The sequence below is a fragment of the Embleya sp. NPDC001921 genome, from assembly GCF_053594475.1.
Genome location: NZ_JBSFEO010000028.1, coordinates 1 through 165,369 on the forward strand (window position 1 = coordinate 1; position 165,369 = coordinate 165,369).

The window sequence follows — 165,369 nt, forward strand, 5'->3', positions numbered from 1 at the left end:
CCGCGACGTCCCCACCCCGCTGCCCGCGGAGCCGGCCGGCTCGCACGGGGCGCGGCCGCCCGGCGTAACCGCCACCCGACGCGGGGCGGCCGGTCGGTCCCGGCGCGCCGGGACCGACCGGGGTGCCGCCCGGGCGGTGTGCGGCGTGCCGTCGGTGTCAGCAGCTCTGGGCGAAGGCCGGGTTGATGAAGCCCAGCACGTCGGCGCCGTTGCCGCAGAGGCCGCCCGCCGTCTCGATCGTGTCCGCCTGGACCCGGTGCGTCTCGGCGCCGGCCGGTACGGCGACCGACGCGGTCGCGCCGACGATGGGGGTCGCGATGACGGCCGTGCTGACCAGAAGGCCGCGGACGATGCGCTGCATGGAACGGTTCCTTTTGTCGAAGTGACGGCGCCTCGAAGGGGCGGTGCCTCGAAGTGGCGGTCCCGAACGCCGAGGAGGGCCCGACTCGCCAACGCGACGCCGCACCCGAAGGACACGGCGGTTGCGCCGAATGGAAGATCCGTTCGTTTCGCTCCGACGTGCGCGGATCGCCGTCCCACCTTCGGGGGATCGGGCTCGGGCAAAATGCGCTCTCCCGCGCGTGACGGCCCCAGCGTGTCGGGCACGCAGCTCCGCATCGGTACCCGGTCCTCCCCCATGGCCCTCGCCCAGGCTCGGCTCGTCGCCTCCCTGCTGCCGAGCCACCCGCACGAACCCGCCATCGTCCCGCTGTCCACGAGCGGCGACCGCTGGGGCGGCAGCCTCGCCGAACTCGGCGGCAAGGGCGCGTTCGTCAAGGAGCTCGACCGCGCTCAGCTCGACGGGGAGGTGGACCTGGTGGTGCACTGCCTCAAGGACATACCGGCGACGTGCCGCTGCCCGAGGGACTCACCGTGGCCGCCTACCTGCCCCGCGACGACGTGCACGACTGCGTGGTCGGCGCGCGGTTGGCCGACCTGCCGCCCGGCGCCCGGGTGGGCACCAGTGCGGTGCGCCGCGCGGCGCAACTGCGGCGCGACCACCCGCGGCTGACCCCGGTACCGGTCCGCGGGTCGGCGAACTCCCGGCCGGCCAAACTGGACGCGGGCGAGTTCGACGCGCTGATCCTGGCCGTCGCGGGCCTGGAACGCATCGGCGAAGGGCTGCGCGTCGCCCAGATCCTGACCACCAGTCAGATGTTGCCGGCGGTCGGCGCGGGCGTCCTGGCGTTGCAGTGTCGGATCGACGACGTGCCCACCCTGGCCGCCGCGCGGGCCCTGGACGACCCGCCCACCCGGGCCTGCGTCACCGCCGAGCGCGCGCTGCTGCGCGAGCTGCGCGGCCACTGCCACAGCCCGATCGCCGCCCACTGCACGGGCACCGAGACCGGTCTGACCCTGCACGCGGCGGTCTACGCGACGGATGGCGGCCGAACGCTGGAGGCCACCGACCACGGCTGTGAGCCGGACAAGCTCGGCGTCGCGGTGGCCGGTGAACTGCTCGACCGAGGCGCCCGGGCGCTGATCGACGCGATCCCGCACTGAGCGACGCGGCGGCGCGGCGACTCCGCGACGCGGCGACATGGCGACTCCGCGACCAGACGACGAAACGCGAGCCGTCCCGCCGCCGGCCACGTGGCGTCGGCGGCGGGACGGCTCGTTCATGCCGGGCGGCCACGCCCCCGCGCGGCCCGGCGAATGTTGTGCGTCCTCAGCTGTTGAGGCACTTCTGCACGGTGGACTGCAACTCGCCGGGCAGCTTGTTGGTCCGGGCGTATTCCTGGTCGAACGCGTTCATCTGGGCCTGGCTGTACTTGCTCTTGAGCTCGGTCAACGCGCACTGGCAGTACTTCGTGTTGTTGCCCGAGGTGCTCAGGCAGCCGTTGAGGAAGTTCGTCGAGTACAACGAGCTCCAGTCGCTGCCACCGCTGCTCGCACCCGTGGAGGCCGGCGGATTGGGCGCCGTGGTGCGCGGGCGGGTCGTGGTCGGGCGCTCGCTGACGGGCGGCGCCGGCGTGTCGTCGTCGGTGGCCCGGCCAGTGGGGGCCTTCCCCGTCGGCGTGCTCTCCCCGGTCGCGCTCTTGGTGTCCTTCGGCTCCCCGAGACCGAAGCTGCCGCCGTCCCCGTCGCTCCCACAGGCCCCGACCGCGCAGGTCAGAATCACCGCGATCAGCCCGACTTTGAAGGTGCGCATGCATTCCCCCTATAACGATGTTGGTCGAGACTCTCCTCCCCTGGCTTTGCCGGTCACAAGGGAATCTTTTCGGCCATTGCGTAACGGTTTCGTCGCCGGGACCGTTACGAATGCCGTGGCGCCTCGCCACCGTGATACCACGCGAGACCGACCCGGGTCGTCGGCGGACGCATCCGCCCGGCGTCCCCGGCGGCGAGCGTCGGGCGGGTTTACCGCTCGACAAACAGCAACAAACCGGGCGCCAACGTGCTGATCGTCACATTCCATGGCGTTTATCGATCGAATCTGTTCACTATGGACGGGTTGCCTCCCGTCGGACGGCAGAAAGGACGGCACACCATGAGCTTGACGCCAGAGCACGTGGCCGCGCTGCGCGGCCTTGCCGCCGATGTCTCGGCCCTCGGCGCCGAAGGCGCCCAACGGCATCCCGCCTTCGCCGGTTCCGCCGGTTCGATCGCCGACCGCGCGGACGCGCTCGCGAGCGATGCGCCGCCGTTCCACAAGGTCGCGCTGCGCCGGATCGGCGACGCGATGCGCGCCTGCGCCGAGTCGCGTGAGGCCGGCGACCCGACCCGGGTCGCCACCACCCAGCGCACCGCCGCACATCTGGCCGACCGGCTCGTGCACGCGCTCGACCGCTACGCCTCGGTCTCGCCGACCGCGACGCCGGCCATCTGCACGCGCTGCGACGAGCCGTACATCGCCCAGTTGATCCCCACCCAGCGGCGTTACCTCTCCCGGATCGACGCCCCCGTGTCGGGGCACGTGTTCAACGCGTCCGGCAGCACCTACATCGTCGAGCGGCACGTGTTGTGCCCGCTCCAGGACGTGGCCGGCCTGTCCGACCTGCCCGAGTTCGAGAACCTCGAGAACCTGGACGACCTCGACAACGCCTGATCCACCCCGTCCGGCACGACGGGCGCACACCACCGAGGCCGGGTCCCCCCAGGGACCCGGCCTCAGTCGTGGCCCCGGTCCTTGCGATCCTTCCGCAACCGTCGCAGGTATTCGCGGGTCCACCCGGTCACCTTGACCACCTCGGTCTGCTTGACCCCCGCGGCCATCGCCCGCACCGCCGCCCGTTTGAGTTCTTGACGCGCCTCTTCGTGCGCCTTCTCGGTCCTTCGATACGCCTTCGCGGCCCGGACCAGGCCTTCTCCGGCGGAATCGGGGTGCTCCCGGTCGACATCCTCGTGATCCACACTGTCAGGATGCCATATGGAGGGCCACCTCCGTAGGCCAACACAGTTGACATTTCCGCGTCCAAGAAGGAAACTGGGGACCGAACCAAAGGTGAACGGAAGGTAAACGTCACCAGTCACGGAGGAACCGACATGCTCAAGACCCTCACCGCCCCGGCCATGTGCACCCGCTGTGGCGAGCCGTACGTCGCGGCGCTCAGCCCGCGCTCGCTGGTCACGCTGCAGACCCCGGTGTTCCGCAGCCCGGAGATCGTCGGCGGTCGGCTGATGACCATCGACGACACCGTCTGCCTGGTCGAGCGGCACGCCCCCTGCACGGGTCTGGGCAACTACCGCTGATCCTCGGCGGCGTCCGTCAACACCGCCGCCAGCATCCCCAGCGTCGACCAGTCGACGCACCCGTCACGCAGCAGTTCGCCGTACGTCGTGATCTCGACGTGAGTGCGCTCCCCGTCCCCGGCCACACCATGTGGGCCGGGGACGCTGCGCAGCAGGGCCAATTCCGCGTCGGTGAGTTCGGCCGAGTACACGTGTGCGTGATGTGCCGCCAGGGTCCCGGCGAGCTGGCGCGAGCCGTGTGCCCGCAGCCGCTCCGGCGCGAGCGCCAGACCGGTCTCCTCGGCGACCTCGGCGCACCCGTCCACCGCCGTGCGCCCGCTCCCGCCCGGGAACTCGCGCACGAAGCCGTCCCCGGTCCGCGCCGCCGACCGGAACTCGCGCACGAGCACCACGGTGCTCGCCTGTGCCGGCTCCGCCCGCCGGTAGAGCACCACCGCGGTCACGTCCGGCCGGCCGAGCACCACCTCGTCGTCCTTGACCCGGCCGCCCTCCGCGGCGATCGCGACCCGTACGTGTGCCGCCCACAGCCAGGTCGCCGCGCGCCGCCGCCACACCCACGCGATCCGGCCGCCGAGCAACGTGTTGCCCGCCTCCCGCTGCGCCGCGTACCAGTCCGCGAAGGCCCGGGTCAGCCACACGTTCAACGGGATGTCCCGCTCGCCGTCCGCGCGCGGCTCGCCCGCGCCGAGCGCCTCCAGCACGGTGTCGATCGTCTCGGCCAGGGTGTCCCGTACCGGCACGTCGTGGCCGAGCGCGTAAGCCCGCTGATAGCGCACGTGCGGCGCGTCCGGCGGCGTGCCCAGCACCGCGCGGCCGGAGTCCTTGAGCCATCCCCACTCGTCGTTGGTGGTCAGCCCCGGCAGGTCGCGCAGGTCGCGCGGGATCCAGAAGAGCACCCGGTCGCTGCGGTCGAGGTTGCGCAACTCCCAGTCCCGCTGCACCTGATGGGTCGGCCACGAGTGCCCGTCCGCGGGCTCGGGCACGAACACCACCAGTCGGCCCGGGCCGCGCCACCGCTCGCTGAGCAGCTTCAGCGCGGCGGGCCGCCAGGAGGCGACGTGCGCGGCGCGTGGTGTGGGGCCGGCCAGGAAGACGCTCGCGTCCCACTCCCGCGGCGGCTCGTCGGGCGAGTTCACAACGACGATCTCGGTCATGGCCCCGACCGTAGCGGTCGTCCCCGAGGGTTGATCGAGGGTCGGGCCGATGCTCGTGGGTCGGACCCGATCCCAGTCCGGGTGGTGATGTCGCATACCGTTCCCCGCACGCACGCTGCTACGAAAGAATCACATCCACAAGGCGCGTACGGGGAGGCGTTTGCGGTGGCTCAGTTGTGGCTTGGCAGCCGATATCGGCTGGACAAGAGGCTGGGCTCGGGAGGCAACGCGACCGTGTGGCGGGCCTGGGACCAGAAGATGCAACGGTTCGTCGCGGTCAAGGTGCTCAAGGAGTCGTTCGGCGCGTCCAACAACAGCGTGGACCGCTTCGGCCGCGAGGCGATCATCGTCGGCGGATTGTCCTCGCCGAACATCATCGTCGTGCACGACCAGGGCCGGAAGGCGGTCGTGGAGCACCGGACCGGACCGGAGGCGGCCGGCCCCGAGGCGAGCGGACCGGACCGGCCCCGTCACAGCGGCCGGACCGACCCCGAGACCCGGGTCCTCACCCACGAGGCCGAGACGGTGCACGACGCGCAGGTCACCTCCGCGCTCGGTCCGGGAGCGGGTGACCTGCGCCGCACCGACGGCAAGGTGATGTACCTGGCGATGGAGCTGATCACGGGCCGGTCGCTGGCCCAACTCGTCGCGGACGGCGCGTGGCTGCCGCTCGGACACGTGGTCGGCTGGGCGATCCAACTGTGCGACGGGCTCGACGTCGCGCACGCGGGCGGCGTGCTGCATCGCGACATCAAGCCCGCGAACGTCATGGTGACCTCGCGCGGCGTGGTCAAGGTGCTCGACTTCGGAATAGCGCGGTACATGGAGAAGGTGTCCTCGCGCGCGGGCATCACGCTGCCCGGGAGCATGATCGGCACCCCCGCGTACATGTCGCCCGAACAGATCCTCGGCGGACGCATCGACGGCCGCGCCGACCTGTACAGCGTGGGCTGTGTGCTGCACGAACTACTGACCGGCGCACCGCCGTTCGGCCTGGACCATCCGCATTCGATGATGCAGGCCCACCTGGGGCGCACGCCCGAGTCGGTGCGCAACACCCGGCTGGAGGTGCCCGACGACCTCGCCGCCCTCGTGCTCGCGCTGCTCGCCAAGCGGCCGGAGAACCGGCCCGCGAGCGCGGCGGAGGTCCGCGACCTGCTGTTGGAGTTGTCCGTCACACCGCCGCGCAACCTCGCGCCGCAACCGTGGGGCATCCCGGCGGCGGATCCGGTCGAGCACGACGACGCGCGGCAGACCCAGGACCAGCCGGTGCGGCTGCTCCCCGAGGCGCCCGAGCCGCAACCGACCCGAGAGGCGCCCGAGCCGCAACCGACCCGCGCCGAGGCGCCGGAGCCGCGCCCGGCCCGGGCGAGCGATTCGCTCCAGGTGATGCGGGCCGAAGTGGGGCGGCGGATCCGGGAGTTCGGCAAGGACCACCCGGACACGCTGCTGCTGCGCGAGCAGTTGGCCGCCCGGCTCGGCAAGGATGGGGACGCGCTCGCGGCGATCACCCTGCTGCGCGGGGTGATCTCCGACGGCGGCCGCTTGCGCGGCGCGCTGACCCCGGACACGCTGCGCGCCCGGCACGCGCTCGCGCACTGGACCGGGGTCGCGGGCCGGCCGGCCGAGGCCGCGCGGCTGCTCAAGAACCTGCTGCCGGACCAGGTCCAGGTACTGGGCACCGACGACCTGGACACGCTGCGGATCCGCCGCGAACGGGCCCGCCGGGAGGGCGAGGCGGGCAACTTCGTCGGCGCGGTGCACCACCTGCGCACACTGGTCCCGGACGTGATCCGGGTGCTGGGCCCCAATCACGAGCTGGTCATCGAGGTCTGGGACGAACTCACCTACTGGGAGCACCGCCTCGACGGCTACGGCGTCCGGGACCAGGCGTGAGCGTCGCGCCCGCGCTCACAACGCCAGCATGTCGCGCAGTTCGCGTTTGAGCACCTTGCCCACCGCGTTGCGCGGCAGCGCCCGCTCGGTGAAGCGCACCAGCGTGGGCACCTTGAACGCGGCGAGCCGGCGCGCCACGTGTCCGCGCAGCTCGGCCGCGGTCGCGGCGCCGGCCACGTGCAGCAGCACCACGGCGGCGACCTCCTCGCCCAGATCGTGGTGCGGCACCCCGACCACCGCGACGTCGGCGATCGCCGGATGCTCGAACAGCACCGCCTCGACCTCGGCCGAGTAGACGTTCTCGCCGCCGCGAATGATCACGTCCTTGAGCCGGTCGACCACGTACAACAGCCCCTCGGCGTCGATGTGGCCGAGGTCGCCGGTGCGAAACCACCCGTCCGGGAACGCCTCCCGGCTCTCCGCGGGCCGATTCCAATAGCCCCGGACCACCTGCGGGCCCCGGACCCGGATCTCTCCCGTGTGCCCGGTCGGCAACTCCTCGCCGGTCAGCGGATCGGCCACCCGCAGATCGGCGGTCGGCACCGGCCGGCCGACGCTGTCCGGGTGCGCGTAGTAGTCGTCGCCGGCGTTCGCCACCACCACACAGGTCGTCTCGGTCATCCCGTAGGCGTTCAGCGGCACGATGCCGTTGCCGGACATGGTGCCCACCTGCGCGACCAGATCCGGCGGCACCGGCGAGCCGCCCGCGCCCAGGCTGGTCAGGCTGGACAGGTCGCGACCGGCGCGCAGCGGCGATTCGACCAGCCGGCGCAGCAGCGTGGGCACCATGTTGGCGGTGGTGATCCGCTCGGTCTCGATCAGCTCCAGTGCCGTGGCGGTGTCCCAGCGGTGCATCAGGCACAACTTCGCGCCCTGGGCCGCGCCGATGTAGAGCCCGGCCAGTCCGGCGATGTGGAAGAACGGGTAGACCTGCAGACTGCTCGGCGTCGGCAGGCCCGCGGCCGGTTCCTCGAACACGGCCGGGCCCTTGGCCAGCTCCGCGGTGGGCAGGCCCATTCGGGCCAGGCCGATGGCTCGCGTCAACTGCATCGTGTGCAGGTTGGTGGTGTGGTTGTGGTGCGTGGCGACCGCGCCCTTGGGCCGTCCGGTGGTGCCGGAGGTGTACAGGATGGTCGCGTCGTCGAACGGCCGCGGACCGCTCGCCGGCAGCGCGCACTCGCCGGTGAACCCGCGCAGCAGCGCGGACAGGTCGATCTCGCCGGCGACCGACGGCCCCTCCGGGCGGACCACCAGGACCGCGGGCGCCGTGGCCTCGTCCAGGTGTCCCCGGATCCGCTCGGCCCGCTCGCCGTCGCAGATCAGCACGGCGGCGCCGGAGTCGTCGAGGGCGTAGCGCAGCTCGTCGGCGGTCCACCACGCGTTGAGCGGCACCGCGACCGCGCCCAGGACCTGGGTGGCCCAGAACGCGAGTGGCCACTCCAGGTGGTTGCGCATCGCGATGGCCACCCGGTCGCCGCGCCGCACCCCGCACTCGCCGGCCAGGTATCGGGCCAGGTGGGCAACCAGGCGACGCTGCTCGGCGTAGTCGATCCGCTCGTCCCCGGCGACCAGGGCGTCCCGGCTCCCGTACCGCGCCAGGTCCTCGAAGACCGCGCGCAGCGTCGGCGGGGCCTTGCTCAGGACCCGCCAGGGGATGCCGTCGTGGACGACCTCCTCGATCGCGTAGGCCGATTCGGGTCCCGTGAGTTCGGCCAGGGCCTGTGTGCGATCCAGCATCCGGTGGGTCCACCTCCTGCACGCTGCGAGCGACTGGGGTACCGGGGGGTAGGAGCCCATCAAAGCTAGTGCGGAGATCGCATCCCGGGAACCCTGGCAATCGAGGTGATCACGCGGCAGGGTGGCCGGACGGGTATCGCCGGCACGCGTTCGAACCCGCGGGGGGCTTGCGTGGACTACCAGGAGATCTCGACGTCGATCGAGGCCGGCGTGCTGACCGTGACGCTGGACCGGCCGGACCGGCTCAACGCGTACACCTACCGGATGGGCCGGGAGATCTCGCACGCGTTGGACGTCGCGGACGAGGACGACGACATCCGCGCGGTGGTGTTCACCGGACGCGGGCGGGCCTTTTGCGCCGGGGCCGATCTGGAGCTGGGCGCCGACGCGTTCGACCCGGGCGCGCACGCGGAGCGGTTCGACGGCGCGGTGGACGACGCGGAGGCGTTTCGCGACGACGGCGGTCGGCTCGTGCTGCGGCTGTACCGCTCGAAGAAGCCGCTGATCGCGGCGATCAACGGTGCGGCGGTGGGCGTGGGCGCGACCATGACGCTGCCGATGGACTTCCGGATCGCGTCGTCCGCGGCCCGGTTCGGCTTCGTCTTCGCCCGGCGCGGGATCACCCCCGACGGTTGTTCGACGTGGTTCCTGCCCCGCGTGGTGGGCCTGGACCGGGCGCTGGAGTGGTGCTTCACCGGCCGGGTCTTCGACGCGGCGGAGGCGGCGGAGGCCGGCCTGATCCGCGCGGCGGTGCCGCCGGAGGAACTGCTGCCGCGCGCCCGGGAACTGGCCCGCACGATCGCCGAGAACACCCCGGCGGTGGCCATCGCGCTGACCCGACGGTTGTTGTGGGGCATGCAGAGCGTGCCCGACCCGGAGACCGCCCACCTGCACGAGTCCCGCGCGCTGCACTGGACCGGCGGCTCCGCCGACGTGCGCGAGGGCGTGGTCGCCTTCCTGGAGAAGCGCCGCCCGGACTTCCGCCTGCGGGTGAGCACGGACCTGCCGGATCTGCCGCCGATCCCCTGAGGCGTGTCCCCGCGCGGACGCCCGCGCGCGGCGGATCCGGCCGGGCCGGGGCATCGTGGAGGTGCCGGTCCAAGGGCGCGCGCCGCGCGGCGTCGGACGCCATTCCGGTGCCCATTACAGCTTGTTGTGTTTTGCAACCGTTTCGGGCACTCTTGGCGCACATTCAGGGCGCAAGGTGTTGAGGAGCAAGGCGATGTCGGACAGCGTTGAGCGGCGAGTGGTCCGCGAGGTCGGTGCGGCCACCCGGTTGATTCGGCTGTTGATGGCTCCCCCGCTGCAAGCGGCGGGAATCACCCAGGCGGAATACCACCTGCTCGCCCACCTGGAGGAACGCGGCACCTCCACCGGCAAGGAACTCGCCTGCCGACTGAGCCTGGACAAGACCACCATCAGCCGGCAGTTGACCGCGCTCGAGGAGGCCCGGCTGATCGCCCGCACCACCGATCCGACCAACCGCCGATCGCACCTGATCACCCTCACCGACGCCGGCCGACTGCGCCTGGCCGACGCCCGGCAACGCAGCCTCGCGGTGATGGCGGAACGGTTCACCTCATGGCCCAAGGAGGAGCTGGGCGCGCTCGCCGACCACCTGGCCCGGTTCAACGACGTACTGCGCGGCGACTCCACCGAAGCCGCCGAGCAGCAACAACAGCAACAACAAGCACAGCAGTAGCGGAGGCACCCGACGACCGGCCGGGCCTAGTTGTCGGCCACCCGCGGATGCACACGCGGGCGGGCCCGGTAGACGTCGTAGACGCCCTGCACCCGGCGCAGCGCCCGCAGCAGCTTCGGCAGCGTCGCGAGGTCGGCCAGCCGGATCGTGTACGTCTGCCGCACCCGCATCTGTTGCGGCGGCGCGATCGAGGCCGAGGTGATGTCGGCGCCCTCCGCGTCGATCGCGGCGGTCACGTCGGCGAGCAGTCGGGGGCGGTCCAGCGCCTCGATCTGCACGGTGACCCGATATCCCTGATCGGCCTGGTGCGGCAGCCACGACGCGGCCACCACGTCGCGGCCCGCGCGGCGCATCTGCTGGACGTTCGTGCAGTCGGAGCGGTGTACCGCGACCGTGCCGCCGCGGATCACGAAGCCGGCCAGTTCGTCCGGCGGCACCGGCGTGCAGCAGCGGGCCAGTCGCACCGGGGCTCCGGGCGAGCCCGGCACGCTGACCACGGCCTCGCCGGGGTCGGCCGGTGCGCGCCGGGTCCGGGCCGGGGCCTGCGCGGCGTCCGCGGGGGGCCCGGTCGGCTCCGGGACGGTCGTCGTCGGCGTGCCCTGTGCCGCCTCGCCGGCGGCGGCCAGATTGCCCAGGGGCGGGGCGAGCAGCGGGTCCATCCGGCCCTCGACGCCGTGCGGGTACTTCGCCAGCCAGGCCTCGATCGCGACCCGGGCCAGGGGGCTGCGGACGAACGAGAGCCATTCCTTCGACGGTGCCGCGGCGCCGGGCGGAGCGGTGATGATGGACACCGTCTCGCCGTCCGCGAGCACCGAACTCAAGGCCACCAGACGGCCGTTGATCTGCGCGCCGATACATCGGTGCCCGGTCTGCTCGCCCATCGCGTAGGCCGCGTCCACACACGTGGACCCGGCGGGCAGGGTCAGCGGGCGACCGCCGGGGGTGAAGACCAGGAGCTCGCGGTCCGCCGACAGGTCGGCGGTCAGCGAGCTCCAGAAGACGTGCGCGTCCGGGATGCCGCCCTGCCACGCGAGCAGCCGGTGCAGCCACGCGAGCTGCTCGGGGGCGTCCGGCCCGGTGTCCGGTTTGCCGGTGTGCGCGACCACACCGAACTCGGCCAGTCGATGCATGCGCCGGGTGCGGATGAGCACCTCGACCTTGTCGCCCTCGGGCAGCGTGATGGCGGTGTGCAGGGACTGGTACAGGTTGAACTTGGGGGTGGCGATGTAGTCCTTGAACTCGCCCGCGATCGGCGACCAACAGGTGTGCAGTACGCCGAGCGCGCCGTAACAGTCGGTGTCCGCGTCGACGACGATCATCAGCCGGGACAGGTCGAACGGTCCCAGTTCCTCGCGCCCTCGACGCTTTTGTACTCGGCGCACCGATACGTGGTGCCGCGCGCGCGGCGATACCTCCGCCTCGATCCCGGCGTCCCGCAGCGCGCGTTTGACCGTCGCGCACAGCTTGGACACGGCCTCGTCGGTGGCCGCCTGGCTCGCACCGACGGTGCGCGCGGTGGCGGCGTGCTCCTCGGGGCGCAGCGTCGCGAAGACGATGTCCTCCAGCTCCGACTTGAGCACGTGGATGCCCAACCGCTCGGCGAGCGGGATGAACACCTCCTGCGTGGCCTCGGCGGTGCGGATCTGGCTGGCCCGGCGGCGATATCGGATCGTGCGCATGTTGTGCAGCCGGTCGGCCAGCTTGATCACGGTCACCCGCAGGTCCCGACCGGTGGCCACGATGATCTTGCGCATCGTCTCGGCCTCGGCCCGGTCGCCCAGGTCCACCCGCTCCAGCTTGGTCACGCCGTCGACCAGGTGCGTGACGTCGTCGCCGAACGCCGCGCGCACCTCGTCCAGGGTCAGGTCGGTGTCCTCGACCGTGTCGTGCAGCAGCGCGGCGACCAGCGTCGTGGTGTCGGCACCGAGCTCGGCCAGGATCGTGGCCACCGCGAGCGGGTGCGTGATGTACGGCTCGCCGCTCTTGCGCATTTGCCCGCGATGGGACAACTCCGCGACCGCGTACGCCTCCTGAATGGCCGTCACATCGGCCTTCGGGTGGTGCACGCGATGCACCTGGAGCAGTGGTTCGACCGCGTCCGGCGTGCGTCGGCGGCTTCCGGTGAGGAAGGTGACCGCGGCCAGACCCAGGCGTTGGATGGGTTGTTGGACAGGCCGGCGGGAGAGTCGTCCGACGCGGTCGGACATGCTCCGGCTCGGAACGTCACCCTCGGCTCGCGGCGCACCCTTGGGCACACCCGCACCGGCCGGCGGGTCGAGTCCCCCGATCGTCATGCGGCACCTCCGGCAGCTACCCCCGGAGTCGCCCCCGGTGATTCATGCTACCGACAACAACACGGACCGTGTCCGCGTGATGTCGCCCGTCACACACGATCACCCGCACGGGTCATGGCGCCCGCTACGGATGATGGTGAAGAGCCCAGCCTAACCCCTCGGGATCTTGTCCGGGCGCGCACCCACCGGGCCCGGGGGGCGCACCCGTCGCGCGGTGGGCGTGCGAGTCGCGGTGACTGGGCGTCAGTTCCCGTCCGCGCGCTCCCCATACGTGCCCGCGATCATGGCCTCGATCAGCCCCCGGTGCAGCACCGTCTCGTCCAGGTCGGCCGGCTGCTCGCGCTCGCCGAAGTGCCACTGGCGGTGCGCGATGCGGGCCATCACCACGCCGTGCCGCACGGCCGCGTACATCTCGAAGTACCGCATGTCGCGCGGTGTGTGGCCGGTGAGCTTCTCGTACTGCGCGCACACGTCCTCGGTGCGCATGAAGTCGGGCAGGCCCGGCATGCCGTAGCGGGTGGCGATGTCCTGGAAGAACGCGTGGATGAAGATCATCCAGGCGATGTCCAGCTCGCGCGGGCCGACGGCGGCCATCTCCCAGTCCAGCACCGCGGTCGGTTCGAAGTCCACGTAGAGGATGTTGCCGATCCGCGCGTCGCCCCAGCTGATCACGTCCGGGCCGACCTCGGCCGGGAAGTTGTCCTCCAGCCACGCGAAGGCGCGGTCCAGGAGCGGTACGCGCTGCCCCTCGATGCCCCACTCGTAGAACGCGCGCAGGTCGTCCAGGTGCCGGCGCAGCGCGTTCTCGCCGGTGCCCTCGTACTGCAGGAAGGCGATCTCCTCGGGCGTCGTGTCGATGCCGTGGATCGCGGCGACGACGGCGACCGACTCCTCCTGGAGCCGACGGCGCTGCTCGGGCGTGGCCGCGAGCATCCAGCCGTCGATCGTGTACGGCATCACGTCCGGCGGCGCGGCGCCCTCGGCCCGGCGCATCACGAAGAACGGGGCACCCAACGCGGCCTCGTCCGGCTCGTTCCACAACAACGCGGGCACCGGGATCGAACAGCGCTCGCCGACCAGGGTCATCACCGCGTACTGCTTGTCCAGGTCGTAGGTCGGGAAGACCGGCTTGGCGTCCATCGACGGGCGCATCCGCACCACGCAGCGCTCGGTGCGGCGCTCGCCGTCCACCGTCCAGGTCGCGTCGAACAGCAGGGTCTCGCTGGACATCCCGTTGCCGGAGGGCGCCTTGAGCTCGGATATCTCCGGGTCGGCGCCCTCGGGCAGCCGGCCGGCCAGCCACGCGAGCAGTTGGTCGTGCACCGTCGCCAGGTCCCGTGTGCTCGTCTGCGGACGGGTGACCTCGTCGGGGTCGGCCACGACAACCTCCGGTATCCACGTCGCGATGTGCGACCGGCGCTGCCGGACGTCCCTGCCGACGCCCGGTCCCCGCCCTGCCGGCGGCGGTTGCCCGCCGGAAAAGTGAAACACGTTCTATCATGTGTGACACGTGTCATCAATGGCCGCGCGGCCCGCCGCGGCCCGAACGCCCGGGGGATCACCGGCCGGAACGCCCGGACGCGCCGCCGGATTCGGCTCCCCGGTGTTGCAGACTGGACGGATGTCCCCAACCTCCGCCACGGTCCGCCGGCGCCCGCGCTGGTGGACCGAGTTGCTACTGATCGCGGTGTTGTACGAGGCGTACTCGCTCAGCCGACTCGTGGTCCGCGGCGACGTGGACGCCGCGCTGCGCAACGCCGAGCGAATACTGCACGTGGAGTCGCTGACCCACCTGGATCCCGAACGCATGCTCAACCGGGTCGTCACCGACCACGTGTTCATCGGCGTGGTCTGCGACTACGCGTACGCGACGCTGCACTACGTGGTGACCCCGCTGGTGCTGTTCTGGTTGTGGCGCGGACGCCCCGAGCGCTACCGGGGCGCCCGCACCACGTTGGCGATCGCCACGGTGGTCTCGCTGGCGGGCTTCATGCTCTTCCCGACCGCGCCGCCGCGGATGATCGACGGCTTCACCGACACCATGGCGCACTTCGCGTCCTGGGGCTGGTGGGGCGCCGGCGCCAGTGCGCCGCGCGGCATGGAGCACATGACCAACGAGTACGCGGCGATGCCGTCCCTGCACGTGGGCTGGGCCGCGTGGTGCGGATGGCAGCTATGGCGGCACGGACGCGGCCCGGTGCCGCGCGGGCTGGGCGTGGCGTACCCGCTCTTCGTGGTCCTGGTGGTGCTCGGCACCGCCAACCACTACCTCGCGGACGTGCTCGCGGGACTCGCCGTGATGGGAGTGGGCGCGCTCGCGTCGCCCTGGGTGCTGCGCGGAGCGGACCGAGTACGCGATGGGGTGGCGATGCGCCGGACGGGATCGGAACCGCCGGGACAACCGATCGTCATCGACCACAGAAATGCCGCTTAGTACCGCCGATTCGCGGCTGATGAAACGATTTCGATCAAGGTCGACCGGATACGACCTTCGAACGACGCTTGCCTGGCAGGCAAGCGGTACCTTCTGGGAGGTCCCGTGCCCGGCAACGGCAAGGATTCCGTCATCGGGTACACGCCGATCGGACAAGCCACCACATCGGTGGACGAACCCGATCGGGCTCGGCCTGTCCGGCCCAGACCCCGCCCGACGGACCCAGGGGCACGGCGAATCGGAGACGGGGCCGGCAGGCGACGAGAGCGGGGAGCTGTAATGCGGATCAGCGCCGTGGTGTTCGACGTGGGCGAGACCCTCGTCGACGAATCGCGCGAGTACGGCACCTGGGCCGACTGGCTCGGGGTGCCCCGACACACGTTCGCGGCCACGTTCGGGGCGGTGATCGCCCAGGGCCTCGACTATCGCGAGGTGTTCCAGCGCTTTCGGCCGGGCTTCGACCTCACCGTCGAGCGCGCCGCGCGCACCGCCGCGGGCTTTCCCGAGTGGTTCGGCGAGGAAGACCTCTACAACGACACCCGCCCTTGCCTGAAGGCGCTGCGCGACCAGCACGTGTGGCTCGGCGTGGTCGGCAACCAGACCGTGAACGCGGGCGTCATCCTGCGCGGCCTGGACCTGGGCGTGGACCTGCTCGCCACCTCCGACGACTGGGGCATCAGCAAGCCCGAGCCCGCCTTCTTCGAGCGCCTCGTGGCCGAGTGCCCGTGCCCGGCGGAGGAGATCCTGTACGTCGGCGACCGCCTCGACAACGACGTCCGCCCCGCCCACCTCGCCGGCCTGCGCACCGCCCACGTCCGCCGCGGCCCCTGGGGCTACCTGGTAGCCGACGACCCCGAACTGATCGAGGTCACCGACCTACGCCTGGAATCCCTCGGCGAACTCCCCGCCGCCGTCTCCCGCATCAACGGCATCACGGAACCGTAAATCCCCACCCCACCCCAAACCGCCGGCCGAGCCCCCACCAGCCCGGCCGGCACCGCAACCAAAACACCAACCGAGCACCATCAACCCAACCGGCACCACACCCCAAATCACCGCCCGAACAACCACCAGCCCGGCCGGCACCGCAGCCCAAAAATCACGGACCGAGCAACCACCAGCCCAACCGGCACTGCGGCCCAAATCACGGACCGAGCAACCATCAGCCCGGCCGGCGTTTGAGGCCACCTCGGCCGAAGGCCGGCCACCCCAGCCCGGCCGGCACCGCAACCAAAACACCGACCGAGCAACCACCAGCCCGGCCGGCGCTTGAGGCCAAACAGCCGGGCCGGCGCTTGAGGCCACCTCGGCCGAAGGCCGGACAACCCAGCCCGACCGGCGCATGAGGTCAAACAGCCCGGCCGGCGCTTGAGGCCAAACAGCCGGGCCGGCGCTTGAGGCAACCTCGGCCGAAGGCCAGGTAATCCAGCCCGGCCGGCGCATGAGGCCACCTCGGCCGAAGGCCGGACAACCCAGCCCAGCCGAAGGCCGAGTGCATCAGCCCGCCCCCTCCCCAACCGCCGCCCCGCCGCCGGACCGCGGCCCACCCCCCGAGCGCAACCGATCGTCGACGTCCCGCACGAACGACTCCCGCGCCCAGGGCGCCAGCGAAGCCCGCACCGTCCGCACCCGATCCACCGCCGTCGCATACCCCTGCACACCGACCAGATCGAGCGCCTCCTCCAACAGCCGACAGGCGTCTTGCGGTTCACGCGCACCGACCGCGGTCGCGGCCAGCTCCGCGAGCGTCATCGCCCGCTGCTTGTGGCTGTGCGCCGGCAGCCCCGCGAGCGTGCGCTCCAGACTCGCCCGGGCCTCGGCCGAGCGCCCGGCCGCCACCTCCGCGGCGCCCCGGAAGCCCTCCAGACGCGCCGCCGAGAACCAGTCCAGCCACGCCGGCGGCCCGGTGGCCGTCCACGAACCGGGTGTCTCCGGCGGCGCGTACGTGTCGGCGGCGCGATCCAACAGCGGGAAGGCCGCGTCCGGCGTACCGAGCCGGACCTCCGCCTCGGCCGAGATCGCGTCCAGCCACGCCCGCAGCGTGGGCCCGGCGTCGCCACTCGTGGTCCGCTCCCGCGCGGCGGCCAGGGTGTCCCGAGCCTCCCCTCCTCGTCCGGTCCAAGCGGGCGCGAACGCCATGTGCCCGAGCACGGCGGCGGCCAACGAGCCGTCCCGGCCCCGGTCCGCCGCGTCGAGCGCGAGTTCCTGCCAACGCCGCACATGCGGCCCGCGCAGGCTCAGGTCGAAGAAGGCGATCCGGGACGCGAGCAGCGCCGTCTCCGCGATCGCGGACTGGTGCGCCCCATCCGGTCCCTCGGCCAACAGCCGGGCACCGTTGCGGGCGTGTTCGGCCACCACCGGTAGCAGTCGTCCCGGTTCCTCGATCCAATAGCGGGACCGCAGCCGGGCGGTGGTGGCGATGTAGGCGGCGGGGTCGGGCAGATGGGCCGCCGACCCCGAGGAGGCGTATGCGGCGGAATTCTTCGCCGTGAGGCCGGCGACGGCGGCGCCGGCCAGAAAGGTACGTCGTTGCACCGCGTCCTCCATACGCGTGGTGGTGACGGACATGCCTGCGTGGACCCGATCACGCGAACCACCGGGCCCGTACGCTCCGTACTGGATCTCGATCGTGACCCCGTCCCACCTGCGGCGTCATGCCTCTAGCCCGTTAGGGCGGCAAGAGTCCTCAGCGCGTCCTACAGGAGTCCCACCGCGGGCCTCGTCACACGGTGTGCCGGCCTGGTTGCATCTAAGGCAGAAGCGGACGTCCCCGAAGTCGGACGCTTCGGGCTCGTGCAGGACGAAGAGGACGCTTCGAGGACCTCCCGGCCCCCGAGGACGATTCCGTTTCCACGACGAAACGAGAGGACCGCCTCACCGATGGACGCCGACGTGAACCGAACGACGCTGGCAGCGCTGCCGCAGGACGCGCTTCGGAACCCGTACGCCCCTCGCCTGGTAGCGGCCGGCGAGACGTTCGACGTGATCGAGGTGGAGGACCGGCTCGGCCGTGAGGCCCTGGCCACGCTGCACGCACACCGCGTGCCGGTCGGTCCGGTCATCTTCGATCGCCGTTATCGCCGGATCGGATTCCTCGTACCGCCGACCACCGTGATGCCGATGCGGCCGCGCGAGCGTCGGCTCGGCCCGCGCCACCACGGCCGGGGTGCCTGGATCACCTTCCCGCCCCCGCCGGAGCAGAACGACGGGCCGCTCGTGTGGCTCGTGCCGCCGACGCCCGACAACCGCCTGACGACGCTGCGGCACGTGCGCGCGGCGATCGCCGAGGCCGCCCGCGCGCTCGCCGAGCGCCACCAGCAGGCGATCTGAGATCACCCAGGACGTACCGGTCGGGGACCTGACATCACGAGCGGCTCCCCCAATACCTGCTCGACCCGGCCGGTACCGGTAGGACGCGATGCGCCCCCACGCCATAGCGCGTGGGGGCGCATCCGCTTGTCCGGACCCGCGATCCCGACCTGCTCCGCGAGGTTTACCGGCCGTCGAAACCTGCCCGCGCCCCCGGTCCGCGCCGCCGAATCGGGGTTTATCGAAGCGGGGTCCGAGGTCTCGCGCCTCTTTCGGGCAAGGGTCTTTCGGATGGCGTCCGGTTGGCGACAATGGCAAGGGCACGGGATCTTGCGGACCCTTTGGGGTCGACCGATCCCGTCGCTCCCCCCGTCCGTATTCGTCGTCAGCACGTCTGCACTGTCGGAAGGATCCGCGCATGCCGTCCGAGTCGCGCAAGCCCCGTATGCGGCCCGCGCCGCTGTTGTTCGAGCCCTCGGTTCCCGAGCCGCCCGACGAACGCTTCTTCGACCTGGACGATCTGACCGATCCCCAGGAGGTGCTGACCCGCTCCACGGATCTGGCCGAGGCGTTTCGCGCGGCGGCCGACCGGGCGGTGGACTACCAGGCGATGGCCGCGGCCCGGATGGCGGATCCGAATCGCTTCGACCACCTGACGACGGCTCAGATCGCGGCGCGGGCGGGGTGGGGCGAGGAGTACACGGCGAAGATGATCGAGCACGGCCGGAAGCTGCTGCTGGAGCGCGGCGAGTAGCGCCCGACCACGAACGCCGGTCGGGCACGGCCCGGCCGGCGTTCGCACGCCCGCCCCCGCCCGCACGGACTCGCCCCACGCGGACGCACCCCGACCGACCACGCGGTCCCACCCGGACCGCGCCGTCCCATCCGACGCCCCGACCTCACCTCGACAGCGCGACCCGGTGCCCGGCGAGTTCGGCCAGCACCGCCTGGTTCGCCTCCCAGCCGTCCGGGAAGTTGACCGGGACGCCGAGGTGGACCGGGTCGGCGGTGGGGTGCGCGTCGAGCAGTTCGGGGATGCCGGCCCTGGCCACCACCAGGCACGCGTGCCGATGCCGCGAGGCCAGCACGCACAACCGGCCGGTCTCCAGGTGGAACTCGGTCGCGTCGCGCCGACCGGAGAGCGGATGCAGCACCACGGTCACGTCGAACTCGCGACCCTGGAGCCGGTTCGCGGTGTCCACCACGATCTCCGCCGCGCCGAGCGCGCGCAGCGCCGACTCGACTCGGGCCCGCTGCTCGCGGTGGCTGACCCCGATCGCGATCCGCGACGCGTCCAGCGCGACCCCGTCCGGCGTGCGCTCGCCGATCGCGGTGCCGCCCCGCGCGAGCAGCCGCGCGGCGAGCGTCGCGACCGCGTGCACCGCCTCCTCGTCGGCCGCCGCGGTGAACCGCGCGGGCAACTCCAACAGGCCCCAGCCGGAGGTCGCCGCGACGTCCACGACCGCGTCGTACGCGTCGTCCTCACGCGCCGCCTCGAAGCGCAGGAGCCGCTCGCCCGGACCGGTTCCCGAGCGGAACGGGGTGAACGGATAGAACGCCTCGGACACCAGCGGCGCCGCGCTCGCGGGCAGCCGCCAGGACACCGGAAGCCGATGCACCGGCAGGTCCGGGTTGTGCCGGCGGAGCACCACCACCGCGCTCTGCGAGGGGTCGTAGGTCAGGCTGTGCCAGCGCGAGGTGTCCACGGTGGCGAACGGGTCGAGCTGGCCGGGGTCGCCCACGAACAGCGCGCGGTCGAACAGCCGGGCCACCAGCAGCAGGGCGTCCGAACGCATCTGGTACGCCTCGTCGACGATCGCCCACGGCCAGCGCCGGTCCTGGACCAGCGCCCACTTGGCGGCGGTGGCCACCACCACGGCGCACGCGTCCAGCGCCTCGGCCTTCTCCGCGTTCACCACCGACGTGCCCACCAGCGCGGGCGGCAGCCGGTATCCGGTGGCGGACAGCCGGCCCACCGTCAGCCTCGGGTGCTCCGCCAGCAGCCGCACCAGCAGGTCGTCGACCTGGTTGTTGGTCTGCGCGACGATCATCAGCCGCTCGCCGCCCTCGGCCAGCTCCCCCGCCGCGCGCACCACCAGCGTCGACTTGCCCGCGCCGGGCGGCGAGTCGACCACGACGCCGCGATGCGTCCCGGAGCCGAGGTCGGCGAGCACGGCGTCGGTCGCGGCGGCGGCGAGCGCGGCCGGGTCGCCCTCGGGATGCCGGGCCCGCACGACCGTCACGACCAGTCCTCCAACGCGTCGTCGTCCGCCTCCGGGGCGGCCTCGGGTTCGGGTTCCGGCGGCGGGCCGCCGTGCGTCCAGGGGGTGTCCTCGACGGCGGGCCAGTCGGGGCCGCGCCGGAACTCGGCGATCAGCGAGGTCCAGCACAGGACTTCGCCCGGCTCGGGCACACTGCCCGGCTTGGGCGCCTTGCCGCCGCCCATCCCGCCGCGCAGTTCCAACACGACCCGACCGGGCTCGGTCTCCAGGACCCGCGCCTTCGCGTCCGGGCGCTCGACACACGCCAGGTCGGTGCCCGGTGCGAACAGCGGCTCGTCGTCGGTGGAAAAGGTCAACAGCGGACGCGGGCGGGCGGTCTTCTTCCCCGGCTCGGCGACCATGCGCTCGGCGTCCACCGCGATCAGCTCGCCGCGGAACGCCTCGCCCGCGAGCCGGACGGCGGCCATCAACAGCGGGTCGTCGCGCACCTGTTCGGCGTCCAGCCGAGCCTGCGCCCGTTCCCTGGTGGCCAGTTGCGCGGCGGCGGAGATCGCCCCGGGCACCCGCGGCTGCGGACGCGACTCGGGGTCGGCCAGGTCCGCGGCGAAGAAGCTGTACGAGGCCCGGTCGGCCTCCCACCGTCCGGCCACCGAGGCTCCCTCGGGCAGCGCGCCGAGCAACTCCACGCCGCGCCACATGCGATCCCAGGTCGGCATCAACTCGGCGGCCAGCGCGTCCCGAATCGCGTTCTCCGCGTCCCGACCGCGTGGCCCGAGATCGGTGCGGACACCGGTGTCGGCCGCCTCCTCGTCCCGTTCCGCGGCCACCGCCTCGTCGAACGCGGCGATCAGCGGCACCAGTCGCTCGTCGAACGCCGGATCGGTCGCGGGCCCCGCGGTCGGGCCGCCCTCGACCTCCCGGGCCGCCCGGTCTCCGCGCTGCCCAGCCGGCGGGTCGATCCAGGCGAGCAGTGCGGCCAGTTCGCCGTCCTCCAGCGCGCTCTGCCCGGTCGCCCACATCTGGGTGAGCAGGTCGGTCATCGCCAGCAGCACGCTCGATCCGGGCACCCCGGCCCGATCGGCGAGCCACGTGCTCCACCGGCCGAGCAGCGGCACCTCCTCGGCCACCGCGAACTCGCCCTCGGTGCGCCGGAATCGGGTGGAGCGGCCGAGCAGCCGCAGATACTCGACACCACCCGACGTGGGCACCAGCACCTGGGGCGCGTCCACGCTGCGCTCGTACGGGTCGTCGCCGCGTCGCTCGATCGTCTCGGTCTCGGCGGCGAAGGCGCCCAGGTACGGCAGCAGCAGACGACCCAGCTCGGCCGCGTGTGCGAACCGCCGGTCCCGGTCCCGCGGTTGCGGTACGGCGAGCAGGTGCGGCCGGTCGCGCTCGGTCCCCACCAGCACGGCCAACGGCGCGAACGCCTCGCCCGCGAGCACGTAGGGCACCAGCACCACCGGTCGGGCGGACAGGTGCCGGTGTCGGACGGTCGCGGCCGGCTGGGCCACCCCGGTCGCGGCGGCACGCAGCCGGCCGAGCGCGGCGATCGCGCTCACCCGACGCCGCCGAGCACCTCGGAGCGCAGCGCCTTCGCCCGGCGGAGCAGTCTGGCCACGTCCTCCTCGCCGGGCTCGGCGGCACGCGTGCCGTCGGCGAGCGCGAGCGCGTCGGCGATGTCCTCGATCCCGCCCAGCGCACCGCGCACCGCCGTGCCGAGGGTGCCCACGCTGCCGCCGCCGGGTGCGCAGCCGCGGGCCTCGTGCCGGCAGAACAGCGCGAGTTCGCACGCGGACAGGCAGTCCGGGACGTACGCGGCGGGCACCTGTGCGACGGCCGCTTCGGCCCGGTCGCCGTCGACGTCGAAGGTCAGCGTGTCCGGCAGTTCGCCGAGCAGTTCCTCCACCCCGGACAGGCGCTCCAACCGGCGCCGGGTGGTGGCCAGTTCGCGCCGTACGTCGAGCACGACGGCGACCGGGCGATTGGAGAAGTCCTGCGCGCACACCAGCACGATGTCGGTGGCCACGATCGCCGGGTCCAGGCCCAGGTCGGCGGCCAGTCGGCGCAGCGCGTGCACGTACACCGCGGACTGCCGGGTGGCCGAGGCGAGCTTGCCGGGGTCGGCGGACCCGTCGATGATCGCGAAGGACTTGATCTCCACCACGTACAGCCGGCCGGCCACTCGGCAGGCCATCGCGTCCGGTTCCAGGTAGGCGCGGCGGCCGGCCACGTCCAACGGCAGCAGCGGATGGTCCAGGATCGCGCACGCGTCGGGTTCGCCGCGGGCGGCTTGGAGCAGCGCGTCGCGGGTGCGGGCCACCCGTTCCTCGCGGCCGGGCCGGCCGGTGCCCTCGTGGTCGACGTCGACCAGCGCGCCGCCGTCCGGGTCGGCGCCGAGCGCCTCGGCGAGCAGTCGGCGCAACTCCGCTCCGCCGTCCGCCTTGACCCGGGCCTCGAACACGTTGCCCCGCCCGATCGCGAACGGCGATCGGCCGTAGCGGGGCGGGAAGCCGAGTCGGTCGGCGAGCACGGTCTTCTCGATGCCCGCCGCGTCGAGCACGCCCCGGCGGGCGCATCCCGGGTTGGCCGCGAGGGCGGCGACCGTGCGGGCGTTGTGATTGCGGGTGGGCAGTGTGCCGCGCAACTGCTCCAGCCTGCCGGCGATAGCGCCGGTGGTACCCGTCGTGCGCATGTCTCGTGTACGGCTTTCGTCGTCGAACCGTCCGGTCCCGGGTCAGTGTGGACCATGTCACCGACACGGGGAACTCAGGTCTGCTCGTCCGCTCCGGGCAGGGCCACGAATCCGGTCTCGTCGGTGGGCGCGAGTTCGCTGAACGACTCCAGCGCCTCGTCGAGTTGGCGCACGGCGACCGAGTTCTTGTAGGGCTCCAACTGTTTGCGGGTGATCCGTACGCGGTCCATCGCCATCGAATACCAGTGCACGCGCAGCATGTCGACGGCCTGGAACAGTCGGCCGCACGCCTCGTCCACCTGGCCGGCCTGGAAGGCCGCCTCGGCCAGGTCGGCGTACATCACCGCGCGCTGCTTGTCGCCGTTGGGCGGCAGGTTCTGCAGCGCGTCGTTGAGCGAGCCCTGGGCCTGGTCCATCCGGCGCGCGGTGAGTTCGGTCTTGCCGCGAAAGCCCCACAGCCGGGAGGCGTCGAAGAAGTCCAGCCACGGCGGCGTGGGCGTGTTGTCCGGATGGCACAGCAGGTCCTCGGCCCGATCGAGCAGGTGCAGCCCGCGCTCGGGGGTGCCGCGCAGCGACTCGAACTCGGATTGCACCGCGTCGAACCACGCGAGCATCACCATCGGCGCACCGCGCGTAGCCGTCTTGCGCGCGAAGTCGAGGATGTCCTCGGCGGCGGAGGGCGCCGCGTCGAAGGCGGGGATGAACGCGGTGTGCGCGAGCACGGCGGCGGCCAGCAGGGTGTCGCCGGCCTCGTTGGCGGCACGGTAGGCGACCAGGTAGTGGTCCTGCGCGTCGTGCGGGCGGTCCAGGTCGAAGAAGGCCATCCGGCCGGCCAGCATCGCGGTCTCCGCCAGCGACGCGCCCAGGATCCGGCGGGCCCGGGCCGGGCCGGGGGCGTTGAGCAGTTGGGTGCCCAGGCGCACGTGCGCGATCACCGACGGGTAGGCGATGGCGGCGGGGGCGACCCAGTACATCTGCCGGTAGGTCCGGGTGAGCATCGCGTACTGGTCGGCGCCGACCACGGTGAGCTGGCCCGCCCGCGAGTGCATCGGCACCGCGAGGGGGCCCGGGTCGGGGGTGTCCCGGAGCAGTTGGCGCAGCACCGCGGGGGTGGCGATCTCCAGCGTCCGGGCCGGGGGCTCGGCGACCGGGGGGCCGATCGCACGCAGTGGCGGGCGGACCGGCAGGCCCGGTGGGGCCGGTGGGCCGTCCCCTTCCAGCCGACGACCACCGACCACGGTGGGCCCGGTCTCGAAGGAGGACCGGGGCGGCACGATCGCGGGTCCGGGCGGCGGCACCGGGCCGGGTGTGGGAGGGGGACCCGGGGGCGGCACGGGGCCCGGCGGCGGCACCGGGCCGGAGCGCGGTGGCGGCACCTGTCGCTTGACCCCGGGGGCCGCGTGGGTCGGCACGGCCATCGCCCCGCCGATCGGACCGCCGCCGGCGGGCGGCTGCCGGCGCACCCGGGCCTCGCCGTACCCCGGATACTCCGGGCGATCGGGCGCCCGCCCGGTTTCCCGGGCGGGCGCGGGGAACACGGGTGGAGCGGGCGGTTGCTCCAGGGCGGGCGGCGCGTCGGTGTAGCCCTCGCCATACTCGGCCAACTCGGCCTGCCACGGAGGCGTGAACCCCAGGTCGGTCAACGGCCGCTCGAACAAAGCCTGCAGGACCTGCTGATAATCGGGGGTCGGCCAGGGCGGATCGGCACTTTCCCAACGCCGTACCTGCCGCACGCTGACGCCGAGTCGAAGTCCGCATTCGAGCGCCTTCTTCTCGAAGGCGTCGGCCAATTGTTGCTGGGAAACCCAGCCATGCGAGTGCCGTAGGGCCTTCAGCCGGACATTCCCGGACGAAGGACCGGCCCCCTGCCGCATGGCCATCGGCCCTCCCGGTTACGACGTGCGGTGTGCTGTGCAGGCTGTGATGCCGACGGTACCCGCCGTGAGACGGGCCGGGGGACCTCTTTGCGGATGTCCGGAAAGGGGCGTCCTCCCGGTGTCCTCAAAGAAGTCCTACGAGGGACCTTGCGCGCCCTCGATACGCTCCCCGCGCGCCCCCCGCCCGCGATCCGAGCGTGTCGATGGCTGTCGATGGGTGTCGATTTTCGATCACCGCCGACCCCTGCTAATGTTTCCCACGCAACGCAAGCGCCGCTAGCTCAGTTGGTTAGAGCAGCTGACTCTTAATCAGCGGGTCCGGGGTTCGAGTCCCTGGCGGCGCACCTTGCGAAACGGCGATGGGGCCCTCGGTTCACCGAGGGCCCCATCGCCGTTTCCGCGTTCTCGCTTTTCACGTCCACGCGTCCTCGCCTCGAATTCCACGAACATGTGTTCGGCCTGAATGAATACGTCGGCGTACGGACGGGGTGGACCCCGGGGTGTGCCGATCCATAGCCTGGTCGGGTTGGTTGATGATCTTCGATTGCGTTGTTGGACAAGGGGATTCGATGACCGCCCTGGACGTGCCAGACATACTTTCGCCCGAGTTCGCGGCCGATCCGTATCCGCTCTACCGCAGGATGCGTGACGAACACCCGTTGCTGTGGCACGAGGGGATGCAGAGTTGGATCATCTCGCGTTACCAGGACCTCGAACGGGCTTTCAAGGAACCGGTGTTCACCACCGACAACTACGACTGGCAGTTGGCGCCCGTGCACGGGCGGACGATCCTGCAGATGAGCGGGCGCGAACACTCGGTGCGCCGCGCGCTGGTGGCGCCCGCGTTTCGCGGCAGCACCCTCCAGGAGACCTTCCTGCCGGTGATCGAGCACAACGCGCGGCGGCTCGTGGACACCTTCCGCGACCGCGGATCGGTGGACCTGGTACCGGAGTTCGCCCAGCGTTTCCCGGTGAACGTGATCGCGGACATGCTCGGCCTGGATCAGGCGGACCACGCGCGGTTCCAGGGCTGGTACACGTCGGTCATCGCGTTCCTGGGCAACCTGAGCCAGGACCCCGACGTCGCCGCGGCCGGGCTGCGCACCCGCGAGGAGTTCGCCGCGTACCTGCTGCCGCTGATCGCCGAGCGACGCGCGAACCCCGGCACGGACCTGCTGTCCACGCTGTGCCTGGCCGAGATCGACGGCACCCGGATGAGCGACGAGGACATCAAGGCCTTCTGCAGCCTGCTCCTCGCCGCCGGCGGTGAGACGACGGACAAGGCGATCGCGAGCCTGTTCAAGAACCTGCTGGAGCACCCCGACCAGCTCGCCGCGGTGCGCGCGGACCGGTCATTGATCCCGCGGGCCTTCGCGGAGACGCTGCGCTTCTCGCCGCCGGTGCACATGATCATGCGCCAGCCCGCCGAGGACGTCGAGGTCGGCGGTGGCGTGGTGCCCGCCGGCAGCACACTCACCTGCCTGATCGGCGCGGCGAACCGGGACGACCGGCGCTACGCCCACCCGGATCGCTTCGACATCTTCCGCGAGGACCTGACCGCCAAGACCGCGTTCTCCGCGGCGGCCGACCACCTGTCCTTCGCGCTCGGCCGGCACTTCTGCGTCGGCGCGCTGCTCGCGGTGGCCGAGGTCGAGGTCGGCACCAACCAACTGCTCGACGCGATGCCCGATCTGGCCTTCGCGCCGGGATTCGCGCCCGCCGAGAAGGGCGTGTTCACCCGCGGCCCGGTGGCGCTGCCGGTGACCTTCACGCCTGCGGTCTGAGCCCTCGACGGGGGCGGGATCGTGCCCGCCCCCGTACCGGCCCGGATCAGCCCACGTACGCGGGGGTGAACTCGACCGGGAGGTTCTCCAGGCCGCGCATCCACACCGAGTCGCGCCAGACCAGTTCCCGGGTGGGCACCGACAGGTTGACGTCCGGCAGCCGGTCGAGCAGCACCTCGATCGCGGCGCGCGCGATCACCTCGGCCAACTCGGGCGCCGGGTAGGGGCAACGGTGCTCGCCGTGGCTGAACGACATGTGCGCGTTGTTGCCCGCGGCACCGAGGTGCGAGTCCGGCCGCACCTGCGGATCGGTGTTGGCCGCCGACAGACCCAGCACCAGCAGGTCGCCGGCCTTGATCTTGCGACCGCCGAGCACGGTGGCGCGCACCGCCCACCGGCCGATGAAGTTCTGCGTCGGGGTGTCCTCCCACAACACCTCGTTCAGCGCCTGGCCGACGCTGCGCCGGCCGCCGGACAGGGTCAGCGCGAAGCGGTCGTCGGTCAGCATCAGCCGCAGCGTGTTGCCGATCCAGTTCGCGGTGGGCTGCTGGGCGGCGGCCATCACCACGAGCATGTCCTGGATCAGTTCCTCCTCGGCCAACCCGGCCGGGTGCGCGAGCAGCCGCGAGGGCACGTCGGCGCCCGGGCGTTCGCGCTTGCGCTCCAGCAGCCGGGCCATCGTGGCCCCCACCCGCAGGTGCGCGTCGACCGCGCCGTCGCCACCGTCCAGCGCCCCGGCCAGGTCCTGTACCAGCGCCGGGGTCTCCTCCTCGGGCAGCCCGAACAGCCGGGCCACCACGAGCGAGGGCAGCCGGTGCGCGTAGTCGGCCATCAGCTCGGCCTCGCCCACCCCCGCGAACTCGTCGACCAACCGGTCCGCGATCCGCTCCGCCTGGGCGCGCAGCTCGAACTGGTCCACCGCCGCGAGCGCGTCGCTGATCGCCCCGGAGCGCCGCCGGTGTTCGGGCCCCTCGGTGAACATCACCGAGGGCTGGTAGCCGACGAACGGCATCAGCGGCCAGTCCGGCGCGATCCGGTCCCACGCGTGCCAGCGCCGCGAGTCGCGCGCGAAGAGCTGGTCGTTCGCGGTCACGTGGTGCACCTCGCGGTAGCCCAGCACGAACCACGCGGGGATGTCCCCGTCGAGCAGGATCGGCGCCACCGAACCGTGCTCCTGACGCAGCGTGCGGTACATCCGGTGCGGGTCCTGCCACAGGCCCGGGCCGGCCAACCGCGCGGCGCCCACGTGCGAGGGGTCGAGCGGCGGGCCCTGCGCGTGCGCCGGACAACCCGGCGGCGGCGCGGCGGTGTTGGGGTCGTCGATGTCCGATGGCGTGGTCACAGGGCGCGCTCCCGGGCGGCAGACAACGTGTAGAGGTGGTTCACCAGCGCGATCAGCACGGCCTTGCTGGACTCGCGGCTGCGCGCGTCGCAGTCGACCATCGGGATGTCGGCGGGCAGCGACAGCGCGTCGCGCACCTCGTCCAGGGTGTGCTCGGGCGGGCCGAAGTTGTTGCGGGCGAGCACGAACGGCATCCCGTGGTGCTCGAGCCGGTCGATCGCGTACCACGAGTCCTCGAGCCGGCGCGGGTCCACCAGCACCACCGCACCGAGCGTGCCCGAGAACAGCCGGTCCCACAGGAACCAGAACCGCTCCTGACCGGGGGCGCCGAACAGGTAGAGCACCATCTCGTCGTTGAGCGAGATCCGACCGAAGTCGAACGCGACCGTGGTCGTGGTCTTGCCGTCCGCCGCACGCGCGTCGTCGATGCCCACGCCCGCCCGGGTCATCGTCTCCTCGGTGTTGAGCGGACGGATCTCGCTCACCGAGCGCACCATCGTCGTCTTGCCGACGCCGAACCCGCCCACGATGGCGATCTTGAGCCCGTCGCGCGCGGTGCTCGCCAGGGGGGTACGGACGGCCGGCTCGGACGTGGCGAGCTCAGAGGTTGTGGAGTCCAACGAGCACCTGCTTCAGGATCTCGGTATCGGGTAGTTGCGCCCGGCGCGGGGACAGGCGCGGGTGCCGCGCGGTGATTCGCCCGGTGTCGAGCAGGTCGCACAGCAGGATCTTCACCACGCCCACGGGCAGGCCCAGTTCGGCGGCGATCTCCACGACGGCGGTGGGGCGATCGCACATCCGCAGGATCCGGACGTGCTCGGACTGCATTCCCGGGGTCGGTTCGCACTCGCTGACGATCAGCGTGACCAGGTCGAACGCGTCCTCGTTCGCGTGCGTTCGACCGTTGGTGACCGTGTACAGCCGGTCCGGGTCCCCGCTGTCGACTGGCCGCCGAATCATGCCGATCGGCCGCCTTCGCCGAACTCGCGCGCCGGTGCGCTCAGATACTCGCCGATCTGCTCGACCAGTTCGTTCATGTTGTGGCCGACCACCCCGGCGTCCGCGTCGTCGTCCGCGATCACCGCGAGGTGGGCGCCCTCACCGGCCTCGACGATGAACAGGATGCCGCCGTGGAACTCGGTCATCGACTGTCGGACGCCGCCGCTGCCGTCGCCGAACTCGATGGAGGCGCCGTGCGACAGGCTCTGGATGCCGGACGCGATGGCCGCGAGTTGGTCCGCCTGGTCCACCGTCAGGCCGGAGGTACGGCACAACTTGAGGCCGTCCTTGGACAACACCAGCGAGTGCCGGGTGCCCGGGGTGCCCTTGATCAGGTTCTCCAGCAGCCAGTCGAGTTCCCGCTCGGGCTGCCGCTGCGTGCCCATCGGCTGTGCGTCGGTGCCGTGTGCTGTTGCGCTCATAGGGCTTCCGAGGCGGACATCCGGTCCGGATGGCCGACCCCTGCCTCCGTTCTCTCGTTGCGTACGACCCGGCGAAGGGGCGATCAGGAATTGTCGTCGGGGGACGCCGTCACGTCCCGACCCGGCTTCTCGCCCTGGACCGCCTGGCGGAAGGCACCGAAGCGGGCTCCGGGCGCGGGGCGCGGCTTGGCCGTTCGGGAAGCGGGGTCCGGGCGCCCCTCGGCCCGCTCCGCCGCCTTGGCCGCGGCGGCCAGGGTCTGTCCGGGGCGGCGCTTGGCCAGCCCGGAGAGCTTGGGCGCGGGCGCCGCCTCGGGCGCCTGCTCCGGCTCGGCCGGCGGTTGCCCGGCCGGCGGTTCGAACACCGGCGGGGCCGCGGCCGGCCGGCGGGACACCGCCGCCGGTGCCGGCGCTCGCGTGCCGGGCGCGGCCCGCTTGCGCGGCTCGGGCCGGGCCTCGCCGACCAGTTGCCGGGGAATCATCACCACGACGCCGGTGCCGCCGCGCGAGGAGGGGCGGAACGACACGGTCAACCCGTGCTTGCGGGCCAGGCAGCCGACCACGGCCAGGCCCAACCGGGTGCCGGACAGCGTGGTCAGGTCCAACGCCTGGGCCGCGACCGCCTGTTCGGCCCGGCGCAGGGCGAACTCGCCCATCACCAGGCCGCCGTCCTCGACGGTCACCACGACGCCGGCGGGCACGTCCTCGACGTAGACGTGCACCTGCTCGGAGGGCGGCGAGAACTTGGTCGCGTTGTCCATCAGTTCGGCGAGCGCGTGCATGACGCCCTCCGCCGCGTAGCCGGCCACCGCCGCCTCGCTGGTGGAGTGCACCCGCACCCGCTGGTAGGCGCTGATCCGGCCGACCGCGCCGCGCAGGATGCTCTCCATCACGATCGGCTTGGTCCACCGGCGGCCGGAACGGGCGCCGGTGAGCACCGCGATGCTGTCCGCGAGCCGACCCGCCTGGGCGGTGCTGTGATCCAGCCGCAGGAGATCGCCGAAGACCTCCTCGCCGTGCCGCCCCTCCATCTCGCGCAGATCGGCGAGCATGCTGGTGGACAGCGCCTGGACCCGCCCCGCGGCGTTCGCGCACGCGGACATCGCCGCGGCGCGCATGCGCTCGCCCTGGCCGACCTCGCGGGCGACGGTCGTCAACATCCGCCCCAGCGCCTCGTGGTGCGGGGTGGGTACGCCGGCGAGCGCGGTGTCCACCGAGGCGCCGTCGCGCAGCAGCGCCACCAGCGCGGGCAGCGTCTCGTCGGCGAGCCGGGTCGCCTCGGCCTCGAGCGCGGACATCCGGTCCCGGTTGTCGTCGTTCCACCGAGCCGCGTCGCCCTCCATCTCGGCGATCCGGGAGCGCAGCCGATCCGCGGTGCCGACCGCGTACACGGTGGCCGCGACCGCGATGGCCAGCGCGAGCGCGACCGCCACGCCGCCCACCGCGACCGTCGTGCGGTGCTTCGAGCCGACGGCGGACACCGCCCACGCGACCGCGCCTGCGGTGATGATCGACACGGCCGCGAAGGCGAGCAGCGCCCGTCCCGTCGGCGGTCGTTCCGACCGGGCGCGAGGGGGCATGTGTGCAACTGACATCAAGCGGATCCTCGTTGCGGGGGGCGGGTCGGGCGTGAGCCTACCGGCGCGATCCGGACGTTCCCAACACCGACCTTCCGGACGCAGCCGTAGCCTGACGTGTCGTCAACCGACCTGATATGTCCGGGACTTACCCTTCTCGGCAGCACGCCGTTCAACGCGCCGCAGCCCCCTCGGCGACCGGTCCCCGGGCACGCCGCGGGGCCCCGCCGGGAGTCGCGCGCGGAGCTTCGGTCCCCGGACCGACGGGTCGGGCCGGCCACGCCGGGCGGGCTCGATCGCCGCCCGGCCCTTGCCCCCACCAGCACACCGGCCGGCGGCGCGGTCGATCCGGGCGGGCGGCTCGGAAACCGCCGCCCACCTGTACGGGGACGCCGCGACCCGCCCGGCCGGCGGCCGGGACGGGTCCACCCGGCCGTACGTCGCCCGCCGCGGCGTGTGCCGGTCGCGCGGGCATCGATCCGGGCGGATCGCACCGCCGGAAGCCCGAACGGTGATCAGTCTCACGTCGACGGCGACAACAGGTCGCCGTCGTGTCCGGCCGGCCGAATTCCGTCCATTCCCACCGACTTTCGGTCGATACGAAGGAATCCGGGCATTCCACCTCGACTGCGGTGCGGCGCTTATATCTTCGCGAGCGCCGCCCACGCAAGCCGCTATGCGCGGGCCCGTTCGGGCCCGTTCGGGCCCGCCGGCCGCCCCGTCCGACGCGGACGCGGCCCGCGAGCGGGCGCAGACCCGGGAATTCCCTGCATCATCGGGGCCCGACCGCCGTCGCGGGCCCCCGACCACCGCCTCCGGACACGGCCCGATCCGGGCTTGCCACGTTCGATACGAGACGTACATCACATCGCCGAGAGAGCAACCTGAGGGGCCCTCCGACAGTCAATGATGCGGAGACTCGCGTCGCGCGACCTCCATCTTTCGACCCGTTTGAAGGGAATCCCGAATCGTGGCAGGTAAAGCGATGCGACGGCGCACCGTTCCGGCCGTCCTGGTCGCCGGCGCGATCCTGTTCACGGGGGCCTGCGGGCTGCTGGGCGGCGACGACGAGGGCGACAAGACGAGCAACGCGGGCAGCGAGTCCAAGGTGACCCCCGGTGCGGCCGGTGCCACCGCCGGCGCCGAGTCCGGCAAGCCCCAGGATCCGCCCAAGGGTGCCGTCCCGCAGGTGACCATGACGCCCGAGGACGGCGCGACCGGCGTCGACCTGGGCGATCCGCTCACCTTCGCGATCGAGGGCGGCAGGATCGCCTCGGTCAAGGTGCTCAACGCCAGGGGCGAGGCGGTCGACGGCACCCTCTCCGCGGACGGCAAGTCCTGGAAGCCGAAGGTCCCGTTCACGCCCGGCGGCCAGTACACGGTGAGCACCACCGCGAACAACCCGGAGAACCAGCCGACCACGATCTCCACCAAGTTCACCACCCAGACGCTGGGCAAGGAGGTGACCGCGTCGATCTTCCCGGACGGTGGGACGGTCGGCGTCGGCCAGCCCGTCTCGGTGCGCTTCGACCGGCCGATCACCAACAAGGCCGAGGCGGAGAAGGCGATGAAGGTCACCGCGACGCCCGCGGTGTCCGGCGCGTGGCACTGGTTCGGCAACACGCGCGTGGAGTGGCGGCCGAAGGACTATTGGAAGGTCAACACCAAGGTCAAGGTCGACCTCAACCTGCGCGGCGTCGACCTCGGCGGCGGCACGGGCTCCAAGCAGTACAAGAGCTTCAACTTCGCGATCTCCAACGTGGCCCGGATCTCCACCGTCGACGTGGCCGCCAAGACGATGACCACGACCGAGAACGGCAAGGTCGTCAAGACCACCAAGGTCACCACCGGCGAGTCCCCCAAGTACGACACCTGGGGCGGCGTGATGGTGGTGATGGAGAAGTACACCCAGACCCGGATGAACTCCGCGACCGTGGGCCTGGGCAAGGAGTACGACATCGCGGACGTGCCGTCGGCGGTCCGGATCACCACGTCGGGCACCTTCGTGCACGGCAACTACTGGTACGACAAGGCGAACCCGCCGTTCGGCCGGGCCAACACCAGCCACGGCTGCGTGAGCATGACGCCCGAGGACGCCAAGTGGTTCTACGACCACGCGGATCGCGGCGACGTGGTCAAGGTGGTCAACTCCAAGGAGCGCGCCGTCTCGGCCGACAACGGCTACGGCGCGTGGAACCTGACCTGGGCCCAGTGGTTGTCGACCAGCGCGACCAAGCAGTGAGTCGGGCGTGACGATCGCGCGACGCGACGAGCCCGCGTCGCCCACCCGTCCTCCCGAGTGAGACGGCGATCACAGGGTCCCCCGCGCAACGCCGGCGGTGCCGGCAGCGTCCCTCTGGTGAGTTCACCAGACGGCCGAGCACGGGGGACCTGTCCATGTCTCGAATCATCCGACGCACCGGAGTCGCCGCACTCGTCGCGGCGTCGCTGTTGTTGACCGGCGCCTGCACCAAGGACGACGCGAAGAAGACGACGCCGGACCCGGCCAAGGCCGCCGGCGAGAACCGGGCGGGCCCGGCGGAGCCCGCCGTCGTCACCTTGACCCCCGCGGACAAGGCCACCGGTGTCGATCCGGGGGCGCCGGTCACGATCGCGGTCGGCGGTGGCAAGGTCGCCGAGGTCAAGGTGATCAACGCGAGCGGCGAGAGCGTGGACGGCGCGCTGGCGGGCAACGCGTGGAAGCCCAAGGTGCCGTTCATGTACGGCGGCAAGTACACGGTGACCGCGACCGCGACCAACGCGGACAACAAGCCGACCACCGCGACCTCGGCGTTCACCGTGCTCAACCCCACTCGGCCGGCCACCGCGACGTTCATGCCGGACGCGGACTCCACGGTGGGCGTGGGCCAGCCGGTCTCGATCACGTTCGACGAGCCGGTGAAGAACCACAAGGCCGTCCAGGAGGCGATCAAGGTCACGCCCACCCCGGCGGTGGACGGCGCGTGGCACTGGTTCGGCAACTCGCGGGTGGAGTGGCGGCCGAAGGACTACTGGCAGGTCGGCACCCAGGTGAAGGTGGACCTGAACCTGCGCGGCGTGGACCTGGGCGGCGGCGTGATGTCGAAGCAGTTCAAGAGCTTCTCGTTCAAGATCTCGGACACCAAGCGGATCGCCGTGGTGGACGCCAACGCGCACACGATGACCGTCTCCGAGAACGACCAGGTGGTCAAGACGATCCCGATCACGGCCGGTGAGGACCCCAAGTACACGACGTGGAACGGGATCATGGTGATGCAGGAGCGCTACCCCACGCTCGACATGAACTCGCAGACGGTGGGCCTGGGCAACGAGTACGACCAGAAGGCCGTGCCGTTCGCGATGCGGATCACCGAGTCGGGGACCTTCCTGCACGCGAACACGTGGGCGACGACGAACCCGTTCGGCAACGCCAACACCAGCCACGGCTGCGTCAGCATGACCCTGGAGAACGCCAAGTGGTTCTACGAGCGTTCGATCCGCGGTGACATCGTGCAGGTCAAGGGCAACGAGGAGAAGCCGGTCGCGGCCGACAACGGCTACGGCGCGTGGAACCTGACCTGGGAGCAGTGGACCGCGGGCAACTGACCCGCTCCGACCCGCTTCCGGCCGGCCCCGACCAACGGGGCCGGCCGGCGGTACGTGCGCCCTACACGCGAACGTGACCGAAACCACGGCTGCCACTGCGCCCGAATGAGCGTATGAACTGTTGAATACATCAACTACGGGTACGCCTGCCACGGAACAACCGACTCGACCACCCCGCTGAACAGCGTCCCGACAACCCTCCCGACCACCACCTTCCCTGGCGAGACGAGGCAGCCGTGTGTTGGAGCGCCGAAGCCGATCTCGTGATGGGCAGTGCCATCACGGCCGTGGGCATAGCGAGCGTCGCGTCGGTGCGACGGATCAACGATCTGCCGATGGCGATGCTGCCGGTGATCCTGGGCGCCCACCAGTTGATCGAGGCGGTGGTGTGGAAGGGCGAGCGCGGCGCGGTGTCCCCGGGCACCGCCGAGATCGCGCGCGAGGCCTGGGCCGTGATCGCCTTCCCGCTGCTGCCCGCGTTCGTCCCGCTCGCCGTGTTGGCCGCGCAGTGGCCGCTCGAGCGCGGCCGGGAGCGGGTCCGGGCGAGCGTCCTGATCGTGCTGGGCCTGGTGGTCGCCGGCGCGCTGGGACACGCGGTCGCGACCCGCCCGGTGAACGCCGAGATCTGTGGGCACACCGTGCGCTACTCGGTGGGCATCCCGGCCGCCCCGTGGGTGATCGCCGGCTACCTGGTCGCGACCCTGGGGTCGCTGTTGCTCGCACGGGACCGATTGCTCCGCATCCTGGGTTTGGTCTGCGCCGTCGGCGCGGCCGTCACGATGCGCCTGTGGTTCCACTCCTTCGCCTCGACGTGGTGTGCCGTGGCGGCCGTGGCGAGCGTGATCGTGCTGTGGTGGGTGCGCTCCCGGCGCGATCTGCCGCCGGGAGGCGCGGGACACCGGCACGGTCCGATATCCGAACTCGTGCGGTGAACTCGGGCGGTACCGCGTGCGCGCACCGCGGGTCGGGTCGGACGTCGCGGTCGGACGTCGTCCGGGTCAGGGAAGCAGCAGCGTGCTGTCGCCGAACTCGTGCCACAGATAGCCCTCCGCGAGGGCCTCGTCGTACACCCGGCGCAACACCGTCGGGCCCACCACCGCCTCCAGCAGCAGCAGGTGGGTGGCCTCCGGCGCGTGCAGACCGCTGATCAGGCCGTCGACCACGCGGGCCGGTCGATCCGGACCGAGCAGCAGGTCGGTCCAGCCGCTCGCGGGCGCGATCTCGCCGTCGTCGCCCACCGCCGATTCCAACGCCCGGGTCACCGTGGTGCCCACCGCGATCACCCGGCGGGCCTGCCGGACCATGGCGGCCGTGTGCTCCGGCACGCTGAACCACTCGCGCAGCGGCGGCTCCCCCATCTCCTGCGAGGACACCCCGGTGTGCAGCACGATCGGCGCGATGGCGACGCCGCGCGTGATCAGGTCGACCACGAGTTCGTGGGTGAAGGGCCGTCCGGCGCTGGGCATCTCGGCGCTGCCCTCGTCCCGGGCGAAGACGGTCTGATAGGCAGTCAGCGGCCAGCGCTCGCGCAGGTACGAGTAGGCGATCGGGCGCCCGCGCTCGGCCAGGAAGGTCTCCACCCGTGTCTGCGGAACGGTGATCCGCGCCTTCCACAGCCGCTGCCGGGCGTGTTCCTCCGGGTACGCCTCCAGCAGCAGCGCCATCCCGCATCCGGTGCCGGGAAAGCGCACCGCCTCGAACCGTCGCACGCCGTCCACCGGTCCGGGCGTACCGTCGGCGTGCCGCAGTTCGAGCACCCAGGTCTCGTCGTCGAGCCGGGTGGCGAAGTGCACGGTCACCGGCGAGCCGTCGGCCCGGTAGCCGTCCACCGCGGCGGGCAGCGTCGCGGAGGTGTTCACCACCAGCAGGTCGCCGGGCCCCAGGTGGCGACCGAGGTCGCGGAACACGGTGTGCTCGACCCGCCCCTCGGAGTGCACGAGGAGCCGGATCCCGTCCCGTGCGAGCCCGCGCGCCTCGGCGGGTTCGGTGGCGTCGTGGATGACCGGAGTGCTCACGAGGTCACCGCCGCGGCGAACTCGGCGACGGTGTACCGGCCGCTCGCCGGCCGCTCGTCGAGCAGCCGCAACAGCGCCGGCACCACCGTCGCGGCGGCCGGCCGATCGGAGATGTCCTCGCCCGGGAACGCCTGTTGGTGCAGATCGGTGTTCATGTCGCCGGGATCGAACGCGTACACGTCCAGGTCCGGATGCTCGGCGGCCAGCGTCGCGGTGACGTGGTCGAGCGCGGCCTTGGCGGAGCCGTAGCCGCCCCAGCCGGGATAGGCGTTGACGGCGGCGTCCGAGCTGATGTTCACGACGGCGCCGCGATCGGCGCCGAGCAACAGGGGCAGGTTCGCTTGGGTGAGCGCGAGCGGCGCGAACACGTTCACGTCGTAGGTACGGGCCAGGTCGGCGAGGGGGTGGTCGGCGAGCGGCGGCATCGGGCTCGGGCCGAGCACGCTCGCGTTGTTGACGAGCAGGTCGAGCCGCCCCGACTCGCGGACCACGTCCCGCAGTTCGCCGCGGTGCGCGGGGTCGGCCACGTCGCCGGCGACGGCGATCACGTCCCCGGCCCCGAGGTCGCGCAGTTCGTCGGCCGCGCGGGTCAGGTCGGCGGCTCGGCGGGCGTCCAGGACCAGGGTCCAGGATCGAGCGGCGAGCGCGCGGGCCAGGGCCAGGCCCAGTCCCCGCGAGGCGCCGGTGATGAGTGCGACAGGCATGGTGATCTCCAGGGGAATCCACACCCCACCCGGTGATGGGCTGCCCCTCTACACTGCAAGCTCAAGTGCACTTCAGGTCAAGCGGGCGAAACCGGAATCGACCGGACCGCCGGGCCGGGATCTCAGGAGGCGGCGTGCTCACCGGGACGGATTTGTTGACGGTCGGCCAGATGACCGCGCGCAGCGGGTTCGCGGCATCCGCGCTGCGCTACTACGAGGCCGAGGGGCTGATCAGCGCGAGTCGCACCTCCGGCGGCCAACGCCGGTACGAGCGGCACATCCTGCGGCGCCTGGCGTTCATTCGCGCGGCGCAGAACATCGGCCTGTCGCTGGAGGAGATCAAGGACGCGCTCGGCAAGCTCCCGGAGGGCCGAACGCCCACGCCGGCCGACTGGGCGAAGATCAGTCGGGCCTGGCGCGGGCGTCTGGAGGAGGAGATCGAGGCTCTGGTGCGGTTGCGGGACGGCTTGGAGCAGTGCATCGGCTGCGGCTGCCTGTCGATGAAGCGCTGCCGCATCTCCAACCCCGACGACGTCGCCAGCCGCTACGGCTCCGGCGCCGTAACCCTCCCCGAACTCCTCCGCGAGGACCGCCGCCACGCCCACGGCTGACGCCGACCGGGATCCCCCCACCCCCGGGATGGCCTCAACCGCCGACCGGGCCGGACCCAGCCCGGCCGGCGCTTGAGACCGCCCGGGCCACAGACCGGATCCCCTACCCCGCAGGCGCTTGCGACCGCCCCAGCCACAGACCGGAGCCCCCAGCCCGGCCGGCGTTCGAGACCGCCCCAGCCACAGACCGGAGCCCCCAGCCCGGCCGGCGCTTGAGGCCGCCCGGGCCACAGACCGGACGCACCCCGCCCGGCCGGCGTTCGAGACCACCCCAGCCGCAGACCGGAATCCAACCAGCCCGGCCGGCGTTTGAGGCCGCCCGGGCCACAGACCCGATCAGTACCGGTCCCGCACCGCAGCAGCCTGCCCCCCACCGGAAGCCACCGCCGGACCCGCGGGAGCGGCGGGCGCGGCGGGCGCGGGCGCGAGCGCCGACCAGTCCGGCTTCGCCCCGACGTCATACGTCCGCAGCTTCGAGAGCACCGCGGGATCCTGGGCGTCGAGCCAGTCCACCAGGTCGTGGAAGCTCACGCACTTCGTCTCCGGCCGAGCGCACGCGGTCCGCATGGTGCGCTCCACCGCCTTCATGTAGATGCCGCCGTTCCAGCCCTCGAAGTGGTTGCCGATCATCAGCGGCGCCCGGTTCCCGGTGTACGCGCGCTCGAAGCCCGCCATGTAGCTCGCGTACGCCTGCTCCTCCCACTCCTGGAACTTGGCCGGGTCGCCCTTGACCGTGCGCGACTGGTTGAACATCACGTTGTAGTCCATCGACAGGACCTCGAACTTGCGCCCGGGCAGCGGGATTTGCTGCAACGGCAGATCCCAGATCCCGTTCACCTTGGTCGGCCACACCTGACGCCCACCGGGCGAACTCGCGTCGTAGCGGAAGCCCAGCGACGGCGCGGCGTCGAGCAGCGCCTTCTGGCCTTCCAGGCACGGCGCCCGGCCGCCGATCAGTTCCTTGTCGTAGTCGAACGGGAGCGCCGGCATGTCGACCCAACCGGTGTTGGTCTTCCAGTTCTTGACGAACGCCTTGGCCTGGTCGACCTCGCTGCGCCAGTCGTCCGCCGACCACGAACCGCCGCCGGTGGGCCCGCAGAAGTGGCCGTTGAAGTGCGTGCCGATCTCGTGGCCCTCGTTCCACGCGGCGCCGAGTTGTTCCAGCGTCATCCGCAGGTGGACGTCGTCGAGGTAGCCGATGTCCGAGGCACCGATCGGCTTGTGCGGCGGCAGGTACCTGGCCCGCTTGGCCTCCGGCAGCACGTACACCCCGGACAGGAACAGCGTCATCTTCGCGTTGCTCTCCTTGGCCACCTGGCGGAAGCGGGAGAACAGCTTCTTGTCGTCCTCGCCGGCGCCGTCCCAGGAGAACACCAGGAACTGCGGCGGCGCCTGGCCCGGCTCGAGCTTCTCCGGCTTGAGCCGGCCCGGCTGCTCGCCCGTGCTCGACGTCGAGCCGTCGCCGATCAGGGTGACCGGCGCCTGCCCGGGCGGCACCTTCGGGGCACCCTGGGCGGGCGCTGCGGCCTTCTGCTTCGGGTCCTCCTCGTGCCCACCGGCGAACACGACGAAGCCGATGGCGGCGACCACCGCCACCACCAGGACGATTGCGGCCACGCCGCGGGATGATCGCACGAATGCCCCAAATGATCGGAATTGTAGGGAAATCCATTTCAGGCTAATTCGCCCACCGTCACGGTTGGGGACATGCCTGGCCGCGTGCACGACCAGGATCACCACATGGGATGAAGGGGTACGGCCACTCGGCGGCAGTGTGACCGCGCTCATCGGCCGGCCGAGGTGTCCGTACCTACCGAACGGGCTATGGATAGCCGGGCCGGTGCCCGGTGCCGGGCACAGTGCGACCGATCCGGAGGGGCATCGATGCGCGAAACGCTTCGAGAGGCCAAGCACACCCTCATGCCGCCGCGCGACGACCCGAACGGCCCGCTCCCGCCGCTGCTGATCGTGCTCACCGTGGTGACCGGCCTGGTCGACGCGCTGAGCTACCTCGAACTGGGCCGGGTCTTCGTCGCGAACATGACCGGCAACGTGGTCTTCACCGGCTTCGCCCTGGCCGGCGCCCCCGGCCTGTCCGTGTCCGCCTCGCTCGCCGCCCTGGCCGCGTTCCTGGCCGGCGCCGCCGGGGGTGGCCGCCTGGGCGCGGGGTTCGGCGATCGGCGACTGCGCCTGCTCTGGGTCGGCTGCACCCTCCAGGCCGTCCTGCTCGTGGCGGCCCTGACCGTGGCCGCGGCGGTGAGCGGACTCGGCACCGGCGAGCAATACACGCTGATCCTGCTCCTCGGCTTGGCCATGGGGCTACAGAACGCGGTGGCCCGGCGGTTGGCCGTACCGGACCTGACCACCACGGTGTTGTCCCAGACGCTCACCGGACTGGCCGCCGACCTGCGCCGATTCGGCGGACCCGGCTCGCGCGCGGGCCGTCGACTGCTCTCCGCGTTCGCGATGGCGCTCGGCGCGTTCACCGGCGCGACGCTGGTACTGCACATACACGTCCTCGTCGCCTTCGCCGCACCGCTCGTCCTGCTCTCGGGCGCGGCGGTGACCGGGTACGTCCTGGACCGCCGCGCCGGTCCGGCCGCCTCCCCGGATCCGGCCCCGGACGACGCCGCCCCGGACACCGGCCCCGAGCCGCTCGCCGCGCCGGACGGGAAAAACATTTGAGGTCCCCGGCGTCCGAGGGTTAGCCTGGGCCGGTCACATTGTCGTCCGTCTGGATGGTCCGTTGCGCATCTGAGGTCTGGACATCGCGCCGCTCGAGCCCCTGTGTGCTCGCGGTCGCGTCTCGACCTCGGTGTGGCCGTCCCGGACGATTTCTCATGTCCGGCCCCCTCCCGATCCCGCCGCGCGGTGTCCCACGCGATCCGTTCACCACGCGTCCAGGGAGCCGCTCCATGTCATTTCCGACCGCACCGGCGATCGTATGTTCCGACCTGTCCTTCGCCTGGCCCGACGGCACCCCCGTCGTCGCCGGCCTCGATCTCGCCATCGGCGGCGGCCGAACCGGCCTGGTCGGGGTCAACGGCGCGGGCAAGTCGACCCTGCTCGAACTGATCGCCGGCGTCCTGTCGCCCACCTCCGGCTCGATCACCGCCGGCGGCGACCTCGGCTACCTCCCCCAGCATCTGCCGCTCGACGCGCACCGTCGGGTCGACGACGTGCTGGGCATCGCCGGCACGCGTGCCGCGCTGCTGGCGATCGAGGGCGGCGACGCCGACGTGCGGCACTTCGACGCGGTCGGCGACGACTGGGACGTCGAGGAGCGGGCCCGCGCCGAACTCGACCGGCTCGGGCTGCCGCACGTCGACCTCGATCGCACGGTCGGCACGCTGTCCGGCGGCGAGTCGGTGCTGCTCGGGCTGGCCGCGCTGCTGCTGCGCCGGCCCGACGTGCTGCTCCTGGACGAGCCGACCAACAACCTCGACGGCTCCGCGCGCGAGCGGTTGTACGACGCCGTGCGGGGTTATCCGGGTGTGCTCGTCGTGGTCAGCCACGACCGCGTGCTTTTGGATCTGGTGGACCGGATCGTCGAACTGCTCCCGGACCGGGCCCGCACCTACGGCGGCAACCTGAGCGCGTATCTGGAGGTCCTGGCACAGGAGCGGGCGACCGCCGAGCGCCTGGTCCGCACCGCGCAGACCGATCTGCGCAGACAGAAGCGGGAACTGGCCGAGGCCCAGGTGCGATTGGCCCGCCGGGTCCGGACCGGCCGCAAGGCCCAACTGGAAGGGGGCGTGCCCAGGATCGTCGCGGGCAACCTCAAGCGGGCCGCCGAGGTCTCCGCCGGCAAGCTCAGGGGCACTCAGGAGGGCCGGCTCGACGACGCCCGAACGCGGCTGTCCGAGGCCAGGGACGCGGTGCGCGAGGACAAGGAGATCCGCATCGAGCTGCCCGGGACCGAGGTGCCCGCCGGGCGCACGGTGCTCGTCGCCGAGGGTCTGAACACCGCGGATCTGCTGTACGGGCCGGACGGCCTGGACCTGAACGTGCGCGGCCCCGAACGGATCGCGCTGACCGGCGACAACGGATCGGGCAAGACCACGTTGCTGCGGCTGCTGACCGGGGCGGAGCAACCGGCCCGGGGCAGCGTGCGGATCGGCGTCGACGGGGTGCGGCATCTGCCGCAGCGGCTGGACGTACTCGACGAGGACGCGAGCGTCCTGGCCAACCTCCGCCGCTTCGCGCCCACGGCATCGGACTCCGAACTGCGCGGCCGGCTCGCCCGCTTCCTCTTCAAGGGCAATCGCCCCGAACAGCGTGTCGGCACCCTGTCCGGCGGCGAACGTTTCCGCGCGGTCCTGGCCGCGCTCCTGTCCGCCGACCCGCCCCCGCAACTGCTGATCCTCGACGAGCCCACCAACAACCTGGACCTCGCCTCGGTCCACCAACTCGAACAGTCCCTCAACGCCTACCGAGGAGCCCTACTGGTAGCCAGCCACGACCGCCCCTTCCTCACCAACATCGCCATCACCCGAGAACTCCCCCTCCACCGAGGCCAGGGCCTGAATCCCCCCACCGACACCCCACAGGACGCCTGAGTCCACCCTCCGGCCCGGCCGACCCAGTCCGGCCGGGCTCGAGGCCACCCTCCGGCCCGGCCGGCGCTCGAGGCCACCCCAAGCTCAACCCGCCTCCCGCACGGACCCATCGTCGTTCCCCCGCCGAATCGTCCGAACCCGCGCGCCGGGCCGCCAAACCCGTAGGACGATCGACTCGCCCTCCACCCCCACCCCGCTCACCTCGTCGAGCTCGACCCGAAACAGATGAAACGGCACCGGCGCCCCCGTCTCGGCCGCGTACGGCCCCTTCACCCCGTCGTCCACGACCTCGACCGCCCGCCCACTCACCCGCACGTCACCATGCGCCAGTTCGGCCCCCTCCCCCGGGTTCGCGAAGATCGAGAACCGCGGATCACGCAGCAGATCCCGCGCCTTCAACGAACCCGGCATCATCCCGAGCCACATCTGCTCGGACCGGAGATCCACCTCCAACCCGCTCAGCCGAGGCGAGCCGTCCCGCCGCACCGTGCCGAGCACATGATGCTTGTACATCCCGAAGCGCTCGCGCACCGCCGTCGCGAACTCCGGCTCGGCCTTCTCGAACTCCGCCCAACTCGTCATGCGCACATCGTGCACCGCCATCCCTGACAACCCTTGGCAAGGATTCCGGGTTAGTTTCGAGTCATGCGATCCGGCCGACTGGTGGCACTCCTGCTCCACCTGCAGAACCGACCCGGCGGGGCCACCGCCGCCGAGCTGGCCGACGAGTTGGAGGTGTCGGTCCGCACCGTGTACCGCGACGTCGCCGCGCTCCAGGCGTCCGGCGTACCGCTGTGGACCGAGACCGGACCGCGCGGCGGGATCCGGCTCGTGGAGGGCTGGCGGACCAGGCTGGACGGACTCACCGGCGACGAGGCGGCCGCGCTGTTCCTGTCCGGCGCGCCACACGCCGCCGACGCGCTGGGCCTGGACACCGTGCTCGTCGCGGCGCAGACCAAGGTGATGGCCACCCTGCCCGCCGATCTGCGTACCCGCGCGGGCCGGGTCCGGCAGCGCTTCCACCTGGACGCGCCGGGCTGGTTCCACCACGACGAGGACGTCCCGCACCTCACCGAGATCGCGAGCGCGGTGTGGACCGGCCGCCGGCTGGATCTGCGGTACGCCCGCCGCGACCGCGAGGTGTCCCGCCGGCTGGACCCGTTCGGCCTCGTCCTCAAGGCCGGCGTCTGGTACCTGGTCGCCCGCCATCGCACCGACATTCGCAGCTACCGCGTGTCACGGGTGGTGGCCGCGAGCACTCGGCCGGAACGCTTCGAGCGTCCGGACGGCTTCGACCTCGGCGCGTGGTGGGCGCACAGCAGCGAGGACTTCGCCCGTTCGCTGATGGGATTCACCTGCGTGATCCGGGTGTCGCCGGCCGCGCTGGGCCGACTACCGCGGGCCTTCGGCCCCGTGGTCGCGGCGGACGCGCTCGCCTCGGCGGGGCCGCCCGACCCGGACGGGTGGCGCGAACTGCGACTGCGCACCGAGTCCGAGGAGGTTGCACTGGGCCAACTGATCGCTCTGGGCGGGCACATGGAGGCCGTGTCGCCGCCGAGCCTGCGCCGCGCGGTGGCCGGGGTCGGCGCCGCGATCGTGGCCCACCACCAGACGCCGGAGGGTCCCTCGCAAGATTGACGACGCCCACCTCGGGGGGCACGGAGAACCCGGGTGCGACATTTGGGGAACCCCGGGGCGGATACGGATCGTTGGTACGGGCGAGGTCTACGCAGCGTGACGGACCGTCGACTCTTTCCCGGGATCCACCCCACTCGTACGGGGCTCCCGCAGGGACAAGGGTCGTTCGGCGTACCCGGGGTCCTCCCTGCGTAGGACGGCCGGATCTGTCCTTGGAGAGGATTCGCCGGAGCCCCCTCCCCCCTACGGTGATCCTGTGCACTGCAAACCGCGGAGCGCGCCACCCTTCACCTCATCTGGGGGACAGACTCGTGACCACGGCCACGGCTGCCATGACCGACGCGGACTCCAGGGGCACCATCGCCGCCCGCGCGCAGCAGCTCACCAAGGCGTACGGCGAAGGCGAGACCCGAGTCGTCGCTCTCGACAGCGTGGACGTCCAGATCGGTCGCGGTCAGTTCACCGCGATCATGGGCCCCTCCGGCTCCGGCAAGTCGACCCTGATGCACTGCCTCGCCGGTCTCGACTCGGTGAGCAGCGGCAAGAGCTGGATCGGCGACACGGAGATCACGAGCCTCAAGGACAAGGCGCTCACCAAGCTCCGCCGCGACAACATCGGCTTCATCTTCCAGGCGTTCAACCTGCTCCCGACGCTGACCGCGCTGGAGAACATCACGCTGCCGATGGACATCGCCGGCCGCAAGCCGGACAAGGCCTGGCTGGACACCGTGATCGAGACCGTCGGCCTGCGCGACCGGCTCAAGCACCGCCCGAGCGAGCTCTCCGGTGGTCAGCAGCAGCGTGTCGCGTGCGCCCGAGCGCTGGCCAGCCGGCCCGAGATCATCTTCGGTGACGAGCCGACCGGAAACCTCGACTCGCGCTCCGGCGCCGAGGTGCTGGGCTTCCTGCGGCGCAGTGTCAACGAGCTCGGTCAGACCATCGTGATGGTCACCCACGACCCGAACGCGGCGTCCTACGCGGACCGGGTCCTGTTCCTGGCAGACGGTCGAATCGTCGACGAGATGCTGCGTCCCACGTCCGACGCCGTACTGGAGCGCATGAAGCGCTTCGACGGCGCCCGGACCAGCTGAAACAGGCGGAGAGTCCCCCACCATGTTGAAAGCCACGTTCCGCAGCTTCCTCGCCCACAAGGGGCGAATGGTGCTGTCCGCCCTGGCGGTGCTGCTGTCGGTCGCGTTCGTCTCCGGCACCCTGGTATTCACCGACACGATCACCAAGACGTTCGACGAGCTGTTCAAATCCACGGCCTCGGACGTCTCGGTCAACCCGAAGTCCGAGTTCGACAAGGACGACCTCGCGCTCACCGGGCAGACGCCCACGCTGCAGCGCTCGGTCATCGACAAGGTCGCCAAGGTCGACGGCGTCAAGGAAGCGCACGGCGACGTCAACCTCGAGTCGATCACGGTCGTCGACAAGAACAACAAGTCCGTGGGCCCGTCCTCGGGCGCCCCGACCCTCGCCACCAACTGGTACGAGACCGACCGCACGCCGGTCAAGGTCACCAGCGGCAACCTGCCCAAGGGCCCGGCCGAGGTGATGATCGACGCCGACACGGCCGACAAGAAGAAGGTGAAGATCGGTGACGAGCTGCGGGTGATCTCACCGATCGGGCAGTTCCCGGTCAAGGTCACCGGCATCATGACCTTCACCACCACCAACCCCGGTGCGGCCCTGCTCGCCTTCGACTCGGCGACCGCCTCCCAGCGGCTGCTCGGCGACCCGAACCTGATCACCTCGGTGTCGGTCTCGGCCGCCGACGGCGTCTCCGACAAGGTCCTCAAGCAGCGCGTCGAGCAGGCGCTCGGCGACACCACGAACTTCGAGGTCAAGACGGCCGCGGAGTCCGCCAAGGACGCCAGCGACTCGCTGAGCGGCTTCCTGAACGTGATGAAGTACGCGATGCTCGGCTTCGCCGGTGTCGCCGTACTGGTCGGGATCTTCCTGATCTTCAACACCTTCTCGATGCTGGTCGCCCAGCGCACCCGTGAGCTGGGCCTGATGCGGGCGATCGGCGCGAGCCGGGCGGACGTGAACCGCTCGGTGCTGGTGGAGGCGGTCCTGCTCGGCGTGGTCGGCTCCACGCTCGGCCTGTTGGCCGGTCTCGGCCTGGCCGTCGGGCTCAAGGCGCTGATCAGCGCGGTCGGGATCAACCTCAAGGGCACGTCCCTGGTGATCAAGACCTCGACCCCGATCGTGGCCTACCTGGTCGGCGTGATCGTCACCGTGATCGCCGCGTACGTGCCGGCCCGCCGCGCGGGCAAGGTCGCCCCGATGGCGGCCCTGCGCGAGGCCGGCGCCCCGCCGCAGAAGTCGATCAAGACCCGCTCGATCATCGGCCTGGTGCTGTTCGGCCTGGGTGCGCTCGCACTCGTCGCCGGCGCCACCGCGGAGAGCGGCGGTCAGGGCGGCGGATTCCTCGGCCTGGGCGTGATGTTCACCCTGCTCGGCTTCATCGTGCTGGCGCCGCTGCTGGCCCGCACGGTGGTCCCGGCGCTGGCGTCCTGGTACCCGAAGGTGTTCGGCTCGATGGGCCGGCTCAGCCGGGAGAACGCGCTGCGCAACCCGCGCCGCACCGGCGCCACCGCGTCGGCGATCATGATCGGTGTCGCGCTGGTCAGCGGCATGGCGGTCGCGGCCTCGTCGATGTCGGCCTCGTTCGACAAGCAGATCGAGAAGTCCCTGGGCGCCGACTACACGGTCCAGTCGCTGGTCGGCACCTTCCCGGAGGACGTCGTCCAGGCCGCGAAGAAGACCCCCGGCGTGGGCGAGGTGGTCAGCCAGACGCTCAGCAACGCGACGCTCACCGCCGACGGCAAGAGCAAGAAGGACTTCGTCGTCGGTTCGGACCCGGGCATGGACGACACCCTCAAGACCACCTACCTCCAGGGCAGCGGCAACGCGGCCATCTCGGCGGGCAAGGCGGCCATCGGCGAGAACTTCGCCAAGGATCACAACCTCGGCATCGGCGGCAAGATCGAGATCACCTTCCCGAACGGGCAGAAGACCACGGTCGAGGTCGGCGCGATCCGCAAGAAGGCCGAGGGCGCCGACATCGGTGCGGGCGACACGACGATCATCCCGAACACCGTGATGAAGAAGTTCGTCCCGAACGTGCAGTACCAGATCATGATGGTCAACGCGGCCTCCGGTCAGGACGCGTCCAAGGTCGGTGCCGCGCTCAAGTCGGCGCTCGATCCCTTCCCGCAGGTCAAGGCCCGTGACCAGAGCGACTACAAGGAACTGATCGGCAAGCAGATCGACACGTTCCTGTACCTGATCTACGGTCTGCTCGGCCTGGCGATCATCATCTCGATCCTGGGCGTGATCAACACGCTGGCGCTGTCGGTGGTCGAGCGCACCCGGGAGATCGGCCTGATGCGGGCGATCGGCGCCTCGCGCCGGCAGATCCGCCGGATGATCCGCCTGGAGTCCATGGTCATCGCGACCTTCGGCGCCCTGGTCGGGCTCGCGCTCGGCATGGCGTGGGGCATCGGGGCCCAGCGCCTGCTGGCCAAGCAGGGCCTGGACGTCCTGGAGATCCCGTGGGGCACGGTGATCGGGATCGTGATCGCCGCGGCGGTGGTCGGCCTGCTGGCCGCCGTGATGCCGGCCTTCCGGGCGGCGCGGATGAACGTCCTGCGGGCGATCGCGACGGACTGACCCGAATCGGGTGTTCCACCCATGAGGCAGCCGGCTCCCCATCCTCCCCCCTTGGGGAGCCGGTGACCGAAGAGCCCCCCGAACCACCTTGCGCAGGTGGTTCGGGGGGCTCTTCCATGCCGTCGCGGCGACGGTGACAGTGGCGGCGGCGTCCCGGCGAAGCGCCGTCGGGCGGGCGCGGGCGCGGGGCGGCGGCCTACGGCCGGGCGGTCTTCAGCGCCCGGCGGCAGGCCTGGTCGGCCTGGCGGGTGGTCTCCGGGAGGCGATAGCGCGGGGTCAGGGCCAGGACGTGTGCGCAGGCCGTGTCCAGGTCGACGCCGTGGCCGATCGAGACGAACACCGGCTTGACCCCGTCGCGGGTGCGCAACACCCGCCCCACCACGTCCCCTTCGTACACGAGGTCGGCGGCGTCGCCGCGCCGGTCCCCCGGCGTCTCGTACGTGCCGACGAACGGCGTCTTGCCGACCCCGACGGTCGGCAGCCCGGTCAGCACCCCGAGGTGGCAGGCCAGCCCGAACCGACGCGGATGGGCCAGCCCCTGACCGTCGCACACGAGCAGGTCCGGTGCGGTGTCCAGCCGTTCGAGCGCGGCCGACAGGGCCGGGATCTCCCGGAACGCGAACAGCCCGGGCAGGTACGGAAACGTCGCCACGCCGTGCACCACCGACCGCTCCACCACGGCGTGCGTCGAGGCGTCCAACACCACCACGGCGGCGGCGAGTTCGTCCGAGTCCTCGGCGTAGGCCACATCCAGCCCGGCCACCAGGCGCACCTGCGTGGGCCCCGGCCCGGGCCCGTCCGTGTCCACCAGCGGCCGCAACCGGTCCTGCACGGCCAACCCCTCGGCAGCCGTGCGTGGCCAGGGTTCGCTCGCGTCGATCGCGGAAGAGGCGCTCATCCGCGAAACGCTACCGCCCGCGCCGAGCCGGAACGCGGCCGATGTCGTCGACCGGCACAGCCGGAGGCCGGGCTCGACGCTCACCGCCCCGGCAGCGGGACCCGGGCGTGCACGCCGGTGCGGCTCGTCCCGAACTCGGCGGCGGCACCCAGGTAGACCCGGGCCTGATCGCGCGTCAGGCCGTGGCCGCAGCACAGCAGTTCCTCGCCCTGGGCGGCGCACCGGCGCAGCGCGAGGGCCGGGTCGGCGCCGATGCCCAGCGGGATCAGCGCGTCCGCCGTGCTCACGAACGGGCCGCGCGGGTTGCCGAATCGAGCGCGGGCCCGCTCGTACGGGATCACCTCGACGCGCAGGGTCACCTTGAGTGCTCCCTCCAGCGCCGCGCCGTGGCCGTGTGCCAGCCGGGGGCCACCGAGGTAGAGCAGCGCGCCGGCGGTTTGCACCGGCAGGTGGAGCGTGCTGCCCGCGCCCAGGATCGGCAGGTCGAGATTGCCGCCGTGCGAGCCCACCCGGGTGGACAACCGGCGCAGGCCGTCGGAGGTGGCCACGCCCAGTACCGCCAGACTCGGCCGCAGTCGCAGGGTCAGGTCGCCGGTCGCGGTCGGGATCCGGGCCCGGCCGTCCCGGATCGCACACACCGTGACCGGTGGCGCGCCGCGCCCGCGACCGTGCCGCTCGGTGAGTACGCCGTAGGAGGTCCGCGGGCGCAGGTCGAGCAGGTGCACCGCGAGTACGTCGCCCGGGCGGGCGCCGGCCACCGAGATCGGGCCGGTGATCACGTGCGGGCCGTCCACGGCGCGGTCGTGCGCGAGGTCGGAGGCGGCCAGCGCGCGATGGTCCTCCGGAACACGCTCGGCCCGGATGTGGTGCCGGCCGAAGAAGGCCACCGGGTCGCGGCCCTGGTCGCCGAGCAGGCCCTCGTGCGAGATGGTGTCGGCGGTGAGCGTCTCGCCGGATTCGACGAACGCCACCGGCCGGTCCCGGGCTCCGGGCAGCCAACCCCACAGGACGGTGCCGGGCCGGGACGGCAGGTGTTGCCGGTGCCGCGGGGGACCCGGTACGGCGACGGGCGGCGCCTCGGTGATGGTCATGGGGACGTTGTACGGGTGCGCCGTTGCCGGTCGGCGTCGCGCACGTTACGTGCCCGTTTCGCCCCCGAAGGGGTGGTCCTTAACGGCACCGAAACGCCGCCGCAACAGCGCCCGGTCACAGTGGGTCGGGCGGCGCGGCGACGCGGTATGGGGGCGTTCCTTCGACCCCGCGTCGGATCGGGTCGCGGATTCGAGTCCCAGGGGGTAGCGATGAGCGACACGATCACCCTGTTCGGCGCCACGCTGCCGGACGGGCGTACGCGCGACGTGGTGCTGCGCAACGGTCGGGTCGGCGTGCTGCGCGAGCCGGGTCGGCCGTACTCGCGGGCCGGCGCCGGGCCGGATCTGACCGGCTACCTGCTGCTGCCGGCTCCCGCCGAGCCGCACGTGCACCTCGATCGCGCGCTGACCTGGGAGCCGGTGGGCTCGGATCCGGACGGGCGCGACGGCACGTGGCGGTCCTGGCAGGTCCGACCCTCCCGCTATCGCCCCGGCGATCTGCGCCGGCGCTCGCGCGAGGTGTTGCGCACGCTGGCCGTCCGCGGCGTGACCGCCGTGCGCACCCACCTGGACATCGGCGAGGGTCGCACGCCGCTGCGCTCGGTCGAGGTGATGGCCGAACTGCGCGCCGAGTTCCATCGTGTCCTCGACCTCCAGATCGTCGCGGTCCCGGTTCCTGGGACCGGCGATCGCACGATCGTGGACGCGGTGGGCGCGGGCGCGCGGGTGATCGGCGGCCGGCCCAGGTTCGCGCCGGACTGCCGGCAGGAGATCCGCCGGCTGCTGCGGCTCGCGGATCGTCTCGAGGTCGGGCTCGACCTGCACCTGGACGACGGTTTCGATCCGCGCCTGCTCGTGGTCGGCGACCTGGCCAAGCTGTTGCGCGCGTCGGGCTTCGACCGGCCCGTGACGGCCAGTCACCTGGCCGGCCTGAACCGGCTCTCGCCGTCCGCGCTGGGTCGGGTCGGCGAGACGATCGCCGCGTCCGGGATGCGCGTCGTGGCGCTGCCCTCGGAGCGTGGTTGCGGGCTGCCGATCCGCGAACTGGTCGCGGCGGGCGTCACGGTCGCGGCGGGCGGCGACCACCTGCGCGACGCCGGGCACCCGATGGGCCTGGCCGACCCGCTGGCCACCGCCGCCGCCACGGGGTTGGCGCCCGCCCGGGCCTGGGCCGCGGTGGCCGGGCACGCGCGCGGCGTACTGGGCCTGGATGCCGGCGGCCTGGAACCGGGGGCCCGCGCCGACCTGCTCGCGGTCCGGGCGGGCTCCCTGCCCGAGGCGCTGCGAACCCGCCCCCGGGACCGCGTCGTCATCCGTGCCGGCCGGGTGGTCGCCGGCAGCGCCCGCCTCGCCGGCGCCGCGCGCCCCGGCGGAACCGGCCGGACCCGCGTCCCGGAGGCCGCGTAGCTCCGACCCCGGACCGGCGCCGAACACGGGCCCGCACGCCGCCGGGCGAGCCGGTGTCGCCGTTTCGGGGACGCCGTCGCACGACCGGCGCGGCACGGCCCCGACGGACGTCGAACACGATCGCGACCTCGCCGCCGTGGTCGGGTCAGGAACGCGCTCGGATTGCCGCCCGCAACGCCAAGAGCGCGTCAACAGGTGGGCCGGGCGGGTGGTTTCGGGGGGAGGCTGGGGGCGGTCGAAAGGAGGCCGCCATGTTCGCCGCCATTCGTCGGGTCGACGGGATCCGCCGCACCGCCTCGATCCGTCGGGCCGGTGCCCGCGCTCCCGAGGGCGGTCCTCGGGTCGTCGTGGTGCCCATCGTGCGGATGGACGCCGCCGCCGTCGCGGCGCTGACCGCCGCGCGTGCGACGGCCGGGCGGGCGATCGCCGTGCATGTCACGCACGCCGGTGAGCGGGCCGCGCGGGACGCGCTGGTGGCCGCGTGGGACGCGTCCGGCGTGGACGCGCCGTTGAGCGTGGTCTTCGACGAGCGCGATCGACTCGTCGAGGCGCTGGCCGGCTTCGTCCGAGGGTTGCCCGAGCGGCGGGTGGCGGTGCTGTTCCCGGCACCCGCCGACCCGGTCCGCACGCGCGGCCGGCGGCACGACGTCCTGGTCGAGTCGCTGCGCGCCGAGGGTTGTGCGATCCGGGTGGACCGCGCCAAGGCAGGTGCCGCCCCCTCCCGGGATCGCGTGGTCACCGCCGCCTGACGTCGGCCGGGATCGCGGCCGACACCCGCGCACCCGCCGCCGGCCGCGGGTGGTCACGCACCATCGCCGACGCCACGGCAGCCGCGCGCGGGCCGGCGCCACCGCGGACGCGACCGCGTGCCCGTGCGCGAGGCGTCCGGGCGTGGGCCGCGACCCGGTGGCCCGGCCGCGATCGTGCTCGGCACGGCCGGGCCGACCGCGCCGCTCACCTGCCGGGTGGTGTTCGGCACGCCCGCCGCGAGCCCGGCCCGCTCGCGCGGCACACCCGCCGCGGCCGACCGGGCGATCGACGTGAAGCAGGGCCCGATCCCGGGCCCGACGCGACACCCGTTCGGCGGAGGAGGTCGAGATCGCCGCGGCGCGGATCGAGGCCGCGATCCGCGAGCGACGGCCCGGGATCGAGCAACTGTTTCCGGACATCGCCGACGCGGGCGACCGCGATCGGGACCGGGCCGCGGTGCGACGCCGTGAGCAGGCGGAACAGGTACGCGTCGCCGATCCCCGAGGGTGACCGTTTAGGCTGCCGGGGCGTTGTGCCCATCCACCGGAGGCCGAAGTGACCGAAAGCAGAGCAGGCGGATCACCCGCGCGACGTGGCCCCGGCGAGTTGGAGTCCGAGATCCTGTCACTGCTGTGGACGTCGCCCACGGCGATGGGCGCGGGCGCGGTGCAGGAGCAGTTGTCCGGCGAGTTGGCGTACACGACGGTGGTGACCATCCTGTCCCGCCTGCACGACAAGGGCGTGCTCCAGCGCACCCGGTCGGGCCGCTCGTACGTGTACGCGCCGGTGTACGACGAGGCCGGGCTGGCGGCGCGACGCATGCGGCAGGTGCTGGACAAGGAGGGCGACCGGCAGGCGGTACTCGCGCGGTTCGTCTCGGACCTGTCCACCGACGACGAGGCGCTGTTGCGCCGACTGCTGGACGAGAGCGGGTCGTAGGCGCGTGCGTTGGATCGTCTACCTGCCGCTGCTGCTGCCGATAACCTCCGTGCCCGTGGCCCGGCTCGCGGCCGACCACCTCGCGCCGCGCCGGGTGGTGGTCCTGCTCACCGCGCTGACCTCGGTCCTGGCCCTGTGCGCGACCATCAGTCTGGGCCTGCTCACCGTGGTGGGCACGGCCCAGCTCCCGGGCGTACCGCTGCCCGATCACTGGTCCGATCCGCAGGTGCGGGCCTCGATTCCCAACGTCCAGGTGATCGGCTCGCCGGCGAGCGCGGCGCTGACCTCGGCAGTGGTGTGCGCGGCGGTGGTCCTTCGCCGCCGCCGACGGGCGCTGACGCTGCTGCGCGCGGGAGTACCGGCGGCCGGCGACACCGAGTTGACCGTGTTGCCCACCGGACCGCCGACCGCGTTCGCGCTGCCGGGCAGACGGCCTCGGATCGTGGTCTCGGCGTCACTGCTCGCGCGCTTGGACGCGGACGAGCGGCGAGCGCTGCTGGCCCACGAGCGGGCGCATCTGAGCGGCCGGCACGATCGGGTGCTGCTGGTCGCGACGCTGGCGATGTGCGCGCATCCGCTGCTGCGGCCGATGCGCACCGCGATCGGCTACGCGCTGGAGCGCTGCGCGGACGAGGCCGCCGCGCGCGTGGTGGGCGATCGTCGGGTGGTGGCCCGCGCGGTGGGCAAGGCGGCGCTGGCCGGACCGGCCGCACCGCGTGGCGCGATGGCCGCGACCGGCGGCCCGGTCCCGCGCCGGGTGGCCGCGCTGCTGGGCCCGTCTCCGACCGACCGCTGGCCCACCCCTTGGAGCCGCCCCGGCGCGGCCACCCTGATCGCCCTCGGCGGCGCCGCCCTCTCCACCTGGGCCACCTGGGACGCCGCCGTCGACCTGCACGCCATCCTGCGCACGGCCGACCACGTGTTGTGAGGCCGGCCGCACGGTCAGTACATGGGGAAGTCCGCCGTCGCGATCGGGAAGCCGAACCGCGGGAGCGGTACGTCCTGGCCGAACGCATAGGCGGCGCGCGCGGTGTAGCGACCGCCCTTCGGCTCGGAGTACACCGCGATCGTGCCCTGACGAGGGTCGATGATCAGGTAGACCGGGATGCCCATGCGCGGGTAGTCGCGCAACTTGGCCTCCCAGTCGTTCTCCGGGTTCGACCGTGAGACGACCTCGACGGCAAGCCGCACGTCAGCGGCCGGCACATGATTCTCGACGGTGAGGAGATCATCCTCCGGAAAGACGCAGACGTCGGGATTGCGCCTTATCAGGTTGGCGTCGTCCAGGACGTCCATCCCCCCGTGAACCGCCATCCCGGCCCACTCCTCGCGTCCGGCGATACCGCGCTCGATGCGCATCCGCAGCCGGCGCACGATGAACTCGTGGATGCCGGACGGGCCGGTCGTCATCACGAGCGTGCCGTCGCTGATCTCGATCTTGTAGTTGGACGGCGTGCGGACAGAATTGGCGATGGCCGTCAGCCGGTCGAACTCCTCGCGGTCCATGTCCCCCATGGTAGGTCGCCGGGCTTCGCGACCATGGTCCGTCCGTGCGCCACCGAGCACCCGGCTCGTCACCCCGGTTTCCGCGCCGCGAGGCGTTTGCTCGCGACGTCGAGGAGGCGGCGCAGGTCCGCTTCGCGCGGGAGTTGCGCCGGGAGCCGTTCGCCGTACGGCAGGCGGGTGCGGGCCTTGCGCCACAGGCGGTCCGGGAGGGTCCTCGGGTCCTGGTGGTAGCGGACCTTGGTGAGCAGTTGGCGGGCCTCGGCGTCGGCCGGGTTGAGCGCGAGGGTGACCGCCAGGTGTTCGGCCGCGGTGTTCCAGCGGCCGCGCCGGGCCGACCGGACCGCGTCGTTGAAGTGCCGGTCGGCCAGCTCGACGAGGCCCGCGAGCGCGCCCAGGTCGCCGCCGCACGCCGGGCAGCGTTCGGTCAGGTCGGCGATCCGGCGGCGGCACAGGGGGCAGGTGATCGCGAACGCCATGTCATTTCTCCAGGGAGCTCTTCGGGAGCCGCAACCCGATGTGCGGGGAGCCCTCCCGGATCTGTTCCATCCAGCGGTCCGCCCGGGCCCGCAGCGGCATGATCCGACCTCGATAGATCTCCACCAACCGGCGGTTGCCCGCCGCCTCGTCCCGCACGTCCACCTCGGCGGCGTCCTCGGCGATGGTGTCCAACTCGCGCAGATAGCCGTCCGCGTCGGCCCGGTGCCGGCCGGCGGACGCCTGGTCCATCTCCTGGATCGAGCGGCGCAGGTACTCGACCTCCTGGAGCACCGCGACCTGGAACTCGGCGGCGGTGAACTGCTGCGGCGAGCGCCCCCCGTGCAACATCCGCTCGGCCGCGTTGATCCGGTCCCGCACCGCCTCGTTGGCCAGGTGCCAGTCCATCTTGTTGCCCGCCGCGTACGCGGCCCGCCCGGTCGCGCGCAGCCCCGGGATCGCGCCCCGGAAGCGCTCCGCCTCGACCGGGTCGTGGTCGACCAGTCGGTCGGCCAGTCGGGCCAGGAAGGCGAGGTTGTCCTCGAACTCGCCGATCGCCGGGTTCAGCGCGCTGCCCGCCGTGGTGGCCACCCGCAGGCCCTGGACCAGCGTCTCCGCCTCCAGGATCTTGTGGTGCGTCTTGCCCGCGTCGATCCGGTCCCGGACCAGTTCGGCGATCTCGGCCAGCAGTCGATCCAGCGCCGGGCCGACCCGGATCGCGTCCGCCGGCGGAATCGCGTCCCGCTTCTCCACCCAGCCGGTGAGCACCTGCCGGTGTCGCTCGGCCAGTTCCGGCCAGCCCGGGATCTCCCGACGCGGGATGTCGATCACCGCGCTACCCTCGGCGCCCACCTGCGGCAGCCGCGCCTCGGCCCGGATCGTCCAGCCCGCCTCGAACTCGAGCGTCACCTCGACGGTCGAGCCGACCGACACGTCCGTGGGCAGGTCCCGGATCGAGACCTCGCCGATCGGCACCAGGCCCTCGACCAGGCCGACCCGCAGGCTGGACCCCTGCGAGGCGGTCTCCAGGCGGAAGTCGGTGCGGTAGGGCACCATCGTCCCGGCCCGGACCACCACGTGCAGCCCGTCCACCAGTTCGACCGAGAAGTCGTGCGCGAGCACGTCGCCGGTCGCGTCCGAACGGGGCTTGCCGTCGGACTCGATCGTCAACTGCCGGGACTCGATCTCCCGTCCGTGCGCCAACACCTGCACGGTGAAGCCGTTCTCGCCGTCGCGCAACGGCACGTCGGCGAACAGGAAGCGGCCCTCCGCGTCGGCCGTCTCGGTCAGGTACACCCGCCCGTCGTCCGAGCTGAGCAGCACCTGCGCGCCCGCCGGCGAGGCCAGCGCTGGTCCGGCCAGCACCCGGCCGCCGATGTCGGTCTCCGGCGGCAGCGCCTCGGGCCGGTCCAACTCCAGGTGCCCGCTGCGGCTGGGCACGTTCGCGGCCTTGAGCGCGGCGCCCAGCGCGACGCACAGGTCGGGGTTGAGCAGCCGGGGCCCGCGCCCGAAGTGCTCGGTGAGCATCGTGGCCACCAGCGGGATCCGGGACGAGCCGCCGACCATGACGATCTCGTCCAGGTCGGCCGCGGTCATCCCGGCCCGCACCAGCGCCCGGTCGCAGTCGTCCAGCGTGCCGCGGATCCGGTCCGCGATCATCTCCTCGAACTCCTCGCGGCGGATCGGCAGTCCGATGTTCATCGGGGTGCCGCGCCGGTCCTCGCAGTACTGGCTGACGATCTCCGTCTCGGGATAGCGGGACAGGTCGTGCTTGGCCCCCTCGGCGACCGACAGGAGTTGTGCCTCGACCTTCCCGTCGGCCGGGTCCTCGCTGTCGATCGCCAGGTCGTACTCGGGCAGTTGGGCCGCGATCCAGGACACGATCCGCCGGTCGAAGTCGAACCCGCCCAGGTAGCGGTCGCCGCTGAACGAGCGGTTCTCGAAGCCCACCTCGGGATCCCAGGTGACCACCGAGGTGTCGAACGTGCCGCCGCCGAGGTCGTAGACCAGGAAGGTCTGCGGCTCGGTCAACTCGCGGGCCCGCTCGTGGGTGTACGCGAGGGCCGCGGCCACCGGCTCGATCAGCGTCTCGACCACCTCCAGGCCGGCCGCCTGTCCCGCGCGCGTGGTCTCGTTCTTGGCCCGGGTCTCGAAGAACGCCGGGACGGTCACCACGGCCCGCTCCACCGGCACGCCCAGGACCTCCTCGGCCACCTGCTTGAGGTGGCGCAGGATGTGCGTCGACGCCTCCAGCGGGGTCAGTCGCGCGTGTCCGGCGGTGACCACCCGGTCGGTGCCCATGTTCCGCTTGAAGAACATCGCGGGCGGCGCGCCCGGCAGGCGGGCCTTGTTCTTGGCCAACTGGCCGACGATCGCCTTGCCGCTCGGATCGATCCACACCGCCGAGGGTGTGGTCGGCGAACGGTCCGGATTGGCCACGATCAGCGAGTCGCCGACCGGCCGCAGCCGGCGGGCCGCGATCAACTCGGCCTTCCCGGGGATCTCGGCGTCGGCCGGTATGGCGATGCACGAGTTGGTGGTGCCCAGGTCGATGCCGACCACGATGCTCATCCGGTGGTACCGCCTTCGTGGTTCGCGTCGTTCGAGGTGTCGGGATGCGGCCGGGTCGGATCCGACCCGGCCGGGGGTTCTTCGGCGGTCGACCGGGCGCTGCCGGCTCCCGGCTCGGGCTCGGCAGACGCGTCGGGCTCGGCAGGCGCGTCGGGCTCGGTCGGGGTCCCGGAATCGACCGGGGTCTCGTGCTCCGTCGACGCGGGGGACTCGGTCGGCGCCTCGGGCTTCACCGGCACCTCGGGCTCCACCGATGCGCCGGGCTCGGCCGAAGCACCGGGTTCGACGGGTCCCCGGTCCGCGGCGTCCTCACGTGCGGCGTCCCCGCGTGCGGCGTCCCCGCGTGCGGCGTCCCCGCGTTGGGCCGGGGTGGGCACGAAGCCGAGCACGACCTGCGCGCGCCGGATCACCTCGCCGTCGTCGAGCAGCACGCCCGGCCGCAGCGTCCTGGCCACGATCATCGCGCTCTCGTCGCCGCTGTCGGGCGCGTGCGCGACGTCCACCCGACGGCCCACCGCCGCGTACGCCTCGCCCACCGGGTCGTCGAACCGAACACCCGCGCGGTCCAGCGCGGTGGCGAACCGCCGGGCGATCGAGGCCAGTACGGCCGGCACCGGCTCACCCTCCAGGCTGCCGCGCAGTTCGTGCAGCGCGACCGCGGCGTCCGCGGCCAGGCCGGTGTACCGCTCGTGCGTCGACTCCAGCCGCTTGCGCATCTCCTCGCGGCCCGCCTCGCGTTCGCGCGCCGCGCCGCGCACCACGTCGTACACGAGCGCGAACGGCGGGTCGAGCGGGCGCTCGGGCACCGGCCGTTCGCTCTCGGTGATCGCCATCGGGTCCGCCTCGGGATCCGCCGGCGGGTCGGCCACGAGGGGGGCCCGCTCGGGTGTCGCTGCCATCAGTGCGCCCCTTCTTCCGTCCACAACGGTACGAACTCGCGCGGCGCGGGCGCCGGCACCAGGCCCGCGAGCACGCGTCGGTCGATCCCGATCCGCACCGGGCCGGCCGCCTCCGGCGGATCGAACTCGGCGAACTCCTCGGCCAGTTCCGCCGGATCCGCGCCGGGCCGCTCGGGCCGGTGGGTGAGCAGTTCGGCCGACAACCGCCCGGCCGGATCCGCCAGCGTCTCCTCCGCCGCGTTGACGTCGGCCGGGGCGAGCACCCGACCGTGCACCGGGAAGCGGTCCGCGCCGCGCGCGATCCGCTGTCTGCGCTTGCGCACCCGCGCCTTGATCGCCGCCCGGCCGGCCAGGTCCGGAGCCAGGTCCAGAATCTGGAAGGCCGTGCCCCGATAGGGATTTCGGCCGGCCTGCCAGGCCCAGGGGTTCTCCCGGGCGGGCTCGTTCACGGCGCTGCTCATGGGGGCGCTCAACTCCATTCGGGCCCGCGCGCCGAGGCCAGGGACAGCACGACCCCTCGGAGCGCGTTGGCGATGTCGGGATGGTTCGCGTCCGGATCGGCGGCCACCTCGTCCGCGAGCCGGCGGGCGGTGGCCAGGTCGTCGGGCGAGACGGTGTCCAGGTTGATCAACACCCGTGCCATGAACAGCCGTCCCCACGGCCCCGGCGCGGACATCGCCAGCGCCCGGCGCAGCGCGTCGCGAACGTGACCGTCCGGCAAACCCTGGCGCTGCCGGGCGGTGGCGGCCAGCGCCCACTCCTCGGCGGCGAGCTGTTCCACGTCGCGGTACATGCTCTTGACCGCGAGATCGCGGTCCAGTTCGAGCGCGCGCAGCAGGTGCCGACCCGAGCGCAGCGCGGCCTGTTCGAGGGTGGCGGGTTCGGTGGCCGGGCCGGATTCGAGCTCGCGCACCACGATCCCGCGCCAGTACTCGTGCCGGGCCAGCTCGACCGCGAACGAGCCCTCGGGCGTGCCCACCTCGTCCCAGGCCGGGAGCACCAGTCGGGCCACCCGCTCGACCAGCGCCTCGATCTTGCGCGCCCAGCCGGGCGCGGCGACCACGATCTCGATGTGCCGCCGGGTCGCGTACAGCAGGGCCCGGGCCAGTCCGAGGTTGCCGGGGTCCACCGCGAGCCAGGAGGCGAGCTGTTCGACCACGTCGTCGAAACGGCCCTCCTCGACGTCCCGGGACACCTCGGCCAACACCTCGCGCACCAGGTCGCCCCGGGCGCCGAGGATCGCCGAGCGCGGGAAGCCGGACTCGCGGACCAGGTCCAGGTGTGCCCGCGCGCGCAGCGGATCGCCGACCCGGTGCTCGGCGGCCAGCGTCAGATGCGGCGCGAGCAGATCCCGGGGCAGCCGCTCGCGCACCTCCTGCACGGTCCCGGCCGGGACCGGCGTCCCGCCGACCGTCTCCAGGTGCTCGTGCATCCGGTCCCAGAACGCGCTGTCGTGGTAGAGCTCGGCCCAGTGCGCCAACGCCCGTTTCCAGTACGGGAAAGCCGCCTCGTGGTCGGCGGCCAGTTCGAGGTCGTAGGCGCGCGCGTGCAGCGCGACCGCGAGGTGGTGGGTGCGCCACGAGCCGCCGCCGGCGGTCCACAACTCCTCGGCCCGCGCGCTCCACGGCTGCGCGTCGGCCCCGCCGCCCAGGCTCTCGTACGCCTCGCCGTCCACCGCGTCGGCGTCGGCGCCGTATTCGCGCAGCCGGGCGGCGAACGCGCGCAGCGTCGCCCGGTCAGTCATCGTCGCTCCCCACCGCGAGCGTGTCCGCCACGACGCGGACCCGGACCGAGGTGACCGGCCTGCCGGCCGCGTCGCCCTCGTCGAGCAGTCGCAGGATGCCCGGCACGACCGCGTTGACGCAGCGGTTGACGCCGCGTGCGGCCTCCTCCGGTCGGCCGCGCCAGGCCACGGTGGCGATGTGGTCGGCGGCCTCGTCGGTCCAGGCCAGTTCGACGCCCAGTTGCTCGCGCAGCCGCGCGGCCAGCCGGGCCAGGCCGTTCTCGGCGATGCCGCGCAGTTCGGTGGGGCCGAACGGCGAGTACAGGATCACCTCGTCCACCCGGTTGAGGAACTCGGGCCGGAAGAAGCCCTCCATGGTGCGCCGCAGCCGGGCGCTCGCGGCGCTGCCGCCGGTCGAGCCCTCGGCCAGGATCGAGCCGATCAGGTTCTCCACACTGTCCACGTCGTCCTCGACCGCCTCGGCCGCCGAGTGGGTCGCGCCCAGGTTGGTGGTCAGGATCACCACCGCGTCGTGCGCCTCGCGGACCGGGCCCGCCGGATCGCTGATCCGACCCTCGTCGAGCAGTCGCAGCAGCGCGTCGAGCACCCGCGCGTCGGCCTTCTCCACCTCGTCGAACAGGAAGACCCGGCGCGGGTTGTCGCGCAGTCCGTTGGTCAACTTGCCCTCGCCGAACCCGACATAGCCGGGCGGCGCGCCGATGAAGTTGTTGATCGACTCGCGCGCGCTGAACTGGCCCATCTCGAAGACCAGTACGTCCTCCTCCGAGCCGTAGACGACCTGCGCGAGCAGGCGCGCGGTCATCGTCTTGCCCGAACCGCTGGGCCCGCACAGCAGCAGCGCGGCGCGCGGCCGGTCGTCCGGCCGAAAGCCCCGGGTCAGCGAGCGCTTGATCAGCTCGATGTGGAAGGCCAGCCGCTCGACCACGCTCTCCTGGCCGATCAGCCGGGATCGCACCCAGCGCACCGCCTCCTCCGGGGAGAGCGGTTCGGCGGTCCGGCTCGGCTCGGGCTCGGCCGGCTCGCGGTAGTAGGTGTCGGCGAATCGGCGCAGCCGGTCCAGGTCCAGACCGATGTCGCGGAAGAAGCCGGCCGCCAGGCCGCTGGGGGTATCCAGGAGCGCGGCGAGCAGGTCGCGTTCGGTGATCGGGGTGCCCGCGTCGGGATCGGCGCCCGGTTCGCCGCCCGGGCCGGCTCCGGTCGCGGCGAAGGTCGCCGCCCGGCGCAGGGTCGACCGCAGCGACTCGTCCGGCTCGGCCGGGCCGGCGCCCGCCGCGCCGTGACCTCGGGTGCCGGCGAGGGTGATGGTCTGTTCGCGCAGCGCCCGTACGTCGCGACGCAGGAACAGGAAGGCCTGTTCGAGCAGGCCGCCCGGGGTGGTGGCCAGCGCGTGCAGGAGCATCGCGATGCCGTACCGCTCGTGGCCGAGGCCGGCCGCCTCGGTCGCCATCATCGCGAGCACGCGGCGGGCGCCGGGACCGAACGCGGCGGGATCGATCGACCCGTCGGGCCGGAACACCTCGACCACCCGGCGCGGTGTGGCCACCTCGGCCCGCCACGCGGCCAGGTCGACCCGGCCGTAGCCGACGAGCAGGTCCACCGCGCCCACCTCCAGGCGGGGCAACAGCTCGGCGAGCAGGGCCCGTTCGTCGATGAGCCCGGCGTCGGCGGCGGCCGTGAAGGCGGCGCGCAGGTCGGCGGTGACCGGCAGGCCGCCGAGCGCGCCGGCCGGGGCCAGGCCGTCGCGGCCCGGATCGAAACCGGCTCGGTCGGCGACGAGGGCTCCGGCGGACCCGCCGCCGGACCCGCCGCTTGCTCCACCACCGAGCCCGCCGGAGCCGAGCAGGCCGGCCGCGAGCACGTCGGGCGGGATGCCCTGGCGGTCGAACAGCCCCGCGGCTCGCCCGCCGTCGATCCGGGCCAGCGCGATCAGCGCGTGCGCGACCTCGACGGTGTCCGCGCCCAGTTCGCGCGTCACCGCCGCGGCGGTGCCGAACCGACGCGTGGCCGCGAGCAGGCCGCTGTCGAACACCCGCTCCGGCACCCCCAGGATGTCCGTGTCCACGTCGTCTTCTCCCCCGCCTCGCCGGCCGTCCACGTCGCGTCGGTTCACGCCTCGTCGCCGCCGGTCAGCAGTCGCTCGGCCAACTCCGCCCGAGCCCGGGCCGACTCCGGTCGGCCCGCGCCCAGGGCCCGCACGCCCAGGGCCAGTATTCGGTACGCGGCGGCCGTCGAGACGGCCCGGCCCAGCCGTCCGGCGCGCAGTTCCGGCGGCAGCGACTCGACGAGCGCGGCGGCCAGTTCGGGGTCGACGCGGGTGACCCGGTGCAGCACCAGGCCCGGGCCCAGTGGCGTACGCCGCGACCAGGCCGCGCCGTACCGCTCGAACAGGTCGCGCGCGGCGCCGGCCACCATCGCGTCGTGGTCCTCCAGCGCGCCGAGCAACAGCCGGACGGGCCAGGTGTCCGGGTGCGGCCGGCCGGCGGCGCCGCCGGCCTTCGCGCCTCCGGCCGCGGCCCGGGCGTCGGCGTCGGCCTCGGCGTCGGGCAGACCGCGCCGCAGCAGCCGTACCGCACCCATGTCGTCGCCGCGCTCCAGCAGTTCGACCGCCTCGGTGAACAGCGCCGCCGCCGAGCCGGGCCGGGCGCCGGCGGCCGGCCCGCCGTCCCGGGCCGCGACGGCGGCGCGGTGCAACTCGCGGTACTCCGCGTGGTCGGGGTCCAGCATCGCCGCCTCGTACAGGAACCGGACCGCGCGCGCCGGGTCGCCGGCGGACAGCTCGCGGTGTCCCTCGACGGCGAGCCGGTGGGCCAGCCGCGGCGCCGCGGCGGCGTAGCCCTGCTCGAAGGCGAGCCGGTAGCAGGTGCGCGCCTCGGCGTCGTCGCCGCGCGCCGCGGCCCGATCGCCCAGCACGCACGCCCAGTCGCCGCGCCCGGTCGGCGCACCGGGCGGCGCGACCACCGGCAGCAGCCGCCACAGGTCGTGGTCGGGGTGTCGCGAGGGCTGCTCGAAGCGCTCCTCCAGGCGTTCCAGCACGCGCGTGGTCGCCGCGACCCGCCAGTGCCGGACCGGCGCGCGCGGGTCCAGGCCGCCGAGTACGTCCAGGAGTGCCCGCTCCAGCGGGCGCGGGCCGTTCGCCAACGCCCGCTCCAGCGTGTTCCAGGTCTCGGTGAAGCCGTCGCCCGGCTGGACCACCCACCAGCGCAGCACCGCGTCCACCGCGCGCGGATAGCGACCCTGCGGGTCGCGCCCGAGCACCTCCGCGAGCATGCGCGCGGCGGTCTCCGGCTGCTGTGCGGCCACCGCCTCGACCTGACTCTCGATCAGGCCCCGGTTGCGGGCCACCTCGGCATCGGAGGCGTTGGCCAGAAAGTCGCGCATCGCGACGAGTCGAGGCTCCACCCCGCCCTCCCGATGCGTGGCCGTCCGGAACGCCCGTACCGCCCCGGCATCCGACATGGCGTCTCCCCCGCGAGCACGACCAGCCCGACGGCACCGGTCGCGACGACGTACAAGCAGCACGGTACTCGGCCACACCAACACCAGGGAGCGCACCCGGCGAACCCGTCCCCGTAACGTGATCGTCACCGGCGGTGAGACCCCTCGCACCGGGAAACCCGGGTGAGAACGGTCCCGAACATCGGGTAGTATTTCTCTCGCAGCAAGCGCCGCTAGCTCAGTTGGTTAGAGCAGCTGACTCTTAATCAGCGGGTCCGGGGTTCGAGTCCCTGGCGGCGCACAGCGGCAACACCGGGAAGGGCCCGTCGATTTCGGCGGGCCCTTCCCGCCGTCCACCCCCTCGGGAGCCCCCGACCCGCGGCCGGCTCCGCCCGACGCGCAGCCGATCCGCCCCTTCCGGATCGGCTCCCGGGCACGCGAGCGGGCGGCCGGGACAGGACCCGTGTTCGAATCGGCCCGGCCTCGGCCTACTCGAGGTAGTCCTCCAGCAGGGCCGGGGTGAGGCCGGCCGCGCGGGTCTGGTCGATGAAGGACTGGATGTCCTCCTTGAATTCCTCGCGGAAGTGGATGAGGACGATGTCGCCCGGGCGGAGCTTGTCGCCGACGGCGAATTGCATCCGACCCTTTTGGATCTCGGCGCTCCTGTGCACGACGTGCGCGACGCCGCAATCGCCGGCCGCGCGCATGGTGTTCTCGTCGTGGTTTCCGTACGGCGGGCGCAGCAGCGTCGGGCGCTTGCCGAATTCGCGATCATAGGCGTCGGACGTACCGCAGATCCGGCTCTTTCGCGTGTCGTACGGCTTGCCCTGGAGATTGGGGTGGTCGAGCGTGGTTCTCGATCGCGGTGCCGGTCTCGTCGCGCATCCGCCGGAAGAACCCCGGGTCCTGCTTCGCGTATTGATCGGTCAGGAACAACGTCGGTGTGATCCCGGCCTCGCGCAGCACCCGGATCATCTCCGGGTCCTTGTACGCGCCGTCGTCGATGGTCAGGAACGCGACCTCGTCCCCCGTCGATATTCGGTACACCGGCTTCTCCGGCAGCGGTCGCGGGATCGGCTTCGCGGCGGTCCGCGCGGTCGGCGGCGGGGTCTTGGCCGCGTCGTGGTTGCGGTCGCCGTCGGTCATCCGTAGATCGTGTAACAGGGGTCGACGGGTAGGATCGGGCGGATGTCGGTGAAACGTGGCGTTCCACTGGTTGTGTTGCTGTTTGCCCTGATCACCGGGTGCGCGGTGGACTCCGGCGTGCGGGTCGCGGGCAAGCCCGACCCGGTCGGGACACCGCTCGCGCCGGCTCCGTCCGGGACCGGTCCGAGTATCGATCCGGTGCGGGTCCTGCGCGAGGACTCGGGGGTGGGCGTCAAGATCAAGGCGGCCCTGACGCCGTCCTGCGGCACCTCCTCCCCGGTGGCCGCGCAGTACCTGAACGCGCCCGGGACGAGTGGCGCGCCGGTACCGATCGCGGTGGTGTCGGTGTTCCCGTGCGGCGCCGAGACCTGCACGGTGCGTCGAGATGTCGCCGCCTACGTGTACCGGCTCTTCGAGGACGGGCACACCGAGCGGGTGTTCGATTCGGAACAGCCCGGCAGCCGGATCGAGATCGGCAAGCAGATGTTGGTGCTCCAGTTGCCGGCGTATCAGGCGAACGAGCCCGCGCTCTGCCCGTTCGGCGAGCGCGGGGTCGGATTGCGCTGGGACGGCTCGGAGTTCGTCGAAGACGTCGATGGAAAGGCTGTGTCGTGAGCAAACCGCACGTGCTCCTGGTGGAGGACGACGAGGTCATCCGCGAGGCGACCCGGCTCAATCCGGAACGCGACGGCTCCGGGTGGGCACGGCCGCCGACGGCGAGGCCGGTCTCGCCGCGTTCCGGGCCGAGCGGCCCGACCTCGCGCTGCTGGACGTGATGTCGCCGCGGATGAACGGGATCAGCCTGTGCCGACGGATCCGGGCGGAGAGCCTGATCCCGGTGATCATGGTGTCCGCGCGGGACGACCCGATCGACATCGTGGTCGACCTGGAGGCGGGCGCCGACGACTGCGTCACCAAACCGTTCGACACCGTGGTCCCGCCGGCCCGGATCCGGGCGCTGCTGCGCCGCGCCCAGCGCACCGCCGGCCCGGGCGAGGACCCGGGACCGCTGCGGTTCGGAGATCTGGAGATCGACCCGGACGGCGTCCAGGTGCGCCGGGCCGGCCGGGTGCCGGCGCTGACCCCGACCGAGATGAAGCTGCTGCTGCGGTTCGCCGAGTCGCCGGGCACGGTGCTCGGTCGGGACACCCTGCTCGAAGGCGTATGGGAGTACGCGTGGGGCGGGGACACCCGCGTGGTGGACGTACACGTGCAGCGGCTGCGCGACAAGATCGGCGCGCACCGGATCGTCGCCCGGCTGGACACCGCGACCCGGCGCGCGGATCTGACCGAGGTGCCGCTGGGCACGTTCGCGGTGCGCCGCGTGGCGGCGATCGCGCCCACGGCCGGAATCGGGCGGGGCGCTCGCGGAACTGACGCTGCGTTCGGGGATTCGTAGGGTGTGCCCGCCCGCTCCGCCCGTGGCCGATGGTGCGGAGGTTGCGCGTCTCCCGCGCACCGGGGCCGCGCGCTCCGGTCTCGCGACCATGCGTCGGGGCCGTTCGGTGGTGTCGGGTGCGGACGAAAGGCAGGAGTATTCCGTGGGTGCTGTGGTCGGGTTGTTGTTGGCGGCCGGTGGTGGGCGGCGGCTCGGGGGGCGGGCCAAGGCGCGGTTGACGCATCGGGGCCGGCCGCTGGTCGAGTTCGGGATCGGCGAGCTGGTGCGCGGCGGGTGTGAGCGGGTCGTCGTGGTGCTCGGCGCCGAGGCCGACGCCGTCCTGGCCGAGGCGGATCTGACCGGCTGTGTCGTGGTGCGCAACGACGACTGGGCGAGCGGTATGGGCTCCTCGCTCGCCGCCGGGGTGGCCGCTGTGCCCACCGACGTCGACGCGGTCGTGGTCACCCTCGTGGACATGCCCGGTGTCGGTGCCCCGGCCGTCGCGCGCCTGATCGCCGCGGCCCGCGGCCCCGAGGACCTGATCGCGGCAAGCTACGCCGGCACCCGCGGCCACCCGGTCCTGTTCGGCCGCGCCTGGTGGCCCGAGCTGGCCCGTACCGCCGAGGGCGACGCCGGCGCCCGGGCCCTGCTGGCCGCGCAGCGCGCCCGGGTACGCCTGATCGAGTGCGCCGACATCGCCGACCCGTACGACATCGACACCCCCGCCGACCTGGACCGGCTCGACCCCTGACGCGCACGGACCCGGGCCGGTGGGGCCCGGGTCCGTGCGCGGCGCCGTGTGCGGCGCGGGTCACGCCTGGTTGAAGAACCCGTCGTGGTTCTGCTGGGACGGATCGCCCGTCAACAGCCGTGCGTCGGCCGGCATCAGCAGGAAGACCCGCTTGGCCAACCGCTCGATCGCGCCGCGCCGACCGAAGGTCAGCCCGGAGGCGAAGTCGACGACCCGCTTGGCGTCCGACTCGTCCATCGCCGTCAGGTCGATCACGACCGGAATGTCCTGCCGGAAGTATTCGCCTATCGCCCTTGCCTCGTGGTAGCTCTTCGGGTGTACGACGGCGATGCGCGTGCTCGGCCGAGCCGGCGTCTCCGTGGCGGCCGCCCGCGCGGCGAACACCTCCGACGCCGGAACCACACTGCCCTCCAGGGCGCGCGAACGCGACTCCTCGGGCTCGTCGTCGTAGACCCAGCGCGACCCCGTGTCGTCGTCCTCCGCGTCGTATGTACCGGTCTCGTAGGCACCCGCGCCGGTGCGGTACAGGTCGTCGTCCACGTCCCCCGAACCGATCCCGAGCCACGAGCCGGCCTTGCGCAATGCGCCCATGGGCACCTCCGCGTCCGCTCGTCCCGGCCCCGTCCGGGCTATCTCGTCATCCTCCACTCGACCGAACTGTATGCGAGTGCCGGGTCTGATGCGTCGAACGACGCGCCTATAAACGGACAGATCATCCAAGCGACCTCGAACGGGCGTACCCAGTGCGGCTTCTGACGCCATTTGAGATCTTTATCCGCGCATTCCGAATCGAACCGCATCGAAATTCCGGCCCGTGCCGTTCGAACACGATAACTCGAACTGGTGTACGAAAGTCGGGAATTCCGCCGGCCGACCGAAGCAAACGCGCAACGATTCGGGCCGGAACCGGACGCGGGCGCGAGCGCGGAAACGAGCGCGGATTCGGACGAGAAAGCGAGCGCGGGGCCGGGAGGGAAGCGGGCGCGGAAGCACACCGGGAACCGCACGCCCCATCGACGCTCTCCGCCTCCCGCGCCCGGTCCGCGGCGCCCGGCCGGGTCCCCGGCCCGCAACGGCGCCCTCCGGTACCCGAACCCCGTTGACCGGCAAGGCCGTTGCCGATCGACGACCGTGCCCGCGCGAGCCCTCGGCACGATCCGTACCCGACCCCGGGAATCCCGCGCGGTCCGCCCCGGCGCACCTCTACCGGTGGACCGGGGGCAGGTCGCACACTCGGATGCGACATCTTCGGAGGTGAGCATGGATTCGCCTTTCCGCATCGTGCGGCCCCCTCGTCCGCTCGAAGAGCCGTATCCCTCGCGGGCCCGCATCAACGAACAGGTGGGCGTCGTCTGGGATTGGGGGATGCGTGAGGATCCCGCGGCGGCCGTCCGGCTCTACCACCACCTCGGCGAGGTCGCGAGCAGGGTGCTCGGCGGCACCGATCGGGACACGCTCAACATCCGCCGGGCGTACGCGCACTTCGTCGGCCAGGACGGCGATCCCCGGCGTGCCGCGCAATTGCTGGCCGGCCTGATCCCGGTCGCCACGGAGCACCTGGGCCCCGGCGACTGGGTCACCCTCGACATGCGGCTGTGCCACGCCCGGTTCACCGGCGAGGGCGGCGAGGCACCGCGCGCGGTCGCGTTCTTCACCCGGATCGTCGCGGACATGACCCGCGCGTTGGGGCCCGAGGCGGAGAGCACGCTGACCGCGCGCAGCTTCCTGGCCCGGTTCACCGGCGAGTCCGGCGATCCGCTCCGGTCCGCCGCGATGTACGGCGCGCTCGCCCTGGACTCGATCCGGATCCTGGGCGCCGACTGCCTGGAATCGCTGGTGGCACGCGCGGGCCACGCGATCAATCGCGGACTCGCGGGCTACCGGGACGAGGCGCTGGCCCTGTACGGCCCGCTGATCGCCGACTTCGTCCGGGTACTCGGCCCCGACCACGCGGAGACCCGACAGACCCAGGTCTGGCAACGGTATTTCCGAGGGGGAAGCGGCTGAATCCGAGCCGAGGGGCGGCGGTTAAGGTGGCCACTCCTGTACGGCCGGAACGGGGAACGGTAAACATGGAAGAACTGCGCGACGGGGATCCGATACGGCTCGGACCGTATCGGCTGCGCGGCCGGTTGGGCGAGGGCGGGATGGGCGAGGTGTTCCTCGGCACGTCTCCGAGCGGGGTGCGGGTCGCGGTCAAGACCGTCCGTCCCGAGTTCGCGACCGACCACGGATTCCGCGACCGGTTCCGCCGTGAGATCGACCTCGCGCGGCGGGTGGACAGCGCGTGGACCGCGCCGATCGCCGAGGCCGACCCGGACGCGCAACCACCGTGGCTGGCCACCGAGTTCCTGACCGGACTGTCGCTGTCCGAGGCGATCAACCGGTACGGCCCGCTGCCCGAGGGCGCGCTGCGCGTCCTGGGCGCCCAGTTGGCCGAGGCGCTGATGGCGGTCCACCGCGCGGGCCTGATCCATCGCGACCTCAAGCCGTCCAACGTCGTCCTGGGCCGCGATCGGCTGCGGGTGATCGACTTCGGCATCTCGCGCGCGGTGGACGAAGGCGGCCAGGGTCTGACCGGGACCGGCCGGGTGGTCGGGTCGCCGGCGTTCATGTCGCCGGAGCAGGCGGGTGGTCGAGCATTGGGACCGGCGAGCGACGTGTTCTCGCTCGGCTCGGTGCTGGTGTTCGCGGCCACCGGGCGGGGTCCGTTCCACCAGGACACACCGGTGCCGCAGTTGCAGATGATGATGCGGGTGCTGCGCGACGAACCGGCGCTGACGGAGGTGCCGGCCGGCGTCCGGGAGCTGCTCGCCGAGTGCCTGGACAAGGACCCGGACCGGCGACCCGCGCCGGCCGCCGTGCTGAATCGCTTCATGGGCGACGACGAGCCGCCGGCCACGACTTCGTGGCTGCCGGCCGCGCTCGCGGCCGAGTTGGAGCGGCGGCATCTGGGAGACCCGGCGGTGCCGCCGAGGCCGGCGGTCTCGTCGGTCGAGCCGACGGGCGAGGTCACCGAGTCGCCGACCCGGGCGCTGGGCATCGGAACGGAGAACGGCGCGGCCGCCGCGCCGACCCGGGCGCAGTCCGCGCCGCCCGCCGGCCGCAAGGCGCCGCCGCCGCTACCGAGCCTGCCGCCGACCGTCGGCATGCCGGAACCCCCGCCCGGGAAACGGGCGTTGGCCCGTCGCGCGTTCCTGTTCGGCGGCGGTGCGCTCGCGGTGGCCGCGGTCGGCGGCGGCGCCGGATGGCTGCTGATGGGCGACGAGGCCGATCCGGGCAAGCAGGTGTGGCAGTACGCGGCCGGCGCCGCCGCCGCTTCGTCGCTGAAGGTACAGGGCGATCTCGTCTACCACGTCGCGGACGGCGTGGGTGGCGGCAAGGGCCAGATCACCGCGATCGACGCGGAGTCCGGCAAGCAGGTCTGGCGCAAGGCCACCGCGGGCAACTCGGTGTCCGCACCGCTGACCGCGAAGGACCACGTGTTCGTCGTCTCCTGGACGGTCGACGGTTCGGCGTCGGCGGCGGAGAAGACCCAGCCCTCGATCTGCACGGTGCACGCGTTCGCCCTGGGCGACGGCGAACTGCGCTGGAGCCAGGAGTACGCCGCTCGCTGGGTCAACCTGCCGGCGGCCCTGGACGGCGACGTGCTGTACCTGGGTGTCTCCGAGGAGAACTCGACCTCACCCGATGCCGGTCGGATCGTCGCGATCGACGTGACCAGGAACAAGGAGTTGTGGAAGGCGGAGATGACCGGGGACGCCGGCATGCCGTCGACGCCGGTGTTCACCGGGAGCATGGTGTACGTGTTCGCCCAACCGAGGTACTCCTCGTACCCGTCGGTGATCCGCGCCTACGAACGCAACGGGAACCCGAAGTGGGAGATCCCGTTCAAGGACGCTCCCTGGGGCCGCGACGTGGTGGTGGCCGGCGAGCGGGTGCTGACCGTGGTGACCTCCGGAAGCAGCAGCGGTGTCCACACCTGGCAGCGCTACGCCCGGTACGCGGCCACCGGCGCGCCGGCCTGGGGCCCGATCCCGGTCAAGGGCGGGCAGAGCCGCGGTCTCACCCTCGCCGGCGACATCGTGTACTTCGCCTACGACGGCGCCGACGACACGTCCAGGTCGGGCGTGGTGGCGGTGGATCCGGTGACCGGCGCCGAGATGTGGAAGTACGAGATGGAGGCGCGCAACGTCGGCGAGATCACCCGGGTGGGGGACGTCGTCTATGTGGCGAACCACCCCTCCAAGGCCCAGGCGGGGGTGAAGCCGAGCAGCACCGCGAGCGCGCCGCCCACGGGCGAGCCGCCCACGTCGGTGACCAGGAGCAAGGTCTACGCGCTGAACGCGAGGACCGGCGTGGTCGTGTGGTCGCGCGAGTTGCCGTCCTTCGGCGTACTGGGGACACCGGTCGTGGAGAACGGCAAGGTGTACGTCTCGATGGACGCCACGGCGGCGGACGCCACGGGTGACGATGCCGCGCAGTTGTTCGCGCTGCGGGTGAAGACCGGCGACCCGGCCTGGAAGGTCGTGTTGCCGGCGCCCGTGTCCTCGCGGGTGGTGCTGGCGAAGGGCAACGCCTATCTCGGCCAGTGGCAGCCCTCGAACGCCGCGAGGCCGGCGGCTTCGGTGGTCGCGTACGAGGCGTGAGCCGAGTCGGCGGGTCGGGTCCCCGAGCGATGGTCGCACCGCCTCCACCGTGCCCCGGGGCGGCACCGAGCGACGCATGGACCGCCCCGGTCCGTGACACATGAAAGCGCGCGCAGCGGGAACGGGAACGAGGTTGCGGGCATGTGCCCGTTTCCACCGAAGCACGTGCTCCGCGAGACACCTGCTCCCTCGGACGCGTACTCGGCGGAGCACCTACTCCCCGAGGCGAGGAAGCATGGTCGAGTTGGGACCCGTCGACGCCATCGTGTTGGGCTTTCCGGGCCAACGGCTGACCTCGTCCGTACTGGACGCGTTCGAGGCGGTCGAGGAGCGCGGCGACGTACGGTTGATCGACGCGCTGATCGTGGTCAAGGACGTCTCGGGCGAGGTGACCAGCCACGAGGTGAGCGAGTTCGAGGGGCTGCGCGACATGGCGGCGGAGTTGGCCGCCCGCGAGATGCTGGGCCTGGCCGGGGCCGAGGACGCCGAGCAGATCGGGCAGGTCATGCCGCCCGATTCGCTGGTGGTGGTGCTGTTCGTGGAGAACATCTGGGCCCGTGAGGTGGCCGGTCGAATCCGCGACTCGGGCGGTCGGTTGCTCTCGTACACCCGGTTGCCGCAGTCCGTCCTGGACGATGCGGAAGAGGCGCTGGCGGGTACGTCGGACGGCAGTTGAGGGCGGACGTGGGTCGGTTGGCTTCGGCCGGTGGCGACCGGTGCCGCCTGCATCGACCCCCGTCGGCCTGCGTCGGCCTGCGTCGGCCGTGAGGGAACGACTTGATTTCCAAAGGGTAAAGCCGGGCAAAGTCCGGCAACCCGCCCTACCGGTTGGGCGTCTCCACCGGTGCAAGGGCACAACCCCCAAGCAAGCGGAGGTCGACATGACCACCAAAATTCGCCGTACGGCCGCCATCACCCTGGCCGCCGGACTCCTCGTCACCGCCGGCGCCGCCGCACCGGCTCTCGCCGCCGACGGCTCACCGCCCGGCGAGCAGCAGATCCGAAGGATCGGCGTCGTGGAGAAGGTGACCGCCTTCTACGACCAGTACCTGTCCGCCGTCAACGGCACCAACCCGCACATGAACCCGACCGAGGTCCGGAACGAGTTCCTCACCCCGGAGCTCAACGCGCGCCTGGACGCGTGGGCCGAACAGCACATGGCCGACCCGGTCTTCCGCGCGCAGAACACACCGCAGAGCCGCGACGTGCGCTACGAGGGCAGCGGCGCGGGCAGCGCGTCGGTGGTCGTCACCGAACACTTCGGCGCCTCCACCATCGACGTCTGGTACCGGGTCCCCCTGGCCGGCGGCCGGATCACCGACCTGACCGACACCCCGCAATAGCCACCACACCACGGCCCTGCGGGCACCGCGCACACGGCGGGTCGCCGATCCGAACCACCGTCACGAGGGCGCCTTCGCCGCGGCGAAGGCGCCCTCGTCGTGCGGTGGTGGATCAGGCGGATTCGGTGGGGAGGCCGGCGTCGGTCCAGTCCTCGATGCCTTCGGCGTACTTGCGGACGTTGGTGTAGCCGAGGTGGGTGAGTCGGTCGGCGACCTGGCCGCTGTTCGGGCAGGCGGGGTTGGAGCAGTACGTGACGATCGCGGCGTCGCGGTCGGGCAGCAGGGTCGGGGCCAGCGTGTCGACCTGGTCCCGGACCAGGGCGAGTGCGCCCGGCAAATGCTGCTTGGCCCAGTACTCGCCGCCGAGTGCGTCGACGACGGTCACGCTGCCGGCGTCGATCGCGGCGCGCAGTTCGTCCCGGGTGATCAGTGCGGTCATGGCAACCTCCAAGAAATCGGACTATAGTCCGCTTGTGCCTCACGACATTAACGGACCGCAGTCCGGTTCGGCAATCCCCCTGGATCTGCTCCGTACGCCGCCGCCCAAGGAGCGCGCGGACGCGGCCCGCAACCGCGCCGCCGTACTGGAGGCCGCCGCCCGGCTGTTCGCCGAACAGGGCGTCGCGGCGGTTTCGATGGACCAGGTGGCGGCAGCCGCCGGCGTCGGCAAGGGCACCCTCTTCCGCCGCTTCGGCGACAAGTCCGGCCTGGCCGGCGCACTCCTGGACGCGCGGGAGCGGATCCTGCAGGAGGCGATCCTGCACGGGCCGCCCCCGCTGGGCCCGGGCGCGCCGGCACACGAACGCCTCACCGCGTTCCTCGACACCTACGTCGACTACCTACTCGAACACCTCGACCTGATCCGCATGTCGGAAACCGCCACCCCCGGCGCCCGCTACCGCATCGGCGCCTACCGCTTCTGGCACCGCCACATCACCATCCTGCTCCCGCCGGAGACCGCGGACCCCGACCACACGGCGCACGCCCTCCTGGCCCCTCTCGCCGCCGAACACGTCACCGCGCTCCTCCCGGACCTGGGCCCGGACCGAATCCGCGCGGGCGTACTGCGCCTGGGCGCGGCGGCGATGCACCCGAGGCAGGCCTGAGCCGCCGCCGGCCTCGACGATCCACGACAGCGGCGGGGTCCCGCCCGGGCTCAGGGGCCGACGCCGGCCGTCGCGGTGGTTCGATCGCGCCAGGTCTGCTCGTACGGGATGTGCGTGCCCGGGGTGTGGCCCGCGTCGAGGTGGGCGAGGAGGGCTTCGACGTAGTGGTTCCTGCCGTCCGGGCGCATCGGGCTGATCTTGGCGCCGGAGAATTTGCGGATGACGCTCGGGTCCGCGTCCGTCCACAGGCGGTCGGTGGCGAGGGCGAGGCGGTCGAGGAGGTACTCGAACGTGGCGTGGGAGAACTGGAGTTCCGAGTCGGCCGGAGGTTCGAGGGTGGGGTGGGCGGTGAAGCCGCGAAGCTTGACCAGGGCATCCGACTCCGGGATGTGCTCCCCCGCCTCGGCCGGTTCGAGGTTCTCCAGATGACCCAGCCCGTTGCGCAGCCGCTGCGTGACGCCCTGCTCGGTGCGCTCCGACACGCACCGCCCGACGAGTTCCGCACCGTTGAGGGAGAGGGACGCGGCGGCGAGGTACTGCCCCTGTGCCACCAACAGCCCCGCCGAAGCGATGAATTCGCGCAACACACCGGCCGTGTACAGATACTTGCAACCGTACGGCGGTATCCCGTACCGCGCGGAGACCGGCGCCCAGACCTCGGCCTCACCTCGCGGCAACGCATGCCGGGTACGTCGAATCGATGACCTCATGGCCCCATGGGTACCGGTGGCCGCAACTCCCGGACAACCGGATTTCGCCGACCGCGGCCGGCCGGACGCCCCCCCCACCCCCGATCCCCGGTCTCCGGTGCCCGGTCCCCGACCGGCCGTACGGCCCACAACCGCCGGCGTGTTGTCCGCGGGGGATTAACGCCGGACACGCACGATGTTGTCCCAGTGATCGCATGCGCCGATCACGGATCGGCCCGCGGCCACGACGACCGTCCCGATCCCTCCCCTCCGGACGGACGGACGTCCGGACAGACAGCAGGAGTTGACGAAGAAGATGGCGGAGCGAGCTCGCATCGGTGTGACCGGACTGGCCGTGATGGGCCGCAACCTGGCCCGCAACTTCGCCCGGCACGGGCACACCGTCGCCGTGCACAACCGGACCTCGGCCAAGACCCGCGCGCTGGTCGAGGAGTTCGGCGGCGAGGGCACCTTCCTACCCGCCGACACCGCCGAGGAGTTCGTCGCACTACTCGAGCCGCCCCGGCGGCTGGTGATCATGGTCAAGGCCGGCGCGCCCACCGACGCGGTGATCGACGAGTTCGCCGCCCTCCTGGAACCCGGCGACATGATCGTCGACGGCGGCAACGCCCACTTCGCCGACACCCGCCGCCGCGAGGCCGCACTGCGCGAGCGCGGCATCCATTTCGTCGGCACCGGGATCTCCGGCGGCGAGGAGGGCGCCCTGCTCGGCCCGAGCATCATGCCCGGCGGCTCCCCCGAGTCGTACGCCGCGCTCGGCCCGATCCTGGAGGACATCGCCGCGAAGGTCGACGGCGTACCGTGTTGCGCGCACATGGGCCCGGACGGCGCCGGCCACTTCGTCAAGATGGTGCACAACGGCATCGAGTACGCCGACATGCAGCTCATCGCCGAGGCGTACGACCTGCTCAACCGCGCGCTGGGAATGCAACCCGACCGGATCGCCGAGGTGTTCAAGGCCTGGAACTCCGGTCGGCTGGAGTCCTATCTGATCGAGATCACCGCCGAGGTGCTCGCGCACATCGACGAGGCCACCGGCAGGCCGTTCGTCGACGTGGTCCAGGACCGCGCCGAACAAAAGGGCACCGGCCGCTGGACCGTGCAGACCGCCCTCGACCTGGGAGTTCCGGTCAGCGGTATCGCCGAGGCGGTGTTCGCGCGATCGCTCTCCGGCCACGCCGACCTGCGCGCGGCGGCGCAGGGGCTGCCCGGGCCGACCCGCGGCACGCTCGACGGGGACGACGCCGACCGCTTCGCCGACGATGTCGAACAGGCGCTGTACGCGTCCAAGATCGTGGCGTACGCGCAGGGCATCCACCAGATCCAGGCAGGCAGTGCCGAATACGACTGGTCGATCGACCCGGGTACGGTCGCCGAGATCTGGCGCGGCGGCTGCATCATCCGGGCCCGCTTCCTGAACCGCATCCGCGAGGCGTACGCGGCCGACCGAAAGCCCGACTCGCTGCTGACCGCCGAATACTTCCGCAACGCGATCTCCGGCGCCCAGGACGCGTGGCGCCGGGTGGTGGGCACCGCCGCCGAACTGGGCATCCCCACCCCGGGCTTCGCCGCCGCGCTGTCCTACTACGACGGCCTGCGCTCGCCGCGGCTGCCGGCCGCGCTGATCCAGGGCCAGCGGGACTTCTTCGGCGCGCACACCTACCGCCGGGTGGACCGCGAGGGCTCCTTCCACACCGAGTGGTCCGGCGACCGCAAGGAACACACCGTCTGACCGAAGCCGAAGGCCGCCCCCGGCGGGGACGACACACGTCCCCGCCGACCGGCCGAGCCCGCCTCGCTCCCGGCACCCCTCACGCCCGCCGCCCCGTCATCCCCGCGCCCCCGACACCGCCTCACTCCCAACGCCCCGCCAACAACCGCGTCGTCGCACCCGTCAACACCCCGCGCAACTGCCGCCGCACCGGCGGGGCCAGGTGCCGCAGCCACAGGTGCGCCGCCCGGTCGCCCATCAGCCCCGCACACAGCAGCGGATCCTCGAACAGGAACGCCGGAGCGTGCCAGTTCACGCACACGTCCGGGTCGGGATCCACGGCCGGCACCCGACGGACGCCGACCGCGGCGAGGGCGGTCGCGCAGAGCAGACAACAACCGCTCGCGACCTCGGTGAGCTCGCCCGTCTCCAAAGGCAGTCCGAGCATCCGGGCCTGCTGGAGGCAGTCCATCTCGGCGTGCAGCCCGCGCTTCGGCGAGCCCTCGAAGACCCGGCGGCCGAAGCTCATCACGCAATCCGCGCCGGGCTCGGCCGGCAGCACCCGACCGGAGGTGACGACCCGCCCCTCGGCGACCCGCGCCCACCCGACCCAGTCACCGGCGATCTTCGGCACGATCATCTCCGCGGGGGGCGTCTGCGCCCGGCCGCCGGAAACCTTCGGACAGTACTCGCAGTGCATGGCGCCTCCCCAGGGACGACATGCCGCAAGCTAGCGCGCGCGAGGTCGGGGTCGCCAGCACAAGACCGGCCGAAAATCACCGGAAAATCACCACTTGTGCGGCCGAAGGGACTCGAACCCTCATATCCTCTCGGACGGCAGGACCTAAACCTGCTGCGTCAACCAATTGCGCCACGGCCGCGCGCGGCCGACCCGCGCGACAACGCCCCGAGGTCGACCAGGCTTCATGCTAGTGCCCGCCGCATCGAGCGGCCGGCACATATCCCCCCGCGACCAACCATCCGGCCGAGCCGGAGTCCGAGCCGAGCGCGCGAACCGGCCCCGACCCCCGGTCGATCGCGAGGCGCCCCCGACCGGCCCCGAGCCGTCCCGCGATCCCCCGCAGCGCCCACCCCTCAGCGACGAAGCCGCCCGGTCGCCCGCCGCGCCATCGCCAACGCGCCGTCCCGAGTCGTCCCGCCCAACCCGAGCACCGCCCGCGTACTCAACCCCTCCAACAACGCGAGCAACTCGGAGGCCTCCGCGACCGGGTCGTCGATCACCAGCACGCCCTTGTCCGCGCCCCGGGCCAGGACGGTGACCAGGTCGTCCTGCCATCCCTGGTCGATCTCGTCCTGCGCGGCCCGCAGTTCCGCGTTGCCGGCGGTCCGCGCCCACAGCTCCACCCACAACATCCAGCGCGGATCGCGCGGGCCGGCGGGCAGGTACAGGCCCAGGAACAGATCGAGCTTGCGGTCCGCCGACACCCGGCGCGCGAGCAGTCGCGCGCGCTCCTGGGCCAACCGGTCCTCGCTCCAGCGCAGCGCGGCCAGCAGAAGCTGATCCTTGCTCCCGAAGTAGTACAGGATGTGCCCGCCGCTGGTGCCCAGGCGCTCCGCGAGGCCGGACATGGTCAGCTTGGCCAGGCCGTGCTCGGCGATCGCCGCTATGGCCTCCTCGAGCATCCGGTCCTGGGCGATCCGACCGTCGCTCCGCCTTGTGGCCACCACCGACACCGCCTCTCGACCGCGCGGCCGACCCGCTCGCGCAAGGGCTCGACCCTATCCCGCCGGCGACGTCGACCTTGAACAACAGTCAAATTCCGGTCCGATTCGTCACGAACTCTTGACACCCTCCCGACCCACAGCGCACCTTGAGTGGCGTTCAAAGTTCTTGAATGACATTCAAGCTTCCGGTCCGGCCGGCGCACGCCCTCGAAGCCGAACCGCACACCACGAAGAGGAGGTCCGGTGACCCTGCCCCACAAGGACTCCGCGAGCGACACTCCGAACGCCGCCACGAACACCACCCCGGCCGGGTTCGGCACGGGGGTCGCCTCCGACGAGCTCTTCCAGGTGGAGGTCCACGGGATCGACCCGATTCCGGACGACGAACGCCACGGCAGCGCCAAGGACGTCTTCTGGCTCTGGTTCGGCTCGAACCTGTCCTTCACGTTCGTCATCAACGGCACCCTCGCGGTGATGTTCGGCCTGTCCTTCCGGGCCGCCATCGCCGTGGTCGTGGTCACCGGCCTGGCCTTCTTCGCGGTCGGCGCACTCGGCTTCGCGGGCGTCCGCACCGGCACCGCGACCCTGGTCATCTCGCGCGCCGCGTTCGGCGTACACGGCAACTTCCCGGCCGGCCTGCTCAACTGGGTCGTCGGGATCGGCTACACGATCCTGAACACCGTGGTCGGCACGTTCGCCCTGGAAGGGCTGTTCGGCAAGCTCGGCTGGGCCGGCGGCGACCTCGCCCGGGTGGTCGCGCTCGCGATCACCCTCTCGCTCACGTTCGCCGTCGCGATGTGGGGCCATGCCACCGTGCAGGCCGCCGAGCGCTGGCTGGCCTACGTCCTGGGCATCGGCTTCGGCCTGCTGATCCTGTTCGTCGTACCGGGCCTTAAGACCGGGTCCGCGCCGGAGACCTCGAACAACTTCCACGCGATCTCGCTCGCCGTGCTCGTCCTGGTCGCCGGCCCGATCTCCTACCTGCCGATGCCCTCCGACTACACCCGCTACCTGCCCCGGGACACCTCGCTGCGCTCGATCACCCTGTGGGGCGCGGCCGGCGGCATGCTCTCCTCGGTGCTGCTGGGCGTGGTCGGCGTGGCCGCCGCCACCCAGGCGGACATGACCGACCCGGTGGCCGGCGTCGCCGATCTGGTGCCCGGCTGGTTCGAGGCGCTGTTCCTGCTGCTCGTGGTGGGCGGCTCGATCACCAACTCGATCCTGACCCTGTACTCCTCCAGCCTGAACCTCCAGGTGCTCGGCATTCCGTGGTCGCGCGCCAAGGGCATCCTGGTCAGCACCGCGTTCATCCTGGTCGGCTCGTTGTGGGCGCTGTTCAACGGCAACTTCACCGACAACCTGACCAGCTTCCTGTCCGTGCTCGTGGTGGTGTTCGCACCGTGGGGCGGCGTGTTCATCGCGGACACGCTGATGCGTCGCTGTCGCTACGACGACGCCGGTCTGCACGACATGCGCGGCGGCGCGTACTGGTACACCGGGGGCTTCCATCCCGCCGGGATGATCGCGCTCGCCGCCGGCATCGTCTTCGCGTGCCTGACCGCCGAGTCCGCGCTGTGGACCGGCGCGCTGGTCGAGACCTTCGACGGCGACCTCACGCTGCTCGGCGCGGTCGTCTCCGGCGTCCTGTACTGGGCGCTCGCCCGCCGCGAAGCACAATTCGCCAAGCGCTGACCGCCCGCGCACCGGCACATCCGAAGACCCACCCCGCACCACGTTTCCGCACCACCCCTGGAGTCACCGTGTCCCGCACCGCCGATCTGGTCCTGCGCAACGCCCGCATCCACACCGTCGACCCCGACCTGCCGGAAGCCGAGGCGCTCGCCGTCCGCGCCGGCCGGATCGCCTGGGTGGGTGCGGACGCCGACGCGGCGGCCTGGATCGGCCCGGACACCACCGTGCTCGACGGCGCCGGGCGGCGAGTGCTGCCCGGCTTCGTCGACGCGCACAACCACGTCCGGCTCGGCTCGGACGACGCGTGCGTACAACTGGCCGGCGTGCGCACGCTGACCGGCATCCACGAGCGGATCGCCGCCTGGCTGGCGGCCAACCCGGACGCCGAGTGGATCGAGGCCGAGGCGTTCGACTACTCGGCGATCCCCGACGGCCGGATGCCGCGCGCGAGCGACCTGGACCCGGTCACCGGCGACGTGCCCGCCTTCGTGCTCAGTTACGACGTGCACACCGCGTGGCTGAACAGCGCGGCGATCAAGCGCCTGGGCATCACCCGGGACAGCGACGTCCTGCCGTTCGGTCGGGTGGACAAGGATCCGGAGACGGGCGAGCCGACCGGCTTCGTCAAGGACTTCGCGATCCGCGGGCTCTCCCGCGCGGGGCACCGGGCACTGCGCGAACTGGGCCTGCCGTGGGCCTCGGCGGACCGGCAGTACGGCCGGCTGGCCAAGAGCCTGGACGACGCGATCCGGTTCGGCATCACCACCGTGGTCGAGCCGCAGAACTCGCTCGACGACCTCGCGCTGTACACCCGCGCCCGGCACGAGGGCCGACTGCGCTCGCGCGTCGTGGCGGCGCTGTTCCACCCGCGCGGCACCACCGCCGCGGACCTGGACGAGTTCGCCGAGGCGGCCCGGGCGCACCAGGACGACCGGCTGCGGGTGGGCCCGCTCAAGCTGTACATCGACGACGTGGTCGAACCGCGCACGGCCGCGCTCCTGGAGCCGTACCGCGGCTGCGCGCACCACCGGGGCGAGACGTTCTACCCGGCCGAGGAGTTCGCCGACCTGCTGGCCGAGTTGGACGGCCGAGGCTTCCAGTGCTTCGTGCACGCCACCGGCGACCGGGGCATCCGCACCGTCCTGGACGCGGTCGAGCACGCCCGTACGGTCAACGGCGAACGCGACGCGCGCCACCAGGTCGTGCACGTGGAGTGCCTGGACCCGGCGGACGTCCCGCGCTTCGCCGAACTGGGCGTGGTCGCGTGCATGCAGCCGCGGCACTGCGCACCGGAGATCGCCGGGCCGGGCCAGGACTGGGCCGAGAACGTCGGCGAGGAGCGCTGGCACAAGGCGTGGCCGATGCGGAGCCTGCACGCCGCGGGCGCCGTGCTGGCGCTGTCCAGCGACTGGAACGTGGCCGAGATGGACCCGATGGTGGGCGTGTACACCGCGCTCACCCGGGCGCCGCTGGCCGGCGGCCCGTCCTGGATCCCGACCGAGACGCTCGACATCGAGACCACCGTGCACGGCTACACGATGGGCTCGGCGTACGCGAACTTCCTGGAGCACGAGCGCGGTTCGCTCACCGTCGGCAAGCTCGCCGACTTCGTCGTGCTCTCCCGCGACATCATGAGCGCCGCGCCGGCCGACATCCCCGGCACGGTCTGCGAGATCGTCGCGGTCGGCGGCGAGGTCGTGCACACCGCATAGCGCCGCCGGCCGGGGTCACCGCCGCGCGGCGGTGACCAGTTCCCGAGCCTCCTCGACCGTCTCCACCGCCGGTGGCGAACCCATCAGCGGCTTGCGGGCCGTCTCGGTCATCGCGAGCGCGGCGGCCAGGCCGACGGCCGCCGCGAGCATCATGTAGAAGGCCGGCATGTAGTCGTTGCCCGTCCCGTCGACCAGCGCCTCGGCCACGAACGGGGTGGTGCCGCCGAACAGCGAGACCGAGATGTTGAACGAGACGGACAGCGCCCCGGAGCGGATCTCGGTCGGGAACAGGGCGGGCAACGCGGCGGACATGGTGGCCAGGAAGCAGACCAGGACCAGGCCCAGGATCAGCAGGCCGATGAAGATCGGTACCAGGTCGCCCTGCTTGATCAGCACGAAGCACGGGATCGGCAGCACCATGAAGCCCACGCACCCGGCGATGATCACCGGCTTGCGGCCGATCCGGTCGGTCAGCCCGCCCAGCGGGTGGATCACCGTGAGCAGCACGATCATCACCACGACGATCTGCAGCAGGCCGTGCGTCTCGTCGTAGCCGAGGGTGTCGGAGAGATAGGTCGGCATGTACGACAGCAGCATGTAGTCGTTGATGTTGTACGCCGCGACCAGCGCGATACAGATGACCATCGCCCGCCGTTGGCCGAGGAAGATCCGCTTGAACTCGCGCACCGTCTCGTTCCCGTGCTCGCCCTCCTCCGCTTCCGCCTCGGACGCCGCCGACTGCTCCATCACCTTCGCGAACGCCGGCGACTCCTCCAGCCGCAGCCGCAGGTACAGCCCGATCACCCCGATCGGGCCCGCCACCAGGAACGGGATGCGCCACCCCCACGTGCGCATCTCGTGGTCGCTGAGCACCGCCGTCAGCAGGGTGACCAGGCTCGCCGCCAGGATGTAGCCGATCAGCGTGCCGAACTCCAGGAAGCTGCCGTAGAACCCGCGCCGCTTGTCCGGCGCGTACTCGGCGATGAACGTACTCGCGCCGCCGTACTCGCCGCCCGCCGAGAATCCCTGGAGCATCCGGAACAGGACCAGCAGGATCGGCGCGAGGAAGCCGATCGTGCCGTAGCTGGGGATCAGCCCGATGCACAACGTGCCGCTCGCCATCATCAGCATCGTGATCGCGAGCACCTTCTTGCGCCCGATCCGGTCGCCGAGCGGCCCGAAGAAGAAGCCGCCGAGCGGCCGGACCAGGAAGGCTGCGGCGAAGGTCGCGAACGAGGACAACGTCTGCGCGGTGTCGTTCCCCGCAGGAAAGAACACCTTTCCGATCGTGACCGCCATGTAGGCGTAGATGCCGAAGTCGTACCACTCCATGGCATTGCCGAGCATGGTCGCCTTGACCGCGGTGTCCACGGTCTTGGCGTCGACGACCGTGATGTCTTCCTCGCGCACCTGTCTCCTCGTCCTGGAACCACCCCCGCGCTCCAGGTTGGGGCAGACGGTCACGCGAAAGGGGGCGCGACACAGACTTCCACGCAAAAAGCCCCGATCCACCCGAAGATCGGGCGAATCGGGGCTTGTGGACCCCCGAGCGGAGCGAAGTGTGCCCTCAGGCCGCGTCGAGCTTGAGGTCCTTGATCAGCTTGGCCACGTGGCCGGTCGCGCGAACGTTGTACAGCGCCCGCTCCACCTTGCCGTTCTCGTCCACCACGAAGGTCGAGCGGATCACGCCCTTGACGGTCTTGCCGTACATGGTCTTCTCGCCGAAGGCGCCGTACGCCTCCAGCGTGCTCTTGTCCGGGTCGGCGACCAGCGTCACCGTGAGACTCTCCTTCTCCCGGAACTTGCCGAGCTTCTCCGGCTTGTCCGGCGAGATGCCGACCACGTCGTAGCCCGCGCCCGCGAGCAGGTCCAGGTTGTCGGTGAAGTCGCACGCCTGCTTGGTGCAGCCCGGGGTCAGCGCGGCCGGGTAGAAGTACACGATGACCTTGCGGCCCGCGTAGTCGGACAGCGAGACGTCCTTGCCGTCGGCGTCGGACAGGGTGAAGGCGGGGGCGGTGTCGCCCGCCTGGAGACGGTCGCTCACGAAGAACTCCTCGGATCGCTCGGCAACGTACGCCGCAACGCTAGCGCCGCGCTCGGACCCGTCCGGGTCCGAGCCGCACGGCGCGCACGCGCGTCCCACCGGCGCGCCATTCGTCAACGCGAGGCAAAGAAGCATGCGCGCGCGCCGCTGTTGCCACTATCACCCAATTGCAAGGCTGTTGCAGTTACGGCGCAAGGCCATAAAATCCCACAGCCGAATCCGGCATTTCGGGAGGGCCACATGCACATACCCAACGGGTTCATCGACGGCCCCGTATCCGCGGGAGCGGGCGTCGTCGCGGTCGCCGGGATCGCCGTCGGCCTGCGTGGCGCACGTCGCGAGCTGGACGAGCGCACCGCGCCGCTGGCCGGCCTGGTCGCGGCCTTCGTCTTCGCCGTCCAGATGCTCAACTTCCCGGTCGCCGGCGGGACCAGCGGCCACCTGCTCGGCGGCACCCTCGCCGCGATCCTGGTCGGCCCGTACACCGGCATGTTGTGCGTGGCGGTGGTGCTGCTGATGCAGGGCCTGTTCTTCGCCGACGGCGGCCTGACCGCGCTCGGCCTGAACATCACCATCATGGGCGTCGTGACCGTTGTGGTCGGCTACGGGCTGTTCCGCCTGGCGCTGGGCCTGCTGCCCGCGCGGCACTCGTCCGTCCCCGTGGCCGCGTTCGTCGGCGCGCTGGTGTCGGTACCGGCCGCCGCCTGCGTGTTCACCGCGTTCTACGCGATCGGCGGGACCACCGACGTGTCGATCGGCAAGGTGGCCGGCGCGATGATCGGCGTACATGTCCTGATCGGCATCGGTGAGGCGATCATCACCGCGGCCACCGTCTCCAGCGTGCTCGCGGTGCGGCCCGACCTCGTCCACGGCGCGCGCGGCCTCACGCGCCCGCTCGAACTGCGCTCGGCAGGGGGATCCCGATGACCCGCGTCCGTACCCGCACGCTGCTGATCGCGGGCGCGCTGCTCGCCCTGGTGCTGGCCGGCTTCGTCAGCTACTACGCGAGCCAGAGCCCGGATGGCCTGGAGAAGGTGTCCGCCGACAAGGGCATCGACGCCAAGGAGCGGGACCACCAGTTCAAGGACGGTCCACTGGCCGACTACAGCGTCAAGGGTGTGCACAACGAGCGGCTCTCCGGCGGCCTGGCCGGCGTGATCGGTGTCGGCGCCACGCTGCTGGTGGGCACCGGCGTGTTCTGGTCGGTCCGCAAGCGCTCCACCGGCACCGACCCGGCGACCGCGCGCACGGTCGACTCCGCCGCCGGCTCCGGGGCCTGACCATGTCAGCGGGACACGGACACCGGCTCCACCGACCCGGCGACTCGCCGATCCATCGGCTGCCGCCGCACTGCAAGCTCCTCGCGCTGGTCGGTTTCGTGCTGGTCACCGTGTCCACGCCCCGGGATGCCTACCTGGCGTTCGCCGGGTACGCCGTGCTGCTCGCCGCGGTCGCCGCGCTCGCCCGGGTGCCGGCCGGCTTCCTGCTGCGGCGCATGCTGGTCGAGCTGCCGTTCGTGGGCTTCGCCGTACTGTTGCCGTTCGTCGCGAACGGGCCGCACGTCGAGGTGCTGGGCCTGTCGCTCAGCCGGGACGGCCTGCTCGGCGCCTGGAACATCCTGGCCAAGGGCACCCTGGGGGTGATCGCGGGCGTGTTGCTCGCGGCCACCACCGAACTGCGCGCCCTGCTCCTGGGCCTGCAGAAGTTGCGGATGCCGCCGCTGCTGATCCAGATCATGTCGTTCATGCTGCGCTACGGCGCGGTGATCACCGCCGAGATGGGCCGGATGCGGATCGCCCGCGAATCGCGCGGCTTCCTCGCGCGCGACCTGCGCCAGGCCCCGGTGGTGGCCAAGTCCGCCGGCGCCCTGTTCATCCGCTCCTACGAGCGCGGCGAACGGGTGCACCTGGCGATGCTCAGCCGGGGGTACACCGGGACCATGCCGGTGCTCCTGGACACCCGGGCCACCGGCACCCAGTGGGCCGCCGCCGGTGCGCTGCCGGCGGCGGCGCTCGCGGTGTGGGCGGCGGCGTCGACCCTGTGAGGCGCCGACCCGATGTACCGACCCGATGACGCCGACCCGATGACGCCGACCCGATGAACGGAGTCCCCAGGTGAGTGACACTCCGGCCACCGCCCCCTCGCTCGTCGTCCGCGGCCTCGCCTACGCCTACCCCGACGGCCACCAGGCGCTGTACGGCGTCGACCTGACCATCGCGCGCGGCGAACGGGTCGCGCTGCTGGGCCCCAACGGCGCCGGCAAGACCACCCTGGTGCTGCACCTCAACGGCATCCTGACCGCCGGGGCCGGCACCGTCGAGGTGGCCGGCCTGCCGGTGGCGAAGCAGCACCTGCGGGAGATCCGCCGCCGGGTCGGCATCGTCTTCCAGGACCCGGACGACCAGCTCTTCATGCCCACGGTCCGCGAGGACGTCGCGTTCGGCCCGGCCAACCTGGGCCTGCGCGGCGCCGCGCTGGAGGAGCGCGTACAGGACGCGCTGGCCCGGGTGGGCATGTCCGGCTTCGCCGATCGGCCGCCGCACCACCTCAGCTACGGCCAGCGCCGCCGGGTCGCGGTGGCCACGGTGCTCGCGATGGAGCCGGAGATCCTGGTCCTGGACGAGCCGTCCTCGAACCTGGACCCGGCGAGCCGGCGCGAACTGGCCGAGGTACTCCGTTCGCTCGATGTCACCGTGCTGATGGTGACCCACGACCTGCCCTACGCGTTGGAGCTGTGTCCGCGCGCGACGGTGCTGGCGGGCGGCGTCGTGGTCGCCGACGGCAGCACCCGCGAGCTGCTCCTGGATCGCGACCTGATGGCCGCCCACCGACTGGAACTGCCTTACGGATTCGACCCGTCGTCGGTCCCGGCCTGACCGCTCCCGGGCCGCCCGCCGGCGCCACGACACCCGGTTGACACGGGCGCGGGGATGTACCTGACAGACTTGGGGAACACACGAGCGCAGGGGCCGGAGAGGACGGGTTGTGAGCGACCACGGGCGGGAACTGTCTCCGGCGGAGTTGGAGCGGGAAGGCCGGGCGGCGTTGGGCCGTCCGGTGACGGCACACGCTGAGCGGAGTCGGGTGGAGTCGGTGAACGGTGCGCACAAGGCTGACGTTTCGAACGCCGAGCACAAGGACGGGAAGGCCGCCGACAAGCACACCGGCGGCGACCAGCCGGACCGGCGCTCGCCGCAGCAGATCGAGCGCGACATCGAGGCGGCCCGGGCCAGCCTGGCGGTGACGCTGGACGAGATCGTCGACCGGGTGAAGCCGGCCAATGTCGCGGCGCGCGCGAAGGACAAGGTGCGGGCCCAGTTCATCGACAGCGACACGGGCGCGCCGCGCAAGGAGCGGATCGTGCCGCTCGCGGGCGGCGTGGCGGGGCTGCTCCTGCTGGTCGTCCTGGTCAAGAGCCGGGGCAGGGCGGACAAGAACGTCAAGCCCGGCAAGGGCAAAAAGAAGCGCTGAGCCCGCCCGCGTCGACGCCGGGCGCGCCCGCCGGGTCCGGTCCTGGACCGGACCCGGGCCCGGCGGAGGCCGAATCGACGCCGAACGGATCGGGACACCACACCTCCCGGTGACGCACGTTCGGCGTCGGACGGGTAGCTTGTCGAAGCGTGAGTTCCGACAGGTCCCAGTCTTCGAGCAACACCGCCCACCATCTCGGCGAGAAGCTGCCCATCCGCATGCTGCACGACCGTGTCCTGGTCCGCCAGGACGCGGCGGAGGGTGAGCGCCGTTCCGGCGGCGGCATCCTGATCCCCGCGACCGCGCAGGTCGGCAAGCGGCTGGCGTGGGCCGAGGTGGTCGCGGTCGGCCAGAACGTCCGCACCGTCGAACCGGGCGATCGTGTCCTGTACGACCCCGAGGAGCGCGCCGAGGTCGAGGTGCGCGGCGTCCCGTACGTCCTGCTCCGCGAACGCGATCTGCACGCGGTCGCCGCCGAGCGCATCGAGGTCTCGGGCGAGGCCACCGGCCTCTACCTCTAGTCCGGGCCCGGTAGCACGCCCCAGCCCTCGAAAGCCCTGGAAACGACCGCCGCACGGGCGCCACGAGAGCACCGCAAGACCGCCGAGAGATCTCCGAACAGCCGTACCGCCGGGTGGTGAGCCGATTCGCCACCCGGCGGTTTTGTCCTCCGGCGGCGCTTTCGCGCGCCCGGAACGCACCCGCTCGCACCGAGCGACTCACCCCTTGGGATGAACTCTTCTGCCAGGATGACCCGATCCGCACGAAGAGCCGGCCATGAGGAGAGGGACAGATGCCGCGACGTCGGATCTGGATAGCGGCGCTGTGCGCGGTCGCGCTGATGGGTTTCCTGGGCGGCGGCCTGGTCGGGGTGTTCGGTGGCGACGACGGCAAGGCCGCCGGCGCGTCGGCGTCCGGAACCGGCCCGAGCGGCTCCTCCCCGAGCCCGCCCGCCGCGGTCGCGGCGCAGGTCACCACCGCGCCGCCGACCACCGCCGCGCCGACCTCGGCGTCACCGTCGCCGTCCAAGAGCGCGTCCGCCAAGCCGGTCCTGGCCTCGGGCAAGCGCTACATGCTGACCCTGGCGGACGGCCGGGCGATGGACGTGAGCGGCGGCAGCGACCGGGATCGGGCACCCGTGATCGTGTACCCGGCCGGGCCGGGCAAGGCGAACCAGCAGTGGGTGGTGCGCGACGCGGGCGGCGGTTTCGTCCGGTTGCAGTCGGCGGACTCGCACAAGTGCCTGGAGGTGGCGGACGGGCGAGGGGCCCGGGCGTATCAGGACGACTGCAGCCGCGGCGACACCCAGTTGTGGAAGCCGCAGCCCAGTGGCTCCGGGGTGGTGCTGCTCGCCCGCAACGGCTCCGCGCTGGGGCTGGCCGACCAGGTCAAGGGCCAACAGAGTCTGGCCCTGGTGCCGGCCGGCTCGGGAGCGGTCTGGCAGGCCGGCGCCGCGTGACCGGGCGCCGGACGGCGGGCCGGGATCGGCCGGGCCGGGCCGGCGACCGCGACCGAACATGCCGAGGGGCCGCCCGCGTCGGGCGGCCCCTCGGTGCTTCGTCCGGCCCGAACGGCGTCAGCCGCCGTTGAAGCCCTTGGCGACACGCGCGCCCAGGTCGGCGTCGACCTTCGTCCAGTACTCGATCACCCGGGGCAGCACCTCCGCGCTCACCGGCCCGTCGCTCTTCATGTGTCCGACGATGTTGGCGACCAGGTGCTGCCGGTCGGTCTCGGACATCACGTGGCGCCACAGCGCGCCGGGCTGACCGAAGTCGTCGTCCTCGGCGTGCGGCTTGTAGGCGGAGCGCATGATCTCGCCGGTGACCGCGTAGTTCTCGTCCGTGTACAGCTCCGGATTCGCCACCGGGCCGCCGTAGCTGTTCGGCGCGTACACCGGGTCGCCGTAGTTCTCGAACCGCATCGCGCCGTCCTTGTTGTACGAGTGGACCGGCACGATCGGGCGGTTGATCGGCAGTTGGAGGTAGTTCGGGCCGATCCGGTAGCGGTGCGTGTCCGGGTAGCTGAACAACCGGCCCTGGAGCATCTTGTCCGGGCTCGCGCCGATCCCGGGCACCAGGTTGGCCGGTTCGAACGAGGCCTGCTCGACCTCGGCGAAGTAGTCCGAGGGGTTGCGGTTCAAGGTCATCCGGCCGACCTCGATCAGCGGGTAGTCGCCGTGCGGCCACACCTTGGTCAGGTCGAACGGGTTGAACCGGTAGTTCGCGGCGTCCTCGAACGGCATCACCTGTACGTGCAGCGTCCAGGACGGGTGGTCGCCACCGGTGATCGCGTCGCGCAGGTCGCGGATGTGGAAGTCGCGGTCCTCGCCCGCCTGCGCGGCGGCCTCGGCGTCGGTGAAGTTCTCGATGCCCTGGTCGGTCAGGAAGTGGTACTTGATCCAGAACTTCTCGCCGCCGGCGTTGACCCACATGAAGGTGTGGCTGCCGAAGCCGTGCATGTTGCGCCACGTCCGCGGAGTGCCGCGGTCGGACATCAGGAAGGTGACCTGGTGCGCGGACTCGGGCGAGAGCGTCCAGAAGTCCCACTGCATGTTGTGGTCGTGCAGGTGGGTGTCCGACCGGCGCTTCTGCGAGTGGATGAAGTCGGAGAACTTGCTCGGATCCCGGATGAAGAAGATCGGCGTGTTGTTGCCGACCAGGTCGTAGTTCCCGTGCCGGGTGTAGAACTTGATCGCGAAGCCGCGCGGGTCGCGCACGGTGTCGGGGAACCCGAGCTCACCGGCGACCGTCGAGAAGCGGATGAACATCGGCGTCTCGCGACCGGGCTGGAACAGGTCCGCCTTGGTGAATTGGCTGACGTCCCGGGTGACCTGGAAGATCCCGTGGGCGCCGCCCCCCTTCGCGTGCACCACCCGCTCCGGCACCCGCTCACGGTTGAACTGCGCCATCTTCTGGATGACGTAGTGGTCCTGGAGCAGCAGCGGGCCGTTGGGTCCGACCGAGAGCGAGAACTCGTCGCTCGGGGCCGCGATACCCGCGTCGGTCGTGGTGGTCGGGCGTTCGGTCATCGCCGGTGTCCCTTTCGTGTGGTTCACGTGCCGGGTCTTGGAGCGCCGATTCCAACCTGCGTCCGAAATTGGAACGAGTCAAGACCTGTATGGCATCCAATCCATCATGTTTCCGACTGTCCTTTATGCCCCGTGTGATCGTCTGCACGCCTGAGCCGTGGAACAGCGCGCAGTGCCCGCGGGTTGCAACTCACAGCACCGGAGCGCAATCGGGTGGGCGGGAAACGGGCGAGAAAGAGGGACGCGGAGTGGACGCTGTGAAGTTGTCGGTACTGGACGTGGCGCCGGTGGGAACCGGGTACTCGGCGACCGAGGCGCTGCGCACGAGCACCGAGTTGGCGAAGCTGGCCGAGCGATGGGGTTTCCACCGGTTCTGGGTGGCGGAACACCACAACATGCCCGGCATCGCCAGTTCGTCGCCGCCGGTGCTGCTCGCCCACCTGGCCGCGCACACCTCGACCCTGCGGCTGGGCTCGGGCGGGGTGATGTTGCCCAACCACGCGCCGCTCGTGGTCGCCGAGCAGTTCGGCACGCTGCAGGCGCTGCATCCCGGGCGGATCGACATCGGCATCGGCCGGGCCCCGGGCACCGACCAGGTCACCATGCGCGCGCTGCGGCGCGGCGGCGGGGCCGAGTCGGTCGAGGAGTTCCCGCAGGCGCTCGGCGAGCTGATCGGGTTCGTCACCGGGTCGTTCGCCGCGGACCACCCGTACGCGCGGATGCACGCGGTGCCCGGCCCCGCGTCCGGGATCGAGGCGGGGGGCGAGTTCGCGTCCGCCGAGGCACCGGTGTGGCTGCTGGGGTCCAGCGGCTACAGCGCGCAGTTGGCCGGGATCCTGGGCCTGCCGTTCGCGTTCGCGCACCACTTCAGCGGCCGGCACACACTGCCCGCGCTGGAGTTGTACCGCGAGTCGTTCCAGCCCTCCGAGTCGCTCAAGGAGCCGTACTCGATGATCGCGGCCGGGGTGATCGCGGCCGACACGCACGAGGAGGCCGAGCGGCTCGCGTTGTCCCAGGCGTTGTCGATGTTGCGGCTGCGCGGTGGCAACCCCGGTCGCATGCCGTCGCCGGAGGAGGCCGAGGCCTACCCGTGGACGCCCGCCGAGCGGGAGTTCGTGGCGAACTACCGGCGCCAGCACATCTCGGGCGACCTGGCCGAGGTGCGCGCCGGCATGCGCGAACTGCGCGAGCGCACCGAGGTGGACGAGCTGATGGTGATCAGCAACGTGTACGGCCACGACGCGCGGATCCGCTCGTACGAGCTGATCGCGAAGGCGTGGGGGCTGATCGAGGAGTGAGCGGCACCGGCCGGGTCGTGGGGGCGACCCGGCCGGTTTCGGTGGGCTTGCCCGGACGGCGGCCCGACGCGGTGTGGTTCGCGCTCGGGCGGCTCGACGCACGGCGAGTCCAAGCCGGGCGGTTCATCGCACCGTGACGCCGATCCGGTGGTGGCCGGTGGCGCCGTCGGGGACCACATCGGCGTTCCTGGCGGTCTGTACCGCGCCGGTGCCGTCGGTGGCCCGCACCCGCAGCACGTGCCGGCCCGGCGCGGCGTCCCACATCCAGCGGTACTGGCGCCAGGTGTCGGTGGTGGTCCGCGGCGCGAGTTCGGCGGGCTGCCACGGGCCCTCGTCGACCTGGACCTCGACTGCGGCGATGCCGCGGTGTTGCGCCCACGCGACGCCGGCGACCGGGACCCGGCCGGCGTTCACCGTGGCCCCGTCCCTGGGTGTGTCCAGCCGCGACTGGGTCTTGATCGGGGCCTGCCGGGCCCAGCCGAGCTTGACCCAGTAGGCGCTGAACGCGTCGAACCGGGTCACCTCCAGGTCCACGATCCACTTGCACGCGGACACGTAGCCGTACAGTCCCGGAACCACCATCCGGACCGGGAAGCCGTGCTTGATCGGCAGCGGTTCGCCGTTCATCGCGTACGCCAGCATCGCGTCGCGCCCGTCCAGCACCTCGCGCAGCGGCGTGCCGATCGTCATGCCGTCCGGCGACCTGGAGACGATCTGATCGGCGCCGGGCCGGATGCCCGCCTCGCGCAGCAGGTCGGCCAGCGGGGTGCCCAGCCAGCGGGCGTTGCCGATCAGGTCGCCGCCGACCTCGTTGGACACGCAGGCCAGCGTGATGTCCCGCTCGATCGCGAAGCGGGCCCGCAACTGCGGGTAGTCCAGCCGGATTTCCCGGTCGACCAGGCCGTGGATACGCAACTGCCAGTCCTCGGCCCGAAGCTGCGGCACGGTGAACGCGGTGTCGATCCGGTAGAAGTCGGCGTTCGAGGTCAGGTACGGGGTCAGGCCGGGCTCGATCAGGCCGGGGCCGGCCGGTGCGGCCGCGCTGATCGGCGCGGGCAGGTTCCGCGCGACGGACGCGCGGGACCGCTCCGCGTTGAACCGGGCGTGCTGGAGCATCCGGCCGCCGAACCCGGTCACCGCGGCGACCGCGGCGGCGCCGACCAGGATCACCGTACGGCGCGAGGTGTCCGGGGCCGGTTCGCGCACGTCGTCCTCGGACGCGCCCGGCAGCGGGCGGGCGAGCGGGCGTCGGTCGACCAGGTCGGGCCGGGTCGGCAAGATCAGCGCGAGCGTCCCGAACAGCGTGCCGACCAGCACCGGGGCCAGGTCGGCGGGTGTGTACGAGGGGCGGTCGACGGCGGTCCACGCCACGAAGGCGCCGAGCGCGAGCACGCCGGCGATCCCGTAGCGCAGCCGCCGGGCGGCGAGCACGCCGAGTCCGGCGGCGAACAGCGCGAGCAGCACGGCGATCACGGTCAGCAGGAACGCCTTGTCCGCGGTCCCGAAGGTGCGGATCGCCCATTCGCGCGGCCCCTGCGGCGCGCGGTCGGTGACCGCGCCGCTGATCGTCACGAACGGTGTGGCCTCCGGTCGCACGAACGCCGCGATCGCCTCGGCCACGCCGACCGCCACAGCCGCCGAGACCACGCCGGCCAACGCGGCACCAAGCCATCCAGAACGCCGCACGACGCCACCTCACGCTCGGGAAATCGGTTCGCGGAACAGCTCCCACCATCCTGACCCGCACGCGTCACCGACGGGGGAATGCGCTGCTTACCGTTGTATGACGAAGCGTCAGGAGTCCGCCGGTCTTATTGCAAGTAGCTTGCAATAGGCTTTCCGGGTTCCAGTCGCCGATCCGTCGGGAGAAGCCGTGAGCACCATCGACCGGGAGCGGTCCATGTCCACCGCCGAACTGATCCGGGCCTGGGTCACCGGTTGGGCGGCGGCCCGATCGGTGACCGCGCCGGTCGAGGCGGCGGGCGGCTTCCGGCTCGACGTCGGGTTGCCCGAGCACCGGGTGCGCTACGTGCTGCACGACGTCGGACACGTGGCCGAGACGGCCCGGACCCGGACCGATCCCGGCACCTGGATCAAGAGCTTCGGCCCGCCCGAGCGGATCGGCCCCGAGCTGACGCCGGCGTGGACGATCGGCGATCCGGAGTACATGATGACCGGGCCGCTGCGGCAGGCCGCGGCGGTCCCCCCGAGCGGGTACACGATCGAGGTCGAGCCGGTGGGCGCGGTCGTGTTCGTGCGGTTGCTCGCCGGCGACGGCACGGTCGCCGCGGACGGGCGGATCGCAGTCACCGGGGACACCGCCGTGGCCGACCAGATCCGGACCGACCCGGCGCACCGGCGTCGCGGGCTGGGCAGCGTGCTGATGACCGCGCTCGGCGACGCCGCAGCCGAGCGCGGCGCCCGCACCGGTGTGCTGGTCGCCACGCCGGCCGGCCGGGCGTTGTACACCAGCCTGGGCTGGACGCTGTACGGCGTGCTCACCCCGGCCTGGATCCCGGAACCGGCGATCGCACCCGACGCGGCCGCACCCGCCGTGCCGAGCCTGGCATGCCCTCCGGCTCAGACCCGGCTCGCCCGGTAGGCCCGCTCGACCTCGGCCTTCAGTGCGGTACTGCCGGACACCAACCCGTCCTCGTCCGTGCGCACTTGGAGGCTCGCGGTCGACCCGCCCGGGGCCCGGGCCTCGGCCCGCCCCCCCGGTCCGGCCGTCAGCCGATCAGTTCGGAGACGATCGGCGCCAGGGCACGAAACGCCTTGCCCCGGTGGCTGATCGCGTTCTTCTCGGCGGCGGTCAGCTCGGCGGCGGTGCGGGTGTCGTCGGCGACCAGGAGGATCGGGTCGTAGCCGAAACCGCCGGTGCCGCGCGGCTCGCGGGTCAAGGTGCCCTCGAACCGGCCCTCGACCACCCGCTCGGTGCCGTCCGGCAGCGCGAGCGCCGCCGCGCAGGCGAACCACGCGGCGCGGTGTTCGTCCGCGATGTCGGAGAGCTGCGCGAGCAGCAACCGCAGGTTGGCCGCGTCGTCGCCGTGCGTGCCGGCCCAACGCGCGGAGAAGATACCGGGCATGCCGTTGAGCGCGGCCACGCACAGGCCCGAGTCGTCGGCGATCGCCGGGAGCCCCGTGGCCCGCGCGATGGCGTGGGCCTTGAGCAGGGCGTTGGCCGCGAAGGTGAGGCCGGTCTCGGGCACGTCGGGGACGTCCGGATAGGCGTCCATGCCGACGAGTTCGACGTCGAGCCCGACGTCCTCGAGGATCTGCTGGAGCTCGACGACCTTGTTGGCGTTGCGGGTGGCGAGTACGAGACGGCTCATAGCGGCAAGCCTAGGCTCGCGGCGGCCGCGGATCGAATCCGGGCCGCCCTCGCGGACCGGTTACTTGACGCAGATCGTGGTCAGGTTCTTCGCGCCGTTGATCAGCGGCTGCACGTCGCTCGCGCCCAGGCTGTCACCGTTGGCGGCCTTGGTGCTGAGCTGGGTGATCACGTCGCCGAGGCTGTTCGCGGCGTTCTTCGCGTCGTCCGAGTCCAGGTCCTTGGTCTTGTCGTCCAAGGTCTTCTGCAGGTTGTCGAGCGACTTCCGGGCGGCGGCCGGGTCGTTGAGCACATTGCTCAGGTTGGAGATGTCGTTGGTGAGGTTGGTGGCCAGTTCGGCACACGAGATGGCCTGCTGTGCCTGCTCGCACGCGACGGTGGCGAACAGCGCGCCCGCCATGGCGGTGGCCGCGATCGTGGTGCGCAGGACCCGGCGGGGACGGAACGTGGCGCGGAACATGGAGCTCCTCGTCAGGGACGGGCTGATCGGCCCGGTCGTGGCTGGTGCTGATCGGGATGACCAGATGCCATGACCGTACTGGTGACCGGGCCCGCGCCGGGCCGACCGTGGCACACCCGGTGCGTGCCGGTTGCGCGTACGTGACACTCGCAACCGGCACGTGACCACCACTTGCGGTGGTATGCCCGGGAAAGCGACTTCGCGGTCGTGCCCGGGCGGTTGCCGTACGGGTTCCGCTCAGGACTCCAGCGCGAGTTGCTGAAGCACCGTCAGCTCCTCGCAGCCCCGCGCGCCGAGGTCGAGCAGGTTGTTCAGCAGCGCGCGATCGAAGGGCTCCTTCTCCGCGGTGCCCTGCACCTCGACGAAGCGTCCGTCCCCGGTGCACACGATGTTCATGTCGGTGTCGGCCCGGACGTCCTCCTCGTAGGGAAGATCGAGCATCGGCACACCGTCGATGATCCCGACGCTGACCGCCGCCACCGAACCGACCAGCGGGTTGGCTCCCTTGCGGGTGAGCTTGTGCTCGCGCGCCCAGCTCACCGCGTCGGCCAGCGCGACGTACGCGCCGGTGATCGCCGCGGTCCGGGTGCCACCGTCCGCCTGGAGCACGTCGCAGTCGAGGTGGATCGTGGTCTCGCCGAGCGCCTTGGTGTCGATCACCGCGCGCAGCGAACGGCCGATCAGCCGCGAGATCTCGTGCGTACGCCCGCCGATCCGGCCCTTGACCGACTCGCGATCCCCGCGCGTGTGGGTGGCGCGCGGCAACATCGAGTACTCGGCGGTGACCCAGCCCTCCCCGCTGCCCTTGCGCCAGCGCGGCACGCCTTCGGTGACGCTCGCGGCGACCAGGACACGCGTACGGCCGAACTCGACGAGGACCGAGCCCTCGGCGTGGTCGAGCCACTTGCGCTGGAACGTGACCGGGCGAAGCTGGTCGGGGGTACGGCCGTCTACTCGTGACATGGACCCAGCCTAAGCGGTGGCACGCACCCGTTCGGACCGGACACCCGAGCGGGCTCAGACCGTGTGCGCGGCGTCCGGCAGGGCCAGCTCGACAGCGCCGGTGAAGGTCTTGCGGGCGTCGTCGAGATTGCGTCCGCGGCTCGTCCACGGCGGGATGTGGGTGAGCAACAGCCTTCCCACGCCCGCCCGTTCGGCGTGCTCGCCGGCCTGGCGGCCGTTCAGGTGCACATGCGGCAGGTTCTCCCGGCCGTGCTCGAACGACGCCTCGCACAACAGCAGGTCGGCGCCGCGCGAGATCCGGACCAGGTCGTCGCTGACCCCGGTGTCGCCGGAGTAGACCAGCGACCGGCCGCCGGCCTCGATCCGGTAGGCGTACGACTCCACCGGGTGCGGCATGCGGTCGGCGGTGATCCGGAACGGGCCGACCTCGAAGGTGCCGGTGACCACCGTGCGGAAGTCGAACACGTCGCCCATCCGCCCGTTGTCGATGGCGCCCTCGACGTCGTACGCGCGCGCGATCCGCTCGTGCGTATCGGCCGGTCCGTACACCGACAGCCGGGGCAGCTCGCCGGACGGGCAGTACTTGCGAGCCACGAAGTAGCAGGCGAGGTCGAGACAGTGGTCCGCGTGCAGGTGGCTGAGCAGCACCGCGTCGATCGAGTCGAGCGTGGCGTGCCGTTGCAGCGGGCCGAGCGCGCCGTTGCCGAGATCGATCAGGATGCGGACCCCGTCGGCTTCCAGGAGGTAGCACGAGCAGGGGCTGTCCGGGCCGGGGAAGCTGCCGGAACAGCCGACGACGGTGAGTTTCACGTGAGGGCTCCGAGCGCGTCGACGTGCGCGAGTTCGGGGCCGAGGAACCGGCGACCCACGTCGCGGAACTGGGCGGGATCGCCCGTGGTGAGGAATTGGTGGTCGGGCGCGGCCTGTCCGGTGTCCCGCATCAGGCCGCCGGCCGCGAGTGCGCGGTAGACGTCCTTCGCGGTCTCCTCCGCGCTCGAGATCAGCGTGACCTGCTCCCCCATGACGTAGGAGATGACTCCGGTGAGCAGCGGGTAGTGCGTACAGCCGAGGATGAGGGTGTCCACACCCTCGGACACGACCGGATCGAGGTAGCCCCGGGCGACCTTGAGCAGTTCGTCGCCGTTGGTCACCCCGCGCTCGACGAACTCGACGAAGCGCGGGCACGCCTGGGTGGTGAGGTTGATGTGCGGTGCGGCGGCGAACGCGTCCTCGTAGGCCATCGAGGTCTTCGTGGCCTGGGTCGAGATCACCCCGACCCGCCCGTTGCGAGTGGCCGCCGCGGCGCGCCGGGTGGCCGGCTTGATCACCTCGACCACCGGTACGGCGTACCGCTCGCGCGCGTCCCGCAACATCGCGGCGGACGCGCTGTTGCAGGCTATGACCAGGAGCTTCACGCCCTCGTCCACGAGCCGGTCCAGGCATTCCAGCGCATAGCGACGAACCTCCGCGATCGGCCTCGGCCCGTAGGGCTGCCGCGCGGTGTCGCCGAGATAGCGGATCGGCTCGTTCGGGAGCTGGTCGAGCACGGCCCTGGCCACGGTCAGGCCACCAAAGCTCGAGTCGAAGATCCCGATCGGCGCGTCGTTGGATGCGAATGCCACCCCCTGAGAGTACGCAGGGGAGGGGTACGTCCCGGTGCACAACGGGCATGGGGGTGACCGACGTCACGGGACAACGGCCCTTCGGACCGACAGCGACCTCCGGCCGCCGGATCAAACGCGCTTCGCGCGAACCGGCGGCTCCGCCGCTCTCCTCGCACGCTCGTCGATCACTGGTCGACGATCAAGTCGTAGGCGCTGACGCGCCGGGGGTGGGCCGAGTAGGTGTCGCGGCCGGAGGCGGCCAAGTGCGGGTGGTCGGCCGCCCCGTCGTCTCCGCGTCGGGCAACGGGGCGGGCCACTGGGGGAGTTGTCGCGACGCCCATGACGAATCCGGAGGCCTCGCGGCCGGCCCGTTGTCCCGACGCGCGAGCGGCTCAGCCGGCGTTGATCGCGCCGGGGGCGAGTGTGCGGGCCGGCGGACGCGAGAGCCACCACGCGGAGGCGAGGTGCACGGTCGCGCCCAGGGTGCCGCCGATCGCCATGCCGGTGATGCCCTGTTCGATCCCGATCACCGCGTCGCCCACCTGTGCGACGCCGGCCACGAGCAGGATCGGCGTCAGACCCCGGTCCGCGCGCCGGGCGAGGAGATAGAGCAGGCCGGCGGCGAGCGGGATGGCGCGAACGCCGTACGCCTGGGCGTACATGTCCATTCCGTCGCTCACCTCGCTCCCGGGCGCCGACAGGATCCCCGGGTCGACCATGCCGAGCACCGCCGAGGCCGCCGACCCCAACGCCATCACCGCATTGAGAACCAGCACCGCACGTCGCATGACTTCACTCCTTGAATGATTCAAGCTCTGAATGATTCTCCCAGGTTATTATGCAACCCATGAAAGATGTCAAGGGTCAGGGTCCGCTGACGAGCACGGTGACGTTCCGCCTGGGCACCATCGGCGCGATCGTCACCGAGCGCTTCACCGAACAGGTCCAGGCGTACGGCCTCAAGCCCAAACAGGTCGGCCTGATGGCGGTCCTGGCCGCCGGCGCCGCCGACTCACAACAGGAGATCGCCCGCACCATGGGCGTCGCGCCCAGCCTGGTGGTCAGCCTCGCCGACCAACTCGAAGAACTCGGCGCGATCCGCCGCGAACGCGACCCGGCCGACCGCCGCCGCCAAGTCCTGACCCTCACCGACCACGGCCGCACCCTCCTCGCCGAGTGCACCACCGCCGCCCACGCCCTCGACGAGGCCCTCACCGCCCACCTGACCCCCGCCGCCCGCCAGGCCCTCCAACAAGCCCTGACCACCCTCGCCACCCAATCCGGCCTCCCCACCTGACCGAAGAACCGCGCCGTTCCGAATGCAATCTCGATTGGAGACCAGGCGGGCGCAGGCTGTCGTCTCGCCGAGACCGGCGTACGCCTCAGCCTGGACACAGGCAACCCAATGCCGTGTCGAGAGCGAACTGTCCCCGCGGCGTGCTACTTGCTCAGCGCCCGACAGCGTTCGGGCCGCTTGCCTATAGCGGTGCTGGTAACAGCTCGACATAGGCGTGTCGCACCAGCGCACACGCCCACAGGTCGAACGACCCCGATTCCCTGCCGGCGACCGCAGCCAGGGTGGCCTCGACCGCTTCGGCCTCACCATCGGCGCCGACGGCACGCAGACCGTCCGGCGCGACCCACCCACCGGCGCGTCCTGGCCCGTCCCCCTCCCCTGAGCCGGAATTCGGTTCGCCTCTTCCCGGATGCGGATGCCCCATCGGCCGCGAGCAGCCGTCCTCCGCACGACCCGAAGCGATCCCCTTGATCGCGTCCGCCACCCGACGCGCCTCGACCGCCTCCGTGAGCGGCAGCCGCGCGTGCACGGCGCCCTGCGGGCCCACCCGCCGCCCAGCCCGCCCAGCCCGCCATCACGGCCCACCCCCGCCCACCCCCGGAAAACCGAACGCCCCCGGCGCCCGAAGGCGGCCCGGGGGCGATCGAAGAAGACCCGGCGCGAAGAAGACCCGGCGCGAAGGCTCAGCCGGAGCCTCGCACCACGCAACTCAAGCCCAAAGCTGACCCTGAAGACCCTCCACCGCGGCCTCCGTGCTCTCGGCCGTGTAGATACCGGTGGACAGATACTTCCAACCCGCGTCCGCGATCACGAAGGCGATGTCGGCCGACTCCCCCGCCTTGACCGCCTTGCGCGCGATCCCGAGGGCCGCGTGCAGCACCGCGCCGGTCGAGATGCCCGCGAAGATGCCTTCCTTCTCCAGCAGTTCACGGGTGCGCCGGACCGCGTCGGCGGAGCCCACCGAGTAGCGCGTGGTCAGCACGTCGGCGTCGTACAGCTCCGGCACGAAGCCCTCGTCGAGGTTGCGCAGGCCGTACACGACGTCGTCGTAGCGCGGTTCGGCCGCCACGATGGTCACTCCCGGGACCTTCTCGCGCAGGTAGCGGCCGACCCCCATCAGCGTGCCGGTGGTGCCCAGACCGGCCACGAAGTGGGTGATCGTGGGCAGGTCCTCCAGCAGTTCGGGGCCGGTCGTGGCGTAGTGCGCGTCCGGATTGGCCGGGTTGCCGTACTGGTACAACATCACCCAGTCGGGATTCTCGGCCGCGAGCTCCTTGGCCACCCGCACCGCCGTGTTGGAGCCACCCGCCGCGGGCGACCCGATGATCCGCGCGCCCCACATGCGCAGCAGTTCGCGGCGCTCCTCGGAGGTGTTCTCCGGCATCACGCAGACGATCCGATAGCCCTTGAGCTTGGCCGCCATCGCCAACGCGATGCCGGTGTTGCCCGAGGTCGGCTCCAGGATCGTGCAACCGGGGGTGAGCAGCCCGTCCCGCTCGGCCGCCTCGATCATGTGCAGGGCCGGACGGTCCTTGATCGACCCGGTCGGGTTGCGGTCCTCCAGCTTGGCCCACACCCGCACGGTCGGCGACGGCGACAGCGTCGGCAGGCCGACCAGCGGGGTGCGGCCGACCGAATCGAGCAACGATTCGTAACGCATCAGATCGCGCCGCCGGCGACCGCCGGAAGAATGGTGACCGTGTCGCCGTCGTCCAACTTGGTGCCGAGGCCGCCGGTGAAGCGCACGTCCTCGTCGTTGAGGTAGACGTTGACGAAGCGGCGCAGCTCGCCGTTCTCCTCCACCAGCCGGCCACGAACGCCCGGGTGCCGGGCCTCCAGGTCGACCAGCAGGTCGGCGAGGGTGGCACCCGAGCCGGGTACGGCCTTGGCGCCGTCGGTGTAGGTACGAAGGATGGTCGGGATGCGGACCTCGATGGCCATGGATGCGCTCCTCTGGTGGTGACGCGTACGGAGAGAACGCAGTCCGGACGCGGGCCGCACCCTTGAAGCTCCAGCGGGGACGGTGGAGACCGTGGGGCGGGGATCGTTCGCGTGCGCCGGTGCTGCGGGACGTGCCTGCTGCCTGGGGTGCCTGGTGGCCGATCCGGAGCGGATCAGCTCACGCGCGCAGCGCGACAGAGGGCGCTGGAGAGTCGGCACAGATCGACGTGCAGGCGTGCGACGAGAAGCGCGCCCGGGGCACCGCCCGCTACCGCTTCCGTCATATTCACGCCCGCATAACGCATATGGTCATGCTAGCCATTCCATCGGGAGGCTCCGATGTGATCTCGTATGCCGGAACGTGCCATACCGACAGGTGAGACGCATCTCGATGCCGGCATCCGACGGATCGGGCATTCGTTCCGAAATCACCCGCCCGTCGGCCTTCGAACAGTCACCGACAACCCTCGAACGGCCGTCGGCCGGATCAATAGGCCTCCACCACGTTGACCTCCTCCTCGGTGATCACACCGTCGACGATCCGGTACGACCGGAACTCGTACGTCTCCTCCTCCCGCGTCGACACGAGCACGTAGTGCGCGTTGGGCTCGGAGGCGTACGACACGTCCGTGCGCGAGGGGTACGCCTCGGTCGCGGTGTGCGAGTGGTAGACGATCACCGGCTCCTCGTCCCGGTCGTCCATCTCGCGGTAGAGCTTGAACAGGTCGGCCGAGTCGAACTCGTAGAACGTGGGCGACCGCGCGGCGTTGAGCATCGGGATGAACCGCTCGGGGCGGTCGCTGCCCTCGGGGCCCGCGACGACGCCGCACGCCTCGTCGGGGTGGTCGGCACGGGCGTGGGCGACGATCCGATCGCGCAGGGCTGCGGTGATGGTGAGCATGCCCCGAGCGTACTGAGCGCCCCCGGCACCCGCGCGACACCTCACCCCCACCCGATCCGGCGCCCCGCGCACCGGGCCGTCCGGTCCGCCGCTCAGACCCCCACCGGCTTGCCGCGTCGCGCCGAGACATAGGCGACCACCAGGAACGCCACCCAGATCGGCACCACGTACAACGCGATCCTGGTGTCCGCCGAGAACCCGAGCAGGACCACCACCATCAGCAGGAAGGCCAGCACCGCCCAGCCCGTGTACGGCGCGCCCGGCATCCGGAAGCCGTGTCCGGCCAGCCGCCCCCGGTCCACCGCGCGCCGGTAGCGCATCTGGCACGCGACGATCATGCCCCAGGTCCACAGCGCGCCCACGGTGGCCACCGAGGTGATGTACATGAACGCCTTGTCCGGCACCAGCGCGTTGATCAGCACGCCGGCGCCCATCACGATCGCCGACACGGTGATCGCCATGGCCGGCACCCGATGCGAGCTGAGCGTGCTCATCCGCGGCGGCGCCTGCCCCTCGACCGCGAGCGTGCGCAACATCCGGCCGGTGGAGTACAGGCCCGAGTTGCACGAGGACAGCGCGGCGGTGAGCACCACGAAGTTGATGATCGCCGCCGCGGCCGGGATGCCCACCCGGTCGAAGACGAGCACGAACGGGCTCTCCTTGGCGTGGAAGTCGGTCCACGGCGCGAGCGAGAGGATGATCACCAGGGCGCCGATGTAGAACAGCCCGATCCGGAACGGGATGGTGTTGATCGCGCGCGGCAGCACCTTCTCCGGGTCCCGCGCCTCCCCCGCGGTGACACCGATCAGCTCGACGCCCAGGAAAGCGAACATCACGATCTGGAGCACCATCAACGTCTCGCCGACACCGTTGGGCGCGAACCCGCCGTCCGACCACAGATGCGAGACGGACGCCTGGTCACCGGCCTCGCCGAAGCCGAGGATCAGCACCCCGATGCCGACCAGGATCATCCCGACGATCGCGGTCACCTTGATCATCGAGAACCAGAACTCGAACTCGCCGAACAGCTTGACCGAGATCAGGTTGGCGGCGAACAGCGCAAGCAGGACCACCAGCGCGGTCACCCACTGCGGGATCCAGGACCACCAGTACTGCACGTAGACACCCGCCGCGGTGATCTCGGCCATCCCGGTGACAACCCACATGATCCAATATGTCCACCCGGTCACGAACCCGGCGAACGGCCCGAAGAACTCTCTCGCGTACTCGGCGAAACTGCCCGCCACCGGCCGGTACATCAGCAGCTCGCCCAGCGCGCGCATGACGAAGAAGATCAGTACGCCGGCCACCGCGTAGGCCGCGATCAGCGACGGCCCGGCCTTCTCGATCGCGCCGCCCGCGCCCAGGAAGAGCCCGGTGCCGATCGCGCCGCCGATCGCGATCATCTGGATCTGACGGCCGTTCAGCCCCCGTTCGTACCCCTCGGCATCGACACCCGGTTCGGCCGCCCGCGCGCTCGACTCGGCCTTGATGTCCGTCATGAATCGCTCCCGTTCGTTGGCACGGAGGCCGTCTTACCAACGAAAACGAGCGGAAACCCGAATGCCGATCGATCCGGCGTGTCCCTTTCGCCGGATGTGCTCCCGCGACCGGGGGCATGCCCCCGCCGGCGGAGCGTGCCGCGGCCGGCGATGCGCGCCGCGGCCGGGGGCACGGGGGCAGCACGCAGCCACGGCCCGAGGCAGGCACCGCGGCCGCGATGCGCGCCTACAGCGCCCCGAGCAGCGAGTCCTGCAGCCCGCCCAGCCAGTGGAAGACCGCGAACAGCCAGCGTCGCGGATCGTCGTCCGCCAGCTTGGCCTCGAACTCCTCCATGTCCTCGGTGACTTCGAGCCGGGTACCGATCACCAGGCGCAGGTCGTTGAGCGTGCCGAGCCAGGCCTGGATGCCCTGCTCGTCGAGCACCACGCGGTGCTCGCCGCCCTGCGCGCGCAACTCCTCGGCGCCCGGAGGTTCGGTGAGGTCGACCAGCTCGGCCAGATCGGCCAGCACGATCCGCGCGTTGTCGCGCTTGCGCAGCCGCAGGTCGGTCTCGGTGTAGCGGCGGAACTCGGCCGCCGCCTCGGCGTCCTCGGCGTAGGCGTCCGGCAGCAGGCGGGCGAGCGCGGGGTCGTCCGGGGTGACCGGTGTGTCCGTCGAGCCGAGCCCGGTCAGGCCCAGTTCGGCGGCCAGCGGATCGCTCGCCTCGTCGTCGGGCGAGACCATCTCGACCAGTTGACCGCACAGATCGGCCAGCACTCGCACGTGCATGTCCTCCAGGACGATCTCGGGTCGTCCCGAGCGTCCGCGCATGAAGAGGCCGTTCACAGGCTGTGCAACTCCCGGGGAATATGAGGCGGACCGGAGGGCCGGCCGGGCCGAGCGAACCGAGCGGGTGTCACTTGTCGTGCTGGATGGTGGCCCACAGGCCGAATCCGTGCATCGCGGTGGTGTCGCGCTCCATCTCCTCGCGCGTCCCCGACGAGACCACGGCCCGGCCCTTGTGGTGCACGTCGTGCATGAGCTTCTCCGCCTTCTTCTTCGGATAGCCGAAGTAGGACTGGAAGACGTAGGTCACGTACGACATCAAATTGATCGGGTCGTTCCAGACGATGCACACCCATGGGGTCTCCGCCCGGACGTCCTCTTCGGGCTTCTGCTTCTCGACCTCGATGGGAGCGACACTCATGGGTCCCATGCTGCCATCAGCCCAGGGCCCGGGCGAACCGGCTCGACGGTGGTGTTCGGGCCCGGATGTGACCCGGGGCGTACACGTCACCCCTCCGGTACGGCAAAATCCCGCCCATGTCCTCTGCACCCGCACCGGGTTGGTACCCGGATCCGGAGATCACCGGCCACATCCGCTACTGGGACGGCGGTGCCTGGGTGCCGGACAGCAGCCGGCCGGCCGAGGAACCCGGCCGGCCCGCCGCCGAACAACCGGACCGGGCCCAAGAGTCCGGCGGCCCCGAGGCGATCGAGCAGGGCGGCCGGGTGATCCAGGGCGAGGTGTTGTCCGCGCGCGTCGGCGCTCCGCACGACATGTCCTCGACCGGTATGTACGCACCGCCGGCCGGCTCACCCGGTCCCGGTGCCGCCGGCTCGTCCGACGCGGGCACGTCGTGGTCCGGCCCGACCGCCCCCACCGGCCCGGCGCGCGGCGCGACGCCGCCGGCGGGCGGGGTGCCGCCACAGCGCGCGGCCGAGGAGCCGGGGCCGTGGCGACCGGTCCAGGCCGACATCTTCGGCAGCAACGAACGGCGCCCGGCGAACCTGGGCCGGCGGCTGCTGGCCCGGATCGCCGACGCCTTGGTGCCGCTCGCGGCCGGCGTCGCGGTCGGCATCCCGCTCGTCCCGGACGCGGTCGAGCACATCCGGGACAAGATCGACCGGGCCCGCTACGAGGGCCGCGACACCACGGTCTGGCTGATCGACGGCACCACCGGCACCGCGATCGCGATGGTGCTCGGCGCCGTGCTCGTGGCCGCGCTGCTGTACGAGGCGCTGCCCACCTGGAAGTGGGGCCGCTCGCTCGGCAAGACCCTGTTCGGCCTGCGCGTCGCGGACCTGGACAGCCACGACACCCCCTCGCTGTGGCAGTCGGTGCGACGCTGGCTGGTCCTGTACGTACCGGGCGTGTTCGTGGTCGGCGTGCTCGGCGCGTTGTGGGGTCTCTTCGATCGGCCGTGGCGGCAGGGGCTGCACGACAAGGCGGCGCGCACGTTCGTCGCGCGCGACTGACCGACCGGACCGGGCGCGGCCGGCTCGTCACCCGGTCGCCCCTCACCCCCGCGTCACCTCGTCACCCGTACAGACGCGACACGACCGGATTGGTCGAACACGTCACGGTCGCGTCAGCTTCTGTCCGGTTTACTCGGATTTATGACAGGTAGTGCACCGCCTCCACCGCCCGATCCGTTCGGAGACGACCCCTCGGGTCGAAACCCCTACGGGCAGCAACCGCCGCCCGGTCGACCGCCCCACGGACAGCAGCCGCCGTACGGCGGACAACAACCGCCTCCCGGGCCGGACCCGTCGGGACAGCGGCAACCTCCGTACGGCGAGAATCCCTCCGGGCAACCGCCGTACGGCCAGGACCCGACCGGGCAGTATCCGTACGGTCAGGGCGGCCCGTACGGCCAGGACCCGTCCTACGGCGCGGGTGGCGGCACGGGCGGCTACGGGGCCGGGCCTGAGCTCGGCGGTCCGCTGCGACGGCTGGTCGCGCGGATCATCGACACCATCATCGTCGGCGTGGTCGCGGGCCTGATCTCGTGGCCGATCACCGACTACGACTACGACGACATGACCTTCGGCTCGCAGTTCACCTCGGGGCTGATCTTCTCGCTGGTGTACTTCCTCTACGAGGGCTTCCAGCTCGACCGCTACGGTCGCACGCTCGGCAAGCGGGTGCTGCGCATCCGGGTGGTGCGGGTGGCCGACGGCGGGCCCATCGCTGGATCGGCCGCATGGACCCGCGCCGGCGTGTTCACGCTGCCCCCGATCGTGCCCTGCCTGGGCACGATCTTCTGGCTGGTCAACGTGTTGTGGCAGTTCTGGGATCAGCCGTGGCACCAGTGTCTGCACGACAAGGCCGCCCGGACCACCGTCATCCGCGGGTCGTGACCCGAGGCTGGTGATGCCGAGCGCGGATGCCGAGCACTGCCGTCGTCGTACCCAGCGCGACTCCGATACCCATGGCGACGGCAGCACCCGCCACGGTGCGCGGCTCCCAGGCCGCCAATAGTGAGACCGTCAAGACGATCGTGACGAATACGCCGTAGCCGAGTCGGAAGAAATCTCCTCTTGCCACGACGCACCACCTCCCCTGCACCCCTTTGTGCACGCCCCCCGCTCTCACGCTACTGCTCACGCCGCGCAATGTAACCATTCGATTGCGATCGGGATTTGTCGCTCCCGGCTTCGGGCACCCTCTCGCGACCGGTCGGAGCACCGATCCCGCCGGACCCCAGGACCGCCCGATACCCGGAGAGTCCACGTGAACCGCAGGCACGTCACCCTCGTCGTCGTCACCGCGTTGTGCGCACTGCTCGTGCCGGCCGCCCCGGCCGCGCCGGGCCGGATCGCGGACCTCCCGGGCGAGCACACCGACTCCGGAATCCTCGTCGAACGCGACGACGACCTGGCGCATCCCTTCACCGAGCGGCGCAGACAACGACGCGACGCGGCGGTACGGGCGATGACCGAGGACCCGGCGTTGACGGCGCGTACCGTGCCGGCGGGCGGGGCGGGCGCCGCGGAGACCCGGCCGCCCGCCGAGGCGCGGGTGTTCGTGGTCCTGGTCGAGTTCGGCGATCGCCTCGACGCGCCGAACGGGCACCGCTACAGCTCCCGGCCGGGTCCTCGACACGGCACCATCCCGGCGCCGAACCGGACCGAGGACACCACGACGCTGTGGCGATCGAGCTACGAACGCGACCACTTCCGGGACCTGTTCTTCGGCCCGGGCACCGACTCGCCCTCGCTGGCCTCGTACTACCGCGCGCAGTCCGCGGGCCGCTACTCGCTCGACGGCGAGGTCACCGACTGGGTCCGGGTGCCCTACAACGAGGCGCGCTACGGCAACGACGGGTGCGGCCGCAACGTGTGCCAGGACGTGTGGGATCTGGTCCGGGACGCGATGAAGGTCTGGTACGACGGGCGGATCGCGAAGGGGCTGACCGCCGCACAGGTCCGCGACGAGCTCGCGTCGTTCGACCGCTGGGACCGGGACGACTTCGACGGCGACGGCGAATTCGACGAGCCGGACGGCTACCTCGACAACCTGGAGATCGTGCACGCCGGCGTGGACAAGGCCCAGGGCGGCGGCGAACAGGGCCGGGGCGCGGTGTGGTCGCACCGCTGGTACGCGTACGCCGACCAGGTCGGTCGCACCGGGCCGGCGACGAACCGCGCGGGCGGCACACCGATCGGCGACTCCGGGATCTGGGCCGGGGACTACACGATCCAGCCGGAGAACGGCGGACTGGGCGTGATCGCACACGAGTTCGGCCACAACCTGGGCCTGCCGGACCTGTACGACCGGGGCAACTCGACCGACGGCCCGCCGGGCTTCTGGTCGCTGATGGCGCTCGGCGGCTACCTCGGCGACGAGGACGGCGCGGGCTCACTGCCGGGCTCGCTGTCCGCGTGGGAGAAGCTGCAACTGGGCTGGCTGGACGTACGCATCGTGGACCCGACCCGCAAGACCGTGGTGCAACTCGCGCCGAACCAGTCCACGGGCGACCCACAGGCACTGCTCGTCCCGTTGCCGGCACGCCCCGGCAGCAAGGCCAAACGCTGGTACATCGTGGAGAACCGGCAATACGTCGGCTCGGACACCGCCCTCGTCAACGGCCCGTACCAAATCATCGGCAACAAACGGGTGGCCGCCCACTTCCCGTACGGCGAGGGCGTCCTGATCTGGCTGTGGGACACCGCCTTCACCGACAACGACGTCTCCCGACACCCCGGCGAAGGCCTGATCCTGCCCGTCGACATCCACCCGGCCCCCCTCCTGGACCCGACCGGAAAACCCCTCCCCACCCGCTTCCAGACCGCCGACGCCGCCCTGACCTCCACCACGGAACGGACCTCGGCGATCAACCTGGGCCGCATGGGCAGCTTCCCCTCCCGCCCAGGCGTCCCCACCTTCACCGACAACGCCGAGTACTGGTCCCCCACGGCCCCCGACACCGGCGTAAAAACCCCCCACACCGGCACCACAATCACCACAGAAGGCCCCACCCGCACCGGCACCGCCGCCCGAGTAACGATCGGCCCCACCCCCTGACCAAACCCCACCGGGAAAGTGCACGACAAATCCCCACCGCACACCGGGGCACAACAAACACCCACGCCACCCACAAAAACCGACCAGCCAACCCCAACAGCCCGGCCGGCGCTTGAGGCCACCCAGCCTGCCCGGCGTTTGAGGCCACCCAGCCCGGCCGGCGCATGAGGCCAACTCAGCCCGGCCGGCGCATGAGGCCACCCAGCCCGGCCGGCGCATGAGGCCACCCAGCCCGGCCGGCGCATGAGGCCACCCAGCCTGCCCGGCGTTTGAGGGCACCCAGCCCGGCCGGCGCTTGAGGCCAACTCAGCCCGGCCGGCGCATGAGGCCACCCAGCCTGCCCGGCGTTTGAGGGCACCCAGCCCGGCCGGCGCTTGAGGGCACCCAGCCCGGCCGGCGCATGAGGCCAAAAAAGCCCACCCACCCCCCCCAAGCCCGCCCGGCCTCAGGGCAAGGCCGGCTCGCCCACCAAAACCGCCCCCGCCCCCCGAAGCTCGGCAACCGCAGCGGAGGTCGTCCCAGCCGCCACCCCCGCCGTCAGCCCCAACAACACCCGCGTCGCAAACCCCTCCCGCACCGCGTCCAACGCGGTCGCCCGCACGCAGTGGTCCGTGGCGATCCCCACCACGTCCACCTGGGTGACCCCACGCTCGCGCAGCCACTCCGCCAACGACGTCCCGTCCGAGGCCACCCCCTCGAACCCGCTGTACGCGGCCGCGTGTGCGCCCTTGGAGAAGATCTCCTCGACCCGCCCCGACTCGACCGCCGACGCGAACGCCGGGTGGAAGCGCGCCCCCTCGGTACCGGCCACGCAGTGCGTCGGCCAGGTCTCCACGTAGTCCGGCGTCGCCGAGAAGTGCGCCCCGGGATCCACGTGGTGGTCCCGCGTGGCCACGATGTGCGCGTACGCCGGTGTCTCCGCGTGCACGGGGTCCGGCGGCTGCTCGGCCGCGTTGGCCGCGACGTGGTGTCGGATCGCCTCGGCGACCGCCGCCCCGCCCGCGACCGCGAGGCTGCCTCCCTCGCAGAAGTCGTTCTGTACGTCGACCACGATCAATGCCCGGGTCATCGCCGCCTGCCTCCTCGTGGCGGGTCCGTCGACTCCGACGAACCGCTCGCGTCTACTCGTAGATGGTCGGAAGTACCGGTTCCCCGCGCGAGAGCTGCGTAGCCGAAAGCGGCAGTTCCTCACGCGAACGCGCGTGTCGGTCCCGCGCCGCCGACAGCGGCTCGCGGCCCACGATCTCCCCGTCGAGCACCAACGGGACCAGCAATTCCCGCTCGCCCGCCACGACTTCCGCGTCGGCCCGGAACGGCCGCAGCACCTCGGCCTCGGCCACCCCGTCCGCGTCGTAGCGCCGCACGGCGCTCTTGCGGCCGCCGTGGCTCGGCTTGCCCGGCGACTTCTTGGCCACCGGCACCAGCGGCGCGTCCGGCGCGTCGCTCATCGCCCGCGCGACCAGCTTGTACACCAGCGACGCGGTCGGCTGCCCCGAACCGGTGACCAACTGGGTGCCGACCCCGTAGGCGTCCACGGGCGCCGCCCGCAGCGAGGCGATCGCGTACTCGTCGAGGTCGCTGGTGACCACGATCCGGGTCTTGACCGCGCCGAGCTCGTCGAGTTGCGCGCGCACCCGGTGGGCGAGCAGCAGCAGGTCGCCCGAGTCGAGCCGGACCGCCCCGAGTTCGTGCCCGGCCACGTCCACCGCCGTGCGTACCGCGCTCGCCACGTCGTACGTGTCCACGAGCAGCGTGGTGTCCGCGCCGAGCGCGGCCACCTGCGCCGCGAACGCCTCGCGCTCGTCGTCGTGCAGGAGCGTGAACGCGTGCGCGCTGGTGCCCCGGGTCGGGATGCCGTACCGCTGCCCGGCGCGCAGGTTCGAGGTGCTCGCGAACCCGCAGATGTACGCGGCGCGCGCGGCGGCCACTGCGGCCTCCTCGTGGGTGCGCCGCGAGCCCATCTCGATGCACGGCCGCCCGGCGGCGGCCGACGTCATCCGGGAGGCGGCGGCGGCCACCGCGGCGTCGTGGTTGAGGACCGACAGGATCAGCGTCTCCAGCACCACCGCCTCGGCGAAGCTGCCCTCGACCACGATCAGCGGCGACCCCGGGAACCAGCACTCGCCCTCGGCGTAACCCCAGATGTTGCCGGTGAAGCGGTAGCCCGCCAGCCAGTCCAGCGTCGCCGGGCCGACCACGCCGGCCTCGCCGAGGAAGCGCAGCGTCTCGTCGTCGAAGCGGAAGTTCTCGATGCCGTCGAGCAGCCGCCCGGTGCCGGCGGTCACGCCGTAGCGGCGGCCGTCCGGCAGCCGGCGGGCGAAGACCTCGAACACCGAACGGCGGTGCGCCGCACCGCTGCGCAGTGCGGCTTCGAGCATCGTCAGCTCGTAGTGGTCCGTCAGCAAGGCCGTGGTCGCGGTGTCCATGTCGTCAGCATAACACGATTACTCGTCAGTTTGACGATTACTCGCAAGAGTGGTGAGCATCACGGGATTTCATCCGATCATGATCGGATATCCAGGACATTGTCGGCTAGTCGAGCCGATCCTCCTCCGGCGTCGGCGCCCAGGTCGACCCGTTGATGTGCGTCCCGCCACCGACGAACAGCGTGTTGCCGGTGACGTAGCGCGAATCGTCACTGGCCAAGAACAGCGCGGCCCCGCCGATGTCCGTCTCCGGGTCGCCCATCCGACCCATCGGGTTGGCCGCCTCGGCGGTCGCGGCGGCCTCCGGGTTCACCTTGGCGAACGCGGCGAACGCCTCCGTCCTGGCCCCCGGGCAGATCACGTTGGCCCGGATCTGATGCGGCGCCCACTCGCGCGCGGCCGAGCGGGTGAGCGCGCGCAGCGCCTCCTTGCCGACGTTGTACTCGGCGGTGAACCGGTGCGCGTTGACCCCGTTCAGGCTGGCGATGTTGATCACGCTGCCGCCGCCCGCGTCCCGCATCGGCTCGAACGCCGCGCGCATCGTCCACCACCCGGCCCACAGGGCCATGTCCAGACCGTGCCGCAACATCTCGTCCGTCTTGTTCTCCAGGCGGTTGATCCGCCCACCGCCCCACGCGTTGTTCACCAGCGTGTCCAGCCGGCCCCATCGGGCCAGCGCGGCCTCGACCAGACCGACCGCGTCCGCCTTCACCGTGACATCGGCGACGACCGCGAGCGTGTCGACGCCGAACGCGTCGGTGATCTCGGCGGCGACCCGATCCGCCGACTCCGCCCTGATGTCGTTGACCAGGATCCGGCAACCCTCGGCCGCGAACCGCCGCGCGATCCCGCGCCCGATGCCCGCCCCGGAGCCGGTGATCACCGCGACGTGGTCCTGAAGACGTCCTGCCATGGCGCTGCCTCCCACGTTGATCGTTCGACCTCGTGGGTATCCGCAACAGCCTTGGAAAACAAGGGCATACCGGCCCGGGAAGACCCGGCCGCCCCGGCGAAACCGCAGGTCAGCTGGGCCGCGACTGGTGATCACAGTCCCGGCACTTGCGGTCCCCGTACGGCATCGAGGACACCTTGCCCGAGCCGCACTCCGGGCACGTGGGACCGTCCGCGGCGGTCGGCGGACGCCAGCGCGCGGCGCACGAGCCGCACACGTAGTCACCGACGATGTCGGTGCTCACCTTGGTCGAACCGCACTTGCCGCACTGCACCTCGACGTGCCGGCGCTTGCGCGGCGCGGCCCGGCCGATCGCCGCCTGGCGTTCGCGCTGCGCGGAGAAGCCCCAGTAGGAGCGCAGCCGATCGGCCATGTCCGGACGCAGGTCGGCGCCCGGGCCGACCGGTACCTCACCGCGTGGCTGCTCGCTCATGACCGTCACGGTAGGCCATCCCGGCCGGCGCGCGGAGCCGGTTCGCGGCGCGGAAATCCCGTCGACTCCGGCGCGGGGTCGGTTATCGTCGAGGTATGCGGATCCACGGGCAGCGAGCTACCGGCGTCGGGCCGGCGAACCGAGCGCGATAGCGCGGCTCGGCCCGGCTCGGCGTGTGTGTACTGCCACCGCCCGCTGCTCTCGCGAAGGCCGATTCGCCATGCTCTCCCCACAGATCCGTTCCACCTTCCTCGACTTCTTCACCACGCGCGGCCACCGTCCCGTACCGTCCGGATCGCTGCTGCCGCCCGATCCGAGCCTGCTCGTGTCCAACGCGGGGATGAACCAGTTCAAGCCGTGGTTCCTGGGCGACGTCGAGCCCGCGTTCCCTCGGGCGACCTCGGTACAAAAGTGCGTACGCACCGTGGACATCGACAACATCGGGCACACCCGCCGGCACTCCACCTTCTTCGAGATGCTCGGCAACTTCTCCTTCGGCGACTACTTCAAGGAGGAGGCGATCGGGTTCGCGTACGACCTGCTGACCGGCCCCTTCGACCTCTCCCCGAACCGGCTGTGGATCACCGTGTACCGGGACGACGACGAGTCGGCGCGGATCTGGCACTCGGTCGGCATCCCGTCGGCGCGGATCCAACGCCTCGGCGCGGCGGACAACTTCTGGTCGATGGGCGTACCGGGACCGTGCGGACCCTGCTCCGACGTGACCTACGACCGGGGCCCGGAGTTCGGGCGCGAGGGCGGACCGGCGGTCGACCCCGAGCGCTTCGTCGAACTGTGGAGCCTGGTCTTCATGCGCAGTGTGCGCGGCGGGACCGAGCCCGGCGGCGGCTTCCCGGTACTGGGCGACCTCCCGCGCACCGGCGTCGACACCGGACTGGGCCTGGACCGACTCGCGACCGTACTCCAGGGCGTCGACGGCGTCATCGAAACCGACCTGCTGCGCCCCACCCTCTCGACCGTGGAGGAACTGGCGGGCCGCGACCACTCCCGTCTCGACCGCGAAAACCCCGACCGAGTGTCCTTCGAAGTGGTCACCGACCACGCACGGGCGATCGCGTTCCTGCTCGCGGACGGCATCCGACCGAGCAAGGAGGGCACGGGGTACGTGCTGCGCCGGCTGATGCGCAGAGCGATCCGACACGGCCGTCGCCTCGGCATCCAGGGCCCGATCCTGCCCCCGACCACCGCGAGCGTGGTCGCGAACCTCGGCCCCACCTGGCCCGAACTCACCCGAGCGGCGTCCCTGATCGAATCCGAGACCACCCGCGAAGAGGAGTCCTTCGACCGCACCCTCACCCGAGGCACCCGCCTCCTCGACAAGGCGATCCGCCGCCGCCTCGAAGCGGGCGAACCCGACCTCCCCGCGGAAACGATCTTCACCCTCTACGACTCACACGGCTTCCCACCCGACCTGAGCATCGAAGCAGCCCAAGAATCCGGCCTGACCGTAAACCATTCCCACCTGACCACCCTCCTCCCCCACCACCCCTGACCCCACCCACCCCCACCAAGCCACCTCAACCCGGCCGGCGCACGAGACCACTCAACCCGGCCGGCGCATGAGGCCACTCAGCCCGGCCGGCGCTTGAGGCCACTCAGCCCGGCCGGCGCTTGAGGCCAACCCAACCAAACCAACGCCCAACGTCAGCCGAACCCAAATCAGCCCGGCCGGCGCTTGAGGCCAACCCAACCAAACCGACACCCAACGTCAGCCGAACCCATTCCAGCCCGGCCGGCGCATGAGGCCAACCCGTCACTCAACCCGATTCGCATCCGAAGCCACCGCCCCGAACAAAACCTGCACGCCCACCACCCGCAGCAACGCCAACCGATCCGCCGACGAACTCCCGGGCGCAGCCGTGTAAACGACCAACCGCTGTGCCGCCTCCAAGGCATCAAGCACCTGGCACCGCAAGGTGACCTCCCCGACCTCGGGATGCCGAATCGTCTCCTCCGCCTCACCCCGCCCAGCAACCCCAGACCGCACATCCACCCCGGGCAGCCCCGCCCCACCCGCATCCCACAGCGCCGCGAACTCCGCCGACTCCGAACGCAATCGCGCCACCAGCGCCGCCGGCCGAGCGTCGTCCCCCCGCAACGCACCCGCGGCGCGCAGATCCGCCACGTAGGCCCGGGACATCCCCTCCGCGTCCACCGCCCGACATCGCACCCGCGAGGCCGGCTCGGTGAACCACCGCACCACGAGATTGCGCCCGACGTTCGGCCCCATCAGCGCCACCGCCATCGCGTTCTGCGCCAGCACGTCGCCCAGATCCGAAAGCACCTGCGCCGGTACGTCGTGCAACCGGTCGAGCATCAGCAGCAGCGTCGGCGACACGTGCTCGTCGCACCCCGACGAGTGTCCCGGCGGCACCTGCCCGGCCAGGTGGAAGAGATGATCGCGGCCGGCCCGGTCCAACCGCAGCGCGCGGGCCAGCGCGGCGAGAAGTTGCGGCGACGGATTGGGGCCCCGGTTCTGTTCCAGCCGCGCGTAGTAGTCGACCGACATCCCGGCCAGCCGCGCGACCTCCTCGCGCCGCAACCCCGCGGTACGCCGCCGGGCCCCGTCGGGCAGCCCCACATCCGCCGGGGAGAGCCGGCCGCGGCTGCACACCAGGAAGTCGGCCAGTTCGCGTCGATCGTTCATGTCCTCAGGATCGGCGCTCCCGAGCCCGGTATCCAGGGACCACTTGTCCCTGGATCGGCAGTCCCCGGTTGAGCGATCCACAGGGACGCGCGCGGTGATCGCAGGCCGCGATCACGCGCCGTGATCGGGCGTCGAGTCCGGGGTCAGGCGGCGCGACGGATCGCGGTGACGAGTCGGGCGGTGGCCTGGGCGCGTGCCTGTCGACGCCGGCGCAGGGCGATCGCCGCGACCCGTACCTCTCGACTGTCCCGCTTGTCCACGACCGCCACCTCCATCCGAACCCGCCCCGCCCGAGAGGGCGGCACCGTACGCCCCAGCAGGAGCGACACCGGCAAATCTAGGCGCCGTACCCCCATCCGGGCGTCGGCCGGGAGTGCCGATCGGGCCTACTACCCCAGGACGACCCGAACCCCGAGCTACCCCCGAGGCATGCCCCCTCAGGAGTACACGGTGGCACTTCCAAAGGACCAGCACCGCCCCGAACCACCACAACCGACCCACCGCGCCGAGCCCGACGGAGCCCCGCCCCCTCAGATCACCTTGCCCGGGTTGAGAATCCCCAGCGGATCGAACGCCGCCTTGACGCTCCGGTGCACCCGCACGCCCACCGGCCCCAGTTCCTCGGCGAGCCAGTCCCGCTTGAGCATGCCCACACCGTGCTCGCCGGTGATCGTGCCGCCCAGGTCCAACCCCAGCCGCATGATCGCGTCGAACGCCACCCCGGCCCGCTCGACCGCCGCCGGGTCGGTCGCGTCGAAGATCACGATCGGGTGGGTGTTCCCGTCGCCCGCGTGCGCGCACACCCCGATCACCGTGTCGTGCCGCTCGGCGATCGCGGCCACCCCGTCGAGCATGTCCCCCAGCCGCGAGCGTGGCACCGCGACGTCGTCGATCATGCTCGTGCCCAGCCGCTCCAGCGCGGGCAGCGCGAGCCGGCGGGCCTGCATGAACAGCGCCGAGTCCTCGGCATCCTCGGCGGTGAACGCCTCGAACGCGCCGGCCTCGGTACAGATCGCCTCGATCGCGGCCAACTCGGCGGCGGGCTCCGGGGTGTCCACCGCGATCAGCAGCAGCGCGGCGCTGTGCTCCGGCAAGCCCATGTTGGCCAGCGCGTTCACCGCGCGCAGCGTGGTGCCGTCCATCAGTTCCATCAGCGAGGGGGTGTGCCCGGCCGCCATGATCGCCGAGACCGCGCGGGCCGCCGCACCCGTGCTCGCGAACTGGGCCACGGTCACCAGCGCGGGCGGCGGCGTGGGCCGCAGCGCGAGCGTGGCCTGGGTGACCACGCCGAGGGTGCCCTCCGCCCCGACGAACAGCCGGGTCAGGTCGTAGCCCGCGACGCCCTTGGCGGTCCGCCGTCCGGTGCGCAGCAGTTCCCCGTCGGCGAGCACCACGTCCAGGCCGAGCACGTACTCGGCGGTCACCCCGTACTTGACGCAGCACAGCCCGCCCGCGCCGGTACCGATGTTGCCGCCGATCGTGCAGGTCTCCCAACTGGACGGGTCCGGCGGGTAGACCAGGCCGTACTCGGCGGTCGCCTTGGACAGATCGGCGTTGATCACGCCCGCCTCGACCACGGCCGTGCGGTCGACGGGGTCGATGTGCAGGATGCGGTTCATCCGGACCAGCGAGAGCACGATGCAGCCGTCGACGGCGTTGGCACCGCCGGACAGGCCGGTGCGCGCGCCCTGCGGAACCACCGGTACCCGCAGCCGCGTGGCGACCCGCATGACGTGTCGCACCTGCTCGGTGGTCTCGGCCAGGACCACCACCGCAGGGTTACCGGCCGCACACAGGCCGGCCATGTCGCGCGCGTACGATGCGGCGATGTCCGCGTCCGTCACCAGGGCGTGCGCGGGTAGCTCCTCCCGCAGTGCCTCGATCAGGTCGGTGGTCATGCTGCCTCCCGGTGTGGCCGTGAATGGCCCCAGGGTAGGCACCGGGAAACCAGTCCCCCGAGGGAGGGCACCTTGCAGATCGACCGGTTGGATGCCGCGCTGATCCGGCTGTTGGTGGAAACACCGCGGATCGGTGTCGTGGAGTGTTCGCGCCGGCTCGCGGTGGCACGCGGAACCGTACAGGCGCGCCTGGATCGACTGCGCGAGGCAGGGGTGATCAGGGGTTTCGGGCCGGATGTGGATCCCGCCACGCTCGGCTTCTCGGTGACCGCGTTCGCCACCCTGGAGATCCGCCAGGGGCAGGGGCGCGACCTGCGCAAGGACCTGGAGTGCGTGCCGCAGGTGCTCGAAGTGCACGCGATCACCGGCCGGGGCGACCTGCTGTGCCGGATCGTCGCGCGCTCGAACGCGGACCTGCAACGGGTGATCGAGCAGATCATCGAACTGGACGGGGTGGTCCGCGCGTCCACCACGATCGCGCTGGAGAACCCGGTGCCCTACCGGGTGTTGCCCCTGGTGGAATGCGCGGTGGCGGACGGCTGACAGCGGCGCCCGCGGGGGTGGACGCGGGGCCGAGAAGACGGGTGCGGGCCACAGGCGCCGAACCCGAGCCGGACGGGTGACGGCGCACCGGAACGGGTGACGAATCGGACCCGCTCGGCCCATCCCGCGTTTCCCTGACGTACGGCGGCGGTAACCGACCGCGGTCACCACCGGGTTCGCGGAAAGGGCTGTGTTGAGCTTCTGGGACTACGTCTCCAGCCGGCGCGAGCAGCTTTGGATCGAGACCTGGATGCACGCGAGCGCCGTGTTCCAGTGCATGGTGATCGCGACGCTGATCGGGGTCGTGGTGGCGATCGCCACCTACCGCAGCGCGATCGCGTCGCGGATCGCGATCGGCACCACCGCGACCATCCTGACCATCCCCTCGTTCGCGCTGCTCGGTCTGCTGATCCCGCTGCTCGGCCTCGGTGTCGCACCGACCGTGGTCGCACTGGTGCTGTACGCGCTGCTGCCGATCGTGCGCAACGCGATCGTGGGTCTGGCCGGCGTGGATCCACAGCTTGTGGACGCCGCACGCGGGATCGGGATGCGTCGGGCGATGATCCTGCTCCGCGTCGAATTGCCGCTCGCGTGGCCCGCGCTGCTCACCGGCATCCGGGTGTCCACCCAGATGATCATGGGCATCGCGGCGATCGCCGCCTATGTGTCGGGTCCGGGACTGGGCAACGAGATCTTCACCGGGCTGGCCCGCCTGGGCAGCAAGAACGCGATCAACGCGGCCTGGGCGGGCACCCTGGGCGTGGTCGTGCTGGCCCTCCTCTTCGACGCCGCGTACGTGCTCCTCGGCCGGCTGACCGTTTCCAGGGGGATCCGTGACTGACGTCACCGGCGCGACGATTCGACTCGAAGAGCTCACCAAGCACTTCCCCGGGCAGCGGACGGCCGCGGTCGACCGGGTCACCCTGGAGATCCCGGCCGGCCAACTCGTGGTGTTCGTCGGCCCGTCCGGCAGCGGCAAGACCACCACGATGAAGATGATCAACCGGCTGATCGAGCCGACCTCGGGCCTGATCTCGATCGACGACCGGGACGTCACCCACCTGGATCCGGTCAAGTTGCGCCGCAAGATCGGCTACGCGATCCAGAACAGCGGCCTGTTCCCGCACATGACGGTCGGTCAGAACATCGCGCTGGTACCGAGGATGCTCGGCTGGAGCAGGTCGAAGGTGTCCACCCGGGTGGACGAACTCCTGGAGACCGTGGGCCTGGACAGCGTCGAGTTCCGCAACCGGTATCCACGCCAACTCTCCGGCGGTCAACAACAGCGGGTCGGCGTCGCGCGAGCGCTCGCGGGCGACCCGCCCGTGTTGTTGATGGACGAGCCGTTCGGCGCGGTGGACCCGATCACGCGCGGCCACCTCCAGGACGAACTCATCCGCATCCAGCACGAGTTGCACAAGACGATCGTGTTCGTCACGCACGACTTCGACGAGGCGGTCAAGCTCGGCGACCGGATCGTGGTGCTGCGCGAGCAGTCGCACATCGCCCAGTACGACACCCCCGAGGCGATCCTGACCAACCCGGCGGACGAGTTCGTGGCCGGCTTCGTCGGGGCGGGCGCCGCGCTGAAGCGGCTGACCCTGTCCCGGGTGCGCGACGTCGAGGTGAAGCCGTTCGCCACGGCGGACCTGCGCGACGACATCGAGACGATCCGCCGGGCCGCGCGCGAGTACGGGGCCGACGAGGTGCTGCTGCTGGACGACCGGAGCCGGCCCACCCGTTGGCTGCGGCGCGAGGAGGTCCGGCGCGGCGGCCCCGGGCTCGCGGTGACCGCGCACGAAGTGGGCGACACGGTCACCCGCGACGCGACGCTGCGGGACGCGCTGGACGCGATCCTGACCGAGGGCGGCGGCAGGGTCGCGGTCACCGGCGCGCGCGGCGAGTACGTCGGGGTGGTCTCGATCGAGACGCTGATGGCGTCGATCCAGGAGATGCTCGAAGCCGACCGTGAGGCCGCGCGCGAGCATCTGGAGGAGTTGGAGACGCAGCGCGAGGTGCAGGCTTGCGAAGCGGAACAGCTCGCCGCGGAACACCTCGCCGGCCACCAGGACGTCGCGCGCGCGGCCGAGAGCGACCAGCGGTGAGCGGCGCACCGCGAGTAAGCCCGGTCGGGCCCACGGTCGACGCCGAGACCCGCGCCGCGCGGCCCGCCGCGTTGCCCTCGCGCTTTCGGTGGACCGACTTCGTGGTGATGCCGGTCTTCCTGGGCCTGGTGCTGCTCGTGTTGTGGCAGTGGGTCGACCACCAGGACTTGGACCCGATCGAACGGGTCACGCTGGCCTGGCCCAACGTCCGCCGCCGGATCATCGAGCACATCCAATTGACCGCGGTGTCCACGGTGTTGGTGCTGGTGATCGCGATCCCGCTGGGCATCGTGCTTACCCGCCGACAGGCCCGCCGGTTCGCGCCGTTCGCTCTGGCGACGGCCAACATCGGCCAGGCCACGCCGGCGATCGGGCTGCTCGTACTGCTCACGCTGTGGTTGGGCGTGGGCGTCGAGGTGGCCATCATCGGCGCGGTGGCCTACGCGGTGCTCCCGGTGCTGAGCAACACCATCGCCGGGCTCAAGGACGTGGACCGGCAACTGGTGGAGGCCGCGCGCGGGATCGGCATGTCCATGCCGGGCGTCCTGCTCAAGGTCGAACTCCCGCTCGCGGTACCGCTCGTGCTGGCCGGCGTACGCAACGCGCTGGTGCTCAACGTGGGCACCGCGACGCTGGCCACGTTCGTCGACGCGGGCGGGCTCGGCGACATCATCCAGGACGGGATCCTGCTCCAGCGCACGCTCGTGCTGATCGTCGGCAGCGTGCTGACCGTGGTACTCGCGCTCACGGTGGACTGGCTGGCGTCCCTCGCCGAGACGGGCCTGCGTCCGCGCGGTCTGCGGGCCGGGGGTTGACCATGCAACGAGGACTGACGATGCGTCATGCGCCTTGGCGCGCGGTCCTGCCGGTCCTGCTCGCGGCTCTGCTCGCGGTGCTGTCGGGATGCGGCCTGACCAGCGGGCTGCCACTCACCGTGGACGCCGAGCCGGGCTCGATCCGCCCGGAGCCCTCGCTCAAGGGCAAGACCCTGACGGTGAGTTCGAAGGAGTTCAGCGAGCAACTCGTGCTCGGCGAGATCGCCGGCATCGCGCTCAAGGTGGCGGGCGCGAAGGTGATCGACAAGACCAACATCAAGGGCTCGATCGGCGCGCGCGAGGCACTGAAGAAGGGCTCGGTGGACCTGTACTGGGAGTACACCGGCACCGCGTGGATCAACTATCTCGGCCACACCGATCCGATCGTGGACCCGCAGGCGCAATGGGAGGCGGTGGCCGCGCAGGACCTGCGGAACGGCATCGTGTGGCTGCCGCCCGCGCCGCTGAACAACACGTACGCCTTCGCCGGAACAGCGGCGAACACCCGCAAGTACGACCTGAACACGCTCAGCGATGTCGCCGCGCTCGCCAAGCGGGACCCCGGCGCGGTGACGTTCTGCGTCGAGAACGAGTTCGCGGCCCGGACCGACGGCCTCGGCGGCATGCTGGCGGCCTACGGGATCAAGGTCCCGGACGGCAACATCCGCAAGATGCAGTCCGGCCTGATCTACACCGAGACCGCCAAGGGCGGCACATGCCTCCTCGGCGAGGTCTTCACCACCGACGGCCGCATCGCCGCGATGAACCTCAAGGTCCTCGCCGACGACAAGCACTTCTTCCCGAACTACAACGCGGCAGTCACCGTCAACGCGAAGACCTACAAGAAATACCCGGCCATCCGCGACGTGCTGACCCCCATCACCGCCAAGCTGACCACCGACGTCATGCGCTCCCTCAACGCCGAAGTCGACGTGGCAGGCCGAGAACCCCGAGACGTAGCCGAATCCTGGCTAAAACACGAGGGCTTCATCCACTGACCCAGGCCGGCCACCCAGCCCGGCCACTCAGCCCGGCCGGCGCTTGAGGCCAACCCAGCCCAACCGACGCATGAGGTCAGCCGAACAACTTCAGCCCGGCCGGCGCTTGAGGCCCTCAACACGAGGCAACCTTGCCCCCCGCGTTCAACGCGTTGAGCGCGTCGACCGCCCCCGAGAGCGTCTCGACCGGAACCAACCGAAGCCCACCAGACCCCACCCGCCCAGCCTCCCCGCACTCCCCCTTCGGCAGAACGAACACCGTCGCCCCCGCCCGCTCCGCCGCCAGCAGCTTCATCGGCAGCCCACCGATCTCGCCGACCTTGCCATCGGCGTCGATCGACCCCGTGCCGGCGATCGTCCGCCCGCCCGTGAGTTGACCCTCGGTCAGCTTGTCCACGATGCCCAGGGCGAAGAACAGACCCGCACTCGGCCCGCCGACATCGCTCAGATGCAGTGTGACCTTGACCTGCTCCGGCGACTTGCCGAGGTACTTCAGGGCCGCGGCCGTCGCGCTGTCCTGCGACTTGACCATGTCCTTGGTGTTGGTCTCGACGACCTGCTTGATCGACTTGCCGTCCGGGTAGACGGACTTCCTCGGCACAACGGCCTCTTCCGTGTCCCACCACGCACCGAGCAGCGACGCCAGCCGATGCTTCTCGTCGCGTCCGCTCGCGTGGATCGTGGTCAACAACAGGTGCCCGGTCGTCGGGTACACCGTGGCGGGCCCGGAGATCTCGACCACCGGCCGCCCCGCGTCGTCGCCGAGCGTGTCGGCCACCGATCCCGGTGTGATCAGGACGTACGGCATCGGCACCAGGAACGCGAAGCCGAACAGGATCGCGACGAGGAGCAGAGACACCGGGAGGGTGAGCTTGGTACGGGCCACGCCTGGCATTAAACACGGCCCGGCCCGACGCGCCGTACCGGACTCGCCTCACCCGCGCCGCGACCCGCTCCGTCCGCCGCGTCGCGCCGTGCGACCTATGCGGCGGAGACGCGCATTCCGCCCAGTTCGTCGGACAGCTCGGCCGCCGCCTCGGCCACCCGGCGGCCCAGTCGTTCGGTGTCCAGGTTGCCCAGCGAGACGATCCCGACGCTCGACTCGACGGCGGCGAGATCGGGCACCGAGGCCGCGATCCCGGGCACCGTGTGCCGACCGTCGCCGGGCGCGTACACATAGGACCTGGGCCCGTCCAGCCCGGCCACCACTCGGCGCGCGGCCAGGATCGCCAGGCCCGCCGCGCCCGCGTCCAGCGCGTGCCGCGAACCGACCCGGTAGGCCACGTGGTAGTCGGTCCAGGTGGGCTCGGCCACGGCGACCACCAAGGCCTCCATGCCGTCCACGATGGTCAGGTGCGCGGTGGCCCCGGTCTCCTCGGCGAGCCGGCGCAGACACGGCACCGCCGCGTCGCGGACCAGCGGATGCGCCCGACGGGCCAGTTGCAGTGCGCCCAGTCCGAGTTTGGTGCGGCCGCTGTCGTCGCGCCGGACCAGGCCGTGCTGTTCGAGTGTGGCGAGGATGCGATAGACGACGGTGCGGTTGACGCCGAGCGCGGCGGCGATGTCGTGTACCGACAATCCGTCCGAGGCATCGGCGAGCAGTTCGAGGACCTTGAGCCCTCGGTCCAGGGTCTGTGACGTTTCGGCGACCACCGGCCCCCCTCCCTTCGCGTGACGTTGCATTACGTCCAGCGGCGCTCGATCCCCGAACGGAACGCCACATTCGCGAGGCTGTGCGGCGCCAGATCATGGGGCCAGGACACGTACTCGTCACCACTCGGCGGGCAGGCCGAACGGATTCCCACGTCCGAGCAGGACGGTTTCTCCTGCTCGGCGCGTCGGAGGATCACGCTAACCAGAGGGGGCACTTTTGGCACCGGATATCCGGGATACGGACAGGAAAAATAACAGATCTATCGGGACATGTAGCACGTAATGTGCAATTCGCCAAATGCGATCCTCGCCACGTACCCCCGAGAGCATGACCGGACGACTCCGTACTCACCAGTCGGACACACCGTCCCAACCAATGAGATAGCCGTCCCCGCCGACACTCGGATCGGCGGCCCGATCGCACCCGGATCGCACTCGCGCCGGCACCCGAACAGCGAAGCGCAACCGAGCCCGCAATCGCGACCCGACGATCTGGCGACAAACGATTCGACAGTCAATGATCTGACGAAAGACGATCTGACGGTCGATGATCTGGCGACCCCTGACCCTGACCCATGACCTGACGACCCGACGACCCGGTGACCCGGTGACCCGGTGACCCGGTGACGATCCCGGCACCCGGCAACCCGCCCCGCGCGGCTCAGCGCCCGGACGTGGCCCATTCGCGGATCTTGCCGATCCGCGCCTCCAACTGCCCGGCCGACGCCTGTGCCACCGCCGGCCCGCCGCACACCCGGCGCAGCTCGTTGTGGATCTGCCCGTGGGTCTGCCCGGTGCGATGGTGCCAAGCGGCCACCATCGTGTTGAGTTCCTTGCGCATCGCCGTCATCTGACGATGCGTCACCACCGGGCGCTGGTCGGCCGGCTTCTCGGACAGGTCGGCCTGGTGGTCCGGCTTGCGCCGGCTCTTGGCCACCTGCTTGGCCTGCCGGGACTGGAGCAGCATCTGGACCTGGTCGGGTTCGAGCAGCCCGGGAAGGCCGAGGTACTCCTCTTCCTCCTCGCTGCCCACGTGCGCCTGAAGCCCGAACTCCGCGCCGTCGAACAGCACCCGGTCGAAGCGCGCCTCGCTCTCCAGCGCCTCGAACGCGAACTCCTCCTGCTGCCCCGGCTCGTCCTTCTGCGCGTTGGCCTGCGCGAGGAGGGCGTCCTCCTCGTCGTACATCCCGCCCTCCTTCTTCGGGCGGTCCAGCACGTGGTCGCGCTCGATCTCCATCTCGTTCGCGTGTTGGAGCAGCGTCGGCACGGAGGGCAGGAACACCGACGCGGTCTCGCCCCGACGCCGCGCCCGGACGAAGCGCCCGACGGCCTGCGCGAAGAACAGCGGCGTGGAGATCGTAGTGGCGAACACCCCCACCGACAGGCGGGGTACGTCCACGCCCTCGGACACCATCCGCACCGCGACCATCCAGCGGTCCTCGGACGCGGAGAAGTCCTCGATCTTCTTCGACGCGCCGACGTCGTCGGACAACACCAGGGTGGCGCCCTGCCCGGTGATCTCGCGGATCATCCGCGCGTACGCGCGAGCCGACTCGTGGTCGGTGGCGATCACCAGGCCGCCCGCGTCCGGGATGGCCTTGCGTACCTCGCCCAGCCGCTTGTCGGCGGCCCGCAACACCTGCGGCATCCACGAGCCCTGCGGATCCAGCGCGGTACGCCAGGCCTGGCTGATCGCGTCCTTGGTCATCGGCTCGCCGAGCGAAGCCGCGATCTCGTCGCCGGCCTTGGTCCGCCAGCGCAGGTCGCCCGAGTAGGACAGGAAGATGACCGGGCGCACCACGCCGTCCGAGAGCGCGTGGCCGTAGCCGTAGGTGTAGTCGGCGGACGAGCGGCGGATCCCGTCCTTGCCCTCCTCGTACGCGACGAACGGGATCGGGTTGATGTCCGAGCGGAACGGTGTGCCGGTCAGCGCGAGCCGGCGGGTGGCCGGCTCGAACGCCTCCATGCACGCCTCGCCCCACGACTTGCTGTCGCCCGCGTGGTGGATCTCGTCCAGGATCACCAGCGTCTTGCGGTTCTCCACCCGGCGGCGGTGCAACATCGGGTGCACGCCGACACCCGCGTAGGTGACCGCGATGCCGTGGTACTCGCGGGACACCGGGCCCGACGAGCTCGAATAGTTCGGGTCGATCCGCAGGCCTATGCGTGCGGCGGCCTCGGCCCACTGCTTCTTGAGGTGCTCCGTCGGCGCGACGATGGTGATCTGGTGGATCACGTGCGCGTCCAGCAGTTCGGAGGCGATCCGCAGCGCGAACGTGGTCTTGCCGGCGCCCGGCGTGGCCACCGCGAGGAAGTCGCGCGGTTGGCGGGCCAGGTAGGTGTCGAGGGCCCCCTGCTGCCATGCGCGCAGCTTGTTCGCGGTGCCCCAGGAGGCACGGTTCGGGAAGGCCGGGGACAGATGGGACGCGGCTGCGGTACTCACTGCGACGGGTCTGCTCCAGGCCGAGGGGGCGATCGAGGGCAAGCGATCAGGCTACCCGAGCCCCTGCCGAATTCCCCGCGCCCACGACTTCCGCGCCCACGAAACCCGGGCCGGCGAACGGCGATTCCGCAGCAGCACCGGCCCGACCGACCCCTCGAACCCACCCTCCCGGCCGATCTCCGGCGCGTCCCGACCACGCCCCGACAAACCACGACTCACTCACCCACACCCGCCGGCGCCGGCCGACCGGCCGACCGAGCCACCCGACCGCTCCGGCTGCTCCGCCCGCAGGCCGCAGGCCCTGACCACCCCATCGCCACAGTCATAAAAACGACCATGAAAACGACCAAATCCAGCACCCGATAAACCCACCATCGCATTTCGCGGGCAGCGCAAAAAATCCCCTCACAGCACAATTCCCAACCCCCAATCCAAACCCACCACCCACCGCAGACCCGCCGTCGATCCACCGTCGATCCACCACCAATCACCCTCTGACCTGCGCACATCACCCACCGCCGAGACACCCTCCCAACCTCCCCGCACCACGAATCACCCACTCCCACACCCCACCGAAAAGCCCTTTATCGCCATTACGCCGCACGCGGAATACGTCGGCTGGCCCGCACCCTCCGGGAAATGATCGTCCCGCAGCCTCGACGACTCCGTCCGGGCGTTCGACGACTCGACGACTCGACACCTCGGAGGCGCAAATGCCGCTCACGCTGTCGCGGGCGATCCGGGAATCCCCATACCGGCCCGTGTTCGCCCACCCCGTGCTGCGCCGCCTGCTGCCCGGCTACGCGATCTCGGCGCTCGGCGACGGCATGGCCGTGGTCGCGGTCGGCTGGCTCGCGGTGGACCTCGCCCCGGCCGACGGCCGCGCCCTGTGGGTGGCCCTCGCCGCCGCGGCGTACACCCTGCCCGGCGCACTCGGCGCGATCCTCCTCGGCCGCCTGCTGCGCGGCCGCGCCCCCGCCCGACTCGCCACCTGGGACGCCCTCCTCCGCGCCTGCGCCCTCGGCGCGATCCCCCTCGCGCACGTCGCGGGAGCCCTGTCCATCGGCCTGTACGTCGGCCTGCTCGCGACCTCCTCGATCCTGCACTCCTGGGGCCAGGCCGGCACCTACACGCTGCTCGCCCGGCAACTCCGCGAAGCCGACCATCTCGCCGGCAACGCGGTGTTCTCCACGATCGCCTCGGGCGCCACCATCGCCGGCCCCCTGCTCGCCGCACCCCTGGTGCTCTGGGGCGGCGCGGCCTCGGTACTCGCCGTCGACGCGGCGTCCTTCGCGATCCTGGCCGGCACCCTGCTGTGGGCGGCACCGGACACCGCCCCGAACCCCACCGCCGAACCGACCGCGTCCCGCACCGGCGGCCTCACCGTGATCCGCCGCCATCCCCCGCTACGCAACCTGCTGCTGCTCAGCATCGGCTTCTTCTTCCTCTTCGGCCCGGTCTACGTCGCCCTCCCCCTGCACGTGACCCAGGACCTGCACGCCTCCGCCGGCACCCTCGCCGCCTTCTACAGCCTCTTCGGCGCCGGAGCCCTCGTCGGCTCCCTCCTCACCGGCTACCTCCGCCGCCTCCCCCTGGCCCCCACCACCACCGCCATCGTCACCCTCTCCGGCCTGACCCTGCTCCCCCTCGGCCTCGGCGCCCCCACCCCCGCGGCCCTGGCCGGCTTCACCCTGCTCGGCCTCATGTGGCCCCCGTACTCGACCATGTCCACCACCCTCTTCCAACGCGCGACCCCGGCCTCCGACCTCCCCGCCGTCCTCGCCGTCCTCTCCGCCGCCCGCACCCTCCCGGTCCCCCTCGGCACCGCCCTCGGCGGCCCCGCCGCAGCCACCCTGGGCCCCACCCCCACCCTCCTCCTCACCGCCACAGCCACCCTCACCCTCGGCCTCACCGCCACCGCCCTACTCCCCCGCACGACAACCCCCGAGACCCCATGAACCCCGTCTCGCCCGCAGGCTGGCGAACTCACTCCAGCGCAGGACCGTGCACGCCGAGAACCCGCCGGATCTCCCCGGTATCCAGCGGGTCGCCCACGCCCCACACGACCCGGGCCCGGTTGAGCTTCGTGGTCAGCGAACCCACGAGTCGGGCCTCGGTCGCCGCGTCGACCGCGGCCAGGATCAATTTGGAGTACCGAACCGTGTCGACGAGAGCCGACTTGACGCGTTCGTGCCGGATGTACACGGGAAGATCCGCGAGGGCCCCGGTGCGCGCGTCGTCGGGCATCGCCGCGAGCCACCCGCTCCGCACCGCGTCGGCTTCGTCGGGGAAGTAGTCCATCTTGTGCAGGTGTACGGCCAGGTCGTACAACGGGTCCCCCCAGAGGGCGAGTTCCCAGTCGAGAAAGTAGGTCCGACCGGCGGCCACGATGACGTTCTTGCGATGGACGTCACAGTGCAACGCGCGAAACGGGCGACACGTCAGGGCGGACCAGTCCGCTTCCACCCGGGCGAGCGGATCCGCCGGGACCCCCAACGCCGCGTACAGCGACGCGTAGGGCGTCCGGAAGCGCCGCCAGACGTCGGCGGTGATCGCCGAGAGACGCGCCCCGAACCCGGCGGTGTCCCCGTCCTTGGGCCAATCCGCCGGCAAGGCGGGAAGCACGTCGAGCGGCACCCTCGACAGATCTTGGAAGAAGCCCACCACGTCTTCCGCCAGGTGTGTGGGCACCGAACACCCGCGTGGCGCGAGCGCGTCCAGCACCTCACCCGGGATGAACCGGTGGATCTGGAACGCCGGATCGTCCGAGACGTGCAATACGTCGGGGATCACCGGGATCCACGGCGCGACCGCCCGGATCACGTCCTGCTCCGGCCACACTCGCAAATCCATGCCGTCCGCACCATGAATCGGGATCCGGACGATCACCGGCCCGTCGTCCGTCTCGGATCGCACGTTGTCGTTGTAGAACCCGGAAGCGCTGATTCCCGATTCACGTGCCGTGCGATAGAGCGTCAGCGGATCCGGCGTCATGCTCATTCCCCCAGAATGGTGGCAACCCATGCGTCGACTCTTCCCTCCAGCACCCCCAGGGAGTCGACCGCACGGATCCCCGCACGGGCCCGCGCGAGGGACGCCGCGTGAACCGCTCGTTCCAAGCCGGCTGTGCGCAGTACACGCAAGGACGCGAGCACGAGCGTCGGATACACCTCCGCGCCTTCGAACTCGCGAATCGCCCACTCCGCAGTGCCGCGGGCGTTCTCGAAGTCGCCGCGACGGAGCAGCACGAGGGATCGGACCAACTGGGCGCGGGCGGTGCCCGAGCGGTAGCGCGCACGTCCGAGGACTTCCAGGGCGGTATCCAACGATGCCTCGGCCTCGACGACCCGCCCGCATCGAAGCAGGGCCAGGGCCTTGGCCGTGTACGCCTTGCCCAACTCGTGCAGGGCGCCGATGTCACGCTGCACCGCGATCGCCTCGTCCGCCACGTCACCGGCGTGCTCGGGTTCGGTCCAGGCCAGGAACTCGGCCCGGTTGACCACCAGATTCGCCAGGCGCACCGCGGACCCGGCCTCCAGGTAGTGCAGTTGCGCCTGATCCAGGTTGCTGCGGGCGGCTGGGAAATCGAACGCGAACCGCCGCCCCAGGTGGATCAGCCGTGCCGTGTCCCCACGCAACAGGTGCTCGTCGCGACCCAGCGTGGCGGTGAGCCCGTCCACCACGTTCTCCGCGTCCCGAAAGCGCCCGCCGGCCATGTAGAGGTCGGCTGCCCACAACGCCGCGCTTCGGCCTTCGGGAACCCTGGCCTGCTGCCACAACGACGAGTACCGGGTGAGCGCCTCCGAGGTCCGTCCGAGCATCCGCAACGCGTCCGCGCGGGCCAGTGCCAGCCGCACCTGGGCCGAACTACCGCCCTCGACATCCGCCAACCCACGGGTCAATGCCTCGGCATGCTCGGCGTCTCCGACCAGGATCGCGGTCTCGGCCTCGACGCAGCGCGCGGCCGACTCCAACTCGACGCGCGGTTGCTCGGCCGCCGCGCAGAACCGTCGAACGTCCTCGACGACTCCGCCCAGGGAGCGAATGCCGCCGCTCGCGGCGATCTCCGCCGTGAGGGTGAGCAGGTCACCGGGCCCGAACTCACCGGCGTACATGCTGTGGAAGGCCACCTCGCGCAGGTGCGCGCCCGTCGTGCGGCGCGTGCTCGCGACTCCCGTAGCCAAGCTGTCGGCCCGGGCCCGCCACAGTGCCCGCAACACGCGATGTACGGCCTGACGCGTCGCCGTCGTCTGGCGGGCCCTCAGCTCGGTCGCCATCAGTTGGTGCAACTGGAATCGCTCGGCACCCGCCGGCTGGACGAAGGAGTACGCGGTCAGCGTCTCCCAGGTCCGCCGATCCGCCGACAGCCCGAACGCCGCCGCGACGGTGCGGAAGATGTCGTAGTCGATCGTGCGCGCCACGGCGAGGACTTCGAGCAGCCGGACCTCTTGCGCGTCCACGTGCTGGAGGAACCGTTCGAGGATCTCCTCCCCCGACACGGCCGGCGTCGACGCGCGGTCGCCCCGATCCGCGCCGGTATCCGCGTCCAGGGCCAGGTTCAGGTAGAACGGCACACCGGAACTGGCCCTGGCCAAGGCGGTGCGCGCGCGGACGTCGGATACCCCGTGCGCTTCGAGTAGTTCGACGCGCGCGGTCATGGGCAACCCGTCGAGCGGCAGGGGGATCAGATGCGCGGTCCACTGGCTGTCGTACGTCTCCCAGCCCAGCGGCTCTCGGCTCGCGATCAGCACCAGGCCTCGGTCCAGCTGCGACACGAGGTCCCGCAACCACGCGTCCAGCCCGGCGGTGCGACCCGCTCGGGTGCTCCCGCCCACCAACGCCTCGTACGCGTCGACGCAGACGAGGTAGCGCCGCTCCGCGCTCGCGCTGCGCAGGTCCTCGGCGAACAGGAACGTGGCGGCGTCGGCGAGTTCGGCGGGGTCGAGTTCGTCGAGCCGGTTCAGGGTCTCGTCGTTCTTGAGCCATCGCCACCGCCTGAACCTCTCGGACGACCGACCGGCGACCCGGAGCAGTCCGCCGACGGTCCGAAAGATCGGCAGCCCGCCCACCGCGTCCGCGAGATCGGCCAGGACCTCGCTCTGCTGTCGGGCCGCCACATCGGCGAGGGAGATGTGCAGGTGGGGGTGCAGGCGCTGCCACAGGGCGAGGTACGCGAGGTCGTATCGCGGAAACGAGGCGCCCTGGGCACCGAGGTTGGAGCGCAGCACCGCGAGCGCCGCGTCCTGCTCCCGCAGCGCCGGGATCTGGAGGTCGAGCAGTACCGTTCGAGCCTCGGACTCCAGCCGCGACTGGCACTCGCGCAGGAACCGCGACTTCCCGATCCCGCCGACGCCGGTCACGTTCACGACCCGCAAGCCGTCCCCGCCGGCGCCCCACGCGCTCTCGAGGATCGCCATCGCCTCTTCCCGATCGACGAACCGGCGCTGAGACCCCGCGGACCTTCGAAATCGCGGTTGCAATGGCATGAGGTCCCCATCCCCGAAGCCCGCACCGCAGCAGGCACCCGGAACTCAGGGTAGTCGGGTGATCCGGGAACCGTAGCGAATTCCCCCGGGCCGATGCCTGCCCGCCGGCTTCCCGAGTCGGTGGGTTCGGTCAGGAGGTGGGGTGGGGGCGGACTCTGGGGGCCAGGAGGGCGCCGAGGAGGGAGATGGTGAGCATGATGGCGAAGATCAGGGTGAAGACGCCCGCGTCCTTGCCGGTGCCCTCGTGGAGGGCGGCGAAGATGGCGCCGGCCAGGCCGACCATGACGATCGTGCCGAGCGAGTCGGCGACCTGGAGCGAGGAGGAGTTGGTGCCGGACTCCTCGGGCGTGGACAGGTCGAGGGTGAGCACACTCACCGAGGAGACCGCCATGCCCATGCCGGCGCCGCCGAAGAACCAGCCCGCGGTGACCGTGTACGGGGACATGCCCGGGATCAGGGCCAGCAGTGCCCCGCCGATCGCGATCGCCACGAACAGGAAGCCCAGTTGCACCAGGCGCGGCCGGCGCTCGTGCGGCGAACGGCCCTGGTACCAGGAGCCGACCGCCCAGGACAACGCGCCCACGGTCAGGGTCAGTCCCGCCTGGGTCGGCGACAGGCCGTGTTCGCTGATCAGCATCAGCGGTACGAACGACTCGACCGCGAAGAAGGCACCGGCCAGCACGCCCCGGGACAGGATCACCGTCGGCAGTCCGCGGACCGCGCGCAGCGTGCCCGCCGGCAGCAGCCGCGGTACCGTCACCGCCATCAGCGCCAGGCCCGCGACCAGCAGCAACACGCCCACCGCGCTCAGGTGTTGGCCGCCGTACTGCAACATGCCCGCGCCCACCGAGGCGCCGACCGCGGCGCCGATCCGGCGGCGGTTCATCCGCGCGTCCGGGTCCGGTTCGCTCGCCATCCGCTTGAGCTGCGGCAACATCATCACGATCGGCAGCGCCACGAGCACCGGGATGGCCAGGAACACCCAGCGCCAGCCCAGGTGATCGGTGACCAGGCCGGACACCGGCGGCCCGACGATCGAGGGCAGCACCCAGGCCGCCGAGAACGCCGAGAACACGCGCGGGCGCAGTGCGGACGGGTACGCCTTGCCGACCACCACGTACAGCGACACGATCACGAGCCCGCCGCCGAGGCCCTGCACGGCCCGGCCCACGATGAACGGCCACATCGACTGCGCGGTGCCGGCCAGTACGAGTCCGGCCGCGAACGCCCCGATCCCGCCGAACAGCGGCAGCCGGGGTCCACGCGCGTCACACCATTCGCCGGAGACCACCATGGCGAGCAGGCTCGTGGTGAAGAACGCGGAGAAGGCCAGGGCGTACAGCGGCACGCCGTCCAGTTCCTCGACCGCCACCGGCATCGCGGTGCCCACCGCCATCGCCTCGAAGGCGATCAGCAGGACGACCGACACGATCCCGAGCGTGAGGGGGAGATAGGGCCGGGTCAGTACACCGGGCTCCCCGTCGTCGGATTTCCCAACACTTCGTCGTGCGGACTTCGACTCTCCCAGGGCTGTCACCGAGACAGCCTAGACCCTGCCATATCGAAGTACTTATCAATACGATCCGCCCACCCTCTCGGGCCGACCGGCAGGCACGGAACGCCGGCCGGCAGGCGCGCGAAACGCGCACGCCCTAGTCCAACACCACGTCCCGGGGCCGCAGCGGCAAGCGCGGCAGTTCCAACCCGGTCGCGTCCCGGACCGCCGCCGCGACCGCCGCCGGGACCGGCACGATCGCCGCGTCGCCCAAGCCCTTCGCGCCGAACGGCGCACCCGGCTGCGGCTCCTCGATCCACGCGGCCACCCGCACCGGCGGCACGTCCCAGGTCCCCGGCGGCGTCCACGCCGACTCGATGTCCTCCATCAGCGCGAGCCCGACCCCCATCGCCACCGAGCTCTCCACCCGCACCCGGGCCTGCGCGGGGTCCAGCACCCGCCCCGCGTCGTAGGCGCCGGTCACGTCCACCACCCGGATCGTGCCCAGTTCGGGATCCAGGTCGACCACCACCCGACACGCCGAGAAGGCCACCGCCGGGTACGCGTTGCCCTGCCCCGCGTCGTCCAGCGGCTCGGTGCTCGGCGCCCGGCACGCGCCCGCCGTGGTCACCGTCGCGGTGTCCTGGTACATCACGTCCACCGACAGGTCGATCAAGCCGTCGTAGGACCTGATCCGCCCGTCCCGCACATCCAGCAGCCGCGCCGTCATCCCGTACCGCGCCGCCACCGGCGCCAACAACCGCTCGCGGATCTCCCGCGCGGCCTGCTCCACCGCCCCCGCGGTCAACCACGTGTGCCGCCCCACCCCGGGCGCCCCCGCCGTCGGCAGCGCGGTGCCCGCCTGGAGCACGATCGCGTCCGGCACGCCCAGCACCTCGTCCACGATCTGCCGGACCAGCGTCACGAAGCCCTGCCCGACCTCGACCGCCGCGCAGGTCACCGTCACCACACCGCCGTCGAGCCGCACGGTCGCCGTCGAGGACTCGTCGGCCCCCTCGATCCCGAGCAGCGGCATCAGCCCGACCGCGTACCCGGTCCCGCGCAACGTCCCGGGCGCCGGCGGCGCGGCCGGCGGCGCCGCCTCGGCCACCGCCCGCAGCGCGGCCCCCACCGGAACCGGCCCGTCCAGCACCTGACCCGTCGTCAACATCGTCCCGGAGCTGAGCGCGTTGCGCAGCCGCAGCTCCACCGGGTCCATCCCGAGCGCGTCCGCGAGCTTGTCCATCTGCGCCTCGTAGGCGAAGCACACCTGTACCGCGCCGGGCCCGCGCATCGCCCCCGCCGGCGGGTTGTTGGTGCGCACCGCCCACGCGTCGACCACCGCGTACGGCACCATGTACGGCCCGGCTGCGCACCCGATCAGCCGCCCGATCACCTCCGGCGAGACACCCGCGTACGCGCCGCCGTCCAGGATGATCTGCGCCTCCACCGCGAGCAGCCGACCGTCCCGGTCCGCCCGGTGGGTGTACTTCATCCGCGCCGCGTGCCGATGCCCGCCGACCCGCAACGACTCGTCCCGATCGAGCACCGCCTTGACCGGCCGCCCGGTGCGCAGCGCCAGCAGTCCGACCACCGCGGTCAGCCCGATGTCCTCGCGCGTGCCCGAGGAGCCGCCCGCGCCGGTGGGCATCAGCCGGACCATGCCGGCGGGCAGCCCCAGACACTCGGCGACCTGGTCGCGGTCCGCGTGCGGGTACGGCGAGGCCACGTGCAGCTCGACCCCGCCGTCCGGCGAGGGCAACGCGAGCGCGGCGTCGGTGGCCGGGTTGGCCTGGTACTGCGCGGGCACCTCGTACAGCCCCTCGACCACCACCTCCTCCACCGGCGTGCCGTCCCGGCGCAGCTTGACCGGCCGGCCGTGGCGCAGCGCGATGTGCCGCAGCACGTTGCCGTCGGGATGCAACGGCGGCCCCGCGAAAGCGTGTTCGGGATCCGAGGCGACCTCCAGCGGCTGGTACGACACGAGCACCGCCGCGGCGCCGGCCCGCGCCGCCTGGAGGGTCTCCGCCGCCACCGCCGCGACCGCCTCGCCGGCGAAGCGCACCACGCCGTCCGCGAGCACCGGGCGGTCCGCCACGATCGCCCCGTGGCACGCACCCGGCGGCAGGTCCGCCGCGGTGACCACGCCGCGCACCCCCGGCACCGTGTAGGCCGGGGCCGCGTCCACACCCAGGATCCGCGCGTGTCGATGCGGCGAGCGCACCAGCACGCACCACAGCAGGCCCGGCGCCCACAGGTCGCCGGTGTAGGAGAAACGTCCCCGTGCCTTGGCGTCCCCGTCCGGACGCGGTGCGGACTCGCCGATCACCGGTTCGTGCCGATCACTGGTTCTCGCCGATCACTCGTTGCCGCCGGCCGTCGGCGGCGCGATCACGTTGAACATCATCGTCGTGTGGGTCTCCCGCGGCGCCCGCCTGCGCGCCGCCGCGCGGACCGCGTCCACCATCGGATGCGGTCCGGCGCACCGGCACGGGTGTCCGTCCAGCGCGCGCCGGATCTCCACCTCGCCCGGCTCCGCCACACGGGCCAGCAGCGCGCACGCGGACGCGACCACTCCCGGTACGCAGTAGCCGCACTGGACCGCGCCGGACTCGACCAGCGCGCGCTGCACGTCGGCGGTCTCCGGGTCGTTGTCCAGGTCCTCGATGGTGCGCACCTCGCGGTCGCCCAGGGTGGCCGCCGCGATCAGGCACGCGGACACCGCGACCCCGTCCAGGTGCACCGTGCAGGTCCCGCACACGCCTTGGCCGCAGCCGTCCTTGGCCCCGGGCAGGCCCAGCCGCTCGCGCAGCACGTACAGCAGGTTCTCGCCGATCCAGGCGTTCTCGATCAGCCGCGCCTCGCCGTTGACGCGCAGCACGTACGACGTCGTCGGGGTCGCGTCGGCGTCGAACCCGGGGCCGCTCATCCGCCGAACGCCCGTTGTACCGCGCGTCGCGCGCACACCGCGACCACGTGCCGCAAGTGGGCCCGGGCGGCGCGCTGTTCCGCCTCGGGCCGGACCTCGTCCGCGACCAACCGGCCGAAGTCGGCCGCGTCGCGCGCGTCCAGCAGCCGCCCCGTGTGCGCGTCCATCCGCCCCGCCAACCACTGTTCGGCCTCGAACGCGCGAACCGGACCGGGGTGCGCCCCGCCGACCGCGCAGCGCACGTCGCCCACCACCGGGCCGGCCACCAGGGCCAGGGTCAGGTATCGCCCGCCGCCCACCGGCGCCTTGACGAACTCCTGTACCCCGCGCAGCAGCGGCACCCGCACGCCGGTGATCAACTCCCCCGGACGCAGGAGCTGTTCGGCGATCGCACCCTCCTTGGGCGCGAGCAGATGCGGAGCGACCTCGCGCACTCCGCCCGGCGAACGGCACGACACGGTGGCCTCCAGGGCCGCGAGTACGGGCAGCGAGTCGGCGGCCGCGCCGCGGCTGAGGATGTTGCCGCCGAGGGTGCCCATCGCGCGCACCTGCGCGGTGCCCACCTCGTTGGCGGCGGCGGCCAGTGCCGGGACGAGCGAGGCCAGGTCGGCGTCCGCGAGCCGGGCCCAGGTGAGCCCGGCACCGAGCATGGCGAAGCCGTCCTCGTAACCCCACCGCCGCAGGTCGGCGACCTTCGCCAGGCCCACCAGGGCCGGCGGTCGCACCCTTCCGGCGTTGACGCGGGGCATGAGGTCGGTCCCCCCGGCCACCGGCAGTGCCCGGGGATCGCGCGCGAGGGCCTCAACGGCCTCGTCGAGCGACAGCGGCATCAAGATCGTCGCGTCCACAGCGCCGCCCACCCTATTGCCACGCACCCGCGAACGGACCGCCCGGACCGAGATTTGAGCCAACCCGAAACCCCGCCGGCCCCGGAGGCCCGCCAGGCCCCCACAGACCCACCCCGAAGCCGTAAATCCCCAGCCTCGAACCAAAACGAAACGGGTGGGCGGACGGGTGAACCTTCCCGAGCCGACCAAGACGCGACGCGAGGGGCGCCGGCCGCAACGCGAGAGGCGCCGGCCAAAGCGACCGACGCCTCCGCAACCGTCAACGCACCCTCAGCGACTACTTGCCGCCGCTCTTGCCACCGCTCTTGTCCTTGTCCCCACCACCGGCCCCACCGGCCGGCATCGTCTCGTAGATCTCCTTGCACATCGGGCAGACCGGGTACTTCTTCGGGTCGCGACCCGGTACCCAGACCTTCCCGCACAAAGCGATGACCGGGCTCCCGGACATCGCGCTTTCCATGATCTTGTCGCGCTGGACGTAGTGCGCGAAGCGCTCGTGGTCACCGTCGCCGTGGGAGAGCTTCGGCGTCTCCTCGATCAGCGTGCCGGTGCCCGTCCCGTGCTCCGGCTCCGGGAAGCTCTGGGGAGTGGTCATGCCCACCAGGATAGCCAGACACCGGCGGCGCCGAACGGCGCGTTGGACCGTGCCGGCGAGGCGCCCGCCCGAGGTCGGCCGAGGCACCCGTCCGAGGTCGGTCCGGGCACCCGTCCGAGGTCAGTTCAGGGTCGGATCCTCCGGGTACGTGGCGACCATCGCCAACTCGCCCACCTGCCGCCGCAGTACCGCCCGCCACAGCCGATCCGGCGTGGGCGAGAACGCGTCGCCGGGCTCGGAGTCGACCACGTACCACGCGCCCGACTTGAGCTCGGTCTCCAACTGCCCCGGTCCCCAGCCCGCGTAGCCCGCGAAGACCCGCATCGAGCCGAAGTCGGCGGCGACCAGTTCCGGCGGCACGTCCAGGTCGACCAGACCCAGCCCGCCGTGCACCCGGCGCCAGCCCAGCGGCTCCGCGCCGCCCGGTACCGACGCGATGGCCAGCGCCGAGTCCATCGCGACCGGGCCGCCCTGGAACACCACGGGCGGCTCGCTGACGATCTTGGACCACGGCACGAGCACGTCGTTGACGTCCACCGGGCTGGGGCGGTTGATCACCACGCCCAGGGTGCCGTCCTCGTCGTGCTCCAGGAGGAAGACCACACACCGGTCGAAGTTGGGATCGGCCAGCGCGGGCGTGGCCACGAGCAGGCGTCCGGTGAGCGATACCTCGGTCATGCGCTCATGATCCCGCAACCGCCGGGTCGTGGTGCGCCACCCGGCGAGGAAGTCGCCCGGCGAGAAGCAGCGCGCAGGAGGTGCCGAGCAGGTCGGCGACCGCGTCCCACGGGTCGCCGCTGCGATGCGGGAGCACGAAGTGCTGGATCAATTCACTCTCCACCGCGTGTGCCGCGAGCGCCGCGCCCAACACGGCCGGACCGATTCCGACACGCCGACCGGTCCAGGCAATGGCCGCGAACGAGAGAAAATGCACGATCTTGTCACGATGCGGAACTATCGGCGCCGGGTCCCCCGGGCTGCCCGGATTGAACAGGAGGACCAGGTTCACCAGCACCGCTCCCGCGAATGCCCAGTACGCAAGCTTGTTGCCGGTCATCCCAACCCTTCGTCCACGGGCCGAACGCCCCTTTGTCCCGGGCCCTTCGGCGCCGCGAGCCGGCACGGGGGCGGTATGTGTCCGACTACCGTGTAGCGCTGTCGGCCCATCTCCCCTGTCGGCTTCGGTACCCACAGAAGTGCGAGGATTCATGCAAGACGACGTGCTCTTGGTTCACGGCGGTTCCCCGCTTGAGGGCGAGGTTCGCGTCAAGGGCGCCAAGAACCTGGTGCCGAAGGCGATGGTGGCCGCGCTCCTGGGCGAGGCGCCGAGCCGACTGCGCAACGTCCCGGAGATCAGCGACGTACGCATCGTCAAGGGCCTGCTGCAACTGCACGGTGTGGCCGTGCGCGAGGGCGACGAGCCGGGCGAGTTGCTGATGGACCCGACCCAGGTCGAGCAGGCCAACGTCGCGGACATCGACGCGCACGCGGGTTCGAGTCGGATCCCGATCCTGCTCTGCGGACCGCTGCTGCACCGGCTGGGCCGCGCGTTCATCCCGGACCTGGGCGGCTGCATGATCGGCGACCGGCCGATCGACTTCCACCTGAGCGTGCTGCGCGAGTTCGGCGCGGTGATCACCAAGCGTCCCGAGGGTCTCTACATCGAGGCGCCCAACGGCCTCGAGGGCACCAAGGTGAGCCTGCCGTTCCCGAGCGTGGGCGCCACCGAGCAGGTACTGCTCGCGGCGGTGCGCGCGGAGGGCACCACCGAGTTGTCCAACGCGGCGGTGGAGCCGGAGATCATAGACCTCATCTGCGTGCTCCAGAAGATGGGCGCGATCATCTCGGTGACCACCGACCGGGTGATCCGGATCACCGGCGTGTCCAAGCTCGGCGGCTACGACCACCGCGCCCTGCCGGACCGCCTGGAGGCCGCGTCCTGGGCCTGCGCGGCGCTGGCCACGCACGGCGACATCTACGTCCGCGGCGCCCGCCAACTGGACATGATGACCTTCCTGAACGTCTTCCGTCAGGTCGGCGGCGCGTTCTCGATCGACGACGAGGGCATCCGCTTCTGGCACCCGGGCGGCCCGCTGAACGCGATCGCGCTGGAGACCGACGTGCACCCGGGCTTCCAGACCGACTGGCAACAACCGCTGGTGGTCGCGCTGACCCAGGCCACCGGCCTGTCCATCGTGCACGAGACGGTCTACGAGCGGCGGCTGGGCTTCACCTCCGCGCTCAACCAGATGGGCGCCACGATCCAGCTCTACAGCGAGTGCCTGGGCGGTACGCCGTGCCGGTTCGGCCAGCGCAACTTCCAGCACTCCGCGGTCATCTCCGGGCCGGCCAAGCTGCACGCGACCGACCTGGACATCCCGGACCTGCGCGCGGGCTTCTCGTACCTGATCGCCGCGCTGGCCGCCGAGGGCACCTCGCGGGTCACCGGCATCGATCTGATCGAGCGCGGCTACGAGGACTTCCAGGCCAAGCTCGAGGCCCTGGGCGCCCGCGTGGAGCTGCCGATAAGGGTCGCCGAGAGCGTCGCCTAGCCGTTTCCCGGGCCTCCTCGCGCCCCAGTGCCCTCTTCCCGGGGCCACAGGGGCCCGGGAAGGCCCGCAAACGGCCCCGGTGGGCCCGACAACGCCGGAAGGGCGGCTTCCCCGAGGGGAAGCCGCCCTTCCGGTTTTCAACCGGGGCGCTACGGACTTACTTGCCCGAGGCCGCGGCCTTGAGCTTCGAGCCCGCCGAAACCTTGACGCCGAAGCCGGCCGGGATGTCGATCGGGTCACCGGTCTGCGGGTTCCGCGCGGTGCGGGCGGCGCGGTGGGTGCGCTCGAAGGTGAGGAAGCCCGGGATGGAGACCTTCTCGTCACCCTTGGCGACGATCTCGCCGACGACGTCGGCGAGCGCGCTCAGTACGGCATCCGCGTCCTTGCGGGTCACGTCGGCGCGCTCCGCGAGGGCGGCCACCAGCTCACTGCGGTTCATGTGTCACTCCCGTGTCTTGCTGACCTCCGCCGACGACCACGGAACGTGGTCGCAAACGTGGTTCAGTCCAACTCGCTGTTCTTGCCCCGGGGACGAATCCTGCACTCATCCATGCCCGGAAGCTAATCAAGGACACGCCAAATCACTGGGAAAGCCCCGTGATTTCGCGGTTCCGGCAGATTACGGGGCCGTTAGGGGGCCCCTGCAACCGGGATACGTACGGACAGTACGACGATCATCCCGCAGGGTTCTGACGCTCCGCCAACACCGCGTCCCGCACCGCCGCGGCCACCACGGCGGACACCTCCGGGTGGAAAACACTCGGAATGATGTAGTTCGGGTTGACTTCGTCGTCGGAGACCACCGACGCCAGCGCCCGCGCGGCGGCGAGCAGCATGTCGTTGGTGATGTGCCGGCTCTGCGCGTCCACCAGACCGCGGAAGACACCCGGAAAGACCAGCACGTTGTTGATCTGGTTGGGGAAGTCGCTGCGGCCGGTGGCGACCACCGCGGCGTGCTCCAGGGCCGTCGCCGGATCCACCTCGGGATCCGGGTTGGCCAGCGCGAACACGATCGAGTCCGGCGCCATCGCGGCGATGTCGGAGCCGGCGAGTACGTTCGGCGCCGACACCCCGACGAAGACGTCCGCGCCGACCACGGCCTCCTTGAGCGTGCCGGTGAGGCCCCGCTCGTTGGTGTGCTCGGCGATCCAGCGCAGGTCCTCGCCCATGTCGGTGCGACCGGTGTGCACCACACCCCGGACGTCCGCGACCACCACGTGGCCGGCGCCCGCGGACAGGAGCAGTTTGAGGATCGCCGTGCCCGCCGCGCCCGCGCCGGACATGACAATGCGCACATCCTCGATCTTCTTGCCGACCACCCGCAGCGCGTTGGTGAGCGCGGCGAGCACCACGATCGCGGTGCCGTGCTGGTCGTCGTGGAAGACCGGGATGTCCAGCGTCTCGCGCAGCCGGCGCTCGATCTCGAAGCAGCGCGGCGCGGAGATGTCCTCCAGGTTGATCCCGGCGAAGCCCGGCGCCATCACCTGGACGGCCCGGACGATCTCGTCCGGGTCCTGGGTGTCCAGGCAGATCGGCCACGCGTCGATCCCGGCGAAGCGCTTGAACAGGGCCGCCTTGCCCTCCATCACCGGCAGCGCGGCCTTGGGGCCGATATTGCCCAGGCCGAGCACCGCGGAGCCGTCGGTGACCACCGCGACGGTGTTGCGCTTGATGGTCAGCCGGCGCGCGTCGTCCGGGTTCTCCGCGATCGCCATGCACACCCGCGCCACGCCCGGGGTGTAGATCATCGACAGGTCGTCACGGTTGCGGATCGGATGCTTGGACTGCATCTCGATCTTGCCGCCGAGGTGCATCAGGAAGGTTCGGTCCGAGACCTTGCCGAGGGTGACCCCCTCGATCTCCCGGACCGCCTCCACGAGCCGGTCGGCGTGATCCGTCGAGGTCGCGGCGATCGTGACGTCGATCCGCAGGCGCTCGTGGCCGGACGCGGTGACGTCGAGCGCGGTGATCGACCCCCCGGCGGATTCGACCGTGTTGGTGAGTCGACTGACCGATCGGCCCCCCGCGGGGACCTCCAGTCGAGCCGTGATCGAGTACGAGGCGCTGGGCGCTGCGGGCATGAACTCTTTCTCCTCCGATCGCTGCGGCACCCCGTCTGCCACGGCGCCGCATCGCTCCCGATGGTCTCACTTCGTGGACAGGAGCGGGGCCGCGGGCCGTCCCGGGCGCCCGCCCTACCCGGGCCGGGCGCCGCCGCAAACTGTGATCCTCGTCCTTCGCCGTTCGATCCGGCGCCGGGCGGCGGGTCGGTTACGCTGTTCCACGACACCGGCTCGATCCAAGCCCCCGGGCCCAACCATTAGTCCCTACGAGGGACCACTTGCCGAGAGGCGAGCATTGGCGGGTCGGTGTCCTCGACATCACACACCGGCGGTCCCCCAGGGGCCGCCGGTTTCGTATGCGCGGCCTCCGCGCGGCCTCGTCCCGCCGGCACTCCCCCGACCCCGAGGCGCGCCGCCCGACGCGCGTCTCGCGCCTCGCGCCTCGCGCCTCGCGCCGCTCACCGACCGCGGTCCGGCGCTCGTCGGCGAGTCGGCCCCGGTGAGGCTCATTCCGCGCGCGTTCGCCCGAGGCCGCTCGCGGCCGAGAGCACGGCGCCCAGGGCGATCCACGCGCCGAGCACCACGAGGTGTTCGCCCGCGCCGTTGCCGTCGAAGAAGGCGGTCGAGCGCAGCAGATTGCCGCCCGCGCCGGGCGGCAGCAGTTGGCCGAACGTGCCCCAGGGCCGGGGAAGCAGTTCCGGTGCGCTCGTGGCGCCCGACAGCGGATTGCCGATCAGGAACATGGTGACCGCGCCGAGCGCGATGCCCGGCCTGCCCAGCACCGCGGCCAGGCCGACGATCGGCAGGTTGACGGCGAGCAGCAGCAGCGCCACGGCTCCGGCGTCGACCACGTAGGGGCCCGACAGCGCGCCGACCCACCCCTGGAGCAATCCCGTGGCCGCGAGCCCGCCCAGCGCGGCGAACAGTGCCGCTCCCGCCAGCCGCAGCCGCAGTCGGGGCACGAACAGGGTCAGGAAGATCCCGCTGAACATCCCGGTCAACACGAGCGGCAGCACCGCACCGCTCAGGCCCGCACCACGCGGATCGTCCGCGGGAGCCGGTACGACGTCGACCACGGGCACCGGCCGGCCCTCGCTCACCGCGGCCACGTATCGCGGCAGCGACTGCGCCACGGTGGCGCTCGCGGCGGAGGCGGTCAGCAGGCGCGGCCCGTCCGGGCCGAGCACGATCGCGCCGTAGTCCCGGCGATCCTCGATCCGGGCCCGCGCCGCCGCCTCGTCGGCCACCGCGTGCACCGTGAACGCGCCCGGATGCGCGCGTTCGAGGCGATCGGTCAGCGCGCCCGCCTCGGCCGGCGCGCCCGCCACGGCGATCGGCAGGTCCTGCGGCCGGCTGCGGGCACCCGGCCACGCGAAGAGCGTCACCATCAGCATTTGCAGAACCACGAGCCCCACCGCGACCCCGGCCGCGATCCGCACCGGCGACGTCGGTCGCGCGCTCGGCGGCGCCGACGTCGGGTCCGCCCCCGACCGCGCGGGCACCGCCCCTTCGGCCGTTCCCGGAGTCAGCTCCTCCGAGGCGTTGTGCGACATGGCGACTCCACGCTCCCTCGCGCACGATCCCCGATCGGGATCCGGCAATTCATCGGTCGATGAATCCGATCCTCGGCGCGCGCCGGCGTACTGTCAAGACGAATGTTCGTTTTATTATCGACCCATGCCCAAGGTCAGCCAGGAACACCTCGACGCCCGCCACCGCCAGATCCTGGAGGCCGCGCGGCGCTGCTTCGCGCGCAACGGTTTCCACCGCACGTCGATGCCCGACGTCTTCGCCGAGGCCGGGCTGTCCGCGGGCGCGGTCTATCGCTACTTCAAGGGCAAGGACGAACTGATCGCCGCCTGCTGCACCGACGCGCTGCGGGCGGTGGCCGCCGCGCTGCCGGACCCGCAGACACTGCGGCAAGGGGACGTCGGGCTGCCCTCGCTCGCGACGACCCTGGACCGGCTCGTCGACGCCGTCGTCGAACTCGACGGCCGGGAGGGCATCGGCCGGGTGGCGATCCAGGTCTGGGGCGAGGCCATCCGCGACCCGCGACTGGGGGCGCACGTGCGGGCCGAGTACGACGCCGTACTCGATCGCCTCGTCGCGGTCTGCGCGCTGCACCTCGACGCCGGCGCACTGCCCTCGACCGCGGATCCCAAGGTCGTCGCACTGGCCGTGATGGCGCTGCTCCAGGGCTTCACGATCCAGCGCACGGTGTTGGGCCACACCTCGGAGGCCGACTTCAAGGCGGGCGTTCGCGCGCTGCTCGGCGCGAGCGACGACGGGTGACCCGGTCGACGGGTGACACACGCGAGAAGGCCCGGTGTGCGAGCACACCGGGCCTTCTCGTCAACAGGGGTGGAGGTGGCGGGAATTGAACCCGCGTCCTACGGTGCGGAACCAGAGCTTCTCCGAGCGCAGTCCACAACGATTTTCTCGGCCCCGGTGTTCACGTGGACAAGACACCGACGGGCCCAGTTACTGTTTTTTGTCCCGCACGACCCCGTAACCGGGTCTTGCGGTGGAGTCCCCTAAATTATGCCAGGGTCCGGGGCGGGGACGCACCCGGTCTGACACCTTCGGATACTCGCTTAGGCAGCGAGGGCGAAGGAATCGCGCTTGTTATCGGCGATTATTTGTTTGCGACAGGTGGTTAACGAGATCATTGTCGCTTCCTCGGCTCGCTTCCTCTGCTTCGACAGCCGCAGTCGAAACCGATCACCCCCTATTGAGTTTTCAAGCAACCACCGAGGCTCCGAGGAACCCTGGTGCCCTGCTCGACGGCCCGAACCGCCACACTTGCTCGGCCCGAACCAGCCACATCGTACGGTGCAACGTCGGACCGGTCCACTTCATTCCCGGCGGGTCACCCTCGACGGCCGCGCACGTACTTCGACATCACGCGCTCCGTCTCGCGCCGGTCCTGCTGTTCGCGCAGGGTCTGTCGTTTGTCGTAGTTCTTCTTGCCCTTGGCCAGCGCCAGTTCGAGTTTGGCCCGACCGTCCTTGAAGTACAGGCTCAGCGGCACGAGGGTGTGACCGGTCTCCTGGGTCGCCTGGACCAGTTTCTCGATCTCGTGCCGGTGCAGCAGCAGCTTGCGCTTGCGCCGCGCCGTGTGGTTCGTCCACGTGCCCTGCGAGTACTCCGAGATGTGCACGTTGTGCAGCCACACCTCGCCGCCGTCGATGCTCGCGTAGCCGTCCACCAGGGACGCCTTGCCGGCTCGCAACGACTTGACCTCGGTGCCGGTCAGGACGAGGCCGACTTCGAGGGTGTCCTCGATGAGGTAGTCGTGCCGCGCCTTCTTGTTCTGCGCGATGAGCTTGCGCCCGGTCTCTTTCGCCATGATCCCTGCATTCTCGCGCATGGCCGCAAGCTCATTACCCGCCCGGGTGGCCGGCCTTTCGGAGCCGATTCCGGCGCCGCCCCGGGTCCGCTCTCACAACCACAGCGCCGGGTCGACGAACTCGCCGTCCACGAGCACCTCGAAATGCAGGTGCGCGCCGGTGGACCAGCCGGTGTTGCCGGACCGGCCGACCTGATCGCCGCGGGCCACCCGCTGCCCCTCGCGCACCGCGATCCGGGACAGGTGGTTGTACGTCGTGGTCAGCGCGACCCCCCCGACCCGCCCGTGCGAGAGCACCACGCGGTAGCCGTACGCCGCGTTGTAGCCGGTCTGCACCACCGTGCCCTCGCGGGCGGCGGCCACCGAGGTGTCCCGGGGCACGGCGAAGTCGGTGCCGGTGTGCAGCTTGGTGTACTCCAGGATCGGGTGGTAGCGCGTCCCGAAGCCGGAGCTGACCGGCCCGCGCACCGGATAGGAGAGCGCACCGCCCTGCTTCGCGGACGAGGCCGGTCGGCCCGCCGGCGCGTTGCTCCGGTTCGCCAGCTCGGTCAACCGCTTCTGCTCGGACCGGATCGCCTCGTAGCGCTGCTGGTCGGCCGCCTTCTCCTCGCGCGCGGTCGCCAGCGCGGCCTCGCGCTGCTTCGCCAGCGCGGCCACCCTCGCCTCCGCGTCGGTCGCGGTCTTCTCCAGGGCGACCACCTCGGCGAGCTGGCGAGTGGCCTCGGTGTGCCGCACCCGGGCTTCCGCGCGACGCCGCTCCAGCTCGGCCCGGCGGGCGTCGATCGCGTCCCGGGTGCGCTCCAGCCGGGCGATCGTCTCGTGGTCCGCCTGAAGCATCTGCCGGTAGCCCTGGAGGCTGCTGAGCAGCTCCGCCGGGGTCTGCGCGCGCAGGATCATCGACAACTGCGCCATCGCGCCGTTGCGGTACGCCCGGCCCACCAGCCGGGTGACGTCGTCGCGCACCGCCTGGGTCGAGGCCGCCACGTCGTGCAGCTCGGCCTCCGCCGTGCGCACCGCGGCCTCCGCCAGCTCCACGCCGTGGCTCAGGTCGGCCGTCCGGGCCCGCGCCTCGGCCACGCGCGCCCGAGCCGCCTCGAGGGCGGCCCGTGCGCCCGGCCCGGCAGCCTCGGCCTCGGCGTACGCGGTCTCCGCGGTCGCCAGGCGGGCCAGTGACGCGTCCAGGTCGGCCCGCATGTCCCGGGCCGCGACGTCGGCCCGCTGCCGGCGGGCCCGCACGTCACCGTCGTCGCCGTCGGCGTACGCGGGCACGAAACCGACCGCGGCCGTGATCACCACGAGCGCGGAGAAGCCGAGTCGCCTGGTCCGAATTCTGCGCATGATCACAAGAAACGCGTAATTGCCAGGAATTGCCACGACCCACACCGGTATGGAAGTAATACGAACCCGTCCGGCCGCGTACAGACGTTCGACGGCCCCGTTCCGCACCGGCGGAACGGGGCCGTCGAGGCCGTCGGGTCGAGTTCCGCGAACGGATCCCGGATCAGACCTTGAGGTACTTCAGGAGTGTGAAGAACGACGCGATCGCGGACATCAGCACCCCGAAGAGGATCAAGAGCGGCAGGGTCGCCAGCACCGGTCCCCATCCGATCAACTCGAACGCGTTGAACTGCTGACCGAGGCCCTTCTCGACACCGAAGAAGAACCCGGTGCTCAACAGGCCGGAGGCCAGCACACCGCCCAGCAGGCCGGCGATGGCGGATTCCATGATGAACGGCAATTGGATGTACAGGTTCGACGCGCCGACGAGCCGCATGATGCCGGTCTCCCGCCGCCGGCTGAACGCGGACACCCGCGCCGTGTTGACGATCAGCAGGATCGCCACCAGGAGCATGAATCCCATCACGCCGTAGGCCGCGTACTGCGCGTTCTTGAGCAGCTTGAAGAACGGCTCCAGGATCTTGCGCTGGTCCTGGACGGACTGCACGCCCGGCCGTCCGGCGAACGCGCTCGCCACGACGTCGTACTTGGTCGGGTCCTTGAGCTTGACCCGGAAGGATTCCGGCAACTGGTCGGCGGTGACGCTGCCGGAGAGCGGGGATTCCTTGTTCTGCTCCTTGAAGTGCTGGAACGCTTCCTGCTTGGTCTCCTGGTACGTCTTCTCCACGAGCGGCATCCGGCTGAGCTCGGCGCGGATCGCCTCGCGCTGCTCGTTGGACACCTCGCCGCCCGCGCATCCGGCGTCGTGGTCGCTCTTGCCGCACAGGAAGATCGAGACCTCGACCCGGTCGTACCAGAAGTCCTTCATCTCGTTCACCTGAACCCGCAGCAGCGCACCCGCTCCGGCCAGCGTGAGGGACAGCGCGACACTGACGATCACCGCGATCGTCATGGTCAGGTTCCGGCGGAGACCGACTCCGATCTCCGAGAGGACGAACTGGGCGCGCATGATGTCCTAGTCGCTAGGGGCGCGGCCGGACTGCCGCGCCGTGGTGGTCCGGTGGATCAGTGCTGGTAGCCGTACACGCCGCGAGACTGGTCGCGGACCAGGCGGCCCTGCTCCAGCTCGATCACGCGCTTGCGCATCTGGTCCACGATCGCCTGGTCGTGCGTGGCCATCAGGATCGTGGTGCCCGTCCGGTTGATCCGGTCGAGCAGCTTCATGATGCCGACGCTGTTCTGCGGGTCGAGGTTGCCGGTCGGCTCGTCGGCGATCAGGATCATCGGCCGGTTCACGAAGGCACGGGCGATCGCCACACGCTGCTGCTCACCACCGGACAGCTCGCCGGGCATGCGGTCCTCCTTGCCGCCCAGCCCCACCAGGTCCAGAACCTCCGGTACCACCTTGCGGATCGTGCCTCGGGGCTTGCCGATCACCTCGAGCGCGAACGCGACGTTTTGATAAACCGTCTTGTTGGGCAGCAGGCGGAAGTCCTGGAAGACGGTGCCCACCTGGCGGCGCAGCGCCGGCACCTTCCAGTTGGACAACCGGCCGAGGTCCTTGCCCGCCACGAAGATGTTGCCTAGGGACGGCCGCTCCTCCTTGAGGACCAGCCGCAGGAAGGTGGACTTACCCGAGCCCGAGGACCCGACGAGGAAGACGAACTCACCCTTCTCCACTTCGAGGGAGACGTCGTGCAACGCGGGGCGCGGCTGCTTCGGGTAGGTCTTGCTGACGTTGTCGAATCGGATCACGGTTGCATCACGGTGCGCCAGTGTAGGGGGCGGGGCATCCGGCCGGGGGCACAGGTGTGGCCAAGGGACCACGCCGTCGCGAGCCGGGCGCCCAGGCTCGAACGGAGTGGTCGTGGGGCATGGCCATTCCGTGAGTGTAAGCGGCACAGTGGAAGGGGACGGGAACTTCCCACCGCGTCGTGAGCGTTATGGGTGTCGATGCGTGATAGCGGAGCAATCGAGGCGGAGGCGTCGAGATGACCTTGGACCGCCTGGTGTGCGCGAACTGTGCCGGCCTGGTCGCGGAGGGTCGCTGCCCGACGTGCCGGGCCAGTCGTGAACGGCTCCAGCGCTCCGGTGGACTCAATCTCCAACCCGCGATGCTCGCGGCACTCGCACTGCTCGTCCTGGTGTGCGCGCTGCTGCTGGCCCGCGTGGGCGGCTGAGCCGCCGGAGTACGAGTCACCGGACCGGAAGCGGGCCCCGGAGCCGAGCCGGACGCGGCCCCGCTCGCCCGAGCAGGACCCCCACAACCCCCGAAACGACACGAAGGCCCTGGGTGCCCCCAGGGCCTTCGCGTCGTACAGCGGCGTTCCGCGGCTTCCGGAACCCGGATCGGGCGTTGTCGGCAGCTGTCCGACGCGGACCGATCCGAGCGGGCGCCCCGTTGTCGAGGCCGGGCACAGGGCCCGACGTCGTACCGCGGTGCCGCCCACCGTCCGTGATTCCGAGCCGACCGTTTCACAGACACACTCGCGATGACGCGGTGCGCCCGGCCCGGAACGGCTGGACGGCGGATTCAGTGCCCCGGCACCGCCGCGCCGGGGCACAAGTCTTCGACTCAGGCCGCGGAGGCCTGCTGACGGCGCTTGAGCCGCGCCGGCAGCACGGTGAAGGTGAAGCCACCGGCCGCCATCGCGGCGCCGCCGACGACCAGGAACGCCATGTTGGCGCCGGAGCCGGTCGAGGCCAGTTCCTTGTTGGCGGGCTGCTGCGCCGCCGGAGCGGTGTCGCCGCCGCCGAAGTCGCGAACGGGGGCGTTCTGCTGGTCGCCGTTGCCGCTGCTCGTCCGGGTGTTCCCGTCGCCGCCGCAGTTCAGGTCGAGCCCGCCGGTGGCGTGCGTGGCGTCACACGTGTTGCCGCCACCGGTGCTGCCGCCCGAGTTGCCCTTCGTGGTGGTCCCGGAACCGCCCGAGTTGCCCTTCGTGGAGCCCGAGGAGGAGGTCCCCGTGGATCCGGCCGAGGTGCCCTGCGAGCCGGAGGACGTACCGCTCGAGCTGCCCGAGCTGGTCGTGCCGGTGGTCGAGCCCGACGTGGTGGTGCCCGTGGTCGAACCGGACGTCGTCGTACCCGTGGTCGAACCCGACGTGGTCGTGCCCGTGGTGGAACCGGACGTGGTCTCACCCGTGGTCGAACCCGACGTGGTGGTGCCCGTGGTCGAACCGGAGGTGGTGGTGCCCGTGGTCGAGCCCGACGTGGTCTCGCCCGTGGTCGAGCCCGACGTGGTCGTGCCCGTGGTCGAACCGGACGTCGTCGTGCCCGTGGTCGAGCCCGTCGTGGTCCCGGTCGTGGCGCCCACGATCGTGCCGCCGGTGGTCGCGCCCACGACGGTGCCGCCGGTGGTCGTACCCGTGGTAGTGCCGGTGGTCGTACCGGTCGTGCTGCCGGAGGTCTCGCCGGGCGGGCACGTGTGCGTCTGCTCGCACCCGTCGTCCGGACCCGGGTCCGCCGCGCTCGCGACGCCCGCGACCGCGAAGGACGCGCCCGCCGCGAACAGCGCGGCGGCGGCTATCCGTGCCGTCCGGACGCGCATTTTGGTTGTCATCAATTAACCCCCAGTTGGTGGGATCCCCGTATCCGCGCCGGCGCGGGTGGGGTCCCAAACGCCGTTGGGCATCGCTTCGACGCGCGCCCGTGCCATCCGTGGATGCGCCCCGGACTCCGATCGGATGCGTCGCGGCAATGCCGCCGTTCAGACTGGTAACCGGGTGGATGCCGCGTCAAGGGCGTTCGGAGAGGGTTGCGGGGTTAATTCCCGATTCGCCGCGAAAATCGGCACGAAAGCGCAACGCGTCACAACACGAAGACCCCCGCGAATACGCGGGGGTCTTCGTGCTCGTGAATCGGGTATGCCCCGGCTTTTCGCTCGGCGGGCTCCGCCGTTCGCGGCGACTACGCGGCGGCGGTCTGCTGCTGCTTGCGCCAGCGGATTCCGGCCTCGATGAAGCCGTCGATTTCGCCGTCGAGCACCGACTGCGGGTTGCCCACCTCGAATTCGGTGCGCAGGTCCTTGACCATCTGGTACGGGTGCAGGACGTACGAACGCATCTGGTTGCCCCAGGACGAACCCTCGCCCTTGAGCGCGTTCATCCGGGCCTGCTCCTCCTGGCGCTGGCGCTCGAGCAGCTTGGCCGAGAGCACCGCCATCGCGGACGCGCGGTTCTGGATCTGCGAGCGCTCGTTCTGGCAGGACACCACGATGCCGGTCGGGATGTGCGTGATGCGCACCGCCGAGTCGGTGGTGTTGACGCCCTGGCCACCGGGACCGGACGAGCGGTAGACGTCCACTCGCAGCTCGGACTCGTCGATGTCGACGCGGTCGCTCTGCTCGACGACCGGCAGCACCTCGACGCCCGCGAACGAGGTCTGTCGGCGGCCCTGGTTGTCGAACGGCGAGATCCGCACCAGGCGGTGCGTGCCCTGCTCGACGGACAGCGTGCCGTAGGCGTACGGCACCTTGACCGCGAAGGTGGCCGATTTGATGCCGGCCTCCTCGGCGTAGGAGGTGTCGTAGACCTCGGTCGGGTAGCCGTGCCGCTCGGCCCAGCGGGTGTACATCCGCAGGAGCATCTCGGCGAAGTCGGCGGCGTCCACGCCACCGGCCTCGGAGCGGATGGTCACCAGCGCCTCGCGCGAGTCGTACTCGCCGGAGAGCAGCGTGCGCACTTCCAGTTCGCCGACCGCCTTGTGCACCGCCGCGAGCTCGTTCTCGGCCTCGGTGCGGGTGTCCGCGTCGTCCTCGGCCTCGGCGAGTTCGAACAGGACGTTGACGTCGTCCAGACGCCGGCGCAGGTCCTCGACCCGGCGCAGTTCGCCCTGCAGGAAGGAGAGCCGGCTGGTCACCTTCTGGGCGGCTTCGGGGTCGTCCCACAGATCCGGCGCCGCCGCCTTTTCGTTGAGCGCGGCCACATCGGCCCGCATCTTGTCGAGGTCGAGGACGGCCTCGATCGACGTCATGGTCGATTCGACGGACTTGAGCTCTTCGGAAGGATCAACGGCAGCCACGCCACCATCCTAAGTGGATCGCGGCCCGGGCTCGGACTCAGCCCGGGTCCGGACTCGACCCGGCGGCCTGGACCCGGCCGTTGTCGGCGCGGATGTACACGTCCACCCGATCGGTTCCCGCGGCCGTCGCGGCGGGGGCGTCGGCGGTGGCGGTGTTCGGGTCGACCGGCCGCCAGCCGCCCTCGCCGGGCACCGCGCCGAGCAGTCGGCCGTTGCCGTCGCGGGCGAGCACGAGCAGGCCCCGATCCTGGGTGTAGGCGGCGGCCGGGCGGGCGGACGCGGCCAGGCCGACCCGCTCGGGCTCGCGCCAGGTGCCGTCGAGGAAGGGGATGTGCAGCACCGCGTGGTCGCCGGCGCGCACCACGAACGCGGCCAGCGTGCCGGGGACGCCGGCGGTGAGCGCGGGCGCGGCCTCGATCCGGCCCGCGCTGGGCACCGTGGTGAAGCCGCTCCAGGAGGTCCCGGTGAGCGATCCGGCGGCCAGGCCGTCGGTGCTCGTGCGCGCGACGATGTCGATGCGATCGCCGGTGGCGACCGCGGCGGGCGCGCCGCCGAGCTTGGTCTTGGCGTCCGTCCTGGTCCACTCGCCGAACCGGCCGTCGGCCAGGGTCGAGCGGTAGAGCAGCTTGTCGGTCGCGCCGACCGCGAACACGTCCAGTCGTCCGGGCGCGGCGCTGACCGCGGCGGGATCGTCGGTGGTGCGGAAGGTGGGCAGCCGGCGCCACTCCCCCCAGCGCGGGCCTTCACCGCCGATGTACCAGAGGCCGCCCTCGCCGTCGCGCTGCACCACCCAGGCGTGTTCGGCGTCCGCCCGGGCCGCCGCCGGGCCGCCCTGGAGCAGCACGGGCGCGGCGGGCAGCGGCACGAACGCGGGCCACGCGTAGCCGCCGCCGGCGCGCTGCGGAGCGGGCCCGCCCGAACCGCCCGCGGGCCCCGGGGTCGCCTGCCCCGTGACGCCGGAGGTCTGCCCGGCGGGTCGGGTCGGGGTGCCCTTGTCCCGGGTGAACCACACCGCGACCGCGCAGACCGCCGCGATGGCGAGCACCCCGCAGATCACCAGGATCAGTCGGCGGCGCGCGGCGCCGGCGCGGCGGGCCGGCTTGCCGCGGCGGTGCGATTGCACCGGGGCCGCGTCGTCGAACACCGGGCGGGTGAGGTTGGTGTGCGTGTCCCGGCTGCCGTCGGCGGCCTCCGAGGTGCCCGAGACCAGCGGGACCACGCCCGCCGGGCGCGGTACGGGGGTGTCCTGGCGGCCGACGTTCCCGTTGGGGTCGGGCACGTCGAACGCGGGCAGGCCGATCAGCGCGGGCAGCGCGGAGCGCAGCCGTTCGCCGAACTCGCGGGCGGTCAACCGGGCGGCGGGCGCCTTGGACAGGCAGGATGCCAGCACCGCGGCCAGCGGGTCCGGCAGGCCGGGGATGCCCGGCACCGGTTCGGTGACGTGCCGGCGCAACACCGCGCCGGGATGCCCGCCGCCGAACGGCGTCCACCCGGTGAGCAGTTCGTACAGGACGGTGGCCAGCGCGTACACGTCCACGGCGGCGGTGGGTTGCAGCCCCTCGATGATCTCGGGCGCCAGGTAGTCGGGCGTGCCGATGATCCGGGTGGCCCGGGTGCGGCGCGGCGCGTCGACCAGGCGGGCGATGCCGAAGTCGGTGAGGCGGGCCCGGGAGATGCCGGCCGAGTTGTCGATCAGGATGTTCTCGGGTTTGACGTCGCGGTGGATCACGCCCTCGGCGTGCGCGGCGGACAACCCGTCCGCGACGTCGGCCACGATCGCGGCCGCCAGTCGGGGGGTGAGCACACGTTCGCGCTCCAGCCGGGCGCGCAGGTCGGGACCGATCACCAGGTCCATCACCAGCGCGAGGTCGGTACCGTCCACGACCAGGTCGTGCACGCCCACGATGTTGGGGTGGTCCAGGCTGGTCAGCGCGGTGCGCTCCTGCACGAAGCGCGCGACCAACACCTGGTCGGACGCGAGGTCTTCGCGCAGCAGCTTGATCGCGACGGGTCCCTCGGGTCCCTCGCCCTGCCAGACGGTCCCGCTGGCGCCGCGCCCGAGCACCTTCAGGGCGACGTATCGGCTACCGATCTTGCGTGCCAAAGCAGCTCCGTGGACCCAGCGAGCGTGGTGCTCACAGCGGACTTCCCCGACCGCACCCTACGCGGCCGGCCCCCGGATCCGGGGACCGTCGGGCAGGACGGCGTGTACGAGGTCGTCCTCGACACGGGCGACCGGGGGATGACTATGCGTCAGTTCTTGGTGTCACCGCCGCCGCCGTCGTTGCCGGAGACGAAGTCCTTGACGCTGTCGTACCAGCCTCGAACGGTATCGAACCAGTCGATAGCGGAGTTCACCCAGTCGCGCAGCGGGCTGAACCAGTAGATGGCGAACAGGATCGCGCCCATGATCACCAGCCGGAGCAGGCAGCCGATGGTGCAGCCCACGCCCGGGATGCTGGTCAGCCGGAACCCGCGTCGCCTGCGCGGCTCGCGCTCGCGCCGCTCCGGCTCGCGCTCCCTCGGCTCGCGCGCCGCCCGTTCCCGGCGGCGCGGCTCGCGTTCGGGTGCCTCCTCGCGCCGGTAGCGCGGCGGCGGGGGCGGGGGCGGCGGCCCGGAATCGGCGAGCGGCGGCGGGGCGGGCGGCGCGGCGGCCTGTCGCACCGGCTCGGCGTACGCCGGTTGCGGCGGGTGGTTCCGAGGCGGCTGCGGATAGCCGGGCGGCTGCGTGCTCATCACCCGGGTCGCGTTGGGCGGGCTCGGCGGCGGCGTGCTCGGTGGTGCGGGCGGCGGCGCGGGATAGCCGCCCTGCGCCTGCGAAATGACCCGGGTGGGGTCGCCGGCGCCGGGTCGGGCGCCGAACGCGCTCGCGGCCAGCACCTGGGCGAGCGTGCCGTCGTCGGGCCGTACGCCGGCGACGATGTCGGCGGCCAGCCGCAGCGCGCGGCCCAGGCCCGCCGCGTCCGGCCGAATCTCGGGCTGCTTGGCCAGGCAGCGCTCGGTGATCAGCCAGTACGCGTCGGGCATGCCGACCGGGCGGGTCGGCGCCTCGGTCAGGTGGTGGTGCAGCAGCGCGATCGGGTTGGTGTCCCGGAAGGGCGGGTGGCCGGCCACGAGTTCGTAGAGCACGACACCCGCGGCGTAGACGTCCACGGCCGGGGTGAGCGGTCGGCCCTCGGCGGTCTCCGGCGCGACGTAGCTGGGGGTGCCGACGAGTTCGTGGGTGCGGGTGAGCGCGGGCGAGTCGGCGAGCCGGGCGATGCCGAAGTCGGTCAGCATCGGGTAGAGCGAGTCGCCGTTGCGGGCGAGCATGATGTTGGCCGGTTTCAGGTCCCGGTGGATCACCCCGTCCGCGTGCGTCACACTCAGTGCGTCGCAGATCTGAGCCATCGTCAGGGCGGCGGCGGCCGGCGGCAACGGGCCGTTGTCCCGCAGGTAGGTGCGCAGGTCGGGGCCGTCGATCAGGTCCATCACCAGGGCGAGCGTCTCGCCCTCGACGACGAGGTCGCGTACGTGCACGAGGTTGGGGTGGCGCAGATTGAGCAGCAGCGAGCGCTCGCGCAGGAAGCGGGTGACCACATCCGGGTCGGTGCCCAACTCCTCGCGCAGCACCTTGACCGCGACCGTCTCGCCCGAATCGCGCACGCTCGCGCGCCAGACGGTGCCACTGGCTCCGCGCCCCAGGGTTTCCTGAAGCAGATACTTGCTGCCGACCGGCCGGTCCACGACGCTCCCCACTGTCCTGTCCGCCACCTGGGCGGTGGTGCCGGGTTGCCGTCCACCCTAGGTGGTACTCGGCTACAGACGCATCGGCCCCGGGTACGGTTCGCCGCGTCGCGGCCGAACCCGAGGCGATCGGGCGCCGAATCGCGGCGGTCTCGGGCCGATCCCGGACCGGATCCGAGCCGGCCCCGCGCGGCGGATACTCGATGACGCGGGGCGACTCGACGTCGGCATCGCGTTCGGGCGATTCGCCGGCGACCCGGTCTTTTCCGGTCGAAATTCGGACAAGATCCATCGTCTGTCCGGCTGTAGGCGACATGACGGTCGCGGGTGCGAGGATGCCTCTTGTTTTCTGCTCGGAGGAGGGAGGCGCGCATGCAGATCCGGCTCACCGTGCACGGACCGCAGCGGACCGGACCGGGCGCCGACGTGCTCGTCACCGCGCCGTCCGGGACGACGTTCGCGGGCATCGCGGGCGCGCTGCGGACCGCCTCCGGGACCGAGGGCCAACGCTTCTGGGTGGGCGACATCCGGCTGCGCGACGACACCCCCGTGGGCCGACCGCCGCTGGTGGACGGCGCGCTGATCACCGTCGACGCGCTCGGCTCCCCCTCGCCCTCGGCCGGATCCCCGCAGTTGCGGGTGGTCGGCGGGCCGGACGCGGGCGGCGTGCACCTGCTGCACCAGGGCGGGGTACGGATCGGCCGCGCGCCCGAGGCCGAGGTGCGCCTGGGCGACCCCGACCTGTCCCGCCTGCACGCCGAGTTGTGGATAGAGCCCGGCCGGATCCGAGTCGCCGACCTCGGCTCGACCAACGGCACCACCGTGGACGGGATGCCGATCGGCCGCGAACCGATCGACCTGCCGCCGGGCTCGCTGCTGCGGGTCGGCGAATCCACCCTCCAGACCTTCCTGCCGCCGCCCTACGGCTCGCCCGAGGACGGCTCCGGAGCCCGCGCCCGGGCCGACGGCACCGGACACATCGAGGTGCGCCGCACCGCCCGCGCGCAACTGCCGGTGCCCGCCCGCGCCCGCTTCGAACTGCCCGAGGAGACGGCGGGCCGGCGCCGCCCGTTCGCGCTGCGCCGCCGGGCCGCCGGAACCGAGCGGGAGACGATCGAGGCGGCCGCCCGCTCGGCGCTGCTCGACGAGGTGCGCTGGCGACGGGACCAGTCGCCCGACCCGGCGACTCTGCTCCTGGACGCGCTGGCCACCGGCGAGCCCGGCCCGGCGGGCCGGTTGTGGGAGCGCGCGGCCGGCCACCCCGAGGCGCTCGGCGTGCGTCTGGGCGTCGGCGACCTGCCCTCGCGGGTGACCCTGGTGGAACCCTCGACCGTGGCCGGCGCGGGCGGCGAGGAGCGCCGACTGACCGCGTTCTCGGTCCCGGTCACCGTCTCGCTCAAGGACACCGTGCTCGGCCTGACCGGACACCGCCCCCGACTGCTGGGCCTGGCCCGCTCGGTGGTGGCCCAACTCGCCGGACTGCACGGACCGCAGGATGTGGAACTGGTCGTGTTGTGCGCCGACCCGGGCACCGCCGCCGACTGGTCCTGGGCCCGCTGGTTGCCGCACCTGCGGCCGGGCGAGGGTCAGGACTGCCGGCTCCTGGTCGGCCTGGGCGCGGATCAGGTGCGGGCCCGCGCGGGCGAGCTGCTGGACCGGATCGACACCGCCGAGCGGGTCCCGGTCCGGCGCACGGTGGTGGTCCTGGACGGCGCGGGCCGGTTGGCCGCCCGCCCGGAGATCGTCCGGCTCCTGGTCGAGGGGCCCGCGGCCGGCGTGCACGCGTTGTGCCTGGACGAGCGGGCCGAGGAACTGCCGCCGCAGTGCTCCGCGGTCGCGCACGTCGCCGGCGAGGTCGGTACCCGGATCGACCTGATCGGGCCGGGTACCCGGCGCGTCGAGGACGTGGTCGCGGACGCGGTGTCGCCCGCGTGGGCGGACCGGTTCGCCCGCGCCCTGGCCCCGTTGCGCGAGGCCACCCGCCGGGTCACCTCGCCGCTGCCGGAGTCGGTCCGGCTCCTGGACCTGCTCAACCTGGACCTGCTCACCCCCGCCAAACTGCTCGCGGGCTGGCGCGAGGCGGGCCGCTCGCCGCGCGCGGTGCTCGGCTCGGACGCGCGCGGCCCGGTCACCGTGGACCTGTCCACCGACGGGCCGCACGTGGTGATCGGCGGCGCCGCGGGCTCCGGCCGCTCCGAACTGCTCGCGTCCGTGCTGTGTTCACTCGCGGTGGCCAATCGGCCGGACGAGCTCGCCATCGCGCTGGTGCACGGCCCGGAGGGGCTGTCCGAGCTGCCGCACGTGGTGGGACACCTCACCGACGCGGAGATCCCGGCCGCCGGCGACGCGGTCGCCGCCGTGCGGGACGAACTGGACCGCCGTGAGGGGCTGTTGCGCGGCACGCCGTTCGAGGCGTACCGGGCCGGACCGGACCGGCCGCTGCCCCGGCTCGTGGTGGCGGTGGACGACATAGACCTGCTGGCCGAGGCGTACCCCGGCTTCGTCAAGAGCCTCGCCGACGTGGCCCATCGCGGCGGCGCGCACGGCGTGCACCTGTTGGTGACCACCGGTCAGCCCGCCCGGACCCCGGAGATCGAGGCCGCGGCGGGTGCCGAACTGCGGATCGCCCTGCGGGTGGACGATCCGCAGGCCTCGCGCGTGCTGATCGACGTCGAGGACGCGGCGGGCGTGGACGAGGACTATCCCGGGCGCGGCTTCGTGCGCGGCCGGGACGGCGCCGTCGTCCCGTTCCAGGCCGGCCGGGTGACCGGCCGGATGCCGCGCACGGCCACCCTGCGCCCCACCGTGGTCCGCCAGGAGTGGCAGGAGATGGGCAACCGCCTGGCCCGTCGCCCGACCCCGGTGGGCGGCGGCAAGGGCCCCACCGACCTGGCCCTGCTCACCGGCGCCGTCCGCCGCGCCGCGGAACAACTCGGCACCCCGCTGCAACCGCCCCTGTGGCCCCCGGCCCCCTTGCAACACCTGGCCCGCAAGGCCCGGTAAAGCGCACCGGGCCAGGCCGCGGGGCCCCACCAGGCACCCCGCGCCGCGGTAGAACCGCAACCTCCCCACCACACGCGACGGGTGGAGCGGGTGGGCAAACGAATCCCGCGCCTACACAGGCAACCCCCGCGCCGGAAACCCGGCCAAAAGTTCCCGCACCTCACCCCGCACGCGCACGATCACGTCCTCGGCCCCGACCCCCGCCGCCGTCACCACCTGATCGATCCACCGCGCGACCGCGACCATGTGCTCCTCGGCGAGCCCACGCGAGGTGAGCGCCGGCGTCCCGATCCGAATCCCGGAGGGGTCGAACGGCGACCGGGTGTCGAACGGCACGGTGTTGTGGTTCACCACGATCCCGGCCCGATCCAGCGCCTTCGCCGCGACCTTCCCGGGCACCCCGCGCCGGGTCAGGTCCACCAGCAGCAGATGGTTGTCCGTCCCGCCCGACACCAGCTCGAAGTCGCGCCCCGCGAGTTCCTCGCCGAGCCGCTTCGCGTTCGCCACCACCGCGTGGGCGTATGTCCGAAACTCGTCCGTCGCCGCCTCGCGCAGGGCGACCGCGATGGCCGCCGTGGTGTGGTTGTGCGGCCCTCCCTGGAGGCCCGGGAAGACCGCCTTGTCGATCGCCTTGGCATGCTCGGCGCGGCACATCAGCATCGCCCCGCGCGGCCCGCGCAGCGTCTTGTGCGTGGTCGTGGACACCACGTCCACGTGCCCCACGGGGGACGGGTGCGCCCCGCCCGCGATCAGCCCGGCGATGTGCGACACGTCCGCGACCAGGATCGCGTCCACCTCGCGGGCGATCTCCGCGAACCCGGCGAAGTCCACCGTGCGCGGCACCGCCGTACCGCCGCAGAAGATGATCCGCGGCCGCTCGCGCAGCGCGAGGTCGCGCACCTCGTCCAGGTCGGTGCGCCCGGTGTCGGCGCGTACGCCGTAGCGCACGCCGCTGAACCAGGTCCCGGTCGCGGACACGCCCCACCCGTGGGTGAGGTGCCCGCCCATCGGCAGGGCCATGCCCAGCACGGTGTCGCCGGGTCGGGCGAAGGCGAGGTAGACCGCGAGATTGGCCGGTGAGCCCGAGTACGGCTGCACGTTGGCGTGTTCGACGCCGAACAGCGACTTGGCCCGCTCGCGGGCGATGATCTCGATCGGGTCGATGTTCTGCTGGCCCTCGTAGTACCGACGGCCCGGATAGCCCTCCGAGTACTTGTTGGTCAGTACCGTCCCGGTCGCCTCCAACACGGCGGCGGAGACGTAGTTCTCACTCGGGATCAGCCGCAGCGTGTCGTGCTGCAACAGTTCCTCGGCGCGCACCAGCGAGGCGATCTCCGGGTCGGTGCGGCGCAGTTCCGGGTGGCGATCGGTCACGTGCCCGTGGATGTCCATGTGTTCTCCGGCTCGGTTCACAGCGAATGTGATCCGGGTGCCCAGGCGGACGACACCTCGTCGGTGGAACCGCCGCTTCCTCGTGGTCGATCCCACGCGTACGCCAGTCGCGGCCCGTTCAGCATACGGAGCGCGACGGCCACCCGCCGCCTCATTACGCAGCGATGATCGAAAGTCACGAATAAGGCTCGTTGCATGGGGCAGGGGTTGTGGCCAACGCCACACCAGGCGTACCACAGGACATCAGCAGGCGGGATCTGTCCACCATCGGGGGAATTCGTGGCGGAAGTGGTACTGGATGCGGTTGGAAAGTTGTACACGGACGGCACTCGAGCGGTCACCTCGCTCGATCTGACGGTCGCGGACGGGGAGTTCCTGGTTCTGGTCGGCCCGTCCGGATGCGGGAAGACGACCGCGTTACGGATGGTCGCCGGCCTGGAGGAGATCAGCGAGGGCACGATCAGCATCGGCGACCGAGTGGTCAATCGGGTGCCCTCGCGCGACCGGGACGTGGCGATGGTGTTCCAGAGCTACGCCCTGTATCCGCATCTGAATGTGCGGGACAACATCGGATTCGGGCTCCGATTGCGGAAGTTGCCCAAGGACGAGATTCGCGAACGGGTCGCCAAGGCGGCCCGCACCCTGGGCCTGGAGGAGCACCTCGGCCGCAAGCCGCGCCAACTCTCCGGCGGTCAGCGGCAACGGGTCGCGATGGGCCGGGCGATCGTCCGCGAGCCGCAGGCGTTCCTGATGGACGAACCACTGTCCAACCTCGACGCGAAGCTACGCGTGCAGATGCGCGCCCAGATCGCCCGACTGACCCGCGAACTCGGGGTCACCACGCTGTATGTGACGCACGATCAGACCGAGGCGATGACCCTCGGCGATCGGGTCGCGGTGATGAAGAAGGGAGTGCTCCAGCAGGTCGCCCCGCCGCAGGAGCTGTACGACCACCCGGTCAACCTGTTCGTGGCCGGCTTCATCGGCTCGCCCGCGATGAACCTGATGACCGGCACGCTGAACCGCGACGACGCGGACGGCACCACGGTGGACATCGGCAGCCAGCGGTTGACCGTGCATCCCGACGTGCTCGCCGCGCGCCCGGCACTGGCCGGCTACCACGGTCGCCGGCTGATCGTCGGCATCCGCCCCGAGGACCTGTACGACACGGCCCTGGAGGGCGCCGAGCCCGCCGAGGGCGCGGTGTTGCGGGCCGAGGCCGACCTGGTCGAGGCGATGGGTTCGGAGGTGCTCGTGCACGTGCGCGTGGACGCGCCGCCCGCGGTCACCGAGGACGTCCAGGAGCTCGCGCGCGACGTGGGCGCGGAGGACACGGTGCCGGACCCGGGCGCGGCCCATTCCGAGCTGGTGGCCCGCTTCGGGCCGCGTACCCGGGCCCGCGAGGGCGCCGATGTGGTGATGCGGGTGGCAACCGACCGGCTGCACTTCTTCGACCCGGAGACGGGTCTGTCCATTACGGAGGACGCGTGAAGCGGTTCGTGGGCGCCTTGGCGGTCGCCTCGATGCTCGTCATGGGTCTCGCGGCCTGTAGCGACGACGGTGACGACAAGGGCAAGAAGAGCGACGCGACGCCCGGCGGGAGCGGCGCGCCGGCCGTACCCCGCCTGGACGGCACCACGGTGAGTGTCGCGGCGGTGTGGACCGGTGACGAGCAGGCCGCCTTCAAGAAGGTGCTCGCCGACTTCGAGAAGCGCACCGGGGCCAAGACCGAGTTCATCCCCACCGGCGACAGCGCCTCCACCTTCCTGGGCCAGCGGGTCGAGGGCAACGCGCCGCCGGACGTGGCGTTCCTGGCCCAGCCGGGCGTGCTCCAGCAGTTCGCGCAGAAGGGCTGGATCAAGCCACTCGCGGCCGACGTGCAGCAGGCCGTGCAGGCGAACTTCGCGACCCAGTGGCAAAAGCTGGGCTCGTATCAGGACAAGCTCTACGGCGTCTACTACAAGGGCGCCAACAAGTCGCTGATCTGGTACAACGCGAAGGTCTACGAGAACGCGGGCGCCACCGAGTCCAAGACCTGGGACGACCTGCTCAAGAACGCGGGCCTGATCTCCGACTCGGGCACCGCGCCGTTCGCCATCGGCGGCGCCGACGGGTGGGTGCTCACCGACTGGTTCGAGAACATCTACCTGAGCCAGGCCGGCCCGGAGAAGTACGACCAGTTGGCCAAGCACCAGATCCCGTGGACCGACCCCTCGGTCAAGACCGCCCTGGAGACGCTGGCCCAGGTCTTCGGCAAGAACGACTGGTTCCCCGGCGGCAGCGGCGGCGTGCTCCAGACCGAGTTCCCCGCGTCCGTGCCGCAGGCGTTCGGCGATCCGCCGAAGGCGGGGATGATCTCGGGTGGCGACTTCATCGGCACCAACATCATCAAGGACACCAAGGCCAAGATCGGCACCGACGCGAAGTTCTTCGGCTTCCCCGCGGTCGGCACCGGCAAGGCGCCGGTGGTCACCGGCGGCGACGTGGCCGTGGCGATGAAGGACTCCCCCGGCGCCCAGGCGCTGCTGAAGTACCTGGCCTCGCCGGACGCCGCCAAGGTGTGGGCGCAGCAGGGCGGTTACCTGTCGCCGAACAAGAACCTGGACATGGCGTCCTACCGCGACGACACCACGCGCGGGATCGCCAAGAACCTGATCGCCGCGGGCGACGACTTCCGCTTCGATCTCTCCGACCAGGCGCCCGCCGCGTTCGGTGGCACCAAGGGCGAGGGCGAGTGGCGCGATCTCCAGGACTTCCTGCGCAATCCCTCGGACGTGGCCGGGGCGCAGAGCAAGCTCGAAGCGGACGCCGCCAAGGCCTACGCGGGCGGGTGACCGACCTCGATGAGTGAGAAGGCACCCGTGAAGGTCGCGGTGCCCGAGAAGACGAAGCCGACGCCCGCGCGCGAGTCGCGCGGGCTCGGTTCGGGCACCCTGTTGGGCTGGCTGTTCCTGCTGCCGGCCATCGTCATGCTCGCCGTCCTGGTCGCCTATCCGATCGTGTGGTCGCTGATCCGCAGCCTGTTCGGCGCGGACGGCTGGTCGGACTTCGTGGGGATCGACAACTACAAGGAACTGTTCACCGACGACGACACCTTCACCGCGCTCAAGAACAACCTGATCTGGGTCCTGGTGGTGCCCGCCGTGGTCACCTCGCTGGGCCTGGTCTTCGCGGTGCTCACCGAACGGGTCAGGTTCGCCACCGCGTTCAAGCTGATCGTCTTCATGCCGATGGCCGTGTCCATGCTGGCCGCGGGCATCATCTTCCGGCTCGTCTACGACCGCGATCCCGACCAGGGCGTGGCCAACGCGGTGATCACCAGCGTGCACGACATGTTCGACGAGGGCGCGCCGTATCCCGGCGCCCGCCCGCGCAACGACACCGTGCTCGCGCCGCAGGGCGGCGGCTTCATCACCAAGGCCGGCACCGCGCCCGGCGGCACCGCGCTGCTGCCGCTGGTCGCGCTGCCCGCGGACAAGATCCCCACCGACGCGCGGGACGCCAGGCCCGGCGTGCCGCCCGCCGGGGGCCTCGGCGGTGTGGTGTGGGTCGACTTCACCAAGGGCAACGCGGGCAAGGCCGGGGTGGTCGACCCCGGCGAGAAGGGCCTGCCGGGGGTGCGGGTCGAGGCGGTCCGCAACGGGAGGACGGTGGCGAGCGCGAGCACCGGCAAGGACGGCTCGTTCACCATGCCCGCGTCCGCCGCCGAGGGCGGCCCGGTGCAATTACGGCTGACCGGCGGCAACTTCGCCCAGTCCTTCGGCGGGTACGACTGGCTCGGGCCCAACCTGGTCACCGCCGCGATCATCGGCGCCTACATCTGGATGTGGGCGGGCTTCGCGATGGTGCTGATCGCGGCCGGCCTGGCCGCGATCCCGCGCGACGCGCTGGAGGCCGCGCGCGTGGACGGCGCGACCGAGTGGCAGGTCTTCCGCCGGGTCACCATCCCGCTGCTGGCCCCGGTGCTGGTGGTGGTGATGGTCACGCTGGTGATCAACGTGCTGAAGATCTTCGACCTGGTGTACATCATCTCGCTGGGCTCGTCCCAGAAGGAGGCCAACGTGTTGGCCCTGCAGATGTACATCGCCTCCTTCGGCGGCGGCAACAACCAGGGCCTGGGCAGCGCCATCGGCATCCTGCTCTTCCTGCTGGTGCTGCCGGCGATGTTGTTCAACATCCGTCGCTTCCGAAGGGAGAACCGGTGAGCACGTCCGCGACCCCCGACCTGACGAAGCCTCGGAAAGCGCCGGCGCCCCCGGAGGGGGGCATCAAGCGCGGGCTCGCCTCGCGGATCGTCGGCCGCACCGGCGGCGGTCTGGCGGCGATCCTGCTGGTGCTGATCGCGCTGTTCTGGCTGATGCCCACATTCGGCCTGCTGGTCTCCTCGCTGCGCGATCCGCAGGAGATGAGCAAGTCCGGCTGGTGGAAGGTGCTGGGCAAGCCGAGCGACCTGACCTTCTCCAACTACGACAAGCTGCTCGACAACAAGGACATGACCCGGGCGTTCTTCAACACCATCTGGATCACCGTGCCCAGCACGCTGTTGGTGATCCTGATCGGCTCGCTCGCGGCCTACGCCTTCGCCTGGCTGGAATTCCCCGGTCGGGACTGGCTGTTCCTGATCGTGGTCGGGCTGCTGGTGGTGCCGGTCCAGGTGGCGCTGATCCCGATCTCGAAGCTGTACGGCGACACCGGGTTGTTCGGCACCATCCTGGGTGTGGTGCTCTTCCACGTCGCGTTCGGCCTGCCGTTCGCGGTGTTCCTGTTACGCAACTACTTCGCGGGCATCCCCCGCGACCTGCTGGAGGCCGCCCGGATGGACGGCGGCACCGACCTGACCATCTTCTTCCGGGTCATCCTGCCGCTGGGTCTGCCCGCGATCGCGTCGCTGGGCATCTTCCAGTTCCTGTGGGTGTGGAACGACATGCTGATCGCGTTGATCTACGCGGACACCGAATCGGCGCCGCTGACCGTCGCGTTGCAGTCCCAGTCCCGGGCGTTCGGCGCCAACATCGACGTGCTGGCCCCCGGCGCGTTCCTGTCGCTGATCGTCCCGGTGATCGTCTTCTTCAGCTTCCAGCGCTACTTCGTCCAGGGCGTGATGGCAGGCGCCGTCAAGTAGCGATCGAGGAGGCGAACTCCCCCTCGACGTCGAACAGGCGTCCTGGGCAACGGCCGCGGGGCCGTCCGGCGAAGTCCGGGCGGCCCCGCGGCCTGTGGGTTTCGTGCCGCCATCGTTACGGATCCGACTTCGGGAACGGAATTCCGTGTGGCATCGTCCGAAGGCGTAGGGTGCTCCCCGCCGCTTCGGAACCGGCTCGGGGGTGTACCAAACGGGGGACATACGTCATTTCGGGGGAACAATGAGGGGAAATCGTCGAACCGGTTTTCTACGGACCCTGCTGATCGCGCTGGTCGTCGAAACGGTGCTGATGAGCGCGACCGCCGTCACCTTGGCGGTCATGTCGTTCGCCGTGCGCGACGACCGCAAGAGCCTGGAGGGGCTCGGTGATCTGCTGCTGATCGCGTCGGTGTTGTGCGCGGGCGTCGCGGTGGTGAGCGGCCTGGGCGTGGCCGGCGTGCGCGACGCGATGCGGCGCGGCACCGGGGCGCTGGGGCGCGCGGCCGCGGTGGGCCTGATCCACGTGTTCGTGGCGCTGGTGGCCACGCTGATGACCACTCCGCCATGGACGGTCCTGGTGGCCGGCCTGCCCGCGGTGATCTACCTGCCGTGCTGGTGGGCGGTGCGCGAGCGCAGTCACCACGAGCTGTTGATGCTCGAACCGTAGCCGGTCGGCACGACCGACCGCACATGCCGCCGGCCCGGAACCCTCGCGCACATGTTCTCCACGCGGGTGACCGGCTTGCCCTGCAGTTGCAGCGGCTTGGCCAGGGTCAGTCCGGACATGCCCGACTGCGCGGTGCCC

At 71.7% G+C, this 165,369-nt stretch carries 147 protein-coding genes, 3 tRNA genes, 1 other RNA gene, 4 pseudogenes and 1 riboswitch; of the genes and pseudogenes, 67 read left to right on the forward strand and 88 right to left on the reverse strand.

Annotation, left to right across the window (positions count from 1 at the left end; translation table 11 throughout):
• Window positions 1-157 precede the first annotated feature (157 nt).
• A complete protein-coding gene (locus tag ACWCPW_RS29090; protein WP_449764556.1) occupies window positions 158-361 on the reverse strand; it encodes a hypothetical protein in 204 nt (67 codons plus the stop codon).
• A 276-nt stretch (window positions 362-637) separates the two neighbouring features.
• On the opposite strand from ACWCPW_RS29090, the pseudogene ACWCPW_RS29095 reads away from it, so the two are divergent.
• Window positions 638-787 (forward strand): annotated as a pseudogene (locus ACWCPW_RS29095) (hydroxymethylbilane synthase); the annotation flags it as partial.
• A 62-nt stretch (window positions 788-849) separates the two neighbouring features.
• A complete protein-coding gene (hemC, locus tag ACWCPW_RS29100; protein WP_449764557.1) occupies window positions 850-1,503 on the forward strand; it encodes a hydroxymethylbilane synthase in 654 nt (217 codons plus the stop codon).
• 166 nt (window positions 1,504-1,669) lie between these two features.
• On the opposite strand, the gene ACWCPW_RS29105 is transcribed toward hemC, so the two are convergent.
• Entirely contained in the window at window positions 1,670-2,152 is a 483-nt protein-coding gene (locus ACWCPW_RS29105) for a hypothetical protein (protein WP_449764558.1), read from the reverse strand.
• Window positions 2,153-2,491: 339 nt separating this feature from the next.
• On the opposite strand from ACWCPW_RS29105, the gene ACWCPW_RS29110 reads away from it, so the two are divergent.
• Window positions 2,492-3,049, forward strand: a complete 558-nt coding sequence (locus ACWCPW_RS29110; RefSeq protein WP_449764559.1) for a hypothetical protein — start codon at window positions 2,492-2,494, stop codon at window positions 3,047-3,049.
• A gap of 62 nt (window positions 3,050-3,111) precedes the next feature.
• On the opposite strand, the gene ACWCPW_RS29115 is transcribed toward ACWCPW_RS29110, so the two are convergent.
• Entirely contained in the window at window positions 3,112-3,354 is a 243-nt protein-coding gene (locus tag ACWCPW_RS29115; RefSeq protein WP_449764560.1) for a hypothetical protein, read from the reverse strand.
• A gap of 132 nt (window positions 3,355-3,486) precedes the next feature.
• Here ACWCPW_RS29115 and ACWCPW_RS29120 point away from each other — a divergent pair, with 132 nt between their 5' ends.
• A complete protein-coding gene (locus ACWCPW_RS29120) occupies window positions 3,487-3,693 on the forward strand; it encodes a hypothetical protein (protein WP_395863161.1) in 207 nt (68 codons plus the stop codon).
• On the opposite strand, the gene ACWCPW_RS29125 is transcribed toward ACWCPW_RS29120, so the two are convergent.
• Window positions 3,684-4,847: a nucleoside 2-deoxyribosyltransferase domain-containing protein gene (locus ACWCPW_RS29125; RefSeq protein WP_449764561.1), complete on the reverse strand. Its 1,164-nt coding sequence runs from the start codon at window positions 4,845-4,847 to the stop codon at window positions 3,684-3,686. The genes ACWCPW_RS29120 and ACWCPW_RS29125 overlap by 10 nt on opposite strands.
• A 165-nt stretch (window positions 4,848-5,012) precedes the next feature.
• On the opposite strand from ACWCPW_RS29125, the gene ACWCPW_RS29130 reads away from it, so the two are divergent.
• Window positions 5,013-6,743, forward strand: coding sequence for a protein kinase domain-containing protein (locus ACWCPW_RS29130; protein ID WP_449764562.1), 1,731 nt, complete (start codon window positions 5,013-5,015; stop codon window positions 6,741-6,743).
• A gap of 15 nt (window positions 6,744-6,758) precedes the next feature.
• On the opposite strand, the gene ACWCPW_RS29135 is transcribed toward ACWCPW_RS29130, so the two are convergent.
• Entirely contained in the window at window positions 6,759-8,480 is a 1,722-nt protein-coding gene (locus ACWCPW_RS29135; protein WP_449764563.1) for a class I adenylate-forming enzyme family protein, read from the reverse strand.
• A gap of 171 nt (window positions 8,481-8,651) precedes the next feature.
• Here ACWCPW_RS29135 and ACWCPW_RS29140 point away from each other — a divergent pair, with 171 nt between their 5' ends.
• The gene (locus ACWCPW_RS29140; protein WP_449764564.1) at window positions 8,652-9,509 is read left to right on the forward strand and encodes an enoyl-CoA hydratase-related protein; all 858 of its coding nucleotides are present in this window, start codon (window positions 8,652-8,654) and stop codon (window positions 9,507-9,509) included.
• Between the two features lie 193 nt (window positions 9,510-9,702).
• Complete coding sequence (locus ACWCPW_RS29145) at window positions 9,703-10,182, forward strand: MarR family winged helix-turn-helix transcriptional regulator (RefSeq protein WP_449764565.1); 480 nt, start codon at window positions 9,703-9,705, stop codon at window positions 10,180-10,182.
• A gap of 26 nt (window positions 10,183-10,208) precedes the next feature.
• Here the strand turns inward: ACWCPW_RS29145 and ACWCPW_RS29150 are convergent, their stop codons facing one another.
• Window positions 10,209-12,476, reverse strand: coding sequence for a RelA/SpoT family protein (locus ACWCPW_RS29150; protein ID WP_449764566.1), 2,268 nt, complete (start codon window positions 12,474-12,476; stop codon window positions 10,209-10,211).
• Window positions 12,477-12,719: 243 nt separating this feature from the next.
• On the reverse strand, window positions 12,720-13,856 hold the full coding sequence (locus tag ACWCPW_RS29155; RefSeq protein WP_449764567.1) for a phosphotransferase family protein: 1,137 nt from the start codon (window positions 13,854-13,856) through the stop codon (window positions 12,720-12,722).
• A gap of 241 nt (window positions 13,857-14,097) precedes the next feature.
• On the opposite strand from ACWCPW_RS29155, the gene ACWCPW_RS29160 reads away from it, so the two are divergent.
• A complete protein-coding gene (locus ACWCPW_RS29160) occupies window positions 14,098-14,910 on the forward strand; it encodes a phosphatase PAP2 family protein (protein ID WP_449764568.1) in 813 nt (270 codons plus the stop codon).
• A 279-nt stretch (window positions 14,911-15,189) separates the two neighbouring features.
• Window positions 15,190-15,855: an HAD family hydrolase gene (locus ACWCPW_RS29165; RefSeq protein WP_449764569.1), complete on the forward strand. Its 666-nt coding sequence runs from the start codon at window positions 15,190-15,192 to the stop codon at window positions 15,853-15,855.
• Window positions 15,856-16,407: 552 nt separating this feature from the next.
• On the opposite strand, the gene ACWCPW_RS29170 is transcribed toward ACWCPW_RS29165, so the two are convergent.
• A complete protein-coding gene (locus tag ACWCPW_RS29170; protein ID WP_449764570.1) occupies window positions 16,408-17,445 on the reverse strand; it encodes a transcriptional regulator in 1,038 nt (345 codons plus the stop codon).
• Window positions 17,446-17,802: 357 nt separating this feature from the next.
• Between ACWCPW_RS29170 and ACWCPW_RS29175 the strand changes: the two genes are divergently transcribed.
• Window positions 17,803-18,240 (forward strand): hypothetical protein, encoded by a 438-nt coding sequence (locus tag ACWCPW_RS29175; protein WP_360307626.1) that lies wholly within the window; start codon window positions 17,803-17,805, stop codon window positions 18,238-18,240.
• A gap of 397 nt (window positions 18,241-18,637) precedes the next feature.
• The gene (locus ACWCPW_RS29180) at window positions 18,638-18,973 is read left to right on the forward strand and encodes a hypothetical protein (protein WP_406296434.1); all 336 of its coding nucleotides are present in this window, start codon (window positions 18,638-18,640) and stop codon (window positions 18,971-18,973) included.
• A gap of 145 nt (window positions 18,974-19,118) precedes the next feature.
• Here the strand turns inward: ACWCPW_RS29180 and ACWCPW_RS29185 are convergent, their stop codons facing one another.
• From ACWCPW_RS29185 to ACWCPW_RS29200, 4 genes are all read right to left on the reverse strand, one after another.
• Window positions 19,119-20,462, reverse strand: coding sequence for an AAA family ATPase (locus ACWCPW_RS29185; RefSeq protein ID WP_449764571.1), 1,344 nt, complete (start codon window positions 20,460-20,462; stop codon window positions 19,119-19,121).
• Complete coding sequence (locus ACWCPW_RS29190) at window positions 20,459-22,000, reverse strand: hypothetical protein (protein WP_449764572.1); 1,542 nt, start codon at window positions 21,998-22,000, stop codon at window positions 20,459-20,461. Before ACWCPW_RS29190 ends, ACWCPW_RS29185 begins: the two co-directional genes overlap by 4 nt.
• Window positions 21,997-23,133 (reverse strand): hypothetical protein, encoded by a 1,137-nt coding sequence (locus ACWCPW_RS29195; RefSeq protein ID WP_449764573.1) that lies wholly within the window; start codon window positions 23,131-23,133, stop codon window positions 21,997-21,999. The genes ACWCPW_RS29190 and ACWCPW_RS29195 overlap by 4 nt, the downstream gene beginning before the upstream one ends.
• 74 nt (window positions 23,134-23,207) lie before the next feature.
• A complete protein-coding gene (locus tag ACWCPW_RS29200; RefSeq protein ID WP_449764574.1) occupies window positions 23,208-25,013 on the reverse strand; it encodes a hypothetical protein in 1,806 nt (601 codons plus the stop codon).
• Window positions 25,014-25,280: 267 nt separating this feature from the next.
• On the opposite strand from ACWCPW_RS29200, the gene ACWCPW_RS29205 reads away from it, so the two are divergent.
• Both ACWCPW_RS29205 and ACWCPW_RS29210 read left to right on the forward strand, forming a co-directional pair.
• Window positions 25,281-25,354: transfer RNA gene (locus ACWCPW_RS29205), tRNA-Lys, on the forward strand.
• Window positions 25,355-25,579: 225 nt separating this feature from the next.
• Entirely contained in the window at window positions 25,580-26,794 is a 1,215-nt protein-coding gene (locus tag ACWCPW_RS29210) for a cytochrome P450 (RefSeq protein ID WP_449764575.1), read from the forward strand.
• A gap of 46 nt (window positions 26,795-26,840) precedes the next feature.
• Here ACWCPW_RS29210 and ACWCPW_RS29215 read toward each other — a convergent pair whose 3' ends face one another.
• The 5 genes from ACWCPW_RS29215 to ACWCPW_RS29235 all read right to left on the reverse strand — a co-directional run bounded on the left by ACWCPW_RS29215 (window position 26,841) and on the right by ACWCPW_RS29235 (window position 31,149).
• The gene (locus ACWCPW_RS29215) at window positions 26,841-28,136 is read right to left on the reverse strand and encodes a cytochrome P450 (protein ID WP_449764576.1); all 1,296 of its coding nucleotides are present in this window, start codon (window positions 28,134-28,136) and stop codon (window positions 26,841-26,843) included.
• Entirely contained in the window at window positions 28,133-28,756 is a 624-nt protein-coding gene (locus tag ACWCPW_RS29220; RefSeq protein WP_449764577.1) for a GTP-binding protein, read from the reverse strand. Before ACWCPW_RS29220 ends, ACWCPW_RS29215 begins: the two co-directional genes overlap by 4 nt.
• On the reverse strand, window positions 28,737-29,096 hold the full coding sequence (locus ACWCPW_RS29225; protein ID WP_395863201.1) for a DUF742 domain-containing protein: 360 nt from the start codon (window positions 29,094-29,096) through the stop codon (window positions 28,737-28,739). The genes ACWCPW_RS29220 and ACWCPW_RS29225 overlap by 20 nt, the downstream gene beginning before the upstream one ends.
• Window positions 29,093-29,557 (reverse strand): roadblock/LC7 domain-containing protein, encoded by a 465-nt coding sequence (locus tag ACWCPW_RS29230; RefSeq protein ID WP_449764578.1) that lies wholly within the window; start codon window positions 29,555-29,557, stop codon window positions 29,093-29,095. Before ACWCPW_RS29230 ends, ACWCPW_RS29225 begins: the two co-directional genes overlap by 4 nt.
• Before the next feature lie 83 nt (window positions 29,558-29,640).
• Window positions 29,641-31,149 carry an ATP-binding protein gene (locus tag ACWCPW_RS29235; protein WP_449764579.1) on the reverse strand — a complete coding sequence of 503 codons (1,509 nt, stop codon included), beginning with the start codon at window positions 31,147-31,149 and terminating at the stop codon, window positions 29,641-29,643.
• A gap of 967 nt (window positions 31,150-32,116) precedes the next feature.
• On the opposite strand from ACWCPW_RS29235, the gene ACWCPW_RS29240 reads away from it, so the two are divergent.
• The 3 genes from ACWCPW_RS29240 to ACWCPW_RS29250 all read left to right on the forward strand — a co-directional run bounded on the left by ACWCPW_RS29240 (window position 32,117) and on the right by ACWCPW_RS29250 (window position 35,648).
• On the forward strand, window positions 32,117-33,373 hold the full coding sequence (locus tag ACWCPW_RS29240; RefSeq protein WP_449764580.1) for a L,D-transpeptidase: 1,257 nt from the start codon (window positions 32,117-32,119) through the stop codon (window positions 33,371-33,373).
• A 155-nt stretch (window positions 33,374-33,528) separates the two neighbouring features.
• Window positions 33,529-34,716: a L,D-transpeptidase gene (locus ACWCPW_RS29245; protein ID WP_449764581.1), complete on the forward strand. Its 1,188-nt coding sequence runs from the start codon at window positions 33,529-33,531 to the stop codon at window positions 34,714-34,716.
• Between the two features lie 266 nt (window positions 34,717-34,982).
• The gene (locus ACWCPW_RS29250; protein WP_449764582.1) at window positions 34,983-35,648 is read left to right on the forward strand and encodes a DUF6629 family protein; all 666 of its coding nucleotides are present in this window, start codon (window positions 34,983-34,985) and stop codon (window positions 35,646-35,648) included.
• 66 nt (window positions 35,649-35,714) lie between these two features.
• Here the strand turns inward: ACWCPW_RS29250 and ACWCPW_RS29255 are convergent, their stop codons facing one another.
• Window positions 35,715-36,731, reverse strand: coding sequence for an S-adenosylmethionine:tRNA ribosyltransferase-isomerase (locus ACWCPW_RS29255; RefSeq protein ID WP_449764583.1), 1,017 nt, complete (start codon window positions 36,729-36,731; stop codon window positions 35,715-35,717).
• On the reverse strand, window positions 36,728-37,435 hold the full coding sequence (locus ACWCPW_RS29260; protein ID WP_449764584.1) for an SDR family NAD(P)-dependent oxidoreductase: 708 nt from the start codon (window positions 37,433-37,435) through the stop codon (window positions 36,728-36,730). Before ACWCPW_RS29260 ends, ACWCPW_RS29255 begins: the two co-directional genes overlap by 4 nt.
• A 134-nt stretch (window positions 37,436-37,569) precedes the next feature.
• Between ACWCPW_RS29260 and soxR the strand changes: the two genes are divergently transcribed.
• Window positions 37,570-38,046, forward strand: a complete 477-nt coding sequence (gene soxR / locus ACWCPW_RS29265) for a redox-sensitive transcriptional activator SoxR (protein ID WP_449764585.1) — start codon at window positions 37,570-37,572, stop codon at window positions 38,044-38,046.
• 336 nt (window positions 38,047-38,382) lie between these two features.
• Here soxR and ACWCPW_RS29270 read toward each other — a convergent pair whose 3' ends face one another.
• Entirely contained in the window at window positions 38,383-39,663 is a 1,281-nt protein-coding gene (locus ACWCPW_RS29270) for a hypothetical protein (protein WP_449764586.1), read from the reverse strand.
• A 267-nt stretch (window positions 39,664-39,930) separates the two neighbouring features.
• Between ACWCPW_RS29270 and ACWCPW_RS29275 the strand changes: the two genes are divergently transcribed.
• A complete protein-coding gene (locus ACWCPW_RS29275; RefSeq protein WP_449764587.1) occupies window positions 39,931-40,731 on the forward strand; it encodes a YoaK family protein in 801 nt (266 codons plus the stop codon).
• 230 nt (window positions 40,732-40,961) lie between these two features.
• A complete protein-coding gene (locus ACWCPW_RS29280) occupies window positions 40,962-42,605 on the forward strand; it encodes an ABC-F family ATP-binding cassette domain-containing protein (protein WP_449764588.1) in 1,644 nt (547 codons plus the stop codon).
• An 84-nt stretch (window positions 42,606-42,689) separates the two neighbouring features.
• On the opposite strand, the gene ACWCPW_RS29285 is transcribed toward ACWCPW_RS29280, so the two are convergent.
• On the reverse strand, window positions 42,690-43,187 hold the full coding sequence (locus ACWCPW_RS29285) for a pyridoxamine 5'-phosphate oxidase family protein (protein ID WP_449764589.1): 498 nt from the start codon (window positions 43,185-43,187) through the stop codon (window positions 42,690-42,692).
• A 63-nt stretch (window positions 43,188-43,250) separates the two neighbouring features.
• On the opposite strand from ACWCPW_RS29285, the gene ACWCPW_RS29290 reads away from it, so the two are divergent.
• The 3 genes from ACWCPW_RS29290 to ACWCPW_RS29300 all read left to right on the forward strand — a co-directional run bounded on the left by ACWCPW_RS29290 (window position 43,251) and on the right by ACWCPW_RS29300 (window position 47,924).
• Entirely contained in the window at window positions 43,251-44,243 is a 993-nt protein-coding gene (locus ACWCPW_RS29290) for a helix-turn-helix transcriptional regulator (protein WP_449764590.1), read from the forward strand.
• A gap of 332 nt (window positions 44,244-44,575) precedes the next feature.
• Entirely contained in the window at window positions 44,576-45,334 is a 759-nt protein-coding gene (locus ACWCPW_RS29295; protein ID WP_449764679.1) for an ABC transporter ATP-binding protein, read from the forward strand.
• A gap of 22 nt (window positions 45,335-45,356) precedes the next feature.
• Window positions 45,357-47,924, forward strand: coding sequence for an ABC transporter permease (locus ACWCPW_RS29300; protein WP_449764591.1), 2,568 nt, complete (start codon window positions 45,357-45,359; stop codon window positions 47,922-47,924).
• A gap of 196 nt (window positions 47,925-48,120) precedes the next feature.
• On the opposite strand, the gene ACWCPW_RS29305 is transcribed toward ACWCPW_RS29300, so the two are convergent.
• Together ACWCPW_RS29305 and ACWCPW_RS29310 are read right to left on the reverse strand one after the other, a co-directional pair.
• Window positions 48,121-48,822, reverse strand: a complete 702-nt coding sequence (locus tag ACWCPW_RS29305) for an endonuclease V (protein ID WP_449764592.1) — start codon at window positions 48,820-48,822, stop codon at window positions 48,121-48,123.
• A gap of 80 nt (window positions 48,823-48,902) precedes the next feature.
• Window positions 48,903-49,913 carry an acetamidase/formamidase family protein gene (locus ACWCPW_RS29310; RefSeq protein ID WP_449764593.1) on the reverse strand — a complete coding sequence of 337 codons (1,011 nt, stop codon included), beginning with the start codon at window positions 49,911-49,913 and terminating at the stop codon, window positions 48,903-48,905.
• Between the two features lie 210 nt (window positions 49,914-50,123).
• Here ACWCPW_RS29310 and ACWCPW_RS29315 point away from each other — a divergent pair, with 210 nt between their 5' ends.
• The 4 genes from ACWCPW_RS29315 to ACWCPW_RS29330 all read left to right on the forward strand — a co-directional run bounded on the left by ACWCPW_RS29315 (window position 50,124) and on the right by ACWCPW_RS29330 (window position 53,937).
• Window positions 50,124-51,320: an amidohydrolase family protein gene (locus ACWCPW_RS29315; protein ID WP_449764594.1), complete on the forward strand. Its 1,197-nt coding sequence runs from the start codon at window positions 50,124-50,126 to the stop codon at window positions 51,318-51,320.
• 251 nt (window positions 51,321-51,571) lie between these two features.
• The gene (locus ACWCPW_RS29320; RefSeq protein WP_449764595.1) at window positions 51,572-52,069 is read left to right on the forward strand and encodes a hypothetical protein; all 498 of its coding nucleotides are present in this window, start codon (window positions 51,572-51,574) and stop codon (window positions 52,067-52,069) included.
• Window positions 52,070-52,625: 556 nt separating this feature from the next.
• Window positions 52,626-53,009: a BlaI/MecI/CopY family transcriptional regulator gene (locus ACWCPW_RS29325; protein ID WP_395863242.1), complete on the forward strand. Its 384-nt coding sequence runs from the start codon at window positions 52,626-52,628 to the stop codon at window positions 53,007-53,009.
• Between the two features lie 4 nt (window positions 53,010-53,013).
• Window positions 53,014-53,937: a M56 family metallopeptidase gene (locus ACWCPW_RS29330; protein WP_449764596.1), complete on the forward strand. Its 924-nt coding sequence runs from the start codon at window positions 53,014-53,016 to the stop codon at window positions 53,935-53,937.
• Between the two features lie 14 nt (window positions 53,938-53,951).
• Here ACWCPW_RS29330 and ACWCPW_RS29335 read toward each other — a convergent pair whose 3' ends face one another.
• From ACWCPW_RS29335 to ACWCPW_RS29370, 8 genes are all read right to left on the reverse strand, one after another.
• Complete coding sequence (locus ACWCPW_RS29335; RefSeq protein ID WP_449764597.1) at window positions 53,952-54,515, reverse strand: Uma2 family endonuclease; 564 nt, start codon at window positions 54,513-54,515, stop codon at window positions 53,952-53,954.
• 68 nt (window positions 54,516-54,583) lie between these two features.
• Window positions 54,584-54,991 (reverse strand): hypothetical protein, encoded by a 408-nt coding sequence (locus tag ACWCPW_RS29340; RefSeq protein ID WP_395863247.1) that lies wholly within the window; start codon window positions 54,989-54,991, stop codon window positions 54,584-54,586.
• Between the two features lies 1 nt (window position 54,992).
• Window positions 54,993-57,560, reverse strand: coding sequence for an Hsp70 family protein (locus ACWCPW_RS29345; protein WP_449764598.1), 2,568 nt, complete (start codon window positions 57,558-57,560; stop codon window positions 54,993-54,995).
• Window positions 57,557-58,459, reverse strand: coding sequence for a hypothetical protein (locus ACWCPW_RS29350; RefSeq protein ID WP_449764599.1), 903 nt, complete (start codon window positions 58,457-58,459; stop codon window positions 57,557-57,559). Before ACWCPW_RS29350 ends, ACWCPW_RS29345 begins: the two co-directional genes overlap by 4 nt.
• Window positions 58,459-58,920: a hypothetical protein gene (locus tag ACWCPW_RS29355; protein WP_449764600.1), complete on the reverse strand. Its 462-nt coding sequence runs from the start codon at window positions 58,918-58,920 to the stop codon at window positions 58,459-58,461. Before ACWCPW_RS29355 ends, ACWCPW_RS29350 begins: the two co-directional genes overlap by 1 nt.
• An 8-nt stretch (window positions 58,921-58,928) precedes the next feature.
• Window positions 58,929-60,203, reverse strand: coding sequence for a hypothetical protein (locus tag ACWCPW_RS29360; protein ID WP_449764601.1), 1,275 nt, complete (start codon window positions 60,201-60,203; stop codon window positions 58,929-58,931).
• Window positions 60,196-62,265, reverse strand: a complete 2,070-nt coding sequence (locus ACWCPW_RS29365) for an AAA family ATPase (RefSeq protein WP_449764602.1) — start codon at window positions 62,263-62,265, stop codon at window positions 60,196-60,198. Before ACWCPW_RS29365 ends, ACWCPW_RS29360 begins: the two co-directional genes overlap by 8 nt.
• 44 nt (window positions 62,266-62,309) lie before the next feature.
• Window positions 62,310-63,659 carry a hypothetical protein gene (locus tag ACWCPW_RS29370; RefSeq protein ID WP_449764603.1) on the reverse strand — a complete coding sequence of 450 codons (1,350 nt, stop codon included), beginning with the start codon at window positions 63,657-63,659 and terminating at the stop codon, window positions 62,310-62,312.
• A gap of 206 nt (window positions 63,660-63,865) precedes the next feature.
• On the opposite strand from ACWCPW_RS29370, the gene ACWCPW_RS29375 reads away from it, so the two are divergent.
• Window positions 63,866-63,939 (forward strand) — tRNA-Lys (locus ACWCPW_RS29375).
• Window positions 63,940-64,126: 187 nt separating this feature from the next.
• Here ACWCPW_RS29375 and ACWCPW_RS29380 read toward each other — a convergent pair.
• Window positions 64,127-64,345: a hypothetical protein gene (locus ACWCPW_RS29380; protein ID WP_449764683.1), complete on the reverse strand. Its 219-nt coding sequence runs from the start codon at window positions 64,343-64,345 to the stop codon at window positions 64,127-64,129.
• Window positions 64,346-64,375: 30 nt separating this feature from the next.
• A pseudogene (locus ACWCPW_RS29385) lies at window positions 64,376-64,784 on the reverse strand (polysaccharide deacetylase family protein); the annotation flags it as partial.
• Between the two features lie 42 nt (window positions 64,785-64,826).
• Here ACWCPW_RS29385 and ACWCPW_RS29390 point away from each other — a divergent pair.
• From ACWCPW_RS29390 to ACWCPW_RS29400, 3 genes and pseudogenes are all read left to right on the forward strand, one after another.
• Window positions 64,827-65,399: a hypothetical protein gene (locus ACWCPW_RS29390; protein WP_449764604.1), complete on the forward strand. Its 573-nt coding sequence runs from the start codon at window positions 64,827-64,829 to the stop codon at window positions 65,397-65,399.
• A pseudogene (locus tag ACWCPW_RS29395) lies at window positions 65,396-66,033 on the forward strand (response regulator transcription factor); the annotation flags it as partial. The gene ACWCPW_RS29390 and the pseudogene ACWCPW_RS29395, both read left to right, overlap by 4 nt.
• A 292-nt stretch (window positions 66,034-66,325) precedes the next feature.
• Window positions 66,326-66,913, forward strand: a complete 588-nt coding sequence (locus tag ACWCPW_RS29400) for a nucleotidyltransferase family protein (protein WP_449764605.1) — start codon at window positions 66,326-66,328, stop codon at window positions 66,911-66,913.
• A gap of 60 nt (window positions 66,914-66,973) precedes the next feature.
• Here ACWCPW_RS29400 and ACWCPW_RS29405 read toward each other — a convergent pair whose 3' ends face one another.
• Window positions 66,974-67,504, reverse strand: a complete 531-nt coding sequence (locus ACWCPW_RS29405; protein WP_449764606.1) for a cell division protein SepF — start codon at window positions 67,502-67,504, stop codon at window positions 66,974-66,976.
• Window positions 67,505-68,173: 669 nt separating this feature from the next.
• On the opposite strand from ACWCPW_RS29405, the gene ACWCPW_RS29410 reads away from it, so the two are divergent.
• The 4 genes from ACWCPW_RS29410 (at window position 68,174) to ACWCPW_RS29425 (ending at window position 72,905) form a co-directional block, all read left to right on the forward strand.
• Window positions 68,174-68,920, forward strand: a complete 747-nt coding sequence (locus tag ACWCPW_RS29410; protein WP_449764607.1) for a hypothetical protein — start codon at window positions 68,174-68,176, stop codon at window positions 68,918-68,920.
• A 65-nt stretch (window positions 68,921-68,985) separates the two neighbouring features.
• Window positions 68,986-71,562 (forward strand): serine/threonine-protein kinase, encoded by a 2,577-nt coding sequence (locus ACWCPW_RS29415; protein WP_449764608.1) that lies wholly within the window; start codon window positions 68,986-68,988, stop codon window positions 71,560-71,562.
• Between the two features lie 235 nt (window positions 71,563-71,797).
• Entirely contained in the window at window positions 71,798-72,238 is a 441-nt protein-coding gene (locus ACWCPW_RS29420; protein ID WP_449764609.1) for a DUF6325 family protein, read from the forward strand.
• Between the two features lie 205 nt (window positions 72,239-72,443).
• Window positions 72,444-72,905 (forward strand): hypothetical protein, encoded by a 462-nt coding sequence (locus tag ACWCPW_RS29425; protein ID WP_449764610.1) that lies wholly within the window; start codon window positions 72,444-72,446, stop codon window positions 72,903-72,905.
• Between the two features lie 112 nt (window positions 72,906-73,017).
• On the opposite strand, the gene ACWCPW_RS29430 is transcribed toward ACWCPW_RS29425, so the two are convergent.
• Window positions 73,018-73,344 carry a rhodanese-like domain-containing protein gene (locus ACWCPW_RS29430; RefSeq protein ID WP_449764611.1) on the reverse strand — a complete coding sequence of 109 codons (327 nt, stop codon included), beginning with the start codon at window positions 73,342-73,344 and terminating at the stop codon, window positions 73,018-73,020.
• Between the two features lie 34 nt (window positions 73,345-73,378).
• Between ACWCPW_RS29430 and ACWCPW_RS29435 the strand changes: the two genes are divergently transcribed.
• A complete protein-coding gene (locus ACWCPW_RS29435; protein ID WP_449764612.1) occupies window positions 73,379-74,011 on the forward strand; it encodes a TetR/AcrR family transcriptional regulator in 633 nt (210 codons plus the stop codon).
• 50 nt (window positions 74,012-74,061) lie between these two features.
• Here ACWCPW_RS29435 and ACWCPW_RS29440 read toward each other — a convergent pair whose 3' ends face one another.
• Entirely contained in the window at window positions 74,062-74,721 is a 660-nt protein-coding gene (locus tag ACWCPW_RS29440; RefSeq protein ID WP_449764613.1) for a hypothetical protein, read from the reverse strand.
• Between the two features lie 295 nt (window positions 74,722-75,016).
• On the opposite strand from ACWCPW_RS29440, the gene gndA reads away from it, so the two are divergent.
• On the forward strand, window positions 75,017-76,453 hold the full coding sequence (gene gndA, locus ACWCPW_RS29445) for an NADP-dependent phosphogluconate dehydrogenase (RefSeq protein WP_449764614.1): 1,437 nt from the start codon (window positions 75,017-75,019) through the stop codon (window positions 76,451-76,453).
• Window positions 76,454-76,574: 121 nt separating this feature from the next.
• Here the strand turns inward: gndA and ACWCPW_RS29450 are convergent, their stop codons facing one another.
• The 3 genes from ACWCPW_RS29450 to ACWCPW_RS29460 form a co-directional block, all read right to left on the reverse strand.
• On the reverse strand, window positions 76,575-77,066 hold the full coding sequence (locus ACWCPW_RS29450) for a hypothetical protein (RefSeq protein ID WP_449764615.1): 492 nt from the start codon (window positions 77,064-77,066) through the stop codon (window positions 76,575-76,577).
• A gap of 163 nt (window positions 77,067-77,229) precedes the next feature.
• Window positions 77,230-77,313 (reverse strand) — tRNA-Leu (locus ACWCPW_RS29455).
• A 214-nt stretch (window positions 77,314-77,527) separates the two neighbouring features.
• Window positions 77,528-78,118 carry a TetR/AcrR family transcriptional regulator gene (locus ACWCPW_RS29460; RefSeq protein ID WP_449764616.1) on the reverse strand — a complete coding sequence of 197 codons (591 nt, stop codon included), beginning with the start codon at window positions 78,116-78,118 and terminating at the stop codon, window positions 77,528-77,530.
• A 243-nt stretch (window positions 78,119-78,361) separates the two neighbouring features.
• On the opposite strand from ACWCPW_RS29460, the gene ACWCPW_RS29465 reads away from it, so the two are divergent.
• Together ACWCPW_RS29465 and ACWCPW_RS29470 are read left to right on the forward strand one after the other, a co-directional pair.
• A complete protein-coding gene (locus tag ACWCPW_RS29465) occupies window positions 78,362-79,810 on the forward strand; it encodes a purine-cytosine permease family protein (protein ID WP_449764617.1) in 1,449 nt (482 codons plus the stop codon).
• Between the two features lie 68 nt (window positions 79,811-79,878).
• Window positions 79,879-81,522 (forward strand): amidohydrolase, encoded by a 1,644-nt coding sequence (locus tag ACWCPW_RS29470; protein ID WP_449764618.1) that lies wholly within the window; start codon window positions 79,879-79,881, stop codon window positions 81,520-81,522.
• A gap of 15 nt (window positions 81,523-81,537) precedes the next feature.
• Here the strand turns inward: ACWCPW_RS29470 and proP are convergent, their stop codons facing one another.
• Window positions 81,538-82,986 (reverse strand): glycine betaine/L-proline transporter ProP, encoded by a 1,449-nt coding sequence (gene proP / locus ACWCPW_RS29475; RefSeq protein WP_449764619.1) that lies wholly within the window; start codon window positions 82,984-82,986, stop codon window positions 81,538-81,540.
• Between the two features lie 103 nt (window positions 82,987-83,089).
• Complete coding sequence (bcp, locus tag ACWCPW_RS29480; protein ID WP_449764620.1) at window positions 83,090-83,566, reverse strand: thioredoxin-dependent thiol peroxidase; 477 nt, start codon at window positions 83,564-83,566, stop codon at window positions 83,090-83,092.
• A gap of 240 nt (window positions 83,567-83,806) precedes the next feature.
• Between bcp and ACWCPW_RS29485 the strand changes: the two are divergent.
• From ACWCPW_RS29485 to ACWCPW_RS29510, 6 genes and pseudogenes are all read left to right on the forward strand, one after another.
• Window positions 83,807-84,846: pseudogene (locus ACWCPW_RS29485) on the forward strand (energy-coupling factor ABC transporter permease).
• A 2-nt stretch (window positions 84,847-84,848) separates the two neighbouring features.
• Window positions 84,849-85,610 carry a cobalt ECF transporter T component CbiQ gene (gene cbiQ, locus ACWCPW_RS29490; RefSeq protein WP_449764621.1) on the forward strand — a complete coding sequence of 254 codons (762 nt, stop codon included), beginning with the start codon at window positions 84,849-84,851 and terminating at the stop codon, window positions 85,608-85,610.
• A 70-nt stretch (window positions 85,611-85,680) separates the two neighbouring features.
• On the forward strand, window positions 85,681-86,442 hold the full coding sequence (locus tag ACWCPW_RS29495; protein ID WP_449764622.1) for an energy-coupling factor ABC transporter ATP-binding protein: 762 nt from the start codon (window positions 85,681-85,683) through the stop codon (window positions 86,440-86,442).
• Between the two features lie 208 nt (window positions 86,443-86,650).
• Window positions 86,651-87,037, forward strand: coding sequence for a DUF3618 domain-containing protein (locus ACWCPW_RS29500; protein WP_449764623.1), 387 nt, complete (start codon window positions 86,651-86,653; stop codon window positions 87,035-87,037).
• Window positions 87,038-87,255: 218 nt separating this feature from the next.
• Entirely contained in the window at window positions 87,256-87,558 is a 303-nt protein-coding gene (locus ACWCPW_RS29505) for a GroES family chaperonin (RefSeq protein ID WP_052173837.1), read from the forward strand.
• 272 nt (window positions 87,559-87,830) lie between these two features.
• A complete protein-coding gene (locus tag ACWCPW_RS29510; protein WP_449764624.1) occupies window positions 87,831-88,496 on the forward strand; it encodes an RICIN domain-containing protein in 666 nt (221 codons plus the stop codon).
• A 117-nt stretch (window positions 88,497-88,613) separates the two neighbouring features.
• Here ACWCPW_RS29510 and ACWCPW_RS29515 read toward each other — a convergent pair whose 3' ends face one another.
• The gene (locus tag ACWCPW_RS29515; RefSeq protein ID WP_449764625.1) at window positions 88,614-90,065 is read right to left on the reverse strand and encodes a catalase; all 1,452 of its coding nucleotides are present in this window, start codon (window positions 90,063-90,065) and stop codon (window positions 88,614-88,616) included.
• A 257-nt stretch (window positions 90,066-90,322) separates the two neighbouring features.
• On the opposite strand from ACWCPW_RS29515, the gene ACWCPW_RS29520 reads away from it, so the two are divergent.
• Window positions 90,323-91,363 carry an LLM class flavin-dependent oxidoreductase gene (locus ACWCPW_RS29520; RefSeq protein ID WP_449764680.1) on the forward strand — a complete coding sequence of 347 codons (1,041 nt, stop codon included), beginning with the start codon at window positions 90,323-90,325 and terminating at the stop codon, window positions 91,361-91,363.
• A 123-nt stretch (window positions 91,364-91,486) separates the two neighbouring features.
• Here ACWCPW_RS29520 and ACWCPW_RS29525 read toward each other — a convergent pair whose 3' ends face one another.
• Window positions 91,487-93,049: a molybdopterin-dependent oxidoreductase gene (locus tag ACWCPW_RS29525; RefSeq protein WP_449764626.1), complete on the reverse strand. Its 1,563-nt coding sequence runs from the start codon at window positions 93,047-93,049 to the stop codon at window positions 91,487-91,489.
• A gap of 187 nt (window positions 93,050-93,236) precedes the next feature.
• Between ACWCPW_RS29525 and ACWCPW_RS29530 the strand changes: the two genes are divergently transcribed.
• Window positions 93,237-93,965, forward strand: coding sequence for a GNAT family N-acetyltransferase (locus ACWCPW_RS29530; protein ID WP_449764627.1), 729 nt, complete (start codon window positions 93,237-93,239; stop codon window positions 93,963-93,965).
• A gap of 127 nt (window positions 93,966-94,092) precedes the next feature.
• Here ACWCPW_RS29530 and ACWCPW_RS29535 read toward each other — a convergent pair whose 3' ends face one another.
• The 7 genes from ACWCPW_RS29535 to ACWCPW_RS29565 form a co-directional block, all read right to left on the reverse strand.
• A complete protein-coding gene (locus ACWCPW_RS29535) occupies window positions 94,093-94,695 on the reverse strand; it encodes an XTP/dITP diphosphatase (RefSeq protein WP_449764628.1) in 603 nt (200 codons plus the stop codon).
• A gap of 60 nt (window positions 94,696-94,755) precedes the next feature.
• On the reverse strand, window positions 94,756-95,154 hold the full coding sequence (locus ACWCPW_RS29540) for a hypothetical protein (protein ID WP_395863316.1): 399 nt from the start codon (window positions 95,152-95,154) through the stop codon (window positions 94,756-94,758).
• A gap of 237 nt (window positions 95,155-95,391) precedes the next feature.
• Window positions 95,392-96,117, reverse strand: a complete 726-nt coding sequence (gene rph / locus ACWCPW_RS29545; RefSeq protein ID WP_449764629.1) for a ribonuclease PH — start codon at window positions 96,115-96,117, stop codon at window positions 95,392-95,394.
• A gap of 54 nt (window positions 96,118-96,171) precedes the next feature.
• The gene (locus ACWCPW_RS29550) at window positions 96,172-96,927 is read right to left on the reverse strand and encodes an MBL fold metallo-hydrolase (RefSeq protein ID WP_449764630.1); all 756 of its coding nucleotides are present in this window, start codon (window positions 96,925-96,927) and stop codon (window positions 96,172-96,174) included.
• On the reverse strand, window positions 96,924-97,739 hold the full coding sequence (murI, locus tag ACWCPW_RS29555; RefSeq protein ID WP_449764631.1) for a glutamate racemase: 816 nt from the start codon (window positions 97,737-97,739) through the stop codon (window positions 96,924-96,926). The genes ACWCPW_RS29550 and murI overlap by 4 nt, the downstream gene beginning before the upstream one ends.
• Before the next feature lie 167 nt (window positions 97,740-97,906).
• Window positions 97,907-98,038, reverse strand: a complete 132-nt coding sequence (locus ACWCPW_RS29560) for a hypothetical protein (protein WP_449764632.1) — start codon at window positions 98,036-98,038, stop codon at window positions 97,907-97,909.
• A 75-nt stretch (window positions 98,039-98,113) separates the two neighbouring features.
• Window positions 98,114-98,509 carry a hypothetical protein gene (locus ACWCPW_RS29565; RefSeq protein ID WP_449764633.1) on the reverse strand — a complete coding sequence of 132 codons (396 nt, stop codon included), beginning with the start codon at window positions 98,507-98,509 and terminating at the stop codon, window positions 98,114-98,116.
• A 59-nt stretch (window positions 98,510-98,568) separates the two neighbouring features.
• Here ACWCPW_RS29565 and ACWCPW_RS29570 point away from each other — a divergent pair, with 59 nt between their 5' ends.
• The gene (locus tag ACWCPW_RS29570; RefSeq protein ID WP_449764634.1) at window positions 98,569-99,018 is read left to right on the forward strand and encodes a MarR family winged helix-turn-helix transcriptional regulator; all 450 of its coding nucleotides are present in this window, start codon (window positions 98,569-98,571) and stop codon (window positions 99,016-99,018) included.
• Window positions 99,019-99,727: 709 nt separating this feature from the next.
• Here ACWCPW_RS29570 and ACWCPW_RS29575 read toward each other — a convergent pair.
• From ACWCPW_RS29575 to clpS, 7 genes are all read right to left on the reverse strand, one after another.
• Entirely contained in the window at window positions 99,728-100,678 is a 951-nt protein-coding gene (locus tag ACWCPW_RS29575) for a PLP-dependent cysteine synthase family protein (protein ID WP_449764635.1), read from the reverse strand.
• The gene (locus tag ACWCPW_RS29580) at window positions 100,678-100,959 is read right to left on the reverse strand and encodes a MoaD/ThiS family protein (RefSeq protein WP_449764636.1); all 282 of its coding nucleotides are present in this window, start codon (window positions 100,957-100,959) and stop codon (window positions 100,678-100,680) included. The genes ACWCPW_RS29575 and ACWCPW_RS29580 overlap by 1 nt, the downstream gene beginning before the upstream one ends.
• A gap of 173 nt (window positions 100,960-101,132) precedes the next feature.
• Window positions 101,133-101,243, reverse strand: a complete 111-nt coding sequence (locus tag ACWCPW_RS29585) for a putative leader peptide (protein WP_395863480.1) — start codon at window positions 101,241-101,243, stop codon at window positions 101,133-101,135.
• 203 nt (window positions 101,244-101,446) lie between these two features.
• Window positions 101,447-101,860: a Mov34/MPN/PAD-1 family protein gene (locus ACWCPW_RS29590; protein ID WP_449764637.1), complete on the reverse strand. Its 414-nt coding sequence runs from the start codon at window positions 101,858-101,860 to the stop codon at window positions 101,447-101,449.
• Window positions 101,861-101,952: 92 nt separating this feature from the next.
• Window positions 101,953-103,362, reverse strand: a complete 1,410-nt coding sequence (locus tag ACWCPW_RS29595) for an amino acid permease (RefSeq protein ID WP_449764638.1) — start codon at window positions 103,360-103,362, stop codon at window positions 101,953-101,955.
• Between the two features lie 226 nt (window positions 103,363-103,588).
• Entirely contained in the window at window positions 103,589-104,188 is a 600-nt protein-coding gene (locus ACWCPW_RS29600) for a DUF2017 domain-containing protein (RefSeq protein WP_402234127.1), read from the reverse strand.
• Between the two features lie 70 nt (window positions 104,189-104,258).
• Window positions 104,259-104,549 carry an ATP-dependent Clp protease adapter ClpS gene (gene clpS, locus ACWCPW_RS29605; protein WP_449764639.1) on the reverse strand — a complete coding sequence of 97 codons (291 nt, stop codon included), beginning with the start codon at window positions 104,547-104,549 and terminating at the stop codon, window positions 104,259-104,261.
• 116 nt (window positions 104,550-104,665) lie between these two features.
• Between clpS and ACWCPW_RS29610 the strand changes: the two genes are divergently transcribed.
• Window positions 104,666-105,601, forward strand: coding sequence for an RDD family protein (locus ACWCPW_RS29610; protein WP_449764640.1), 936 nt, complete (start codon window positions 104,666-104,668; stop codon window positions 105,599-105,601).
• Between the two features lie 141 nt (window positions 105,602-105,742).
• Complete coding sequence (locus ACWCPW_RS29615) at window positions 105,743-106,486, forward strand: RDD family protein (RefSeq protein WP_449764641.1); 744 nt, start codon at window positions 105,743-105,745, stop codon at window positions 106,484-106,486.
• Here ACWCPW_RS29615 and ACWCPW_RS29620 read toward each other — a convergent pair.
• On the reverse strand, window positions 106,470-106,673 hold the full coding sequence (locus tag ACWCPW_RS29620; RefSeq protein WP_395863343.1) for a hypothetical protein: 204 nt from the start codon (window positions 106,671-106,673) through the stop codon (window positions 106,470-106,472). The two genes, ACWCPW_RS29615 and ACWCPW_RS29620, sit on opposite strands and share 17 nt — an antisense overlap.
• A 186-nt stretch (window positions 106,674-106,859) precedes the next feature.
• Between ACWCPW_RS29620 and ACWCPW_RS29625 the strand changes: the two genes are divergently transcribed.
• On the forward strand, window positions 106,860-108,653 hold the full coding sequence (locus ACWCPW_RS29625; RefSeq protein WP_449764642.1) for an immune inhibitor A domain-containing protein: 1,794 nt from the start codon (window positions 106,860-106,862) through the stop codon (window positions 108,651-108,653).
• A gap of 445 nt (window positions 108,654-109,098) precedes the next feature.
• Here the strand turns inward: ACWCPW_RS29625 and ACWCPW_RS29630 are convergent, their stop codons facing one another.
• The 4 genes from ACWCPW_RS29630 to ACWCPW_RS29645 form a co-directional block, all read right to left on the reverse strand.
• Window positions 109,099-109,722: an isochorismatase family protein gene (locus tag ACWCPW_RS29630; protein WP_449764643.1), complete on the reverse strand. Its 624-nt coding sequence runs from the start codon at window positions 109,720-109,722 to the stop codon at window positions 109,099-109,101.
• Window positions 109,723-109,774: 52 nt separating this feature from the next.
• Window positions 109,775-111,079, reverse strand: a complete 1,305-nt coding sequence (locus tag ACWCPW_RS29635; RefSeq protein ID WP_449764644.1) for a nicotinate phosphoribosyltransferase — start codon at window positions 111,077-111,079, stop codon at window positions 109,775-109,777.
• Window positions 111,080-111,185: 106 nt separating this feature from the next.
• On the reverse strand, window positions 111,186-111,992 hold the full coding sequence (locus ACWCPW_RS29640) for an SDR family NAD(P)-dependent oxidoreductase (RefSeq protein WP_449764645.1): 807 nt from the start codon (window positions 111,990-111,992) through the stop codon (window positions 111,186-111,188).
• 109 nt (window positions 111,993-112,101) lie between these two features.
• Entirely contained in the window at window positions 112,102-112,464 is a 363-nt protein-coding gene (locus ACWCPW_RS29645) for a hypothetical protein (RefSeq protein ID WP_449764646.1), read from the reverse strand.
• Between the two features lie 220 nt (window positions 112,465-112,684).
• On the opposite strand from ACWCPW_RS29645, the gene alaS reads away from it, so the two are divergent.
• A complete protein-coding gene (alaS, locus tag ACWCPW_RS29650; protein WP_449764647.1) occupies window positions 112,685-113,977 on the forward strand; it encodes an alanine--tRNA ligase in 1,293 nt (430 codons plus the stop codon).
• 261 nt (window positions 113,978-114,238) lie between these two features.
• Here alaS and ACWCPW_RS29655 read toward each other — a convergent pair whose 3' ends face one another.
• Entirely contained in the window at window positions 114,239-115,132 is an 894-nt protein-coding gene (locus tag ACWCPW_RS29655; protein WP_449764648.1) for a helix-turn-helix domain-containing protein, read from the reverse strand.
• A 530-nt stretch (window positions 115,133-115,662) separates the two neighbouring features.
• Entirely contained in the window at window positions 115,663-117,030 is a 1,368-nt protein-coding gene (locus tag ACWCPW_RS29660; protein ID WP_449764649.1) for an FAD-binding oxidoreductase, read from the reverse strand.
• 72 nt (window positions 117,031-117,102) lie between these two features.
• On the opposite strand from ACWCPW_RS29660, the gene ACWCPW_RS29665 reads away from it, so the two are divergent.
• The 5 genes from ACWCPW_RS29665 (at window position 117,103) to ACWCPW_RS29685 (ending at window position 121,491) form a co-directional block, all read left to right on the forward strand.
• On the forward strand, window positions 117,103-117,573 hold the full coding sequence (locus tag ACWCPW_RS29665) for an Lrp/AsnC family transcriptional regulator (protein WP_449764650.1): 471 nt from the start codon (window positions 117,103-117,105) through the stop codon (window positions 117,571-117,573).
• Between the two features lie 193 nt (window positions 117,574-117,766).
• Window positions 117,767-118,414 carry an ABC transporter permease gene (locus ACWCPW_RS29670; RefSeq protein ID WP_449764681.1) on the forward strand — a complete coding sequence of 216 codons (648 nt, stop codon included), beginning with the start codon at window positions 117,767-117,769 and terminating at the stop codon, window positions 118,412-118,414.
• Window positions 118,407-119,678 (forward strand): ATP-binding cassette domain-containing protein, encoded by a 1,272-nt coding sequence (locus tag ACWCPW_RS29675; protein WP_449764651.1) that lies wholly within the window; start codon window positions 118,407-118,409, stop codon window positions 119,676-119,678. The genes ACWCPW_RS29670 and ACWCPW_RS29675 overlap by 8 nt, the downstream gene beginning before the upstream one ends.
• Window positions 119,675-120,493 (forward strand): ABC transporter permease, encoded by an 819-nt coding sequence (locus tag ACWCPW_RS29680; protein ID WP_449764652.1) that lies wholly within the window; start codon window positions 119,675-119,677, stop codon window positions 120,491-120,493. The genes ACWCPW_RS29675 and ACWCPW_RS29680 overlap by 4 nt, the downstream gene beginning before the upstream one ends.
• Window positions 120,494-120,513: 20 nt before the next feature.
• The gene (locus ACWCPW_RS29685; protein WP_449764653.1) at window positions 120,514-121,491 is read left to right on the forward strand and encodes a glycine betaine ABC transporter substrate-binding protein; all 978 of its coding nucleotides are present in this window, start codon (window positions 120,514-120,516) and stop codon (window positions 121,489-121,491) included.
• A gap of 115 nt (window positions 121,492-121,606) precedes the next feature.
• Here the strand turns inward: ACWCPW_RS29685 and ACWCPW_RS29690 are convergent, their stop codons facing one another.
• The 3 genes from ACWCPW_RS29690 to ACWCPW_RS29700 all read right to left on the reverse strand — a co-directional run bounded on the left by ACWCPW_RS29690 (window position 121,607) and on the right by ACWCPW_RS29700 (window position 125,587).
• On the reverse strand, window positions 121,607-122,386 hold the full coding sequence (locus ACWCPW_RS29690) for a YlbL family protein (protein WP_449764654.1): 780 nt from the start codon (window positions 122,384-122,386) through the stop codon (window positions 121,607-121,609).
• An 86-nt stretch (window positions 122,387-122,472) separates the two neighbouring features.
• Window positions 122,473-123,144: an IclR family transcriptional regulator gene (locus ACWCPW_RS29695; RefSeq protein ID WP_449764655.1), complete on the reverse strand. Its 672-nt coding sequence runs from the start codon at window positions 123,142-123,144 to the stop codon at window positions 122,473-122,475.
• 661 nt (window positions 123,145-123,805) lie between these two features.
• Entirely contained in the window at window positions 123,806-125,587 is a 1,782-nt protein-coding gene (locus tag ACWCPW_RS29700) for a DEAD/DEAH box helicase (RefSeq protein ID WP_395863367.1), read from the reverse strand.
• Between the two features lie 713 nt (window positions 125,588-126,300).
• On the opposite strand from ACWCPW_RS29700, the gene ACWCPW_RS29705 reads away from it, so the two are divergent.
• Complete coding sequence (locus ACWCPW_RS29705) at window positions 126,301-127,545, forward strand: MFS transporter (protein ID WP_449764656.1); 1,245 nt, start codon at window positions 126,301-126,303, stop codon at window positions 127,543-127,545.
• 28 nt (window positions 127,546-127,573) lie between these two features.
• Here the strand turns inward: ACWCPW_RS29705 and ACWCPW_RS29710 are convergent, their stop codons facing one another.
• The 9 genes from ACWCPW_RS29710 to ACWCPW_RS29750 all read right to left on the reverse strand — a co-directional run bounded on the left by ACWCPW_RS29710 (window position 127,574) and on the right by ACWCPW_RS29750 (window position 137,997).
• On the reverse strand, window positions 127,574-128,587 hold the full coding sequence (locus ACWCPW_RS29710; protein ID WP_449764657.1) for a phosphotransferase family protein: 1,014 nt from the start codon (window positions 128,585-128,587) through the stop codon (window positions 127,574-127,576).
• Window positions 128,584-131,004 (reverse strand): hypothetical protein, encoded by a 2,421-nt coding sequence (locus ACWCPW_RS29715; protein ID WP_449764658.1) that lies wholly within the window; start codon window positions 131,002-131,004, stop codon window positions 128,584-128,586. Before ACWCPW_RS29715 ends, ACWCPW_RS29710 begins: the two co-directional genes overlap by 4 nt.
• Before the next feature lie 199 nt (window positions 131,005-131,203).
• Complete coding sequence (locus ACWCPW_RS29720) at window positions 131,204-132,502, reverse strand: MFS transporter (RefSeq protein ID WP_449764659.1); 1,299 nt, start codon at window positions 132,500-132,502, stop codon at window positions 131,204-131,206.
• A 223-nt stretch (window positions 132,503-132,725) separates the two neighbouring features.
• Window positions 132,726-134,897: a xanthine dehydrogenase family protein molybdopterin-binding subunit gene (locus ACWCPW_RS29725; RefSeq protein ID WP_449764660.1), complete on the reverse strand. Its 2,172-nt coding sequence runs from the start codon at window positions 134,895-134,897 to the stop codon at window positions 132,726-132,728.
• 30 nt (window positions 134,898-134,927) lie between these two features.
• Window positions 134,928-135,497 (reverse strand): (2Fe-2S)-binding protein, encoded by a 570-nt coding sequence (locus tag ACWCPW_RS29730; RefSeq protein ID WP_449764661.1) that lies wholly within the window; start codon window positions 135,495-135,497, stop codon window positions 134,928-134,930.
• The gene (locus ACWCPW_RS29735) at window positions 135,494-136,327 is read right to left on the reverse strand and encodes an FAD binding domain-containing protein (RefSeq protein WP_449764682.1); all 834 of its coding nucleotides are present in this window, start codon (window positions 136,325-136,327) and stop codon (window positions 135,494-135,496) included. The genes ACWCPW_RS29730 and ACWCPW_RS29735 overlap by 4 nt, the downstream gene beginning before the upstream one ends.
• A gap of 295 nt (window positions 136,328-136,622) precedes the next feature.
• Window positions 136,623-136,940, reverse strand: coding sequence for a DUF3039 domain-containing protein (locus ACWCPW_RS29740; protein WP_406296657.1), 318 nt, complete (start codon window positions 136,938-136,940; stop codon window positions 136,623-136,625).
• Window positions 136,941-137,060: 120 nt separating this feature from the next.
• Entirely contained in the window at window positions 137,061-137,618 is a 558-nt protein-coding gene (locus ACWCPW_RS29745; protein WP_395863378.1) for a YqgE/AlgH family protein, read from the reverse strand.
• Window positions 137,619-137,622: 4 nt separating this feature from the next.
• Window positions 137,623-137,997 carry a hypothetical protein gene (locus ACWCPW_RS29750; protein WP_449764662.1) on the reverse strand — a complete coding sequence of 125 codons (375 nt, stop codon included), beginning with the start codon at window positions 137,995-137,997 and terminating at the stop codon, window positions 137,623-137,625.
• 151 nt (window positions 137,998-138,148) lie between these two features.
• On the opposite strand from ACWCPW_RS29750, the gene murA reads away from it, so the two are divergent.
• On the forward strand, window positions 138,149-139,492 hold the full coding sequence (gene murA, locus ACWCPW_RS29755) for a UDP-N-acetylglucosamine 1-carboxyvinyltransferase (protein WP_449764663.1): 1,344 nt from the start codon (window positions 138,149-138,151) through the stop codon (window positions 139,490-139,492).
• A gap of 157 nt (window positions 139,493-139,649) precedes the next feature.
• On the opposite strand, the gene ACWCPW_RS29760 is transcribed toward murA, so the two are convergent.
• From ACWCPW_RS29760 to ACWCPW_RS29770, 3 genes are all read right to left on the reverse strand, one after another.
• On the reverse strand, window positions 139,650-139,931 hold the full coding sequence (locus ACWCPW_RS29760; RefSeq protein WP_355539945.1) for an HU family DNA-binding protein: 282 nt from the start codon (window positions 139,929-139,931) through the stop codon (window positions 139,650-139,652).
• Between the two features lie 235 nt (window positions 139,932-140,166).
• Window positions 140,167-141,573, reverse strand: a complete 1,407-nt coding sequence (locus ACWCPW_RS29765; protein ID WP_449764664.1) for a malic enzyme-like NAD(P)-binding protein — start codon at window positions 141,571-141,573, stop codon at window positions 140,167-140,169.
• 488 nt (window positions 141,574-142,061) lie between these two features.
• On the reverse strand, window positions 142,062-143,108 hold the full coding sequence (locus ACWCPW_RS29770) for an ABC transporter permease (RefSeq protein WP_449764665.1): 1,047 nt from the start codon (window positions 143,106-143,108) through the stop codon (window positions 142,062-142,064).
• Window positions 143,109-143,232: 124 nt separating this feature from the next.
• Here ACWCPW_RS29770 and ACWCPW_RS29775 point away from each other — a divergent pair, with 124 nt between their 5' ends.
• Window positions 143,233-143,847, forward strand: coding sequence for a TetR/AcrR family transcriptional regulator (locus ACWCPW_RS29775; RefSeq protein ID WP_449764666.1), 615 nt, complete (start codon window positions 143,233-143,235; stop codon window positions 143,845-143,847).
• 67 nt (window positions 143,848-143,914) lie between these two features.
• Here the strand turns inward: ACWCPW_RS29775 and ssrA are convergent.
• The 5 genes from ssrA to ftsE all read right to left on the reverse strand — a co-directional run bounded on the left by ssrA (window position 143,915) and on the right by ftsE (window position 148,057).
• Window positions 143,915-144,284, reverse strand: a transfer-messenger RNA (tmRNA) gene (gene ssrA, locus ACWCPW_RS29780).
• A 140-nt stretch (window positions 144,285-144,424) separates the two neighbouring features.
• Window positions 144,425-144,904 carry an SsrA-binding protein SmpB gene (gene smpB, locus ACWCPW_RS29785; RefSeq protein WP_406300254.1) on the reverse strand — a complete coding sequence of 160 codons (480 nt, stop codon included), beginning with the start codon at window positions 144,902-144,904 and terminating at the stop codon, window positions 144,425-144,427.
• A gap of 93 nt (window positions 144,905-144,997) precedes the next feature.
• On the reverse strand, window positions 144,998-146,242 hold the full coding sequence (locus tag ACWCPW_RS29790) for a peptidoglycan DD-metalloendopeptidase family protein (protein ID WP_449764667.1): 1,245 nt from the start codon (window positions 146,240-146,242) through the stop codon (window positions 144,998-145,000).
• Window positions 146,243-146,405: 163 nt separating this feature from the next.
• On the reverse strand, window positions 146,406-147,311 hold the full coding sequence (gene ftsX / locus ACWCPW_RS29795) for a permease-like cell division protein FtsX (protein ID WP_449764668.1): 906 nt from the start codon (window positions 147,309-147,311) through the stop codon (window positions 146,406-146,408).
• A gap of 56 nt (window positions 147,312-147,367) precedes the next feature.
• Window positions 147,368-148,057: a cell division ATP-binding protein FtsE gene (ftsE, locus tag ACWCPW_RS29800; protein ID WP_020553326.1), complete on the reverse strand. Its 690-nt coding sequence runs from the start codon at window positions 148,055-148,057 to the stop codon at window positions 147,368-147,370.
• Between the two features lie 236 nt (window positions 148,058-148,293).
• Here ftsE and ACWCPW_RS29805 point away from each other — a divergent pair, with 236 nt between their 5' ends.
• Complete coding sequence (locus ACWCPW_RS29805) at window positions 148,294-148,482, forward strand: hypothetical protein (protein WP_402234107.1); 189 nt, start codon at window positions 148,294-148,296, stop codon at window positions 148,480-148,482.
• Between the two features lie 498 nt (window positions 148,483-148,980).
• Window positions 148,981-149,868, forward strand: coding sequence for a hypothetical protein (locus tag ACWCPW_RS29810; protein WP_449764669.1), 888 nt, complete (start codon window positions 148,981-148,983; stop codon window positions 149,866-149,868).
• 340 nt (window positions 149,869-150,208) lie between these two features.
• On the opposite strand, the gene prfB is transcribed toward ACWCPW_RS29810, so the two are convergent.
• The 3 genes from prfB to ACWCPW_RS29825 form a co-directional block, all read right to left on the reverse strand.
• Window positions 150,209-151,321, reverse strand: a complete 1,113-nt coding sequence (gene prfB / locus ACWCPW_RS29815; protein ID WP_395863397.1) for a peptide chain release factor 2 — start codon at window positions 151,319-151,321, stop codon at window positions 150,209-150,211.
• A gap of 37 nt (window positions 151,322-151,358) precedes the next feature.
• A complete protein-coding gene (locus ACWCPW_RS29820) occupies window positions 151,359-153,425 on the reverse strand; it encodes a protein kinase domain-containing protein (RefSeq protein WP_449764670.1) in 2,067 nt (688 codons plus the stop codon).
• A gap of 149 nt (window positions 153,426-153,574) precedes the next feature.
• The gene (locus tag ACWCPW_RS29825) at window positions 153,575-155,074 is read right to left on the reverse strand and encodes a serine/threonine-protein kinase (protein WP_449764671.1); all 1,500 of its coding nucleotides are present in this window, start codon (window positions 155,072-155,074) and stop codon (window positions 153,575-153,577) included.
• Between the two features lie 345 nt (window positions 155,075-155,419).
• Between ACWCPW_RS29825 and ACWCPW_RS29830 the strand changes: the two genes are divergently transcribed.
• Window positions 155,420-158,050 (forward strand): FHA domain-containing protein, encoded by a 2,631-nt coding sequence (locus ACWCPW_RS29830; RefSeq protein ID WP_449764672.1) that lies wholly within the window; start codon window positions 155,420-155,422, stop codon window positions 158,048-158,050.
• 111 nt (window positions 158,051-158,161) lie between these two features.
• Here ACWCPW_RS29830 and ACWCPW_RS29835 read toward each other — a convergent pair whose 3' ends face one another.
• Entirely contained in the window at window positions 158,162-159,442 is a 1,281-nt protein-coding gene (locus ACWCPW_RS29835; protein ID WP_449764673.1) for a serine hydroxymethyltransferase, read from the reverse strand.
• A 32-nt stretch (window positions 159,443-159,474) separates the two neighbouring features.
• A riboswitch (ZMP/ZTP riboswitch) is annotated at window positions 159,475-159,563 on the reverse strand.
• A 158-nt stretch (window positions 159,564-159,721) separates the two neighbouring features.
• Here ACWCPW_RS29835 and ACWCPW_RS29840 point away from each other — a divergent pair.
• The 5 genes from ACWCPW_RS29840 to ACWCPW_RS29860 all read left to right on the forward strand — a co-directional run bounded on the left by ACWCPW_RS29840 (window position 159,722) and on the right by ACWCPW_RS29860 (window position 165,231).
• Window positions 159,722-160,933: an ABC transporter ATP-binding protein gene (locus tag ACWCPW_RS29840; protein WP_449764674.1), complete on the forward strand. Its 1,212-nt coding sequence runs from the start codon at window positions 159,722-159,724 to the stop codon at window positions 160,931-160,933.
• Window positions 160,930-162,276, forward strand: a complete 1,347-nt coding sequence (locus ACWCPW_RS29845) for an ABC transporter substrate-binding protein (RefSeq protein WP_449764675.1) — start codon at window positions 160,930-160,932, stop codon at window positions 162,274-162,276. The genes ACWCPW_RS29840 and ACWCPW_RS29845 overlap by 4 nt, the downstream gene beginning before the upstream one ends.
• A gap of 9 nt (window positions 162,277-162,285) precedes the next feature.
• On the forward strand, window positions 162,286-163,647 hold the full coding sequence (locus ACWCPW_RS29850) for an ABC transporter permease subunit (protein ID WP_449764676.1): 1,362 nt from the start codon (window positions 162,286-162,288) through the stop codon (window positions 163,645-163,647).
• Window positions 163,644-164,564: a carbohydrate ABC transporter permease gene (locus ACWCPW_RS29855; protein ID WP_449764677.1), complete on the forward strand. Its 921-nt coding sequence runs from the start codon at window positions 163,644-163,646 to the stop codon at window positions 164,562-164,564. The genes ACWCPW_RS29850 and ACWCPW_RS29855 overlap by 4 nt, the downstream gene beginning before the upstream one ends.
• A gap of 241 nt (window positions 164,565-164,805) precedes the next feature.
• The gene (locus tag ACWCPW_RS29860; protein WP_449764678.1) at window positions 164,806-165,231 is read left to right on the forward strand and encodes a hypothetical protein; all 426 of its coding nucleotides are present in this window, start codon (window positions 164,806-164,808) and stop codon (window positions 165,229-165,231) included.
• Window positions 165,232-165,369 lie beyond the last annotated feature (138 nt).

What these genes read in the sequence shown, in the direction of transcription:
- ACWCPW_RS29110 (WP_449764559.1), top strand. Translation starts at nt 2,492, where the DNA reads ATGAGCTTGACGCCAGAGCACGTGGCCGCGCTGCGCGGCCTTGCCGCC.
- ACWCPW_RS29570 (WP_449764634.1), top strand. Translation starts at nt 98,569, where the DNA reads ATGAAAGATGTCAAGGGTCAGGGTCCGCTGACGAGCACGGTGACGTTC.
- ACWCPW_RS29505 (WP_052173837.1), top strand. Translation starts at nt 87,256, where the DNA reads ATGCTGCACGACCGTGTCCTGGTCCGCCAGGACGCGGCGGAGGGTGAG.
- ACWCPW_RS29370 (WP_449764603.1), bottom strand. Translation starts at nt 63,659, where the DNA reads ATGTCGGATGCCGGGGCGGTACGGGCGTTCCGGACGGCCACGCATCGG.
- ACWCPW_RS29350 (WP_449764599.1), bottom strand. Translation starts at nt 58,459, where the DNA reads ATGGCAGCGACACCCGAGCGGGCCCCCCTCGTGGCCGACCCGCCGGCG.
- alaS (WP_449764647.1), top strand. Translation starts at nt 112,685, where the DNA reads ATGCTCTCCCCACAGATCCGTTCCACCTTCCTCGACTTCTTCACCACG.
- ACWCPW_RS29655 (WP_449764648.1), bottom strand. Translation starts at nt 115,132, where the DNA reads ATGAACGATCGACGCGAACTGGCCGACTTCCTGGTGTGCAGCCGCGGC.
- ACWCPW_RS29345 (WP_449764598.1), bottom strand. Translation starts at nt 57,560, where the DNA reads ATGAGCATCGTGGTCGGCATCGACCTGGGCACCACCAACTCGTGCATC.
- ACWCPW_RS29630 (WP_449764643.1), bottom strand. Translation starts at nt 109,722, where the DNA reads ATGACCCGGGCATTGATCGTGGTCGACGTACAGAACGACTTCTGCGAG.
- ACWCPW_RS29310 (WP_449764593.1), bottom strand. Translation starts at nt 49,913, where the DNA reads ATGACCATCACCGAGGCGCCGCCCGTCGCCGTACCGGGTCCCCCGCGG.
- ACWCPW_RS29165 (WP_449764569.1), top strand. Translation starts at nt 15,190, where the DNA reads ATGCGGATCAGCGCCGTGGTGTTCGACGTGGGCGAGACCCTCGTCGAC.
- ACWCPW_RS29355 (WP_449764600.1), bottom strand. Translation starts at nt 58,920, where the DNA reads ATGAGCAGCGCCGTGAACGAGCCCGCCCGGGAGAACCCCTGGGCCTGG.
- ACWCPW_RS29690 (WP_449764654.1), bottom strand. Translation starts at nt 122,386, where the DNA reads ATGCCAGGCGTGGCCCGTACCAAGCTCACCCTCCCGGTGTCTCTGCTC.
- ACWCPW_RS29710 (WP_449764657.1), bottom strand. Translation starts at nt 128,587, where the DNA reads ATGAGCATGACGCCGGATCCGCTGACGCTCTATCGCACGGCACGTGAA.
- ACWCPW_RS29145 (WP_449764565.1), top strand. Translation starts at nt 9,703, where the DNA reads ATGTCGGACAGCGTTGAGCGGCGAGTGGTCCGCGAGGTCGGTGCGGCC.
- ACWCPW_RS29745 (WP_395863378.1), bottom strand. Translation starts at nt 137,618, where the DNA reads ATGACCGAGGTATCGCTCACCGGACGCCTGCTCGTGGCCACGCCCGCG.
- ACWCPW_RS29510 (WP_449764624.1), top strand. Translation starts at nt 87,831, where the DNA reads ATGCCGCGACGTCGGATCTGGATAGCGGCGCTGTGCGCGGTCGCGCTG.
- ACWCPW_RS29300 (WP_449764591.1), top strand. Translation starts at nt 45,357, where the DNA reads ATGTTGAAAGCCACGTTCCGCAGCTTCCTCGCCCACAAGGGGCGAATG.
- ACWCPW_RS29775 (WP_449764666.1), top strand. Translation starts at nt 143,233, where the DNA reads ATGCCCAAGGTCAGCCAGGAACACCTCGACGCCCGCCACCGCCAGATC.
- ACWCPW_RS29740 (WP_406296657.1), bottom strand. Translation starts at nt 136,940, where the DNA reads ATGACCACTCCCCAGAGCTTCCCGGAGCCGGAGCACGGGACGGGCACC.
- ACWCPW_RS29390 (WP_449764604.1), top strand. Translation starts at nt 64,827, where the DNA reads ATGTCGGTGAAACGTGGCGTTCCACTGGTTGTGTTGCTGTTTGCCCTG.
- ACWCPW_RS29160 (WP_449764568.1), top strand. Translation starts at nt 14,098, where the DNA reads ATGTCCCCAACCTCCGCCACGGTCCGCCGGCGCCCGCGCTGGTGGACC.
- ACWCPW_RS29295 (WP_449764679.1), top strand. Translation starts at nt 44,576, where the DNA reads ATGACCGACGCGGACTCCAGGGGCACCATCGCCGCCCGCGCGCAGCAG.
- ACWCPW_RS29360 (WP_449764601.1), bottom strand. Translation starts at nt 60,203, where the DNA reads ATGACTGACCGGGCGACGCTGCGCGCGTTCGCCGCCCGGCTGCGCGAA.
- ACWCPW_RS29210 (WP_449764575.1), top strand. Translation starts at nt 25,580, where the DNA reads ATGACCGCCCTGGACGTGCCAGACATACTTTCGCCCGAGTTCGCGGCC.
- ACWCPW_RS29315 (WP_449764594.1), top strand. Translation starts at nt 50,124, where the DNA reads ATGAGCGACACGATCACCCTGTTCGGCGCCACGCTGCCGGACGGGCGT.
- ACWCPW_RS29200 (WP_449764574.1), bottom strand. Translation starts at nt 25,013, where the DNA reads ATGGCCATGCGGCAGGGGGCCGGTCCTTCGTCCGGGAATGTCCGGCTG.
- ACWCPW_RS29320 (WP_449764595.1), top strand. Translation starts at nt 51,572, where the DNA reads ATGTTCGCCGCCATTCGTCGGGTCGACGGGATCCGCCGCACCGCCTCG.
- ACWCPW_RS29590 (WP_449764637.1), bottom strand. Translation starts at nt 101,860, where the DNA reads ATGCTCACCATCACCGCAGCCCTGCGCGATCGGATCGTCGCCCACGCC.
- ACWCPW_RS29150 (WP_449764566.1), bottom strand. Translation starts at nt 12,476, where the DNA reads ATGACGATCGGGGGACTCGACCCGCCGGCCGGTGCGGGTGTGCCCAAG.
- ACWCPW_RS29770 (WP_449764665.1), bottom strand. Translation starts at nt 143,108, where the DNA reads ATGTCGCACAACGCCTCGGAGGAGCTGACTCCGGGAACGGCCGAAGGG.
- ACWCPW_RS29640 (WP_449764645.1), bottom strand. Translation starts at nt 111,992, where the DNA reads ATGGCAGGACGTCTTCAGGACCACGTCGCGGTGATCACCGGCTCCGGG.
- ACWCPW_RS29760 (WP_355539945.1), bottom strand. Translation starts at nt 139,931, where the DNA reads ATGAACCGCAGTGAGCTGGTGGCCGCCCTCGCGGAGCGCGCCGACGTG.
- ACWCPW_RS29850 (WP_449764676.1), top strand. Translation starts at nt 162,286, where the DNA reads ATGAGTGAGAAGGCACCCGTGAAGGTCGCGGTGCCCGAGAAGACGAAG.
- ACWCPW_RS29580 (WP_449764636.1), bottom strand. Translation starts at nt 100,959, where the DNA reads ATGGCCATCGAGGTCCGCATCCCGACCATCCTTCGTACCTACACCGAC.
- ACWCPW_RS29425 (WP_449764610.1), top strand. Translation starts at nt 72,444, where the DNA reads ATGACCACCAAAATTCGCCGTACGGCCGCCATCACCCTGGCCGCCGGA.
- ACWCPW_RS29540 (WP_395863316.1), bottom strand. Translation starts at nt 95,154, where the DNA reads ATGTTCCGCGCCACGTTCCGTCCCCGCCGGGTCCTGCGCACCACGATC.
- ACWCPW_RS29575 (WP_449764635.1), bottom strand. Translation starts at nt 100,678, where the DNA reads ATGCGTTACGAATCGTTGCTCGATTCGGTCGGCCGCACCCCGCTGGTC.
- ACWCPW_RS29230 (WP_449764578.1), bottom strand. Translation starts at nt 29,557, where the DNA reads ATGAGCGCAACAGCACACGGCACCGACGCACAGCCGATGGGCACGCAG.
- ACWCPW_RS29225 (WP_395863201.1), bottom strand. Translation starts at nt 29,096, where the DNA reads ATGATTCGGCGGCCAGTCGACAGCGGGGACCCGGACCGGCTGTACACG.
- ACWCPW_RS29335 (WP_449764597.1), bottom strand. Translation starts at nt 54,515, where the DNA reads ATGGACCGCGAGGAGTTCGACCGGCTGACGGCCATCGCCAATTCTGTC.
- ACWCPW_RS29260 (WP_449764584.1), bottom strand. Translation starts at nt 37,435, where the DNA reads ATGCCTGTCGCACTCATCACCGGCGCCTCGCGGGGACTGGGCCTGGCC.
- ACWCPW_RS29565 (WP_449764633.1), bottom strand. Translation starts at nt 98,509, where the DNA reads ATGCGACGTGCGGTGCTGGTTCTCAATGCGGTGATGGCGTTGGGGTCG.
- ACWCPW_RS29645 (WP_449764646.1), bottom strand. Translation starts at nt 112,464, where the DNA reads ATGAGCGAGCAGCCACGCGGTGAGGTACCGGTCGGCCCGGGCGCCGAC.
- ACWCPW_RS29415 (WP_449764608.1), top strand. Translation starts at nt 68,986, where the DNA reads ATGGAAGAACTGCGCGACGGGGATCCGATACGGCTCGGACCGTATCGG.
- ACWCPW_RS29705 (WP_449764656.1), top strand. Translation starts at nt 126,301, where the DNA reads ATGCCGCTCACGCTGTCGCGGGCGATCCGGGAATCCCCATACCGGCCC.
- ACWCPW_RS29735 (WP_449764682.1), bottom strand. Translation starts at nt 136,327, where the DNA reads ATGCCGCTGTCGCTCGACGAGGCCGTTGAGGCCCTCGCGCGCGATCCC.
- ACWCPW_RS29285 (WP_449764589.1), bottom strand. Translation starts at nt 43,187, where the DNA reads ATGACGAGTTGGGCGGAGTTCGAGAAGGCCGAGCCGGAGTTCGCGACG.
- ACWCPW_RS29250 (WP_449764582.1), top strand. Translation starts at nt 34,983, where the DNA reads ATGGGCAGTGCCATCACGGCCGTGGGCATAGCGAGCGTCGCGTCGGTG.
- ACWCPW_RS29125 (WP_449764561.1), bottom strand. Translation starts at nt 4,847, where the DNA reads ATGACCGAGATCGTCGTTGTGAACTCGCCCGACGAGCCGCCGCGGGAG.
- gndA (WP_449764614.1), top strand. Translation starts at nt 75,017, where the DNA reads ATGGCGGAGCGAGCTCGCATCGGTGTGACCGGACTGGCCGTGATGGGC.
- ACWCPW_RS29830 (WP_449764672.1), top strand. Translation starts at nt 155,420, where the DNA reads ATGCAGATCCGGCTCACCGTGCACGGACCGCAGCGGACCGGACCGGGC.
- ACWCPW_RS29430 (WP_449764611.1), bottom strand. Translation starts at nt 73,344, where the DNA reads ATGACCGCACTGATCACCCGGGACGAACTGCGCGCCGCGATCGACGCC.
- ACWCPW_RS29660 (WP_449764649.1), bottom strand. Translation starts at nt 117,030, where the DNA reads ATGACCACCGACCTGATCGAGGCACTGCGGGAGGAGCTACCCGCGCAC.
- ACWCPW_RS29595 (WP_449764638.1), bottom strand. Translation starts at nt 103,362, where the DNA reads ATGACGGACATCAAGGCCGAGTCGAGCGCGCGGGCGGCCGAACCGGGT.
- ACWCPW_RS29180 (WP_406296434.1), top strand. Translation starts at nt 18,638, where the DNA reads ATGCCGTCCGAGTCGCGCAAGCCCCGTATGCGGCCCGCGCCGCTGTTG.
- clpS (WP_449764639.1), bottom strand. Translation starts at nt 104,549, where the DNA reads ATGAGTGTCGCTCCCATCGAGGTCGAGAAGCAGAAGCCCGAAGAGGAC.
- ACWCPW_RS29440 (WP_449764613.1), bottom strand. Translation starts at nt 74,721, where the DNA reads ATGAGGTCATCGATTCGACGTACCCGGCATGCGTTGCCGCGAGGTGAG.
- ACWCPW_RS29195 (WP_449764573.1), bottom strand. Translation starts at nt 23,133, where the DNA reads ATGCGCACGACGGGTACCACCGGCGCTATCGCCGGCAGGCTGGAGCAG.
- ACWCPW_RS29635 (WP_449764644.1), bottom strand. Translation starts at nt 111,079, where the DNA reads ATGGACACCGCGACCACGGCCTTGCTGACGGACCACTACGAGCTGACG.
- ACWCPW_RS29810 (WP_449764669.1), top strand. Translation starts at nt 148,981, where the DNA reads ATGTTGGCGCCGGAGCCGGTCGAGGCCAGTTCCTTGTTGGCGGGCTGC.
- ACWCPW_RS29410 (WP_449764607.1), top strand. Translation starts at nt 68,174, where the DNA reads ATGGATTCGCCTTTCCGCATCGTGCGGCCCCCTCGTCCGCTCGAAGAG.
- ACWCPW_RS29280 (WP_449764588.1), top strand. Translation starts at nt 40,962, where the DNA reads ATGTCATTTCCGACCGCACCGGCGATCGTATGTTCCGACCTGTCCTTC.
- murA (WP_449764663.1), top strand. Translation starts at nt 138,149, where the DNA reads ATGCAAGACGACGTGCTCTTGGTTCACGGCGGTTCCCCGCTTGAGGGC.
- ACWCPW_RS29860 (WP_449764678.1), top strand. Translation starts at nt 164,806, where the DNA reads ATGAGGGGAAATCGTCGAACCGGTTTTCTACGGACCCTGCTGATCGCG.
- ACWCPW_RS29135 (WP_449764563.1), bottom strand. Translation starts at nt 8,480, where the DNA reads ATGCTGGATCGCACACAGGCCCTGGCCGAACTCACGGGACCCGAATCG.
- ACWCPW_RS29615 (WP_449764641.1), top strand. Translation starts at nt 105,743, where the DNA reads ATGACAGGTAGTGCACCGCCTCCACCGCCCGATCCGTTCGGAGACGAC.
- ACWCPW_RS29105 (WP_449764558.1), bottom strand. Translation starts at nt 2,152, where the DNA reads ATGCGCACCTTCAAAGTCGGGCTGATCGCGGTGATTCTGACCTGCGCG.
- ACWCPW_RS29715 (WP_449764658.1), bottom strand. Translation starts at nt 131,004, where the DNA reads ATGGCGATCCTCGAGAGCGCGTGGGGCGCCGGCGGGGACGGCTTGCGG.
- ACWCPW_RS29515 (WP_449764625.1), bottom strand. Translation starts at nt 90,065, where the DNA reads ATGACCGAACGCCCGACCACCACGACCGACGCGGGTATCGCGGCCCCG.
- ACWCPW_RS29275 (WP_449764587.1), top strand. Translation starts at nt 39,931, where the DNA reads ATGCGCGAAACGCTTCGAGAGGCCAAGCACACCCTCATGCCGCCGCGC.
- ACWCPW_RS29610 (WP_449764640.1), top strand. Translation starts at nt 104,666, where the DNA reads ATGTCCTCTGCACCCGCACCGGGTTGGTACCCGGATCCGGAGATCACC.
- cbiQ (WP_449764621.1), top strand. Translation starts at nt 84,849, where the DNA reads ATGTCAGCGGGACACGGACACCGGCTCCACCGACCCGGCGACTCGCCG.
- ACWCPW_RS29730 (WP_449764661.1), bottom strand. Translation starts at nt 135,497, where the DNA reads ATGAGCGGCCCCGGGTTCGACGCCGACGCGACCCCGACGACGTCGTAC.
- ACWCPW_RS29120 (WP_395863161.1), top strand. Translation starts at nt 3,487, where the DNA reads ATGCTCAAGACCCTCACCGCCCCGGCCATGTGCACCCGCTGTGGCGAG.
- ACWCPW_RS29340 (WP_395863247.1), bottom strand. Translation starts at nt 54,991, where the DNA reads ATGGCGTTCGCGATCACCTGCCCCCTGTGCCGCCGCCGGATCGCCGAC.
- ACWCPW_RS29235 (WP_449764579.1), bottom strand. Translation starts at nt 31,149, where the DNA reads ATGTCAGTTGCACACATGCCCCCTCGCGCCCGGTCGGAACGACCGCCG.
- ACWCPW_RS29380 (WP_449764683.1), bottom strand. Translation starts at nt 64,345, where the DNA reads ATGCGCGCGGCCGGCGATTGCGGCGTCGCGCACGTCGTGCACAGGAGC.
- ACWCPW_RS29805 (WP_402234107.1), top strand. Translation starts at nt 148,294, where the DNA reads ATGACCTTGGACCGCCTGGTGTGCGCGAACTGTGCCGGCCTGGTCGCG.
- ACWCPW_RS29535 (WP_449764628.1), bottom strand. Translation starts at nt 94,695, where the DNA reads ATGAGCCGTCTCGTACTCGCCACCCGCAACGCCAACAAGGTCGTCGAG.
- ACWCPW_RS29685 (WP_449764653.1), top strand. Translation starts at nt 120,514, where the DNA reads ATGCGTCATGCGCCTTGGCGCGCGGTCCTGCCGGTCCTGCTCGCGGCT.
- ACWCPW_RS29750 (WP_449764662.1), bottom strand. Translation starts at nt 137,997, where the DNA reads ATGACCGGCAACAAGCTTGCGTACTGGGCATTCGCGGGAGCGGTGCTG.
- ACWCPW_RS29405 (WP_449764606.1), bottom strand. Translation starts at nt 67,504, where the DNA reads ATGGGCGCATTGCGCAAGGCCGGCTCGTGGCTCGGGATCGGTTCGGGG.
- rph (WP_449764629.1), bottom strand. Translation starts at nt 96,117, where the DNA reads ATGTCACGAGTAGACGGCCGTACCCCCGACCAGCTTCGCCCGGTCACG.
- ACWCPW_RS29765 (WP_449764664.1), bottom strand. Translation starts at nt 141,573, where the DNA reads ATGCCCGCAGCGCCCAGCGCCTCGTACTCGATCACGGCTCGACTGGAG.
- ACWCPW_RS29420 (WP_449764609.1), top strand. Translation starts at nt 71,798, where the DNA reads ATGGTCGAGTTGGGACCCGTCGACGCCATCGTGTTGGGCTTTCCGGGC.
- smpB (WP_406300254.1), bottom strand. Translation starts at nt 144,904, where the DNA reads ATGGCGAAAGAGACCGGGCGCAAGCTCATCGCGCAGAACAAGAAGGCG.
- ftsX (WP_449764668.1), bottom strand. Translation starts at nt 147,311, where the DNA reads ATGCGCGCCCAGTTCGTCCTCTCGGAGATCGGAGTCGGTCTCCGCCGG.
- ACWCPW_RS29245 (WP_449764581.1), top strand. Translation starts at nt 33,529, where the DNA reads ATGTCTCGAATCATCCGACGCACCGGAGTCGCCGCACTCGTCGCGGCG.
- ACWCPW_RS29585 (WP_395863480.1), bottom strand. Translation starts at nt 101,243, where the DNA reads ATGACGGAAGCGGTAGCGGGCGGTGCCCCGGGCGCGCTTCTCGTCGCA.
- ACWCPW_RS29240 (WP_449764580.1), top strand. Translation starts at nt 32,117, where the DNA reads ATGCGACGGCGCACCGTTCCGGCCGTCCTGGTCGCCGGCGCGATCCTG.
- ACWCPW_RS29290 (WP_449764590.1), top strand. Translation starts at nt 43,251, where the DNA reads ATGCGATCCGGCCGACTGGTGGCACTCCTGCTCCACCTGCAGAACCGA.
- ACWCPW_RS29305 (WP_449764592.1), bottom strand. Translation starts at nt 48,822, where the DNA reads ATGAGCGCCTCTTCCGCGATCGACGCGAGCGAACCCTGGCCACGCACG.
- ACWCPW_RS29090 (WP_449764556.1), bottom strand. Translation starts at nt 361, where the DNA reads ATGCAGCGCATCGTCCGCGGCCTTCTGGTCAGCACGGCCGTCATCGCG.
- ACWCPW_RS29835 (WP_449764673.1), bottom strand. Translation starts at nt 159,442, where the DNA reads ATGGACATCCACGGGCACGTGACCGATCGCCACCCGGAACTGCGCCGC.
- ACWCPW_RS29790 (WP_449764667.1), bottom strand. Translation starts at nt 146,242, where the DNA reads ATGCGCAGAATTCGGACCAGGCGACTCGGCTTCTCCGCGCTCGTGGTG.